The sequence below is a fragment of the Hyphomonas adhaerens MHS-3 genome (assembly GCF_000685235.1).
GTDB classification, from domain to species: domain Bacteria; phylum Pseudomonadota; class Alphaproteobacteria; order Caulobacterales; family Hyphomonadaceae; genus Hyphomonas; species Hyphomonas adhaerens.
Map to the genome: position 1 here is coordinate 1 of NZ_ARYH01000002.1, position 230,686 is coordinate 230,686.

Sequence of the window (230,686 nt, forward strand, 5' to 3'; positions counted from 1 at the left end):
AAAAGGCCGCCCAAACAGGGCGGCCTTTTTTTGTTTTTATGGTTCGGGCGTCAAAAACAGCGTTTCGCTGACGCTCCCCGCTTGCGGTGGCGGGGAGTTTGGGGCAAACCCTCACCTCGCCTGAAGGGGTATAGCTCAGTTGGTAGAGCATCGGTCTCCAAAACCGAGGGTCGCGGGTTCGAGTCCTGCTGCCCCTGCCAGGCAAATTTCCGAAAATCAGAGCCTGGTGCACACCGCGTTCGCGGCGTGTGCGTATTCTTCTGTGCAATCCGCAAAATATTTGTCCCGCCGCGTCCAAGCGTAAACGAGGTGTGAACGATTTCCGGTGAATTGATCGGGTCCTGCGCCGTCAGGCGTATCCGTCAATTCCAGCCAGAAAGGCGCTCGCTTCATGCCTGCAAAATCCCGCACATCTGCTGCCCCCTCCATTGCGAAACTGATCGCGACAGAACTCGGCATAACTGAGCGCCAGGTTGAGACCGTGATCGAGCTGCTCGGGGAAGGTGCGACGGTGCCCTTCATCGCGCGTTACCGGAAGGAACGGACAGGCGGACTGGACGATACGCAATTGCGGAACCTTGCTGAGCGGCTGGACTACCTGACCGAGCTGGCCAAGCGCCGCGACACGATCCTCGATGCCATCCGCCAGCAGGACAAGCTGACGCCGGACCTTGAACGCGAGATCATGGCGGCGACGACGAAAGTCGCGCTGGAGGACCTCTACGCGCCCTATAAGCAGAAGCGCCGCACCAAAGCGACGATTGCGAAAGAGGCGGGCCTCGAACCGCTGGCAGAGCGTATCCTCGCCAATCCGGCCGTGGCGCTGGAAGCTGAAGCAAAAGGTTTCGTCTCCAAGAAGAAAGGGGTCGAAACCCCCGATGCGGCCCTGAACGGGGCCCGCGAGATCATCGTGGAGAAGATTGCAGAGACGCCGCGCCTGACCCGAAAGATTCGGGAGACGGTCTGGAAACAGGGCAAGCTCGGGTCGTCGCTGGTGAAGGGCAAGGAGGCCGAAGGCGCGAAGTTTTCCGACTATTTCGATTTCGATGAGCCGTTCGAGAAGATGCCATCCCACCGGGCATTGGCCATGCTGCGCGGGCAGAAGGAAGGTATCCTGCGTATCAAGGTGGATGTGCCCCACACCGATACGCGTCATCACCCGGCGGTGCGGGAGATCTGTTCGGAATTCGGTTTCGCCAAAAAGGGGCGCACAGCCGACGAATGGCTGATGGATACCGCGGAAGCAGCCTGGAAGAGCAAGCTTGAGCCGTCCAGCTCCCGGGAGTCCATCAACAGGCTGAAGGATTCGGCGGATAGCGAAGCCATCCGCGTGTTCTCCCGCAACATGAAAGACCTGCTGATGGCGGCGCCAGCCGGGCATAAGGTCGTCATGGGGATCGATCCGGGCATTCGTACGGGCTGCAAGGTGGCCGTCGTGGATTCGACCGGCAAGCTGATCGACACGGCGACCATCTATCCGCATGAGCCAAGGAAGGACTGGGCCGGCGCCCTGACGACGCTGGCGAAGCTCTGCAAGAAGCACAATGTAGAACTCGTCAGTGTCGGGAACGGAACGGCAGGGCGCGAGACAGACAAGCTGGTCGCGGACCTGTCGGACAAGATGCCCGATCTTGAGCTGACGCGCCTGATGGTGTCGGAGGCCGGGGCGTCTGTCTATTCTGCGTCCGAATTAGCGGCGAAGGAATTCCCTGACCTGGATGTCAGCATTCGCGGGGCGGTTTCCATCGCCCGGCGCCTGCAGGACCCGCTGGCCGAACTGGTCAAGATCGAACCGAAAGCCATTGGTGTCGGGCAGTACCAGCACGATGTGGACCAGGGCCAGCTCGCCAAGTCGCTGAATGGCGTGGTGGAAGACTGCGTGAACGCGGTCGGCGTGGATGTGAATACCGCATCGGCATCGCTGCTCTCTCGCGTGGCGGGTCTCAACGCGACCATCGCGGAAAACATCGTTGCCTATCGGGACAAGAATGGGCCGTTCACGTCGCGTAGTCAGTTGAAGAAAGTGCCGCGGCTTGGCCCGAAGGCGTTTGAACAGGCCGCCGGCTTCCTGCGCATCATGGACGGCAAAAATCCGCTGGACGCCTCAGCGGTTCACCCGGAAGCCTATCCGGTTGTTGAACGCATCGCGAAACAAACCGGGCGGAAAGTGGCCGCGCTGATTGGCGACAAGACTTTCCTTTCAAAGCTGAAGGCGGAGGATTTCGCCGATGACACGTTCGGTGTGCCGACCGTGCAAGACATTCTCAGCGAGCTTGAAAAGCCGGGGCGTGACCCGCGCCCGGAATTCAAGACCGCCACCTTCAAGGATGGCATCGACACGATGAATGACCTGAAGCCGGGCATGCGGCTGGAAGGGGTTGTGACCAATGTGACCGCATTCGGGGCGTTCGTGGACATCGGGGTGCACCAGGATGGCCTGGTTCATATCTCCGAACTGGCCGACACGTTCGTGAAGGATCCCCATTCGGTGGTGAAGACGGGGCAGGTCGTGAATGTGGTCGTTCTGGAAGTGGATGTTTCCCGCAAGCGGATCGGCCTCAGCATGAAGCGGCAGGGTGCGCGCCCGGCAGCGAAGCCGGACATGGCCTCCAAAGCGCCGGACCGTAAACCGTCCGACAGTCCATTCGGTGTGCTGGCCTCCCTTCGGTAAGGGTGGACGCCGCCCGGCCCATGCGGCCTAATGACCTCCATATCGGGAGGCACAGTTGAACGGTTCGGCAGATCTGGACGGCGAGTACGACTACATCATTGTGGGCGCAGGCTCAGCTGGCTGCGTTGTGGCCAACCGGCTCTCTGAATCCGGTAAGCGGCGTGTACTGCTGCTGGAAGCGGGCGGACGGGACAACTGGATCTGGTTCCACATTCCGGTGGGATATTTGTTTGCCATCGGGAATCCGCGATCCGACTGGATGTTCGAGACGGTAACGGAGCCTGGCCTCAACGGCAGGAAACTGAACTATCCGCGTGGAAAGGTGCTGGGCGGCTCGTCTGCCATTAACGCCATGATCTCCATGCGCGGACAGGCGGCGGATTATGACCATTGGAAAAGTCTCGGCCTGCCGGGCTGGGGCTGGGAGGATGTCCTGCCGGTGTTCCGCCGGATTGAAGATCACTTCCTGGGCGAGAGCGAAGCGCACGGCACAGGTGGTGAGTGGCGCGTCGAGGCGCCCCGCGTGCGCTGGGGCATTCTGGATGCCGTTCGCGAGGCGGCTCGGGAGATGGGCGTTGAGCCGGTTGATGATTTCAATACCGGGAATAACGAAGGCTCCTCCTATTTTCATGTGAACCAGAAGAAGGGCCTGCGCTGGTCTGCGGCACGAGGGTTCCTGAAGCCAGCTCTGGCGCGGCAGAACCTGCGTGTCGAGACGGGGTGCCTGACGGACAGACTGGTTCTGGAAGATGGGCGGGCCGTGGCAGTTGATTTCCTTCAGGATGGCCAGCGTCGGCGGGCGCACTGCAAGGGGGAGGTCGTCCTCTGTGCTGGCGCAATCGGGTCGGTGCAAATTCTTCAACGCTCCGGTATCGGGCCGGGGGAGGTATTGAAGGAGGCGGGCATTGCGGTGCAGGTTGACCGGCCGGGCGTTGGCCGGAACCTGCAGGACCATTTGCAGCAGCGCGCGATTTACAGGGTCTCCGGCGCGCGGACGCTGAATGAGACCTATCACAATCTTTTCAGGCGAGGGCTGATGGGGCTGGACTATGCGTTGCGCCGGCGGGGTCCGCTCACCATGGCGCCGTCGCAACTGGGCATTTTTATGCGCTCAGACCCTGACCAGACGCGGGCGAATATCGAATTCCACGTCCAGCCGCTGTCGCTCGACAAATTTGGCGACCCGTTGCACCGGTTTCCGGCCATCACGGTGAGCGCCTGCAACTTGCGGCCAACCTCGAGGGGAGAGGTCCGGATTTCTTCGGCCGATCCTGCAGCGAAGCCCGTTATCGCGCCAAGTTATCTGTCTACTGAGGAGGACCGGAAGGTCGCGGCGGACGCTATTCGGGTCACGCGGAGACTTATGCGCCAGGCGGCGATGGCGCCGTTTGATCCGGAGGAATTCCTGCCCGGTCCGGCTGTCGGCGATGACGATGCGGCGCTGGCGCAGGCGGCTGGAGACATCGGAACGACGATATTTCATCCCGTCGGTACGGCCCGGATGGGGCGTCAGGATGATCCGATGGCCGTGGTGGACAAGGATTTGCGTGTCGCAGGCGTGGAGGGCCTCCGCGTGATCGATGCATCCGTTATGCCCACGATCACGTCCGGCAATACAAATACGCCGACAATCATGATTGCAGACAAGGTCGCCCGGGAGATGACGGCATGAGCGAGTCAGAACGACCCTGGTGGCGCGGCGCCGTCCTGTACCAGATCTATCCGCGGTCCTATCTCGATACCAATGGGGATGGCATAGGCGATCTGCCGGGGATTACGCAGAAGCTGGATTATATCGCCTCGCTCGGCGTGGATGGCATCTGGATCTCTCCTTTCTTCGCGTCGCCGATGAAGGATTTCGGCTATGATGTCTCAGACTATTGTGCCGTCGATCCGATCTTCGGCGCGCTGGAAGACTTTGACCAGCTTCTGGACCGTGCGCATGGATATGGGCTGAAGGTGATTATCGATCAGGTCTACGCTCACACATCGGATGAACATGCCTGGTTCACGGAATCCCGCCAGAGCCGGAATAATCCGAAGGCGGACTGGTATGTGTGGCAGGATCCGAAACCGGACGGGACACCGCCGAATAATTGGCAGGCCGTATTCGGCGGCGCCGCGTGGACATGGGATGCCCGGCGCCAGCAATATTTCTTGCATAATTTTCTACCCGAACAGCCGCAGCTGAATGTGCACAATCCGGACGTTCAGGACGCCTTGCTGGCGACAGCGCGTTTCTGGCTGGACCGGGGCGTGGACGGCTTCCGGCTGGATGCGATCAACTTCGCCATGCACGACAGGGCCTTCCGCGACAATCCGCCGTGGGATCCGGCGGGCAGAACGATCTCCCGTCCGTTTGATCTGCAACGGCGGGAGTTTAATCAGTCCCAGCCGGAGGTTCCGGAATTCCTGAAGCGCGTTCGCGAACTGACAGACGAATACGGTGACCGCTACACCGTTGCCGAAGTCGCGAGTGACAACCCCTTGCCGACAATGCGGTCTTATACTCAGGGGGATGACCGGCTGACCGCAGCCTACAGTTTCGATTTCCTGTATGCGCAGACATTGACGGCCAAACGCGTTCGCAGGTCGCAAGGCAACTGGACCGGATCACTGGAAGAGGGATGGCCGTCTTGGGAGTTTTCGAACCATGACGCGCCGCGCTGCGTCAGCCGATGGTATGATGGGCCGGACAGGCCCCGGTTTGCGAAACTCACAAACGCGCTGCTGCTTTGCCTGCGGGGAAATCCGATCCTGTATCAGGGGGAGGAGCTGGGCCTGACGCAGGTGGATGTGCCGTTCGAGGCGCTGCAGGACCCGGAAGCCATCGCGAACTGGCCGCGGACGCTGGGGCGCGACGGCGCGCGGACGCCGATGCCCTGGGAAGAAGGTGCCCCGAATGCAGGTTTCTCGCAGGCCAAACCCTGGTTGCCGGTGGGCGCGGACCATCCCCGCCTGTCGGTTGGTGTGCAGGAGGAAGACCGGGAATCTGTCTTGAACTTCACGCGAAGATTACTGGATATCCGCAAGGGGAGCCCGGCCCTGAAATGGGGGGATGTCTCTTTTGTCGAAAGTCCGGAGCCGTTGCTCATCATGGTCCGCTCCTCCGACACTGAAACGGTGACCTGTCTCTTCAATCTCGGTGCTTCTTCCGTCGAGATTCCGGAAGCGGTTCAATTGGACGGCACCGTTCTGATTCAGTCCGAAGGGCTGGAGACGCCGCTGGGCAGGGATTTGCCGCCATATTCATTCGTGATCCTGAGGCGCTGACCCATCAGGCGAGTTCTGCTTGTCATGACGGTCCGCCGTCCGCTAATAGAAAAGACAACGTTGTAATTTTTCCCGACATGAATTCAGAGAGGTTCTGATTGGTCCCGCAAATATCGCTTCGCTGCAAGAAACTGCGTGACTTCATCGGGGGTGATTGCGTGCAAATCTACTGAAAGATTGGGCGAATGAGGGATCGTGGGAGAAACCTCGCACCAAAATTTCTCAGCGCTTCCGGAATGCACTAACAAGAATACCGAACATCCGCGTGAAAGGAGCGCGACATGGCCAAATTCATACCGGTCGATCCCTTCGACATCGTTATTTTCGGGGGAACGGGTGACCTGTCCCGCCGGAAGCTCCTGCCGGCGCTCTTCCACAGGTGGCTCGACGGCCAGATTCCCGAGAATAGTGCCATCGTCGGAACGGCCCGGTCCGATCTCGACGACAAGGCCTATCGTGCAATGGCGCGTGACGCATGTGAGAAGGCCACAGGTGAAAACTGGGACGACAAGGAATGGAAAAAGTTCGAGAAGCTGATCCATTACGTCTCGATTGACGCGACCAGCGCCAAAGCCGACTGGCCGACGCTGAAATCCAAACTGACCATGGATGGTGAGCGGGCCTGCGTTTTCTATCTGGCGACCGCGCCCAGCCTGTATGTCGCCATCTGCAACGCGCTCGGCCGGGAAGGTCTGGCGGAAGGGAACACCCGCGTTGTGCTTGAGAAGCCGATCGGGACGGATCTCGAATCGGCCCGGGCGATCAATGATGGGGTCGGCGCCGTATTCTCCGAACGCCAAGTGTTCCGCATCGACCATTATCTTGGCAAGGAAACGGTCCAGAATCTGATGGTTTTGCGGTTCGGCAATATCCTGTTCGAGCCGCTCTGGTCACGAAACTATATCGATCACGTCCAGATCACGGTCGCGGAAGACCTCGGCCTGGAGGGACGTGCCGACTACTATGACCGCTCCGGTGCTTTGCGTGACATGGTGCAGAACCATATGCTGCAGCTGCTTTGCCTCACGGCGATGGAACCGCCGAACCAGCTGGAGGATGATGACGTCCGCACAGAGAAGATCAAGGTGCTCAATGCGCTGATGCCGATTCACGGAGAAGCTGCGAAAAAGCAAACTGTGCGTGGCCAGTACAAGGCGGGCATGAAGGGGGGAGAAGCTGTCCGGGGCTATGCGGATGAGCTATCCGGCGAAGACAAGAGCGATACCGAGACCTTTGTTGCGATCAAGGCCGGGATCGACAATTGGCGGTGGGCCGGCGTGCCGTTTTATTTGCGCACCGGCAAGCGGATGTCTCACCGTCATTCCGATATTGTGATCCAGTTCAAGAAAACGCCGCATTCCCTGTTTGGCGAAGGTAATGATATGGCGAACAGGCTGGTGATCCGCCTGCAGCCGGACGAAGGTGTGCGCCTGTTCGTGCAGATCAAGGAGCCCGGACCCGGCGGCCTGCGCGTCAAGTCCATGCCGCTGAACCTTTCTTATGCGGAGAGTTTCACGGTGCGCTATCCAGATGCCTATGAGCGCCTGCTGATGGATGTGGTGCGCGGCAACCTGTCCCTGTTCATGCGCAAGGATGAAGTTGAAGCTGCCTGGGCGTGGGTCGACTCTCTCATCGAGGCCTGGGAGCAGGCCGGCGATGCACCAGAGCCGTATCCGGCTGGGAGCGATGGCCCACTGGCCGCGGCCATGCTGATGGACCGTGACGACCGGGCCTGGTGGGAAGGATTGTAGACGGATGAAGCATGAGCTGACCCGCTTCGACACGCGCGATGCCGCGCTGGATTTCGCCGCTAGATTTGTTGCTGGCGGGCTTGAGCGTGCCATCACTGACCGGGGGCGTGCAGATTTCATGACGTCCGGCGGTTCTACGCCGGGGCCGTTGTTTGACCGGCTTTCGGATTGGGACCTGCCATGGGAATGCGTGAGTGTCGGTCTGGTGGATGAACGCTGGGTGCCGCTGAACCACGATTTTTCCAATGAGGCGCTGGTTCGGACGCGTCTGCTGAAGGGGCGTGCGGGGGCGGCAGGGCTCATCCCGATGAAGACCAGCGCAGCCGAGCCCGGCGAAGTGGTGGCAGACAGAAACGCAGCTTATGCACCGCATTGCGCGCCGGCAGATGTGCTGCTGCTCGGAATGGGCGGCGACGGACACACGGCGAGCTGGTTTCCCGGGTCCAAAGGACTGGAGGCCGCGCTGGCGCCCGCGAACGATGAAACAATTGCAGCGATTGATGCAACCGGTTGCCCCGGTGCGGGGTTGAATACTCAGCGGCTGACACTAACCGGACCGGCGGTCACGTCCGCGCGCATGGCGTTGATGTTGCTGTTCGGTGATGAGAAGCTGGACATTCTGGAGCGCGCGCTCGTGTCAGACCCGCTCGACATGCCGGTCCGTTACGCCATCGATAAACTCGGTCCGCGTCTCACAATCATATGGGCACCCTAGATGACCAAACTGCACCCGAAAATCGCCGAAGTGACAGAACGCATTCGTCTGAGATCTGCAGAGCCACGCGCAGCCTATCTTGAAATGATCCGTTCACGGCGCCCGAAAGGGTTTGCCCGCCAGCGGCTCACAGAAGGAAACCTGGCGCACGCATCGGCCGGGTGCGCCGTGATAGAAAAGACCCATCTTCTCGGCGCTGGCTGGCCGAACATCGGTATCATCACAGCCTATAATGATATGCTGTCGGCGCATGCGCCGTTCGAGCACTATCCGGAACTCATCCGCGAAGGCGCGCGCGAAGTGAATGCCGTGGCCCAGGTGGCTGGCGGTGTTCCGGCGATGTGCGATGGGGTCACGCAAGGCCAGCAGGGAATGGAGCTGTCGCTGTTTTCGCGGGATGTCATCGCGATGGCATCTGCGGTGGGCCTCAGCCATGATGTCTTCGACGCGGCCCTGCATCTCGGGGTCTGTGACAAGATCGTTCCCGGTCTTGTCATTGCGGCGCTGCGCTTTGGCTGGATACCGTCCATATTCGTCCCGGCCGGACCGATGCCGTCAGGCCTTCCGAATCCCGAAAAGATCCGTATCCGGCAGTTGTTCGCCGAAGGCAAGGTGGATCGCAGCGCATTGCTGGAAGCGGAGGCGGAAAGCTACCACGCGCAGGGCACCTGCACATTCTACGGAACGGCCAACTCCAATCAGATGCTGATGGAGGTCATGGGTTTCCACCTTCCGGGCGCGGCGTTCACCAATCCCGGCACGCCGCTTCGTACGGCGCTGACAAAGGCTGCTGCGCACCGTGCGGCCGAGATCACGGCGCAGGGAGATAATTATTTGCCCGCGGGCGAAATCATAGATGAGCGCTCCATCGTCAACGGCATCGTCGGGCTGATGGCGACCGGCGGGTCCACCAATCATGCGCTCCACATCCCGGCCATGGCCGCTGCGGCCGGCCTTGTCGTGACGCTGGAGGACTTTGAAGATATCAGCCACGTCACGCCCTTGCTGACCCGGATCTATCCGAATGGCCCCGCAGACGTGAATCATTTCCACGCGGCGGGTGGCATGGGGTTCATTGTACGTGAACTCCTTGGGGCGGGTCTGCTCAATGGTGACGCACAAGGCGTGGCAGGGCCAATCTCTGATTACTCTCATGAGCCGTTCCTGGATGGTGACAAGGTGGCGTGGCGCCCGGCACCGGAGGAAAGCGGCGACCTGGAGATCATCCGGCCTGCCAGCGATCCATTTTCTTCTGATGGGGGGCTTCGATTGATGACGGGTCCGCTGGGGCGTGGGGTTTCCAAGGTCTCTGCCGTCAAACCGGAGAAACGGGTGCTCGAGGCGCCGGCCATGGTATTCGAATCCCAGGAGGCTCTGAAGGAAGCGTTCGAGGCGGGCCGCCTGGATCGCGACTTTGTCGCTGTTGTCCGCTTTCAGGGGCCGGCGGCAAACGGCATGCCGGAACTTCATAGTCTGACGCCGCCTCTGGGGGTCTTGCAGGACAGGGGATTCAAGGTGGCACTGGTGACAGATGGCCGAATGTCAGGGGCCAGCGGCAAGGTGCCGTCGGCAATTCATGTCAGCCCGGAAGCCGCGCGCGGCGGCCCGCTCGCGCGCGTCCGTGATGGCGACATGATCGTTTTCGATGCGGAAAACGGAACGCTCGATATCAAAGTCGACCCGTCAGAATTTGCGGCACGTGAACCGGCCGAGTTCCGGCCGAATACGTCCTCGGTTGGGTTGGGCCGCGAGATGTTTTCCTATTTCCGCCAGATGAGCGGAACTGCGGATACGGGTGCAAGCCAGTTCGATTTCGTTGCCGAGGGGGACTGATCGTTGAGTGAAGATGTTTTGGTGGGAGATGTCGGCGGAACACATGTCCGCTTTGCCATCGCCCGCCGGCAGGACGGCAGGATTGTCGCCGATAATTTCGAGAAATTTGCGGGCGATGATTTCGCCCGGTTTGACGACGTGTTGCGTGCCTATCTGGACCGGACACATGCGCGTGTCGGCCAGGCTTGTTTCGCCATGGCGGGCCCTGTGCAGCACGGCAGCGTGACGCTTACCAATCGCGGCTGGCATGTTTCCGAACAGGAATTGCAGGCCGGGTTCGGCTTCGACGACGTTCGTCTCATCAATGATTTCACGGCGATGGCGCGCGCGGTACCCGAGTTCGAACACTGCAGTTTCGAATCGATCCTGCCGGGAGAACCGGAACCGGAAGCCCCAAAGATTGTTGCAGGGCCGGGAACCGGGTTCGGGGTCGCGACGCTGTTCCATGACTGCGGCAACTGGCATGTGCTGACCGGAGAGGGCGGACACATCGCCTTTGCCCCCCGCACAGACCTTGAATGGCAATTGAACAAGATCCTGCTTCAGAAATTCGGATACGTGTCGAACGAACTTGTGTCGTCCGGCACGGGACTGGCGCCGGTGCATGAAGCTTTCTGCGAAATATATGACCGTCCGGTTGAGGATCTGTCGCCTGCCGAAATGCGGAAGCGCGCAGATGAAGGCGATCAGATGTTCTACCAGCTCATCCTCATTCGCGCCTGTACGGTGATGGGCGCTGTGGGCGATCTCACGCTGGCCAATGGCGCATTGGGCGGCGTCGTGCTGGCGGGCGGCGTGACGGAACGGATTGTCGATTTCCTCAAAACGCCCGAAGCCATTGAACGCTTTCGAGAGCGCGGACCAATGAGCGGTTTTCTCGAGAAATGCCCGGTCGTGCTAATGCATGATCCGGAAGCGCCGTTGATCGGCGCGGCGGCCTACTACGATCAGGAGCTACGGACATGACCTTCTCCCTCACGGAGCTGAAGCGCGCGGCCGCCAAGGCACCGGTTGTGCCGGTACTTGTGATCGGATCCGTGGAACAGGCCGCGCCGCTGGCGAAGGCGCTGCAGGATGGCGGTTTGACCATCGCGGAAGTGACGCTCCGGACGCCGGCGGGGATTGAGGCGATTGCGGCGATGAAGGCGGCGGTGCCGGAGCTGCTGGTCGGCGCTGGAACGGTGCTGACGGGAGAGGATGTGCGCAATTCGGTGGAGGCGGGGGCGGACTTCCTGGTCTCGCCGGGGATGAGCCCCGGGCTGCTGAACGCGCTGGGCAAGTATAAGCCGTTGATGATTCCAGGCGTGGCGACCGCCAGCGAGGCGATGTGCCGCCACGAGGAAGGCTTTGAAATGCTGAAGCTTTTTCCAGCCAGCGTGGCCGGCGGCATACCGGCGCTGAAGGCGCTGGCCGGGCCATTACCGCATCTTCAGTTCATGCCGACGGGCGGTATCGGTGCCGGCGAAGCCAATGATTACCTAGCCTTGCCGAACGTTCTGGCGGTTGGCGGATCATGGATCGCGACGCGGGCTGACGTCGATTCCGGCGACTGGGCAGGCATCTCGCGCAAGGCCAGGGAGGCACTTAGCGCGATCAGCTCATGACGATACCGGACCAGGCCGGACTTATGTGGACTGTCAGATGACTATGAGCGACCGAAAACGCGCTCGAAAATCGTGTCGACCTGCTTGAAGTGATAGTCGAGGTCAAAGAGGTCCTCGAGCTGTTCCTTCGTCAGTTTCGCCATCACTTCCTCATCCTTCTGGAGCAGGTCCAGAAGCGGGCCTTCGCCGCCCCAGGTCTTCATCGCATTGCGCTGGACCATCCGGTAGGAATCTTCCCGGCTGTTACCGGCTTCGACGAGGGCCAGCAGGATGCGCTGCGAATTGTGCAGGCCGCCCATGGAGTTCAGCGTCTTCAGCATCCGCTCCGGATAGACGACGAGATTTTCCACGACCCCGGCCAGGCGGTGCAGGGCAAAGTCGAGGTGGACGGTGGCGTCCGGGCCGATGCCGCGTTCGACGGAGGAGTGCGAGATATCGCGTTCATGCCAGAGGGCAACGTTTTCGAGGGCCGGCGTCACGGCGGAGCGCACGAGGCGGGCAAGGCCGGTCAGGTTCTCGGTCAGCACCGGGTTGCGCTTGTGCGGCATGGCCGAGGAGCCTTTCTGGCCAGCCGAGAAGTATTCTTCGGCTTCCAGCACTTCCGTGCGCTGAAGGTGGCGCACTTCCGTGGCAAGGCGTTCGACGGAAGACGCAATCACGCCCAGCACGGCGAAGTACATGGCGTGACGGTCGCGCGGGATGACCTGCGTCGAGACGGGCTCGATGGCGAGGCCCAGCTTCTCGGCAACGTGGGCTTCGATTTTCGGGTCGATATTGGCGAAGGTGCCGACCGCGCCGGAAATGGCGCAGGTGGCGACTTCTTCCCTGGCGATCAGCAGGCGCGTGCGGGCCCGCTGGAATTCGGCATGGAAGGTGGCCAGCTTGACGCCGAACGTGGTCGGTTCGGCATGGATGCCATGGCTGCGCCCGATGGTCGGGGTCAGCTTGTGTTCGAAGGCCCGCTTTTCGAGGGCCGCGAGCACGCGGTCGATTCCGGTCAGCAACAGGTCAGCGGCGCGCACCATCTGCACGTTCAGGCAGGTGTCGAGCACGTCGGATGAGGTCATGCCGAGGTGCAGGAAGCGGGCAGGTTCACCGACATGTTCGGCGACATTGGTCAGGAACGCGATGACGTCGTGTTTCACTTCCCGTTCGATCTCGTCGATCCGGTCCACTTCGAACGCGGCCTTCTCGCGGACGGCGGCTGTGGTGCCTTCCGGGATGATGCCGAGATTTTCCATGGCTTCGGCGGCGAGGGTCTCGATTTCGAGCCAGATACCGAAGCGGGATTCAGGTGACCAGATGGCCGCCATTTCGGGACGGGTATAACGGGGGATCATGCGCGCATTCCTGCTAGTTCCGGCCTGTTTGTACGGGCCTGCTTGTTCGCGCCCCTAATACGCCGAACCGCCTGGTTTGCCACCCCCTGTGACAGGTCGTCCCGGCGCAGGGGACGTGGAGAATGCTGCGGTGGTCTGGCGAACGGAGTGGCCGCTGGTTTCCGGGTAGGCTAGGTTGATGGCAGTCTGCCGTTTCCAGAAAAGGGGCGGCTTTCAGGAAGGGGACATGGAATGAGCAGAATTCTCACCCTGTCGGCTGTTTCGCTGGTGCTGGTGGGCACCGCGGCAGCGCAAGGGACCGGGGAATCCCCGCCCGATGCCGAACCCGGGGCCTGTTATGCGCGGGTGCTGATCCCTGAAACCTATGAAATCCAGACCGAACAGGTTCTCGACCAGCCGGAACATACAAGGGCCCGTGTGATCCCCGCCACATATGAAACGGTTGTGCAGCGTGTGCTGGTGAAGGAGCAGTCGCTCACCTACCGGGTCGTGCCGCCCGTCTACGAGATCGAGACCGAACAGCTCCTCATTGTGCCGGAACAGACCGAAACAGTCGTGATTCCTGCAGAATACGAGACATTTCCCGAACAGGTCATGGTCCGTCCGGCTTATATAACCTGGAAGCCGGGCGCCGGGCTTAATGGCCAGCTGCAACCGGGAGAAGAGCGTGTCGCGCCCGCGTCCGGCGACGTGCCGCGCCGCGTCGAAGTCCCGGCCCAGTACGATACGGTGAGCCGAACGCGCCTGAAATCGCCCGAGCGCGTCGAAACACGCGTGATTCCCGCCCGAATCCGCACGGTTGAGCGTCAGGTCCTGCGGGAACCGGCCCGTGTGGTCGAGGAGATCGTTCCGGCCGAATACGAGGAGGTTGAAGTCCAACGCCTTGTGACGCCGGAACAACAGGAGACGATCGTCGTGCCGGCGACCTACAAGACCGTCGAGAAACGCACCGTGACCGGCGGCGGGACGGTGGAATGGCAGGAAGTGCTGTGCGATTCCAGCGCGACACAGCCCAGGATCGCCGAAGTCCAGCGGGCCCTGGCCGCGAAGGGCTACAACGTACAGTCTGATGGCGTTATCGGCCCGGCGACTCAGAATGCGATGGAAGACTGGCAGGAAAAGAACGGCCTGCCGGTGGGATACCTGACCATTGGCACCCTTGAGTCGCTTGGGGTTTCGCCCGAGTAGCGGGAATTTGGGGGCAGAGCTGCCTTCCGGACGGGCAATGCAGGGCTCAGGCCGTGACGCACAGCCGCACATCTGCCCCCGTGAGGTGGCCGAAAGCAGACTTTAAGATAAGTCTCACCGTTATGTGGCGTGGATGTGTTGCGTGGATGGCAAAACCGTCCTAATCCGGCGCCAGCACAGGCTAGGAGGCCCTCTCTCATGTCGGACATCGAACGGCTGGCGCTCGACTATCTACCGGTGATCATCTTTCTGGTGCTCGGTGCCGTGATTTCGGGCCTTTTCATCGTTGGTTCATTGCTGCTCGCACCATCCGAGCCCGACCCCGAGAAGAACTCCGCCTATGAGTGCGGTTTCAACGCTTTCGACGACGCCCGTATGAAGTTTGACGTCCGGTTCTACCTGGTCGCCATTCTGTTCATCATCTTTGACCTCGAAGTGGCCTTCCTGTTCCCCTGGGCAATCAGCCTCGGCAAGATCGGCCTGCTTGGTTTCTGGTCGATGGTCGTCTTCCTGGGCGTTCTGACCGTTGGCTTCATCTACGAATGGCGCCGCGGCGCGCTGGAGTGGGAATAATGGCCGGAGACTTCAAGACATATGCTCTCGGCGGCGCCCGTTCGGGCGTCGAAGGCGGTTTCAAGCCCGGGCAGGACGATCCGTTCTATTCCGGCCTGTCCGACCAGCTGGCGGACAAGGGCTATTTCACGGCCGCGGCTGACGACCTGATTTCCTGGGCGCGGACCGGCTCGCTGATGTGGATGACCTTCGGTCTCGCCTGCTGCGCCGTTGAAATGATGCACGCGGGTAACCCGCGCTACGACCTTGAGCGTTTCGGCATGGCGCCGCGCGGCTCACCCCGCCAGTCGGATGTGATGATCGTTGCCGGCACGCTGACCAACAAAATGGCCCCGGCGCTGCGCAAGGTCTACGACCAGATGCCGGAGCCGCGTTACGTGATCTCCATGGGCAGCTGCGCCAATGGCGGCGGCTATTACCACTACAGCTACAGCGTTGTGCGCGGCTGTGACCGGATCGTGCCGGTCGATATCTATATTCCGGGCTGTCCGCCCACCGCTGAGGCTCTCGTGTACGGCTTCCTGCAGCTGCAGAAGAAGATCCGCCGGGAAGGCTCGCTGGAGCGCTAGGGGAAAGACATGCTGAACCAGGATGCCATCGACGCCCTCAAGGATCTCGGCGAGCATATTTCTGCTGCGCGCGCGGATGCGGTGAAGAGCTTCCACATCAATATGGACGAGCTGGTCGTGATGGCCGAGCGCGATCATATCGTCGGGCTGCTGCGCTTCCTGCGCGAAGATCCGCAATGCGATTTCGAGACGCTGATCGATATCTGCGGTGTCGACTATCCGGAGCGCGGTGAGCGTTTCGAAGTGGTCTACCACCTCCTGTCCATGCACCTGAACCACCGGGTGCGGGTGCGTGTGTCGACCGACGAGGACACGGCCGTGCCGAGCGCCTGCGCTGTCTGGCCGGCCGCCAACTGGTTCGAGCGCGAAGCCTTCGACATGTATGGCATCCAGTTCGCCGATCACCCGGACCTGCGCCGGATCCTCACCGACTATGGCTTTGAGGGCTATCCGCTGCGCAAGGACTTCCCGCTGACCGGGAATTACGAAGTCCGCTACGACGACCTCGAAAAGAAAGTGGTCTACGAGCCGGTGCAGCTGGTTCAGGAGTTCCGTAATTTTGACTTCCTCTCCCCGTGGGAGGGCATCACGTCCCAGATCCCGGGCGACGAGAAAGCGACGGAGTCGTAAGACAATGGCTGACACCGCTCACATCTCCGAAATGGAAGACCGCAAGTTCACGCTGAACTTCGGGCCTCAGCACCCGGCCGCCCACGGCGTGCTGCGCATGATCCTCGACCTCGATGGCGAGATCGTCACGCGCGTTGATCCGCATATCGGCCTGCTGCATCGCGGCACCGAGAAGCTGATCGAATACAAGACCTTCCTGCAGGGCATGCCGTATTTCGACCGGCTGGATTACTGCGCGCCGATGAATCAGGAGCACGCCTGGTGCCTGTCCATCGAAAAGCTGCTGGGCATTGAAGCGCCGCGCCGCGGCAGCCTGATCCGCGTGCTTTATTCCGAGCTGGGCCGCATCATGTCCCACTTGCTGAACATCGGCTCGCAGGTGCTGGACGTTGGCGCGCTGACGCCGATCACTTGGGCGTTCGAGGAGCGGGAAAAGCTCTGCGTCTTCTACGAACGCGCCTCCGGCAGCCGGATGCACGCGGCGTTCTTCCGTCCTGGCGGTGTCCACCAGGACCTGCCGCAGGCGCTGCTCGACGATATTTCGGAATGGTGCGAGCAATTCCCCGGCAAGCTGGACCAGCTTGAAGGGCTCGTCACCGAAAACCGCATCTTCAAGCAACGGAATGTCGACATCGGCATCGTGGACGAGAAGACGATCATGGACTGGGGCTTCTCCGGCGTGATGGTTCGCGGGTCCGGCTATGCCTGGGACCTGCGCCGCGCTCAGCCCTATGAGTGCTACTCCGAACTCGACTTCAAGATTCCGGTCGGCAAGAACGGCGACAATTACGACCGCTATGTCTGCCGCATGGAAGAGATGCGCGAGTCGACCAAGATCATGCAGCAATGCATCGAGATCATGAATCGCGAAGGGCCGGGGCCGGTCCTGCTGAAGGGGTCGAAAGTCTCGCCGCCGCGCCGTGCCGAGATGAAAAACTCCATGGAAGCGCTGATTCATCACTTCAAGCTGTACACGGAAGGCTTCCACGTTCCGGAAGGCGAATGCTACGCCGCCATCGAAGCGCCGAAGGGCGAATTCGGTGTGTACCTTGTCTCTGATGGCACCAACCGGCCGTATCGCGCGAAGATTCGCGCGCCGGGCTATCCGCACCTTCAGGCGATGGACCATTTGTGCCGCGGGTACATGCTGGCTGACGTGTCCGCGATCCTCGGTTCGCTCGACATCGTGTTCGGGGAGATCGACCGCTGATGTCCGCAGGAAAAGTCATTCATCCGGCCAAGGATGAAGCAAAAACGTTTTATGCAGGAAGGATCGAGTAGTGGCACTGCGCCGTTTTGATCTTGAGGCTGGTGGCGATACGTTCGCCTTCAAGCCGGAAACGGAAGAGAAGATTGCCTTCTGGCGGAACAAGTATCCGGCGGAAAAGCAGCGTTCGGCCGTCATCCCCATGCTGTGGCTTGCCCAGAAGGACAATAATGGCTGGCTGTCCGAGCCGGCCATGCGCGAAGTCGCGGACCGGCTGGAAATGCCGTATATCCGCGTCTACGAAGTCGCGACCTTCTACACGATGTTCCGCCTCCAGCCGGTCGGCAAATTCCACGTCCAGCTTTGCGGCACGACACCGTGCCAGCTGCGCGGGGCCGAGAAGCTGAAGGAAGTCTGCCAGCAGGAAATCGGCGACATCATGTATGTCACCGACGATGGCCGCCTGTCCTGGGAAGAGGTCGAGTGCCTCGGTGCCTGTGTGAATGCGCCGATGGTGCAGATCAATGACGACTATTACGAAGACCTGACGCCAGAGACGCTGTCGCAAATTCTCGGCAAGCTCAAGAATGGCGTCGATGTTGCGCCGGGTCCGCAGATTGACCGCGTAAACAGCGCGCCGGAAGGTGGCGCGACCACGCTGACCGATCCGGCCCTCTTCGATGGCAGCAAGAACGCCATCACCAAGCTGCCGAACCTGCCATCCGACGAGCCTGAGCCTTCAGAAGCTGAAGCTGCCGGCAAGCCCGAGGCCGCAGCCCCGACCAATACAAAACGCGAAGAGCCGGTCGCCTCCAACACGAAGACGACCCTTATTGATGCCGCCAAGAAGGTTGAAACGGGCGTGCGCCCGGAGGCCGTGACGATTGACCCGGCATCCTATGACGATCTCAAGCGCATCAAGGGCGTCGGCCCGAAGAATGAAGACGCGCTCAACGAGCTTGGCATCTATACTTTCAAGCAGATTGCTGAGTGGACGCCGGAAAATGTCGACTGGGTCGAAGACTTCATGAGCTTTCCCGGGCGGATCGAACGCGAAGACTGGATTGCCCAGGCAAAAACGCTCTCCGAGGGCGGCGAAACGGAATTCTCCAAGCGCGTGGATGCGGGCGATGTCCCCTCCAGCCAGGAAGATGAGGACTAAGCGATGTTGCAGGACAAGGATCGCATCTTCACGAACCTGTACGGTCTTCATTCGCCCGAACTCGACGCGGCGAAGAAGCGCGGTGCATGGCACCTGACCCGGGAAATCCTGGAACAGGGACCGGACTGGATCTGCGACCAGATCAAGGCATCCGGCCTGCGCGGCCGTGGCGGTGCTGGTTTCCCGACCGGCCTGAAATGGACGTTTATGCCGAAGGAAGTGCGTGACCGTCCGCACTATCTCGTCGTCAATGCCGACGAGTCCGAGCCCGGCACGTGCAAAGACCGCGAAATCATGCGTCACGATCCGCATCTGCTGATCGAAGGCTGCATGATCGCCTCTCGCGCGATGCGGGCGCACAAATGCTATGTCTATCTGCGCGGTGAATACATCAATGAGCGTCACGCGCTCGAAAAGGCCGTCAAGGAAGCCTATGAGGCGAAGCTGATTGGCAAGGACAATGTGAACGGCTGGGATTTCGATCTCTACGTCCACCACGGCGCCGGGGCTTATATCTGCGGCGAGGAAACGGCTCTGCTCGAAAGCCTTGAGGGCAAGAAGGGCCAGCCGCGCCTGAAGCCGCCATTCCCGGCCAATGCCGGTCTCTATGGCTGCCCGACCACTGTAAACAACGTCGAGTCGATTGCTGTTGCCGGCACGATCCTGCGCCGAGGCGCCGAATGGTTTGCCGGTTTCGGGCGCCCGAACAATACCGGCACCAAGCTGTTCTGCATCTCCGGCCACGTGAACAAGCCGTGCAATGTTGAAGAAGAGATGTCGATCACCTTCCGTGATCTGATCGACACGCATTGCGGCGGTATCCGTGGTGGCTGGGAAAACCTGAAAGCCGTGATCCCCGGTGGGTCGTCGGTGCCGATGGTTCCGGCCGAACAGATCATGGACGCCTATATGGACTTCGACACGCTGCGTGACCTGAAGTCCGGCCTCGGCACGGCGGCTGTCATCGTGATGGACAAGGACGCTGACCTGATCAAGGCGATTGCCCGTCTCGCTTATTTCTACAAGCACGAATCCTGCGGCCAGTGCACGCCGTGCCGCGAAGGCACCGGCTGGATGTGGCGCGTCATGGAACGCATGGCGAAGGGCGAAGCCGAGCATGACGAGATCGACACGCTGCTGGACGTGACCAAGCAGGTGGAAGGTCACACGATCTGTGCCCTCGGCGACGCAGCGGCCTGGCCGATCCAGGGCCTGATCCGCCACTTCCGTCCAGAAATCGAAGACCGCATCAACCAGTACAGACTGCCGCGCGCCATGGTGCAGGGCGCAGTCGTTGCGGCGGAGTAGGGGTCCATGTCCGATCTGTTCAAAATCAATGTCGACGGCAAGGAAATCGAGGTTCCGAAATCCTACACGCTGATGCAGGCGTGTGAGGAGGCTGGCGCCGAGATTCCGCGCTTCTGCTATCACGAGCGCCTGTCGGTCGCCGGTAATTGCCGCATGTGCCTCGTCGAATGGGAAGGCGCGCCGAAGCCGATTGCGTCCTGCGCCCAGACGGTCGGCGACATGCGCCCGAACCGCGATGGCTCCGCACCGAATATCCGCACCAAAGGGCCTTACGTCGAGAAGGCCCGCAACGGGGTGATGGAATTCCTGCTCATCAACCACCCGCTGGATTGCCCGATCTGCGACCAGGGCGGCGAGTGTGACCTGCAGGACCAGGCCGTGGCCTATGGCCGTTCCGGCAGCCGCTACGAAGAAAACAAGCGCGCCGTCGAAGACAAGAATATGGGCCCGCTGGTCAAGACGATCATGACCCGCTGCATCCAGTGCACGCGCTGCGTCCGCTTCGTGGCCGAAGTCGGCGGCGTGGAAGAGATCGGTATGATCTCGCGCGGTGAGAGCGCCGAGATCACGACCTATCTCGAGAAAAATCTGACGTCTGAGCTTTCGGGCAATGTGATCGACCTTTGCCCGGTCGGCGCGCTGACTTCGAAGCCTTATGCGTTCAATGCGCGCCCGTGGGAGCTGCGCAAGACGTCTTCCGTCGACGTGATGGACGCCATGGGCGCTTCAATCCGTGTCGATGCCAAGGGCGATGGCGTGATGCGCATCATGCCGGAAGTGAACGAGGACATTAACGAGGAGTGGCTGTCCGACAAATCCCGTTTCGTGTGGGATGGTCTGGCCCGCCAGCGTCTCGACAAGCCGTATGTCCGTGTCGATGGCCGCCTGAAGCCGGCCTCCTGGGGCGAAGCGTTCGAAGCCGTCAAAGCGGCGCTGTCCAAGCCCGCTGAAAAGATCGGCGTTGTTGCCGGAGACCTGATCGAAGTCGAACAGGCCAAGGCTGCGCTGGACCTGTTCCGCTCGCTCGGCATTCAGAACACCGACTGCCGCCCGGCTGGCGCGAAGTATGGCACCGACGGCGTGCGCGAGCATTACATCCTGAACCCGACACTGGCCGGTGTGGAAGAGGCTGATGCGCTGCTGCTCGTCGGCGTCAATCCGCGCACGGAAGCCGCTGTCTGGAACGCCCGTATCCGCAAGACCTGGCTCTGGGCTGACCTGAAAGTCGCCCTGATCGGTGACGCGGCGGATCTGACCTATGATTATACCCATCTCGGCAACAGTGCAGACGCGCTGAACAAGGCCGAAACCGCCGAGTTCCTGAAAGGCGCCAAGCGACCGATGATCGTGCTCGGCGAAGGGGCCCTGGTGCGCGACGATGGCGACGCCGTGCTGGCCGCCGCGATCAAGCTCGCCAATGAGACTGGCGCGATTGCGGACGACTGGGCAGGCTTCGGCGTGCTCCACAATGCAGCCGGCCGCGTTGGCGCGCTGGACACTGGTTTCGTGCCGGGTGAAGGCGGCGAAGCAACGGCGGGTATCCTCGGCGGCGGAATGGAGACCATCGTGCTTCTCGGCGCCGACGAAGTCGACCTCTCCAAGACGGCCGGTGCGACGGTCATCTATGTCGGCTCGCACGGCGATGCGGGCGCAAGCCGCGCAGACGTCATCCTGCCGTCGGCCGCTTACACAGAAATGACCGCAACCTTCGTGAACACCGAAGGCCGCGTGCAGGTCACGTCCAGAGCGGTCCAGCCGAAAGGCGAGGCCCGCGAAGGCTGGGCAATCTTCCGTGCGCTGTCTGACGTGATGGGCAAGACACTGCCGTACGATACGGTTGACGCCCTGCGTGAAGGCCTGCGGGAAAATGAAGCATTTGCGGGGATTGGCTATGCGCCGGGCGCGGCTGGCGCTGAGGCACTCAAGGCCGTTCCGGAAGGCGCTGGCAGCCTTTCCAGCGCCCCGTTCAAGCCGGTGATCGGAGACTTCTATCTGACCAATCCGATCGCCCGGGCATCGAAAACCATGGCGGAATGCTCTGCGCTGGCGACAGCGCTGGACACTCCGGTAGCAGCGGAGTAGGGCGGGCGCCATGAGTAACTACATCGAGTCTATGGGACAGTTCTGGGGCCCCTTGATGGTCCTCGGCCAGATCGGCTTGTTTACGCTGGTCCTGCTTCTCTCGATCGCATTCCTTCTGCTGTTCGACCGCAAGGTCTGGGCAGGCGTGATGATGCGGAAAGGCCCGAACGTGGTCGGCCCGTTCGGCCTGCTCCAGTCCTTCGCGGACTTCGGCAAGTTCCTGTTGAAAGAGATCGTCATCCCGGCGGGCGCGAACAAGTTCGTGTTCCTGTTTGCGCCGATCCTGACCTGTACGCTGGCCTTCGCAGCCTGGTCGGCGATCCCGGTTGCACCCGGTACGGTCAGCGGCACGAGCTGGGTGATCTCGAACCTCAATGTCGGGATCCTTTACCTGTTCGCCATCAGCTCCCTCGGTGTCTACGGCATCATCATGGGCGGCTGGGCCTCGAACTCGAAATATCCGTTCCTCGGCGCGCTGCGGTCCGCCGCTCAGATGGTCTCCTATGAGGTGTCCATCGGCTTTGTGATCATCACCGTGATCCTGATGGTCGGATCCATGAACCTGACCGACATCGTGAACAATCAGGACGGCGGCTTCTGGAACTGGCACGTTTTCAGCTTCCAGAACTTCCCGCTGATCGTGGTCATGGTGCCGATGTTCGTCATCTTCTTCGTCTCGGCCCTCGCTGAAACGAACCGGCCGCCGTTCGACCTGCCGGAAGCGGAGTCGGAACTCGTTGCCGGCTATCAGGTCGAGTATGGCTCCACGCCCTACCTGCTCTTCATGCTGGGCGAATACCTGAACATCGTTCTGATGTGTTCGATGATGACCATCCTGTTCCTGGGCGGCTGGCACGGCCCGGTTGCCCTGGGGGATGAATTTGTCCGCGACCATCCGTTCCTGACCAGCTTCTCGGGGCTGTTCTGGTTCATGTTCAAAACCTTCTTCTTCTTCTTCCTCTTCGCCATGGTGAAGGCCATCGTGCCGCGCTACCGCTATGACCAGCTGATGCGCCTTGGCTGGAAGATCTTCCTGCCGACATCGCTCTTCGCCGTTCTCGTGGTTGCAGGCTATGTCGCTTATACGGGAGTGCAGTCATGAGCCTCGCGCAGACCATCCGCGGCGCGCTGCTGACCGATTTCCTCGGGGCCTTCTGGCTGGCCACGCTGGAAATGTTCCGCCGCAAGGCCACCGTGAATTATCCGTTCGAGAAGAACCCGCTGTCGCCGCGTTTTCGCGGAGAGCATGCCCTGCGCCGCTACGCATCCGGCGAAGAACGTTGCATCGCCTGCAAGCTGTGTGAAGCCATCTGCCCGGCACAGGCGATCACGATCGAGGCCGAGCCGCGCGCTGACGGCGCGCGCCGCACGACACGCTACGACATCGACATGGTGAAGTGCATCTATTGCGGTTTCTGTCAGGAAGCCTGCCCGGTGGATGCCATCGTCGAAGGGCCGAACTTCGAGTTCGCGACCGAAACCCGCGAGGAACTGTTCTACGACAAGGACCGCCTGCTCGCGAACGGCGACCGGTGGGAACGTCTCATCGCAAAGAATTTGGAACTGGATGCGCCTTATCGCTAAGGCGCGCCGCTAAAGAGTAACCGGGACGCATGATTGTCCCAAACACAAGAGGGGTCAGAGGGCTGTGGCACTGATCGCATTCTACCTGATGGCTGCGGTGACACTCGTGTCAGCGCTAATGGTCATCATGGCGCGGAACCCCGTCCACTCCGTGCTGTGGCTGATCCTGACATTTTTCTCCGCGGCGGGGCTGTTCGTCCTGATTGGCGCGGAGTTTATCGCCATGCTTCTGGTCGTCGTTTATGTCGGCGCCGTCGCGGTGCTGTTCCTGTTCGTCGTCATGATGCTGGATGTCGACTTCGTCGAGCTGAAGGATGGCACGCTACGCTATTGGCCGTTCGCGATGCTGGTCGGCATTGTCTTTGCGGCCGAGATCTTCATGGCGTCCGTGATGGGTGTGCATTCGCGGCCGGATGCCTTTGACGCCGCGCCGGGCGCGGACACCAATGCCGAAGCCATCGGACAGGTGATGTACACCGAATACCTGCTGCTGTTCCAGCTGGCCGGTATCGTGCTGTTGATCGCGATGATCGGCGCCATTGTCCTGACCCTGCGCCACCGCCCGGAAGTGAAACGCCAGAACATTGCCAAGCAGACATCGCGCCGCCGCGGCGATGCCTATGAACTGAAGGACCCCAAGCCGGGGCAGGGGATCTGATACCTATGGAACTCGGGCTTTCCCATTATCTCGCGGTGTCGGCCGCCCTGTTCACGATCGGGGTGGTAGGCATCTTCGTGAACCGGAAGAACATCATCGTCATCCTGATGGCGATCGAGCTGATCCTGCTTTCGGTGAACCTCAACCTGGTCGCCTTTTCGGTCTTCTCCGGCACGATTGCCGGGCAGATCTTCGCCATGCTCGTGCTGACTGTCGCTGCCGCCGAGGCCGCCGTCGGTCTTGCCATCCTAGTCGTCTACTTCCGGAACCGCGGTGACATCGCGGTCGAGAACGTAGACCTGATGAAGGGCTAGGCCGGTATGCTTTCTGACGCACTTCTCATCTTCATCGTCCTTGCGCCCGGCCTCGTGGCGCTGACAGGTCTGGTTCACAAGTTCATTGGCGACAAGATCGTCATGTACGCCACAACCGGTGTCGTCCTGACAGCGGGCGCGCTGTCCCTGTTGCAACTGTTCTCCTATGCGGCAGGACTCGGCAGCCATGGCGCCGATGCACACGCTGCGGCCGAACATGGCCACGCCGTGACCCAGCACATCATCACGCTGATGCCCTGGATCAATGTTGGCGAGTTCCATGCCAACTGGGCCATCCGGGTCGACACATTGTCGATCGTCATGATGGCCGTGATCACGGGCGTGTCTGGCCTCGTTCACCTCTATTCCTGGGGCTACATGAGCGAGGACCCGCACAAGGCGCGCTTCTTCGCTTACCTGTCGCTCTTCACCTTCGCCATGCTGATGCTGGTGACCGCCGACAACTTCATCCAGCTCTTCTTCGGCTGGGAAGGCGTGGGCCTCGCTTCATACCTGCTGATTGGCTTCTGGTACCAGAACAAGGCGCCGAACGACGCGTCCATCAAGGCCTTCGTCACCAACCGTGTGGGCGATTTCGGCCTCGCGCTCGGCATCATGGCGGTGTTCTGCATCTATGGCACCGTTGAGTTTGCGCCCTTCATGGAAGCGCTGCGCGAGAATACCATGGTGACGCCGATTGCCTTTGCCGATCCGGCACCGGCCCGCGAAGTCATCATGACCTTCCTTGGCCAACGCGTCTGGGCCGTCGAAGTAATTGGCGTGCTGCTGTTCATCGGCGCGATGGGCAAGTCGGCCCAGTTCTTCCTCCACGTCTGGCTGCCGGACGCCATGGAAGGCCCGACGCCGGTCTCCGCCCTGATCCACGCCGCAACCATGGTCACCGCAGGTGTCTATCTCGTCTGCCTTCTGTCACCGCTGTATGAGTACACGCTCGTCGCGGCCGGCATGATCACCGTGGTTGGCGCGGTGACTGCGCTCTACGCCGCTACCGTCGGTATGGCGCAGAACGACATCAAGCGGGTGATTGCCTATTCGACCTGTTCGCAGCTCGGCTACATGTTCTTCGCGGCTGGGGTCGGTGCCTATGAGGCCGCGATGTTCCACCTCTTCACGCACGCCTTCTTCAAGGCGCTTCTGTTCCTTGGCGCAGGCTCGGTGATCCACGGCATGCACCACGAGCAGGACATGCGGAAGATGGGCGGTCTCGCGAAATTCATGCCGCTGACTTATGCGGCCATGATGATCGGTACGATCGCCATCATCGGCCTTGGTGTTCCGCACACGAAACTTGGCTTTGCCGGCTTCTTCTCGAAGGATGCGATCCTGGAAAGCGCCTTTGCGGGCGGTATGGAGCACGTTGCCTTCGGCCAGATGGCTTTCTGGTTCGGTATCGTCGCGGCCTTCCTGACCAGCTTCTACTCCTGGCGCCTCATCTACATGACGTTCCACGGACCGAAGGTATGGGAAGGCGCCCATGACGACGATCATGCCCACGCGCATGATGCCCATGACGATCACGCGCACGACGATCACGGCCATGGCCATGATCACACACCGCATGAGAGCCCGCTGGTCATGCTGATCCCGCTTGGTTTGCTGAGCCTCGGTGCGATTTTCTCGGGCTTCTTCTTCTACAATTACTTCGTCGACCATTCGAACGAAGCATTCTGGGCGGGGGCGATCTATCGCGCTTCGGAGAACCATGTCCTCCATGCCCGCCACGAAGTGCCGGAGTGGGTGATCTATGCCCCGCTGATCGTCACGCTGGGCGGTCTCCTGCTGGCAACAATGACCTACCTCTTCAATCGCGGCGTCGGGAAGCGTATCGCCGACAGTGGCGGACCGCTCTATTCGCTGTTCTACAACAAGTGGTACTTCGACGAGATCTACAACGCGACGCTGGTGCGGGGCGCGGCCTTCCTCGGCAATATCTTCTGGAAAGCCGACAAGAAGGTCATCGACGCGGCTGGTGCTGACGGCATGACCGCGCTGACACTGCTGAGTGCCCGGCGACTGTCGATCCTGCACACAGGTCGTCTGTATCATTATGCATTCATTATTATTGGCGCAGCCCTCGTCTTCGGGGCGCTCATGTGGCTGAACGCCGGAGGGGCACACTAATGGGCGGGTTTCCCATTCTATCGGCGCTGACCTTCCTGCCGCTGGTTGGCGCACTGATCATCATGGCCGTGCGGGCAGCTACGGCTGGCAGCAGTTCGTCCGAGAATGCCAATGAGGGGCGCACCGCGCTCCTGGCTGGCCTCGTCATTACGGGCGCGACGTTCCTCGTCTCGCTGGCGGCGTTCTTCTATTACGATCCGTCGACGCCGGGCTATCAACTGGTCGAGCAGCACGTCTGGTACCAGTCGATCAGCTACAAGCTGGGCGTTGATGGCCTGTCGCTGCCGCTGATCCTGCTGACGACGTTCCTGACACCGATCTGCCTGCTGGCGAGCTGGAATTCGATCCACACACGGGTGACGGAATATGTCGTCGCCTTCCTGGTACTCGAAACCTTCATGATCGGCGTGTTTACCGCGCTCGACCTGGTCCTGTTCTATATCTTCTTCGAGGCCGGCCTGATCCCGATGTTCCTGATCATCGGTATCTGGGGCGGCAAGGACAAGATCTACGCCGCGTTCAAGTTCTTCCTCTACACGCTGCTCGGCTCGCTCCTGATGCTGGTTGCGGTCGTGTACATGTACATCACGGCTGGCAGCTCTGACTTTGAGGTGCTGGAGAAGTTCGCCTTCGATCCTCACGTCCAGACCTGGCTGTGGCTGGCTTTCATCGCTTCCTTTGCGGTGAAACTGCCGATGTGGCCGGTGCACACCTGGTTGCCGGATGCGCACGTTCAGGCCCCGACGGCAGGCTCCGTCATTCTGGCGGGCGTCCTGCTGAAGATGGGCGGCTACGGCTTCCTGCGCTTCTCGCTGCCGATGTTCCCGGATGCGAGCCACCTGTTCCAGCCGGCAATGTTTGCGCTGGCCGTTGCGGCGATTGTCTACACATCACTCGTTGCCTGGCGTCAGACTGACATGAAGAAGCTGATCGCTTACTCGTCGGTTGCGCACATGGGTTTTGTAACGCTTGGCGTCTTCTCGTTCACCGAGGTCGGCGTGCAGGGCGCTATCTTCCAGATGATCAGCCACGGCTTCATCTCTGCGGCTCTCTTCCTGATCGTCGGCGTCGTTTACGACCGGATGCACACGCGGGAGATCGCCGCTTATGGCGGCTTGGTCCACCGCATGCCGGTCTATGCGACCTTGTTCATGCTGTTCACCATGGCCAATGTCGGCCTTCCGGGCACATCCGGCTTCATCGGTGAGATCCTCACCATGGTCGGCGGCTTCCAGGCGTCCACCTGGGCAGCAGCTGGCGCCGCGCTCGGCGTGATCTTCTCGGCTGTTTACATGCTGACGCTCTACCGGCGCACCGTGTTCGGCCAGATTACCAATCCGGAACTGAATGACATCAAGGACATGAACCGGATCGAACTTGTAACAATCGTCCCGTTGGCGCTGCTGACGCTGCTTTTCGGCGTCGCGCCCAACCTGATCTTTAACCTGACCGAGGGCGCTGCGAAGAGCATTCTCTCGATGATGGCCGGAGGCTGATCGCCCATGCTCGACTTCACTGCCATGACCCTGGCGATCGGGCCGGAACTCTGGCTCGCCGCCACAGGCCTTCTGGGCGTGCTGCTGGGCGCGCTTCTCAAGGACCGTTTCAACGGTCTGTCGTTCAAGTTCGGCGCGCTGGTCCTGTTCGTTGCTGCGGGGATCGCGGCCATGACCTATCAGGGCGGCGAGGCGTTCAACGGCCTCGTGGAATCCAACAGTTTCGTCAACTTCGCCAAGATCGTTTCATTCATCGTGGGTGGTCTCGCCCTGGTCATGTCCGAGGGATTCCTCAAGCGTCATGAAACCGCGCGGTATGAGTATGCGTTGCTGACGATCTTCGCGTCGCTTGGCATGGGCATCATCCTGTCGGCTGCGAACCTGATGACGCTCTACATGGGCATCGAGACGCTCAGCCTGTCATCCTATGTGCTTGCTGCATTCCATCGGGACTCTGCACGTTCCTCCGAAGCCGGCCTGAAATATGTGATCCTCGGATCACTCGCTTCAGGCATGCTGCTGTATGGCGCATCGCTGGTCTACGGTTTCTCCGGAACGACCTTCTACGCCGGCATTGCAGCGGCTGAGCCGTCGGTTGGCCTGATGTTCGGAATGGTGCTGATGATTGTCGGACTTGCCTTCAAGGTCTCGGCCGCCCCGATGCACGTCTGGACGCCGGATGTTTATGAAGGAGCCCCGACACCGGTCGGTGCCTTCTTCGGCGCTGCGCCGAAAATGGCCGCCATGGTCGTGTTTGCAAATGTGATGTTCCAGCTCTTCGGTGAAGCGATGGACCAGTGGCAGCTGATCATCACGATCATCGCTGGCCTCTCGATGCTGATCGGTGCTTTCGGCGGTCTGACGCAGACCAATATCAAACGCCTTCTGGGGTACTCCTCGATCGCGAACGTCGGTTATGCGCTGGTAGCCGTTGCGGCTGGCAAGGATCTGGGCGCTGGTCCGTTGCTGACCTTCATGACGCTTTACGTCGTCTCGTCGCTCGGCCTGTTTGCAGCTGTGCTGGCCATGCGCCGTCAGGGCGGCATGGTGGAAGGAATTTCCGAACTTGGTGGCCTGATGACCAAGCGCCCGTGGCTGGCGATTGCGCTGTCCGTCCTGATCTGGTCGGTTGCCGGCCTGCCGCCCTTCGGTGGCTTCCTCGGCAAATGGGTTGTGCTGGAAGCGGGCGTTGGCGCGGGGCTCTATCCGCTGGCAATCATCCTGGTGCTCTCATCGGTGGTGTCGCTTGGCTACTATCTGCGCCTGATCAAGATCATGTGGTTCGATGAGCCGACCGAACGGTTTGAAGCGATTGACGGGTCTGTCACTCTGGTTGTGCTGGCATCGTCGCTGTTCGTAATCGTGTTCATGGTCTTCTTCTTCCTGCTTAGCGGGTGGGCGAATCAGGCTGCGCTGGGGATCATGGCTTGAACCAAGCCTGGCCCGTCCATCGCCTCGACACGATAGACAGCACCAACACCGAGGCCCGGCGGCGCGCCCAGGCAGGCGTGTTCGAAAACTGCTGGATTCTGGCGGACGAGCAGACCGCGGGCCGGGGCAGGCTGCAGCGGCACTGGGCTTCGCCCAAGGGGAACATCTTCTCGTCAGCGCTTTTCCGTGAGCCGGGCGGCATTCAGGTTGCGGCGCGGATCCCGTTTGCGGCGGCCCTGGCGGTCAGCGACACCGCGCTGGAGTATGCGCCCGGTGCCGATGTGCGCGTCAAATGGCCGAATGACGTACGTGTGAACAAAGCCAAACTTTCCGGGATTCTGATCGAAACCGGGCAGGATGAGCAGGGGCTCTGGGTGATCGCTGGCATGGGCGTGAACGTGGCGCAGGTGCCGCCGGAGGCTGGCCAGGCGGCCACATGCCTTGCGGAACTCGCAGGCGGCAAAGCCCTTGATCATATTGAAGTATTCGGTTCCCTGACCCGCCATTTCATGACCCGCCTGGCGCAGGCGCGTGACGGCTTCGGGCCGGTCCGGACGGATTGGCTGAAGCGTGCCGAAGGGCTTGGCGGCCAGGTCCGAGTGTCACCGGGCGGCGTACCCGTTGAGGGCATCTTTGAGGACATGGCCCCCGATGGCGGGCTGATCCTCAGATTGCCGGACGGATCGCGACAGACCATAAGGGCTGGCGATGTACATCTTATCGGAGAGGTCTGACGCGCATGCTGCTTGCTATCGACGTTGGCAACACGAACACGGTTTTCGGTATCCATGATGACAACACATGGGTGAACCAGTGGCGCAGTGCCACGGATCCGACCAAGACTGCAGATGACCACGCCGCCTGGCTGTGGCGGCTTGCGGATATGCACGGCGCTGATCTCAGCCAGATCAATGGCTGTGTGATCTCCACCGTTGTGCCGCAGGCCGTCTTCAATTTCCGGAACCTCGCCCGCCGCTACCTGCATGTCGAACCGATGTTCATCGGCGACCCTGATCTCAAGACCGGCATGGAAATCCGCATCAGCCGGCCGGAACAGGTGGGGGCGGACCGCATTGTCAGCGCCCTCGGTGCGCACAAGCAGTATTCCGGAAACCTGATTGTGATCGACAGCGGCACGGCAACCACATTCGACGTGGTTGCAGAAGACGGCGCGTTCGAAGGCGGTATCATTTCACCGGGGGTCAACCTCTCTGTGAAGGCCCTGCACGATGCCGCTGCGCAGCTGCCGCGCATCGCCATCCAGCGTCCGGCGCATGTGATTGGCCACGACACGATTTCAGCGATGCAATCCGGTGTGTTCTGGGGATACATCGACCTGATCGACGGACTCGTGAACCGGATCAAGAAAGAGTATGGCAAGCCAATGAGCGTGGTCGCCACAGGCGGTGTCGCGGCCTTGTTTGAAGGCGCGAGCGAAACCATCGACCACTACGATCAGGATCTCCTTATTCGGGGCCTCCTGGAAATTTACCGCCTCAACAAATAGGGTCTCATGTCCGATACAGCCCACTCCAAGGACGAACTCGTCTTCCTGCCGCTCGGCGGTTGCGGCGAAATCGGCATGAACCTCAATGCCTACGGCTATGGCCCGCCGCATGCGCGCCGCTGGATTCTTGCGGATCTCGGCGTCACCTTCGGCAGCGACGATGAACCGGGCATCGATCTGATTTGTGCCGACCCGGACTATCTGATCGGCGAGCACATCGATGCCGTGTTCCTGACCCACGCCCATGAAGACCATATCGGTGCCGTGGGCCTGATTTATCCGCGTCTTCAGATAAACGCCCCCATCTATGCAACGCCCTTCACGGCGGAGCTGGTCCGTTCAAAGATGGAAGAGCGCGGTGTCGATACGGCCGCACTCAAGACGATCTCAATGGGAAGCAAGGTGCAGGCCGGACCGTTCGAGGTGACCTACGTCACCCTGACACACTCCATTCCCGAGCCGAACGCCCTGGCAATCCGCACGCCCGCCGGGATTGTCCTGCACACCGGCGACTGGAAGATTGATCCGGACCCGCAAATTGGTTCGGCGACGGACGTTTCCGGACTCACTGCGCTGGGCGATGAAGGCGTGCTCGCCATGGTCTGCGATTCCACGAATGTCTTCGAGGAGGGGGAGGCCGGATCTGAAGAAACCGTCCGTCAGGGACTGGTGGAACTGATCGCGGAGCAGAAGACCGGAGCCGTTGCCGTCACGACGTTCGCCTCGAATGTGGCGCGCGTGAAATCCATCATCGATGCGGCAATGCAAGCGGACCGGCATGTGTGTCTTGTCGGGCGCAGCATGCACAAGATCACGAATGCGGCGAAAGCCGTGGGGATCCTTCCGCCAAATCTGGAATTTGTAGACGAGAGCGAGGCAGGGCATTTCCCGCCGGAACACATTCTGTATCTTTGCACCGGCAGCCAGGGGGAGCCGCGGGCAGCGCTGTCCCGCATTGCACGCGGGGACCACAGACATGTGATCCTGCGCGAAGGCGACACGGTCATTTTTTCGTCGCGCCAGATCCCGGGCAACGAAAAAGGCATTTTCGCGCTTCAGAACGGGCTCGCGGACAAAGGCATCCGGGTGATCACCCCCCGCATGGTGCCACAGAAGATTCACGTCTCCGGCCACCCGTGCCGTGACGAGTTGCGCCGCATGTACCAGTGGGTCCGTCCGCGGATTTCCGTGCCTGTGCATGGCGAACGCCGGCATATCATGGAGCACGCCGCCTATGCGCGCTCGCTCCAGGTGCCGGAGGCGATTACGCCGCGAAACGGCAGCCTGGTACGCCTTGCGCCGGGGGCGGCCGAGATTCTGGACGAGGTGCCGAATGGCCGCCTGGTCCTTGATGGCAACCAATTGGTGCCGGAAGGCGCGCAGGGGATTCAGGAACGCCGCAAGCTCTCGTGGAACGGGGTGCTTTTTGCCTCTGTATCCCTCGATGAGCAGGGAAATGTCGTGGATGGACCGGTCGTTGTGGCAAAAGGCTTTTCCGAGCCGGACGGGCGGCTTGCGGATGAAAGCCTTGAAACTCTGGAAGAGGCAGCCGACATAGCAATAAGCGGCCTGAAACGGAAAAACCGCTTCGATGACGACGCTGTGGAGCGTGCGATCGGCCGCGCGCTTCGAAAGGCCGCAGAGACAGCCTATGGCAGGCGTCCGATGATCGAAGTCGTTGTTTTGAGGACCTGAGTATCATGAGTGAATTCAAGATCGGACCATTGAACCATGTCGGCGTGGCCGTGCCGGATCTGGAAGAAGCCTGCGAAACTTACCGCACGCTTTATGGCGCGACGGACATCACCACCCCTTTCGACATGCCCGAGCAGGGCGTCAAAGTCTGTTTCGTGAACCTGCCGAACAGCCAGATCGAACTGATCGAACCGCTGAACGAAGAATCCCCGATCCATAATTTCATCCAGAAGAACCCCAAGGGCGGGCAGCACCATGTCTGCTTCGAAGTTGACGATATCAACGAGGCCGTCGACGAGATGGGCAAGCGCGGCGCAACCGTTCTTGGCAAGCCCCGCATCGGTGCTCACGGCACGATGATCGTCTTCGTTCACCCGAAAAATTCAAACGGCGTTCTGATCGAACTGATGGAAAGCCCGGAAGGCGCACACTAATGCAGTTCATGAGCGGGCTGGTCGTTTTCACGATCGCCTGGTGGGTCGCCTTTTTCGCATTTCTTCCCATTGGCGTCCGGAGCCAGTGGGAAGATGGCTCGACTGTTGAGGGCACGGAAGAAGCGGCTCCCAAGGAACATATGGTTGGGAAGAAGGCGCTCTGGTCCACCGGTGTGGCCTGTGTGATCACAGCCATCGCAGCCGTGGTCGTGCCACAGCTGCTTGCGCAATAGGCGCCGCTGCGGCTAGGTGAGCCGCGTTTTACAACAAGTCCCCGGGGATTCGATGCGGCTTTCCAGATACTTCCTGCCCGTTTCCAAGGAAGCGCCGGCAGATGCGGCCATTGTCTCGCACAAGCTGATGCTGCGCACCGGCATGGTGCGCCAGAACGGGGCGGGCATCTATACATGGCTGCCGCTGGGTCTGCGCGTCCTGAAGAAGATCGAACAGATCGTGCGGGACGAGATGAACCGCGCCGGGGCCGTCGAACTCCTGATGCCGACGCTGCAGCAGGCCGACCTCTGGCGGGAGTCCGGCCGCTATGACGATTATGGCAAGGAAATGCTGCGCATTCAGGACCGGCATGACCGTGACATGCTTTACGGCCCGACGAATGAGGAGCTGATTACGGACGTCTTCCGCTCCTATGTGAAGAGTTACAAACAGCTGCCGCTGAACCTGTATCACCAGCAGTGGAAGTTCCGCGATGAAGTGCGTCCGCGTTTCGGCGTGATGCGGGGCCGCGAATTCCTGATGAAGGACGCCTATTCCTTCGATCTGACGGAAGACGATGCCCGCGTCTCCTATCGCAAGATGTTCTGTGCTTACCTGAACGCCTTCAGCCGCATGGGCCTGACTGCTGTTCCGATGCGGGCCGACACCGGCCCGATCGGCGGGGATCTCAGCCACGAATTCATCATCCTGGCCGATACGGGCGAGAGCGCCGTTTTCTGCGACAAGGCTCTGCTGGATATGGATCCGCCGGGCCTTGGTCTGGATTTCGATGCGGACCTGACTGCGGAAGTCGAAAAGCGCACGCAATACTATGCGGCGACGGATGAGATGCACGACGAAGCGGCCTTCGCAGCGATCCCGGAAGACCGTCAGGTCTCCGCGCGCGGGATCGAAGTCGGTCACATCTTCAATTTCGGAACCAAGTATTCCAAGCCGATGAACGCGGTGGTTCAGGGACCGGATGGCCAGATGGTGCCGGTCCAGATGGGCAGCTACGGCATCGGCGTCTCACGCCTCGTCGGCGGCATCATCGAAGCCAGCCATGACGACAACGGCATCGTCTGGCCGGAGGGGGTGGCGCCGTTCCATGTCGGTCTGATCAACATGCGCGTGGGCGACGAAGGTTGCGACGAGGCGTGTGGCGATCTTTACGACCAGCTCGAAGCCGCTGGCATCGAAACGCTGTATGACGAAACCGACGATCGTGCGGGCGCCAAATTCGCCCGGATGGATCTTATCGGCCTGCCGTGGCAGCTGGTGATTGGCCCGAAAGGTCTTGAAAAGGGCATAGTTGAAGTCAAGAATCGCAAGACCGGCGAGAAGGTGGAACTGCCCTTCGCCGATGTCGTTGCAAAGGTTACGCCCGCATGAGTCAGGCCGCTGCGCCATTCGGACGTCTCGAACGGACCCTGGCCTGGCGGTACCTGCGCGCCAAGCGCGAGCATGGCGGCGCGAGCCTGATCTCGATCATCTCCTTCGTCGGCATTTTCTTTGCCGTCGCGGCGCTGATCATCACCATGTCGATCATGAGCGGCTTTCGCGCGACGTTGCTGGACGCGCTGCTGGGCGGCCAGCCGCATGTTTATGCCGTGGTCAATCAGTACACAGAGGCCGAAGCCGAATCGATTGCGGACAAGATTCGCGAGATCCCGGGCGTCACGAGCGCGTCGCCCTATATTGAGGAATACGTGCTCGTCACCGCCAATGGCCGCAAGACCGGCGCGGTTGTCCGCGCGATGCGGAATGAAGACCTGTCGACCCTGCCGTTCCTGCAGGATCACGGGCAGGCGGCCATTGATGCCGGGTTCGGTGTGGGCCGGAACGGTGGCAACACGATCATGATGGGGGCTTTCCTGGCGGCCGGCCGGGAAGGGCTGGGCGTCATTCCGGGCGACAAGATCGAGATCATTACCACCGGCACGAATGCCAGTGTCATGGGCGCCACCCCGCGGTCAAAGGCCTACACGGTCGGTGAAATCTTCTCGACGGGAAGTGTCGAGCTCGACATGGCCTACATCTTCATGCCGATGGACCAGGCGCAGATCCTGTTCCAGTCCAAGGATCACTACCAGATGCTGGATATCCGGCTGAAGGATCCCGACAAGACGCAGGAAGCCATGCAGGCCATCGCGCAGGCCACCGGGAATGCCGTGCGGATGTATGACTGGAAGAGCCAGCGCGCGGCCTACCTCAACGCCCTCAAAGTGGAGCGGACCATGGTGCGCCTGCTGGTTATGGTGATCATGGGGATTGCCACGCTGAACATCATCGTCGGCGTCGTGATGCTGGTGAAGAACAAGACCCGGGACATCGCGATCCTGCGCACGATCGGCCTTGGCCGGGGGGGTGTGCTGCGCGTGTTCCTGATGGTCGGGACCGTGCTCGGCTCGCTGGGCGCGATGCTGGGCATGACGGTCGGCGTCCTGTTCATCCTGAACATCGGCGCCATCGAAGCCCTCATCAACCTGTTCATGGATGGCGGCAAAGTCTTTGACGCGGAAACCTATGGGCTCGCCCATCTGCCAGCCATTCTCGACTGGGGCGATGTCTTCAGCACGGGCCTCTATGCGCTGGCCATGTCAGCCGGCGTCTCGCTTATCCCGGCCTGGTGGGCGTCCCGTCAGGATCCGGTTAGTGCGCTGAGGTTCGAGTGATGACGGTCCCGGTGCTTGAACTTCTCGGCATCAAGCGCGTCTACAAGACGGCAGCGGGGGAGCTGAACGTCCTGTCCGACGCGGATCTGAAGCTGCAGGCGGGCGAACTGGTTGGCCTGATCGGTCCGTCCGGATCCGGCAAGTCGACCCTGCTGCATACGGCTGGCCTGCTGGAGCGGCCGGAGGCGGGCGCCGTCCTGCTGGATGGCATCGACTGCCTGAAGCTGGACGACAAGGCGCGCACAGCGATGCGCCGGTCGAAGATTGGCTTTGTCTATCAGTTCCATCACCTGCTGCCGGAGTTCAACGCGGCGGACAATGTGGCCATGCCGCTGATGATCGCGGGCGTCAGCCGCAAGGCGGCGCGCGAAACGGCCCTCGAACTGCTCGCCGAAATGGGGCTCGATCACCGGGCGGATCACCAGCCGGGCCAGATGTCCGGCGGGGAGCAGCAGCGCGTTGCAATTGCCCGCGCGCTGGCCAACACGCCGCGCCTTGTGATCGCGGACGAGCCGACCGGCAACCTCGATCCGGCGACAACGGCGCGGGTCTTCGCCACCTTCATCAAGATGGCGCGCGAAGAGGGGGCATCGGTCTTGGTGGCCACCCACAATCACGCCCTGACGACCCATATGGACCGCGTTCTCACGCTGGAAGACGGCAAACTGGTTCCCTACGAACCGGAATAAGCTGTGAAAACCGGGTATTGCTGTCTGGTCTGGCAGGGCCTGCCCATGCAGTTTATCCTCCCCTGAGGAGAGATTGCCTTGACCGAGTCGCCTTTCATCCATCTTGCCGTCCGGTCCAGCTATTCGCTGCTGGAAAGCATGATTTCGCCCAAGGACGTGCAGGCCTGGTGCGAAGAGCATCTCGGGCCGGCGGTGGCGATTACTGACCGGAACAATTTGTTCGGTGCGCTTGAAATCTCGCTCACGCTTTCGGGCGCCGGAATCCAGCCGATCATGGCCTGCTGTTTCGATGTGGTGGAAGACGTCCCGCGGGCCGAACCATCACGCCTGTCGATCTACGCCCAGAACGAGACCGGCTATCGCCGCCTGATGTACCTGTCTTCGCGCGCCTATCTGGACGCGGCCGATGGTGTGCCGAAACTGTCCCGGTCGCTCGTCATGGAACAGACCGATGGATTGATCGTGCTGACCGGGGGCGCCGAAGGGGAAGCGGCGAAACACCTTCTCAAGGGCCGCGTCGCGGATGCGCGGACGGAACTGTCCACATTGGCCAATGCCTATCCGGGGCGGTGCTATGTCGAGATCACCCGCCATGGCACGCCGGAAGAGCGGGCGGTCGAAGAAGGCCTGATCGATCTCGCCTACGAATTGGACCTGCCGCTGGTCGCGACGCATGACGCCCGCTTCATGAAAGAGAGTGATGCGCAGGCGCATGACGCCATGATGTGTATTTCCAACGGAGAATATCTCGGCCAGCCGGACCGCAAACAGGTCAGCGCCCAGCAATACCTGAAAACCCCATCGGAAATGCGGCTGCTGTTCGCAGACCTGCCGGAAGCCATCGAAAATACGGTCGAGATTGCGCGGCGCTGTTCCGTCAAAGCCGAGAAACACGCGCCGATCCTGCCGAACTTCTCGAATGAAGGGCGGTCGGAGTCCGAGGAATTGCGCAAACAGGCCCTGGAAGGCCTCGAACTGCGCCTCAAGGAAGCAGACCAGCTTTATGCTGACCGCGAGACGTATTTCGAGCGGCTGGACTACGAGCTGGGCATCATCGAACGGATGGGGTTTCCCGGTTACTTCCTGATCGTTTCGGACTTTATCAAATGGGCCAAGGAACACGGCATTCCGGTCGGTCCGGGCCGGGGCTCGGGCGCCGGGTCGGTTGTTGCCTGGGTGCTGCTGATCACAGACCTTGATCCGCTGCGGTTCGATCTTCTGTTCGAGCGCTTCCTGAACCCCGAACGTGTCTCGATGCCTGACTTCGATGTCGACTTCTGTCAGGAGCGGCGCGGCGAAGTGATCCGTTATGTCCGCGACAAGTATGGCGCGGACTCTGTGGCCATGATCATCACCTTCGGTACGCTTCAGGCGAAGGCTGTTGTGCGCGATGTCGGCCGGGTGATGCAGATGCCGTATGGCCAGGTCGACCGGCTGGCCAAACTGATCCCGTTCAATCCGGCCAATCCGCCGAAGCTTCAGGACGCGATCGACGACGAGCCGAAATTCTATGAGGAGATGGACGCCGACGAGCGCGTCGGCGAACTCCTCAAGATCGCGCTCAAACTCGAAGGCAAGTACAGGAACGCCGGCACACACGCTGCCGGTGTCGTGATCGGCGACCGGCCGCTGGTCGAGCTGGTGCCACTGTACAACGATCCGCGGGCTGATCTTCCGGCGACCCAGTTCAACATGAAATATGCCGAGACGGCCGGACTGGTGAAGTTCGACTTCCTTGGCCTGAAAACCCTGACCGTGATCGACCGGGCGCTGAAATTCATCCGCCGCGACGGGCAGGATGTCGGACCGGAATGGAAGAGCCTGGACGATCAGTCCACCTACGACATGATGGGCAGCGGTGACACGCTGGGGGTCTTCCAGCTGGAAGGCGCGGGCATGCGGGACACGCTGAAAAAGGTGCGCCCGCACAGCCTGGAAGACGTGATCGCCATCATCTCGCTCTATCGTCCGGGCCCGATGGAGAACATCCCTGTCTATATTGAAGGCAAGGAGAACCCCGAAGGCGTTCAGTATGCCCACCCGGACCTGAAACCCGTGCTGGAAGCCACCTACGGCGTGCCGGTTTATCAGGAACAGGTCATGCGGATGGCGCAGGAAATCGCCGGCTATTCGCTCGGCGACGCTGACCTGCTGCGCCGTGCCATGGGTAAGAAAAAAGTCGAGGAGATGGTCGCCCAGCGCCAGCGCTTCGTGGAAGGCGCCGCGGCGAACAAGGATATGGCCGCGCCGCTTGCGAACGAAATCTTCGATACGATGGAGAAGTTCGCGGGCTACGGCTTCAACAAGTCTCACGCCGCTGCTTATGCGCTGATCGGGTACCACACCGGCTATCTGAAGCGGCATTTCCCGGTTGAGTTCCTGGCCGCTTCGATGAGCCTCGATCTCGGCAACACCGACAAGCTCGCCGCCTTCTTCCAGGAAGCCAAGCGGCTGAAGATTCCGGTGATTGCGCCGGACGTGAATTCCTCGACTGCCGATTTCGATGTGCGCGACGGGTCCATTGTCTACGCCCTCGGCGCGCTGAAGGGCGTCGGCCTCGAAGCGATGAAGCATGTCGTGGCCATCCGTGAGAAGGACGGCCCGTTCAAGGACATCTACGATTTTGCCGAACGGGTTGATCCCAAGCATGTGAACAAGAAGGCGTTCGAATCCCTCTCCAAGGCGGGGGCGTTCGATTGTTTCGACAAAAACCGGGCCCGCGTGCTGGCGGGTGCGCCGATGCTGGCCCAGATGGCGGCCAGCGCGGCGGAAGACCGGATGGGCGGGCAGGGCGGCCTGTTCGGCGATGCCGAGCCGGCCCTGCGGCCCGTGCTGCCTTCGGCCAAGGCGTGGAACGGCCAGCAGAAACTGGACGAGGAGTTCCGCTCCATCGGGTTCTATTTCTCCGGCCACCCGCTGGACGATGTGCTCTCCGGTCTCGACCGGGAGCGGGTGACGCTGGCGATGGAAATCGAGGAGCGGGCAGCGGACGGAAAACCTATCGAAATGATTGGTATCGTGCGCCTGCGGTCCGACAAGCCCGCCCGGAACGGCGGCAAGTTTGCCTTCCTCACCCTGTCTGACCCGACGGGGGAGGTGGAGATGATGGTCTTCCCGGAAACCCTGTCTCAGAATTACGAGTTGCTGCAGGTAGGCAATGCCGTGGCGGTGACGGTCGGGGTGAAGCGAAACGGGGAAGAGATCCGGCTCAATGCCGAACGGGTCCTGCCGCTGGAATCGGCGCGCCTCAGCCGGGGCATGGGGGCGCTGAAAATACGCCTCGCCGTGGGGGCGAATCCGGCGGAGATCGCCGGTGTGGTCCACCACCTCGCCAAACTGCCCGACGCCGAGCGCGGAGATATCCTGGTCGAAGTGCCGCTGGACGATGGCCGCATGGTCATCCTGAAACTGCCGGCGACCTATACGATCAACCTGAAAGCCCAGCGGGCGCTCAAGGATGTGCCGGGCGTCGAGCGGGTGGAGCCTCTGAAAGCCGCCTGAAGCGCGTCTGTGATCATGCCCGGCTCAACCCTGATCATGGCCTGGTCCGGTATGGTCATCATATGGTCATCGGAAGTCCTGCCAAAACAGGCGTCAGACCGCTTGCCCGACAGGGGAAATTCTGTATAAGCCGCCTCATCTTAAACCAGTTCACGGGTGCATCCGGTGCTGCGGGCCATAAGGGTCCAAAGTTCCACCCGTGACGGCCAACCGGATGGAGACAATCGATGGCCCTACCTGACTTCACCATGCGTCAGCTGCTCGAAGCTGGCGTTCACTTCGGTCACCAAACCCACCGCTGGAACCCGCGTATGAAGCCGTATATCTACGGCGACCGCTCCGGCATTCACATCATGGACCTGTCGAAGACTGTGCCGGCGCTGCACCAGTCATTGCTGTTCGTGCGTGATACGGTGGCCAAGGGCGGCCGCGTGCTGTTCGTCGGCACCAAGCGCCAGGCCCAGGAGCCGGTTGCTGAAGCCGCACAGCGCTGCGCCCAGTACTACATGAACCACCGCTGGCTCGGCGGCACGCTGACCAACTGGTCCACCGTGTCCAACTCGATCAAACAGCTGCGCGAACTGAACGCCATGTTCGAAAGCGGTGGCGGTTCCGGTCTGACCAAGAAAGAGCTGCTCGATCTGGAGCGTCGCCGCGAGAAACTGCAAAAGTCTCTGGGCGGTATCGCTGACATGGGCGGCCTGCCGTCGGCCATGATCGTGATCGACACCAACAAGGAAGCCATCGCTGTTCAGGAAGCCCGCAAGCTGGGCATCCCGGTTGTGGCTGTCCTGGATACGAACTGCGATCCGGCGGATGCCGACTACGGCTTCCCGGGCAATGACGACGCTGCACGCGCCATCTCGCTTTACTGCAACCTGTTCGCCGATGCCGTCCTCGACGGTCTCGCAGAATCCTCCGCCGGCCTCGGCATGGACCTGGGTGAGCTGGAAGATGTGACGGGCGTTGTGGAAGCTGACGTTGCTGCAGCAGATCAAACGGCTGACGAAACCGGCGCATAAGCCGCGCCGGTACAATCGAGACTGAGGGAATACAGCTATGGCTGAGATTACAGCTGCGCTTGTGAAGGCGCTCCGTGAAAAAACGGGCGCTGGTATGATGGACGCAAAAAAAGCGCTCGTCGAAAACAATGGTGATGAAGCTGCGGCCACTGAGTGGCTGCGTGCGAAGGGCCTGTCCAAGGCTGCCAAGAAGTCCGGCCGGACGGCCGCTGACGGCCTGGTGGCGGTTCAGGTGTCCGAAGACGGCAAGTCCGGCGCCATTGTCGAACTCAACGCCGAAACGGACTTCGTTGCCCGTAACGAGAAGTTCCAGTCCGCTCTGGCTGGTATCACCAAAGCCGCCCTGGGCACCGACGGTTCCGTCGAAGCTCTGGCTGGCGCCCCGTCGCCGGATGGCGAAGGTACGGTTGATGACCTGATCAAGCGTCTGATCGCCACGATCGGTGAGAACATGACCCTGCGCCGTTCGGCCAAGCTGACGGCCGATGGCAAAGTGGCCTCCTACATCCACAACGCCGAAGCCCCGGGCATGGGCAAGGTGGGTGTGCTGGTCGCGCTCGACGGTTCCGGTGATCTGGACGATATCGGCCGCAAGGTCGCGATGCACATCGCTGCGACGTCGCCGGCTGCGGCTACGACCGATGAGCTGGATCCGGCCATCGTCGAAGCTGAAAAGCGCGTTCTGACCGAGCAGGCTCGTGAAAGCGGCAAGCCGGACAATGTCATCGAGAAGATGATCGTTGGCCGCATGCAGAAGTTCTACAAGGAAGTCGTGCTCGTCGAGCAGCCTTTCGTCATGAACCCCGACCAGACGGTTGGTGAGTTCCTCAAAGGCGAAGGCGCGACGCTGAAGGGCTTCGTCAACTTCAAACTCGGTGAAGGCATCGAGAAAGAAGAAGACAACTTCGCAGACGAAGTCGCATCCATGACAAAAGGCGCCTGATCAGGCTTGCCTTTCTGCCCTTCAGGGGCTTTGAACATCCCGGTCGCCCATGACAGGCGGCCGGGAATCTTTTAGGAGGCCATAAGGCTTCCAGCGAAGGGAAAAATAAGATGCCGAGCGGGGAACCCGAGACAAGCGAGCTAAAGTACAAACGCGTACTGCTGAAGTTGTCGGGGGAAGCTCTGATGGGCCCCGGCCAGTTCGGAATCGATATCCCGACCTGCGAGAAATTTGCCAAGGCAATCAAGGAAGCCCGGGAAGCCGGCGCTGAGGTCTGCCTTGTCATCGGAGGCGGCAACATCTTCCGTGGTGTCGCCGGAGCGGCAAAAGGCATGGACCGCGCCCAGGCAGACTCCATGGGCATGCTGGCCACCGTCATGAACGCGCTCGCCATGCAGAGTGTCCTGGAGAACATGGACGTGCCGACGCGTGTCCTGTCGGCCATTCACATGGAAGCCATCTGCGAGCCCTATATTCGCCGCCGGGCCCAGCGACACATGGAGAAGGGCCGGATCGTCATCTTTGCCGCCGGTATCGGCAACCCGTTCTTCACCACCGACACAGGCGCAGCCCTGCGCGCCATCGAAATGAACTGCGACGCCCTTCTGAAGGGGACTCAGGTGGACGGTGTTTACACCGCCGATCCGAAGCTGGACGCGACGGCCACGCGATACGACGATGTGTCCTATCAGGAATTGCTGGTCAAAGACCTTCGTGTGATGGACTCTTCAGCGGTCAGTCTGATGCGTGACAACAACATCCCGATCGTGGTGTTCTCGCTGAAGGAAGAAGGGTCGCTACTGAAAGTGCTGCACGGTCAGGGCACCTCGACGACAATTGCGAACAAGGGAGCGTCTTCCAAATGAGCTACGACAAGAAAGATCTCGAACGCCGCATGGAAGGCGCGTTGACATCGCTCTCTACGGAATTTGGCGGTCTGCGTACCGGCCGGGCTTCGGTGAACCTGCTCGATTCGATCATGGTGCCGGCTTACGGCTCGACTGTTCCGCTGAACCAGGTTGCGTCTGTGACGGTGACCGATACGCGGATGCTGTCCGTAAATGTCTGGGACAAGACTGTCGTCGGTGCTGCAGATCGCGCAATCCGGGAGTCTGGCCTGGGGCTCAATCCGGTTGTTGATGGGCAGAATCTTCGCCTGCCGATTCCACCGCTGAACGAGGAGCGGCGCAAGGAACTCCAGAAGGTCGCCGGCAAATACGCCGAATCCGCGCGTGTGGCGATCCGCAACATCCGCCGGGATGGCATGGACAGCCTCAAGGCGATGGAAAAAGACGGCGAGATCAGTGAAGACCGCCATCACGCCCTGTCCGATGAAGTCCAGAAGCTGACGGACACCTACGTCGCCAAAGTCGACGAGGCCCTGAAGGCCAAGGAAGCGGAGATCATGCAGGTCTGATGTCCGGCGAACCCGCCCCCGCTTCAGAGGGCGCCGGGGCACACGGGCTGCCGGGGCCGCAGCATGTTGCCATCATCATGGATGGCAATGGCCGCTGGGCGAAGGCCAGGGGCCTGCCGCGTGCAGCGGGTCATGAGCGCGGGGTAGAGGCCTTGCGCCGGACCGTCGAAGCTGCACCGGAACTCGGCATCCGATATCTGACGGTCTTTTCGTTCTCGACCGAAAACTGGCGCCGGCCGGCGGCAGAGGTCAGCGCACTGTTCGGCCTTCTGAAGGCTTACGTGCAGCGTGACCTCGGACGTCTGAAACGGGAAGGCGTGCGAATCCGGGTCCTTGGGCGCCGGGAGGGGCTGCCGAAGGATATTGCCGACCTCGTGGACAAAGCCGAACGCGAAACGGCCGAGAATTCCGATTTCTACCTCAACATCGCCTTCAACTATGGCGGCCGGGAAGAGATACTCCGCGCGGCCCAGAGATTGTCTGCTGCAATCCAGAGCGGTGAAGTGGAGACAGAATCTGTCGACGAAGCGACGTTTGAGAGGTTCCTCGACACGGATGGCATTCCGGATCCGGACTTGCTGATCCGGACCAGCGGGGAATACCGCTTGTCCAATTTCCTGCTCTGGCAGGCCGCCTATGCGGAGCTGATCTTCACTGATGTGCTCTGGCCCGACTTCGACAAATCGTCCCTGGAACACGCGATTTCGGATTTCAGAAACCGGGAACGCCGGTTCGGTGCTGTTACATCGGAGCCGCGCTGATGGGTGATTGGACTCCCCGGGAGCTCAGGTTTTCAAATCTGGGGCTGCGGCTGATGTCTTCAGCCATCCTGATCCCGCTCGGAATTGCGGCTGTCTGGTCCGGTGGCTGGGGATTGGCGGTCGCCTGCGCGGCGGCGGCTGGCGTCATGGCATGGGAATGGGGACACATCAGCGGCTTCATAAAGCCGGCTCTGCTGGTCGTATTCGCTGCCCTCGCATGCCTTGCGCTTCCCATCGGCAATACCGGCGTTGCGCTGGGCGTTATTCTGGCCGGGATTGTCTTTGCGGCCATGACGGCAAAAGGCGGGTGGAACCACCGGGGAAGTGCGGTCTTTGGCCTGATCTACGTGACATTGCTGCCGGCCTCTCTGTGGCTCTTGCGTGAAGGGCCTTGGGACGGGCGGTCTGCAGCGCTCTATTTCATGTCATTCGTCTGGGCGTCCGATGCGGCGGCTTACTTCACCGGCCGGGGACTTGGCGGCCCGCGGCTCTTGCCGAAGGAAAGCCCGAACAAGACCTGGAGCGGTGCGATTGGGGCGGTCATTGCCTGCATTGTTTGCGGTGTTGCGGCGGCAGATATTCAGCGCGTGCCTTTCGCGGGCTGGATCCTGGCGGGCATCTCCATTTCTGTTGTCGCGCAATTGGGTGACCTGTTTGAAAGCGGACTGAAGCGCCGTTTTCAGGTCAAGGATTCCGGATCGATCCTGCCGGGACATGGTGGGGTGATGGACCGTGTGGACGGCCTCGGCGCGGTCGCCTTCATCACCGTGCTGGCTTTCTACATTGCCCCGGACCTGCCCGATATGCTTGGGCTCTCTGCATGACCTCCAAACGCACCGTTTCTGTGATGGGATCGACCGGGTCCATTGGATGCTCGGCAATCGATGTGATCCGTCACGCGAACAAAAGCCGTGATGGCGGTTTCGAGGTTGTCGCGCTGACGGCTGGCGGAAACGCAGAAATGCTGGCCGACCAGGCGCTGGAATGCCGCCCCCAGATTGCGGTCATTGCAGATGAGCGCCAGCTGCCTGTTCTGAGAGACCGGCTGGCCGGAAGCGGTATTGAGGTCGCTGGAGGGCGCGCTGCTGTGACGGAAGCGGCGACGCGGCCAGCCAGAGTCCTGGCGGCCATTGTGGGCGCGGCCGGACTGGAGTCGACACTGGCGGCCGTCCAGGCTGGCAATGATGTGGCGATTGCCAACAAGGAAAGCGTCGTTTGCGGTGGGCGGCTTATCCTCTCGGAAGCAAAAAAGGCCGGGGTGACGGTCCTGCCTGTCGATTCAGAGCATAGCGCGATCCATCAATGCCTGGGAGACGGCCGGGCGCTTGAACGGCTGACCATCACGGCCTCTGGCGGCCCGTTCCGGACCGCGACCATGGACGAGATGCGCGTGGCCAGCCCCAAAGCCGCCGCCGCCCACCCGAACTGGGCCATGGGTATCAAGAATTCCATCGACAGTGCCACCTTGATGAACAAGGCGCTGGAGTTCATCGAAGCAGCCTATCTTTTCGACGTTCCAGCCGAACAGATCGATGTGATCATTCACCCGCAATCCATCATTCATGGCATGGCGCATTTCACGGATGGATCGGTCATCGCCCAGTTGGGCGCTCCGGATATGCGGACACCCATATCTTACGCGCTTGGCTGGCCGGATCGTGTTGCAACGACAGTGGATCGGCTCGATCTCGTGAGCCTGGCAAAACTCGACTTTGAGGCCGTGGACAGCGCCAAATTTCCCGCCGTTGACCTTGCGCGGGAGGCTTTTGCCGCCGGGCCCGGCGCCACGACGGTATTAAATTGCGCTAATGAAGCCGCCGTTTCTGCATTTATTGCGGGCCAATGCGGGTTTCTGGACATAAGCTTGGTGGTAAAGGAAGTGTTGAGTCGCTTCCTTTCCGGCAATATGGCCGGGATGGCATGCAGTTCGCTAGAAGAGATCGGCCAGCTGGACCGGTACGCGCGTGCAGCGGCTGAAGATGTGTTGACGCGGGCCCCGGGTGGTGGGGCGGAGGGTAGAACGCTTGGGTGAGTTGCTGAGCCAAGGTCCTTTGTTTCTGGCTTGCCTCATCTTCATGATGGGCATCGTCGTAATTGTCCACGAATACGGTCACTACCTTGCCGGCCGTGCGTTTGGCGCCGCAGTCGAGTCATTTTCTATCGGCTTTGGAAGCCCGATTTACGAACGGAAAGACAAGCGCGGAACGCGCTGGCGCATCAACTGGATTCCCCTCGGCGGCTTCGTGAAGTTTGCAGGCGAGGCGCAAACAGCTGGCGACATCGGCAAGATTGAAGGCGGCCTGGTCGGGCGGCCTTATCCGGACCTGAGCGTCGGTCAGCGTTCCATCGTCAGCCTTGCCGGGCCTCTCGCCAATTTCGTTCTCGCCAGTGTGATATTTGCCCTGATGATCGGCACGTTCGGGCGTCCGAATGTCGAGATCGGCGTCTATGCCGTCAATGACGGAGCTCCCGCCGCAATGGCAGGAATGGAGGCCGGTGACATTGTTGTTTCGGCCAATGGCAAACCTGTGAAGATGGCCAGCGATATTCAGCTGGCTGTGATGCTCAATCCGGGCACACCCGTGAATTTCGTCGTCCGCCGCGATGATGTGGAGCGGACTCTTGTGATTACGCCCAAGGAGATGGTGCGTGAGAACGAAGTCGGCCAGATGGTGCCACAGGGCACAATTGGCGTGAGTCTGGCCAGTGTCAGCGTTCAGGCGCCCACCCGCTACAATCCGGTGGAGGCAGTCGGGCAGGGTGTCATCCAGACCGGAAAGACAATTGAACAGACTGTCACCATGCTAAGCCGGATCATAACCGGACGCATGTCCGTCCATACCATGTCCGGCCCTGTCGGGATCGGAGACGTATCACGCCGAATCGTGAACCGCGTCTGGTCGCAGGAAGATGTCTCCGTTGGTACCCGAATATCGGAGCTGTTCTGGATGCTCCTGGGTATGTGCGCTTCGATCTCGGTGGGGATCGGCTTTTTCAATCTGTTGCCGCTGCCGGTGCTGGATGGCGGACACCTTGTATTTAATGCATACGAAGCCCTGACCGGTCGTCACTTGCCGGAAAAAGTGCAGGAGGTGAGCCTGACATTCGGTCTCATCCTGTTATTGGGGATGGTCGTCGTCATTACGTGGGGCGATGTCATCGAAACCGGCCTGTTTGGCAGCGGGAGCGGCTAAGCTGGCCGGATCAGGGACTAATCAGAGAGTTAATTCGACGATGCGTAAGTTTCTTGCAGCGACCTTCATGGCGACCAGCGTCTTCGCGCTTCAGTGCGTGATCGGCGTATCCGGTTCGGCACAGGCGCAGGAAGACAACCGGTATGGCGGAACGATCCGTTCTATCGTTGTCGAGGGAAACCGGCGTATCGAAGCGCGTACGGTCCAGTCGTACCTGTTGCTGGAACCCGGTGACGCGTTCGATCCGAATCGCATCGACCTGTCCCTGAAGACCCTGTTTGCGACCAATCTTTTTGCGGACGTCTCCATCGACCGCCTCGGGGATGACCTCATCGTCCGCGTTGTTGAGAACCCGATCATCAACCGCGTGATTTTCGAGGGCAACAAGGCGCTCAAGGAAGACAAGCTCAAGGAAGAAATCCAGGCAGAGCCGCGCGGTATCTTCACCGCTGCCCGGGTACAGAGCGATGTACAGCGCATTCTTGAACTCTATCGCCAGTCCGGCCGCTTCGCCGTCAAGGTCGAACCGCAATACAAACCGCTCGAGCAGAACCGTGTTGATCTGATCTTCCAGATCACCGAAGGCCCCGTTACCGGCGTTCGAGCGATCAACTTCATTGGGAATGAAGCCTATACGGACTCCCGCCTGCGCAGTGAGATCGTCACCAAGCAATCCCGTTTCTGGCGCTTTTTCAGCTCCAACGACAATTACGATCCCGGACGGCTGGAATACGACCGGGATCAGTTGCGCCAGTTCTATCAGAATAATGGGTACTATGATTTCCGCGTGACCTCGGCCGTTGCCGAACTGACGCCGGACCAGAAAGACTTCTACATCACCATGACGGTCGATGAGGGACGTCAGTATGATTTTGGTGAGGTCAAGGTCGAGACCGCTCTTGAGAAGCTGAACGCGCAGGCGCTCCAGGCAGCGGTTCCGATTCAGGAAGGGGCGCTGTTCAAGGGCGACCTGATCGAAAGCACCATCGATTCTCTCACATATGCGGCCGGTATCGCTGGCTACGCCTTTGTAGACATCCGCCCGCAATTGGATGTGAACCCGGACACAGGCCGGATCGACGTCACGTTCGTCGTGGATGAAGGTCCGCGCGTTTATATCGACCGCATCAACATCGTCGGAAACACGCAGACGCTCGACCGCGTGATCCGCCGGGAACTCAGAATTTCCGAAGGCGATGCCTTCAACCGGATTCTTCTGGACCGTTCCAAGAACCGTGTTCGCGCGCTTGGCTACTTCAAGGAAGTCGAGATCGAGGAAGTCCCGACGGATGAGCCGGACCGCACGATCGTCAATGTGAGCGTGCAGGAACAGCCGACTGGCGAACTTTCGTTTGCAGCAGGTTTCTCTTCGGTCGATTCCTACCTCCTCGACCTTTCCGCGAGTCAACGGAACCTGCGCGGACGCGGTCAGTCGGTGGTCGCGCGTATCTCGACCTCCAGCCGCCAGCAGGTCGTGGATCTTCGCTTTACCGAGCCGCGTTTCCTGGACCGAAATCTCTCCGCCGGCATCGACATCTTCGCCACACGGCAAGACTTCGGCGACATTTCCTATTTCACCAGTGACACCTATGGGGCCGGGCTGCGGGTCGGCTTCCCGCTGACAGAGCGGCTGCAGCTGGGACTTAGCTATCGTCTGCAATATGACGATATCGACGTGACCGACCAACCCTACCTGATTGATCTCGCCACGGGTCTGCCGTCGAGCCGCACCATACAGACGGGCGGTCAGGATACGCCCAATGATACAACTGACGATACTTTCCGGCGTGCAGGGCCAAGCGATGCCATCGACGGACAGGAAATCGTTCTGGACCGTTGCGACCCTTCATACCTTTTCCGCGAGACAATCTGCCGTTCGGAACGCTCTGACCTATCCAGCATTTTGGGCTACCAGCTGTACTGGGATCGCAAGAATGATCCGATTACCCCAACTCGCGGGTTCGATATGTCGCTCAGCCAGGATCTGGCCGGTATTGGCGGCGATGTCCATTATCTGCGAACGGAAACGACAGCGTCCTTCTATCGCGGCATCTGGAAAGGTGTCGTGGCCAGTGCGCGCCTGTCCGGAGGGTATGTCTTCCCACTTGAAAACGGCGAAGGAATCCGGATCAACAATCGTTTCTTCCGTGGTGGTTCAACCTTCCGCGGATTTGATGTTGCCGGTCTCGGACCGCGGGAAATCCTTCGCGTGATCGATCCGGTCACGGGCGAACTCGTGACCACACGGCGCCTGAATGCTCAGGGCGGGAACCTTTACTATCAGGGTACGTTCGAACTCAGCCTGCCCAACGTTTTCCCGGAAGAGTATGGCATCAAAAGTGCCTTGTTCGTGGATGCGGGTTCCCTGGGAACGCTGCGCGGACCCGACAAGGCTCCGACGATTTATACGACAGACCCTCAAACGGGGCTGCCGGCTGTGCGGCTTACCAAGGACGCAGCCGCGCTGCGGGCGGCAGCAGGTCTCAGTGTCTTCTGGAACTCGCCGTTTGGTCCGATCCGCTTCGACTTCTCTCAAATCCTCCGCAAAGAGGATTATGACCGGACAGAGACGTTCCGGTTCTCGACTTCAACACGCTTCTAATCGCAAGCCCCCAGAATGGAGACTAGCATGTCCCACCTCAAGAAAATCCTGTGTGCCTTCGCATTGCTTATCGGCAGTGCCGCTTTCACGGCCCCGGTGGCCGCGGCACAAGGCAGCAATGTTATCGCCATTGATGAAGTGAAGATCCTTCGCGACAGCAAGGCTGGCAAGGATATGGCGACAAAACTCAACAACATCGAAACACAGATGAACGGCGAGCTGACACCGGAACGGAACACGCTGCAAACCGAAGGCCAGGCACTGGACGCCAAACTGGCCGGCAAGACCCGCGAGCAGGTGAATGGCGATACCGCTCTGGTTTCAGAGTTGAATGGCTATCAGGCAAAAGCGAACGCTTTCGCTGCGAAAGCGAAACGGGCGTCGCAGGAATTCTCGCTGACCGAGCGTGTTGCGCTGGCGACCTTCAACAAGGCCCTTGAACCGGTCCTGCTTCAGGTCATTCAGGAAAAGAATGCCGATGTCGTCGTGTCCAAGAGTTCGGTGGTCTATTCCGCTGACAAGATCGATGCGACCGATCTTGTGATCCAGAAGCTGGATGCGGCTACACCGACCCTGACCGTGACCCGCCAGAAAATTCCGGATCAACCGGCAAATCCGCAGTAACGGAGCATAATCGTGACGGTTGATCCGCGGTTCTACGCGCCATTAGGGGCTTTGACGCTCGGCCAGATAGCGGAATTGACCGATGCGGTAATGGAAGGCGACGGCGATCTGCCTGTGTCGGGCATCGCCTCCGCCGCCAATGCCCAGGCAGGCGATCTCGCCTTCCTGGACGGTAACGGCAAGTCCGTCCCCGAGATCTCGGCGAATGCCGGGATTTTCGTGACCAATGAAGCCAATCTTCAATATGTCCCTGAAGGTGCATCGAAGTTGGTGACTCGCTTCCCGCGCTATGCCCACTCCGTGGCGGCACTGGCGATGTACAAGCCCCGCCATCTGGACTGGACGGGTGAGGCCCGGATTTCACCTGATGCTCAGGTGCATGAGGGGGCGCATGTTTCGCCGGGGGCGGTTATCGGCCCTGGGGCAGTTGTTGGTGAAGGCAGTTGGATCGGCCCCAACGCTTCGTTGGGTCCGGGCGTTCAGGTCGGGCGGCACTGTCAGATCGGGGCCAATACAAGCGTATTCTGCGCATTGCTCGGAGATCATGTGACCTTGCTGGCGGGCGCGCGTATCGGCGAAGCCGGATTTGGCGTGCTTGCTGCGCCAGACGGACAGCGCGATGCGCCGCATTTCGGGCGTGTGATCTTGCAGGATCACGTCTCAATTGGCGCAAATACCTGTATCGACCGCGGCGTCTTCGAGGATACGATTATGGGCGAGCGCACCAAGATCGATAATCTCAGCCAGATCGCTCACAATGTCGTTTTTGGGCGTTCTGTTATCATGGCGGCGTTTGGGGGCATCTCAGGCTCCGTCAGGGTTGGCAATCACGCCATGATCGGTGGGCGGGTTGGTATTGCCGACCATGTCAGGGTCGGTGATGGTGTTAGCCTGGCGGCCTCCTCGGGCCTGTTCCGGAATATCGAGGATGGTGAAACCTGGGGCGGCACGCCTGCAAAGCCGATCCGCCAGTGGATGCGTGAAGTCGCCTGGTTGCAGAAACAGGCAAACCCGAAGAAAAATAACTGAACGGCGCACTTTCCGCGCCGGCATTCAGAGACGCAGCCATGCCGACACAAATACATCCTACCGCGTTCGTTGAAGACGGCGCCCAGCTTGGCACGGATGTCACGATTGGTCCGTTCTGCCATGTCAGCGCAAACGCGGTGATTGGCGATGGGTGCAGTCTGCACTCCCATGCTGTCGTGACTGGGCACACAAGCGTCGGACGGAACAGCGTCCTGTTTCCACACGCGACATTGGGGTGCAGCCCGCAGGTCATCGGCTTTGAGAGCACGCCTGATTCCCGCCTCGAAGTGGGCGAGAATTGTACGTTCCGCGAATACGCCACTGCCCACGCCGGCATGCCGAAGTTCGGTGGCCTGACGAAAGTCGGCGACCACTGCTACATTATGATCGGCGCGCACATCGCCCATGACAATGTCATCGGAAATCATGTCGTGATGGCGAATAATGTGTCGCTGGCCGGCCATATCGAAGTGGGAGACCATGTCTGGTTCGGTGGACTCGCCGCAGTTCATCAGTTCTCCCGTATCGGCCGCAATGCATTCGTTGGCGGTGGCGCGATCGTGGTGGAAGACATCATTCCCTTCGGATCGGTCGTCGGAAACCATGCCAAACTGTCCGGCCTCAACATGGTTGGGCTGAAACGGCGTGGATTCGATAAAAGCCAGCTGATGCAGATCCGCAGCGCCTACAAGGCCGTCTTTTTTGGGGATGGTTTGTTCAAGGAGCGTCTTGCAAAGGCAGCGGCCGATTTCGCAGATCAACCGCTCGCAATGGAGCTGATTTCCTTTATCCAGGCTGGTGGAGACCGGCCGATCTGCAAGCCGGCCTGAGCCATGACAGAACCTCTGGGACTGATCGCGGGCCTGGGAGACCTTCCGGTCGCCATAGCGAGCAATGCTGTCGCAAGCGGGCAGGGCGTTTATGTGCTGCGCCTCAAGGGGTTCGAAGAGCCAGCGCTGGCCGAATATCCCGGCGCAGTGGTTGGCTTGGGCGAGATCGGCGGTGTCATCGACCGGCTGAAGGCGGCAGGCTGCAGGGACATCGTGTTTGCAGGCATCGTGAACCGGCCGAACTTCAAGGACCTGAAGCTGGACATGCGCGGCGCCATGCTGTTGCCCAAAGTGGTTTCCGAGGCCCGCAAGGGTGACGATGCCTTGCTGAAAGTGCTCGTCAGAGAGTTCGAGAAGCAAGGTTTCAACGTGATTGGCAGCGAAGAGGCAAACAAGGCTTTGCTGGCGCCGGCCGGGCTGATTGCCGGTCCCCATCCAACGGAAGAGAATCTGGCAGACATCCGGCATGCCGCAAAGGTGGCATCAGCGACCGGCGCGCTGGACATCGGGCAGGGGTGCGTGGTCTGCGATGGTCTTGTCCTGGCCGTCGAGGCACAGGAAGGCACAGATGAGATGCTCAGGCGTTGCGCCACGCTGCCGGCAGCGATCCGAGGCAAGCCTGGAGCGCGACGGGGTGTGCTTGCAAAGCGGCCGAAGCCGGCTCAGGAACGCCGCATCGATCTGCCGACAACCGGTGTGTCCACCGTGGAGCTCGTCGCTGCCGCAGGCCTTGCCGGTCTCGCCGTTGAGGCGGGTGGGGCTTTGCTGCTCCGCCGGGCTGAAATGGAAGCGGCCGCGGACCGTCTTGGCGTGTTCATTTATGGTTTTTCACCGGATGAAGCCTCGTGAGCGCTCTGCGTTTATTCATGGTCGCGGGCGAGGCATCGGGCGATCTTCTGGCCCGGGAAGTGGTTCAGGCGATCCGGCGGGAAACGGACGATGTGGAGTTCGCCGGTATCGGAGGGCAGGAGCTTGCCTCTGTCGGCATCCACTCGCCGTTTGATATTTCGTCTCTTTCGATTCTCGGCTTTGCCGAAGGCATCAGGGCCTATGGCACGGTTGTGAAATTGGCCGATGCGGCCGCCGATGCGATTGTCGCGTTCAAGCCTGACGCCGTTGTCCTTGTGGACTCCTGGGGGTTCATGCTCCGGGTCGCGCAGCGTGTTCGTACGCGGGCACCTGAAATCAAACTGATCAAACTCATTGGTCCGCAGGTCTGGGCGACGCGGCCGGGACGGGCAAAGACTCTTGCGCAAACGGTCGACTACCTGCTCTGCATGCACGATATGGAAGTGCCATATTATGAGCCGTACGGCCTGCCGACGACTGTGATCGGGAATCCCGCCCTGTCGCGAAACAGGCCCGGAGATGGACAAAGGTTCCGCGCCGCGCGGGGCATGGCTCAAGACGAGAAAATCTGCCTTGTCTTGCCTGGTAGCCGCCGAAGCGAGCTCGCAAAGGTCGCCCCTGCGCTCCTTGAGGCGGCCAAACTGGTTTCGAGCGCGGTTCCGGGCGTGAGGATCATCGTTTCGCCGTCAGGGAATATGGCGGAAGCGTTTGATGAAGCGTTTCCGGACGTGTCTGGCTGGGCTGAAGTTCTGCACGCCCCTGAGGAACGCTACGATGCCATGGCCGCGGCAGATCTGGCGCTCGCTTGCTCGGGTACGGTAACCAGCGAGTTGGCCATGCAGGGAACACCTATGATCGTGGCGTACCGGACAGGCTGGTTGACCTGGGCGCTTGCGCGGGGGCTGCTGTATAAGAAACGCCACATTACGCTTCTGAACATCGTCTCGGACGATCAGGAAATCGTTCCGGAATTTGTTCAGACGCGGCAAAAGCCCGACCTTATTGCGGAAACAGCGATTCAGTGGCTTAGCGAGCCGAAGCGTTTGCAAGCACAGAAGGAAGCCCAGCAGGCCGCATTGGTTCGGATGCAGGTTGGCGGTCACTCATCGGCTGAGATTGCCGCCGCGACCATATTGTCAGTGGCCCGGGGTCAGGTTGTGCTCACGCAGGAATGAGAAATCGATTTTCTTTTTCAAGTGCCACAACCAGCCGGCCTCCAGTGCAACACCAAATTTCTCTGCCACAGCCCGCTGACTACCCAGGCTGATCAATTTCAGATAGTCAGATTGCGGATGGAATTCAGAGAGCCCGGAATTTTGCGCATATCGACCGATATTTTCCGCTATGACGGGACCGGCCCTCACGGCAAACACACCCGCAGGCTCTAGTGGTTTCGCTTTGAAATAAGATGTGTCGCCTGCTGCCCAGATATGAGGATGGCTTGTCGAGCGCAGGCTTGCATCGACTTCCACGCGCCCGTCGACCGTGTTGAGGCCAGACTGCCCAATCCAGCCGTGCGGTGCTGACCCGGCGCAATTGACGACAAGGGATGTCTCGAGGCTTTCGCCTGAAGTGAGGAGGACGGTACCATCTTGTATGGTCTGAATGCGCGTTTGCAGTATCAGATTGATGTTCGCCCGGCGCATGGCGCGGGCAAGCTTTCTGCGAAGGGCGGGTGAACTGGATCCGGCGATGTCAGAGCCTGCATCAACAAGATGGATGCTCGGGGCAGCGATGCCTTCCTGTTGAAGACGGTAGTGAATGGCGAGCCCGACTTCGATTCCGGCCAATCCGGCCCCGACAACAATGATCGACGGCGGCGCTGATCCGGCTTTGATCTCGGCGAGCGCCTTCTGCCATCTGTCCAGGAAAGGTCCGATAGGACGGATAGGACCGATTACGTCGAGGGCGTCAGGAACATCCAGTGGCCGAATGCCAGACCCGATGTCCAGGCTCGCCAGATCAAACGTAACCCGCTTGCCGGACTCAAGACGGGCTGTGCGGGAATCGGGCTCGATCGACACGAGCCTGTCCTGAACGAACTGAACGTTCGCTGCGTCGCAAAGTGGCTGCAACGGAACGCCAATGGAATCAGCCTTCCAATGGCCGGCAATGACGCCAGGAAGCGCCCCGCTGTACAAATTATGTGTGGTCGGCGAGACGAGAGTCAGCCGGATATCGGCAGGCAAAGTCTGTTTTGCAAGTTGGCGCAACGCGACCGCATGGGCATGGCCGCCTCCGGCCAACAGAATATGTCGTGGGTCGCCGCTCAGCGCGCCCACCATGATTGCAGGGAGCTGGCAATATTCAGTGACGTTTCGCGTGCGGCTGCTGGTGCGCGGTAGGCGACGATGGCTGAGCCTTCAAGTGCGCCTTCATCCAATGGATCCATCGGCCAGCGCGCCCCCGCCACGAAGCAGTCATCAAATTCTGTCAGGTACTCGCCGAACTCGATTTCCCGTCCGTCCTTGAAAAGCGGCAGCCAGAGGACAAGCATGCCATTCGGCCAGCGCTTGAGGGCTCGAGGTGTCCACAAGGCAAGAGCGTCAATGTCGCGGCTGGTTTCATAGCTGGGGTCGACGAAACAGACGATCTGTTCGTTGCTCCGTGGCGAGAGTTTCAGGGCGCCGGAATAGCCGTCTGCATGTTTGATCTGCAGGCGCGGGTCATTGCCAACGGCCTTCACCAGCTCCTTGTGTTCTGTCGGATGCTTTTCAAAGAACACCATGCGGGCCGATGCGGGCAGCAAATGCTGGGCGAGAGCGGGAGAGCCTGGATAATCACCTGTGCCGCGCCCGCTGACGACGTCCAGCCACGGCCGAACCGGCTTGGGCGCACCGTCATTGAGGAGCGAAAGGACGCCATCCAGCGCTTCGCCGCCCTTTGTCGCCTGTGCGCCATCAAGGTCATACCGTCCGCGTCCGGAGTGCGTTTCGACGTATAGGCAATTCGGGGATTGTTTTGCGACAGCACTCAGAATGGTGTGAAGCACGGCATGTTTGAGCACGTCCGCACGATTGCCTGCGTGAAATCCGTGCTGATATGAAAGCATGCCTGAAAGGTTCCGGTAGAAGGGGCCACCCGCCCCGGAGTTGGGGCGGGTGGCGGGAAGAGTTATTTCTCGCCGAGGCTGGCCTTGCGGACAGCTTCGAACTCGTTGCCGGGATACCAGGTCGGCCACTTGTCGGAACCGGCGATGGATTTGCCGACTTCATAAAGCGCCGTGACATCTTCCACGTTACCGGCCAGGTCCCAATCGTCGGAATATTCGTCCATGGGCTTGTGGTAGCGTTGTTCGTTGTAGGCCTGTGCGATGGCCTTACCCGCTGCGACGCCGCCGTCCAGTTTGTCTTCGCCGCCATCGGCATACAGCATCGGCACGCCGCGCTTGGCCAGTGAAATATGGTCTGAACGGTAGAACGATCCTGCTTCGGGTCTCGGATCCGGTTTCACCACACGGTCCTGTGTGGCCAGGTAGTCGGTCAGCATGTCTTCCAGCTCAGACGCGCCATAGCCGACGACGACCATGTCGTGGGTACGGCCAACTGGCAGGGAACCGTCCATGTTGATACCCGCCACAATCTGGTTCAGCGGCACTGTGGGGTGCTGGGCGAAATATTCAGAGCCAAGAAGCCCGGATTCTTCCAGCGTCACCGACAGGAACATCACCGAACGATCGGTTGGCTCGGCGGCCATGGATTCTGCAATTTCCAGAAGGGCCGCGGCGCCTGTCGCGTTGTCCACGGCGCCGTTGAAGATCTGGTCCTGATAGAAGTCTTCGCCCGGCGCGCCGGTTTTTTCCCCGGACTTCTTGCCGAGGTGGTCCCAGTGCGCAGTATAAAGAACGTACTCGTCCGGCACAGTCTTGCCGGGAAGGACCCCGATGACATTGTGACTGCTCAGCGGTTCGATGGTTTGGGTAATTTCACCCTGCGCTTTGATGCCGGACAGAGGCACGGGCTTGAAGCCACGTTCCTTGGCGGCGTTTTTCAGCGTCTCATAATCAAGACCAGCGGCCTTGAAGAGTTCTTCTGCCTTGTCGCGGGTGATCCAGGCTTCCATCGTGGTGCGGTCTTCGCCGCCATTGGCCCGAACGAGATCAGACTGCGCGCCCGACCAGGAGTTCGCCACCACGTCCCAGCCATAGGCGGCAGGGGCCGTCTCGTGGACAACGATGGCTGCCGCAGCGTGCTGGCGGGCAGCTTCCTCATATTTGTAGGTCCAACGGCCATAATAGGTCATGGCCTTGCCATTGAAGAGTTCCGGATCCTGTGTGGCAAATCCCGGGTCGTTCACAAGGATGATCACCGTTTTGCCGGTGAAGTCCTGATCGTCGTAGTCGTTCCAGTCATACTCCGGAGCAACCGCGCCATAGCCAACAAAAACGACGTCGCTCGGATCGAAGGAGAGTTCGGTCGCATTCTGGCGCTTGGTCCAGACTACGGCATTGTCTTTCAGCTTGGTCGGGATTTCCGTACCGTCTTCGGACGTGAAGCTCAGATAGGAATTTGAAGGATCGATGGTCTGGTTCACCATCTTCACTTCCTGGAGATAGCTGCCGTTTTCACCGCCCGGCTCAAGGCCGATACGGTTCATCTCGGCGGCGATCCACTCTGCAGCGGCTTCACCTGTCGGCGTCCCGGGACCGCGACCTTCAAACGTATCATCGGCCAGCGTCTTGATGCGGACCGCCAGGTCGCTTGCGGTGATATCTGCCACCGTATCTTCAGGAAGCGGCAACAGCAGTTCCGGCGCGGGCGCAGCTTCCTTCGTGTCTGAGGTGTCCACCTTGCCGGCCTGATCGCCACAGGCGGCCAACGCAAGCAACGATGCTGCCAGGAACAGCTGCTTCATGAGATTCTCCCTAAAATTCCGCAATTGTGGGGATGTTGCACGTGCCCGGGCAGGGGGCAAGCTTGTGCCTCATGGAAGCGGAATCCATTCATCCTTGTCGCCAGGAACCGTCGGAAACCGGTCAGATCCACCTGAACCAGCCGAATTTTGCCAATCCTGTTTTGCCTGTTCGATCAGTGCCTGATCGCTGGCGACAAAATTCCATTCGATTTTACGCGGCCCATCCATGACGGCGCCACCACAGATGACCCCCTTTGTGCCGGGCGCCAGCCGTATCGCGACATCCGCGCCGTCCGAAAGCACAAGCATCTGGCCTTCTTCGAAGGTTTGGCCTTCGATTTCGGCGCTGCCGTTCACGAGATAAATCGCGCGCTCCTCAGCAAGCGCACCCGGAACGATCAGGTTGGCGCCATCATCGGCCTCGAATGCCACATAGAGGATCGGCCAGGGGAATTGGACCGGTGAGACATGTCCGAAGGCTTCGCCGGCGAGCACCCGCATACGCGCGCCCTGACGCTCGAATTCGGGCAGGGTGTCTGCCGCGTGATGGACGAACGCGGGAGGAACGCCTTCATGAGTCTTCGGCAGGGCGACCCATGTTTGCAAACCATGCATGGTCTGGCCTGCTTCCCGCTCCGGCGCAGGCGTGCGTTCCGAATGGACGATGCCGTGACCGGCCGTCATCCAGTTTACGGCGCCCGGGCGAATCACAAGGTCGGTCCCGAGGGAGTCCCGATGTTCGATCGCTCCCTCGAACAGGTAGGTGACGGTCGACAGTCCGATATGCGGATGCGGGCGCACATCGAACCCTTCGCCGGGCGCGTACGCCACGGGCCCGAAATGATCGAAAAACACAAAGGGGCCAACCATGCGTTGGGCATGAAAGGGGAGAACCCGGCGCACACGAAACCCGCCTCCGAGGTCGCGTACTCTCGGTTCAATTCTCCGCGAGATAAGATCGCTCATGCCGAAAACTCCTTTTCGCGGCCATATTCACCCTCAAATATGATCTCATGAGTGATGATCTCCAGTCCCTGATTGAAGATATGCGTCAGTGCCGCCTGTGTGAGGCGGAAATGGAGCGCGCACCGAACCCGATTTTCCAACTCTCAGACAGTGCCCGGATTCTGGTAGCCGGGCAGGCCCCAGGCAATCTGGCGGATACGACCGGCACGCCGTTCAATGATCCTTCCGGGGATCGCCTGCGTGACTGGATGGGCGTTTCGCGGGAGGAATTCTACGACCGATCGAAGCTCGCCATCCTGCCCATGGGCCTGTGTTTTCCTGGATATGATGCGAAGGGCGGAGACATTCCTCCCATGAAACGTTGCGCGGACGTGTGGCGGCAACAGGTGTTGGATCTGCTTCCCCGGATTGAGGTGGTTCTGTTGGTCGGCGGATACGCCCAGCGCTGGCATCTTGGGCGCCGGGTGGAAAAGACACTGACGGCAACAGTGGCGAACTGGAAATCGTATACGAGTGACCGCATGTTCACACTGCCGCACCCAAGCTGGAGGAATACCGCATGGTTGAAGCGCAACCCATGGTTCGAGGCAGACGTGCTGCCCGACCTGAGACGCGCGATCCGTTCGGCCTTGTCCGGAAGTTGACGGTGCTCGCAATGATCGCCGTCAGCGCTTGTGCAACACCCAAGGTTCAGGAGCCACTCTCCATGACGCAAAACGTGACGCCGGAGCTGCAAGTGGATCAGAACACATTTGTATCGTTCGATGGCGCCCAGCTCGGCCTGACATACTGGGAGGGGCAGGAGAGCGAAGCCGCTGCGGGGCATGTCGTCGTCGGTCTGCATGGCATGAACGACTATGCGAACGCATTTCACATGGCGGCACCTTACTGGGCGTCGAACGGTGTCGACGTATACGCTTACGATCAGCGCGGCTTCGGGCGCTCGCCTGAGAGGGGAATCTGGCCAGACGAAGAACTGATGCGGGAAGACCTGCGCACCGCTGTGGATCTCGTCCGGAAACGTCATCCCGATTCGACCATCACGGTGGTCGGTATCTCTATGGGGGCAGCAGTCGCCATGTCGGCATTCGGGTCGGACCGTCCGCCCGCCGCAGACCAGTTCATCGCATCGGGGCCGGGCCTGCGCGGCTGGGGGGCGATGAATGTATCCTACCGGACCAGTCTCTGGCTGTCGGCTCACATACGGCCAGGCTGGGTTGTTCAGCCGCCCCGGCGGTTTGTCCGCATTGAACCGTCTGACAATGTCGAGATGTTGCAGCGGACCTGGTCAGACCCTTTGATGATGCCGACCAACCGCATTGATCAGGTCTATGGTCTCGTGTCGCTGATGGAGCGGGCCCACGAACGCGCTCCGGACCTGCCACAGGGCCTGCCCACGCTCATGTCCTACGGGGCCAATGACTATGTGGTGCCGGTGAGGGGCGTGCAACGAACCGCCAAAGTGCTGCCGTCGCATGTCCGGACCGTCTATTACGAGAAAGGCTACCACATGCTTTTACGAGACCTTCAGGCCCGGACCGTGCATGATGATTATCTGGCATTTATGCTGGATCCGACGGGGGAATTGCCCAGCAGGGCCAATGAATGGCCATTTCGCTGAAGCTTTCCACAGCCCATCGCCTCTTGCAGTACTGCCTGCGTGGACAAATATCAGCCATTCTGCCAGTTCTGGCAGAGTAGAGATTCCTTTTTTCGACGCCCGAGGCCCGACTTATGTCAAATCCGTACCAGACTGCCCTCAACCTAGTCCCCATGGTGGTGGAGCAGACCAGCCGTGGCGAGCGGGCCTTCGACATCTTCTCGCGCCTTTTGAAGGAGCGGATCATTTTCGTCACCGGCGGAATAGATGACAGCATGGCCGCGCTGATCACGTCTCAGCTGCTGTTTCTTGAATCGGAAAACCCGAAAAAAGAGATCGCCATGTATATCAACAGCCCGGGCGGCTACGTTTCATCCGGACTGGCAATTTATGACACAATGCAGTTCATCCGCTGCCCGGTTTCCACGGTTTGCATCGGCCAGGCAGCGTCCATGGGGTCGCTTCTGCTGGCTTCCGGGGAAAAAGGCGCGCGATTCGCGCTGCCGAATGCCCGTGTCATGCTTCACCAGCCATCTGGCGGCTACTCCGGTGTCGCAACCGATATTGAGCGTCACGCCGAGGAAATCATTGATCTTAAGCGGCGCCTGAACAAGATTTACGTTAAACATACCGGTCAGGAATACGACGTTATCGAGCGGAAACTGGATCGGGACACCTTCCTCACAGCCGAGGAGGCCATGGAATTCGGCATCGTCGACAAGGTGTTCGAGCGCCGGGCTGCCGAGGATGAGAAATAGACTGCGCCATCCCGCGTATTGCGGCCTGACACTTGCAGTGCAGGCCAATGCCCATATTGTTCTGTTAAGGAACTGGGTTTGGGCGCTTAAAACCACGTTAAGCCTTAACCGGCATTGAGGACAGCATGACCAAACAAAACGGCTCAGGCGACTCCAAGAACACGCTTTACTGCTCGTTCTGCGGCAAAAGCCAGCATGAGGTGAAGAAGCTCATCGCTGGACCGACCGTGTTCATCTGCGATGAATGCGTTGAACTCTGCATGGACATCATTCGCGAGGAAAACAAAACCTCGCTGGTCCGCTCTCGCGAGGGTGTGCCCACACCGCAGGAAATCTGCGATGTGCTGGACGACTACGTGATCGGGCAGACCTATGCAAAGCGCATCCTGTCGGTCGCCGTACACAACCATTACAAGCGCCTCTCCCATGCCGGGAAAACCGATGGGGTGGAACTGTCCAAGTCCAACATCATGCTGGTCGGGCCAACGGGTTGCGGTAAGACGCTGCTGGCTCAGACGCTGGCGCGCATCCTGGACGTGCCGTTCACGATGGCAGACGCCACGACCCTCACCGAAGCCGGCTATGTCGGCGAGGATGTCGAGAACATCGTGCTGAAACTGCTTCAGTCCGCCGATTACAATGTGGAACGTGCGCAGCGCGGCATCGTGTATATCGACGAGATCGACAAGATTTCCCGCAAGTCGGACAACCCGTCCATCACACGCGACGTGTCGGGCGAGGGTGTCCAGCAGGCGCTTCTGAAGATCATGGAAGGCACCGTGGCAGCGGTTCCGCCGCAAGGTGGCCGCAAGCATCCGCAGCAGGAATTCCTGCAGGTGGACACCACGAACATCCTGTTCATCGTTGGCGGTGCCTTTGCGGGCCTCGACAAGATCATCTCCGCACGCGGCGAAGCAGCGTCCATTGGTTTCGGTGCGGCCGTGAAAGATGCTGAAGCTCGCGGTGTCGGCGAAGTTCTGCGCGAAGTCGAGCCGGAAGACCTGCAGCGTTTCGGTCTCATTCCGGAATTCATCGGCCGTCTGCCGGTGATCGCGACCCTGGAAGACCTTGATGAGGCGGCTCTGATCCAGATCCTCACTGAGCCGAAGAACGCCCTGCTGAAGCAGTACCAGCGTCTCTTCGACATGGAGAACGTGCAGCTGACCTTCACACCGGATGCCCTTACGGCTGTGGCGCGCCGCGCCATTCTCCGCAAGACCGGTGCTCGGGGCCTTCGTTCCATCATGGAGGGCATCCTGCTCGACACGATGTTCGAGCTGCCGAACCTGCGTGGTGTCGAGGAAGTCGTGATCAGTGGGGAAGTGGTCGATGGGCAGGCGGAACCGCTTTACGTTCACGCCAAGAAGAGCCAGCCCGAAGCCGGCTGATCAGACAACACCGCTCTCTAAATACCCAATTCAAAACACCCCGGCCAGCAGGCTGGGGTGTTTGCGTTTGTAGAGGAAATGCAAGGAGGGGAGCGCTCCGGTGTCCTATGGTTTTTGTGTCTCAAACGGTAAGGGCCGGCACCTCCCGGTGCCGGCCCCGCCTTCCCCCGTGTGTCGGGTGAACTGATCGGACTGAGCGATCAGTATTTGTAGTACATGTCGAACTCGACCGGATGCGGGTGAAGTTCGTATTTCATGTTTTCTTCCATCTTCAGGTCGATGTAGCCATCGATCTGGTCGTCGTCGAAGACGCCGCCCTTCTTGAGGAATTCACGGTCAGCATCGAGGGCCGCGAGGGCGTCACGCAGCGAACCGCAGACCTGCGGAATGGTTTTCGCTTCTTCCGGCGGAAGATCGTAGAGGTCCTTGTCCATGGCGTCGCCCGGATGGATCTTGTTCTCGATGCCGTCGAGGCCAGCCATGAGCAGGGCAGCGAAGGCGAGATAGGGGTTTGCCATCGGATCCGGGAAGCGGGTTTCGATACGCTTGGCTTTCGGGTTGTCGCCGAAAGGAATACGGATCGATGCCGAACGGTTACGCGCCGAATAGGCCAGCATCACGGGAGCTTCATAGCCTGGCACCAGACGCTTGTAGCTGTTCGTGGACGGGTTGGTCAGCGCGTTCAGGGCGCGGGCGTGCTTGATGATCCCGCCGATGTAGTAGAGGCAGGTCTCGGACAGGCCGGCATACTGGTCACCGGCGAAAAGAGGCTTGCCGCCGTTCCAGATGGACTGGTGCACGTGCATGCCGGAGCCATTGTCCTTGTACATTGGCTTGGGCATGAAGGTTGCCGTCTTGCCATACGAATGCGCCACGTTCTGAACGACGTATTTGTAGAGCTGAAGGCGGTCGGCCATCACGGTCAGGGTCGAGAACTTCAGACCAAGCTCGTGCTGTGCCGGTGCCACTTCGTGGTGATGCTTTTCCGGATCGAGGCCGATGTCAGCCATGACCGACAGCATTTCGCTGCGCATGTCCTGTTCGGAATCGATCGGCGGCACCGGGAAGTAGCCACCCTTCGGGCCCGGGCGGTGGCCCATATTGCCCATCGGGTATTCCTTGGCCGTGTTGATCGGCAGTTCGGCCGAATCGAACGAATAGCCGGTGCTGTGCGGTTCAACGCTCCAGCGCACATCGTCGAAGACGAAGAATTCAGCTTCCGGTCCGAAGAAGACGGTGTCGCCAACGCCGGAGGCCTTCACATAGGCTTCGGCTTTCTTGGCCGTCATGCGCGGGTCGCGGTTGTAAGCTTGGCCGCTGATCGGATCCAGGATGTCACACATCACGGCCAGCGTGGTCTGCTGGAAGAACGGATCGATGATCGCGGACGACGTGTCCGGCATCAGCAGCATGTCCGACTCGTTGATCGACTTCCAGCCGGCAACGGACGAACCGTCAAACATCTGGCCGTCGACAAAGAAGTCTGCGTCCACCATGTCCTTGTGAAATGACACGTGCTGCATCTTGCCGCGCGGGTCGGTGAAACGAAGGTCCACGTATTGGACGTCTTCGTCCTTCATGATCTTCATGAGGTTTTCAGCCATTGGAAATGCCCTCCATCTGTAAACTTGCTGAATATTGTTGTTTGCTGCGCCCGATCAAAGTGCGGTTTCGCCGGTTTCCCCGGTACGGATGCGCACTGCGTCGATGATATCCGAAACGAAGATTTTGCCATCGCCAATCTTGTCGGTGTGTGCAGCTTTCTTGATTGCCTCAACGGCGCCGTCGACGGCACTGTCGGCCAGGACGATTTCGATTTTCAGCTTCGGAAGAAAATCGACCACGTATTCGGCACCGCGGTAGAGTTCGGTGTGCCCCCGCTGACGCCCGAAACCCTTTGCTTCGATGACGGTCATGCCCTGCAGGCCAATTTCCTGCAGTGCTTCTTTCACGTCGTCGAGTTTGAACGGTTTGATGATTGCCTCGATCTTTTTCATGGCCCGTGTTCTCCCAGCCGCTGAGTGTCTGTCTGTAGACTCCGGTAGGCGGCTTCCCGGGCCTAGGCGAGACATTCATGCCTGTCACGCCGCCTCTTGTGAAGGCGTGGTCGAATATTGTGCGACGTTGCCGCAATATTGGTCAGTCAGATTGCGTCAGGATCCACTGTCAGCCCGTATTCCTGTCACCGCTAATCGGGGGATGTGCTGTGCTGCCGGGGGATCGGACCGTAAACCGACGCTAGGGCAACGAATCCCGGTTTGGCGATTTCCTTCGACCCGGAACGCGCGCCGTTCTGCACCGCACCGCTCAAGGCATAGGCACTTTGGGTGATACGGAGTGGCGAAGGAGGCTGGCTCCCCTGACTGTGTTTCGTGGATTCATCGCAGACAAATAAGGATCAGGATGCCAGACGCTCATGCTGGCGCCTTAACATCGATGGTGGCGTGGTCTATCAGAAACCGGGCACAAACCGCGTCCGAGGCCGATACTCGGCTCGCGCAGAAAAGACCGAATTGAGGGTACCAGCATGATCTATCTCGTCCGTCATGGAGAAGCGGCGGCGAGTTGGGGCAACCACCCCAATCCGGGCCTCAGCGAACTTGGACACAAACAGGCCGAATCGGCCGCCGCGTCCCTGTTTGACCTCGGCGCCCGCAGCGCCGTCAGCAGCCCCATGCAGCGTTGCCGCGAAACCGCCGCGGCCTTCGAGCGCCTGGCCGGGGTCACGGCTCAGGTCGAGCCCGTCGTTTCGGAGATCGAAACGCCCGACGGTGTCGGTGACCGGGTCGAATGGCTTCAGTCCTACATGGCCGGCACCTGGGAGGATGAAGGCGCCGCGCACGATGCCTGGCGCAAGAAGATCGCCGAAGTGCTGGCCCTGCTGCCAGACAATACCGCTGTCTTCTCCCACTTTGTGGCCATCAATGCCGTGGTCAGCCTGATTGATCAGGATGCGCGGACGACTGTGTTCAGGCCGGGGCATTGCTCCATCACCAAGGTGGACTTCAGTGGCGCCGTGCCGCGCGTCATTGAATACGGAAGCCAGGCCGCAACACGCGTGCTATGAGCCCGTCATGGGCAGACCAATACTCACACCGCAGGAAATGCAAGCCGCCGAACAGGCGGTGTTTGCGCAGGGACTCGACAGTTTCGAACTGATGCAGCGCGCCGGCGATGCTGTCGCTGAATTCGTTCACGCCAACTGGCCGGAAGGATCCATCCAGGTCCTGTGCGGCCCCGGCGGAAATGGCGGCGACGGCTTTGTCGCTGCGGCCAAGCTGTCGAAGCTTTGGCGGGACGTGAAAGTCTACTGCATGGTGCCGGTGGCGGAGCTGACCGGCGATGCCGCGAAAGCTGCAGCGCTCTGGGACGCCGAAGTGGGAACACTGGAAGAGGCGCTTGAGGCGCCGCATGACCTTGTTCTGGATGGCCTGTTTGGCGGCGGCCTGACCCGGCCGCTGGACGGTATCGCCGCGCAGCTGGCCCAGCGCGGCGGGCGGGTTGTCTCCATCGATGTGCCGTCCGGCATTTGCGGCCTGAAGGCAAAGCCGCTGGGGCCGTGCTTCGTTGCAGAAGGCACCATCACCTTTGCCGCCCTGCGCCCGGCGCATGTGTTGCGGCCGGGCTCTGCCTATTGCGGGAATGTGCAGGTCGCTGACATAGGCGTCCCCGTGCAGACACGGCTTATGGAGAACAGTCCCATGCTGTGGCTGCGCCTGTTGCCGCAGCCGGGCATGGCCGATCACAAGCACAGCCGCGGGCATCTGAAAGTGCTGAGCGGCGGGATCTCATCGACCGGCGCGGCGCGGCTGGCCGTTCGCGCAGGCCTTCGCATTGGTGCAGGACTGGCGACGTTGCTGACACCGCCATCTGCGCTGATGGTCAATGCCGCACAGCTGACAGCCGTCATGGTGAAGCCCGTCGACGGCGCCGAAGAGCTCTCCGAAGCAATCCAGACGGCGTCGGTCGTCATTGCAGGGCCGGGGGCGGGGATCACGCCTGCGACGCGGGCCAATGTCGAAGCGATTCTGAACGGGCCGGGGCGGGCCGTGCTCGATGCCGACGCGCTGACTGTGTTTGAGTCACAACAGGATCAGCTGTTCCGGCGCCTGCGCCCGACCGACCTGCTGACCCCGCATATCGGTGAGTTCAATCGCCTGTTCGGAGACCTTCTGGAGACCGCGACCAACAAGGTGGAAGCCGTCCGGCAGGCTTCTGAGAAGGCAGGCTGCACCGTTCTCCTGAAAGGGCCTGACACTGTCATCGCCCAGCCGGATGGTGGCGCGGTCGTCAATATTCATGCGACGCGCTGGCTTGCAACGGCCGGGTCAGGCGACGTTCTGGCAGGCTTTGCAGGCGGGCTGATGGCGCAGGGAATCGACACGCTGGTCGCGGCCAGCATGGCGGCCTGGATCCATGGCGAGGCAGGCCGCCGCATCGGCGCGGGCCTGATTTCGGAAGACCTGGAACGTCAGGTTCCGGATATCCTGAGCGCGTTGCATGGCGAGATCGGCTGATCCGGCTGTTGGATAAGCCGCTGCTCAGGCAATCACGAACACCCTCTATAGACCATCTATAGACCCTAAATGGCGCACGTTCCGGTGCATCGGCCCGTTGTATCCGCGCGCGCTCTCGCCTAAACGTGCGCCCGGAACGCGGATGTGGCGGAATTGGTAGACGCACTGGATTTAGGTTCCAGCGCCGCAAGGCGTGGAGGTTCGAGTCCTCTCATCCGCACCATTCGTTTCTGGTGGCGCTCCGCGCCAGAAATCGATCAAGGATCGATTTCAGGAAACGAATGCTCGAAGCGCAAGCGAGAGCCGGCGGGTTAGCGAATGAATGAGTCCTTTTATGTTTCCCGCTTCGCTGCGCTTCGCGATGAAACGGGCTCAGGGCTGCTCGGCCGAACGCTTGAAGCGCAAGCGAGAGCCACCGCTTCACTACGCTCCGCAACAACGACACAAAGGAAAAAGTGCCATGACATTCGATCCCTCGATCGGCGTTCCGGGGAAGCCTTGGGGTGAGGCGGAGCGTGACCAGTGGCGAGTGCTGCAAACCGCGCAGCGAAGCTATGCCGACGACGTTGTCTCCCGGATGGATGCGCTGGCCGAGCGGTTCGAGCGGGAAACATATGGCCAGATCGAATATGGCGCCGACACCTACGACCTCCATGCCTTTCGCGGCGGCGAGATGGACCCCGCGCTGCCAACCGCGCTCATAACAGGCGGTGTGCATGGCTATGAGACCAGCGGCGTCATGGGCGCGCTTGCCTTTCTTGAGCAATCCGCCGCGGCCTATGCCGGCCGGGTCAATCTTCTGGTGGCGCCTTGTGTGAGCCCGTGGGCCTATGAGCGCATCAACCGGTGGAATTACGACGCCGTGGATCCGAACCGCAATTTCCGGATGGACGGGCCCGCGCGCGAGGCAACGGCGCTGATGGAATGGGTGCGGTCCGCCGCAAGCGACTTCCTCCTCCATATCGACCTGCACGAAACGACAGACAGTGACGAGACCGAGTTCAGGCTGGCCCTGAGTTCGCGCGACGGCGTGGACCACGACCCGGGCCTCATCCCCGACGGGTTCTACCTGGTGGCCGACAGCGAGGATCCGCAGCTTGGGTTCCAGCAAGCCATCATCTCGGCCGTCGGGCAGGTGACCCATATTGCGCCGCCGGATGAGACAGGCGAGATCATCGGCTCACCCGTCATCGCGCATGGCATCATCGAATATCCGCTGGCGCAGCTGGCGCTGTGTGCGTCGATCACGAATGCGCGGTTCAAGACTACCACCGAAGTCTATCCTGACAGCCCGCGTGTCACGCCCGAAGACTGCAACCGGGCACAGGTGGCGGCCGTGTGCGCGGCGCTGGACTTTGCATTGGCTAACTGATCCCGCCTCATTCGGCAGGATATGCGCGACGATGACTGGCCCGTGCGGGGGTGCCCCCGGCGCGGCTAATCCGCCTCCGCAATTTCTACCGCAAACGGATCATCTGACGGATCGTCGTTCCAGAGATATTCTGCGACCTTGGCGACGTTCTCTGCCTTTTCCCGGCCTTCGATGTCTTCGATCAGGGCGATGGCCATGTCGATGCCGGCGGAGATGCCGGACGAGGTGACGTATTTCCCGTCCTCGACCCAGCGGGCGCTCGGTTGCCAGAGGACGTCGTCGTCCTGGCTGGTGGCGAAGGCCCAGGCCATCTTGTTCGAGGTCGCCTTCTTGCCATCGAGAATGCCGGCCTTGGCCAGCACGGCCGAGCCGGTGCAGACCGAGGTCGTGTACTGGGTGCCTTCATCCTGCTTGCGCAGGAAATCGAGCATGACGGGATTGTTCACTTCCGTGCGTGTTCCCATGCCGCCGGGGATCATGATGATGTCGAACTGGGGCGCATCCTCGAAGGAATAGTCGGTGACCGTGTCGATCCCCTGCGCCGATGCGATAACGCCGCCATGTTCCGAAACGGTGACGATGTCATAGTCATCGAGGCGTCCCCACATTTCGACGGGTCCGAAGACGTCCAGAGTCTCGAAGCGGGGGAAGAGGACGATGGCGAGCGTCTTCGTCTTGGCCTTTGCCTCCTTCGCCGGGGGCGCTGTCTGGGCGGACGCAGACGGCACGATTGCGAGGAGGGACAGCGCGGCGGCTGCAAGCAGGGGGGAAGGGGTCATTCTGTGATCTCCAATCTGCTGTAAGGCCTGCAGGTGAGCGGGCGGAAACGAAAGCCCTTTTCCCGTCTCAAGAGCCAAATTTCGGGGTCTCACCGCTCAAGCGGCAGCTGCGCCGGGATATTGGGCAGGCGGGGAGAAGCCGGACTGGTGACCGGACTGGCAAGTCTGCTGGCCCAGCCTGCCGGTTTTGGCCCGCTGAAAATCCCGCAGAACCCGCGTGGACACGCCGTTTTCCGTGTGACATAAGCCGCCCCTTCAGACACAGATCAGATGGCTGCCGGATGGGCATGACCGGGCCTGATCGCCAGAACGGATGAATGAACCGATGGAAGTGACCCAGACGAAGGCAGAAGGTCTCAGCCGCACCTTTGCCGTCAAGGTATCTGCAAGCGAACTGCAGTCCAAGCTCGACGCCCGGATTGAGGAAATCCGCCCGACCATGAACCTGAAGGGCTTCCGCCCCGGCAAGGTGCCTGCGTCGCACGTGCGCAAGATGTTCGGCCGCGACCTGATGGGCGAGATCATCGACAAGACCGTCAATGAGACCAACCAGCAAGCCATCGCGGACGCAGAGCTGCGCCCGGCCGGCCAGCCGGATGTGCACCTGGAAGGCGAGATTGAAGACGTGGTGAAGGGCGAGGCTGACCTCTCCTATCACATGCATGTCGACGTGATGCCGGAATTCGAGCCGGTGGACGTGAAGACGCTGAAAGTCACCCGCCCGGTTACCGAAGTGGCAGACGAGCAGGTCGACGAGGCGCTGAAAAACCTCGCCGAACAGAACAAGCAGTATGAACCGCGCGCCAAGACCGCCAAGGCAAAAGACGGCGACGCCGTCGTGGTGGACTTTGTCGGCAAGATCGATGGCGAGCCGTTTGATGGCGGCACCGCCGAGCAGCAGACCATCGTGATCGGCTCCGGCCGTTTCATTCCGGGCTTCGAAGAACAGCTCGTCGGTGTGAAGGCAGACGAGGAAAAGAACCTGGAAGTGAGCTTCCCGGAAGACTACCCGTCGCCGGACCTCGCAGGTAAAGCCGCCGTTTTCGAAACCAAGGTGCATGAAGTGCGTGCGCCGAAGGAAGCCGAAATCGACGACGAGTTCGCCAAGGGCCTCGGCCTCGAATCGCTGGAGCAGCTGACAGGCCTGATCAAGGACCAGCTGAAAGGCGAACTGGATCAGGCATCGCGCAGCAAAGCCAAGCGCGACCTGCTGGACCGTCTGGACGAAGCGCACAGCTTCGACCTGCCGCCCAACATGGTCGAAGCCGAATTCGGCCAGATCTGGGACCAGCTGCAGCGTGAAATGGATGCCGGCCGGGTCGATGACGAAGACAAGGAAAAGTCTGAAGACGACCTGAAGAAGGAATATCGCGAGATTGCCGAGCGCCGTGTGCGCCTTGGCCTCGTCCTCGCCGAGATCGGCCGTGTGAACAATGTGCAGATCACCGAGCAGGAAGTTCAGCAGGCCCTGATCCAGGAAGCCCGCCAGTATCCGGGGCAGGAACGTGAAGTCATCGAGTTCTTCCAGAAGAACCCGAACGCCATGGCCCAGCTTCGCGCCCCGATCTATGAGGACAAGGTCGTCGACTACATCCTCGGGAAAGCCGACGTGACCGACACGCCTGTGTCCCGCGAAGAGCTGTTCAAGGAAGACGAAGACTAAGGCTTCGTCCCACCTCACAGAAATTTAACGACGCCGGGCCCCAAAGCCCGGCGTTTTGCTGTCTGGAGAACTGTTGCGGAGCGGTGGGACCGGCTTGGTAAACCGCCTATTAACCGGGGCAGGCGAAGGTGCCTCGAATCGTTAATGAGGGGTTTCGGTTCCTATGAGCGTACAAGCCATCCGGCCGCAACTGACAGAGCAGGACATCCATCGTCTGATGAAGGGCGATACGCCGGAGCAGCGCGCTTCGGTGGCGCACCGGCTGTGCCGGCGCATCGCACTGGATGTGCTGAGCGAAGATGAGCGTAAATACGCCGAAGAGATCATGGCGATCCTGGCGGATGATGCGGCAGACCTGGTGCGGCGCACCTTGTCTGTCACGCTGCGCAATTCGCCGATCCTGCCGCGCGAGATCGCGCTGAAACTGGCGCAGGACATCGAGGCCGTTGCCATTCCGGTGCTGCAGGATTCGCCCGTCTTCACAGAAGAAGACCTGATTGAGCTGGTCCTGTCCGTGACGGCCGCCAAGCAGGCAGCGATTGCGGCGCGGGACAATATCTCTGTCACGCTGACGGAAGTGATTTCAGAGCACGGGCAGGTCGAGGCCGTCCGGGCGCTCTCATCGAACACCCATGCCGAGTTCACGGATCGCGCCTATGACGACACGCTGCGCCGCTTCGGCAGCGACGAGATCGTCCAGAAGGGCCTGATCCGGCGGGAATTCATCCCGACGCATATCGCAGAAAAGATGGTTTCGCTGGTGTCCGGCCAGCTGTTCGACATGCTGGTGAACCGTCACGAGCTGCCGGCGCAGATGGCCATCGACCTGGCTGCCGGGGCGCGCGAGCGGGCGACGATTGATCTGGTCGAGCAGGCCGGGCGGTCAAACGACCTCGTGCGGTTTGTCTCGCAGCTGAACCTCAACGGCCGTCTCAGCCATTCGCTGATCATGCGGGCGCTCTGCTGCGGCCAGATGCCGTTTGTCGAGCACGCGCTGGCGGAGCTGTCCGGTGTGGCGCACCAGCGTGTCTGGCTGATGATCCACGATGCAGGGCCGCTGGGCCTGCAGGCCGTGTTCGACCGGGCAGGCATGCCGCGCAAGATGCTGCCGGCGTTCAAGGCGGCGGTGAACGTGTTCCATGAGACCGCCTATGATGGCGGCCCCAATGACCGGGCGCGGTTCCGTGCGCGCATGATCGAACGCGTGCTGACGCAGTTCCAGGCGATCCCGAAGGACGACCTCGAATACCTGCTCGAAAAGCTGGATTACTATTCGGAGATGGCCGCCGCAGAGGAAGCCGGCGAGGCCGATACGGACGCCGCTTAAGCGTCTGTGCGCAGACGCGTACCGGCCGAGATGCCGAGGCGGCCAAGCTCGTCGGCGTCACGCCAGTTGGCGTTTTCCGCGATCACCAGAATACCGGCGCCGGCTGCGGTCTCACATGTTTCCATGAGCAGGTCGCAATCGAGGTTGCGGGCATCGACGCGCAGCGTGTCGATCAGCAGGCGCATGCCTTCGGCCAGCGGGGTCTGCCAGGATTTGCGCATGTCGACAGACACACGGAAGCCGTGACGGCGGAAATGGGCCACGCGGCTGGTGCAGTCGGCCGGGTCACCGGCAAAGGCCGTGTCCGTGAACTCAATGCAGAATTCCTGCTGGCAGAACACGCTGCGGCGCACCCGGGCATCGCAGGCGAGGGCCGTGTCCGGGTTGGCCAGCGCGGCAACGGGGGACGGGACGATAATGGGGCGGTGATCGTGGCGGAATTCGTGCGCGACGCTGGAAATCTCGCCGATCCGGTCAGCCACCCATTTGGCGGAATTTGATTCGCTGCGGCGGGCGGCGGCCGGGCCAAAGGACGGGCCGTCCTCGAAACAGAAGGGCAATTCCGCCGCCATGCCGAGGGCGTCGCCCGTCGCAAGGTCCAGGACCGGCTCGAACCGAACGGCCGGTGTTGGGAGTGTTTGGACGGAAGTTGTGGCCCAGGTCTGTTTCATAGTGTCCCGCTCGTGTGCTGTGTTGGTCTTGCCTTCCCTAAGGGTTGAGGTTGAAGATCACGCGTAAGAACAGAGGCACATTTCGATAAAATTTGCCCGATAGGGGGAACCACCATGGACAAGACGCCCGCTGAACCGAGGCTTTCTGCAACCATTCTGATGGTACGAGACGCGCCATCCGGGCCGCCGGAAGTCCTGATGGTCAAACGTCATTACGAGATTGATTTCGCAGCCGGTGCGCTGGTGTTTCCGGGCGGCAAGGCCAGCGCGGACGATTCACGGACCGAATGGGACGCCTATACCGACGGCGACTATGGTCCGGTGCAGCAGGATGCGCGGATTGCGGCTGTACGGGAGGCTTACGAGGAAAGCGGCCTGTTGCTGGCGCGCCACGCCTCAGCGCGCGGCCCGGGTGCGCCGCTGGTGGGCGCCGACATCGCCGACAAGCTGGCACCGCACCGCCACGCCGTGGACCGGGCGGAAATGAGCTTCCTGGAACTGATCCGGGAGCATGAGCTCGTGCTTGCGCTGGATAGCCTTGTCCATTTCGGTCACTGGATCACGCCGATCATGATGCCGAAGCGCTTCGACACGCATTTCTACATCGCGCCCGCGCCTGAAAACCAGATCGCCGCGCATGATGGCCGCGAGACAACGGACGCGGTTTGGCTGTCAGCCGAAGAGGCGCTGGCGCAGGAAGCCGATGGCCGGGCGACGATTATCTTCCCGACACGGATGAACCTGAAACGGATGACGTTAGCGACATCCGTCTCCGATGCCCTCGCGCGTTTCGGTGCCATGGATGTGCCAACGGTCCTGCCCAAGCCCGGAAAGGATGATGACGGCAACCCGTGCCTGTTCATTCCCGATGTCGAAGGCTACGGCCAGACGGTGGAGCTGTTGTCCAACGTCAAGGTCTGACTTGTCCGTTACAGGATGAATTTGGAGAGGTCGGCATCGGCGGCGAGGCCGCTGACGCGCTCGTTCACATAGTCGGCCGTGATGGTGATGGTTTCACCTTTTCTGTCCGGTGCTTCGAAGCTGATCTCGTCGAGCAGGCGTTCCAGAACGGTCTGCAGGCGGCGCGCGCCGATATTCTCGACGCTGTTGTTCACGGCCTCGGCCAGGTCTGCCAGCGTGTCGATCGCGGCGTCTTCAAAGATCAGCGTCACACCTTCTGCGGTCATCAGGGCTTCATACTGGCGGATCAGGCTCGCCTCGGGTTCGACCAGGATGCGCCGCAGGTCGTCCCGGGTCAGGGCGTCCAGTTCCACGCGGATGGGCAGGCGGCCCTGGAGTTCCGGCAACAGGTCTGACGGCTTGGAGACATGGAAGGCGCCAGACGCAATGAAGAGGATGTGGTCTGTCTTTACGGCGCCGCGCTTTGTAGACACGGTGGTGCCTTCAATGAGGGGCAGCAGGTCGCGCTGGACACCTTCACGGCTGACATCGGCGCCGCCACGCTCTGACTTGGCGGCGATCTTGTCGATCTCATCGAGGAAGACAATGCCGTCCTGCTCGACGGCATGGATGGCTTCGCGGGTGATGCTTTCCTCGTCCAGCATCTTGTCGGCTTCTTCGTCCAGCAGGGGCTTGTAGGCTTCCTTCACCGTGGTGCGGACGCGCTTGGTGCGGCCGCCCATGGCCTTACCGAGCATGTCGGACAGATTGATCATGCCCATGGAGCCGCCTTGTCCCGGCAGGTCGAACATCTGCATCGGGCCGCCGGTTTCCGGCATGTCGATGTCGACTTCCTTGTCGTCCAGTTCGCCTTCACGCAGTTTGCGGCGGAAGACTTCGCGGGTGGAGGATTGTGCATCCTCGCCGACGAGTGCGTCCAGCAGGCGTTCCTCAGCGGCGTCCGTTGCCGATTGCTGAACCCCGACGCGTTTTTGCTCCCGGATCATGCCGACGGCGCTCTCGACCAGATCGCGAATAATCTGTTCCACATCGCGGCCGACATAGCCCACCTCTGTGAACTTGGTGGCCTCGACCTTCAGGAAGGGGGCATTTGCCAGACGGGCGAGGCGGCGGGAGACTTCCGTCTTGCCGACGCCGGTCGGCCCGATCATCAGGATATTCTTGGGGGTAATCTCGCCTTGCAGGTTTTCCGGGGCCTGCTTGCGGCGCCAGCGGTTGCGCAGGGCAATGGCGACGGCGCGCTTGGCGCCGGTCTGGCCAACAATGTGGCGATCGAGTTCAGCGACGATTTCGCGGGGGGTAAGTTCTGTCATGTGGTGTCCGGGTCCGGTCAGATGTCGAGTGTTTCGACCGTGAAATTGCCATTGGTGTAGACGCAGATGTCGGCAGCAATCTGCATGGCCTTGCGGCCAATCGTTTCGGCGTCGTCTTCATAGTCGATCAGGGCGCGTGCAGCGGAGAGGGCATAATTGCCACCGGAGCCGACGGCGACGACGTTGTATTCAGGTTCCAGCACGTCGCCGGACCCGGTCAGCACGAGCGTGACCTCCTTGTCTGCGACGATCAGCAGGGCTTCAAGTTTCTGGAGGTATTTCTCTGTGCGCCAGTCCTTGGCGAGTTCCACGGCGGCGCGGGAGAGTTGGCCATTGTGCCGCTCCAGCTTGGATTCCAGCCGTTCGAACAGGGTGAAGGCGTCCGCCGTCGCCCCGGCAAACCCTGCCAGGATCTTGCCGTCACCCAGGCGGCGCACCTTGCGGGCGTTGCCTTTCATGACGGTCTGTCCCATGGACACCTGACCATCGGACAGCATGACGAGTTTGTTGTTCTTGCGAACGGCCAGAATGGTCGTGCCATGCCAGCCGGGTGAAGCGGGATCAGATGTGCCAGTCATGCGGCAGATGTGGACGCTCAGGCCTTCCGGTGCAAGGAGTCGGCTGGGCCGCAATGTCGGCACGTTTTGTCACATAAGTGTCGCGGCACTCCAGTAAGGGGAGCACAGCTGACAGTTGAACGAGGACTGGATGCTCTCGCAACTAGGCCACCTTCCAATGGATTTCCTGCTCCTCGCGGCGGCAGTGGCGCTCGCATCCTTTGGATTCATTGCGGGACGCCTGCGCGCGGAGCAGTTTTCGTTCTCCGGTGACATCCATCCCAACTCCCGCCCGAACGCCCATGGATACTTCGTCCTGATGTGGAGCCTGGTGCCGGTTGTGCTGGTTGCGCTCGGCTATGTCTTCTTCAGCGAGGGCACGTCGCGGGCGATTCTGCGAAGTGAGCTGCCGGACGGCTTTTCCATCCTCACACCCGGAGAACTGACCACCTATCTCGACACGGTGGCGCGCGCGGCCCGTATGCCGGACTTCCTGAGCGGCGAGCGGGTGTTCGACACAGTGACCGAGCGGTATGGCGAGATCCGCGGGACGGTGAACATTGTCACGCTGGCCATCGCCATGGGCCTGTCGCTGGCGGGCATGTTCTTCGCGCGGCGGTGCCTGTCGCCGGCGTTCCGGGCGCGCCAGCATGTCGAAAGCGGCATTGAGTGGTTCCTGTTCCTGTGCGCGGCGCTCGCCATCGCGACAACGGTGGGCATCGTTGCCTCGCTCGTTTTCGAAAGCCTGCGCTTCTTTGCGGAAGTCCCGGTCTGGGATTTCCTGCTTGGGACACGCTGGAACGCCCAGACCAGCGCCGAGTTCGGAGCGCTGCCCCTGTTCTTCGGCACGTTCATGATTTCCTTCTTCGCGATGGTCGTGGCTGCGCCGGTCGGCCTGTTCGCGGCGATTTACCTGTCGGAATATGCCAGCCGGCAGGTGCGGTCGATCATCAAGCCGGTGCTCGAAGTGCTGGCGGGGATCCCGACGGTTGTTTACGGCTTCTTCGCGCTTCTGGTGATCGCGCCGGCCGTGCGGTCCATTGCGCTCTGGATCAACCAGTTGCTGATCGCCTGGGGCATTGCGGATGGCGCTGTGCTGGCGGCCCAGCCGACCAGCGCCCTGGCCGCCGGGATCGTCATGGGGATCATGGTGATCCCGTTTGTGTCCTCGCTCTCCGACGATGTGATCCGCGCGGTGCCGCAGTCCCTCAGGGACGGGGCCTATGCGATGGGCGCCACCAAGGCGGAAGCGGTCCGGCAGGTTGTGGTGCCGGCGGCGTTGCCCGGCATCATCGCGGCGTTGCTGCTGGCTGTGTCTCGCGCGATCGGAGAGACGATGATCGTCGTCATGGCGGCGGGCCAGCGCGCGCAGATCTCTCCCGATCCGACCTCGGATCTTACGACCATTACGGTCCAGATCGTTTCATTGCTGACCGGCGAATCCGAGTTCGACAGCCCGAAGACGCTCTCCGCCTTTGCGCTTGGCCTTGTTCTCTTCATCATCACGCTTTTGTTCAATCTCGTCGCCATCAACGTCGTGAAGCGGTTCAGGGAAAAATATGAGTGATCCGGCCGCCTCCCCATTCGCCAATGAACGGGCGTTGAAACGGCTTCGCCGCCGGCGCGCGGCTGACCGCCGGTTCAAATGGTATGGCCGCATGGCAATCGGCTTTGCGCTTGCGGCGCTGACTCTGCTGTTGGCGTCGATCGCGACACAGGCGGTCTCGGCGGCGACCTATCACGTCGTGTCGTTCGACCTCGATTTCGACGAGCAAACGTTCGGCGAGGCGAAGCCAGGTGACCCGCCACAGGTCGACAAGGTCTATGGCCTTGTGCGGGCGGACCTGCTGGCCCAGTTCCCCGAAACCGCTGGCAGCCGGCCGCTGAGGCATGAATTGACGGCCCTGATCACCCGGCTTGCCGTCCTGCCAGTCGCGCGGGAACTGGCGCGAAAGCCGGGCGAAGTCGGGACGGTGCGCCGCGTTGAACTGCCCCTGTCGGACGATCTGGACCTTTACCTGAAGGGCGCCAACGCCCGGCACCTGACGGTTCCCATCGGCCGCGTCGAGGCGAAGGCAGCGGACGGTGTCGTGACCGTCAAAGCCGAGGACGCGTTCAACCGCCTGATCGCGGCGGTGTCCCTCGAAGGGATCGAGGCCTCCGGCGCCCCCGATACGGGATCCATCCTCATGACGGCAGGCCGGTCGACGATCAAGCTGTCCGCACTTGGCCAGTCCTCGGCAACCGGCAGGCTCCTGACGGGCAGCCTGCAGGACTTCCAAACCAATCCTGTGCGCGCGCGGCTGATTCCATCGCCCGAAACCGAACGGACGGTGAGCGACCGCCAGATTGCATGGCTACTGGCCCTGAAAGCTGAGGGGCGGGTGTCACGTGTGCCGCACTGGAGCCTGCTGACCCATACCGACAGCACCCAGCCGGAACTGGCCGGAACGCTGGCCGCGATTGTCGGTTCGCTGCTGACCTTGCTGGTCACCGCGTCGCTGGCCATTCCGGTCGGGATCCTGGCCTCCATCTACCTGGAAGAATTTGCCCCGCGGAACCGGGTCACCGGCCTGATCGAAGTGAATATCAACAATCTGGCCGCCGTGCCGTCGATCGTGTTCGGTCTGCTGGGGGCCGCCGTATTCCTCGGGGCATTCGGACTGCCTCGGTCTGCGCCCGTGGTCGGCGGGCTGGTACTGGCATTGCTGATCCTGCCTGTGGTGATCATCGCGTCGCGCGCCGCGCTGACAGCGGTGCCGCAGTCGATCCGGGATGCGGCCTTCGCCATCGGGGCCTCCCGCATGCAGACGGTTTTCCATCATGTCATGCCATTGGCTGCGCCGGGCATGCTGACGGGGGCCATTCTCGGCATGGCGCGTGCACTGGGTGAAACGGCGCCCTTGCTTCTGATCGGGATGGTCGCATTTGTGGCGGAAGTCCCGCGTGGCCCGACAGATGAAGCGACGGCGCTGCCGGTGTTGATCTATTCCTGGGCCACTCAGGCCGAACGGGCGTGGGAACCCATGACGGGCGCGGTCATTTTGATCCTGCTCGCCTTCCTGATAGCGATGAACGGCGTGGTTGTGTTCCTGCGCCGGAAATTCGAGCGGAGATGGTGATGGACGGTACACTCGGAGAAGATGCGACGATGCCGAAGGGTGTCCTGCCGGACGCGCCTGAGGCGTCCGTGCGCATGTCTTGCCGCAACATCAATGTCTTCTACGGAGACAAGCAGGCGATCTACGACGTCTCGCTTCAGATTGCCGACCGCTCTGTCACTTCGCTGATCGGGCCGTCGGGGTGCGGGAAATCGACCTTCCTGCGTTGCCTGAACCGGATGAACGACACGATTGAAGGCTGCCGTGTCGAAGGTGAAATCATGATGGAAGGGAAGGACATTAACTCCCCGTCCATCGACCCCGTCCTTTTGCGGTCGCGTGTCGGCATGGTGTTCCAGAAGCCGAACCCGTTCCCGAAGTCGATCTATGAAAACATTGCCTATGGCCCCCGCATTCACGGGCTGGCCCAGGGGCGGGAGGACATGGACGAGATCGTGGAGAAAAGCCTTCGCCGCGCCGGCCTTTGGGAAGAAGTGAAAGACCGTCTCAACCTTGCCGGCACCAGCCTGTCCGGCGGCCAGCAGCAAAGGCTGTGCATCGCCCGTGCGATTGCCGTGCGTCCGGAAGTGATCCTGATGGACGAGCCGTGTTCCGCGCTTGATCCGATTGCCACGGCGCGGATCGAGGAGCTGATTGACGAGCTGCGCAAGCGCTACTGCATCATCATCGTGACCCATTCCATGCAACAGGCGGCGCGCGTGTCCCAACGGACCGCATTCTTCCACCTTGGTGCCCTGGTTGAAGTGGGCGACACAGACCAGATTTTCACAAGTCCCCGTGACCGCCGCACGGAAGACTATATCACGGGACGCTTCGGATAAGACGCCATGTCAGACCATATTGTATCAGCCTTCACCGAAGAACTGGAACGTCTGTCTGCAGACATTCTGCGTATGGGCGGTATCGTTGAGGAGATGATCGGCGATTCCTGCCGCGCCGTTCTTCATGACGACCTCGAACTGGCCACCCAGGTGATCGACCGCGATCCGCAGGTTGACCGGATGGAGGCTGAAGTCGAGCGCCAGATCGTCAGCCTTATCGCACGGCGCCAGCCCATGGCGCACGATTTGCGGTCCGTCTTTGCCGCCCTGAAAGTGTCGGGCGAACTGGAGCGGATCGGCGACCTGTCCAAGAATATCGGAAAGCGCGCGCTGAATCTCGATGCCGCCGTCCTTCCGGCGATGCGGAGTGGGGTCGCCCGCATGGCCGGGCCGGTATCGCGACAATTGCACAACGTGCTCAATGCCTATGCATCGGGTAATGCGGCAGAAGCAAAAGCTGTCTGGGAAACCGACGATGAAATCGACCAGCACTATAACGCCTTGTTCCGCGAAATGCTGACCTACATGATCGAAGACCCGCGTTCGATCAGTGGTGGGGCGCATATGCTGTTCATGGCGAAGAATCTTGAGCGGATCGGCGATCACTGCACCAATATCGCTGAATTTGTCTTCTTTCAGATCACGGGCGAAAACCTGGTGCAGCAGGACCGGCCGAAACTTTGAGCACCCGAACGGTGTTTGCCAGGAGTATGACATGAAACCTTATGTGCTGATCGCAGAAGACGAGAGTGCCGTCTCGGAGCTTCTTCAATACAATCTGAAGCGCCAGGATTATGAGGTCGCGATTGCCAATGATGGCGAGGAAGCCTTGCTGATGATGGAGGAGCGGGCGCCGGACCTGCTGCTGCTTGACTGGATGCTGCCGAAAGTCAGCGGCATTGAAGTCTGCCGCCGGGTGCGCAGTGGCGGGGTCAATCCGAACCTTCCGATCATCATGCTGACGGCGCGCGGGGAAGAGAGCGACCGGATCCGCGGGCTTGATACGGGTGCGGACGATTATGTCACCAAACCGTTTTCCACGACGGAGCTGATGGCGCGGGTGCGGGCCGTTCTGCGCCGCATCCGTCCGGGGCTGCGGGACGACAAGGTGATTGTCGGAGATATCGAGATCGACCGTGTGGAGCACCGGGTGACCCGTAACGGCAACGATATTCATCTGGGGCCGACGGAATTCCGCCTGCTCGATTACTTCATGCAGCATCCGGGACGGGTTTTCTCGCGTGAGCAGTTGCTCGACACGGTGTGGGGCTCTGACGTCTATGTCGAGCTGCGCACGGTGGACGTGCATGTGGGGCGCCTGCGCAAGGCGCTCCGGCAGACCGGGGGTGACGATCCAATTCGCACCGTCCGTTCTGCCGGCTACGCGCTGCGGGCTGACTAGAAGAGTTCTTCCAGGAACAGCTTGAGGCTGGCGAAACTGCGCCGGTCGGCATCGGCGTTATAGACCGTGCCCATGTTCATGTCGTTCGCGCCGAGAGTCGTGAAGGCGTGGTAGGACTGGCCGTGGGCATGCATTTGCCAGTCGGCACCTGCAGCGCCCATTTCCTTGGCGATCGCCAGGACATCGGCCGGCGGGGCCATCGGGTCCAGCCAGCCGTGTTCGATCAGCACTTTTGCGCTGATCTTCGGAGACGGAATGTTGTCGGCCGGGTTGAACAGGCCGTGGAACGAGGCGACGCCGAGCAGGTCCATGCCAGCGCGGGCCATGTCCAGCACGCAGAGGCCGCCGAAGCAGAAGCCGATGGCGGCTGTCTTAGAGGCATCGACGCCCGGCTGGGCCTTTGCAGCGGCAAGGCCGCCGGCGAGGCGCTTCTGGAGTTCCGCCCGGTCGCCGACCAGCGGGTTCATCAGGGCCTGGTTTTCTTCGACGGTGGTGCCACGCTTGCCTTTTCCATAAACGTCCATGGCGAATGCGGCATAGCCAAGTTCATTGGCGACACGGCCTGCTTTCTGGATTTCGTTCTCGCCAAGGCCCGCCCAGGCATGTGCGATGGCCACGACAGGCAGGTTGGTCTTGCCTTCCGGGGCAAGGAAATAGCCCTCATAGGTCTGGCCATCCACGGTGTAGTCGACTGCGGTCATGTTGAAATCCTCTCTTTCTGATGGGGCATTCATAGAGAGGCTGCGCCACGCCAATCAAGGGCAATGGCGATTAGTATGCGGATTCTAGACTTTTTCCTTATCTCTGGCGTCATGGACAAACCCGTTAGGAGTAATTCCCATGGCTAAAGATAAAAAAACGAAAGCCAAGAAGGCCAAAAAGTCTGACACCCGCGTCAAGGCGGAGCAGGTCGGCAAGGCCATCGAAGCCCAATCGGCCGAGATGGCTCACAAGATCTGGCTCGCTGGCGTTGGTGCCTATGGCAAGGCCTATGACAAGGCGCTTGCGAATGCCAACACCTTCAACAAGCAGTCGACTGAATTGTTCGATGAACTGGTGAAGCGCGGCGAAAAGATTGAAACCGACGTGAAGACCCGCTTCTCGGAAGACGAGCGCGTGACCAAGGCAACCAAAACGGTCGCCAAGGCCAATGCGGCCGCCCGTCAGTTTCAGGCTGAGGCCTATGACCGGTTCGAAGCCCGTATGGAACGCATGCGTGATCTGCTGGGCGTGAAACAGGTGAGCGAGCAGACCTCGAAACTGGCAACCAAGATCGACAAGCTCGAGGACGAAGTTGCCGAGACGGTCGCCAAATCAAAGGACCGGCTGAGCAAAGTGGACCTCAAGGCCCGCATTGCACGCCTTTCGGCCGAGATCGAAGCCGTCGCTGGTGAAACCGGTGCGGATATCGCCAAGACGGCCAAGAAGGCTGCTGGCAAGACCTCCAAGGCCATGAAGGCCGCAATGGCTGCGCCGGAAGCCTCCGATGATCTCTCGCAGATCACAGGGGTTGGCCCGGCCATGGTGAAAAAGCTGAACGATGCCGGCATCTACAGCTTTGCCCAACTGGCCGCGCTGAAAAAGGCCGATGCTGAAGCGCTCGACGCGAAGATCGGTGCCCGTGGCCGCGTTGTCCGGGATGGCTGGGTCAAGCAGGCCAAGGCCCTCGCAAAGTAATCAGGGCAGGCGGGCCGCTGTAAGGGCGGCCCGCCGCTATGTCCTGTTGGCTTCGTAGTGCGAGATCATCCGGGAGAGAGCGTCGAACCCGTTCTCGCCCATGTACGGAACGATCAGGCACATGACCTGGAACACGGTCTTGTGGATCAGGGCGGCGCCTTCAAGATTGCTCCGGTTCATTGCGTCGGCTTCCAGCCAGAATGTCAGCGACATCATGATCTGGTCGGTCAGCGCCTCACTCAGGCGGGGATCTATCGTCAGGACGTCGGCTTTGCCGAGATCAGCCAGGACGTTGTGGATCGTCGTGCGCTGTTCAGCGACAAGGGAGCGAAAACGGCTGGCGAGGTCCGGATAGCGGTCAAGCAATACGCCGAGGTTCCGGTAGAAGAAGCGGAAATCGTAGATCTCTTCGAGGATGATGTAGAGATAAACCCAATTGTCTTCGATGGAGGTGACCTGTCCGCGTGAACCGCGCAGGATGACCCGCATCTCTTCCTCGAAGGCGTCGAACAGGGCCCGGATGATCGCGTCCTTGCCCTTGAAATGGTAATAGAGGTTGCCGGGGCTGATGCCCAGAGCATTGGAGATGTCGACAGCCGTCTGCTGCGCTTCGCCTTCATCATTGAAGAGAAGCAAGCTGACATGGAGGATGCGATCACGTGTCTTCATTGGCTTGAAGGCGGAGTTTGACACGCAATTCTGACTATGAAACGAATTTTCTTTCAAAGTTTACAAGTAACTCTTTCCTCGAATGAAAGAGACATAAAGATAAACAAGAGCTGGCGGGCGTTAAGTACATGCTCTCTGGCAGTCTCGGGGAGGGACGAATGACGACGCCGAAGGATGAAATCGCCAAAAGTGCGGCCGAAACCACGCTGGCCATCAACCCGCTTATGGGCGGGATCAATCGTGAGGAATTGCTGGGCGCTGTGGCGATGATGCTGCGTTCGACCATGACGAACCCGGTCACAACCGCAAAATCCGCCTCAAAGATCGCCAAGGAAAATGCCAGCATCCTGCTCGGCAAGTCCAAACGGAAGGCCGATCCGAAAGATCGCCGGTTCCGTGATCCGGCATGGGAACATAACCCTTTCTACCGGCGCGGCATGCAGGCCTATCTGGCAACGCAGGAACACCTGAACGACTGGGTGTCCGACCTGAAGATGACCGAACTGGAGCATGCGCGGGCCAAGTTCGTCATGGGCATGATCACGGATGCTCTGGCCCCGACCAATTCTCTTATTGGTAATCCGGCCGCCACCAAGCGTGTCGTCGACTCGGGTGGGTTGTCGCTCCTCAAGGGATTGAAGAATGCCTACACGGACCTGACCAAAAATGGCGGCATGCCAAGCCAGGTCGACAAACGGCCTTTCAAGGTGGGCGAGAATCTCGCCGTGTCCGAAGGGCAGGTGATCTGGAAGAACGAGATGCTGGAGCTGATCCAGTACGCCCCGACGACGGAGAAAGTGCATCGCACGCCGATCCTGATCATCCCGCCACAGATCAACAAATATTATGCGATGGATTTGTCGCCCGTCACGTCGATGGTGCAATTCCTGCTCGCCACGGGACAGCAGACATTTGTGGTGTCGTGGCGCAACCCGAAGCGTGAAAATGCTGACTGGGGGATGCAGGAATATATCGACAGTCTGATTCAGGCGAGCGAAGTCGTCCGTCAGGTGACAAAGTCCAAAAAAATAAATGTCTCCGGAGCCTGTTCCGGCGGAATCACGACGGCCACCCTTGCCAGCCTGTTCGCAGCGGCGGGAGACGACCGGATCAATTCCATCACATTCATGGTCTGTGTGCTGAACCCGCAGAAGGACGATAGTGAGCTGGGCCAGATTGTTTCTGATGGAAGCCTGGAAATCGCACGATCCTATTCCAAGAAGAAGGGGATCCTGAAGGGCGACGACCTTGCGCGCATGTTCGCATGGATGCGGCCGAACGACCTGATCTGGAACTATGTGGTCAACAACTACCTGATGGGTGAGGACCCGGCGCCGTTCGACGTCCTCTACTGGAACAACGACTCCACCAATCTTCCGGCGCAGTTGCACTCGGACTATCTGGACCTCGGGCTGAACCAGCCCTTCGACCATCCGGGCGAATACGAAGTGGCCGGGCATATGCTGGACATGTCAAAAGTCACGGCGGACGCTTTTGTCGTTGCCGGACTTACGGATCACATCACACCCTGGAAGGCCTGTTACCGTACGGCTGGTTTGCTCGGATCGGAGAATGTCGAGTTCATTCTGTCGTCCAGCGGCCACATCCAGTCTCTGCTCAACCCGCCGGGAAACCCCAAGGCAAAAATGTTCCGGAATCCAAGTATTGCGCCGACCGCGGATGAGTGGGCCGCCGGTGCAACGGAAGAAGCCGGCAGCTGGTGGCCGGTCTGGGGCGAATGGTTGAAGGAGCGCTCAGGTGCACTGAAAACTGCACCAAAGGCTTGCGGGAGTGAGGCTTTCCAGCCTCTTTACCCCGCACCGGGCCATTACGTCTTCGACGAATAGGGCCCGGCAGGATGATAGCGGAAGTGTCAGGCATGCCCGAACAACGCCCACAGATTACCATGCAGGACGTGGATGGACTGCAGCTGCGGACGGCTTTCTGGCCGGCCAGGGAAGCCAAAGGCAACCTGCCGCTGCTGTTTTTCAATGGTATCGGGGCCAACCTGGAGCTGACCCAGGGGCTTGGAGACATGTTCCCTGACCGGGATGTCATCACCTTCGATGTGCCGGGTGTCGGCAAAAGCCCGGTCACGCAGTGGCCCTACCGGCCGTGGATGCTCGCCCGCTGGGCGCGCAAGCTGCTGGACCAGTTTCATATCGACGAAGTCGATGTGATGGGGGTTTCGTGGGGCGGCGCCCTGGCGCAGCAATTTGCCTTTCAGTACCGCAACCGCGTCGGCAAGCTGATCCTGTGTGCCACGAGTGCCGGCATGACCATGATCCCGGGCCGTCCGAAATCCTTGTCGAAAATGGTCGATGCCCGGCGCTACACAGACCCCGAATTCATGCGTGAAAGCTTCAGTGCGCTGTATGGCGACGCGGTGGACGGGGAAGTGGGGCGGCATATCGACAACCTGCTGCCGCCGGATCCGCGCGGTTATTTCTACCAGTTGCTCGCCTTCATCGGTTGGTCGAGCCTGCCATTCATCCGCTTCATGAAGATGCCGTCACTGGTGATTATGGGCGACGAAGACACGATTGTACCGGTTGCGAACGGGCACATCCTGCGCATGGGATTGCCGAAGTCGCGCCTGCATGTCGTCGAAGGCGGCGGACACCTGTTCCTCGTGACCCGCGCAGCCGAAACGGCGGAAATCATCCGCGAGTTTCTGGATGCCCCCGAAGAACTTGCTGACGTCGCAGCCTGACCTCAGGCATTCGCGACTTTCAACTCCACGCGTTCTTCCAGCGCTTCACAGACCGCGTCTGCGATGGAAAGCCCGTCGCTGCCCTGTCCAATGGAATTGAATGCCGCGCGGCAGGCTTCGACATGAAGATTGATCAGCGCAGCATTCTCGCCGGGGCGGGTCTCGGTCAGCAGGCGGCTGAGAGAGCCGCACAGCCGGGCAATCGCGGGGTAGCCATATGAATTGGCTGCGCCCTTGATGTTGTGGGCTGCGGTGAAAACCGCGCGGTAGTCTTCCGCGGTTGCGTCTGCGCCGCGGGCGACGGTCCAGGCGCGGACCAGCGCGTCCAGATCACCGCGCATCCAGGCCTCGAACTGGCCGGACAGCGAGTCGACGGCATCTTCGGCAAGGCTGCCCAGAATTTCCGTGCCGACTCTGTCCGATCCCATGGTGTCCGGTTCCATGGTGTCCGGCTCATGCGTTTCGATCGGGATCTCTGCGGCTTGGCGCGTCTGGACCGGGGCGGCTGGTTTGATCACGCGGCCGATGTCGATGGTGACTTCGGCGGTGTTGGTATTCGATGATTTACGCCGGGTCGGCAGGGCGGTCAGCAGATTCTTGAACATTGGGCACTCCTGAGCGCTCAATAAACCGTCCAAGCCTTAAAAATATCCTAGGAAATCAGAAGCCGAACTGTTCCCGGAGAATGCGTTCATCCAGGGCATGACCGGGGTCGAACAGCATGGTCAGCCGTTTGCTGCGATCGGCCTCGACCCGGACGGTGGCGATGTCCCGCACCTCCTGGTTGTCGGCAGCGGCGGCAACGGGGCGGCGGTCCGGCGCGATGACTTCGATGATCACTTTTGCATCGTGGCGAAGCAGCGCGCCGCGCCACCGGCGGGGGCGGAAGGCGCTGACCGGCGTGAGCGCCAGCAAATTGGCCCCGATCGGCAGGATCGGGCCATGAGCGGAGAGGTTGTAAGCGGTCGAACCGGCCGGCGTCGCGACCATGACGCCATCACACGAGAGTTCCTCCATGCGCACCTTGCCATCCACCGTGATGCGGAGCCGGGCCGTCTGGGCCGTTTCGCGGAACAGGGACACTTCGTTGATCGCAAGGGCCGTGTGTTCCTGGCCATGAAAATCGGTCGCCACCATGCTGAGCGGGATGATCTGGGCCCGTTCCGCGGCGTTGACGCGTTCAACTAGGTCATCTTCCCGGTATTCGTTCATCAGGAAGCCGATCGTGCCCCGGTTCATGCCGTAAACGGGCTTTGAATCGCCAAAGCGGCGGCGCAACGAATCCAGCATGGCGCCATCCCCCCCAAGCGCGACAACGACGTCAGCCTCGGCTTCACTGTGCTGTCCATAGCGCTGAACAAGCGTGGGCAGGGCGGCCTGGGCTTCAGGACGTTTGGAGGCGAAAAAGGCAAAACGAAGTGAACTCATCGGACCCATGTGGTTGAGGTTCCGCAGCGGCGTCAAGACGTCGGTTTGCAAGTGAGCGGCCAAGCGTGACGGAGGCGTCAGCTTTGGAGTGGCGAAGGCTGGGCTTTTGGGCTAAGTTGCCCCCAAGAACAAAGGGAGACAGAGACATGGCCGACGGCAACCAGAAGGTCGAAATCCGCAATGCGGTGAGCGCAGAAGAGTGGCAGGCGCGTGTGGACCTTGCGGCGCTTTACCGTCTGACGGCCATGTATGGCTGGGACGACATGATTTTCACCCACATCTCCCACCGCGTGCCGGGGCCGGAGCACCACTTCCTGATCAACCCCTATGGCTATTTCTTCGAAGAGATCACCGCATCTTCGCTGGTGAAGGTCGATCTGGACGGCAACATCGTTCAGGAAACCGATTCCATGATCAATCCGGCGGGCTTCACGATCCATTCGGCCATCCACGCTGCCCGCGAAGACGCAAAATGCGTGATGCACGTACATACGGATCAGGGGGTGGCGGTGTCTGCCCAGAAGGAAGGCCTGTTGCCGCTCAGCCAGACGGCCATGACGGTGCGCGAAGACGTCGCCTACCATGATTATGAAGGCATCGCGCTCGACCTGGACGAGCGGGACCGCCTGGTGGCCGATCTGGGCCCGAAGAAGCACTCCATGATCCTGCGCAACCATGGCACGCTGACCTGCGGGGAAACCGCTGCGATGACCTTCACGCGCATGTTCTTCCTTGAGCGTGCCTGCACCATGCAGGTCATGGCCCTCTCGGCCGGACGTGACGGGGTGATCGAATGCGGTGAGTCGCTGCAGGACAAGGTGGCCGGGCAGGGCGGCCTGACAAAGGAAAGCTCCGGCATGGCTATGCTGTCCCAAAAGCTGGTCTGGCCGGCGCTTCTGCGGAAACTGGACCGTGAATATCCGGGTTATGACGCCTAAGTAGTCTCCCGGATGCGACAAAAGCGGCGAAAACGCTATCAGCCCATTAAATGTCGCTTCGGAAGCGTCTAAGTAATTTCACGGAGCTTACGAGGGATAAGCATTATGAAACACCTGAAGGCCTTTGAGGATGCCCTCGGCAATATTCATTCTGAGGGACGCTACCGCGTCTTTATTGACCTGCAGCGTCATAAAGGACGGTTCCCGAAGGCGACGGCGCGCTTCGAAGACGGCGAGCGCGAAGTAACCATCTGGTGTTCGAACGATTACCTGGGCATGGGTCAGGACGACGACGTCATCAATTCCATGCACGATGCAATCGACAGCTTCGGGGCCGGGTCTGGTGGCACGCGCAATATTTCCGGCACGACCCGCTATCATGTCGAACTTGAGCGTGAACTCGCTGACCTTCACGAGAAGGAAGCGGCACTGCTCTTCACCTCCGGCTATGTGTCCAACGACGCGACCCTGTCGACACTCGGCAAGATCATGAAAGACCTGATCATCTATTCCGATCAGCTCAATCATGCCTCGATGATCGAGGGCATTCGCCGTTCGGGCGCTGATTACCGCGTGTTCCGTCACAATGACGTGGATCACCTGCGGTCCCTTCTGGAGAATGACGATTCGGACCGTCCGAAAGTGATCGCATTCGAGAGCGTCTACTCCATGGACGGCGATTTCGGCCGCATGAAGGAGATCTGCGACCTGGCCGATGAGTTCAATGCGCTGACCTACCTGGATGAGGTGCATGCTGTCGGCATGTACGGTCAGGAAGGCGCGGGTGTGGCGCAGATGCTGGGCGTTGCCGATCGGATCGACATTGTCGAAGGCACGCTTGGCAAAGCGTTCGGTGTGATGGGTGGCTATATCGCGTCCAAGGCGACCGTCATTGATGCCATCCGTTCGATGGCGTCCGGCTTCATCTTCAGCACGTCGACCTGTCCGGTGATGGCAGCCGGCGCACTGGCCAGCATCCAGAAGCTGCGTACCGACGAGGGCCGCAAACTGCGCGCCATCCATCAGGCCAAGGCCGCAGAATTGAAGCAGAAGTTCCGCGATGCAGGCTTGCCGGTGATGGACTCGCCGTCACACATCGTGCCGCTGCTGGTGGGCGATCCGGAGCGTTGCAAGGCCCTGTCCGACACGTTGCTGTTCGACTTCGGCATTTATGTTCAGCCGATCAATTACCCGACCGTGCCGCGCGGCACCGAGCGTCTGCGCTTCACGCCAAGTCCGGTGCACGACGCCGTCATGATGGACGAGCTTGTCGAGGCGATCCTGGCGGTCTGGAAGCAGCTCGGCCTCGATAAGGCCGCCTGATTCAGCGTGTGATCAATCGAATTTGAATGGGATAGGCGCCTTCAGGGCGCCTATTTCTTTTTCTTGCCCAGCCCGATGTTCTTGGCGTGCTTCGAGCGCAGTTTGGCATAATTCGGCGCGACCATCGGGTAATCTGCCGGCAGGTTCCATCGCTCGCGGTATTCTTCTGGTGTCATCGAGTACCGGGACCGCAAGTATCGACGCAACATCTTCAGTTTGCGGCCGTCTTCCAGGCAAATCAGGAAGTCTGGCGTGATGGACTTTGAAATTGGCACGGCCGGGGAAAGGGCTTCCGCATCCGCTGACTCTCCGTCTGAGATGGATGAAATCGCGTCATGCACCGAACGGATCAGATCGGGCAGGTCGGAAGCCGGAACTGTATTGTGTGAAACGTAGGACGAGACGATGTCTGTCGTCATGCCCAGCACGTCAACCTGCTTCAGTTCACCCATCTTGCCACCACCGTTATTTTTGTAATGCTACGGTAATTGGAAACATACTGTCACGAAGAGCACGGGAAGACCAGAAGTTCGTAAGTATTTACGCACGATTACCCATAATACACCAAACAAGATTGAGAAAACCTGGCGTCTGTTATGCGGGATTGTCCAGTTGCGAGGGCGCGGCTCTGCGCGTAAACAGCGCACGGAAAGCAGGAGATTCCCATGGCAGACACCGCCCCGACCCAACGGTTTGATACCAGCGGTTTCTTTTCAACCGGTCTTGAGGACAGCGATCCGGAAGTTTTTGCCGCGATCGGCAAGGAGCAGGGGCGCCAGCAGCACGAAATCGAGTTGATTGCTTCGGAAAACATTGTTTCCAAAGCCGTGCTTGAAGCGCAGGGGTCCGTCCTCACCAACAAATACGCCGAAGGCTACCCCGGACGCCGCTACTATGGTGGCTGTGAGTTCGTCGACATCGCCGAGAATCTCGCGATCGACCGGGCCAAGCAACTTTTCAATTGCGGGTTCGCCAATGTGCAGCCGAATTCCGGCAGCCAGGCGAACCAGGGTGTGTTCCAGGCGGTTCTGAAGCCGGGCGATACGATCCTCGGCATGAGCCTCGATGCCGGTGGCCACCTGACCCATGGTGCCCCACCCAACCAGTCGGGAAAATGGTTCAACGCCGTTCAGTATGGCGTGCGCCGCGAGGATGACCGTATCGATTTCGAACAGGTTGAGCGCCTGGCCAAAGCACATCGTCCACAACTGATCATTGCCGGCGGTTCCGCCTATCCGCGTGAAATCGACTTTGCCCGTTTCCGCGCAATTGCCGATGAGGTTGGTGCGATCTTCATGGTCGACATGGCGCACTTCGCCGGCCTCGTTGCCGGCGGGGCGCATCCGAACCCGCTGGACTTTGCCGATGTGGCGACAACGACCACGCACAAGACACTGCGCGGCCCGCGCGGCGGCATGATCCTGACCAATGACGAAAAGCTGGCCAAGAAGATCAATTCAGCCATCTTCCCCGGTATTCAGGGCGGACCGCTGATGCATGTGATCGCAGCGAAGGCCGTCGCGTTCGGCGAAGCGCTCCAGCCGTCCTTCAAGGACTATGCAGCGCAAGTCGTGACCAATGCCCGCGCAATGGCCGCCGCCGCCAAGGCAAGCGGTCTGGATGTCGTGTCCGGCGGAACGGACACACATGTCGCGCTGATCGACCTGCGCCCGAAAAAGGTAACCGGCAAGGATGCGGAAGCCGCGCTCGGCCGTGCCTACATCACCTGCAACAAGAACGGTGTGCCGTTCGATCCGGAAAAGCCGACCATCACGAGCGGTATCCGTGTCGGATCACCGGCCGGTACGACCCGTGGTTTCGGGGAAGCGGAATTCACCCAGATCGGCACATGGATCGGCGAAATCGTGGATGCTGTTGCGAGCGGTGAAAGTACGGCTACGGAAGACCGTATCCGTGAGGACGTCAAAGCGCTTACGGCGCAGTTCCCCATTTATGGTGGCCTGGGAGGCTGATCGGGTTTGCGTTGTCCATTCTGCGGGTCTGAAAACACATCGGTAAAGGACAGCCGCTCGGCTGAAGACGATACCGCTGTGCGCCGCCGCAGGGTCTGTGAAAGCTGCGGCGCACGCTTCACCACGTTCGAGCGCGTCCAGCTACGTGAAGTCACGGTCGTGAAGCGTGATGGAAAACGTGTCCCGTTCGACCGGGAGCGCCTGACAAAGTCGATCACGATTGCATTGCGCAAACGTCCGGTCGACCGTGAGCAAATCGACCAGATGGTTTCGGGTATACTGAGGAAGCTGGAAAGCGCGGGAGAGCCGGAGGTTGCGTCCAATGATGTGGGCGAGCTCGCGATGGAAGCGCTCCGCATGGTCGATCCGGTCGGCTATGTCCGGTTTGCCAGCGTCTACAAGGATTTTCGTGATCCAAGCGATTTCGCGCAGTTCATAGAGAAGGCCGCTCTCGAGGACGAAGAGGACCTCGAAGACGAATGAGTAGCGTGCGGGTCACGCTGAAGCTCGCCACATCGCTGGACGCGCGCATTGCTCTTGCCGATGGGACGAGCCGGTGGATCACGTCCAGTGAATCCCGTGCTCGCGGACACGAGCTGCGTGCGTCGCATGACGCCATCCTTGTCGGTATCGGTACGGTCCTTGCGGACGATCCCTTGCTGACGGCGCGCACGGTGCCCATGCCGAAGAAACAACCTGTCCGCATCGTGGCCGATTCCAATGGCCGCACGCCGCTCAGTTCGCGGCTTGTTCAGTCTGTTTCGAGTGGCCGGGTGGTCGTGGCCACGAATGGCCAGCCACAGGATTTCCTGACGCGAAGTGGTGTTGAAGTGTGGCGTTGCGGCAATGGCGTGCGCATGGATGTGCAGGATTTGCTGCGCCGGGCATCAGCGGAAGGGATTTCTTCGCTGTTGATTGAAGGTGGCGGCACATTGGCGGCAAGCTTCATCCGTGCCGGCCTCGTCAACGAAATCGCCTGGTTTGTGGCGCCGATCCTGATTGGCGGCGACGGTTTGCCAGCCCTGGGGGGGCTCGGGCTGCAAAACCTGTCGGATGCGACACGGTGGAAACCTGTCGCGACGGAACGCATTGGGGATGACGTTCTGAACACTTATGTTCGTTCTTAGCAAAAGTCTTCCGAAGGTCTTCCCATGTTCACAGGTCTCGTCACTGACGTCGGTAAAGTCCGGAAGGCAGAACATCGCAATGGCCTTACCCGGTTCGAAGTCGAGAGCGGCTACCCGCTGGACGACATCGCCATGGGCGCATCGATCATGCACTCCGGTGTTTGCCTGACGGTCGTCGACATGGGGCAGGGAGAACGCGGCGCCTGGTTCGCTGTCGAAGCCATTCCGGAGACGCTGGCGAAGACTGTTCTCGGAGACTGGAACGAAGGCGCACGGGTCAACCTGGAGCAAAGCCTCAAGCTGGGTGACGAATTGGGCGGGCATTTCGTGTTCGGCCACGTCGATGGCGTCGGAGAAATCGTTTCCATCGAGGACGAGGGGCAGAGCCGCCGGATCACAATCCGGCCGCCCGCCGACATCGCCCGGTATTTTGCAACCAAGGGGTCTGCAGCAGTGAACGGCGTTTCGCTCACTGTGGCGAACGCCTTGCCGAATGGTGACTTCCAGGTCGCCGTTATTCCACACACATGGGAGGTGACCACACTGGCCGAACTACAGCCGGGCAGCCGTGTGAACCTTGAGATAGATATGCTGGCGCGGTACGTCGCCCGCATGATCGGTGCAGACGCACCGGAAGGGCAGTAAAAAACAATGTCAGACGACTTCAAGCACGCGATCTCCTCGATCGACGAGATCATCGAGGATGCCCGTAACGGGCGGATGTTCATTCTGGTCGACGCAGAAGACCGGGAGAATGAAGGCGACCTCATCATTCCGGCGACTTTTGCGACTCCGGAACAGGTCAACTTCATGGCCCGGCATGGCCGGGGGCTGATCTGTCTCGCCATGACTCAGGAGCGTGCGCACACGCTCAATCTCGACATGATGACCCGGAATAACCGGGAAAGCATGGGCACCGCCTTCACCGTCTCGATCGAGGCGAAAGAGGGCGTGACGACCGGCATTTCCGCGCATGATCGCGCCAAGACCATTGCGGTCGCTATCGACCCGACCAGGGATTGTGACGACATCGTCTCGCCGGGGCACGTGTTCCCGCTGGTCGCCAAGGATGGCGGCACGCTGGTGCGGGCGGGCCATACCGAGGCCGCTGTCGATATCTCCCGCATGGCGGGCCTCTACCCGTCGGGCGTAATTTGCGAGATCATGAACGAAGACGGTTCCATGGCCCGTCTGCCAGACCTCGTCGCCTTTGCGCAGCTGCACAATCTCAAGATCGGCACGATTGCAGACCTGATTGCCTGGCGCCGCCAGAATGACCGCTTCCTGGAGCGCCGGGTCGAGGCGCCTCTGGAGTCGGCTTATGGCGATGGATTCCGGACCGTCTGTTTCCGCAATGTGCTGGATAACTCGGAACATATCGCCATCGTTCACGGCACGATAACACCGGATTCGACGACGCTGGTCCGGGTTCACCGGACCGATGTGCTTGCGGATATCCTGGGAGAACGTGGCCCAAGGCAAGGTCTGGTCGAGAAAGCCATGCGTATCATCGCCAAGGCTGAAGAGCCGGGTGTGATCGTTTTCGTGAATACGATGCAGCCCAATGCGATTGCGGAGCGTATGGGCCTCAAGTCATCCACACCCAAGGATCCGACGGCGCCGCTGCGGGAGTATGGGATTGGCGCACAGATCCTAAGGGAACTGGGCGTGCGCAAAATGATTTTCCTGTCCGATACGCAGCCCACCCGCGTTGCAGGGCTTGACGGATACGGCATGACGATAGAGGGGTGGCGCCGCCTCAACGAGGAGACAAACTGATGGCTGACCGGGTCCTGATAGCGGTTTCGCACTATTACAAACATATTTCCGAAGAGATGCTGGCTGGCGCGATGGAAGTGCTGGAAGCAGCCGACGCGAAAGTCACCGTCATGGAAGTCCCCGGCGCGTTTGAATTGCCGGGACTGATCGCGATGGGCGCGGATTCCGGCCGTTTTGATGGTGCGATCGCGCTTGGCTGCGTGATCCGTGGTGAGACCACGCATTACGATTATGTTTGCGGTGAGAGCGCGCGTGGCCTGATGGACCTCATCGTCAACCGCCGCCAGGCTATCGGTTACGGCATCCTGACCGTGGAGAACGAAGAGCAGGCGCTGGCCCGTGCAGACCGCAAGCGCGGCAACAAGGGCGCCGATGCTGCCAATGCCTGTCTTTCGATGATCAAATTCCGCAAGGAACTCATTCGTTGAGCGATCAGAATTTTCCTTTTGAAGTCACCCGCGCTCGCCGGGCGGGGGCGCGCCTTGCGGCAGTGCAGGCGCTCTACGCCATGGAGCAGACCGGCAAATCGGCGCGCGAGACAATTCGTGCCTTCATGGAAGACAAACTTGGCATCGGCCCGAATGAGGAGCCGGTGGAAGAGGCGGATCCGGATCTCTTCAAGTCGATCGTCAATGGCGTGGTCGACAATCAGGCGACAATCGACAAGGCCATCCTGAAGCGTTTGGCCTCAGGCTGGAAACTGACGCGCCTCGACGCCACCATGCGCGCACTGCTTCGCGCGGGTGCCGGCGAATTCATTGTTCACCAACACCTCTCGCATGCTGTGATCATGGACGAGTATGTGTCTCTCGCGCATGATTTTTTTGAAGAGTCCGAAGCAAAATTCGCCAATGCCGTGCTGGACAATGTCGGGAAAGATTTGCGCGCCTAATCGAGTTTGCGTGCCCAGGTCCTGACTTCGTCTACGAACAGGGACGGCTTTTCCATCGCTGCAAAGTGCCCGCCTTTCGGCATGTCACGCCAATGCGCCAGATTGTAGGCGCGCCGGACCCAACTGTGCGGCGGGGCCGTATAGACCTTCTCTCCGGGAAAATTCGCAAAACCGGTTGGCGTTTCACAGCGCGCACCTTCCGGCAGCTGCACGCCACCTTCCTGGAAGAGCGCGTTGTAGTACCAGACGCTGGTCGCAATGGCGTCGTTCACCAGGTAAATCATCACATTGGTCAGCAACTGGTCTCGTGTGTAGACGGAATAAAGGTCGCTGTCGCGCAGGTCTGACCAGCCGTGGAACTTTTCGATGATCCATGCCGCCGTGCCGACAGGTGAGTCCATGAGCGCCATGGCGAGCGTCTGCGGTTTTGTGGCCTGTTCCATGAAATAAGCGCCTTCGGCCTGCATGGCGCCTTGCATATGGGCCAGCCAGTCGGCTTCTTCCTCCGTATCCGGAGTGGGCGGTGTCGGGCGGAAGCCGATCATGTTCAGGTGAATGGCCCGGCAGCCGCCCTGCTTGTCGTGCGTTCCGTGGTTCATGCCAAGCCACGAAGTGACCAGCCCGCCCCAGTCGCCGCCCTGTGCGAGGTAGGTCTTGTAGCCGAGCACCTCCCGCATCAGCTCATCCCACAGCGCAGCCGTGGCGCGCTGGCCCATCGGAGACGCCGGCTTGTCCGAAAAGGCGTAGCCGGGAAGGCTGGGGATCACGATATCGAAGGCATCGGCGGCGTCGCCGCCATGTTTCGACGGGAAGGCAAGCGGTTCGATCGCGTCCCAGAACTCGAAGAAGGAGCCGGGCCAGCCATGTGTCAGCAGGAGCGGACGCTTGCCTTCGGCTTCTCCGACCACGTGGACGAAATGAATATCCATTCCGCCGACCTCGGCCTTGAAGCTCGGGAATTTGTTCAGCAGGTCTTCCTGCGCGCGCCAGTCATAATCGTTCAGCCAGTATTTGCAGAGGTCCTGCAGCACCGGAGTGGACATGCCATAGGCAAAGCCTTGCTCGTTCTCCGGGGCGGGGAACCACCGGTAAGCCGAAACCCGTTCGCGGATTGCGGCGAGCTTTGAGTCTGAAACGGAGATGTTAAACGGGCGTACCTGGCTCATGAGGGTCCTCCTGCAGGGCGGACCCTAACCTGAAGGCACAACCGGCGCGAGCGTTGACCCGGCGTCAGATAGAAAAGCTGGTTCCGCAGCCACAGGCAGCGGTCGCATTTGGATTGTTGATCTTGAATGCGGCGCCGATCAGTTCGGTCGAAAAATCGATTTCGGAACCGGCGAGGAATTCCAGGCTCATCTCATCGATCAGGACCTTCGCGCCGTCGCGTTCGATGAGGCGGTCATCCGGATTCGCCTCGGAGGCGAAATCGAACTTGTACGAAAAGCCTGAACAGCCGCCGCCTTCGACGGAGACGCGCAGATAGTCTGCACCGTCCTGTTTGGCCAGAATCGCATTAATGCGCTTGGCAGCCGAAGCGGTAAGGGTCACATCAGGGTCGGTCATCGTGCTCATGACCCATAGATAGGGACGTTTGGACCAATGGAAAAGAGAGCGGTGTATGCAACGCGCCATGAAGACAGCCGGGGCCGCTATCACGATGAGGCCCCGTCCGCTACGCGTACGCCGTTCCAGCGTGACCGCGACCGCATCATTCACTCCACCGCATTCCGGCGCCTGAAGCAGAAAACACAGGTCTTTGTGGCGCATGAGGGCGACCATTTTCGCACCCGGCTGACCCATTCACTGGAAGTGGCGCAGATCGCGCGCAGCATCGCCCGCACCCTGAGGCTCGATGAAGACCTCGCCGAAGCCATGGCACTAGCCCATGATATCGGTCATCCGCCGTTCGGCCATGCGGGGGAAGACCAGCTGGACGCGTGCATGCAGCCTTATGATGGCTTCGATCACAACGCCCAGACCCTGCGCGTCGTCACCCGGCTGGAAGTCCGGTATCCGGGGTTCGACGGCCTGAACCTGACATGGGAAATGCTTGAGGGGCTCGTGAAGCACAATGGTCCGTTGATCGGTGCCGATACGCACATTGCGGACCTGCCAGCCGCATTCCGGGAGTTTTCCCGAATCGAGGACCTTGAGCTTGACCAGTTCGCAGGGCCAGAAGCCCAGGTTGCGGCGCTTTCGGACGATATCGCCTACAACAACCACGACATTGACGACGGGATCGCCGCAGGCCTTTTCACGATCCAGGAACTGATGGAACTGCCCATTGTCGGAGACGTATTCCGCGGTGTGAAAATAGAATATCCGCACCTAACGGATCGGATGGTCACTTATGAGGCTGTGCGGCAGCTGATCGGCATCTGGATCAATGATCTGGTGGACGAAACCCGCCGGCGGGTGAAACGCCTGCAGCCGGCAAGTGCTGCGGAGGTCCGTGCCCTTGGGGAACCGCTGGTCGGGTTCAGCGATGAGCTGGCGGACAAGCAGCGTGCGCTGCGGGCGTTCCTGTTTGAGCGCATGTACAAGCACTACAAAGTGAACCGGATGCGGTCCAAGGCGAAACGGATCCTCGCCGAGCTGTTCGAGGGGTTCACAGCTGAACCGCAAACCCTGCCGGCCCCCTGGCGTCAGGACGCAACGCAGGCCGACACGTTCCGCCGGGCGCGGATCGTTTGCGACTACATTGCCGGCATGACGGATGGCTATGCCATTGAGGAGCACGGGCGGCTCTGCGATCTCACCCGGTTGGGGTAACCCACCGGAATCTGCTGCAGGAACTGCGGATATCCCTGTCATTGCAGTGCCGGGACGGACGGCTGTTCAATCGCCGTTAACGAAACAGGCTTAAAAATTAACCTCGGGAAAAAGACTGAAGGGACGATTCATGAGCCGCTATCGTTACGGCGCCGATGAGGGGTCGCCATTCGAAGATGATTACCGCGGATTCGATATTCGCGACGACGAGACGGCGCGCGGACCGCTGATTCTGGCGCTGGCGATCGGCGTGCTGCTGGTATTCGGCGCGGTGGTTTGGAACACGTACCGGCAGGGCGTTCGCTCCAATGGTGGTGGTCTGCCCAGCGTGATCGCCGATGCGCAGCCCTACAAACGCGTTCCCGAGGATCGCGGCGGCCTTGAGGTGCGCGACACGGACAAGCGATTCTACGACCAAATGGACGCGTCTGAACGCATCCCGGACCTCGCCAATCTCGACGGTGGCGACGAAGCGGACATGCTGCAGGGCGGCCCGCCGATCGACCTGCGCCCAAATGACGACGAAATGGACGGCAGCGATCCCGACAATGGCATGCCGAACGCGGTCGCTGACGAAGTTGCTGAACTGGCGGACCTCAGCCGTCCGGACCGGCAGATCGAATCAGCGCCGCTCACGCCGATGCCGGCGCCCCGGGCTGCGCCGCCGCGGCCGCGTGAAGTGGCGCCTCAGTTTGCCTTCAGTGACAGCGGCACATACATGGTCCAGGTTGCGGCGTTCCGGACGCAGGACGCTGCAGAGGCCGAGTGGCGCAAGTCTTCCACCGAGCACCCGGATCTGTTCCGGGGCGCCGGAAAACGCATCCAGCGGGCAGATCTCGGCGCCAAGGGTGTGTTCTACCGCTTGCGCGTGGGGGGATTTAGCCAAAAAACAGAGGCCGACGCCTTCTGCGACGCGCTAAAGGCGGAAGGCGACAACTGTATTGTGGTGACCGGATAGTGGCGAAGGCCTGCATTCTCAGCGTGTCAGGCGCCGTCCTGACACCAGGTGAAACGGATCTTTTCCGGACGCAGAACCCGTGGGGTGTGATCCTCATGGGGCGTTCCTGCGTATCCCGGGACCAGGTCCGCCGGCTGGTGGCCGACATCTGGGACGCGACAGGCCGGGAAACGCTGATTTTCATCGATCAGGAAGGCGGACGTGTGGCGCGCCTCAAAGCGCCGGAGTGGCCGCTGTTTCCGCGCGGCGCTGACTATGCTGCGCTCTATGAGCGGGATCCGGAACTGGGCCGCGAAGCCTGCTGGCTGGGTCACCGGCTGATCGCATCGGAGCTGGCCAGCCTCTCCATCCATGCGGATTGTGCGCCGGTTGTCGATCTGCCCGTGCCGGGCGCCCATGACGTCATTGGCGACCGGGCGTTCGGAACAGAGCCGGTCCAGGTGGCAGATCTGGCCAATTCCGCCCTTGCGGGCCTGCAGGCCGGCGGTGTGGCCGGGGTGATCAAGCACATTCCAGGACATGGCCGGTCGATGGCGGACAGCCATATGGAACTGCCGCGCGTGACAGCCGGGGACAATGAGCTGTCGACAGACTTCGATGCCTTTGCCCGCGTAGCCGATGCCCCGATGGCGATGACGGCGCATATTGCGTTCGAAGCCTATGATCCGGGTAAGGCCGCGACGGTGTCGCGCTACATGATTCAGGAGATCATACGGGGCCGAATCGGGTTTGATGGGCTTCTGATGACCGATGATCTGGGGATGAGGGCACTTGGCGGCAGCCTTGCCGATCGCGCGCATGCGTCGATCGAGGCAGGCTGCGATATGCTGCTGCATTGTTCCGGTTTTCTGAAGGATCCGGGCGAGATCCTCGCCGAGATGACGGAAGTTGCGGAGGCTGCTCCGGTGCTCGCCGGCCGGGCCGGTGAGCGCGCCGCAGCGGCCGATGCCATCGCGAGCCAGGCTGAGCCGATCGAACTCGCCCGGGCATGGCAGCGCTTCCACGAATTGTTTCCCAGTGTGGGGGCAGCCGCATGAGTTCGGATGCCGTCACGATGGAGGCACTCTCTTCCGATATGGAAGAGGCCGATATCCAGGACATTTTCCGCGTTGATGTCGGCGGGTATGAGGGGCCACTGCACCTGTTGCTGGAACTGGCCCGCCGCCAGAAGGTGGACCTGCTTCACCTCTCCATGCTGGACCTGGCCGAACAATACCTCGTCTTTATCGACGACGCGAAGAAGCGCCGGATGGATCTGGCGGCTGACTATCTGCTGATGGCGTCATGGCTGGCGTTCATGAAATCGCGCCTCCTGCTGCCCAAACCGGAAAAGCCGGAAGAGGATGAGCCATCGGGCGAGGAAATGGCCGCCCGGCTGGCCTTTCGCCTGAAGCGCCTCGATGCCATGCGCGATGCGGTGAAAGAGCTGCAGGGCGGACCGATCCTGGACAATGTCGTCTTCCTGCGCGGTACGCCGGAACAGCCGAAAGTGATCCGCCACACGGAATGGAAAGCCAGCCTCTATGAGCTGACGCAGGCCTTCGGCACGATCCGTGACCGCAAGGAGAAAGAGCGTCCACACGTCATCGAGCAGCAGATGGTTCTGCCGCTGGAACTTGCCCGCACAACGCTCCGTCAGCTTCGAGGGCAGTTGGCGCAGTGGTCTTCGCTTGACGAGATCAGCCTGACCATGACGGATGTGGATCCGGAGCTGCCAACACGGTCGGTAACGGCCAGCGTGTTTTCAGCGGCCCTCGAACTCGTCCGCGACGGCGAGGTCGATGTCCGGCAGGACACGCATTTTGCGCCGCTTTACCTGCGCAATGCGCAAGCCGACCCGCAAGGGGGTAGCCATGCAGATGTTTGAGAAGATTGAGATGAACGACGAAACGCCAGCTGAAAACAAACCGAGCGCGGTGACGCAGCTCGCGCTGGCCTTCCGCCGGTCTGAAGAGGCGCTGCACGACGACATGAGCGACGCGCTGGCCGAAGGCGTGCGCCGGGCCGAGGCGGTTCTGTTCGCGGCTGGCGAGCCAATGTCGGCTACACAGATTGCAGAGATCCTTCCGCAGGGTGTTGAAGCCGCCGATGTGCTGATGACCTTGCGGGCGCTGTACGTGAACCGGGGCGTCAATCTCGTCGAAGTGGCCGGCAAGTGGCGGTTCCAGACCGCCCAGGATCTGTCCTACCTGTTTGTGGAAGAGCGTCAGGTTCAGAAAAAGCTGAGCCAGGCCGCGCTCGAAACGCTGGCCATCATCGCCTATGGCCAGCCTGTGACGCGGGCAGAAATCGAAGCCGTGCGGGGCGTGGCTGTTTCGAAGGCTGTTCTCGACACGTTGATGGAAACCGGCTGGACCAAGATCAAGGGCCGCCGCAAGACACCGGGCCAGCCGCTGACCTATGGCACGACCGATGCGTTCCTGGAACATTTCGGCCTCGAAAGCCTGAGCACGCTGCCGGGCAAGGCAGACCTCGAAGCCGAAGGTCTGCTGTCTGATGTCATTCCTGACGGCTTCCAGATGCCGGATGAGGAAGCCCTCAGCGAGGAAGAGCTGCTTGTGGATGCGGGCGGTGATACCGAAGAGATCGAATCCTTCGTCACGGACTTCATGGACGATGCTCCGGATGAGGATGATATGGATGCGGATGCTGAAGTTGAGGCAGAGCCTGCACCGGAAGATAAGGTGGAAGAGGCCGAGGCAGGCGAGGAAGAGGATGATGGCATCAGCGTCTTCGCCTACACACGTGCGCCCGTCCGGTCTGCTGACGATGAAGAAGAATTCGACCGCGACGACATCAAGGCGGCCGTGATGCGGTTGCGCAAGGAAGAGCGCACGCCGGAGCAACCCATGTCCGAATGGACTGAGGACGAATAGGTTCAGGCGGCCACTTCGTAGCGAAAGCGGCGTTCGTCATCGAACATTCCGAGAATATCTTCTTCCTGTGTCCCGCCGCCGATATTGTGGATCACGTAGGGATGACCCGCCGGGGTTCGCTTGTCTGAGACAATGCCGATATGCGGCAGCCGCCCGCCCAGGCGCATCGTGTACAGATCACCAGGATCCCATCCGTCCAGGGTCTGTGGCGGCGGCAGGTCAGCGCCCTTCCGTTCGAAAAAGCGTTCGAGGTTCGGGACGCGGCGGTGGTCGATATTCCAGTCAGGGCGGCTGAGGCCCCAGATCGCGGGATAATCCGTAAACGCGGTTTTCATGTCGTTGTGGACGAGCCTTTGCAGGTCGACATCGAAGGCATCCCGATAAGCGCGGATGACCACATCGGTGCAGACGCCTGTCGAACGATCGACATCGCCCATCGGGTAATCCAGCCGGACATAAGCGCCGTCATAACTTCGTGTCACACCGATCTGGTCGCGGGCCGCCTTTGAAAGACGCGCCGCGAAGGGGAGTGCCCGGTCGCCGAACGTACCGGGTAGGAGAGGCAGGGCCAGCGTGGACACAAGCATGGATCGGCGTGTCTGCATTCACCGATCTAATCATCCAGTTCCGGCAGCAATGCGGCGGAATCTAGAAACCGTGGAACTCGACGATTTCGTCAATGGGCGCCCGTTCGGCACGGAGTGTGTTGACCGGATGGGATTTGTCCGGCTTGCCGACGGAGACACCGCACCAGATCATCTCGGTTGGGGCGAGATTGAAATGCTCTTTCAGGGCCGGGCGCAGCACGCCCCAGCATTCCTGGAAGCACGTGCCCCAGCCGCGTTCTTCTGCCAGCAGGGCGAGCGTTTGCAGGTACATGCCTGCGTGTCCCCACTGGCCGTGGCCCATCCGTTCATCGATCACCAGGAAAAGGGCGAGCGGAGCGCCAAAGAAGCGGAAATTGTTTGCGAACCATGCGAGGCGGGCCGGGCGGTCTTCCCGCGGGATATCGAGGGCTTCGTACATCATCTCGCCTACGCGCCGACGGCGGGCTTCGTAGGGCTCCCACAGATCTTTCGGATAAATTGGCCGATCTGTCTTCTGGCCGCGCGGATCAGCGGCGAGGATGGGGGCGGCCATGGCGATAACGTCGTCCTTGGCCTGCCCGGTCACGGCGATGGTGCGCCAGGGCTGGACATTGCCACCGGAGGGCGCCCGCTGCGCCTGGGTCAGCCATTCCCGGACTTCGGCCTCGGGAAGTGCATCCGGCAGGAAGGCCCGGGTTGAGATGCGCTGGTCGACTGCTTTGGAAACGTCCATGAAAAAAACCTCCCGTCAGGATCTGACGGGAGGTCTAGCGGCTTATCGCCGGGTCAGCCAACAGGCTTCTGGCCCGGACTTATTTTTTGGGGTGCAGGATCACCGGCATCCATGTGTAGCCGTGGACGAAGGCGCCAGCCGTATAGGACGGCTCATCCAGTACTTCGATATGCTCGAAGCGCGCCATCAGTTCTTGCCAGAGGATCTGCAGCTGCAGCTCGCCGAGGCGATTCCCGACGCAGCGGTGGATGCCGAAGCCGAAGGACAAGTGACGGCGGGCATCGGCGCGGTCGATGATGTAATCGTTCGGCTTGTCCCAGAACTTTTCATCGCGGTTGCCCGAGATGTACCACATGGCGATCTGCTCACCCTTCTTGATGAGCTTGTCTCGAAGCTGAACGTCTTCCAGCGCGGTGCGGCGCATGAAGGCCAGCGGCGTTTGCCAGCGGATCGTCTCGGACACCATGTTCGGGATCAGGGACTGGTCGCTTTTCAGCTTTTCATACTGCTCCGGATACTTGTTCAGAGCGTAGACCGACGCCGTCATCGTGTTCCGGGTCGTGTCGTTGCCGCCGACGATCAGAAGGATCACGTTGCCGAGCAATTCCATCGGCGTCATGTTCTTGGTCATTTCGCCGTGCGCCAGAAGACTCATGAGGTCGTTCTGTTGCGGAATGGCCTGGCGTTCCTGGAAGATGCCCATGAACGTCGTCAGGCACTCCATCATTTCCTGGCGCCACTGGTCTTCGCCGCCGGGGCAGATGTCCGGGTTGTTCATGTTCGTGGATACGTCCGACCAGCGGGTCAGCTGGCGGCGGTTCTCGAACGGGAAGTCGAACAGGGTGGCGAGCATCATCGTGGTCAGCTCGATCGACACCTTGTCGACCCAGTCGATTGGCTCACCAACCGGCAGGGAATCCAGCAGGCCCTGGGTCCGCGAGCGGATGAGTGGCTCATACTCTTTGAGCATGTTCGGTGCGACGGCCGGCTGAACAGTCTTGCGCTGTTCGGAGTGGCGCGGCTCGTCCATGGCGATGAACATCGGCATCTCGAAGTCTTCGAGCGGTTGGCCGAGCGTGATGCCGCCATGCTCCCAGCTGGAAGAGAAGCGCTTGTGGTCGGTATCGACCGCCATGATGTCTTCGTAAGTCGTGACGGACCAGTAGGGGCCGACGAAGGAATCCGGCGTGTAGTGCACCGGGTCTTCCTTGCGCAGGCGGTCAAACCGATCCCACATCTTGTTCTGGCGCCAGATTTCCGGGTCCACCAGATCAAGGGTTTTCAGGTCAAGGTCGGAAGCCGGGGGGACTTCCTCACCGACGCGGAGATAGCCTTCGTGAAGGGGTTCTCGGTCGGAAACTTTCGGCCGCTCGAGGGCCGGATTGTCGATGGAATGAACTGTGTCGGCAGCCATATTATATCCTCCTTATGCCGGTCTCCCTGGGCACCGGTCTGCTCGCTTACGACGTGTATATCATGGCCAATTTAAAAAAACCATGACGCTTGCGTCATTTTTATGCGGTGTGGCGCTCAAGTCGCGCTTTGTGGAGGGCCGTTTTCATGGCTTCGGCGAGGGATTTGCGCTCCGGGACAGTCAGGAAGCGTCCGATGACCCATCCGGTGCGGCCATGTTCGATCCGCAACCACGAATCGGGGCGGAGGGGCTCGTCCAGTTCGACACGGGCAAATCCGGCCGGAACACTGACGCGCTTTTCGGTGCCGTTGGCCTTGCGGTGCATCATGTCGAGACTGCTGGCGGTAATGCGGATCCGGGTCTCTTCGCGCTGTTTCCTGAAAGACCAGCGGAAAGCCAGCCAGATGGCGAGGGCGTCGAGACCGAAAAAGCCGATCACCGGAACGGCGCCCATGGACAAAAAGGCCATGCCGGTCAGGAAGCTGACAACACCGACAATGCTCATGACCACGGCGAACCCTCGCTCGGAAAGTGAGCGGTTCGGCGTCAAAAGCGCATCAAAATAAATGATCTCGTCCGTGTGAGGCATCGGGAACAATACTTAACATGCTCTTGCCCCTTCGGAAGCGGCCTGACAGACAAATTACATGACCGAATCGCCGCAGAAGACACCTCCGCGAAAGCCTGCCAAAAAACGGGCGCCCCGTACCTTGGGGCCGGAGAAGACCGAGAAGATCTTTGCCGCCCTGGCCCATGACCGGCCGGACCCGAAAACCGAGCTCGAATATTCCAGCCCTTTCACCCTGCTTGTGGCCGTGGCCCTGTCGGCACAGGCGACGGATGTGGGGGTGAACAAGGCGACCCGGAAGCTGTTCGCCATCGCCGACACGCCCGAGAAGATGCTGGATCTCGGCGAAGAGGGCGTGGCTGAGCACATCAAGACGATCGGCCTGTGGCGCAACAAGGCGAAGAACGTCATCGCGCTAAGCCAGAAGATTCTTGACGATTTCGGCGGAGAAGTGCCGCGGACCCGCGACGAACTGACAACCCTGCCAGGCGTTGGCCGCAAGACAGCGAACGTCGTGATGAACGAGGTCTTCGGCGAACCGACCATCGCTGTCGACACCCACATTTTCCGTGTCTCCAACCGGACGGGGCTTGCCCCGGGCAAGACCCCCGACGAGGTGGAGGCGGGGCTGGAGCGGGTCACCCCGCCGAAGTGGAAGAAGGGCGCGCATCACTGGCTGATCCTGCATGGGCGTTATGTCTGCAAGGCCCGCACACCGGAGTGCTGGCGTTGTGTGATCGCGGAATGGTGCAAATACACGCCGAAGACTGCGGACCCCGCAAAAGTCTCATCGCTTGGCCCGAAGGCGCCGAAGAAGAAAAAGTAGGCGCGTTTCCGCCAGCAGGTGCGACGCCTGTGAAGGCGCTAGATCGGATAAAGTTGTCTGGAAGGGCGGTGCCGTCAGGTTTCAGGCAGGGGCAGGGTCGGCATTATCCGCTGGGCGTGTCTGTTATCTCGCCAGCCTGATGGCAGACCGGCGCGGAAGGCTCCGGTCTCGACGCCAAGTGCTGTGTAAGCGGGCATGTAAGCCCGGCCGCATACGGACGCCAGCCGCTCGCACGGATGGGATGGCGGCGTCAGCCATTCACGCGCTTTTTTCTGCGAAGGTAGCCAGTCAATCGACGCGAGGGATACGTGCCCGTTCGGCGTGACACTCCAGCGATATTGAACACCTTTCCCATAGGCGGCCCGCACCCCTGCGCGAAGCAGAAGCACCTGGATCCAGATCAGGGGCCAGACCAATGCAAGATGCGGCGGAAAGCCTGGAGGTGGATGAAGGAGTGACATGGCAGGCAATATACATCCGGCTACGGAGGTGTTGGATGGATTTATTTTTAAGTGCGCATTTACGACAGGATGCGATGTTTAAAGGGGTGGAGAAGCCGCGCGAATCGCTGGCCTCCAGTTCGCCTTATTTTCGCTAATCTTGCGTCACGCCGAGCAGGAAGAGCGAACGACGGAAAAAGGGAAGTGCCAATGAAGTATATTATGTGTGCGGCCATGGGCGCCGCTCTCTCGGGATTAGCTTTGACGGCTCATGCGGATGGTGAGCGCGTCGAAGGCTGGTCAGGCGAGGGCGCGCTGAGCGCCGGTATGACGAGCGGGAACACAGATACGCGAGACATTGGCCTCAACTTCGATGTCGATCATATCACCGGCAAATGGGACTACGGGATCCAGGGGCAGGTCGATTATGGCGAGCAGGACGGTTTGGAGAGCCGCAACCGCGCGTTCCTGGGCATGAATATCGACTACACGATCAGCGATAATGTGTTCTCATTCGCTCGCGGATCCTACGAGGTGGACCAGTTCACCGGTTTCGATAGCCGCGCCTTCGTCGGCGGCGGTCTCGGGTATCGCTTCCTTGGGCTTGATCCGGTGACCTGGGTTGTCCGCGGTGGTCCCGGTGTGAAGATTGACGAGGTCAAACGCGTCGTGACGGTGGATAGTCTGGGCGCACCTGTTGTCAGGCCTGCAGAGACAGTCACGTCCGCAGGTCTCGTTGGAAAGTCGAAGTTTGCCTGGGCGTTGAACGAAAGGGTGGAACTGTCGAACATCACGGATGTCCTTTATGCGGAAGAGTCCACACAGATTTCCAACGGCCTCGCGCTGACGGCGCAGATCAACGGATCGCTTTCGGCCCGTTTCGGGTTCGATACGCGTTACGATACCAATCCGCCGGACGGATATGAGACGACCGATACAGCCACGAAAATCGGAGTCGTCTACAAGTTCGGCGCTCACTGAGCGGGTGTCGTTTCCAATCGTTGCCTGACGGCCTCGGCGATCATGTCGCCGAGGCGCGGGCCTTCGACGGGGTAAAGGTAGGGTTCAATGGCTTCCAGTTCCATGAGCAGCAGTCTGCCATCCTCACGACGGACCATGTCGACGCGGGCGTAGAGGGGCGCTTCATCCAGCATGGCGATGATCGCGGACGCCTCTGAGAGGTCATCCGCTGGCGGATCGACGGGCGTTTCGGTGCCGCCATATTTGGACTGGATACGATAGTCGCCTGGCACCGCCCGCTTCACCAGAGCGTGGCAGAATTCCCCGCCAATGAAGATGAAGCTGTATTCGCCCTCGCTCTGGATGGTCGGCAGGAAGGGCTGCACCATCATGGCGTGGGGCATGTCTGGTACCGGCTCGCCTCGCTTCAATCTGTGCTGGCCGTCGGCGCCGGCGCCGACCTGGCGTTTGAAGACGAGGTCGTCGGCCTGGAGCGTATCGAAGGCGCCGGCCGCGCTCGCCGCATCCGCCTTGTCGAGCCAGACGGTGGGAATGAGCCGCGCCCCGCGCGCTTCGAGATCCCGCAAATAGGTCTTGTGAATGTTCCAGCGGACGAGATCGACGGGATTGTAGAGGCGTGTGGCCTTTCCAATCCGGTCGAGCGTGGCAAGGAATTCTTCCTGCCGGTCCCAATAGTCCCACGTTGTGCCGATGATGGCGGCGCCGTAGCTGCTCCAGTCGGCGTCCGGGTCGTCCCAGGCGACATCCACGATCGTCAGGCCCCGGGCCTCGAAGGCCGGGCGCAAGGCGTCCATCATGTAGTCGTGCTCAAATGCATCATCCCGTCGGCCGGGTGTTCCGGGAAGGGTGACCTGCGAGGCGATGTAGGCGATTTTCATGGACGCGCCTTTAGCACGCTCGCCGGTTGCGTCCAGCGTCCGGCTCTGGCAATGCCCCCCTTTTCAGCAGGAGATTCCGGATGACGGACGTGCGTTTCGATGTAGTGGGTCTCGGCAATGCGATCGTGGACGTCCTGTCGCGTGCTGACGACGCTTTCCTGGCCGAGTGGGGCATTCTCAAGAATGCGATGAACCTGATCGAGGAGCCGCGCGCACATGAGCTGACCAGCGTCGCCCGGGAGCCGCTTTACACATCCGGCGGAAGCGGGGCGAACACGATTGCCGGCCTCGCCAGCTTCGGCGCGTCGGCGGCCTATATCGGCAAGGTGGCGGACGATGAGCTCGGGGCTCAGTTCCGGAAGGAAATGGAAGCCGGCGGTGTGCCGTTTCCGACCTCACCGCTGACCGAAGGCCCGGCGACAGCGCGCAGCATCATATTCGTGACGGAAGACGGCCACCGGTCCATGAACACCTTCCTCGGCGCATCCGTTCTGTTTTCGAAAGAAGACGTCGATGCCGATGTCGTGAAGGCTGGCGGGATCCTCTATCTGGAAGGCTATCTGTTCGACAAGGATGAAGCCAAGGAAGCCTTCATTTACGCAGCCGAGATCGCCAAGGCCGCAGGCCGCAAGGTGGCGCTGACCCTGTCCGACAGGTTCTGCGTCGATCGCCACCGGCCGAGCTTCCTCCAGCTGGTCAAGAACAATGTCGATATTCTCTTCGCCAACGAGGAAGAGCTGCTGGCGCTCTACGAGACCGACGATTTCGACGCCGCCATGGCGGCGCTGCAGGCCGATACGGCGGTTGCGGCCGTGACGCGCAGCGAAAAAGGCTCTGTTGTCATAGGCGACGGCGAGCCGTTGGCGGTTGAGGCGGTGCCGGTGAAGGAGGTCGTGGACACAACCGGCGCGGGCGATCAGTACGCGGCCGGCTTCCTGTTCGGTATGTCACGCGGCCTGCCATTGGCGAGCTGCGCCCGGCTTGGCCATATCGCGGCCGCTGAAGTGATCAGTCATTTCGGCCCGCGTCCGGCGGTCTCCTACAAGGTGCTTGCGGAAGCCGCCGGGATCTTCGCCTAGGCGGTTATCGCTTCGGCGGCATAGTCCAGCCGGTCATGCCCGAAGAACATCTCTTCGCCCACGAAGAAGGTCGGGGAGCCGAATGCGCCGCGTGCGATCGCTGTGTCGGTATTTTCTTTCATTGCGGCTTTGCAGGCGTCGTCATTGGCGAGGCGTTTGATCTCGGCGAAATCGAACCCTTCCGCGTCGCACATGGCTTTGACGGAGGCATCATCGTCCGGTTTCAGCGCTTCAGGCGTTTCCCACATGTAACGGAAGCAGGCGTCGATGAAACGCTGCTGCTTGGCCGGATCGCCAGCGAGACCGATGGTGGCCCGCAGCAGGTCGCGCGTGCTGACCAGGGGGAAGTAGGGATTCATGCGGACGGTGAGCCCATAGCGCCCGGCGCAGCGCTGCAGGTCTGCCAGCATGTAGGTGTTCTTGGCCGGCACCATGCCCGGGGGGCGGTTTCCGGTGCCTTGCATGACAGCACCAAGGAACATGGGTTTGATTTCGACGACGGCCCCGGTGCGCGCTTTCAGCTGTTTAACGGCTGCGTTGGCAATATGGGAATAGGGACTGATATAGTCAAAATAGAACTCAAGCGCCTTGGTCATCTGGGTCTCCGCAAGTTTCATTTTGGAACTAAGACAAATCAGGTTAGGCTTTCAAGTATGAAATGGACAGAACTCTCGGATAATTGGTGCCCGGTCGCGCGGACGCTGTCTGTCGTGGGGGACCGGTGGACGCTTCTGATCCTCAGGGACTGTTTTCTCGGCCTGTCACGGTTCGAACAGTTCATCGAGTCGAGCGGCATGACCCGCCACATCCTGGCCGAGCGCCTGAAGCGGCTGGTTGAAGCAGGAATATTGGAGCGCCGGCAATATTCCGCCGGGCCGAAACGGTACGACTATGTGCTGACGGAGAAGGGGCAGGAACTGGCCCCCGCGCTCATGACGCTGAAAGACTGGGGCAAGAAGCACATGCCTGTCCGCCGGGCGACCAATGCCTGACTGGCCGGTTCAGGCTTCTGTCAGGTCCACAGCCTTTTTCTGCACATTGCCATAATCGATCTTGCCGGTGCCGAGCACCGGGATCTCGTCGACATGGTAGACCCGCTTCGGCACGGAGATCTCCGGCACGCCGTGGCTCTGCGCCCAGGCGAGAATCTCTTCACGGTTACAGTCCGGACAATCGCTGAGCAGGATAATCTGCTCGCCTTTGCGCGGGTCGGGCATGGCGACTGCCGCATGCAGGTTGTCGGGCCAGATGGCGCTCGCGCAGTTCTCGACCACCGCCAGAGACACCATTTCCCCGCCAATCTTCGCGAAACGCTTCACACGGCCCATGATGCGGATGAAGCCATCCTCGTCGATTGCCACCACATCGCCGGTATCGTGCCAGCCGTCATCAGGTGCTTCGAGGACCCCGGGTGCGGACGGGCGGAGGTACCCCATCATGATGTTCGGACCCTTGATGTGCAGGCGGCCACCCTCCGGAATACCGTCCACCGGCAGGAGACGATGATCCATGTCCGCCATCAGCACGCCAACCGTACCGGGCTTGTTGCGCTCCCACTGATTGGCCGCAACGACGGGTGAGGCCTCGGTCGCGCCATACCCCTCCAGAATTTCGATTTCGAACTTGCGGCGAACCAGCGATCGCGTCTCGTCCTTCACGCGCTCTGCGCCGCAGACGGCGAGACGGATGGAGCTCATGTCCCCATCAGCCCCTACACGGGCATACTGGGAGATGAATGTGTCCGTCGCCAGCAGAATGGTGACGCCCGTTTCCCGGATGCGTTTCACGATTTCGCGCGGCTGCAGCGGCGAGGGATGGAAGACCACCGGAATGCCTGCGATCAGCGGCAGGATGGCGCCGACGGTCAGGCCGAAGCAGTGGAAGGTGGGCAGCGGATTGAACAGCTTGTCCGTATTCACATCGAGGCCGATATGGGCGCGGACCTGCTCCACATTTGCCATGACGTTTTCATGGCTCAGGACAACGCCTTTCGGTTCGCCCTCCGTACCGGACGTGAACAGAACGACGCCCGGGCTCTTGTAGCGCGCCTTGCGGCGGATCAGGCCAGGCGCGAGCGGACCGATCAGGGCTGCGAGCTTGTCCTTGAGAGACAGGCTGTCGCGGACATCTTCAAGATAGATGATTTCCGCAACACGGGAGAGGTCTTTCACCAGGGCTTCGAGACCAGCGATTTCAATGAATTTGCGGGCCGTGACGATCTTCGTCATTTCAGCGGCCCGCATGGCCGCTTTCAGGTTCCGCGAACCGGCCGTGAAGTTGAGCATCGCCGGAACGCGGTTGTAGGCCGACAATGCGTAAAAGCCGATCACTGCGCCTGCGCCTGTTGGCAGCATGATGCCAACCGATTCGCCGGATTTGGTTTTCGAGGCCAAGGCCGAGCCGAGGCCAAACGCGCCGCGGATCACTTCCTTGTAGCTGAGCAGGCGTTCTTCGCCGTCGACCATGTCGTAAATGATGGTCTTGTTGCGGCCAAATTCGCCCGCGGCCCGCATGAGAGCGGCAAAAAGATCAGTGCGGGTTCGCGCGGGTTGATACGGCAATGGCGCCGGAATCGGTAGCGTGGTCATGAACGGCTCTGGTTTCCTCGTGGACGGTTTCCGCCTCACTTGTTTGTAACATTTTGTCGCCAAGCAGCCAGAGAGCGGCGAACATTGCAAGTTTGCATGAGCAGATTGCAGTGTCTCTCACTTGAGTTCGGGCGCGGGTGAGGCCATGTTCCGGCGATGGCAAACCTGATTGATCTCAAGGGCGAAACGCCCCGTCTGCGCCACCCGGAGAAACAGGCGCGTCCGGATAGCCCGGTACAGCGCAAGCCGGACTGGATCCGCGTCAAGGCGCCGGGGTCCAAAGGCTATTCCGAAACGCGGGAGATCGTGAAATCCAAGGGCCTCGTGACGGTGTGCGAAGAGGCCAGCTGCCCGAATATCGGGGAGTGCTGGGACAAGAAACACGCCACGATGATGATTCTGGGCGAGGTCTGCACCCGCGCTTGCAGTTTCTGCAACGTCTCGACCGGCAAGCCGCCGGCCGGTGTGGACGAGGACGAACCGCGCCGTGTGGCCGAAGCAGTTGCCGAAATGGGCCTCCAGCACGTGGTAATCACGTCCGTTGACCGCGATGACCTGGTCGACGGTGGCGCGATGCATTTCGTGAACACGATCGAGTCCATCCGCGCCGCATCGCCCGGCACCACAATCGAGATTCTGACACCTGACTTCCTGCGCAAGGATGGCTGGGAAACCCGTGTGATCGACGCGAAGCCGGATGTGTTCAATCACAACCTCGAAACGGTGCCGCGTCTTTACCTGTCGATCCGCCCCGGCGCGCGGTATTTCCACTCGCTGCGCCTGTTGCAGAAGGTGAAGGATCGCGACCCGAACCAATTCACCAAATCCGGCCTCATGGTCGGCCTTGGCGAGACGAAAGAAGAAGTGATGCAGGTAATGGACGACATGCGGTCCGCCGGCGTCGACTTCCTGACGATCGGCCAGTACCTGCAGCCGACCCGCAAGCACGCGCCGATCGACCGGTTTGTCACGCCGGACGAGTTCCGGTCGTATGAAGAGATTGCGCGGGCCAAAGGTTTCCTGATGGTGTCAGCGACGCCGCTGACACGGTCGTCGCACCATGCAGGCGAAGACTTTGCCCGGCTGCGCGCCGCGCGTGAGGCGCTGAACGCGTCCCGGGTTTCTGGCAAGTCCGCCTGAGCGCATGGCGCGTTTCTCCAAATCGGTCCGGCTGCCCTATACTCCAGAGCAGTGCTTTGACCTTGTGTCGGACATCCGGCGCTATCCTGACTTCATCAAATGGATCACGGCGATGCGCGTCTCGGAGGAGGCAGTCCTTGGCGACGGTGCCTCCTCCTGCCTTGGAGAAGCGGTGATCGGGTTCAAGGGTTTTACCGAGCGGTTCTCAACACGGGTCACGAAGACCCCATCTGCCGGTCACGTGATTGCGTCGCTGGTGAAGGGGCCGTTCCGCCGCTTGCGGGCCGAGTGGAAGATCACCCCGCAGGAGCGGGGCACGGATGTGCGGCTGGACATCGACTATGACTTCAAGAATCCGTTCATTGGTATGTTGGCCGCGGCCAATCACGACCTGGCGGTCACGAAAATCCTGGATGCTTTCCTGGAAGAAGGGCGCCGCCGATACGCGGCGCCGTCAACGCCCGTAACGGACACCTAGTTCATCTGGAACTGTATCAGTTTCAGCGCACACTCGACGGCCGCCATGCGGACTTCGGTCCGGCCGATCTCGCCTACCTGCAGCATCTCATGCACCACGGCCCGGTTCTCGCGGGCACATGCGACGTGCACCGTGCCGACGGGTTTCATGCGCGTGCCGCCACCGGGGCCGGCGACACCTGTGATCGCCACAGCAATGTTGGCGCGGCTGGCTTCAAGCGCGCCCTCGGCCATCATCCGGGCGACCGGTTCAGAGACTGCGCCGTAATCTGCAAGCGCATCTCCCGGCACGCCGAGCATCTCTTCCTTTGCCCGGTTCGAATAGGTGACAAAGCCGCGGTCGAATACGGTCGACGAGCCAGCGATGTCGGTGAACAGGGCAGCGACGAGGCCGCCCGTGCAGCTTTCTGCTGTGCAGATCCGCAGACGCGCCTGTTCAGCATCGTCGAGGATCAGCATGGCGAGATTGCGGAGTCGGTCTGGAAACATGTCGGTCACGTTATGCCTACATCACCGCCCGGTGAAGACGGGATTGCGCTTTTCAATGAAGGCGGCTGCGCTTTCTTTTGCATCTGCCGTCTGCATCAGGCGGCGGATCTCGGTGATCGCCATTTTGCCAACGTCGCGCCATGGCGGATCGACTGTTTCGCGCAGGCCCTTCTTGATCGCCTGAACCGCCAGCGGCGGGTTGGAGGATATCTTGTGGGCAAGACTGAGCGCGGTGGGCATCAGGTCTTCATGCGGCACGACGCGTGAGGTCAGCCCGATCTCTTTCGCCGTGTCGGCGTCGACGATGTCTCCCGTGAAGAGGAGCTCGCATGCCCTTTCACGTCCAACCAGCTGAACGAGACGCCCAAAACCGGGGGCATCGCAGGTCAGCCCCCGCGTAACGAATATTTCGCCGAACCGCGCTTTCTCCGAGAAGACGCGGATGTCGGCCATGATGGCGAGTTCTGCGCCCCAGCCGAGCGCAAACCCGTTTACAGCAGCGATGACCGGAATATCCGTATGGAGAAGGGCGTCGGCAGCAGGGGTCAGGCCGCCTGTTTTCTTTGCGCGTTCGGCCATTTCCGGCGTGGACGGCGCGCCCTTGGACAGGATCTGTTTGACGTCGTCGCCTGAGCAGAAAGCACGATCCCCCGCGCCGGTGATGACAATGGCGCGCGCATCTGCGCTTCGGACGGCATCTTCAAGCGCCATATAGGTCGGATAATCGAGCGCATTCATGGCTTGCGGCCGGTCGAGCGTCAGAATTGTAACGTGGCCGTCCTGTTCGATCTTCAAACCACCGGACATGAGCGTTCTCCCTTTTTTGCAAAGGGGAGCACGGGCGCGGCGATTTGCAAGAGGGGACGCGGCGTCAGGCTTTCGGCGCGAGGACGGCCACGGCTTCCGCTGCGATGCCTTCCTGCCGGCCGGTAAAGCCAAGGCGCTCCGTCGTGGTCGCTTTCACGCTTACGGCATCCAAGGGCAGTCCGAGTAATTCTGCCGTGCGAACCCGCATCGTTTCCCGGTGCGGCTTCACCTTCGGGGCTTCGCAGACCACGGTGATATCACAGTTGGCCAGGGTGAAGCCGGCCTGTTCTGCCAGGGCCTGAGCATGCTTCAGGAAAATGCCGCTGTCAGCATTGCGCCATTGTGGGTCGGATGGCGGGAAATGATCGCCGATGTCACCCAGCGCAGCGGCGCCAAGGATCGCGTCGGTCAGCGCGTGCCACGCCGCATCGGCATCGGAGTGCCCCTTCAGTTTCGCGGTGTGTGGAATCTTTACGCCGCACAGGGTGACATGGTCACCGGGTTCGAAGGCGTGAACATCAAATCCCTTGCCGACACGCGGAACGGACAGGGCGGGGGAGAGTAGTCTGGCCAACAAGTCGAAATCCTCTGCGTAAGTGATCTTGTGAAGCCGGGCGTCGCCCGGCACCAGCGTCGTCCGTGCGCCTGCGGCTTCGACCGCCTCAAGGTCATCGACGTAGGAGTCTGACGTCTCGAGCGCGGCGCGAATTGTCGAGAGCCGGAAAGCCTGCGGTGTCTGGACCCGAAAAAGCCCTTCGCGTGGGACCGTCGAGAGGTGGCCAGAGGCTTGCGATTTCAGGGCATCGGATACGGGCAGGGCCGGTGCGGCCGCGTCATGCTCTGTCAGCGCTGATACAAGCGTATCGATCATGGAGAGACTCACGCCGGGACGGGCAGCATCGTGGATCAGGACAGGCGTGCTATCTGCGGTCGTCAGGGCCGCAATTCCGGCGCGAACAGAAGCGGTTCTGGAGTCGCCGCCACATACGACTTTAGTCTTAGACGGAAAGCTGGTGGCCGCGGTCAGATCGTCCACAACGACCACAAGTTCCAGAAGGTCCGGATGGGACAGAAACAGGTCGACAGACCAGTCGATGACCCGCCTTCCGAGCAGGATTTCCCATTGCTTCGGGCTCTCCAGGCCTGTGCGGGCCCCTCTGCCGCCAGCGACGATAATTGCAGCGAATCCGGTCATGAGCGCCTTCTAAGGCACCTGTTGCATCTATGCCATGCTGTTTCAGCTTACGCAGCGTCGTGCATCTGCTTATGTTTTGTGCACTTGCGAAGTCTCAAAAAGGTGCAAGAATGAACAAATGGTTAGTTTCGAGGCACCCAAGGTCTGGTTAGCGCCCATGTCAGGCGCCACGGATGCCCCTATGCGGCGGCAAGCCGTATATTTTGGCGCGCCTGCCGTGGTTTCGGAGATGGTTGCCGGAGAGATGCTGTCGGCGCAACGCCCGGATGTTGTGCGACGCACCTGCCGCCATGAAGGGGACGGGAACTGGATCGTCCAGCTGGCCGCCCGGAGGCCGGAAGACATGTGCCGGGGTGCCGAACTGCTCGCTGAGAGCGGCGTGGATATTATCGATATCAATATGGGGTGCCCTTCTCGTCAGGTGACGGGTGGTCAGTCAGGTTCGGCCCTGATGCGCGATGTGCCTCTGGCCAGCGAGATCATGGATGCCGCCATTGCGGGCGCTGGCGGACGTCCGGTGACCCTGAAGATGCGTCTCGGCTGGGACGATACGCTGCTGAATGCCCCCGAACTGGGCGCGATTGCGGAATCCAAAGGTATCCGGATGCTGACGGTGCATGGCCGCACCCGCTGCCAATTCTACAAGGGCTCAGCCGATTGGACGGCCGTGAGAGACACGGTTGAGGCGGTCAGCCTGCCGGTGATCGTCAATGGCGATATAGGTTCTGCCGATGATGCCAAGCGCGCTCTGGAGCAGTCCGGCGCGCATGGCGTGATGGTGGGACGGGCCGCCATGGGCCAACCCTGGCTCGTCGGTGAGATCGCAGCCGCCTTGGGGAAGGCTGACTGGCGCGCGCCGGCCCGTACGGAAAAACTTCTGTCTCTTTGCGAGCAGATTGAGGATTCGGTGTCGCTCTACGGCCCGAAACTGGGTGTGTTGACGGTTCGAAAGCACGTGTCTGCCGCCATCGATGCGCTTGACCTTCGCACCGCCCCGGCTGCGCGCCGGAGCCTGCGCTCAAAACTCTGTCAGATCTCTGACTGGCAGGAACTCATCGCCGCCCTGCGGCAAGTTTATTTGCAACCCGACCTCGTGGAGGCCGCCTGAAATGCCGGTGGATACTTTGCTGGACGCTCGTTCCCTTGCGGATCTTTCTCCTGTTGCCCTGCTCGTCATAGACGACCGACGGCGTATCGTGGATGGAAATCCCGAAGCGGAATCGCTGTTTCAGCTTTCGCGCAGATCGCTTACGGGAAAACCCCTCAGTGAGCTGATCTATCACGACTCTCTTATCTGGGAATTGCTGGACCGGGCGCAGCGCCAGGTGGGCGACATCGCCTCTCCGGGGACGCCCATCACGGGGCCATCGATCACGTCTGGACTTGTCTGTGATGTTTGGGTGCGAACGACTGGCGATGAGGGGTTCGTCATTGCGCTTGTCGAAACGGCTGTCCGTGAAGGCAACGAGTCTTCAGCCGGGGTGGCCGGCTTCGGCAGGATCCTCGGGCACGAAGTCAAAAACCCACTGGGTGGAATTATCGGTGCGGCCCAGTTGCTGGAGCGCCAGGGGGTCGAAGGACAAGCGGAACTTCTGGAAATTATCCGGGACGAAGCACGCCGGATAGAGCGGCTGGTCAATCGGCTGTCGGCGTTCGAACTGTTCTCTGCGCCCCGGATGAAAGCGTTCAATATCCATGCGCTGCTGGATCGCGTCGTTGCGTCGGAACGGGTTGCGATTGGCGAGAAGGTGGAAATCAAGCGTGATTTCGATCCTTCCTTGCCGGAGCTCATGGGTGATGAAGACCACCTGCAGCAGGCCTTCCAGAACATCATCCGAAACGCGGCTGAGGCTGCACAGGAAGGTGGCGGTAGTGGGCAAGTCACGATTCGAACGGCCTATGCGACCGGTCTCGCCTTCAAGCGGTCACGGTTCGGCGTTGGGCTTCAGCGCGCAATGCTGGTGACGATTGAAGACAATGGCCGGGGTATTCCGCGAGAAAAGTTGTCTCGCATTTTTGATGTTTTCCAGAGCTCCAAATCAGGCGCGCGCGGGCTGGGCCTGTCGGTCGTAAAAGAAGTTATCACGGCCCATGGCGGCCAGATCCGGGTGGACAGCGAACCGGGTGCAACCCGTTTCACTGTTCTTCTGCCAATTCGTACAGGAGGCCTTAATGGCTGATAAGACCGTTCTTCTTGCAGAGGACGACGCCAGCATCCGGCTGATCGTGAACCAGACGCTTGTCGCAGCTGGTTATGAAGTCCGCGCCACAAGCTCACCGGAAGCGCTGGAGCGCTGGGTGCGGAACGGCGAAGGCGATGTCGTTGTCACCGACGTTTATCTTGGGGATGCGTCGATTTTTGATCTGCTTCCGTCGATGCGCCTGTCGCGTCCAGAGTTGCCTTTCATCGTTATGAGTGGCCAGAACACGATCCTGACAGCAGCCAATGCGGCCCAGCACGGTGCGTTCGATTATCTGCCAAAGCCGTTCGATATCGACGCGCTGACCAGCCTTGTGCAGCGTGCCCTGAAGGCGCCGCCGAAGACATCTGTTCGCGCCATCAACCCGGAATCCCAGAAGGCAATCAGCGACGCTGGCTTGCCGCTGATCGGCCGCTCCGATGCCATGCAGGAGGTTTACCGGATCATCGCCAAGGTGATGAATACGGACCTGACTGTCCTGATCGAAGGGGAGAGCGGTACCGGGAAGGAACTGGCTGCCCGCGCGATCCACCAGCTTGGTTCGGCAAAAGACGGAAAGTTTGTCGCGCTGGATCTGGCTGCCCTGCCGGCGGCCGAGATCAACCGTCAGCTGTTCGGCGCAAATGGCGAACCCGGCGCGGTGCACCAGACAGGCGGAACCCTTTATCTCGACGAAATCGGTGACCTGCCTGCCGAGGCGCAGACGCAACTTGTGAAGTTTCTGCGGGACGCAAATGGCGCCCGTCTGATTGCCTCCACGCGGCGCAATCTGGGCCGGATGGTGGAAGAGGGGGTCTTCCGAGAAGACCTCTACTACCGCCTCAATGTCGTGCGTCTTGCCATGCCGCCGCTGCGGCTGCGCAAGGAAGACATTCCGGAACTCGCGCGGGCCTTCCTGATCCGGGCCCAGCGTCAGGGGCTGTCGGCCAAGAATTTCGACAAGTCGGCGATCGACCTCATTATGGCCTACGACTGGCCCGGAAATGTGCGGGAGCTCGAGAATCTCGTCTTGCGCCTGGCCGTGCTCAGTCCGGATGACACGATCACGCTACGCGACGTGGAGCGTGAATTGCGCGCTGGCGCGAGCGAGCAAAAAGGCGCGAGCGGCGGCTTTGAAAAGGATATCGAAACCCTGCTGCACCGGCACATCATGGGTGACCTGATTTCCAGCCGTGAAGATGAGGAAAGCTCTGTTTATTCGCGGGTTATCGACCAGGTAGAGCGGCCGCTGATCCGCCTCGCCCTGTCCGTGACTGCCGGAAACAAGGTGAAGGCAGCGCAGCTTCTTGGCATGAATCGCAACACGTTGCGGGCCAAGATCAACGCACTCGGCATTGCAGAAGAGTAATTGACGACTGCCAGGACTGTGGCTCTAATGCACCACTGTTGCTGTAGGGGCACGTTTGTGTGATCTTAGGGCAACGGGCGGGGGCCTGAGCAGAGTCGGTAGATTGTCGAACCCGTTAAGTCAGCATGCACCGAAAGCGAGTTGGGCCCTTTTTGAAGGGCTCTTCATCATTGCTGCGCTGGTGGCGGTTTTTGCGACCTTTATCACGATTGCGGGCGTAAACCCGGACAATCCGACCGCAGGCTCAACGCCGTGGCTGCTGGCCCTCAATCTGGTTCTTATCATCGCCCTTGCGGTCATTGTGATCCGCGAATTCCTGGCTATCCGCAGTCGTTCGCGGGAAGCCGGTGAGGGGCGTCTGGCCCAACGTTTCGTCATGCTGTTCGGGTTCTCGGCGCTGGTGCCGTCCATGGTCGTGGGCATTTTCCTTGGCGCCGTGGTAACCCGCGGCCTCGACAACTGGTTCGGCGATACGGCCGAAGCGGTGATGGAGAAGAACAAGCAGATTTTCCAGGACTATGTCGACAATTTCAAATCCTCATTCGACGTGGATGTGCGACTCGCGGCGCTCGATGTCGAAAATTTTGCCAGGGATGTGAAGACCCAGATGGCCGCTGAAAATGGCGGGCAGGCGATTGAGGGGGATGATTTTGCTGCCAATGCATCTGCCGCTTTGTCCGAAGGTCTCCGGCAGACGCTCGCCTATCGTGAATTCGTGACGATTTCGATCGTCAGCGCGGATGGCCAGGAGATCATCGCGGAAGAGAACGCGGGAACGCCGGTGCGCTTGCGTCCGCCGCCAGATGCATTTGAGGAAGCCCGCAATGGCGAAGTAGTGACAACGCTCTACGAGCCTCAGGGCATTGGTACAGCCCTGATCAAGATTTCCGAACCGGTCGATGGCTATGTCTACGCCGCCAAACCGTTCGACCGGAACCTGTTCGCCATGTTGCGGGACGCTGAAGACCAGCTCGCGCAATACAACAATGCCAAACAGCGTAGCGGGCGGCTGCAAACGATCTTCGCAATCGGTTATGCGCAGATCACTGCCTTGATCTTGCTGCTGGCCGGCCGGTTGGGACTTGAGGCAGCCGGACGCGTTACCGGCCCCATCGGACGTCTGGCGTCGGCGGCCCATACGGTGCGCGATGGCGACTTGACCGTGCGTGTTCCGGTCAGTGGGCCGAAAGATGAGGTTTATGCGCTCAGCCAGTCCTTCAATGCGATGACGGAGCAATTGTCAGAACAGCGAAATGCTCTGATCCGCGCACGTGAAGAAGAGGAAGATCGCCGCCGTTTCGTGGAAACACTGCTTGCAGAAGTCAGCGCCGGAGTGATCCGCATGGGGGCGGACATGACTGTGACGCTGGCCAACCGGTCTGCCGGTGACCTTCTCGGGATTGAAGAAGTTCAATCCGGCGAGGCCCTGGAAGTGGTCGCGCCGGAATTCGAACGTTATGTGCGCGACACATTGGAGCGGAATTCACCTGTGGATGCCTCCATCGAGATCAGTCGGAACGGATCGACCCGGCATATTCGTCTGAAGACAGCACCAGACCCGGCAGGGGGATGTGTTTTGACTTTTGACGACACCACCCGCCTGATCAATGCCCAACGCCAAATGGCCTGGCGTGATGTCGCGCGCCGTATCGCGCATGAAATCCGCAATCCGCTGACACCGATCATGCTGTCGACAGAGCGCCTGCGCCGCCGCTACGCCAGCAAAATCGACGACCATGACGGTGTGTTTGAGAAATGCATTGATACCATCCTCCGCCAGGTGGGCGACATCGGCCGGATGGTTGAAGAGTTTTCCAGCTTTGCCCGGATGCCGAAGCCAAGTGTTTCGCCATTCGACATGAAAGACCTGCTTCAGGAAGCCAGCTTCTCGCGAAGCGTGGTCAATCCGGACATCGACTTCGAATTCGAAAGCGGCGCCTCAGCCACGACTTATACTGGCGATGAGCGGCTGATCGGTCAGGCGATCGGCAATCTGCTGAAAAATGCTGCGGAAGCGATCGAAGGCATGCCGGAAGACATGGAGGTCCAGGGGCAGATCCGCATGGCCTTGAGCGGTGACGACCATGGCCTTGAAGTTACCATTGAAGATAATGGGCCTGGTTTTCCAGAGGACGTTCGGGAACGTTTGCTGGAGCCTTATGTGACCACGCGGGAAAAGGGCACAGGCCTTGGTCTCGCAATTGTGAACCGGATTATCGCCGATCACGGCGGTTCCATTTCGCTGCAGAACCGGCTCGATGGCCTGCGCGGTGCGCGTGTGCGTATCTGGTTGCCGCCGCATGAGCCAGCAACTGAAACAACACCGTCAGCCAATGATGACATGGCCGGCGTGAATCCACATTCCCCACAGACTGTCCGCGTAGAGGAGCCGACGCCATGGCGTTAGATATTCTGGTCGTAGATGATGAACCCGATATCCGGGAACTGATTGCCGGTGTTCTGGGGGACGAAGGTTATTCCGTGCGCACTGCGGCAACAGCAGAGGCGGCGCTTGAAGAGGTCCGCACACGGACGCCGCGGCTAGTGGTGCTCGATGTCTGGCTGCAGGGCAGCGGAATGGATGGATTGTCCCTTCTGAAATACCTGAAGTCGATTGATCCGCTGTTGCCGGTCATTGTCATAAGCGGGCACGGCAATATTGAAACAGCGGTCGCAGCCATCCGTCGCGGGGCGTATGATTTTATCGAGAAACCGTTCAAGACGGACCGTCTGTTGCACCTCATCGACCGGGCCATTGAGTCTGCGGCGCTGAAGTATGAAAACGCCACCCTGCGCAATCGGGCCGGGGATGATGAGCGCTGGATTGGCCATAGCAATGCCGCCGCCAACCTTCGCGCATCCATTGAGAAAGTTGCGCCAACAAATTCCCGTGTCATGATCACCGGCCCTGCGGGTGTCGGGAAAGAGCTTGCGGCTCGCCTTATCCATCGCAACTCCTTGCGCGAAAACGGTCCCTTCATTGTGGTCAACGCAGCGACGATTGCGCCGGACCAGATGGAGATCGCACTATTTGGCGAGGAAGACGCACAGGGGCGGACGACCCGAATTGGCCTGTTCGAGAAAGCTCACCTTGGAACCCTGCTTCTTGATGAAGTCGCCGATATGCCCCCGGGAACGCAGAGCAAGATCCTCCGGGTGCTGACCGAACAGCGCTTCCAGCGTGTCGGGGGACGGTCTGACGTGAGCGTGGATGTGCGTGTGATGTCCGCGACAACCAAGGATTTGAAGCAGGAGATCGAGGAATCCCGATTCCGCGAAGACCTTTACTATCGCCTGAACGTGGTACCGCTTCGTGTGCCTTCGCTTGCGGAACGCAGGGACGATATCGCAGATCTTGTAGATTATTTCATCGCGCGGATCGCCGATTCATCCGGGCTGACGCCGCGAACGTTTTCCCAGGAAGCCATGGCGGTCCTGCAATCGATGGAATGGCCGGGGAACATCCGGCAGCTGCGAAATGTCGTGGAGCGTATCCTGATCCTGTCGCCGTCAGATTCAAGTCGTCCGGTCAGTGTTGACGAACTGCCACGCGACGTAGGCAGCAATGTCCAGACCGCCAAGGCGGGATCTGCGGACCTGGTCGGCCTCTCTCTTCGCGATGCGCGCGAACAGTTTGAGCGTGAATATCTGGCATTGCAGATCACAAGGTTTAACGGGAATATTTCCCGGACGGCTGAATTCATTGGAATGGAGCGCTCTGCACTCCATAGAAAATTAAAGGCTTTGGGTGTAGCGTCCGGGACGAGCCGGCAAGACAGCTGATGTCGGCGGAAGGCTGAGGAATGCGCGTTCTTATCTGCGGGGCTGGCCGGGTCGGACACGGCATCGCGCGGCGTCTTGCTCGCGAAAAGCACGATATCACGATTATTGATGAGGATCCGGACCTGGTTGACCAGGTTTCGACCGATCTGGATGTGCGCGGCTATGCCGGGCACGCGGCACATCCGGATGTGCTGAAGCGAGCGGGTGCCGCAGACTGCGAAATGATCATCGCAGTGACCCATTTCGACGAAATCAACATGGTGATCTGCCAGATCGCCCACACGCTCTTTTCGGTGCCGTTCAAGATCGCCCGCGTGCGAGATCAATCCTATATCGACCCGGCCTGGAAGAATATTTTCTCCCGCGAAGGCCTGCCAATCGACATGGTGATCTCGCCCGAGGTCGAGGTTGGCGAAGCGATTCTTCAGCGTCTGCGGACCCCAGGGGCGATCATGTCTGCTTCGTTCGGGAGAGGGAAAGTCCGCCTGCTCGGTCTAGAAATTGCCGAAAATAATCCACTGCTCGATACAGCGGTCGATCAGATCCGTGGCCTGTTCCCGGATCTGTCTGCCCGCATCATCGGGATCGGGACGGGGGATACGGTACGCGCGCCGAAAGGCAGCGACGTGCTGAAGCCGGGGGATCGCGCCTATATTGCCGTGCTGGATTCCCACGCAGAACGGTTGACCTCCATCTTTAACCGGAATGTCGAGCGATCCGATCACATCGTGATCGTTGGCGGCGGGAATGTCGGGCTTTATGTCGCCCAGACGCTCGAACGTGAAAGCAACAAACGTATCCGATTGATTGAAAACGATCCTGAGCGCGCCAACACGGCCGTGGCAGGGGTCAAGCGCTCCATCGTGATTCAGGGAGACGGTCTCAATCCTGATATTCTTACGGAAGCGGGCGCATCCAAAGCGGATTTCGTTGTCGCAATCACCAATGACGACAAGACAAACCTGCTGATTTCCAATCTTGCCAAGCGCGCCGGGGCCAAACGTACGCTGGCATTGGTAAATGCAACAGAGCTCGCCGGGCTGGCACATGACATGCGGGTCGACGCCGTGCTCGACCCTCGTGCACTGACCGTTTCGCAGATCCTGTTGCGCATGCGCCGTGGACGTATCCTGGGACTGCAGTCGCTTGAAGACGGGCAGGCGGAAGTCGCGGAGGGTGTCACCCTCGAGTCTTCCTCCCTGATCGGAAAACCAACAGGCTATGACGACCTGCCAGACGGTGTAACGGCAGCGGCGATTGTACGGGGTGACGAGGTCATCATCGCCGGGCCGGAAACCGTTGTTCGAACTGAAGACCGCCTGATCGTTTTCTACGAGGAGGAGCTGGTCCGGAAAGTGGAGAAATTCTTCCGCGTCAGTCCGGACTTCTTCTAAGCGCATGAACTACGCATCCGTTGTCCGCATCCTGGCACTCGTGATGCTGATCCTCGCGGGCTCAAGCTTGCCTGCGATCCTGACAGCGCTGGCCTATGGAGAAAACGAGCAGGTTTTTGCTTTCCTTGCCATGGTGCTCGGGATCAGCGTGATCAGCACGAGCATTCTGTTCCTGACGCCCCGGCCGAAACAGAAAGCCCGTCCGTCAGACGCGCTCGGACTTGTGCTCCTTTGGTGGTTCCTGGCGCCCGTGGCAGCGTGTCTTCCATTCGTGGTCGGAGTTCAGAATGCGTCCTTGCTGCAAGCAATCCATGAAGCGACTGCCTGCCTGACAACCACAGGCCAATCCGTCATCGCGGTGGAAGGCAATCTGTGGCCGGCCAGTCTGATCGTTTGGCGGGGCACCCTGCACCTTTTGGGTGGAGCGGCCTCAATCATCATGGCTGCCAGTGTGTTGGCCGCACTGAACCTGGGAGGGCCCGGCATCCATCGCAGCGTCCTGTTCGTGATGCCGGAGACGAGTTTCTTCGATGCGGTTCCGAAAGTTGCGCGTTCAGTCGTTCTCATCATGGTCGTGTCGATCACGGTAACGGTTCTTGCTCTGGAACTGGCTGGCGTATCGGCGGGGCGGGCTTTCTCCGATGCGGTAAGTGTCTGGACGACCGGGCTGGTGGATCCCGCGCCATATGGCCGCGCAAATGCCGGGGCGGTCGCAGATGTCATTCTGGCCATCGGCCTGGTGGGCGGCGCATTGGGATTGGCCGTGGCTCTCCCGCTGAGGGAGCGCCGCTTTCTGCAGGCCGTGACAGATCCGGAGACACGGGTGTTCATGCTGCTCGTCGGCATTTTTACGGTAATGGCAATTGCGTCTGGCCTGGGCTTTCTGGAATCACTCGGCTGGTCGATTTCAGCATTGGCGACCTCCGGTTTACCGCTGGGCAGCGCTGACACCTGGGACAATGTGCCTTTGCCGGTGTTCGTGCTGCCGGCGCTGATAGGCGGATCGGCCTTGTCCGCCGCGGGTGGGGTGAAGATCGCCCGGCTGATCGTTCTTTCCCGGCGAGCCGGACTGGAGTTCCGGCAGCTGGGGTATCGCCGGTCCGTTCTGGGGTTCCGGTTCCGTGACAGGGAAATGGATGAGCGAAGCGTGATTGGCGTTTGGGTTTACCTGATCGCCTACATTCTGTCCGTGTTCCTGGTCATGGTTGGATTTGCCTTCACCGGTTTGCCTCTTGAATCCTCGATACGGCTGGCGATTGGTTGCCTGACCAATTCCGGTGGCCTTGTCGTGGGCCACGTTGCCCAGCTGGATCAGGCTGCCTCAGTTTTAGCCATTTTCTCGATGTTACTGGGCAGACTGGAGATTCTGGCGATCATTCCTGCAATTTCTATCAGTTTCTGGCGGGGGTAGATGGGGTTGCCCCTTGCGAAAGCTCTTCAATCCAGTTAGCCCGCGATCATAACAAGAACAACAGGACTAACCTGCTATGTCGGCTGATAAAAAACAGAACCTTCAGGATGCTTTCCTCAACGCCGTCCGCAAATCGCGCACGCCGCTGACGGTTTTTCTTGTGAACGGCGTGAAGCTGCAGGGTGTGGTGACTTGGTTTGACAATTTCTGTGTGTTGCTGCGTGGCGATGGTCGTCCACCGCAGCTTGTCTACAAGCACGCCATTTCCACAATTGCCCCGAGCGCACCTGTACAGCTCTTCGACGAAGAGATTGACAAGGAATAGAGCTTATTGGGCGACAAGCTGATCGATCGTCTCCCCGCGCCGGAAATTGCTGGCGCGATTATTCCCTGGTTCACTCCAGCAAATAGACCGTCGACTGACCGGATAGAAGAGACGGCTGGCCTGATCCAGGCACTAGGCTGCGAGCTCGCCTTTCTGCGTCCGGAACAAGTGCGGCAAGTCAACTCAGCCCAGCTCCTGTCTGGCGGCATCCTGAATCGTCTCGCGGATGACCTCGAAGCAAGTGATTGCACTCTGGCCGTTGTCGATGGCGCGCTGACGCCGGTGCAGCAGCGGAATCTCGAGAAAAAGCTGGGCGTGAAAGTCATTGACCGGACGGGCTTGATCCTTGAGATCTTCGGACTGCGCGCGCGGACAAAAGAAGGCCGGTTGCAGGTCGAATTGGCGCGGTTGTTGTACGAACGCTCCCGGCTTGTACGGACATGGACCCACCTTGAGCGCCAACGTGGGGGTGGAGGGTTTCTGTCCGGACCCGGTGAGAGCCAGCTGGAAGCCGACCGGCGAATGCTGGACGACAAGATTGTACGACTGAAATCGGAGTTGGACGATGTGCGCCGTACGCGCGCCGTTCAGCGTGCTGGCCGCCAGCGAACCGGAAAGCCGGTTGTGGCTCTCGTCGGATACACGAATGCCGGCAAGTCGACGCTCTTCAACCGGCTGACAGGCGCGGACGTGTTTGCCAAGGACATGCCGTTTGCAACGCTGGATCCGACCATCCGCCGTCTCGACTTGCCCACGCTGGGAGAGGCTGCGTTGATCGATACGGTCGGATTTATCACGGACCTGCCCACACACCTGATCGATAGTTTCCAGGCAACCCTGGAAGAAGCGATGCAGGCGGACTTGCTGGTTCATGTGAGGGACAGGTCGAGTCCGGCAGATCAGGAGCAGGCCGAGGATGTTCTCCGCGTGCTGGAACGCCTGGAACAAGAAACCGGCTTGCCTTTGCCGCCGATGATTGAAGCCTGGAACAAGGTGGACCTGTTGCCGCCGGACCGGGCGGACGCGCTTGCCATGTCTGCTGAGGTGCAGGAGGAACACCCCGCAGTATTGGTGTCTGCGGTCACTGGGGAGGGGATGGACGCCCTCCTTGCGGCAATCGAACGGGGATTGCTGCGCAGTGCCGCAAAAGTGAGGGTAATCCTGCGGCCGGAGGATGGCCGGGCACGGGCATGGCTTCACAGGAATGGCGAAGTTCTGACCGACGAGATGCAGGACAATGCCACATCCATGATGACTGTCCGGCTAAAAACGGATCGGCTTGGCCAGTTTCAGGCAGAATTCCCGTCTATAGAGATCGAGCCGGCCGACTAGGTTGGCGTCTCGGTTTTCTTCACCGCCTTCCAGAGGTTTTCCTGCGCGTCGAGGTCGAGTGAGGCAAAGTCCTTTCCCCGGTCGGCAGCCAAGGATTCCATGGCACGGAAACGGCGTTCGAACTTTGCATTGGCTTGCCGCAATGCCACCTCCGGATCAATGTTCAGGCGCCGGGCGAGGTTTGCCGCAACGAAGAGCAGGTCTCCGACCTCATCCATGATCGCGTCTTCTTCACCGCTGGCGATCGCCTCCTTCACCTCTGCTGTTTCCTCATCCAGCTTGTCGAAGATCTGTTCGGCTTCGGTCCAGTCAAAGCCCGTACGAGCGGCACGCTTCTGAAGTTTCTCGGCGCGAAGCAATGCGGGCAGGGAGAGGGCGACTCCGTCCAGTGCGCTTGCGGCGTCTTCTCCTTGCGCTTTGGCAGCGCGTTCCTCAGCCTTTACGATTTCCCACGCCACGATCTGGTCATCAGAGGAGCGGTTGTCGGTCGTCTCAAAGACATGTGGATGGCGCCGCACCATTTTTTCGTTGATTGCGGCGGCAACATCCGCAGCTTCGAAGGCCCCTTCTTCTGCGGCCATCTGGCTGTGAAACGCGACCTGGAAAAGCAGGTCTCCCAACTCCTCCCGCAAGTCGTTCATGTTGCCGCGCTCGATCGCATCAGCAACTTCGTAGGCTTCTTCAATTGTGTAGGGTGCAATTGATTGGAAGGTCTGCTCCAGGTCCCATGGGCAGCCACCGTCAGGGCTGCGCAGGCGGGCCATGATGTCGAGCAGACGAACAAATTCTTTCGCTGCGCGTTGTTGGGGCGACGGGTCGGATCGATCCATGAAGCCGTTCCTGTTGATTTGGCTGGGCCGTTTCAGGCGGGAATATGCCATGGGCATGGCGTTGACGACAAAGCCGGAATGGATTGACTTTACCGGCGGTGCAAGAGACGTGAAGGCCTACAGACTTGTATTCTGCACATCCAATGAGCCAAAGACGAGGCGCCGTTCATGAAAGATCGTACGATCCTGATAGGCATTGACTGGGGCGCCTCAACCTTTCGTGCCTGGGCCTTCGACGAGGAAGGCGAGGTCATCGGCGGAATTTCTGTGCCCGACGGCATCCTGACCCATTCTGGGGATGCATTGGGACGACTCAAGTTTCACATCAATGAGTGGCTGAGCGAGTGGCCTCAGGTTCCGATCATTGCTTGCGGAGGTATTGGTGGTTCGCAAGGTATCCAGAATGTCGATCACCGGTCCGTACCGATGATGATTGCGGACCTCCCTAAGCACCTTGCGGTTGCCCATGGTATTCACATCGTGCCTGGGCTGAAACAGGCTTCGCCGCCTGATGTCATGCGAGGCGAGGAAACGCAGCTGTTTGCGCTCGATGAATCTATCGGCGCGGTTTGTTTCCCTGGAACCCACACCAAGCATGTAACCGTGGAACATGGGCGCATTATCGGCTTCACGACCGAGATAACCGGTGAACTACGTGCATTGCTGACGGCAAATGGAGGGCTGCAGACTCCGCAGGATGTGGAACAGGAATTCAGCGAGGCGGTGTTTCGCGAATGGGTCGAGTATTCACTCGACCCCGACGATGCGGCGTCGCCATTTGCAGTTCGCGCCGCGCGCATGACCGGGTTACTGGATCCCAAGCATCATGAAGCAGCGTTAACGGGCTTGTTGATCGGAGCAGATATCGCGGCTCATTATGACCCGGGCGATGAACTGACCCTGGTTGCCGATGGTGCGATCCTGGAATCCTATCGGCTTGCACTCGATACCCTGGGAGCCGAGTTTGACGAATTGTCGGCAGAGGAAGCAACGCAGGACGGTCTGTTTGAACTGGCGGAAGAAGCGGGGCTGATCGGATGATGCTGGCGCCGGAATGCGTCGCCCCGACGGGGTGTGTGCTGGGCGAAGGCCCGGTTTGGAGCGAGACGGAGGGGTTTCTCTGGTGGGTCGATATCAAGCGCGCCAAGCTGCACCGCTATAATCCAAGAACAGGCAATACGCGCCGTTACGACCTGCCGCTTCGGGCGAGTTCCATTGCGCTGTATGAGGGCCACTTCCTCATGGTGGGAGACCGTGAAATCGGCATCTATGATCCGTCCACAGAGGTGTATGATCGGATTTGCCTGATCGAAGGCGAGCCGGAGGGAAACCGAACAAATGATGGCGGGGTGGCGCCGGACGGCTCCTTCTGGTTCGGGACCATGGACGATTCGGAAAAAGAAGCGCGCGGCAGCTATTTCAGATATGGGGCCGACAAGGCGCTCACCCAGTTGCGGCTGCCATCTGTCATGGCGACCAACACAATGCAGTTTTCTCCCGACGGACGCACTTTCTATACGTGTGATAGCGTTGAGCAGGAAATCCTTGCCTACGATTTTGATCCCGACTCCGGTGCCCTGAGTGGCCGGCGGGTTTTTGCCTCGACATACGAGTTCGGTGGCTTTCCGGACGGATCGGCGATTGATTCGGAAGGGTGCCTCTGGACTTGCCTCTGGGGCGCTTCGAGGGTTGTCCGGTACACGCCGGAAGGGGAAGTCGACCAGGTCATCATTCTGGCGGCGCCGCGGCCGACCAGTGTGGCTTTCGGCGGCCCTGATCTGAGGACCATGTTCATCACCACTGCCAGGGCAGGGATGAGCTTTCCTCAACTGGATGCCCGGCCATTGTCCGGAAGCCTGTTTGCCGTTCAGGTGGATGTACCGGGGCTCCCGGCACGGGAGTTTGGCCAACCTGGGCTTTGAGACGGGCTCTTGCGCAGGTTTGAAAGGCACCTCACATGCCTTCACATTGAAATTGGTGTAGTTTAGGCGTGGACGTAGCGGCTCAAACCCGCTAACTCCCCGCTTTTCAAGAGAGTGTCGGAATGGCCGATAAGGTGAAGAAGAAACGGGTCGGGCCCATCACGTTCCTGCGCCAGGTGCGCGCGGAAGGGAACAAGGTGACCTGGACGTCGCGTCAGGAAACGATTCAGGCAACGATATTCGTTGTCATAATGTCGGTCCTTATCGCGCTCTTCCTGTTTGCTGCCGATTTCTTGATCAACTTGTTTGTTAAAGCGATCACCGGCCTTTGAGGCTTGTGACGGACCGATTTCAAGGAGTGCGCTGGCCCCATGGCTGAAGCGAAATGGTACATCGTCCATGCCTATTCCAACTTCGAAAAGAAGGTGGCGGCAACGATTCTCGAACAAGCCCAACGTAAGGGGCTGTCTGATCTGATCGAGGATATTCAGGTTCCCACCGAAGAAGTGGTTGAAGTTGCGCGTGGCAAGAAAAAGACCGTGGAGCGCCGTCATTTTCCCGGCTACGTGCTTCTGAAGACGGTCATGACCGACGATGTGTACCACCTAGTAAAGGATACACCGAAAGTTTCCGGCTTCCTGGGTGCTGAAGGTGGCAAGAAGCCACTGCCAGTTCGCCAGCGCGAAGTTGACCGGATTCTCGGTACGGCAACCGACTCGGATGCTGATCGCCCACGCCCGAAAATCTCGTTCGAGGTTGGCGAGCAGGTGCAGGTTAATGACGGTCCGTTCCAGGGGTTCGAGGGCGCCGTCGAAGAGATCGACGAGGCCAATGGACGCCTCAAAGTGACTGTTTCCATTTTTGGACGCGGAACTCCGGTAGATCTGGAATTCGAGCAAGTCACCAAAGTCTGACCAAATCAGGAGGTTTTAAGCGCGAACGTCTGCCGGTCGCGCTTGAATCCTCACAACATGGGTTGTATTTGCCAACCCCAGTGCCGCCTTAGCTCAGTCGGTTAGAGCGCTAGATTGTGGATCTAGAGGTCCCCCGTTCGAACCGGGGAGGCGGTACCATTTCTTCTGGATATATTGTTGCACTCACTGCAGTTTTTATGGAACTCGCGGGAACGAATTTCTATCTCGAGCGTAATTTGACGAGCTCGATGCAATCTGTTGCAAAAGGGCCGCGGTAGGAAGGAAATCCCTGCCGTTTCGGAGGCTTCACTCCCAAAAGGGGCTCGCAGCGAGAGTAAATTGAGTTTAATCAGGAATCATCGGGTAATGTGCCCGAATGAACCTGCGGCCGAGGACAATCCCGTCTTTCGGCACATAAAAGGGGATTGAGTATGAAGAAAACTCTTATGTGCGCGACAGCCGCGGCCGCGTTTGCGACTGCCGGTCTCGCCGCTCACGCGGAAGAAGGCTGGTACGCCCGTGGCGATGTCCAGTACGGTTTCTCCGGCGATCTGGACCATGATCCAGCCGTTTCGAACGTTGTCGGCTCGCTGCAGAGCAGTTCCGATGCAGACGAGAATCTCGGCGGCCAGCTTGGCCTCGGCTACGCAATGGCGAACGGCGTCCGTTTGGAAGGTACGCTTGGATACCGCGGCGGCGATCTGGATGTTCCGAACGATTTTGCACCGGGCCTTACTGCCGTAACGCTTGCACCGGCTGGCAATCTGCAGATTGCGGACCTGATGCTGAACGGCATCTATGATTTCAATCGCGATGGTAAATGGCAGCCGTACGTCGGTCTTGGTGTTGGTGCTGCTCGTCTGAGCGCGAAAGCCAGCAACCTTCAGTACGGTACGGCCGGTAACCTGGCTGCCGCGAATGGTTTCAACGATTCCAGCACGTCTTTGGCATATCAGGGCCTCCTCGGCCTTGGGTACAAAGTGTCTGATCGTCTGACGATGGATTTCGGCTACAAATACTTCGCGACCGGCGATGACCTGTCTTTCGATGGGGTCCCTGGTGGGGGCACTTCGTATGATGGGTCGTTCTCTGAGCACGTGGCAACGGTAGGCCTTCGGTATGCGTTCGGCGCACCTCCGCCGCCGCCACCACCTCCGCCACCGCCACCTCCGCCGCCACCACCACCTCCTCCGCCACCACCGCCTCCGCCGCCTCCGCCGCCGCCTCCGACTGAGGTGTCGACCGGTCCGGAAGTGGTCTGCTCGGACCTCGGTCAGAGCTTCGTGGTGTACTTCGAGTGGGATCGCGCGGATCTGACGAGCCAGGCTTCGGCCGTGATCGATCAGGCTGTGGCGAACATTCAGTCCGAAGCAAGCTGTGCAACCAGCTCGGTCAGCATTGCTGGTCACACCGATACGTCGGGTGCCAGCGCCTACAACCAGCGTCTGTCTCAGCGTCGTGCTGACATCGTTGGTGAGGCGCTCGTTGCCCGTGGCATCGACGCTTCGCTGATCTCGGAAGAAGCCAAAGGCGAAACCGACCTGGCGAAAGCAACTCGCGATGGTGTTCGCGAGCCGCTGAACCGTCGTTCGGAAGTCGTGATCACCGTTCAATAAGACGGTTCACGCAAGAATTTGAGAACGGCCCGGCCTTGTGCCGGGCCGTTTTTATTTTGCCTTTCACCGCAGGACTTGCCGGAAATCGTTTCCTGTGAAACCAAGGGCCATGATTGATCTGAGCACGCTGAGCCACGACGATGAGGCGGCGCGAGAGCGCCTGATGTCGCGCGCGACCGACATGATTTCCCAGACACGGAATTGGGCATCCATAAACACCGGTAGCTGGAACATTGATGGATTGCGCCAGTTGGCGCCGATCCTGGCTGACGCCTTTTCCGAGCTCGATGCTGAAGTCCGTCTTGATCCCGGGGACCCATTTGAGTCGGTGAGCGATACGGGTGAAACGGAAACGACAGAGACGTCGTCGGTGATCCGTGTTTCGGCCCGGCCGGATGCGCCTGTGCAGGTGATCATGTCCGGGCACTACGACACGGTTTTTCCGCCAGGTGCGTTTGAAACGATTCGCGACCTGGGCGGCGATCGACTGAACGGGCCGGGACTCGCAGACATGAAAGGTGGTCTCTGCATTATGCGGGAAGCGCTACTCGCGTTTGAAGCAGGACCATTGAAAGACCGGCTCGGCTACCAGATCGTCATCACGCCAGACGAGGAAATCGGCAACTTCGCCAGTGCCCGTGCGCTGACAGAGGCTGCGCGTTCGGGGGCCCATATCGGCATGACTTATGAGCCATGCATGGATACAGGGGCTATGTCCGGTGGGCGAAAAGGATCGGCGGTCTTCGATATCGTGTTACGTGGCCGTGCCGCCCATGCCGGCCGCGCGAAGGACGAAGGACGCAGCGCTTTGGAAGCCGCGGCTGAACTTGTCGTGGGTCTGGAAGGGCTAAATGGACAGCGCGATGGCGTGACGATCAACGTCGGATCCATCGACGGCGGTGGACCGGTGAATATTGTTCCGGATCTGGCGATCGTGCGTTTCGGTGCCCGGGCCCCTGATGCTGATGCCGCAGCATGGGCAACCAGCGAGGTTCAGCGCCTGTTCGCCCGCGCAACAGCACGTGATGGCATTCACGGACATCTGCATGGCGGTTTTTACCGCCCGCCCAAGCCGAGGAATACAGCGCAACAGGCTTTGTTCGACGCCGTCCGGGCAACCGGTCAGGCGATCGGTCTGGACCTTGTATTCGAGGACACCGGAGGCGTCTGCGAAGGAAACAACATCTTCGCGGCAGGTGTGCCGAACGTTGATACACTCGGCGTGATGGGAGGGCGTATTCACTCAAATGAAGAATACGTTCTCACGAACAGTTTTCCGGAACGGGCAACATTGTCTGCGTTGCTGCTCAACAGGCTGGCAGATGGCAGGCTGGACGGCGCAGGCATCAAAGCACTCATGGACAGCTGATCATGGCAGAAAACTATGTGATGCGGCCTTCGCGGCTTGGTGATTTGCCGGCGCTGATCGAACTGGCTGAACTGTCCGGCCCCGGATTTACCAGTCTCCCGGTCGATGTCCCGATCCTGCGGGAACGGTTGCAGAAATCAGACGATGCCTTTCTTGGCCGCCTTCACCGAATAGAATACGGCAAATATCTTCTGATGATGGAGAATGCCGACACGGGTGAGGTTGTGGGCTGCTCAGCTGTAAAAGCGGGTACGGGTATAGACCAGCCTTTCTTCAACTATCGCGTCATCACGCTGGCCCAGGCCAGCCAGGCGGCCGGAAACCTTCGGTTCGACATGGACGCGCTTGTCCTGACGAATGAATATGTGGGGTATACGGAAGTCGGTACGTTGTTCCTCAAACCCGAACATCGCGGTGGCGGGGCAGGGCGGCTTGCCGCACAATCGCGATACCTGCTGATGGCGGCAGCCCCGGACAGGTTCGGTGACAAGGTGCTCGCCGAATTGAGGGGTGTGGTCGATAATGAGGGGCGCTCGACATTCTGGGAGTGCCTCGGACGGCATTTCTTCCGGATGGATTTCACGGAAGCGGATCGGCTCTCAGCAACGACCGACAACCAGTTCATTCTGGATCTGATGCCGAAGTATCCCATCTATGTCGACTTGTTGCCGCCGGAAGCGCGGGAGGTGATTGGCCGGTGCCATTCAGACGGTGTGGGCGCTTACAAACTTCTCCAGTGGGAAGGTTTCGAGTTCGACCGCACCGTGGATATCTTTGATGGCGGCCCTCTTGTGACGGCCCAGCGCCGGCATATCCGGACAATCCGGGAAAGCCGGCGTGTGCGGTTTGAGACAGGTGATGTCGACGCCGATCCAGCAGCTGTTCAGGGACTTGCATCCAGCGATATGCTGACGGATTTCAGGGTGGCTCTTGCGAGCAGTATTCTGAAGGATCAGGACGCGGCGGTAGTGAGTCCCAATACCCTTGAGGTTCTAAAGTTGAAACCGGGGGCTGAAGGACGCGTGTGGCAACGGAGCAAGTAGCAATGGATGGTGTATATATCGATGGCCGATGGCGCGCAGGGAACGGCGCGCTGGTTCAGAATCACTGTCCGGCCACCGGAGATGTCGTCTGGGACGGTCAGGGGGCGGACGATTCACAGGTTCATGACGCTGTTGCGTCTTCGCAAAAAGCTTTCAAACATTGGAGCCGCCTGCCGCAGGGAGACCGGACTGCGATTCTGGAGCGCTACGCGGAAGAAATCGAGAAGCGGGCAGATGCCATTGCGGAAACGGTCAGCCGGGATATGGGCAAGGCATTGTGGGAGTCGAAATCCGAAGCCGCGACGATGAAGGCCAAAGTGGGTGTTTCCATCGCCGCGCAGGTTGAGCGGGCGGGGACGAAGTGCAGTTCCGCCAATTTTGGATCTTCCCACCTCACCCACCGTCCGCACGGGGTCATGGCCGTGTTCGGCCCATTCAATTTTCCAGGTCACCTGCCAAATGGCCATATCGTGCCGGCGCTCCTCGCCGGAAACACGTGCGTGTTCAAGCCGTCCGAACTGGCGCCGGGAGTGGCCTTTCATATGGCTGAAGCGTTTGCCGCCGCCGGACTGCCGGAAGGATGTCTCAATATTGTCCATGGTGGTCGGGAAACGGGCGGTGCGTTGCTGAATGCCGACATCAACGGCCTTCTGTTTACAGGCTCTGCTGCAACCGGTGTCTTCTTCCATAAGCATTTTGCCGGCCGTCCGGAAATTATTCTTGCGCTCGAAATGGGTGGGAATAACCCGCTGATCATCTGGGATCCTGCAGATGTGGATGCGGCCGCTGACATTGCTGCGCAATCGGCATTCCTGACGACGGGGCAGCGCTGCTCCTGCGCGCGCCGGGTTATCCTTCCCGAAGGAACATGGGGAGATCAGGTCACCGACGCGATCATTGCGCGGGCTGACGGACTGGCCATTGGTGCCTGGGATGAAGAGGACGTGTTTATGGGGCCTCTGGTTTCACAGAAAGCTGCCGTGAACGCAGTAGAATTCCAGAACATGCTGCTGGCCCGGGGCGGCCGCGCATTGAAATCGCTGGAGCAATTGGACAGGGGAGGCGGCTTTGTTTCCGCCGGTGTGATCGACGTGACAGGCGCCACGGATATTCCAGACGAGGAATTGTTCGGCCCAGTCATGCAGATCATCCGGGTTCCGGATTTCGATCAGGCAATCGCTCGCGCAAATGCAACGCGTTATGGCTTGTCCGGCGGTCTCGTCAGTGATGACGACGGGCTCTGGGTGAAGGCGCATCATGAAATGCGAGCAGGCATTCTCAACCGGAATAGGCCAACAGCCGGCGCCAGCGGGGCCATGCCGTTCGGCGGGCCCGGGCATTCCGGAAACTTTCGTCCGGGGGCATACTATGCAGCGGACTATTGTGCGTGGCCCCAGGCGAGCCAGGTGTCAGACAAGGCTGTGCGCATGAGCGCGCAGGGCTTCCCCAAGTGAGCGCCAGAGAAGTCAATTTTGATGGGCTTATCGGTCCAACCCACAATTATGGGGGACTATCCGACGGAAACCTCGCAAGCTCTCGAAATGCCGGTGACGTTTCCAATCCGCGTGAGGCGGCACTTCAGGGCCTGGAGAAAATGCGAACCCTGTTGAGAGCCGGTCTGACACAAGGTGTTTTGCCGCCTTTGCCACGTCCTAATTTTGATCTTCTGGTTTCAGCGGGTTTCAGTGGAAGTGACAGGCAGATTATAGAACAGGCTGCTGCCCAGGCGCCGCGACTCCTGAAAATTGCCTATTCCGCCAGCAGCATGTGGACAGCCAATGCCGCAACCGTATCGCCTTCGGCGGACACGCAAGACGGACGCCTTCATCTGACAGCGGCCAATCTTTCCACAATGCTGCACAGGTCTCTTGAACATCCTGATACAACAGCATCGCTGCAGGCGATCTTCGGAGATGATCGGCATTTTGCCGTACATGCTGCTTTGCCGATGCATGCGGATTTTGCTGATGAGGGCGCGGCGAACCATGTCCGCCTGTGTGCCACCCATGGTGCGCCCGGCGTGGAACTGTTCGTTTATGGGCGCGATGCGGGGGAAAGCATTGCGGGCTATCCCTCCCGGCAGGCACGGCTCGCCTCAGAAAGCATATCGCGCGGTCATGGGCTGGCGCCGGGGCGTTCGGTCTTCGCCCGGCAATCCGCTGAAGCGATCAACGCGGGCGCATTCCACAACGACGTGGTTTGCGTTGGTACGGCTGACACCCTGTTCTTCCACGAAGCCGCCTTTGAAGATACGGCGGCGACTCTGGACCGATTGCGGAAAGCGTCGGACGGATTGTTTGATCTGAAGTCAGTCATGGTTCCAGCCGCTGAGGTGCCGCTGGAAGATGCCATTCGATCTTACTTGTTTAATTCGCAATTGCTGGTCGTTCCTGGCGAATCCCGTCTGGTCCTGGTGGCACCCAGTGAAGTTCAGGATACAGAATCGACACGCGCTTACTGTGAGCGTCTGATCAGTGGAAATGGGCCGATTGGCCGGGTCGACTATGTTGATGTCCGGCAATCCATGCGAAATGGCGGTGGTCCTGCCTGCTTGCGCCTGAGGGTCGTCATGACAGACGCAGAAATCGCGGCGTGTCATCAGGCCGTATTGCTGACGGAAGATCGGATTGATGCGTTGCAGGCTGTCGTCCGTACGGCTTACCGCGACCGGCTCGCACCAGAGGATCTCGCGGATTTGTCATTTGCGGACGAATGCCGAATTGCGCGAGAGGCTCTGCTCGATGTTCTCGAACTGGAGGAACTGGCATGATCCGACTTTATGATTACTGGCGTTCATCTGCAGCGTACCGCGTACGCATTGCAATGAATCTCAAAGGTGTCTCTTATCAGCAGATCCCCGTAAATATTGCCCCGGGCGCTGATGAACAAAAATCAGCTGAGTATCGGGCCGTGAATCCTCAGATGCGGGTTCCGGCAATGGAGGTCGATGGGCAGCAGGCTGGACAGTCCCTCGCCATTTTTGAATGGCTTGAAGAAACATATCCAAAGCCGGCCATTTTGCCTGCCGACCCGTGGGCCCGCCTACAGGCGCGGTCCTTCGCGAACACGATTGCGTGTGACATTCATCCCCTGAACAATCTGTCCGTGTTGGCCACGCTCCGAAACGAGTTTGGGGCGGACGATGCAGCGGTGACACGCTGGTATCATGACTGGATCCGGCGTGGGTTCGAAGCTCTGGAAGGTTTTGCCGCCGGGCAGGGGAAAGGCCGTTTCCTGTTTGGAGACGCACCGACAATCGCAGAAATTACGCTGGTTCCACAGATCGCCAATGCAAGGCGGTTTGATATGGATCTTTCGGCCTTTCCTGCGCTTCTTGCGCTGGATGCGTCGTGCCTTGAGCTGAAAGCCTTCCAGAAGGCAACGCCTGAGGCAAACAAGCCGGACTAGTTCCGGTCGCTCTTCTTCTCGCGGCGTTCGTCAGTATCCCCCGGGCGCCGGATGTCGACAATTTCAACTTCTTCCAGGTCACCCAGTGGTTCGGCCATAGGAGAGGCGTTGGCGTGGAGCCATTCGCTGAACATCGCGGCCGATTCTCCAACAGCCGAATCCGGCGCGAGCAGTGAAAATCCATTCTCGCGGATTGTTGGAATATCTTTCACGCAATTACCGGTTTCGACCAAATGAGCCGGACAATAGACCTCTGCTGATTGTGCCGGGTCTTCAATCAGTGTGAGCGACTCCGGGTTCTTGCCAATTCTATAGAACCCGCCGAAGCGCTCCATCAGATCTGGTTCAAGTTCGATCTCGGCCAGAAGGGCATCCGGAAGTGATGTATCGGCTGCTATGACAAGAGCGCGGCCATGATTGTGTTTTCTGAGATAGATCAGAAATGCCCGGGCCAGATCATCCCCTTTTGCATCAGCGCGATACAGAGGCGCATAGACCGGGCCGATCGCCGTGAGCCCATCTTCGAGCATGCGTCCCTGAAGGCGGGCCGTTTGTTCTTTTTTGTCGAGTTGCTTGCCGGAACGGCCCTTCAATTCGGAGGCGCTATCCACAAGGAAGACATCAATGGCCCAGCCATTCTGCCAGACAGCTGGCGGGGTTTCCTTGGGGATCACGGCCCAACTTGCGTAATCGGTGTAACCCAGGGGGCTCATCTCGATATAGGGCGGGGGAGAAATTACCGTCCGCCACAGCCAGGTCCCCAATCCGACAGCTATAAGAGCGGAAGCGATCCAGAGAACGGGTTTCTTCATTGGGGTATGTCCGGTTGCGGTAGTGGCTCAGCCACGTGATTGCAACGCGAGAGCCAGCCCTGAATAGCGAGGTTGGTCGACAGACAACTGCGCAATTGTGGTGGTTTTTAGATGGTCCAGCAGGCCGTCTGTGGAAAGGTCCATGCTTCCGGTCTTGATGCGGTCGCAAAGATTGCGGTTCAGGGTTTCCAGTGGCGTATCCGGATCAGCATTCAGCAGGGCTGCCAAACGCGCTTTCTCTTCCATCTCCGCTTCCGGACGCTGCTCCAGTTCGCGAAGTATCGTTGCCAGGACGTTGGAGGCGACACGGGCGTGAAACGCGGCATGACCTGTGAGTTGAGGCGAGGCGGTGTCATCAATAAAGCGCTTCACCGCTTCGACGAGTTCGGCCGTTGAGGGGGCGTCATGCATGGTCGCGCACTCCTTCCAGCAGATTCACGAGATCTATCTCGGTTTCCGAAACGCGGCGGCCGATGGCAGCCCGCTCTACGCTGGGGTCAGCTCCGGACCGGAAGGCCTCGTACATTGTCATGCACATGATGCCCCATTTCAGGCTGCCCAGCATTTCCCACCAATCGATATCGCGGGGCGCCATCTCCGGGCCACCGGCGGCGGCGTAAGCTTCCAGCAGGTCCGGCAAGTCGCCAAACCCGCCAACGCGCTTGTCAGAATGTCCAAAACGCCAGGAATTGACACAAAGCCAGGCGATGTCTTCACGAGGGTCACCGATATGCGCGAGTTCCCAGTCGAGCACGGATGCGAGTCCCTGTTCGGAAACCATCAGGTTCCCAAGCCGGAAATCTCCATGCACCAGGACAACGGGCAGGGCCGCCGGAGCATGTGCTTTAAGCCAGGATATCGCGAGTTCGAACACAGGGCGGGGCAGGTCATAGGCCCGGTAGATCGATTCATACTTGGCCAATTGGTTCAGCCCATCGCTGACGGGGAGGTCAGGCAGGGTGTCAGCCGGAATGGAGTGGATGCGGGCGAGGGCATCGCCGCACTGGCCGGCAAGAACTTTGCGCGCGCCTGAATACTCATCGTCGCGGAGTATTTTTCGTCCAAGGGTCTCCCCACTGATACGATCCATGACAAAAGCCTGGCCCAGTTGCGGATCGTCTTCGAAGACGCCCAGCACGGGCGGAACAGGAACACCGGCTTTCGCTGCGTGGGTCAGGAGTGTTGCTTCCATTGCCAGACCAATCGCCTGGGACGAGCGGGCCGCTTCAACGCCGCCGGGCGCGCGCCTGAGAATCAGGGCGTTTTCCTGGCCGTTTCCAGAGACTTCAAAGGCCCACGTTTCCTGGCTTGCGCCGCCGGAAAGGCGCTTAAGGCCGCTTACTGTACTGCCAGCACCAAACTTTGTGTTGGCCCAGGCCTCTAGCGCGCTTGCGATCTGTTCGTTACTTCCCATCTTCGCCACAATTGCAGGGAAGAAAGGGCACGCCAAGCTCTTCCCCTGCGAGAGCATTACGCGCGGTCCGGAAGGAGTTTCACTAGATGGCCAAGAAGCCAAAGAAGGACATGGGCATTCTTGAGGTGGAGAAACTGCCTCGTGTGAGTGCTTGGGCCTGGCTGCGTGCGCGCTTCTTTGCCGGAATGGTTATCGCGTTGCCGATCGTTGTGACGTTCGCGATCCTGCAATTTTTCATAAACTATATCGATCAGCGGGTCGTGCCGTTCCTGCCGGAATCGTTGAGACCGGAAACCTACCTGAATTACGCCGTGCCCGGGTTCGGCGTAATCGTGCTGGTCTTGTTCCTCACAATCCTGGGCGCGATTACAACCAACCTTCTGGGGCGGTCAGTTGTTGTCATTACGGACCGCGTGCTGAGCCAGATCCCGATTGTGCGGACCGTCTATTCTTCGTTCAAGCAACTCGTCGATGTTTTTGCCAACAATCCGACCGAACAGTTTCGCGAATGCGTTCTGATCCAGTTTCCACGGGAAGACAGCTGGTGCCTTGGCTTTGTCGCTGCTCCTGCGCGCGGTGAGGTCAGATCGCATTTGAGTGAAGAATATATTGGTGTCTTTGTTCCCACGACACCCAACCCGACGTCGGGTTTCATCATGTTTGTGAAAGCCGAAAACACGATCAAGCTGCACATGAGCGTCGAAGAAGGCGCCCGCATGATTCTATCGGCCGGGCTTGTCGTGCCGGAGCATCCGGATGTGCAGGCTGCGATCGACGCGGCCAATGACAGGCAGCCTAAGACAGAAGCCGGGGAACCATCATCTCCCGAACCAGACGCAGAGCCCGGCCACGAACCGACTCAAGATCCGGATCTGAAGTAACCAGCGCTTCGGCATCTTTCGCTGCAATGGCAAGAAGCGCGGCATCTTCGGACAAGTCGATCACGCGATAGTCGGTGGCGCCCGCCTGGCGCAGGCCCAGAATATCACCCGGACCGCGGAGTTTGAAATCCGCTTCGGCAATCTCGAAACCGTCATCCGTGCGCCGCAGCGTCTCAATTCTCTCCCGCGCCATATCGCCGAGAGGCGGGCGGTAAAGCAGCAGGCAGTATGAGGGCTTGTCTCCGCGGCCAACGCGCCCTCGCAACTGGTGGAGCTGGGCCAGCCCGAACCCCTCGGCGCGTTCGATCACCATGATGGTTGCTTCTGGGACGTCGACGCCGACTTCAATCACGGTCGTTGCAACGAGCACGCGGGTGGCGCCGGTACGAAAATTCTCGAGTGCCGAATCTTTTTCGGCCGCTTTCAGCCGGCCATGAACGAGACCAACGGGGACGTTCAGCTGTTTCGACAACATGGCGTGACGGCCAACCGCGGTGGAATCATCGTCATCGACGTCGACTTTCGGGCAGACCCAAAACACCCGCTCGCCGCGGCTTATGGCGCGCCCGACGGCATCGACGACTTCGTCCATCCGTGTGTCGGGAAGCGCGCGTGTTTCGACTGGTTTTCGTCCAGCAGGCTTCTCATCAAGGATGGAGACATCCAGATCGCCATTGACCGCCTGTGCCAGCGTGCGAGGAATGGGGGTCGCACTCATGACCAGCATGTGCGGGCTTTTGGCCTTGCCTGCCAGTTTCATCCGGTCGGCGACGCCGAAACGGTGTTGCTCATCCACGATGACGAGGCCCAGGTTCCGGAACCTGACAGCTTCCTGGAACAGGGCGTGTGTGCCTGCGATGATCTGGATCGAACCATCTGCGAGCCCCATGAGCGTCGATTCCCGCACCGTCCCCTTGTCGCGACCGGACAAGGCGGCGACCGAATAACCGAGCGGAGACAAAAGCTTGTTCAGTGTCTCATATTGCTGCCGGGCAAGCACTTCTGTCGGCGCCATGAACGCGGACTGGAATCCGCCGGCGGCTGCCTGAACGGCGGCCATCGCACCAACCAGCGTTTTGCCGGCGCCCACATCGCCCTGCAGCATGCGCCGCATGGGGGATGTGCCTGACATGTCTTCTGATATCTGGTCGAACGCCCGCGACTGTGCACCGGTCGGCGCAAAGGGCAGGGCGCGCAGCAGTTCGGCAATACGTTCTTCGGCTCGAGGTACGCTTGGGGCAGAGCGTCGCTTGCGTGCCATTCGGGCCAGGGCAAAAGCACTCTCTCGCGCAAGGGCTTCATCATAGGCAAGCCGTTCACGCGCCAATGCAAACTTCTCTTCGTCGTAGGTTTCAGGAGTGTGCAGCCACTGCAGCGCCTCCTTGAAAGCCGGCCAACGTTTGGCCTCCACCAGTCCGGTGTCTGCCCATTCAGGGAGATCATCCGGAACGCGCTGCAGGGCTTGTTCGACAAAGCCGTGCACCCGCTTGTTCGTCAGCCCAGCCGTAAGCCCGTAGATCGGTTCTACGGCGGGCGGCAACGCCTCGCGCGCGGGATCCACGATATAGTCGGGATGGGTCATCTGCCGTTCGCCGCGATAGTCTTCAATCCTGCCGGAGACGACCCGTTCCTTGCCTATCGGGAACTGCCCCTGCAGCCAGCGCCCATCGGCTCGGAAGAAGGCGAGCGTCAGAAAGCCGGTTCCATCATAAAGCTGCACGCGGTGAGGCGACTTTTCGTTATAGGGCGGGTGATAGGCGTGGACCTCACCTTTCACCGTCGCGACTTCTCCGAATTCTGTTTCTTCGATCGAGGGGCGGACCCGTCTGTCGACCCAGCGCTCCGGCAGGTGGAGCAGCAGGTCCCAGACATGCTCTCCGCCCGCCAGGCGCTCCAGCGCAGGCTTGAGTTTCGGCCCGACACCCGAAAGGGAATCCAGAGGTTCAAACAGGGGGAAGAGTCGCTCGTCTCGCATCCCGGCGAACCTATGCTGACCCCTTCGATGGCACAACGCCGCTTTGACCCCAGCAGGAAAGGGCTTATGTCTTTCCCCAGATTGAGGAGCCGCCCATGGATGCCCGCCGCCGCAAGCTGAAATTCCGCGCCTGGCGCCGGGGATTCCGGGAAATGGACCTTTTGATGGGAAGTTTTGCGGATCAGCATCTCGATACATATGGTGAAACCGAACTTGATCAGTTCGAAGCGCTGTTGGAGCTGCCGGACTGGGAAGTTTATGCTTGGTTGGTGGGCCAGGCCGACGTTCCGAACGATCAGCGCAGCGCGGTTCTGGACCAATTGATCGCATTCAAGTACGCCGCGCAGGCCGGTTGAGCAGACGCTTCGGCGCTTGGGCTCACGGCCTAACTGCGTCTGAAGGTCTGGCATGACACCTGTCGAACTCCTGAAATCCCTGAGTGGTCCCGCTGCGTTGGGCGGCGCACCTTTTGGTGCAGACCTGATGGCATTTGTCCCGGCTCTGCAGGCACGAGGCGGAATCGGTGTGTATGTCGCGCGGGACGACAAGACCGCGGCCACCGCCCGGCGAATGGCGGAATTCATTGCCCCGCGTCTCGATCAGGTAGACCTGCCGGGCTGGGACACGCTGCCTTACGACCGGGTCAGCCCAACAGCCAGTGTTGCGGCGCGCCGGTGTGCAGCACTTGCCCGACTGTCACGCTACGAAGCTGAGCAGGGGCCTTTGCTGGTCGTGACCACAGCAACGGCTGTCGTCCAACGCGTGCCTCCGCTGGAGACGATGCGGCGCTCATCCTTCTCGATGATTGCAGGCCAAGCAGTCAGCCAGAAGGAACTGAACGAATACCTGCTTGTGAACGGTTATGTGCGCGCCAGCACCGTGCGGGAGCAGGGCGAGTATGCCATTCGTGGCGGGATCATCGATATCTTCCCACCAACGGCCGGAGAGCCCCTGCGGCTCGATTTTTTCGGTGACACGCTGGAAACCATCCGCACGTTCGATACGGAGACCCAACGGTCCACCGGAGAAACGCAGTCGGTCGCCTTCGCGCCGGTCAGCGAGATCCTGTTCGACGATGATATCCTGAGCCGGTTTCGCGAAAAATATCTCGATGTCTTTGGGCCTCCGTCCGGCGATCCGATGTATGAGGCAGCGCGGGCATCAATCAGGCGGCAAGGCGTAGAGGCCTGGCTGCCGCTGTTCCATGAAACGCTGGATACGTTGTTCGACTATATCGGCACCGATGCCCTCGTTGGATTCGGGCATCTGTCCGGCGAAGCAGCAGCAGAACGTCTCGCACAAGCCGCTGACTATTATCAGGCGCGGCTCGAAGCGGGCGGTGGAGATGCGCAGGCTGCCAAGGTTCTGGCGCCGGAACAGCTCTATCTCGATCCAGCAGAATTGGAGCAAGACCTCGGTGCACGAGCCGTGGTCCGCTTTAATCCGGCAGAACCTGCGCCGGGTCACTACGATATGGAAGTGCGCCGCGGCCGGGACTTCGCGCCAGAGCGGATGATGAGTCAGGAGAACATCTTCGAGGCGACCACTGCGCACACGAAGGACCTTCAAAAATCAGGCAGGCACGTCGTGTTCGCCGCCTGGTCCACCGGGTCGGCAGACCGGCTGATCAATGTGCTCGCAGATCATGGCCTTGAAGACCTTGTTCAGGTGCATTCACTGGAAGCCGCTCGAAAAGCCGAGATGTCCGTTGTCGAGATCCCGCTTGAAACTGGCTTCGTCAGCAGTGACCTCGCCATCATCTCCGAAGCGGACATTCTGGGCGACCGTCTTGCCGCACCGCGCCGCAAACGGAAGACCGCGAATTTCATCACCGATGCGGCGACCCTCAACGCCGGCGACTTGGTCGTACACGTCGATCATGGGGTCGGACGGTATGTCGGCCTGAAGACCCTCGAAGTCACGGGCGCCCCACACGATTGCCTTCAGCTCGAATATTCAGGCGGAGACACGATTTTCCTGCCAGTCGAAAATATCGACCTGATCTCGCGCTATGGATCGGAAGAGGCGGAGAGCCAGCTCGACAAGCTGGGCGGCGCAGGCTGGCAGAACCGGAAGGCAAAGGCCAAGAAGCGCATTCTGGAGATGGCGGCCGAACTGATGGCCATTGCGGCGGCGCGCGAACTGAAACGCGCTGACGCGGTCAATGCCGGGCAGGGGATCTATGAGGAGTTCGCGGCACGCTTCCCGTATGAAGAAACGGATGATCAGCTGAATGCGATCGAAGACGTTCTCGGAGATCTGGGGTCCGGCAGGCCTATGGACCGTCTGGTTTGCGGAGATGTTGGTTTCGGGAAAACCGAAGTGGCTTTGCGCGCCGCCTTTGTTGCGGCCATGAGCGGCAAGCAGGTCGCAGTCATCGCCCCGACAACACTCCTGGCGCGTCAGCACTTCAAGACGTTCGAGGAGCGCTTTGCTGGCTGGCCGCTCAAGGTCCGGCACTTGTCACGTCTCGTCGGATCGAGAGAGGCGTCGGAGACCCGCGCGGGGCTCACGGATGGCAGCGTGGATGTCGTGGTCGGGACGCACGCCTTGCTGGCGAAGGGCATCGAGTTCAAGCGAATGGGCCTGCTGATCGTGGACGAAGAGCAGCGCTTTGGTGTGAAGCACAAGGAACGCCTGAAGGAACTCAAGGCAGACGTTCACGTGCTGACTTTGTCGGCCACCCCGATTCCACGGACGCTGCAGATGGCGCTGACCGGCATCCGAGATCTGTCGATCATCGCAACGCCGCCAGTGGATCGCTTGTCGGTCCGGACCTACATCACAGAAGAAGACACGGTCACACTTCGCGAGGCCTTGCTGCGCGAAAAGTATCGCGGCGGGCAAGCATTCTTCGTCGCCCCGCGGATCCAGGATCTGGACAAGCTGGAACGGTTCCTTTCCGAGAACGTGCCGGAAGTTTCTTTCATCGTCGCCCATGGACAGATGGCTGCTGGAGAGCTGGAAGACATCATGACGGCCTTCTATGAGGGCAAGTATGACGTCTTGCTTTCCACGACCATTGTTGAGAGCGGTCTGGATATTCCGCGGGCGAATACTCTGATTATCCACCGGGCGGACATGTTCGGCCTGGCCCAGCTTTATCAGCTGCGCGGCCGGGTCGGCAGGTCCAAGCTGCGCGCGTACGCCTATTTCACGACACCTCGGGACAAGGTCATCACCGAGACGGCAGACCGACGCCTGCGTGTCCTCCAGTCGCTCGATAGTTTGGGCGCGGGCTTCCAGCTGGCCAGCCATGACCTCGACATGCGCGGGTCGGGCAACCTTCTGGGCGATCAGCAGTCCGGCCATGTGCGCGAGGTGGGGGTCGAGCTCTACCAGTCCATGCTGGAAGATGCCGTGAATGCCCTGAAAGCAGGTGCGCAGGGTGATGAAGACGTCGCCGATGACTGGTCGCCACAGATCAATATGGGCGTCGCGGTGCTGATACCGGAAGACTATGTCGAAGACCTGTCGATCCGTTTGTCCCTTTACCGCCGCCTGTCGGAAATATCGACGAGCCAGGAACGGGAAGGCTTCGCTGCAGAACTGATTGACCGTTTCGGTCCGCTGCCGGAGGCGACGAAACAGCTTCTGGAAGTGACGGCCATCAAGGTCCAGTGCAAGTCGCTGGGGATCGAAAAGCTCGACGCGGGCGACAAGGGGGCGGTTTTCGCTTTCCGGCAGGACACCGTGCTCGATCCGGCCCGTTTGATGGAGATCGTCCGGTCCCGGCCAAATGTGCTGCGCCTCCGGCCAGACTCCAAGCTGGTGCACTCCTTCACAGGCGGGGATGCGCCTACGCGCCTTGGCCGGGTGCGGTCATTCCTGAAAGAACTGGAAGCGGCTGCCGGGTTGGTCAGCGCCTAGGCGGCGTATTCGCGTGTGTACGGTCCGGACAAGCCTTCGGCCAGCAGCGTGCCTGCCGTGTGGTATGAGCGCTTTTCCACAACCCGCCAGCTGAGGCGCAATCCGTCAAAATCCTGATCCCGGCCGAGCCGTGTCATGAGGCGCTCGGCCACTCTGACTGCGCCGCGATAAGGGGTCAGCGGTGTGGATACGATGATTGTGCCATTGCCGAAATGGGCGAGGCAGTCGGTATCTCTCACGCACGAACGAATGACTTTCGCAAAATCCTGGAGCAGGGGAGAGAATTCCTCGTCCAGCTTTATGGTCAGCACACAGAGTGGCTCCCCGCGTTCAGATGAAAGCGTGATCTGGCGATCAAGATGGGATTTGATGAAGTCGCGATGGAAGAGGCCGGTAACCGGATCGACGGATGGGGTTGCTTGCAGCTGGGCCGGCAGAACCGGCGCAAAAGCGGCATGGGCGGTGATGGCGCGGGAAAGCCTGCCGGCAAGCGCCTCGGCGTCTCCGGATTGTTCGACCAGGTCAGTGCTGAGCATCAGGGCTGCAAATTGGGCTTCAGAGAGGTCTGCACCAGGTTGGGCCAGTACGAACAGCGGTGTTCCGGTCAGCAGGGATTCTGCCCGGCTCCAGTCGACATGGTTGGCTGCGTCCCCGCCACCTGGGGTCAGGTCTGCCAGGACGGCGGCGAACCGTCCGGATTTCAGGTAATCGGCGGCAGTTCGGAGCGTGAGGGCCGCTGTGACCGGGATATCATGCCCTTTCAGGGCGGCGCGCAGCGAGAAAAAGCCCGCCCCGCCGTCTCCGAGATAGAGCACTTCCGGACGGCCGTCGGGGGCGGGGGTGATCTCGCCAGTCCCAAAGGTTTCGGCGGTCTCCAGGCGAATCCTGAATTCCGCGGTTCTGGCCTGCCGGCGGACCAGCGATGCAAGGCGCGCCCTCAGCATATCCAGATCATTGTCCTGGGTGACGATCAGCGCGTCGACCCCGTCGGCAATTTGCGTATCGGGGGTCAATAGCACGAGCGGGCGCCGTTCCGCGCCTTCGCTGAGCCGGATGTCGCGCTCCCGCAGGCCAACCGGCAGGCTTTCCATATCGATCAGAAGGGGTTCGGTGGCATCGAAATCAATTGGATCGCTGGCCGGGTAGGCTCGCATGCCGTGGGCACGAAGTCTGGAGAGAATCGTCTCCAGACGCGGGCCGGCCGCAGCGACCTCTATAGGAGGATCGAGGAAAGACAGATCAAACATACGCAACTCTGGAATCGCCGACACAAGCCGACGTTGGGGCACCCCTTCCTTTTGAGGGGCGCCGCCTTAATGATCTGCTAATACCGAGATTACGGCTTAGAAAGGGAGTATGGAGATGGCGCAGGGACCTCTCAGCGGAGTGAAAATTGTAGAGTTTGCAGGAATCGGCCCTGGGCCTTTCTGCGGCATGCTCCTTTCAGACATGGGCGCGGACGTGATTCGAATCGACCGTCCGGGAGATGGTCGTCCGGGACGGGCAGCTGACGTGACGGGACGCGGCCGTCGCTCGATCGGTCTCAATCTCAAAGATCCGGCGGATATTGAAGTCGCGCTCAAACTGCTTGAGCAGGCCGATGCGCTCATTGAGGGGTTCCGTCCGGGCGTCATGGAACGCAACGGACTCGGCCCGGATGTCGTGCTCGCGCGCAATTCAAAGCTTGTCTACGGCCGGATGACCGGCTGGGGGCAGACTGGCGCACTTTCCCATTCCGCAGGTCATGACCTGAACTACATCGCCATCACAGGCGCGCTGCATGCGATGGGCGATGGCGATGGCCGCCCGCGTCCGCCTTTGAACCTCGTTGGGGATTACGGCGGCGGTGCCTTGTATCTGGCCATGGGCGTCCTGGCGGGCATCCTGAATGTGAAAAATGGCGGGAAAGGCCAGGTCATCGATGTGGCGATGTCGGATGGCGCCGCCTCACTTGCCTCAATGTTCTACGGCATGAAAGCGGCTGGCATCTGGACCGATGACCGCGAAGCCAACATGCTGGATGGCGGTGCACACTTCTACGACACGTACGAATGTGCCGATGGCAAATGGGTCTCTATCGGGTCCATCGAGCCGCAATTCTATGCCATCCTGCGCGAGAAGGCGGGTCTGACCGATCCGGCATTCGACGCCCAGATGGACAAGTCCAAATGGCCTGAACTCAAGAAAAAGGTCATGGACGTCATCAAGACGAAGACGCGCGATCAATGGTGCGAGATCATGGAAGGCACGGATATCTGCTTCGCGCCTGTACTTTCCATGTCCGAGGCCCCTGGCTACAAGCACAATACGGATCGTGAGACGTTCATCGAACTCGAAGGCGTGGTTCAGCCGGCGCCCGCGCCGCGCTTCTCCGAAACGCCAGGCGGCGTTCAGCGCCGTCCGGCGGGGCTTGGTGAGCATACGGACGAAATTCTCAAGGATTGGGGTGTTTCGCGCGGATGAGTGCACTTCCAGGGACGACAGGCCGGCGCCGCATCTATCTGATGCGGCACGGCTTCGTCGATTATACATCTGAAGAAGTGCGCCGGACCCGTGATCCGTCAATTGTCAGCCTGACACCTGCCGGAGAAGATGAAGCGAGAGCCGCCGGCGCTGCCTTGTCGGAGGTCCATTTCGATCTTGCCATTTGTTCGGGACTTAAGCGGACGCGGCAGACGGCGGAACTTGTGCTGGCGGAACATCCGGATGCACCAGACCTTGAAGTCGAGCAACGGTTCGAAGAGCTGCGATCCGGCCAGTATATCAATTTCGAATCTGCCGAGCATCTCGCTGCGACCATGACGTTCATGTTCGAACAGGCCGGGGAGCCCGATGCCGAGTTCCTGCCGGGAGGCGAGAAGTTTTCCGACGCGATGGTGCGCATCATGGATGGGCTGTCTGATTTGCTCATGCGACCGGACTGGGCGACGGCACTGGTAGTGGCCCATGAGGTCGTCAATCGAATGGTGCTGGCCTCGGTTATCGGGGCGCCACTGGGGGCGAGCGCTGGTTTCGAGCAGGACACGGGTTGTATCAACATCATAGATTTCGATCTTGTGCCGGACGAGAGTGGTGACCGGACGAAGATCGAACGGGGCATGATCAAGGCGGTCAACCTGACCCCCGCTAACTATCTGAAAAACGGGATGAACCTGCGCAGCGTCGAAGCCATTTTCACGCGCGCAGACGCAGATTCGTGAACTGGTTGTAATGGAGCCAGCGTGCTCGCTTCAATGGTGAACGGAAGACAACGGCAGGCCCGTCATCCCGTTCAGACTCGTTGCGCTAGAAATATCGATGTCGGCCGGGAGCCTCGGCTGCTTGCAAAGGCATCAGGTCGACGTCCTTCTTGCTAAACTTTAGCCGCTCCCCCGGGAGCGGCCTTTTTCTGCTGTTGGGTTTCTTGCCACGCTGTCATGAACCATTACGGTTCGCGCAGCATTGGAAGGAAAGACTCACATGCGCAAAATGTTCCTGGCTGTTTCAGCCCTCGCACTTCTTGGTGCTTGCGCCCCGAAAGCCGCTGAAACCGAAGCCGCCGCGCCCGTGGAGGCGGTTGAGGCTGCAACGCCTGCCGAGATTCACGCAACCCTGATGGTGCTCGATTCGCACCTCGATACGCCGGCAAACCTGTCAAACCCCGATTTTGACATCATGGCGGACAATCCGAGGAAGATGGGGTCTGTACAGGTCGATGTGCCGAAGATGACCCGCGGTGGCCTCGACGGGGGCTTCTGGGTGATCTTCACGCCGCAGGGACCGCTGACCGATGAAGCCTATGAGGCAGCATTCAAGGCCGCGACGGCCCGCCAGGATGAAATCCTGAAAATGGTAGCCGACCATCCCGATACTTTCGAACTGGCATACAGCGCTGATGACGCGGAGCGTATCGCGGCGTCGGGCAAGTTCGTGGTACTGCAGTCGATGGAGAACAGCTACCCGCTGAAGCTCGACGTCAGCAATCTCGAGACTTTCTACGACAAAGGTCTGCGCATGGTGGGCCTGATCCACTTCCGCGACAACCAGTTCGGCGGCAGTGCAACCGACTTCACCAGCCCGGATGACAAGGGCCTGACCGACCTCGGCAAGGACCTGGTGCGTGAAGCGAACCGGCTGGGCCTTGTTGTCGACGGGTCTCACTCGTCCGATGCCTCGGTGCGGGACATGATGGAAATCTCGACCACGCCGGTGATCCTGACTCATACGGGCCTGAAATCGGTTTACGATCACCCGCGGAATATCACCGATGAGTTCCTCAAGGAAATTGCTGCGCAGGGCGGTGTCATCCAGATCAACGCCTATAGCGGTTATTTGGAAGAACTTGAGGATTCGCCGGAACGGCGCGCAGCGCTGGAACAGCTGAAAGTGGAATTCGAAGGCGTAAATCCGTTCACCGCCGATGACGAGACCAAAGCCCGTTACATGGAGCGTATGGAGGCCATCAACGCTGAATTCCCGGCACCGCGTTCCACGTTCGAGAAATTCATGGAGCATATGCTGCGCGCTCTGGAACTGGTTGGGCCGGACCATGTCGGCATGGGCGCCGACTGGGATGGCGGCGGCGGCGTGGAGGGCATGGAAGATGTCTCCTTCCTGCCGAAAGTCACCGAACGCCTGATCACCGAAGGCTATACCGAGGAGGATCTGAAAAAGATCTGGGGCGGAAACCTGATGCGCGTCATGCGCCAGGCGGAAGCCGCGAAGGAAACAACAGAATAGGCTGGATCGGCCGGGCTGAAGAAAAGCCCGGCCGGATGCCGCTCAAGCCTTGCAAAGTCCGATTCGGCTCTGTAAGACGCGCGTTTCCAATTCACATGTGCCAACTGGCGCAACAACTCCGGATACCTGTCATGGCAGTCCCAAAGAGTAAGATCTCCAAATCCCGTCGCGGCATGCGCCGTTCGCATGACCGTCTCGCGATGAATACGTACATCGAAGACGCGAATTCCGGCGAGCTGCGCCGTCCGCACCACATCGACCTGAAGTCGGGTGAGTATCGCGGCCGCCAGGTCCTCGAGCCGCGCGACGATATCTAGCATTTACCGGCTGTTGCGCTTTCTGGCGCAGCCGACTAAGGCTTCAGGCGCCTCCTGCCAGCGGGTAGGGGGCGCCTTGCATTTTGGCCAGATAAAACACGGAAAGCCTGACATCCATGAGCGAGATCATTGACATCCACGCCCGCGAAATCCTCGACAGCCGGGGCAATCCGACCGTCGAAGTCGATGTGACCCTGGACGACGGTTCCACGGGCCGCGCCGCCGTGCCGTCAGGTGCCTCCACCGGCGCCTATGAAGCCCACGAGCAGCGCGATGGGGACAAGGAACGCTACCTCGGCAAGGGCGTCCTGAAGGCCGTCGACGCTGTAAACGGCGAGATCTGCAACGAACTGACCGGCCTCGACGCCACCGACCAGCGCATGCTGGACATGCTGATGATCGATCTCGATGGCACGGACAACAAATCCCGCCTTGGCGCCAACGCCATTCTGGGCGTGTCGCTGGCCGTTGCGAAGGCCGCAGCCGAATACTCCACCATGCCGCTCTACCGCTATGTCGGCGGTCCGAATGCGCGCGTGCTTCCGACGCCGATGATGAACATCATCAATGGTGGCGCCCATGCCGACAACCCGATCGACATTCAGGAGTTCATGATCATGCCGGTCAGCGCGGAAAGCCTGTCCGACGCTGTGCGCATGGGGGCAGAAGTCTTCCACGCGCTGAAGAAGACGCTGCACGATGCCGGCCACAACACGAATGTTGGCGATGAAGGCGGGTTCGCGCCAAATCTGGCCTCCACCGATGATGCGATCGGCTTCATCATGAAATCGATCGAAAAAGCAGGCTACACGCCGGGCGAGGACATTGCCCTGGCGCTGGATGCCGCCTCCACGGAATTCTTCAAGAATAACAAGTATGAGCTGGCAGGCGAAGGCAAGTCGCTCGGCTCCGACGAGTTCGCCGCATATCTGGCCGACCTCTGTGCCCGCTACCCGATCATTTCGATCGAGGACGGCATGGCGGAAGATGACTGGGATGGCTGGGTTGCCCTGACCGAGGCAATCGGTGACCGCATTCAGCTGGTCGGTGACGACCTGTTCGTGACCAATCCGGACCGTCTGTCGATCGGCCTTCAGAAAGGCGCCGCCAATTCGATCCTGGTGAAGGTCAACCAGATCGGCACGCTGTCGGAAACGCTGGATGCCGTCGAACTGGCACATTTGCATGGCTACACGGCTGTGATGTCCCACCGTTCGGGCGAAACCGAGGATTCGACCATCGCGGACCTGGCGGTCGCCACCAATTGCGGGCAGATCAAGACCGGGTCGCTGTCGCGGTCTGACCGGATTGCCAAGTACAACCAGCTGATCCGGATCGAGGAAGAGCTGGGCCAGGTTGGCATCTATGCCGGCCGTTCGCGTATCAACGCTGAATAAAGGGTGTTTGAGGATGGCCCCATCCGGGCCGTCCTCACCCTCTCTTAACCAAAACACGCCAAGCTTTAACCATGACCTCCCGACTCGAGGCCTTGGGCCTTTGCCTTGTGATTCTCTACTTTGCCTACCACGCGTTCGCGGGGGAGAAGGGGCTCGGCCGTTGGACGGATGCGCAGCTTGAGCTGCAGGACCGGAAGGCCGAACTGGCCCAGATCAATAGCGAAATCGAGCATTTGCGCAGTGATATCCGGCGCCTGACACCCGGGTCGGTTGACCGCGATTATGTGGAAGCATTGGCCCGTCAGAAGCTGGCTTTCGTGTATCCCGACGAGGTTGTTCTGCTCGCATCGGACACCACCTCTGCAAAATGACATAGCTGGATAGACTTGCCCCAGCGGTACAGTCCCCACATAACGGCCATAGGCAGGAGGACCCATGGCTACCAAACCCAAGAGTTCAAAAAAGGCACCCGCTAAGGCGAGCAAAGACCAGATTCTGAAATATTACCGCGACATGCTGCTCATCCGGCGTTTCGAGGAGAAGGCCGGCCAACTTTACGGCATGGGCAAGATCGCGGGCTTTTGCCATCTCTATATCGGACAGGAAGCCGTTGTGACCGGCGTGCAGGCCTGCCTGAAGGATGGCGACCAGGTCATCACCGGATATCGAGACCACGGCCATATGCTGTCCTGCGGGATGGATCCCAAAGGCGTCATGGCCGAATTGACGGGGCGCAGCGGCGGCTTGTCGAAAGGCAAGGGCGGGTCGATGCACATGTTTTCGAAGGAAAAGAACTTCTTCGGCGGCCACGGCATCGTCGGCGCGCAGGTGCCCATCGGGACAGGGCTCGGTTTTGCCAACAAGTATCGCGGCAATGACCATGTCTCGGTCGCCTATTTCGGCGACGGCGCTTCGAACCAGGGGCAGGTCTACGAATCCTTCAACATGGCCTCGCTGTGGGACCTGCCGGTGGTCTATGTCATTGAGAACAACATGTACGCGATGGGGACGAGTGTTGATCGCGCGTCAGCCGAAACCGAACTGTTCAAGCGCGGCATCTCTTTCGAAATCGAAGGCGAGGAAGTCGACGGCATGGATGTGCTGGCCGTTCGCGAAGCCGGTGAACGCGCCGTGAAATATGCGCGGTCCGGCAAAGGCCCTTATATCCTCGAAATGAAGACTTACCGTTATCGCGGCCATTCCATGTCCGACCCGGCGAAATACCGCAAACGGGAAGAGGTGGACGATGTGCGCAGCCATCACGATCCGATCGACGGCTTGAAAAAGCACATCCTCGAAGCCGGTCATGCCGATGAAGCCGAACTCAAGAAGATCGACAACGAGATCAAGGCCATCGTCAAGGAAGCGGCCGATTTCTCGCTTGAAAGCCCAGAGCCTGACCCGAGCGAACTGTGGACCGACGTTCTGAAAGATGCGGAGGTCGCGTGAAGACTGGAACTGGCCGGTTCCCCGCGCATTTCGTTGCTGAGGCCCTTTCGGGCCAGTGGAGGTTTAGTGCGATGACTGACGGCCTTGTTGAAGGTCCGCCAACCGGTTCGGCATGTGCCGCCGGGGGCCTGATCGTACAGAAGACAAATTTTACTCCGGAGCCTTTTGATGTCCGTTGATATTCTCATGCCCGCCCTGTCACCGACGATGGAGGAGGGCACACTTTCCAAATGGCTCAAGAAGGAAGGCGACACCGTCTCTTCCGGTGATGTCATTGCCGAAATCGAAACAGACAAGGCCACGATGGAGGTGGAAGCGGTCGATGAAGGCACGCTCGCCAAGATCCTCGTGCCGGAAGGCACCGAAGGGGTGAAGGTCAACGCGGTGATCGCTGTCCTGGCCGAAGAGGGCGAGGATGCCGGCAGCGTCACGGCGAAGAAGTCCGGCGGTGACAGCCCGGCGCCAGCGCCTGAAAAGAAAGAAGACACGCCCGCATCAGATGGTGCTGCCGCGCCGGAAGCGCCGACCGTCGAAGTGCTCTCGGATCCCTCCATTCCGGAAGGCACGAGTTTCACGGAAACCACGGTCCGGGATGCGCTGCGCGACGCCATGGCGGAAGAAATGCGCCGCGACGAGAATGTCTTCCTGATGGGGGAAGAAGTGGCCCAGTATCAGGGCGCCTACAAAGTCTCCCGCGAATTGCTGCAGGAGTTCGGCGACCGCCGTGTGGTGGATACGCCGATTACGGAACACGGGTTTGCCGGTCTTGGAGTCGGAGCGGCGTTTGCCGGTCTCCGCCCGATTGTCGAATTCATGACGTTCAATTTCGCCATGCAGGCCATCGACCAGATTGTGAACTCTGCTGCCAAGACGCTCTACATGTCAGGTGGGCAGATGGGCTGTCCCATCGTGTTCCGCGGCCCGAATGGCGCCGCGGCCCGCGTCGGCGCCCAGCACAGTCAGGATTATGCCCCTTGGTACGGTCACATTCCCGGACTGAAAGTGATCGCGCCTTACGATGCTGCTGATGCAAAGGGTCTGCTCAAGGCCGCCATTCGTGACCCGAACCCTGTGATATTCCTGGAGCACGAATTGCTTTATGGGAATTCCTTCCCGGTTCCAGACCTCGATGATCACGTTCTGCCGATCGGCAAGGCAGCGATCAAGCGTCAGGGAACGGACGTTACGCTGGTTGCGCACTCCCGCATGGTCGGCTTCGCGCTGGAAGCGGCGGAGAAGCTGGCGGAGCAGGGGATCGATGCCGAAGTCATCGATCTGCGTACAATTCGCCCGCTGGATACAGCTACCGTGGTCGAGAGCGTGAAGAAGACGAACCGTATCGTCTGCTGCGAAGAAGGCTGGCGCTTCATGGGCGTCGGGGCCGAAATCGCCGCGACGGTGACACAGGAAGCGTTCGATTATCTCGATGCTCCGCCGGCGCGCGTGTACCAGAAAGACGTGCCGCTGCCCTACGCCGCCAATCTTGAGGCCCTGAGCCTTCCGAACGCCGACGACATCGTCGAGACAGCCAGAAAGGTATGCTATGTCAACTGAAAAGAGACCTCTCAAAGAGCCGCCGTCGATAGATGATGCAGCGCAGGCTCAGGAATTGATCCGCTTCTGGATCGCAGACAACATGGATCATGTCAGTCTGCGGGTCGGCGAAGTCACCGAACCGGAGAAAGAGCCCACCATGTGGGGCTTCATTCTGGCGGATATTGCCAAGCACGTGACGGATGCGTTCAAGGAGCTTCATCCGGATGGGCCAGAAAAGCAGCAAATCATCGAGGAAATCGTCACAGGCTTTTTGAACCGGATTCAGTACGGCCCGAAATCTCCGGGCCAGCCGACAAAAATGGGGGATTGATTTGTCGATCAATATCACCATGCCAGCGCTCTCTCCCACGATGGAGGAAGGCACGCTGTCCAAATGGCTCGTCAAGGAAGGGGACACGATCTCCTCCGGCGACATCATTGCCGAGATCGAGACGGACAAGGCCACGATGGAAGTTGAGGCCGTGGATGAAGGCACGGTCGCAAAACTCCTGGTCGATGCCGGAACCGAAGGCGTGAAGGTCAACGCCGTAATCGCCGTTCTTGCGGAAGAAGGCGAGGATGCCGCCTCGGTTGAGGTGCCGGATGCGAAGGCCGAGCCGGAGCCCGCCAAAGAGCCAAAGAAAGAGTCATCTGAAGACACGCCGAAGTCAGACAAGAGCACGGCGAAGTCCGATATGGTCATGGCGAAGTCCAGGGAAGTCGGCGGTAGTCAGGGCAAAAAAGAGCTCGCGACGACGCCGTTGCCCTCCGCAAACACGTCCGACGGCCGCATCAAGGCGAGCCCGCTGGCACGCCGGATTGCCGACATGAAGGGCATCGACCTGTCGGCCATTTCCGGCACCGGCCCGCGCGGACGGATCATCAAGCGCGATGTGGAAAACGCAAAACCCGGCGCGGCGTCCTCTGCAGCGTCTGCAACAGCGCCGAAGCCGGATGGCCTCATCCTGCCGCAGGTTCTGGACGACCGCATCTATGCCCCGGAAAGCTATGAGCTGAAACCGCTGGACGGCATGCGCAAGACGGTGGCGCGCCGGTTGACCGAAAGCTTCATGCAGGTGCCGCACTTCCCGCTGAATGTGGACCTGAACATCGACCGGCTGCTTGCCTCGCGATCTGCAATAAACGCTGCAGCCGACAAGGGCGTGAAGATCTCGGTCAATGACATGCTGATCAAGGCTGCGGCGCTAGCCTTGATCGACGAGCCGGACTGCAATGCGAGCTACACCGACAAGGGCATTGCCTATCACAAGCACGCCAATGTCTCGGTCGCGGTCGCTATTGATGGCGGGCTGATCACGCCGGTGATCTTCGAGGCGGAAGAGAAAGGCCTCTCCGAAATTTCAAAGGAAATGAAGGATCTGGCAACCCGCGCCCGGGACCGGAAGCTGAAGCCGCAGGAGTATTCCGGCGGGACGTTCAGCATCTCGAACCTTGGCATGTTCGGCATCAAATCCTTCGCGTCGATCATCAACCCGCCAGAAGGCATGATCCTCTCCGTCGGCGCGGGCGAGAAACGCGCTGTGGTGAACGCCAAAGGCAATGTCGAAGCTGCCACGATCATGACTGTAACGCTCACCTGCGACCACCGCGTCATCGGCGGTGCAGAGGGTGCCAAATGGTTGCAGGCCTTCAAGCGCTACGTCGAAACGCCTGAAGCGATGCTTCTATAGGCCGGAAGGGAATTCCATGAGCACCCAATACGACCTCATCGTGATCGGTTCCGGCCCGGGCGGCTACGTCACCGCGATCCGTGCCAGCCAACTCGGCATGAAGACGGCCATCGTTGAGCGCGAAGCGCTGGGCGGCATCTGCCTCAACTGGGGCTGCATCCCGACCAAGGCGCTGCTCCGCTCGGCTGAGGTGCTGTACCTCGCCAAGCACGCGAAGGATTTCGGCCTCGTCATCGACAAGACGGATTTCGATCTCGAAGCGGTTGTGAAGCGCTCACGTGGCGTCGCCAGCCAGCTGTCGAACGGCGTGAAGTTCCTCATGAAGAAGAACAAGATCGACGTTCTGGAAGGCACAGCACGGCTTGAGAAAGGCGCACCTGCGCCGAAGGTCATCGTGAAGGGTAAGGACGGGAAGGACGTGTCCTACCAGTCCAAACACGTGATCCTCGCCACCGGCGCCCGCGCGCGGGATATCCCGCAGGCCGGCCTGGTCGCCGACGGCAAGCTCGTCTGGACCTATCGCGAAGCCATGACGCCGGATGTGATGCCGAAACGGCTGTTGGTCATCGGCTCTGGCGCCATTGGGATCGAGTTCGCGAGTTTCTACAATGAACTCGGCGCCGAGACGACGGTCGTTGAAGTCATGGATCGCATCCTGCCGGTGGAAGACGAGGAAATCTCGAAACACGCCGAGAAGGAATTCAAGAAGCAGGGCCTTAAGATCCTGACCGGCACGCAGGTCGGAAACCTCAAGCCCGGCAAGAACACTGTCACTGCCGAAATCACTGGCAAGGATGGCAAGAAAGAGACGCAGGAATTCGACCGCGTCATCCTTGCCGTCGGCATTGTCGGCAATGTCGAGAATCTCGGTCTTGAGGATCTCGGCGCGAAGATCGAGAAGACGCATGTCGTCGTCGATGGTTTCGGCAAGACCGGCGTGGCAGGCCTCTATGCGATCGGTGATCTGACCGGCCCGCCATGGCTTGCTCACAAGGCCAGCCATGAAGGGGTCATGTGCGTCGAAGCCATCGCAGGCAAAGGCCATGGTGAAAAGTTCGATCCGTGGAACGTTCCCGGATGCACCTATGCCCATCCGCAGGTCGCCAGCGTTGGCCTGACGGAGAAGGCGGCAAAGGAAAAGGGTTACGACATCAAGGTCGGTCGCTTCTCCTTTATCGGGAATGGCAAAGCGATCGCGCTCGGCGAACAGGACGGACTCACCAAGGTCATCTTTGACAAGAAGACCGGTGAGCTGCTGGGCGCGCACATGGTCGGCGCGGAAGTCACGGAATTGATCCAGGGCTATGTGATCGCGCGTCAGGGAGAGCTGACGGAACAGGACCTCGCGCACACCGTGTTCGCCCACCCGACGATTTCGGAAACCATGCACGAAGCCGTGCTCGATGCCGAAGGCCGCGTCCTGCATCTATAGGTTACCGGCAGCGGCTTTATTGCCCTCCGGCCTCTCCGCCTGTTACGCAAGGCGCAGACAATTGGATGAGGGGCTGCGTATGTATGATCGAGTGATTGCAGGTTTGGTCATCGCGGCGGGCCTGGCGGCCTGCAGTCCGGCGGCACAGGCGCCTGAGGCAGGAATGGAGACCGTGACAGAGGCTGCACCTGAATTGCCAGCACCGCGCGAGGGCGTCGTCACAGACCGTTTTGCGAAACTGGCACTGTCCTGCGTGCATCGCGAGTATCCGAACAAGATCAGCCATGTGATGAACTCGGATACGGACGTCGGGACACCGCGACAGCTCCATCCTGCCTTTTATGGCTGCTTCGACTGGCACTCTTCCGTGCATGGCCACTGGTTGCTGGTACGGATCCTCAACACCGATCCCGATACGCCCTTCCAGGACGTGATCATCAAGGCGCTTTCGGAAAGCTTCACGCCGGAAAATATCACGGCGGAACTTGCCTATTTTCAAGCGCCAGACCGGGCCGCATTCGAGCGGCCCTATGGCCAGGCCTGGTTTCTTCAATTGATGACGGAACTGCGTGAAGCAGACTTCCCGGAAGCCGCGGGCTGGGTCGAGACGCTGTCACCGCTTGAGGATCTGATTGAGGGCAATACGTCGGAATGGCTCGACAAACTGCTCTATCCCGTCCGGATCGGGACACATAACCAGACGGCGTTTGCCTTTGGCCTGATGCTGGACTGGTCCGACACAGCAATGCGTCCGGCATTTCGCGAAAAGATCGCTGCGAAGGCGCTGGAGTTCCACAAGGCGGATGTAAATTGCCCGCTGGCCTATGAGCCGTCCGGGGAAGACTTCCTGTCACCTTGCCTCATGGAGGCGGACCTGATGCGCCGCGTGATGGAGACCGACGCGTATTCTGCCTGGCTCAGTACGTTCCTGCCGCAAATTCCCGAAGATGGCAGTGATACCTGGCTCACACCGGGTGAAGTCATTGACCCGAGTGACGGCAAGCTGGCCCACCTTGATGGCGTCAACCTTTCGCGCGCCTGGGCGCTTGAAGGGATCGCGTCAGCCTTGCCATCAGATGATCCGCGTCGGCGGGCCTTGCTGGCATCAGCCGCGCGCCACAAGGCGACGGGTATCGCTGCTGTCAGTGACGAGCATTATGCCGGCAGCCACTGGCTGGCGAGCTTTGCGACCTATCTGGAAACCCGCCGGGGCATTCGGGCCGAATGAAGCTTCCCTTCGGCCCCGGAGCGCTTGTCGCCGCTGCCTTTATCGGGCCCGGAACCGTGACAGCCTGCACCATGGCTGGTGCGAATTTCGGGTACGCCCTGATCTGGGCTCTGGTTTTCGCGACGGTGGCCACGGTGGTGCTGCAGGACATGTCTGCCCGGCTTGGGATCGCGGGAGGCATGGGCCTTGGCGAAGCTCTGGTGGCGCCGGGGACGCCTGTTGCGCTCAAATGGCTTTCGATCGTGCTTGTCCTGGCTGCCCTCGCGCTTGGGAACGCGGCCTATGAGGCGGGAAACCTCTCCGGTGGAGCGCTGGGGGCAGGGGCGGCGTTCGGGCTGCCGGCAGGGTCGCAGCGCTTGGTTGTATGGGGACTGGCAGCTCTGGCAGCAGTCGTGCTGGTAATCGGCCGATACAAGGTGTTGGAGCGACTTCTGGTAGGCCTTGTCATCCTGATGAGTCTGGCCTTTGCAGGGAGCCTGGTCCTCGTGCGCCCGGATATCTCTGCATTGATGGGCGGACTTCGGCCGGGCCTCCCTGAAGGCAGCCTTCTGACGGCGATTGCTCTGATCGGTACGACGATTGTGCCTTACAACCTGTTCCTCCACGCCGCATCGGTCCGTGAGAAATGGCCTGAAGGCGGCACGGAGGCCTTGCGCGCAGCAAGTGCAGACACGCGTGTCTCCATTGGCCTGGGCGGTCTGATCTCGATCCTGATCCTGTCCACCGCGGCGGCCAGCCTGTTCGGCTCTGGCATGATCATTCAGAACGCAGGTGACATGGCTGCCAGCCTTGAACCCGCTTACGGTCCTGTGGCGCGCCTCATGGTGGGAACCGGACTGTTCGCCGCCGGACTTTCGTCTGCTGTTACCGCGCCAATCGCGACAGCCTATGCCGTCTGCGAAGTGACCGGGCGTGCGAAGCGGGGCAAAACCTTCCGTGGTATTGCACTCGCTGTATTGGCCGTCGGAACCATGATTGCGTCCCTGGGTATCAAGCCTGTGACTCTGATCCTGATCGCTCAGGTCGCGAATGGGGCGCTTCTTCCGATCATCGCGGTCTTCCTGATCGTCACAATGAACCGGCGCTCCATTCTCGGAGACAATGTCAACGGACTCTGGAGCAATGTACTCGGCGGGGCAGTGGTCATCGTAGCGGCGGGCTTTGGTGTCCGGCTGGTCATGCGGGCTCTGGGACTATGGCCATGAGTACCCGTATTTGCCTCAACGCGGATGTGGGGGAGTTGCCTGGTGACAATGGCCGCGCGCTCGATCGTGCGATTCTGGACGTCGTGACCCGCTGCAACATCGCCTGCGGCGGCCATGCCGGGGATGATGAGAGCATGGCGGCGACGATCCACGCGGCCGTCGCGCGCAAAGTACTGACCGGAGCACATCCTTCCTATCCGGATCGCGAAGGCTTTGGCCGAGCGCGCCCGAATATCAGCAATGAGGCCCTCGAACAGTCGCTCCTTTCGCAAGTGCGGACCTTGAAGGCGATTGCGCACGGACAAGGCGCAACCGTCGCACACCTGAAGCCACATGGCTCGCTCTACAATGATGCCGCCAAGGACGAGAGCCTGGCCGAAATGGTCGTCTCCATCTGCCTGCGGTTGGGCATTCCGGAACTGCTCGGCCCGCCGGACTCGGCTCTGGAGCTAAAGGCAAGAAACGTGGGCCTTGTCTTCGCCGCAGAAGCATTTGCTGACCGGTCCTATGAAGCGGATGGCCACCTCACACCGCGTGCGCTGCCCGGCGCGGTCATGACCGATGAGGCCAAGCAATTGGAGCAAGCCCTGTCTATCATTGTGGCGGGTGAAGTATCTGCGAGAACGGGCGAGCGCGTGCGGCTACGTGCGGAAACGATCTGCCTGCACGGCGACACGCCCGGAGCCGCAGGATCAGCCTTTGCGCTGAAAAAAGCATTGATGGCGCGTGGCATAGAGATCACGGCCTGAGACATGCCAGCATTCCATCTGTTCTTTCTGGGAGATGACGCAGTAGCGGTCCAGCCAAACGACCGGGCTCTGCGACACCCGCTTGCAAAGGCGTTGCGGGACTCAGGTGAATGGATTGATACGGTTCCCGGCAAGGAAGTTGTGGCCGTGCATTTCGACCCGCTGGCCCTTCGCCCGACTGAGGCCATGGGCAAGCTTGAAGACTGGCTTTCCAGTTTCCGAGCGGGGGCTTTTGAACCCGGTCGACCAATTGATCTGCATCTCGATTGCTCAGCAGATCACGCGCCTGACCTTCAGACACTGGCAGATCAGAACGGCCTGACACCACATACATTGCTTGAGCGCGTGACCGGAAGTGAACTGGTCGTTGATATGCTCGGGTTCACGCCGGGTTTTGCTTACGTTGAAGGACTTGATCCAACTTTGAAGGCGGAACGCCTGGCTGTGCCCCGGCAGAAGGTTATGGCCGGGGCAGTGGGGCTCGTCAGTGGTCAGCTGGGATTCTACGGGCTGACGGGTCCCGGCGGGTGGCCCATCATTGGCCGGCTGACGGAGACGCTTTTCGATCCTGAACGAGCAGCACCTTTCCTGCTTGAAGAAGGGCAGGTCGTCCGACTTCATCTGGTGGACGTCTGAGATGTCGTTCAAGGTTCTGAAACCCGGCGTGCAGGCCACGCTACAGGCCGCCCCCAGATCGGGGACACGTCATTTGGGCGTGCCAGCGTCCGGACCGGCGGACGGTCTTTCCATGGCACTCGCAAATCGGCTTGTGGGGAATCCCTCTGATGCGTGCGCAATCGAAATGCCTTTTGGTCTCGTTTCGCTTGAGGCCTCCACCGATTGCGCCATCGCCTTTGCCGGTGCGCCTGCTGTGATTGAGCTTGCCGGCAACAATGCGCCAATGCACCGAACACTCTACATCCGCGCCGGAGAGACCGTCTCGGTTGGGGCTGCAGAAATCGGCGCCCGCTTTTATATGGCCGTCTCAGGCGGTTTCCTGGCGGACGATTTCCTCGGCAGCGCGTCAACCTGTTTGCCAGCGATGGTCGGCGGCCTAAGAGGGCGCGCTTTGCAGGCTGGTGACTGTCTCGGCACAGGAGAGCAGGAACCATCTTTTGATGAGCTGGAGACCCCGGAGAATATGCTTCAGGCCTTCACGCACGCTTTTGCTTTGCGATGCGTGGACGGCCCGGATGCAGAGCTGATTCCTGGTTGGGAGAGCGGGCAGGACTATGAGGCGACGCGGCGTGCCGATCGGACCGGGATTGAAATTTCAGGCTCATGGCCGCCTCTAACAGATGCCGGCCTCAAACCGAGCGCGCCTGTGTTTCCGGGAACTGTACAGCTCACTCCTTCCGGCAATGCCTTTGTCCTTCTGCCGGATTCGCAGACCACCGGCGGATATCCTCACGTCCTTCAGGTGATCCGGGCGGACCGCCACTTGCTGGGGCAGATCCGGCCGGGCGACCGGATTCACTTTCTGAAGCGCACACCGGATGAAGCGGCAACGGATCTGCGCCGCAAGACGGCGTACTTCCGGGACTGGTTGCCTGACTTGTCGCTCTAGAGTGGCTTGTCTTCGTCTATGAGAATGCGGTTCGCAGAGCCAGCGGGATCATCGAACTGTCCGGATCGGACGGACCAGATAAATGCGCCGAGGCCGAGCAGGCCCATGAACAGGGCGATCGGAATAAGAAACAGAATTCCGGTCATGTCACGTTCCTTCCGTAAAGGCTGCAAGACGGATCGCGTTCAGCGATACAGCCACAGATGAAAAGGACATTGCAAGTGCGGCGACCAGCGGTGTGGCATGGCCCGTTACGGCAATGGGGATTGCGACCAGGTTGTAGAGCGCTGCAAAGGTGAAGTTTTCCAGCATGACACTCCGTGTGCGCTTGGAAATTTTCAACAGCACAGGCAGTGAAGAAATGCCGCCCGAATAGACCGCATCACTTGCCGCCTGGCTAATGTCGATGGCTGTCCCGGGCGTTACCGATGCGTGTGCCAGTGAAAGAGCGCCAGCGTCATTCAGGCCATCACCGACCATCAGGACTTTGTGTCCCTGATCGCGCAACGTCTCCAGATAGGCGGCCTTGTCGCGCGGGGATGCCGCGGATTTGTAGTTGGTAACCCCAAGTTCACGCGCGACTTCCGAGACGCGCTCTTCCGTGTCACCGGACAGGATTTCCGTTTGGTATCCGGCGTTTTCCAGCGCGGCGATCGCATGTTCGGTGCCGGGGATCAGCCGGTCTGAAAATTCCAGTGCGACCGGCTCTTCATCGCCACGCTGAAGATAAAGGTTTCGGGTATGAGAGTCGCCACCGTCTATTCCGATCCAGCGGCCAGACCCCAGACGCAAGAGCTCGCCTTCAACGGTCGCTTCCAGCCCGCAACCGGGCAGTTCCTTTACATTGGCAAGAACAGGCCCCGGACCCGCAGCGTCGGAAATGGCGCGCGAAAGCGGATGGCGACTGGACCGCGCCAGAAGGGCGGCATCCGCGATAACGTCCTTGTTCGTTCCGTCATTGAGCTGCGGAACGCCAAGAGACAAAGTCCCCGTCTTGTCCAGTACGATCCGGTCAACCGACGCAAAGCGTTCAAGGGCATCTCCGGATTTCAGGAAGATGCCGAGCTGGAACAGTTTGCCCGCAGCCACCACATGAGCGACGGGGGCGGCCAGGGCGAGGGCGCAAGGGCACGTGATGATGAGCGTTGAAACCGCGATCAAAATGGCTTCGCGGAAACTGGCGCCGGCAAGCATCCAGCCGATAAAGGTCAGCGCTGCGGCCGAGTGCACGAAGGGAACATACAAGGCAACGGCTTTATCGGCGATTCTGCGATAGGCAGATCGCCGCTGTTCTCCCGCTTCCAGCATCCGGCCAATGTCTGCGAGCAGGGAGTCAGACGCGCGTGAGAGCGCTTTTGCCTGTATGGGGCCGGAAAGATTTACTGCCCCCGCATAGATTCGCATGCCTTTTGACAGGACGTGAGGCGCGCTTTCTCCGGTGACCAGGCTTTCGTCGAGTTCACAAAACTCGTCAGAGAGCGCCATATCGACAACGGCCCGCTCGCCTTGGGCCAGCAGGATGTTGTCACCCGGCGCAACCACGCCGGGGTTCACCTTGATGGCATTTCCATCGCAGTCGATCCTTGTAACGGCCCGGTTGGACATGCCTGCAAGGTCGTTTGCGGCAGAACAGGCCCGGCGCCTGACGCGCGCATCCAGGAAACGGCCGATCAGCAGGAAAAAGATCAACATCGCGGCGGCATCAAAATAGGCGTGCTCGCCACCACGGATCGTTTCAACGACGCTGACGGAGAAAGCCAGGACGATGGCCAGGGAGATTGGCACGTCCATATTGGCGCGCCCGCGCTTCAGTACCGACCAGGCGGACCGGAAGAATGGCCGGCCCGAGAAGGCGATCGCGGGCAGGGCGATGACGCCGGAAATGGCGTGCATGATCTGTTTAGTATTCGCGCCCATCTCACCCGCGCCAGACCAGACGGAAACCGACAGCAGCATGATGTTCGCAGCGGCAAAGGCAGCGACGCCCATGGCGAGCAAGAGCTCACGCTCCTCCTTGCGCTGGACCTCGTCAGCATCTGTTTCCGCGGCAGCGCTGACGCCGTAGCCGAGACTGGAAACCGTTTCTGCGATCTCTGAAGCGGGCAGGGGGCCCTGCCAGGTGACAATGAACTTGCCAGTGGACAAGTTCAGCCGCGCTTCGGAGACACCCTCTAGCGCACTGACTGATTTCTCGATCTTGGCAAGGCATCCGGCGCATTTCGCGCCCGATACATGCAACTCCAAATGTTGGAGCTTGCCACTTTTTTGCACGAACGCTGAGAGGCCCGCAAAAGGCGACTCCTGATCTGGCGTGTCGCCGAGGGACCAATCACGCGTGTGCGCGAGGACGTCCGTCGTGCTCATGGAATGATCAGTTTCTTGCTCGCGACAAACTCAACGTCATCTGTACGGTAAGGCACGGTCGCCTGGACGCGCGCTTCCCAGACACCTTTGTCGAGCAATGAAATATCGGCGAAGTAGTCTCCGTCAGGACCGCGTTGCAGGACGATTGGCACATCTTCCACGCCGGTCACTGTCCGGCGCAGCTGTGCCTGGATGTCCTGAGTCGCCAGAGGCGCCCCTTCGCGATCCAGAAGCCGGACCACGAGGCGGTCTCCCGCCTCGGTAGGCGTCAGGCCGATCTGGGCGGACCAGCCTTGTTGTTTCTGGATGCGGCGTGCCGAGATTGCTTCATTGTAGTGAAGGCCCTGCAGGTAGGATTTTTGTTCGTCCTCACCGGGGAAGGAACTCAAGGCCGCCCAGAGGAATATGCCGTTCACGATAAACATGAACCCGAAGAACGCGCAGAGAAGCAGGAACACATGCAAGCCGGTCAGGCGAAACGACTTTCTGGTAGCTGTAGCGGGCATCAATTGTCTCCCTGAACAAACACGGCAGCCGCATCTTCTGTTTCGCCAGTCGCCGTGTCCTTAACGAGGACAGAATAGTCGACGCGTGGGGATTTGTCGTCAGAACTCCGGGTGACCAGCATGCGGAACCGGGAGACACCATGACCATTCAGGTCCAGTTCCACAGAGCCGTCTTCTTCGGTTTGCAGGCCGATCATTTGGAGTGTGGCGCCATCAAGGCCTTCGATTTCGATCTCCACATGGCGGCTCGCAGCTGCCTTGTTGACCAGTTTCAATGTGTAACCGTTCCGGATATCGCCGTTGGACAGGCGCACGAATGGCGGAGACCGGTCCTTCAGAACGTTCACCTCGAAGGTCGACTTGTTGAAGTACCCGAAGGAAACCATGGAGCCGATAATCAGCATCAGCGCGCCATAAAGCAGGGTCCTCGGGCGCAGGATTTTGTAGGTCGGCTTGCGGCCAGCGACCCTGTCCGCAACTGCGACGTCGGTGTCGTAGGCGATCAGTCCGGTCGGACGGCCAATCTTTTTCATGATGTCGTCGCATGCATCGATACACAAAGCGCAATGGATACATTCGAGTTGCGCGCCGTCGCGGATATCGATTCCCATCGGACAGACCTGAACGCACTGTTTGCAATCGATGCAATCGCCGCGGCCTTCCCAGCTTTCGCCTTTGCGGTGCGGGCCACGCGGCTCGCCGCGATCGAACCTGTAGGTCACATTCAGGGCGTTCTCGTCGGTAAGGGCGCCCTGGATACGAGGCCATGGGCACATATAGGTGCAGACCTGTTCACGCATCCAACCTGCCAGGAAGTATGTCGTGAACGTCAAAATGCCGGCAAAGAAGTAAGCCGTCAGCGGTGCTTGCCCCGTGAACCAGCCCTTCGCGACGGTTGGCGCATCGTGCCAGTAGAGTATGAAGGCGCCACCGGTCCAGAATGCGATCACAAGCCAGATCAGGTGTTTGCCCAGCTTCCGCCAGGCCTTGTTGAATGACCAGGGCTGAGCGTCGAGACGCATGCGCGCCGCACGGTCTCCTTCAAAAGCGCGCTCTACCCAAATGAAAAGATCTGTCCAGACGGTTTGCGGGCATGTGTAACCACACCAGGCCCGGCCGAAGAGAGACGTAACCAGAAACAGACCGAGCGTCGCAAAAATCAACAGCCCGGCAAGGTAGTACAATTCCTGCGGCCAGATTTCGAACCAGAAAAAGTAGAATTTCTCGCCTGCGAAATCCGCCAGAACGGCCTGATCGGGAATGCCTTCCCCACGCGGCCACCGGATCCAGGGCAGGGCATAATAGATGCCCAGGGTGACGGCCATCACGACCCACTTGATCATCCGAAATTTGCCATGGGCAAGTTTCGGGTAAATCTGCTTCCGGCCTTCATAAAGGGAAGGCGGAGTCGGATTGGACTTCGTGTGATCGATGACAGTCGTCATTACCTGGGCACCAATTAATTGTTTGGGCTGCGCTTATTCACCGCCACTAAGCGAGTGCACGTAAACAGCCAGGGCCTTGATGGTCGCATCGTCGAGACGATCCTGCCATGCCGGCATGTGGGAGTTACGGGCATTCGTAATCGTGGCGCGGATATCAGACGGGTTCGAGCCGTAAAGCCACTCAGCGTCTGTGAGATTAGGCGCCCCGACATCACGAGAGCCTTTGGCATCCATACCGTGGCAGCTCGCACAGTTCGTCTGGAACAACTCACTCCCGCGCGCGACCGCACCTGCGTTCGCTTCGTGGCCGCTGACACTGAGCACATATTGAACCAGGTCATCGATCTGAGTCGATGTCAGCAGTCCATCACGGCCGAAGGCTGGCATGGCGGAGAACCGGGTTTCCGGGTCTTCTTCATGACGGATGCCATGGCGCACGGTCTGCTCGATACCATCAAGCGTTCCATCCCAAAGCCACACGTCGTCAGCCAGCATCGGGTAGCCTTTGGCACCCCGGCCGCCAGAGCCGTGGCAAGTGGCACAGTTATCACCGAAGGCACTTTCCCCCATAGCCATGGCGAATTGCTGCAGGTCCAGATTGTTCTGGATGTCCTGTAGCGATGCGTCCAGCAGCTGGGCCGAAGCGGCGCTGCGTTGCTCATGTAGCGAGGCCACGCTCTCGGCGACCGCATCCCGGTCAGACATGCCGAGCACACCAGGGGTGTTCCGGCTGCCCATGCCAGGAAGCGAAGGTAGGGCCGGCATGGCGATCATGTAGAGGATCGCCCAGAAGATCGTGCCATACCAGATATACAGCCACCAGCGGGGAAGGGGGTTGTTCAGCTCTTTGATGCCGTCCCAGGAATGCCCGGTTGTTTCCACGCCGGACAGGGCATCAACTTCCTTGTCGGTCTCACTCATCTCCAGGTTCCCCTTCATCGAGCGGCCAGTGAGCCGCTGCTTGGAATTTTTCCTTGTTCGAGGGCCACAGTGCATACGCAACTGCGACGGCGAACATCAGAACGAAGAAGCCCAGGCCCCATGTCTGGGCAAATTTTGACAGAATCTCATACATGGCCCTGCCCCTACCTGCGGTTATCCAGGTCGTCGGCTTCATAGGTGGAGAAATCCACCAACGTGCCAACCATCTGGAGATAAGCGACGAGTGCGTCGAGTTCGGTCACCTTTTCCGGGTTGCCGTCATAGTCGGCGATCCGGACTGATCCTTCGCGCCCGGCAGCTTCCTCATAGCGGGCAACGAGCGCGTCCTGCGCATCATAGTCCGCGTCGGGATCTGCCTGAGCGATCAGGTCAGCCTGAGCGTTCTCGATCATTTCGTCGGTGTACGGAACCCCTTCGAAACGAAGCGCCTTCAGGTGGTCATCAATCGTTTCGTAGTGGAGCGTGTTGTCCGCCAGGAATGCGTAAGGCGGCATCACCGATTCAGGCACCATGGATTGGGGATCTTTCAGGTGATCCACGTGCCATGTGTCCGAGTACTTGCCTCCGACACGGGCAAGGTCAGGCCCTGTCCGTTTGGAGCCCCACTGGAACGGGTGATCGTACATGCTTTCCGCAGCCAGCGAATAGTGACCGTAACGTTCCACCTCGTCCCGTAGCGGACGAACCATCTGTGAGTGGCAGACATAGCAGCCTTCACGGATGTAGACGTTGCGGCCGGCCAGTTCGAGCGGCGTGTAAGGGCGCATGCCTTCAACTTTCTCGATCGTGTTCTCGAGATAGAAGAGTGGTGCGATCTCCACGATCCCGCCGATGGCAACGGTGACCAGGATGCCGAGCGTGAGAGCCAGAGAGTGACGCTCAAGCGTTTCGTGCTTTTTCATCAAGCCCATGAGTAAGTCTCCTATTCAGCGGGCTGAAGCGTCGCGCCGGCCGGTGCATCAACCGGGCGAGTGCCTTCAGCGGCAGCGCCGTGGCCGAGAGCCGTGCGGACGAGGTTGTAGGCCATGATCAGCGCACCCGTCAGGTACAGGCTGCCGCCCAAGGCGCGGATGATATAGCTGACGTGCTTGGCCTCGACAGTTTCGACGAAGCTGTACTCAAGGAAGCCATACTCATTGTAGGCGCGCCACATCAGACCTTCGAGGATCCCGGCGAAGTACATCGCGACGATGTAGAACAGGATGCCGATGGTCGCGAGCCAGAAGTGCCACTCCACAAGCTTCAGCGAGTAGAGAGACGGACGCTTCCAGAGCCACTGCGTTGCACAGTAGAGCGCACCGAAGGAGATGAACCCGACCCAGCCCATTGAACCGGAGTGCACGTGGGCAATACCCCATTCGGTGTAGTGGGACAGCGCGTTGACGGCCCGGACACTCATCAGCGGGCCTTCGAAGGTCGACATGCCGTAGAAGGCCAGTGCGACGACCATCATCCGGACAACCGGGTCAGTCCGCAGACGGTCCCAGGCACCTGACAGCGTCATCACACCGTTGATCATGCCGCCCCAGCTGGGCATCCACAGCATCACCGAGAAGGTCATGCCCAGCGTTTGCGCCCACTGCGGCAGAGCCGTGTAGTGCAGGTGGTGCGGACCAGCCCAGATGTAGATGAAGATCAGCGACCAGAAGTGAACGATAGACAGGCGGTAGGAATAAACCGGCCGCTGCACCCGCTTCGGAATGAAGTAGTACATGATGGCCAGAAAGCCCGTGGTCAGGAAGAAGCCCACGGCGTTGTGGCCATACCACCATTGCGTCAGAGCATCCTGAACCCCGCCGAACAGCTGGTAGCTCTTGGAGCCGGTCAGCGTGACGGGCAGCGTGAGATTGTTCACGATGTGCAGCATGGCGATGGTTACGATGAAGGAAAGGTAGAACCAGTTCGCCACATAAATGTGGGGTTCTTTTCGTTTCCAGATCGTCCCCAGGAAAACCAGCAGATAAGCGACCCAGACAATGGTCAGCCAGAGGTCTGCATACCATTCCGGTTCCGCGTATTCCTTGGACTGGGTAACCCCCATCAAATAGCCGGTCCCGGCGATAGCGATGAAGAGGTTGTACCCCCAGAATACGAACCAGGGCCACATGCCACCGGCCAGACGTGTCCGGCAAGTACGCTGAACGACGTAGAAACTCGTCGCGATCAGAACGTTGCCGCCGAACGCAAAAATCACCGCTGACGTATGCAGCGGGCGTAGGCGTCCGAAGTTCGTCCAGCCAAGCTGTTCGAAATAGAAGATATTCGGGAAGGCCAGCTGGAGGGCGATAATCAGCCCGACCAGGAACCCGGCAATGCCCCAGATCATTGAAGCCGTGACGCCGAATTTGACGATCGTGTCTTCATAGACTGTTTGATCGAATGGATCCCGGTCACCCAGGCTACCTGCCCAGAGTGCAAGTGCCAGAAGGCCGACCACGGCGAGGCCGAGGAATAGCCAGGCATGCGCCCCCATAAGCGGATCGGCAGCATGGCTAGCGATCAGCAACGCCAGTATGGCGAAAATGCTGGTAAATGCCGCGACACTGCCAATGCTGGCGAATGCCGAAGACTGTCTTGTTTGTAACGTGCTCACGTTATTGACCCCCTGCGAGTCGTTGGAATTCTGGCGCCTTGATGCCGGTGTCGACTTCGAACCGGTATACGGTAAAATACGGATGGGCTTCGCTGTCGCATCCGACTAGTTCACAAACCGTATTGAAACATACTTGAAGGAGCAAACAGATGGCAAAATGGCTAATGGCGGGAGCAGCTCTTCTCGTGGCCGGCTTGTTGAAGATCTGGCAGCACACCAATGCTCCTCTCACTTTGCAGGACTATCTGGCATTCCGGTGCGGCTCGGGGACAGAGGCCCATGGAGATTCGTTCCTGACCTTTGCGGGCCATTGTTGGGGCTGCCCTGTCGCCGCCGCTGGTGCGACAATGATCGTATATGCTGCTGTCATGATCATGGTATCGTCTCGTCATGCTGCACTGCCGGTTCGCCGGTAAACAAGACTGGCGCCGTGTCAGGCGTATTCTGCAGCGGTATTGAGGACGTGGAAATTTGAGCGATCTCACCGGCGACGCAGTATCGACTGATCTGGAGGTGCTTCAGCTCCATCTGAGATCCATCCTGGCATCTGTGCCGGATGGCATGATCGTCATCGACGAAAACGGGAAGATTTTGGCGTTCTCCAGCGCCGCTGAAAAACTCTTTTCTTACAAGGCAGAAGAGGTCATTGGTGGAGATGTCAGCCTGTTGATGGGTGGGCATGATGAGGTCAATCACCAGACATACGTCAACAACTACCTGGAGACCGGGAAACGCCACATTATTGGCGTCGGCCGTGTCGTTTCGGCAAAACGATCAGATGGCACGATCTTTCCGGTCGACCTGAAAATCGGTGAAGCCAAGGTCGGCGACCACTACCTGTTTACCGCGTTCGTTCGAGACCTGTCAGAGCAGCGGCGCAACGAATTGCGCATGCAGGAAATGCAGGCCGAGCTGGTCCATTTCTCACGCATGAGCGCGGTCGGCACGATGGCGTCGGCGCTCGCCCACGAGCTGAACCAGCCGCTGACAGCTGTGGCCAATTACCTTGAAGCCGCACGGGACTTGCTGGAATCCGATTCGGAGGATGCGAAAGAAATCCTCCACGAAGCTTTGGACGAAGCCTCACGACAGGCTGTCCGAGCTGGTGAAATCGTCCGGAAATTGCGCGGATATGTATCGCGCGGAGAGATCGACGCACGGTCGGTCGAGCTTGCGCCACTGCTGATTGATTCGATCGCGCTCGCCCGGATTTCCGGAGATATGGCGGATATTCCGATCGACAAGGATATTGCTCCAGATCTGGGCGCCGTACTGGCAGACCCAATTCAGGTTCAACAGGTTGCCATAAACCTGCTGCGCAACGCAGCTGAGGCGCTAAACAACGTATCCGCCCCACGCATGCGCGTCGTCGCCAGGAAAGGCCCGGAATCGTTTGTAACTGTCGAGGTTTGCGACAATGGTCCGGGGATGTCCGAAGAGGTTCGCAAAACGCTGTTCAAACCGTTCATGACCTCGAAATCACAGGGCATGGGACTTGGCTTGTCCATTTGTCAGACAATTGTCGAGGCCCATGGCGGCAAGATCGAAGCAATTCCAGCAGACACTGGCGGGACGTGTTTTCGGTTCACACTGAGGCGTGATACGGCTAGTGCATCGTCATGAGTGAACAAAAACTGATCCACCTTGTCGATGACGACGATGCTGTACGGCATTCGGCCAGCTTTATGCTGCGCCATGCTGGTTTCGCCGTGAAAACCTACACCGATGGCGTGGCCTTCCTTGAAGTTGTTGAGGACGCCGCTGCTGGCTGCATTCTGCTGGATGTACAGATGCCCAGAATGGACGGGTTGGAAGTGCAGGAGCAACTGAACGCCCGGGGCGTTGCGATGCCGGTCATCGTTCTCACGGGGCATGGCGATGTGAATGTGGCGGTTAAGGCCATGAAGGCTGGTGCTGTCGATTTTGTCGAAAAACCATATGAAAAACAAACGCTTGTGGAGGCCCTCAATCGCGCCTTCCAGCGTTTGGAGGAGCGCTCCCAACGTGACCTCCTGGTCGATGAAGCCCGGGGGAAAATCGAGCATCTGACGCCGCGCGAGCGAGAAGTACTGGAAGGCCTGGTGGACGGACACACGAACAAATCGATCGCCGATTCCCTCGATATCTCGCCGAGAACGGTCGAAATCCACAGGGCAAACCTGATGGAAAAGCTGGGTGCGACAAGTCTTTCTGGTGTGCTCAGGATCGCATTTGCGGCCGGCGTCGGATTCGGCGGCAAAGTTACGGACTAGTACTTAAAGACAGCACACAGGCCATCCGCCAACATGCAGGCTCGATATTCCTGTTGTTGGGTGGCCATGTCGAACGCTTTGCTGAACAGACCAAAAAATGTTGCCGTCATTGATGACAGCGAAGCCGTGCGCCGCTCATTGGGTGTTCTGCTGACAGCGCGCGGATATGCTGCGATGGGTTTCGCCGGCGGCGTGGAGTTCCTCGCGTCTCCGCTCCGCTCTTCGTTCGACTTTCTCCTGATTGATTACAAGATGGAAGAAATGTCCGGCGTAGAGGTGCTCCGCGCATTGCGAGGGGAGGGCGTTGAAACACCGGCCGCAATGGTGTCAGGCTGGGAAACTTCCGGTCTTGAGCGGTTGGCGCTCGAGTCGGGTTTCACCGCGTTCATCCGCAAGCCAATGCTGGATCATATTCTCTTCTCGCTCATTGGGCCGCCCGATGGCGGGGAAGGGGCGCCCAGTCGGGACCCGAAAGCCAAAGGCGCAGCTTAACAATTCCTTTCAAAGCGCAGCATTGGCGTCGCCAGGCAGGCCTGGCCGATCATTGTCGTCACCCAATCAGGTTGAGACTGGTGGGTTAAACACACCGCGACCGCTGGCACGGCGCAATATCTGAATTTACGTAAGTCACTGAAATACCGGACAATTCATATCCCCAAGTCGCATAATCATCATTATGGGAAATAATGATGATACGGAGATGGCTGGTTTATCTGACCTCCAGCACCATCCCATCAAAGCCAGGTTCAACATTGGCTGGCAGCTCCCTTTTCAGGTTCGCGTAGTCCAGATCCACATGCATGTTGGTCAGCACGGCTTTGTTGGGTTTCAATTCCGAAATCCAATCCAGCGCTTTGGAAACGCTGGCGTGCGTCGGGTGGTCTGTATAGCGCAGAGCATCAATCACCAGTGTATCCAGCCCCTGCATCAATGCCTTCGACGATGCGGGAAGGTCGCTCACATCATTGCAGTAGGCAAAATCGCCAATTCTGAACCCGAGACACCGGATGCGACCGTGCTCCATGTCGATTGGAAGCATCTCCACTGTGCCGCCAGCGCCTGGTATCCGGAATGGGACTGCAGGCACAATATCTGGCTGAACGTCGAGGATGGGCGGATATCCGCCTTTTCCCTCGAAACAGTAATCAAAACGCCGGGTGAGTATTTCGCGTGTTGCAGCATTCATATAGGTCGGCAGGGCCGCCCGGCGCCTAATCACCAGCGGGCGTATATCGTCGATGCCATGAACCTGGTCTGCGTGCTCATGCGTGTAGACCAACGCATCGAGATCGGTCACTTCCGCGTCCAGAAGCTGTTCTCTCAGGTCCGGTGACGTATCGATCAAGACGGATGTCAGGCCGCCGGAACCGTTTTCTTTCTCGATCAAAACGCAACACCGTCGTCTGCGGTTTTTGGGCTCATTCGGATCGCAAGCGCCCCAGTCGCCTCCGACGCGCGGCACCCCGCCAGACGACCCGGTGCCAAGCAGCGTACAGCGCACACCCGCACTCATGATCCGGTGACCTTGCTGAACAGACGCATGGCGTTTTCGTCAGTGATCCGTTTCACCTCGTCAGTGGGCAGACCCTTCAGGTTTGCCAGCGCGTCTGCGACGTATTGAAGATAAGCTGGCTCATTCCGCCTTCCACGCACTGGGACCGGCGCCAGGTAAGGACAATCAGTCTCCAGTATGATCCGATCCATGGGGACATCAGCGATGACCGAGCGCACCTCGCTTGCGCTCTTGAAAGACAGTATTCCTGATACAGAGACATAGGCGCCCAATGCCAACGCACGCTGTGCGAGCTCCGCGCCTCCTGTGTAGCAATGCAACAAAGGCAAGAACGCGCCTTTTTGGTACTCTTCTTCCAGAATATCCGCCATCAGATCGTCGGCTTCACGCGTGTGAAGTATCACTGGCAAACCGGTTTCACGGGCAACGTGAATGTGTTTTCGAAGGCTCGCCACCTGGTCTTCTTCAGTGCTGTAACCATAGTGAAAATCGAGCCCGGTCTCTCCAATTGCTATGACCTTGTCATTGGATGCCGCCTCGATCAGCGCCTTTGCTGTTAGATCCACAAAGTCCTTGGCATGATGTGGATGCACGCCTGCTGAACACCAGATATCGTCATTTGATTCTGCTATGGAGAGCACTTCCTCGAAATTATCGAACCGGTCGCAGATCGCCAAAAAACGGCGAACGCCAGCCTCTCTCGCGCGATCCAAAACGTCTTCCAGATCATCCGCAAATGGCTCGCCGTGCAAATTGACGTGTGTATCAAACATTTGAAGTGCTCTAGGTGCGGCCGGGTGCCGACAAAAGGCCTGAGATCATCTTTGCGGCCGCCTGCTCCGGATCCATATTCAATTCGTCCGTCTCCCCCACAAGTTTGACTGTGCTGAGCCAGGTGCGGGATTGTTGCGGCGCCTCGATCGCAGACTCGGCGAGTTTGGACAAGACTTCGTCGCGGAACGCAGCGAATGCTTCCGCATCGGCTCCTGCTGCCTGTATGGCGCGCGTCACCACAGCGTCATTCGGACGTGGCATAGACTTCATAAGGGTGCCAGCAGCATTCGTGGCGATACGGCAGGTTTCTGAAGAACGCTCGACGGCGAGCCCGGGGCGTCCGTGGCCGATTTCCGACGGATCGCCACTAAAGCCCTCCAGTCGGAGCACCGCCGCCATATCGTCATGCCCCAGTGGATGAAGGCGCAGTGTTCGGCATCGCGAACGGATCGTCGGCAACACAGGCCGCGACCCGTGATTGATCAGAAACATAATGGCGGCATTCGGCGGCTCTTCCAGTGTCTTGAGGATCGCATTCGATGAGTTCCGGTTCAGTTCATCGAGTGAATCAACAATGCCGACACGCCAGCCACCAAGGGCCGGACGGTAGGTGAAAAACTCATTGAAGGTTCGGATCTGTTCGATCGATATATCCTGCTTCAGTTTTCCTTTGTCATTGAGCTCACGAGTCAGAACGCGAAGATCGGGATGCCCGCTTGAAAGGCACCGTGACATGACCGGATCGTCCGATGGTGCATCAAAGGGTGCCTTGTCTGGTCCGCGCGCACCGAGAAGCCAGGCCGCGCATCGCAGGGCGAACCGCGCCTTGCCAATGCCCGATGGCCCTTCGATCATCCAGGCGTGATGCATTCGTCCGCTCGCCGCTGCGGATTCGAACGCTCTTTCCGCTTCCGTATGACCGATGAGAGGCAAGGCAGCCGTCATGACGACAAACTCTGCCTCAACTCGAAAAGCCGGCTTTCGACTTCATGCCATGCGTTTTGTGCAACCTCGTCGGCTTCCCTGGATGCGTCCAGCAGCACGCAGCGCTCAGGTTCGCTCCTGGCAACATCTATAAAGGCCTGGCGGACATCTTCATGGAAGGCTTTATCACGCAGCTCGAACGTGTCTGCATGACCGCCACGCTCAGCCCGCCGGAGCGCAGCTTTTTCAACAGGTGCATCCAGAACGAGTGTGAGATCGGGACGCGTTTCACCGAGCACAGAGCTTTCCAGCATCTTGAGGACCTCGACACCAACGCCGTTCTGAACACTCTGATAAACGCGCGTGGAATCCGCGAACCGGTCACACAGAACCCAGCTGCCTGCCGCCAGTGCCGGTCGGATCTTTTTTTCCAGATGGTCCGTGCGCGCCGCATTCATAAGAAGCGCTTCGGCCATGGACGACCAGACCTGGCCTTCCGGCGGGTGCAAAACAAGATTTCGGATCGTCTCGGCCAGTTCGGTGCCGCCCGGCTCCCTTGTGACCATGACGGTTCGACCCACCATTTGCAGTCTTTCACGCAGTGCTTCAAGCAAGGTGGACTTGCCGGTGCCTTCACCGCCTTCAAGCGTTATGAAGCGTCCGCGGTTCACGACTGGCTTTCGCTGCCTCCGAGCATATGGCTTAGCCCCTCGATTGCGCGACCAAAGAAGCCCAGTTTGGCGACATCTGCGTCGGCCAGAATCGGGGCCTCCATCGGCTTTTGTCCCGCTATCGTGATAATCAGCTTACCGAGTTCGTCACCCTTGCTGACAGGGGCTTCTATTGGGCCGGGCAGGACAATTTCGGCTTTGGCTTTTTCCATGCTGGCTTTGTAGCCGGCGATTTGAAGATCGCTCGACAATTTGACGGGCACCTTCTGGGTTTCTCCAAGCCAGACCGGCACATCGGGCAGATCGACAGAATCCGGCGTCAGGGTCTTCAGGTCAAAACTGTTGAATGCGATCCGCATCAGGCGCTCACCTTCGGCGGCCCGCGCGGCCATGGAAGGCAGTCCATTGATGACAATCGTCCTGCGGATCCCGTCTCTGACGGCCGAACCGGTCAGACCATAGCCTGAGACTTCAAGATGGCCGGTTTTTACCCCGTCTGCGCCGGAGATTTCCAGAAGCGGATTGCGGTTGGCCTGGGTAAAATCCCGCCACGTATAGGAGGGCAAGGAGTACCAAGAATAGTATTCCGGATAATTGTCGATTGTCAGTTTCGCGAGCTTCGCGAGATCCTCGGCAGAAATGACGTGCCCGACGGCTTCAAGGCCTGTGGCATTCAGGAAGTTCGCCGAATTAAGCCCCAATTCGTGGGCAAGGTTGGTCATCCGGCGCGCGAATGCTTCTTCAGACCCGGAGATGTTTTCGGCCAGCGCAATGCACGCATCATTGCCGGACATGATGATGACGCCATGAAGCAGTTCTTCGACGGTCGGCGTATCACCGGGCGCAAGGCCCATAGTCGACGTTCCAGATGGGAAACCGCCTTTGCGCCAGGCATTTTCGCTGACGGTGAATTTGTCGCTCATCGAAAGTTCGCCGCGCCGGACCATTTCGAACACCGTGTAGGCGGTCATCATCTTGGTCATGGAAGCAGGGACCATCGGTTCTTCGCCAGCCTTGGCAAAGAGGATCGCGCCAGTTTCATGATCCATGATCACGGCGTGGGTCGCCGGCGTATCCAGGATCTGGGCATTTGCGAAACCTGTAATGCCTGCAATGGCAAAAGCCGCTGCAGCGACTGTATTCCGGGCGATCTGCGGCAAGTTCATGGAAGAGGCCTCCAACGTTCTGTTCGGAAGCCGGAATCAAATCCGGCCCCAATTCCGTTTAAACAGGAAAAAGGGCCGGTTTGTGGTCTGGGTCAATGGTGGGGCGTGTGGTTATTCGCCAGTAACGATACGTCCTTGCGAGATCCCGGCATAAGAAAGATCGGCCCGGGCCCGTTCGGCTTCGGACCGGCTCAAGAGCGGTCCAACGCGGACACGGAAATAGTCGGCGCCGTTGACGCGTGCTGGCACAATGGTCACCGGCAGGGACGCCTGGACCCGATTGCTGAGCATCTGGGCATTCGAAATGTCGGTGAATGACCCGATCTGGACAAAATAATCACCGTTTGAGACGTCTGCCACAGGCGCATTGTAAGAGTAGGTCGGCTGAACCTGGCGTGGTTGCGCAGCTGGTTCGTACGATGCCGGAGTGACATACTCAGCAGGTGTTTCAGCCGGCTTGGCATCTGCGTAGATCGTGTCCGTCTTCATTTGTGGCGCTGGTGCAGGCGGCGTCGGTGCACTTTGGGCCGGAGCCGCGCCGAGATACCGGACGCGAAGCGTGGCCTTCCCTGTTCCATTCATACCCAATTCGTCAGCAGCGCGCGGCGAAACCTGAAGCGATGCACCATCTTCAAATGGCCCACGGTCGTTGACACGCAGCACAACTTCCCTGCCCGTCTCGGCATTTACGACCTGGATCAGGCTCGGCAGCGGCAGCGTCGGATGGGCAGCCGTCATGGCATTCGGGTCGAACGTTTCGCCATTCGCGGTCGGGAGACCATTGAATTCCGAGCCGTAGACAATTGCGACGCTGGTTTCGTCGAACACCGGAACGGGTTCGCTGGACACCGTGTAGGATGGCGCGGGTGTCAGTGAACGCGCGGCGGGCTGGTATTGCTGTGGCGGGGCGACAGGTGCAGCAGCGATGGGCGCTGGAGCGGTGGTCGGCTGCAGGCTTGGAAGTGCTTCGCTTTCCACGGCAGACACAGTCCGCTGCGCCTCAATGCGGGCGGCCGCCGCGCGGGCATCAAAACTGTTCGGGCCGCTCGTGGCAACGCCGGTCGAAGCCGGTGCCGGCGCTTCAATGCTCGCATATTCACGGGCAGCAGGTTCTGAATATTGGGCCCCCTGCTCCGTATTGGCTGCAGCACTTTTGGGAAGCTGAGCAGAGCCAGGATAACGGAATTGAATGCGTGCCTGTTTCTTTTGTTTCGCGTCAGGGGTGCGGCTAGGCGCAATATATTGCGGCTTACCTGCCGGATAAGGCGATGTTCCCGTTGCATAGACAATCGGGGCCGGGGTGCGCTTGTCGGCGTAGGCCGGCGCAGCAGCGGCAATTGCGATCGCGCCGGCGAAAACCAGCGACGACAGATGCAGCGATTTCGATGCGGAAGAAACGGTCTTCAAGGTTCACCTCATTCTGAGCTGCGGGTCATTTTATGACCCTTTGGGACGGCTTTTCTGCCCTCCAGCGAACCCTCTGTAGCATAGTGTGGTGCAGGCCTTATGAACCTCACCTGAAGGATCCGGTGAATACGGTTACCGGTTGTTTACATCTTTTCAAGCCGCGCTCTTGCCGGATGGCGGAAACACAGGTGAAGACATGAGACGTCAATCAGAGCGAGCCTAGACCGCTATCTGCACACTCAGGGGGAACAAACGGAATGCAACATACACTTGGTGAAGGCCCCCTGCTCGATGCGCGCGGCCAGCTGATTGACCGTGGTTGGGCCACCGAGGAAGTGCGCCAGTATGACAGGTCAGCCATCCGGGCCAGCGGCTTCCGGATCAAGGAGTGGGACTATTACTGCATCCTCACACCTGACTTCGGCCTCGCCCTGACTGTCGCAGACAATGGGTATCTTGGCTTCCTCGGCACATCCTGGATGGATCTGAAGAGCGGAACGGCAGTGAATGACGGCGCAGTCATCCCATTTCCCATGGGCCGGATGGGCCTGCCTGGGTCCGCCGATCGTGGTGACATCGTCCAGAAACACAAAGATATGTCTCTGAGCTTTCTGCATGAGGAAGGCGGCCGTCGGCTGATAGTTGATGCGCCGCGCTTTGATGGCGGGCGTGGACTAAAAGGAGAATTGTGGCTCGCCCAGCCTCCTATGGATCGGATGGTCATTGCGACACCGTTCCCCAATGCGCCAAAGGCCTTCTATTACAATCAGAAAATCAATTGCCTGGCGGCCTCAGGCGAAATCAGGATCGGGACAGACGTCCACCAATTCACTCCGGATTCCGCTTTCGGTGTTCTGGACTGGGGGCGGGGTGTGTGGACCTACAGCAACGTCTGGTACTGGGGATCGGCCTCCGGTATGTGCGGCGACCGATGCGTCGGCTTCAACATCGGTTACGGCTTCGGTGATACCTCAGCCGCCTCTGAAAACATGGTTTTTGTGGACGGCAAGGCGCACAAGCTCGATCAAGTGACGTTCCACTTGCCAGAAGGACCGCCGGATTCTGCGCCCTGGCGATTCACAAGCAATGATGACCGGTTCGAAATGCACTTCGATCCCATCGTCAATCGCCATCACACCACAGACCTCGGCGTGTTCAAAACGGCCCAGGACCAGGTGTTCGGTACATTCTCCGGGCAAGTGAAACTGGATGATGGATCAGTTCTGAAGATCGCCGCCCTGCCCGGTTTTGCCGAAGAAGTCCGGAACCGCTGGTGAAACCGGTCGACCGGAAAGCGGGCCAGTTCGAGAGCGCTGGCGGAGGAGGAGACGCGCAAACGCGAATCTCAGCCCTTCTCAAGATGAAATTGATCTTGAAACTCGAACATGGTCCCTGCCCGGCGACCGGATGAAGTCCGGCCGTGATCATCGCGTTCCCCTGTCCCCGGCCGCCATGGCGATCTTGAAGGAAGCGAGGCGCCTTGACCCGCATCAGGGAGAAATCGTCTTCCCGTCCCGCCAGACTAATACACAACTTTCCGACATGACGTTGTCGGCCGTCCCGAAGAGAATCGACCTAAATGTGACGGTTCACGGTTTCAGATCGACGTTCCGCGACTGGTCGGAAGAAGCGACTTCCTTTCCCCATGAGGTGAAGGAGGCTGCCTTGGCCCATGTCGTGAAGAACAAGGCTGAGGCTGCCTACCGGCGTACCGACCTTTTCGAGAAGCGCCGAAAACTGATGGATGAGTGGGGTCGGTACATTCTGCAGACTCCCTGAGATGGAGGTTTGGAATGTCCACTGACGGCACGGATATCATAAGAGCCGGGTTTCGGCAGTTTCCCAGGAGTGGTCGCATAACCTGGGCCGATGGCCATCGGTTGGAGAACGACGATCTTAAGCGGAACTTTGATGACCGATTGCTCGAATTTCTGAACAGGATCGACAACGTGTTCGAGATTGCCGGATATCCAAAGGCGTTGGACATTATCTACCGCGATCTTTCAAAGAGCCGGGACTTCGCGGAACCGCTGCATGGCGAATACGTGATCAAGATGCGCGGTTTCGATTGTGTGCAGAGGGCAGAACCTCTTGGCAGCACGCTGTATCAAATGGCCATGGTCGCTGAAAAACTGTCCGACGCCCTGTCCGCAAAGGATTGCAATGTGAAACTCAATTGCGCCCTGGAAGCCGGTGTCGAACTTGCGCTGTATGACATCAATTATCGGAACGGGACCTTCGTCGAAAAAGGGATCAAGAGCGATCGGGACACAAGATCTGGTGGCTCAACGACGGGCGCCCAAAACAGCACAAAGCGAGCGCGAAGCATCGAAATCGTCGCCGGCATCCTTCAAGAGCCTGGCATCAACAATATCGACCCCAAACAGAGACTCAAAAATGTGACGGCACGGATGAAGGAACTGAATCATCCGGAACTCGAAACCCGGTATGGATTTCCCGCGCCTTCAACGATTGAGGACTGGACCGAGGAGGCGTTCGAATTAATTCGAAATACGCCGTAGGTACTACAGTGGACAGCTAGCTGCGAGGATTCCTCGTGGCTGAATGTCTGCATCATTGATCAGATTGCTCCATCAAATCTCAGATCGGAGCAAACCACATGACAGACACCCCTTCCCTGCTTCTCTCGGACAAGACAGCTGCCCAGCTGCTCGGGATTTCCCGGGCGACCCTCTGGCGCCGGGTCAGCGACAAAACCCTCCCCTCTCCCATTCGCCTCGGCGGCGTCACGCGTTGGCGTCGTGATGAGCTTGAGCGGGCAATCGACACAGCGTCCGCCCGCGCTGACCGCAGCATGCGGGGTCAGTGATGAGCAAGAAGAAATCCGGCTATCTGTTCCTTCGGCTTGCTTTCCAGGTCGAAGGTTTGCGCGGACCTTATCGGGCCATTTTCCTTGAACTGTGCAGCTACGCCGATGCCAGCGGTTTCTGCTTTCCGACCATGAAGCGGATTGCTCAGAGAACGCACTACTCAATCAAGACTGTTGATCGGGCGATTTCGGAACTGGAAGATCTAGGTCTGATCCGTCGCAAGCGGCGGAGCGCAAACGGAAACCGGCGCGGGTATGATTTCGCGATCGCGCTCCCTATCGGACTCCTGGTCTCGAAAGGTCGTCAGGGAGTCTCCCAGAATACCGACGCAGAGTCCGGACGTAACTATCCATCTAAACTATCCAAAGAACTTGCGGGCACCGGTCAGGCTGACGTGCAAAATCTCATCTGGAAGGAACTGTCCCCCTTCATCGATCCGCAAAGCCACAAGTCGATGTTCTCGCTCTTCCCTGTCATCGAATTCCTCCTGGGCAAGCCGGATGAAGAGGCTGTTCAGATGGTCCGTCGTTTGCCTTTGGTTACGAAGCGGCTGAAGCATCGTCTGCAGGCAAGTCATGAGAAACTGACGAGCTGGGAACCGCTGATCGAATTGCTGAGCCATTCCAATGGAACATCGGACAAGGCAAGCGGTACCGAGTCTCAGTCCGCCACCTGCCCCATTTGCGAGGCCCTTTCTGTCTGCATGGTCGAGTCTGGGGCGCCGGAGATGCGCGCCAGAACGTTGGTGGAGCGTCTCAATGCGCACGAGCTGTCTGACAAGATCGAGATCACGTCCGATGTGGCTGCTCGTATTGCTACGCTGCAGACGGGTCATGGGAGCGCGCTGAACAGGCTTGCGACTGGTCAAAACAAGCCGGTGGTTCTTGTCCAGAATGGCTCCACCATTGCGCGTTACGTGCCGAGGTGAGGTCGACACACGTCGCATCCGTAGTCGGTCCGGTCGTTAGGAGCGAACCTGCATACCCCGGGGGGAGGGTCCAACTCTGGAGCCCCTCCTCCCAGACCGGCGGGGTAGTCGATTTTTCTCTGCGGTCAAAAATGTGGAGATATTTTTTTGTTCGAGAAATACCAGTTGCCCGCCGATTCGAGCATCTATTCAGGGCGATCTGGACCAGGGATTACCAGATATTCTTGAGCCGAATCTGGTGTCTCGATCCAATCGATAAGTTGATTGAGGTTCGCTTCGAAATCCGCAGGTTTGAGACCGCACTCCCAGACCACGGCAACCCGCCATCCCAATTCCTGTAATGCAGCAACGTTTTCCGCATCCCGTTCCACATTTCTTTCGAACTTCTGAGCCCAGAATTCCGGTCGTGTTGTGGGCGTAGTCGCGTATCGGCACTCTGGATGGCGGTGCCAGAAACAGCCATGAACGAAGATAACGATTCGGCGGCTGGGCATCACGATATCTGGCCTGCCCGGGAGCTTGCGATGGTGCAGTCGATATCGGTATCCACGAGCATGTAGCGCCTTTCGCAAGGCCAGCTCAGGTTTGGTATTCTTGCCACCGATTCCGGACATCATGCGGGAGCGGGTTTTCTGATCGACAATGTCTGCCATCGATGGTCAGAGCTCCTGGACTTGGTTCGCAAAGCACTTCAAGAACGAGATGATCGGAGGGTCAAATGGAAGACTACGGTATCATTGATCTGTTCGCCGGCCCTGGAGGGCTCGGAGAAGGTTTCAGCCGTCAGCTCAATACCTCAGGTAAACGCGCATTCCGTATCTATCGCTCCGTCGAGATGGACCCGTCCGCTCACTCGACCCTGCGCCTTCGCGCCTTCCTCAGGACATTGGACGCCATTCCGGAAGAATACCTTGATTTTCATGCGGGTAGATCGTCTGAGCCGGACTGGTCCTCGGTCAACAAGGCGGCCTGGAAGGAGGCGTGCGCTGAAGCGCTGTGCATGGAGCTCGGAAAGCGTGAAACAACGGAAATCCTATCGGCCGCGATCACTCAGGCCAAGAAAAAGTGGGGTGACAGGACCGTCGTGATTGGTGGACCTCCTTGCCAGGCCTATTCCCTCGCAGGACGCTCGAGAAACAAGGGCATTCAGGGGTATGATGCAGCTGCGGATCATCGCCATTTCCTGTTTCGCGAGTACCTGAATGTCCTCGCATCCCTGAAACCGGCCGTTTTCATCATGGAGAACGTGAAAGGGCTGCTTTCTTCATCCGTGAATGATCAGCGGGTGTTCGATCTGCTCATGCAAGACCTTCGCAGTGTTGGCGGAGAGAAGGATCTCTACACCCTGGTGCCCCTGACGCTGAAATCCGAAGGTAATGATCTCCTTGGGGACTGGAAGCCTTCTGACTTCATCATACGTGCTGAAGAGCATGGCATTCCTCAAGCCCGTCACCGGGTCATTCTCCTCGGTATTCGGCGAGATGTTGCTCAGAACCTGGGTAGTGGCGGAGCTGAGAATTTCCGGTTTGCTGCGCAGGACAAACCTGTTCCGGCCCAGGCAGTACTCGCCTCCCTGCCCCGCTTGCGGAGTGGATTGAGCAAGGAAACAAATAGCTGGGCAAACTGGCACAAGGCTGCCCTGTCGGAGATGAAGCGGGTCGAAAAAGCCGTCAGGAAGGAACCTGCGGCATTGCGAGAACAGGTGGCTCTCAACATCCGGATCTTCTCTGAACTCGATGAGGAGCTGCCACAGTCTTCATCAGCGACCAGCATTCCGGGAAACGAGTGCCCTCCAAAACTGCGCGACTGGCTTCACACCCCAGCCCTGCGCGGCACGGCCAATCACCACTCTCGCGGACACATGCGTTCGGATCTGGGCAGGTATTTCTTCGCCGCGGCTTTTGCCGGCGCTCATGATCGCTCACCAAAAGCTTCGGAATTTCCTGAAGCTCTCGCACCGGACCACCAAAACTGGACAACGGGTGTTTTCGCGGATCGGTTCAGAGCGCAGGTTGCAAGCAGACCCTCGACCACCGTCACCAGTCACATATCCAAGGACGGACACTATTTCATCCATCCAGATCCTTTGCAGTGCCGCAGCCTAACTGTGCGCGAGGCTGCCCGGCTTCAAACGTTCCCGGACGACTACCTTTTTCTTGGAAATCGCACTCAACAATATGTGCAAGTTGGCAATGCGGTCCCTCCACTTTTGGCCAACCAGATTGCAGATGTTGTCCTTGCAATCCTTGAAAACGCTCCACTCAAATCCCGGAAAATTCAGCCTAAAGCAGCGTAGTCAGACCCGATGCAAAGCTTTTTGAACCTCTTCCAAGCGCCGATTAGAGGCCAACACTTTCCGAGACTAGGCTATTCTCCAAGTATTTCAGCGTGCAGATGAATATATATTGTTTGTTTGGCGACGTTTTTGATCAGCCACATTGTGTGTGACACCACTCGCGCTCAAAAATACCGAAACAAGAGTTCAGGAGATGTCACTCCCCCGCCCTCCGGGTCTGTCTTCGGCTCATCGAGCCGGTTTGCGCTCGACCCTTGTCAATATCAGGGGTCATTTTCCGCGGCTAGAATGGAGCCTTCTCACTACTGGGGCGCCAGCTGTCGAACTCGGATGGAAGCAAGGCATAAATATCTGCTTTGCTCATAGAGTACAGATCGTAATTCATCTGTAGTTGTTTTGCAATTTTAGTGGCGAGACGCCTTGCGCTTCCCGGCGTCGCTTTTCCCAAAGCATTGCGCTTCATAGTTCCAGTTTTTGGATCAATATACATTTCAACTGCAGCTTTCATGAGGCCACGAGAGGCTAGGAAGTCCCTATCCTGAGTATATAGTTGCTCGATGGCATCAGAATGTGCGTAGGGAGGCCTGGATAGAAAGAATTTTGCGACCTCCTCGCCAAAGGAGCGATGAAGCCAGAAGCTCATAAACGCGAGATGTCGGTAATACCTAAACTTTTGATATTCCCTGGGAATGTATCGGTATGCACTCCAAAGCTTCCACTCCCCCCCCTTTGGCGGCTTTTCGAGGAGTTGCCTCAAATAGATAGCAGAAATCCACGCCCACAGCCCAATGTTCGTGTGTTGCACAACAGCAAGATCAGTGGGAAGGTTTTCAGATAGATACTCCCCCATTTCAAACCTGTCCTTGAATTGAAGCCCTGCATCAATCTCAATTTCATGAGATACAATGGTTGTCATTTCCGGATCAACGGCGATCGCATCTACAGCTGAAAAGAATGCATCGTCCACTAGGGCTGGCTTTCGGGCATCAACATTGTCACGCGCTGTCTCAATAAGTGCTTCGAAAGCTTCGATCCCTCGTTGATTGAACATAGCCAATTGCATCTTACACAAACTCCTCAAGCAAGGTTTTCCCGTTTCGCCACTTTTTCTCCGTAAACGCCGTAACAATTTTGTCTGAAAGTTCTAAGCGCTCTTCGTTTCCATCCGGAAGTTCGGCATCCTCTCCTCGAAGCGAATATTCGAGGGATTGCTCAACAAATTTCAGCCAATCATCAGCCGGGGAGCCCTCCTCCAATACATTTAGATCTTCATTATTAAGGAGAAGCCCAACGACGACCGCACGCAGAATTTCCGGAAATACGTGAACTGGAAAATAGGCTTGATCTTTGGACTTGTTAAAATAGGCCCGATTGAGCGAAATCACCGGCATATCTGGCGCTGGCCAAGTCACCGACCAAATTCTTGAACCGAGACTATCGGAAAGATCTGGACTAAAGAAACCTTCAAAGCTGCTTCCTGCATCATTCGTCCCTGGTCCCGCCTGAAGTTTGAAGGGCGATGTTGCTGCAAGCAGTATTCCCCGGGTTGCCTCATCGTTCGATACGAGTTTGAGACGAAATTCGAGAATGGCGTTGTCCGGACAATCTTCAAGCACGAACTCTTCGGTGGACCCCCCCTCTGGCAACTCAAACCGGTGCGTATTTCCAAGGAATAGGACATCCAGCACAAGCAACCGATCGATTGAGGAATCTATGCCAGATTGCTTGAGAATATTTTCTTCATCCCATTGAACCTTAAACACAAATTCATTGGAGTTTCTATTAAGCTGTTCCACTAATATCAGCTCTGGCTTTTGCTTTATTCGTTTGCGATTTGTGAAATTCCACTTTTCCACAAAATGAGTGCGAACCGACATTACTTATCCCCCCACCTTTACCTCTGTTTTAATCAATAGGTCTCGGTGCCTATCGAATCCGCTAGCCACAACCTTAAATTCCGGCTTTTGAACTTCGACCACAAGCTTGTTGCCATTCTGTGTAAGGACTTTAGCGGCCTTCTCAGGAGTGATTTCTACACCAATAGTGCTGGAAAAATCGAAATCGATTGGAGTGTAATCTTTGAATGAACGGGCATTCCCGCCGACCGAAAGGTAGGCCGTTTCTATTTCGATCGTTAGCGGCAGCGTTATGTCTTCGCCAGCCATCACATCACTAAGTCCCGCTACTGGCACTATTGAGAAGCCTGTCCTCGCTTGTTCGCGATCGATCCTTACCAATTCGGTAGCACGCTCCCGTTTCGTAATTTCGGGCTTTTTGGTCTTCTTGCCTTTTTGCTTCTTCGCTTCGCTCGCATCGTTTTGCGATGGTTTTTTGATCGAGAAGATATCAGCGGCGAAGCCTTCGATCTTGTCCTTCTCCTCATCCTCTCCGACAAGAATTCTATAAAGCTCTCGGGCAGCGTCCATTGCGAAACGAAGAGGCCAGTCAGATTTGAACTTCTTATGATCTTTCAACGTACCGATAAGCCATTTGGTATGTGCCGGACCCTCGGCCAACCCCAGATAGTCTGACATTTCCTTGTCTTCGACGATTATAAAGCAACATCCGAAGCGGCCCGATATGTTGTCCTTTTGCTCCGAAAGAATGATGCCATTACGTAGAAATTGACTAATTCCATTTGGAGCCTTTTCAGAGGCCGCCTGGAGAAACACCTCGAAGATTCCTGTAGTTGCATCACCTTTGATCGGTACAAGATCGACACCGAATTGGACCCCGACCATATGTCCTTTCTCGTACTGATCTTTAATGCGCTGGAGGTTGTCTTCACTGAAGCAGGAAGCTTTCAAATTGGCGCGTTTGCTTTTTTCATCATCACCTTCGACAGCGGGCTGCATGCCAATAAAGTAGTTCGGATGGCGATCTTCTTTCATCTGCATCACCTGCCTAGCTTTATTGACCAGCAGATTGGTCTTCTCGAGCTTTTTCTTGTCCTTTATTTTTGAAATCGCGCCATTGAGACTTTCGGCGTCGATATTTGTGGCCTGACCCGAGATCTCATCAGTAATGGAAACATTGAGTCGACCCCTCAAAATGGGCCAATAGTAGTCATCCAGCAGGGCCTCTAGAATTGAATCATGACCAACGTTATCGTGCACGGCCGGTATGAGAACAGACAGTCCGTACCCTGCACGATCCAAACTAAACGTCTTGGCAAATGATGCTATAGTGTCGCCATCCTCTACGGGCATGAATGAGCTACCATCTGAAGCCGTTTTCCCAAACCGCCCATAGCCCAGGTAGCTGCAATCATCCAATTGATGGAAGGGCAGGTTAGAGAATCCAATAAGGAACTCCCGATCATCGTCAGAACGCTTGGTAACTGCCCAAATAGTCGACATGCCCGAGATACGAGTCAGCGTGGTTTTGCCGACACCATGGTTTCCGAGCGTACCGCTCCCTTTACCGGTAATTCCTTCATTCCACCAGAACCCGACAAAGTTGCTCCCAGAAAGGGCCTTGTTCTTATCGGTTGAACCGGTCAGGCCCCTAGTCCCATAATCTTCAACTGACAGACAGCGAATGGTCTTTCCTTCGAAATCCTCCGCATATCTGCCGAGATCATCGCACTTGGTGTGATCGTTCAAACTAAGGCCTTCATCTTCAGTTGAGATGAACCGTTGGAAGTCTGCCCACTGACGGTCAAAAAGTTTGAAATAAACAACTACGGGCGGACCAGACTTGTCCAACGCGGCGTCAAGAGAGTTCTGGATTGCTTCTCTGACAACAGATGTCGCCGCGTTTTGCCCGCTAAAGAACTGGTCAAGTTTAGATTTTCTGTTGCTGTCAAATGGACCTGATTTTGGAAATACCCACATCGAGTAAAATCTCCTTATAGCTTAAATTCACTGCGCGATTGCGAGCCTATTTCAGTGTATCGCTTCTTCGAGCCATCCACGGCTTCCTGCAGAGCGCGGAATATCTTCTTCACATCTTCGTCGGTGTACTCATATGCGCTTTTGTTACAAAGATTTCCGATTAATTGGATATCCTTGATAGCTTTATTGACTCTGTTTTCAGCCAGCCGAACAAATTTGTCCCTTTTATCAGACATATCAACTCTCCTTTGTGCTCAATATGTTCACATATGAACATTATTACAAACATTTTTTATATATTATTGTCTGTAGCGCTTTGGTTGGTGCGTGTTCTCTGCACAAAAGACACCTGCCTAGAGCATTACTAATTTGGATATAGGGGGCTAACCTGCTTCCCGTAGCCATGCGCACCATGCTGACTGGAGTGCATGCGGGAGTGCCGATATTAGGCATTCGAGTTGGAGACTAATTGTCCAATTCGGTTCGAATGTTTCTAGTGTCAGCTCTCGGTGCTAATTCGGAGGGAGTATTCGGCGCTCGCCAATAGTGAAGCGCGGTCTTGAGCATTGACCTGAGCCCCACGCGTCCCGCGCTTATTTCGAGAGTCTGCCCCTTTCTTGAACCGATCCCAAAATTGCCCTCATTCTGGGCTGGAGTTTTTGGGGGCAGAGCAGTTCTAATGAGCAAGGCCCAGGGCATCCAATTCCACTTGGAATCGGCGTCGCCTAAAAGTTGACGAATCTCTTGGCCAATCATACGGTCATCAAACTGGCGTAGTAGCCGAGGCGGCGGGGGCAAAGTACCGAACGCCCAGTGCGTTGATGGCGTACGAGCTCTTTGTTAGACAGGCAAAGGGCGCGTGCGACGGAAAGACAAAAATCTTTCTGGACTCCCTGACTCTAAGCCCCCGTCCGCCGATCTTGCGGGGAGCCATGCAGAACGCGATCAAAGTCGAGATCAAGCGGCTCGCAAAACGCGCCTTTGAGAAGGAGGCAAACGCGGCGGAGCTTGAGAAACACTATCAGGCACAATTTGCCAAACGTACCGGTCTTGCAGCCGGTCCCTCTTCCCGTCAAACCTCGCCCCCTTTCTCAAGGCATTTCGATCCAAAATACTGCGCGCGGCACGCCAACTTTTTGGCGAAGACAATTTGGCACAAGGTTCTGACAAAAGCCTACGAGCCGGCCCCAGCAATATGTTATGCGATCCCAAAACCAGATGGCTCGCACCGCGAAGTCATGGCTTTCTCGATTCCGGATGCGGCCCTGGCAAATATTGTATTGCGCCGAAGCCGGGACCGGAACATTAAGCGTCTTTCGCCAGCCTCCTATGCTTACCATCCGGACAAGAATGTGTTCGATGCAATACTGGCGCTCAGGGAATTCGATGATCGCGGCAAGCTCTTCGCCGTTCAGATCGATTTTGAGAAATACTTCGACAATATCCCATCAAGATATCTGAAGCGGAAGCTGGAGGATTCGGGGCAAATCAGCCTGACACCGCACGAGAAGCACATATTCGATCGCTTCATGCACCATCAGTACGCATACTACCAAGACTACGCATCGGGCAGCTTCAAGCACCGCCACAAAGGCACGCCGCAAGGGTCTTCCGTTTCGCTCTTGCTGGCGAACCTCGCAAACCACGATCTTGATGTCGACCTAACTGCTGCGGCTGGCAGATTTGTCCGTTTTGCCGACGATGTCGTCGCACTCAGCTCCGACTATGCGCAGGCGCAACTCATCGAGAAGTGTTTTCTGGATCATTGCCGGGTAAGCGGCCTGAAGGTCAACGCGACCAAATCACCTGGAATTGCGATTGTTTCATCAAGGCAGCAAGAACTCAGAACCATTCCATATTTCGACTATCTCGGCTACCGATTTTCGCCCTCGGGTTTGACTGCACCGGACAAGACAATTCGAAAGCTGAAAGCGCGCGTATCGCGTTTGGCGAACTTGTATCTCATTCATTACCTGCACGCAGGGTTCAACAATTCAAGGTGTAGCGGCACCAACCCACAATATGATTGGGACCTGCTCGGTCTGATCTACGAGCTTCGCCGGTCCATTTACGGTGGGCTTTCAGAAGCTGAAATATCCGGCTTTATTGAACGTGGGACCCGCCTTCCGCGCATGAAAGGTCTTATGGGATTTTACTGTTTGCTCGACGATCCTGCGCCGCTCAAGGAGCTTGACGGCTGGATGCTGAGCATCGTGCGCCGTGCAATGCGAACCCGGTACCACATTCTTGCCAGCAAATACGGAGCGTCCTGCCCGAAGCCTACCAACAAATCACTCGCAACCGGTACCTGGCTCGACCCGGCAGCATGGCAGGGACCGCAGCTGCCTGAATCGCGTATGCCAAGCCTCGTTCGCGGGTGGCGGGCTGCGCGCAAGCACTTCTACACGTTTGGTCTCGAAAACGTCGAAGCCCCGAAGTACGGCTTTTATTCGGACTTCGAAAACCTGTTCGGATATTAGACAGCTGGCAGCCGGGGACTAAGCAATCTTATCAGCCGGATATCGTCGCTCCAGGCTGCAGATTCATGCTTCGATCTCTGAAGTGACTTTATCACCGTCTGGCGGTTAACGAATATCTTCGAACGCAAGCGGGCTGCTGGGTGGACATAGCAACTTCGGTCGCGGCCAAGATTGAGGAGGCGAGGCCGAAGACTGCGTGAGCGCGGCAATGCAGCCTCGTCGAACGGCACAGAATTATTTAGGGTTGAAGGTCTACTTGAGGGCAAACATCAGAACCCACCATGCATTTTGACGTCGCCACGATTTTTCATCCGGTCGGTCATGGTCTTTTCTCGTCCGCCACTTTACGCGTGTACGGTCAAGATCCCGCGATGGACTATGCATGGGTCTATGATTGTGGAAACCACTGGGCGCAACCGCTTGTCACGCGTGAGGTCGACAGATTTGCGAGCGCCGTCTCCTCGCTCGATATGTTCGTCATCTCGCATTTTGACGCGGACCATATCAGCGGCGTTTCCCGGTTGCTCGGTAAAACGTCAATACGCCGCATCATGCTTCCCTATATGGATCTCGCGCAGCGACTTATTCTGGCGTTTGATCAGGGAGTGACAGGCACCGAGGGGATTGCAGGGTTCTACCTCAATCCCACCGCTTATCTTGCTCAGCAGGCCAACGATCCGGATATCGAGTTCCTGTTTGTACCTCCCTCTTCGCCGGATGCGCCTCCGGTTACGCCGGGGGAAGATTTGACTCCACCACAAGATGGCTCTTTGCCTTTTGGAGATGTGGCCCCGGACATACGACCAACATTCGGCAGCTTGAAAGAAATCATCGAATATTCAGATGGGATTCCAGAAGCGTTCGGTCCCGACATTTATGCGATGAGACGTAGCGAGATTGGCACAACAGGACGCTATCCGAAGATCGCTCTGCTGGAGCGGGAAGGAAGAATTGCTATCGAACATCTCTGGGAGTTTGTTCCTTACAACGATCCCCTTCCCAAGCCGAGAAATCTCCAGCGTTTTTCCAGCGAAGTCGCGCGATCCCGCAATGATCTGATGAAGGCGGCCTCTGACACAAAACGCGAGGAATGCATTCAAGCGCTGAAGAAGCTATACGATCATCATCTGACGGGCAGCCGCACTTCAGAAAAGCGCAATCGCGGCAGCCTGTTCCTGTTTGAAGGACCTCTCCGTCGAACTAAAGTGCGCGCTTGCGGATTTCGTTGGCCCGCAGCCTTCCCTGATTACCCCAGCCCCGTCACTGGGATTATTGGGCACGGATTTAACCCACCCATGCGAGGCGCCTCGTCGGAAGCTTTCTGATGACCGGCGATGGCGTTCTGAAGATGAGTTCGGAGCTGGACAATCTGAAAAAGTATTTCGGATCGGCGCGCATGGCGGACATCCTGGCGCTTCAGGTCATGCATCACGGCTCAAAATACAATTGGCACAGAGGCATCGCAAAACACCTCTCGCCGGCCTTCAGCATCTTTTCCGCCGATCCAAGCCGGCTGAGGCCGGGCCATCCTAGCCCGGTTGTCCTGGCGGATTTCAATCCGTTCAATCCCAAGACTGCCGACCTGCACGAGGGAATATTGATCTACGCCCGGTACCCGCCGTCGAGCACGTTCAAAATGACCGTTGAAGGCACGTAGGCAATTTTCTCCAGCGCTCACGCTTCCACTGAAGTATAGGTAGAAGCAAGCGTATCAAAGAACTGGGCCAGCTCCGTAGACAGTGTAGACCCTGCTCCGTTCGACGGCAGGTGAGAAATTTCTGCCCGCGCCATCGCAATCGTTCGCCATAGACCAGGGTCCTGGTGAGACGAATGAAGCCGCTCGCTGATCGCGGCGGTAAACCTGCCCGCTTCCTCCTGACTGAAAAGTTCTGGCGCAGCTTCGAAGATGAGCCTCTGCGCGATCTGACGAAAACGGGCATCTTCGAAAGTTCGGACAAGGTCCAGACGGCCCGGCCAATCTAGGCGATGGAAGTCATTCATTCGGGCCGCATCTGCCGAGCTCGCAAATCCCTCATGAACTTTCTGCTCAAGATGCTCGCCAGGTGGATAGACAGGCGCCGTTCCTTCCTCGATGCCAACAAGGCGGCCCCTAAGCTCACTGTCAGTGCTTAGCAGGCGAGCCTGCGCTGACTCATGGGACGTCGGTGCCCGTCCCCAATGGGTTTGTGCCTCTTCCAGCGAGAAGACGACAGGGGCTTTGTTCAAGGGAATACGGCGCAAGGGATTGGGAGATGCTTTAAGTGCTTTTTCCAGACCATCATCATCCAGTTTGCTGAGCCCGCTCCAGTCAGTATCGAGTCTGGCCATAAGGGCCGCAGACGTCTGGGACCCGAGACGGTCGGTGCGCATCCCCCACCAGAGCGAGGGCGCGCCGAAATACTCAGCGATAAGAACCGGCTCCTCAGCGCTACATCTTCGGGACGTCTCCGCCTTGGGCGCCGCAGCAACCATCGTCTGCCACAAGGCCGGTGCGCTATCCGCGATACGGCGTGCGATGTGGACAGTTGCTTCGACATCAGCGAGCGCATCATGCGCCTGCTCATGGGAATAGCCATTCAAAGGCGCAAGCTGGTCCAACTTGAAACCCGTCTTTCTCCTGGCTGTTGTCGGATAGGTCAGTATCCCGGGCGCAAGGTGAGACGCCGCCCGCACAAGCGGAAGAACGTCCATACGGGCATTGCCATTCGTAACGGTGAGATAGGGCGGATGGAGTGTCTGCCAGAAGGCGCGTTGCAAGAGCGGTTCATCGAACTGGATCGTGTTGTAGCCGAGAAAAATGGCTGGCGACCAGGCTTCGAGTTTCTCGCGGACAGCTGTCATCATCTCATAATGGCTGCCGGTCATCTGATCTGTGAGCTGGGCCGGCGAGATCCCGGTGACGAATAGAGCCATGGGTGCCGGAACCACCCAGGGCCGGCATCGGCAACGGATTTCGAAACGCTCCACCTCATTCAACTGGTCATCGGTCAGGATGGCAGCGAATTGAAGAATTTGGTCGAAATCGAGGTTCGTTCCCGTCGTCTCGGTGTCATAGAATACAAACATCCGGGCTCCTTCACCTTCCACAAGACATTGCGGTCCGCATCTCCAATCTACGGTTTTGTGACCGCGAATCCTCGTCTAGGTGTAGACAGCATTGTTGATGTGTAAAAGCGGATGGGTATGCCATTGAACAAATGAAGTTTTTTGTTGCCAATTGGCGCACAATTCCAACCCGCCACGCGCTCACCCGCTAGATGCAGCCAACACGAGTCAAACATCCTTCTATGACCTTTGAACTTCGCCCCGGCCCTTCTCCGAACAGGCGCCCCGTTGCCGGGGGACGTATCAAAGTGCGGGGGTCAGTCTGGAAAGTTCAGAACGTCGAACCGGATGGCGCTGCAAACTTCCTGCACTGCATCGGCCTCAGCGGCATTACCCGCGGCAAATCATCAATCTTCATAGACAGACTGGAGCCTGACCTAGAGCTGCTCGACCCGGCCAATCTGACCCTTATCCCCGACACGTCCAGCAATTTCAGGCAGACCAAGCTCTACCTTGAAGCCGCCTTCAGGAGTGCGCCTCCTGCGACCGATACGCCGCTCGTTCTTGGACAGGCCGCGATTGATGATCTTGCCTTCCAGCATGCGCCTGTGGAACGTGCGCTAAGCCAGTCGCGGGTGCGGCTCTTGATCGCCGACGATGTCGGCCTAGGCAAAACGCTTGAAGCCGGCCTTGTGACCTCAGAACTCATCCTACGCCATCGTGCTGACCGCATTCTGGTCGTGACGACCCGCGCGATGCTGACCCAGTTTCAGCGGGAATTCTGGACCAGGTTCTCGATCCCGCTTGCACGCCTCGATGGGGCCGCCATCAAGCGCATGCGCAATGCGATCCCGTCCAACTACAATGTTTTCGACCAATTCGACCGGGCCATCGTGTCAATCGATACGCTCAAAAAGGATCTGCAATACCGCGTCGCGCTGGAAAACTCGCGCTGGGATCTGATCATCATTGACGAGGCTCACAATGTCGCTGCGCGTAAGTCCGCCGCTGGCTCTAAAAGCCAGCGGGCGCGCCTCGCCGAATTGTTGGCCCGCCAGACAGACGCGCTCCTGCTTCTGACGGCAACACCCCATGACGGCTCAGCAGAATCCTTTGCGAGCCTGATCGAGATGCTCGATCCGACACGGGTGCCCGATCCTGCTTCTTTGCGACGCGAGGATATTGAAGATCTGGTGATCCGGCGTTTCCGCTCGTCGCCGGAAGTCATGTCAGCCATTCGGGCACATGTGCCCGAAAGGGTGATCAATCCGCGCCACTTCCCACTCACGCCCCAGGAAGACGCGGCCTATGATCTGGTGGCGCGACTGGAACTCGACCTGGATGCAGACGTCAACAAGCCAGGACGCGCCATCGATCTCTTCCGCACGACCCTCGCCAAGGCTCTATTCTCGAGCCCGGCCGCCTGCCTTGAAACAGTCGACGGCAGGCTTCGCAGAATGAAGGCGGGTACGGCCAAAGGATCAAATAAGGACCGCCAATCCCTTGAAGATCTAGCTTCGGCCTTGTCCGTCATCGAACCGGGTTCGTTCAGCAAGTATCAGAACCTTCTGGCACTCCTCAAAGAGATCAGGTGGACAGGCCGCGATCCAGGCGACCGGCTTGTCATCTTTTCGGAGCGGATTGCGACGCTGAACTGGCTACAGGCGCAGCTCAGCAAGGATCTCGGGCTTGCGGAGGGCGCCATTGGCAAGGTTGATGGATCTTCTGTGGAGGCGGACGAGCGCACCCAAAAAATCCTCGAAGACTTCGGCCAACGCGGATCGCACCTTCGGATATTGCTGGCCTCAGACATGGCCTCAGAAGGTCTTAATCTCCACTTCCAATCCCACAGACTGATCCACTTTGACCTGCCCTGGTCCTTGCTGCGCTTCCAGCAAAGAAACGGCCGCATCGATCGTTACGGCCAGCTTTGCAAACCGGAATTCTACTACTTCATCGGCGAAAGCAGCCACGAACGCGTTCGCGATATGTGGGTTCTCGAAAAACTGGTCGCCAAGGACGAAGCCGCGCAAGATGGCATCGGCGATCCTGCCGTATTTCTCGGTGCAGGCGATATTGACGGCGAAGAAGCGATTGTTGCGGAAGCGGTTGCACGTGGGGCGGGCGCTGAAGCATTCGATGCAGAGATGGATCAGCGGGCCAAATCAACCGCGGTTGAGCACGCTGACAATTCCTGGGACCTTCTGTTCAGTGAGTATGAAACGAGCTCCCCTCCACCGGCAACCGCAGTGCCCCCCCCTCGCCTTTATCCAACGACTTTCAGCTTTGCCACCGACATGCTGCAGACTCTCCTCCCAGAGGGCACGGGCGATCTTGCAATCGATGGTCGGGAACGGATTATCCGGCTAACGCTCCCTGATGAACTGAAGGCGATCGATAGTTTTGGCTACACGGATCGCGGGACAGTCGATGACCGCTACATGCCACCGGAAGCGGTCGGCCCGGGAGACCGGATTGAGCTGACCGATCAGGCCGGCACAGTGACGGCCGCCATCAACCAATCCCGCGCCGAAGACCGCGCCTGGCCGCGCCTTCAATACCTCTGGGATGCCCACCCGCTGGTGAATTGGCTGGGAGACCGGGCCGAAGCCCTCTTTGCGCATGGCACGGCGCCACTTTGTGACGTTCAGCAGGGACTGGGCGAAGGCGACATCGCCATCCTGGTGCATGGCGCCATTGTCGATGGATTAGGGCATCCGGCGATCGATCGCTGGGCCGTTGTTGTGTTCGAAGGCGAAAAAGTCTCAAGGATCGAAGAGGATGTCAGCGCCTTTCTGACCGGCATCGGGTTTTCAGGCGATACGCCCAATCCGGCTCAGCCTGCCCCGTTGGCTTCCTCACATCTCCTCGAAATTGCTGTCGACCGTTTTCAGTCTGAACTCGTCAAGGCGCGGCAGGCAAAGCAGGCCGAGCTGGACGAAGTGGCCAAAGACATCCGCGCACGGCTCGCAGAATTCAAGACAAGGTTCGATTCCCAGCTCTCGCTGAAGTTCGGCGACACGGCCGACGCCAGTGAGCAATCAGGATCCGACCGGTTACGAATGAGCCGCAGGGCCAAGCAGCAGAAGAAAATCGAGACCATGTTCCAGGATTGGGAAAAATGGATCACCGTGAGCTGCAAGCTCGCAGACGAGCCCAATCCTCATGTCGATATCAAGGCCGTGTTCCGGAGGACTTCACATGGCGCTTGATCTCTTCGGCATCGATAATGAAAACGACTTCTATCCGACCGCGTTTCTGTCCTCGGCGCTTGAGGGAGAGATATCGGATGCCATCGCTCGCTGGGCATCAGGCGACGAGGCCAGGACTCCCGACAAGCGCCTGGAGTCTATTGCCGAGGACTATCTGCGCCTGCTCAGCCGGATCCGGCAGTCCGGAACACGAGACATCGCGCTTGAAACAGCCAAGGCCGCATACTCCCTTATCGTTCCGGCGCTCGGCTATCCCTATGGGCGAAGTTTTGCTGAGCTTGAGGAAGGAACGCAGATCCCGCTGCTCGCGCGCGTCGCCGATGCCGATGGACGCGATCGTCTCTGGATTATTGAAGCCCCCCTACCTGGCAAAGAGGATGAAGCTTCCGACCCGATCTCCCTGCCCTTCTCCAGGGAGCAGTTTCCGGAAAGCCTCCTTGACGCCGCAGACACATCGACGCCCATCGAAGATCTGATCTCCAACGGCATATTCGATCGGGACGACCCACCACGATTTGTCATCGTAGCATCGCCCACACAGCTCGTTCTCATTGACCGGAACAAATGGACGGCGCGTTCAGTCCTCCGCTTTGACCTTTCAGAAATCTTCTCGCGGGCAGACGCGCCGACCCTTCAGGCAATGGCCTGCTTTATCGCCTGTGAGGCACGTGTTCCAAAGACAGGGATCGCGCTGGCCGAGCGTCTGGAAGAAGAGGCTCAGCGCCACGCCAATGCGGTGACGGCATCGCTCAAGAAGACAGTGCGCGAAGCGATCGAAATTCTGGGCAATGAAGTCCTCGCTGTTTGCGAGAACAAATACCCGAAAGGTCATCCGAGGGCAGGCGTCTGGATCGAAAGCGAGGAGCTTTCCATCGAATGCCTGCGCTACATGTACCGCCTGCTGTTCCTTTTCTACGCCGAGGCCAATCCCCGGCTCGGCATCATGCCCATGAAGGATCCGGCCTATCTCTCAGGCTACAGCCTTGAGGCGCTTCGCGGCCTTGAATCTGTCCGCTTGCGCACACTGGAGGACCAGACCGGCACGTTCATCTGGGACAGTCTGCAACGCCTGCTCGGGCTGATGTTTGAAGGCCTCGAGCCGAAGTCGATTGGCGCTTCAAGATCCTTCTCCTTGCCGCGCGTCCGGGTCTCGCTGCTCGATCCAAAGAGTACGCCGATCTTGTCGCGTGTACGCCTGCGCAATGCAGCGCTTCAGCGCATCATTCGGCTTCTCTCACTGAAACAGGATAAGGCCGGGACAGGACGCATCTCCTATGCCCAACTTGGCATCGGCCAATTGGGCGCGGTTTATGAAACGCTGATTTCGTTCACCGGCTTCGTTGCGAAGAGCGATCTCATTGAGCTGATCCCCAAGAAAGGCAAGGACAACCACGCCGACGACGAAAATGATACCAGCGACGACAGTGACGTGATCGAGGACGAGGAAGAAGAAGAGGCATATTCAGCTGTCGATAAAATCGATCCGCTTGCGCCGAGCTATTTCGTCGAGCGAAGCCGTGCCGACGAATTTACCCCGGAACAGATTGTCTATGACGGGACTGAGCCGCGCATCTACAAACGTGGCAGCTTCATCTACAGATTGGCCGGGCGGGACCGGCAGAAGTCCGCCTCTTACTATACACCGGAACCTCTGGCGCGACTGCTGGTCAAACACGCATTGATGGAACTCTGCAAAGACCTTCCGGCCGACGGCATCCTTGAACTGAAAATACTTGAACCGGCGATGGGGTCTGCTGCCTTCCTGGTGGAAGCAACCAATCAGCTGGCAGATCTCTATCTCGAACGTAAGCAAGAAGAGACAGGCAAGCGTATTCCGCAAGAGGATTATTTTGCCGAACGCCAGAAAGTGCGGGCCTATATCGCCGACCGCAATTGTTTCGGCGTGGACCTTAACCCGATTGCGGTGGAACTGGGTCAGATCTCGCTCTGGCTCAACAGCCTGCACAAGGGTGATTTCTCGCCCTGGTTTGGCGACCAGCTGCATGCGGGCAATTCGCTGATCGGGGCGCGGCGGGCGATCTATTCAAAGCACCTTTTGAGCGGAAAGAAGGCCAAGGATTTGTGGCTGGGCGCCAAGCCGCAGGAAATCGGCTGGCGGGGTGAGCTGCCCGACGGCCATGTCTGGCAGTTCCTGTTGCCGGCGGAGAAGATGGCCAATTTCGACGGCGAAAGATCCATTCGGGAATTCGCCGGTGAGGCGCAGGATGCCATCAAGGCCTGGCGCAAGGGCGGGTTCTTCGCGCCATTCGAGGCGCATGAGGTCAAGCTACTGGTCCAGCTCTCGGAAGCCGCCGATGCGCTATTCGACGCGGTAGCCGATGACCTCGAGAAGATGCGCGCGTCATCCAACGACGCCATCACGCTCTGGCCAGACAAACCCATGGCGGGTGTCAAAGGACTTGATTACCAATCTAAACTGGAACGCCTGCGCGTGCTGCAGGGCGAGGAACATGTCGCCAATTCCCTGCCCTACCAGCGGCTCAAGACAGCGATGGACGCCTGGTGCGCACTCTGGCTGTGGCCGCTGGATCAGGTGGGCAAGCTTCCGTCGCGCATGGAATGGTTGCGGGATCTGTCGCTCATCCTGTTGGGCGGTATGACAAGCGATGGGGAGATAACCCTGCCGGAGGGCGTAGAATTGCCCGAGGCGCCCCAGGACCTGGTCGAGATGATTGAGACGCGACAGGCGGCAGCCGAGGTGATCGCCGCCGACATGCCGTCCAAGACGATCAACGCCGCGCTGTTCCAGGCAACGGACATCGACACGCTGATCCGTAACTCGCCCTGGCTGCAGGTTGCGCGCGAAACAGCCCGGCGCGAGCGCTTTGTACACTACGATCTCATCTTCGCCGATATTCAGCGCGCGCGCGGCGGATTTGATCTGATTGTGGGGAACCCGCCCTGGGCCAAGCCGTCGTGGAATGAAGGATTGGTGCTTGCGGATATCGATCCCAAGCACATGAACCTCTCGGCGTCAGACGCGAAGAAGATTCTCGCTGAAGCATTGGCGCAAGCCAAAGGTGAGGTGCGCTTCCTTGAGGAATTCGTTTCAACGCGCGGCGCCATGGCGGTGACGAGTTCGGAGATGATGCACCCATTTGCTGGCGGCGGATCGAACAATCTTTATCGCTGTTTCGCGGACCTGGCGTTTAGGCTGACGGCACCAAAGGGCTATGCGGCGATGATCCATCAGGATGGGCATCTGGGTGATCCGAAGTCAGGCGAGTTCCGTCGGCACTGGTATGCGCGGATCGCGAAACATTTCGATCACAGCAACAAGATCACCTCAAAGAACTTTGCAGAGGTCGTCGATCATGTGCGCTTCAGCCTGAACATCTATCGTGGCACGCCAGCCAATATTTCGTTCGATCAGATAACGATGGCATTCTTGGCATCGCAGGTGGAAGAATCATACCAGCACGATGGCTCCGGCTCGATCCCGACGATCAAGGGGCCCGACGGCTATTGGGACACGCGCGGCCATCGCGAACGCCTAATGCGGATCGACCGCGATGCGCTGTCAGTCATTCATGCGCTTTCGGAGGAGGAGGGCACGCCGGTCGAAGAAGCCCGCTTCATTCAGCCTTTCTCGGCGCGAATGCTCGACGTGTTCCGCCAGATGGCGCGCTTTCCAAAGCTTGATGCTGCCATCGCGCCGGTCGAAACGACGGGTGGAGAACACGTCGCAGGCTGGCAGATGAACCGCCTGTGGGATGAAACCAACGCTCAGAAAGACGGCACCATAAAACGGAAGACCGCCTTCCGATCGGCCTCAGAGATGGTCCTGCAAGGGCCGCTCTTCCACGTCGACAATCCACTCTACAAGACGCCACGTGCGGTCTCGCGGACGAATGCCGACTATGATGTGATCGACCTTGTCGCCGCACCTGACGACTACCTTCCGCGCACCAATTACGGCCCGGCGGTAGAACCCGCCGAATACCGACGCCGCATGACCCGCTGCCGCTGGGATCCAACAAAGACACATGCCGACTTCTACCGTGTTGCATTTCGAGCGATGATCAACTTGAATAGTGAACGAAGCTTGATCGGTGCCACAATTCCGGTTGGCGCTGCTCATGTGAACAGCATAGAAAGCGTGGCGTTCAGAGACGAAACGGACCTCGTTAATGCCACCGCACTTTGGTGCAGTTTGCCGATCGATTTCTTGATTAAGGCAAGCGCCAAACAAAACCTGCATGACAAAGACGCGCAGGGAATCCCTTGGGCCGAACTGAACGACACTTCCAAGCACCGCGGCCTCCGCCTCGCCTCCCTCACAACGGCGTATGCCGACCTCTGGAACCGCAACGGGCCCAATCTGAAGCCCTTGCCCTGGTCGTCCGACGATCCGCGACTTGCGCTGGAGGGGCCGGTCGAGGGACCTCGAGCATGGGACCGCACCGCGGCCTTGCGCACCGAGTTCGCCCGTCGCTTGGCTTTAGTTGAAATCGACGTGCTTGTGGCTCAGGCATTTGGCCTCAAGCTCGATCAGTTGATTGAGATCTATCGGATCTACTTTCCCGTGCTGCAGGAGAATGAGGCCGGCACTTGGTATGATCAGAATGGGCGGATTGTGTGGACCTGTTCCAAGGGACTGCCGGGGATTGGCTGGCTGGAGCCAAATCGAACTGGGGAGATGAAGAGTCCAGGACGAGCGGCTTGGGAGACTAAGCTCACAGAATTGAATGCTCTTCCGGCTGACAAGCAGGTGCTCACCTGCACGGTCGTGGATGATACGCAGCCAGGCGGCCCGCGTGAGGTTGAGCGGAGGTTTGTCGGGCCCTTCACGAAGTGTGACCGGGTTGAAGACTATAAGCGTGCCTGGGCCTTCTTTGAGGCCCACAAGGATAAGGATGGGATGGCATGAACCCGATCCTGCTCGGCAAACAGGTTAAAGATGGGCTGAGGGATCTGGTCCGCTCAAGCTTTGAAACGACGACTGCTGCCTTTTCAGGTATGATTGAGCGGTTTCTTGGGACGGATGGAAATTTCCTGAAAGGTCCCTGGCTATCGGTTGATCTGCCGTTCCGGCCTGCAGACTCCGAGATTGAACTCTTTCCGGAAGTGCCGCTGGGGTTTCGTCCGCACAAGCACCAGGAACTTGCCTTCAACAGGTTGCGCGCGCCGAACGCCCGATCCACGCTTGTTGCGACGGGTACGGGGTCAGGTAAGACCGAGTGTTATCTCTGGCCGATCCTGGATGCGTGCCGCGCTCAGATGGCTGAGCCCGGGATCAAGGCGATCATCATCTATCCAATGAATGCGCTTGCCACCGATCAGGCGCGGCGCATTGCCAAGGCCATTCACCGCATACCTGCTCTCAAAGGCGTGCGATGCGGCATCTATGCGGATTCCGAGCCGACGCCCGCCAGCGATGCGATGAGTGATGCTGACGTCATCACCAGCCGCGAAGAAATGCGGCGAAACCCGCCAGATATTCTGCTCACGAACTATAAGATGCTGGACTATCTGCTCTTGAGGGGACGTGACAAGCGGCTCTGGGCGAAGAATGGTCCGGAGACGCTTCGCTATCTCGTTGTCGACGAATTGCATACATTTGATGGGGCGCAAGGCGCCGATCTTGCGCTTCTTATCCGGCGGTTGAAGGCGCGTCTGGGGACGCCGCAGAACCATCTCGCCTGCGTCGGGTCTTCCGCTACGCTCGGAAGCGGTGAGGATGCGGTTGATAGATTGATTTCTTATGCAAGCGACCTTTTTGGCGAAGCGTTTGAGCGGGACGGCGTCATCCAGGAAGACCGGCTTCTGACCCATGAATATCTGGAAAGCATTGACTATACTGATCTCCCCGCGCCTGGAGAAATTGTTGAGGCTGTACGAGCAGGGTTGGGTCAGTCGCAGGCCGGTATCGCGCTCAATCTGGCACGGCTCTTCTTTGACGATTTCGACCCGAACAGCACCTACTACGACGAGAGCCTGCCAGCAGATGCCTCGTCGGAGGCGTGGCGCATCGCGCTCGGGACGCGTTTGCGGGCGCATGTGGCCTTTCACCGGGTCCTCGAGGCGATACAGACCAGTGGTCGAGCCGCACTCCTTGAGGGAGCCGTGGGTGCGCTGGCAGGCGCGCGGCTCTTTCGCGACGGCTGGACAAGGCCTGAACTCGCGGCGCTTGTGGAAGCCGTTGTCATCCTGACCTCATGGGCGCGCCGGGAACTTGGTGGCCGGGCACAGCCCCTCCTGAATGTCCGAGCACAAATCTGGGCGCGTGAACTCGGCCGTATGGTCGCTCTGTTACCCCGGCCCGGCGAGAGCGAAGACCTCGTGCCTGCCAGCCTGCATCACTCGGCCGACATGGAGACCGAAGATCTTGAGCGCGCCCTGCCGGTAATTCATTGCCGGCATTGCGGCACGAGCGGCCAGCTTTGCCGGATCAATGAGAGCAGCCAGAATCTCGGCGCCGACCTCGATACGCTCTATGCAGAATTCTTCGAAGGCGGTGACCGGCTGCGTGTCGTCTATTTTGAGGCCGTCAGGGCAAAGCTGAAGGGCAAAACGCATGGCGGGGTTGTGAAGGTCAGCGTTCATCCGGACAGTCTTGATTACAAGTGGGAGGAAGCCTCCCAGATGGCAGCTGGCTGGACGTCTGCTTGGCTCTACGATCCTACAAACGAAAAGGGCTTCATCGACAGAACCTGCCCGGCCTGCGGGACTGAACACAGCCTGCAAATCCTCGGCCTCAGATCGGCCCGGCTGACAGCCGCGCTTTCGACCACCTTGTTCAACTCCGATCATCATGAAGAGCTGGACACGGAAAAGCCCCGGGTTCTGATCTTTTCCGATTCCGTCCAGGACGCAGCTCAGCGCGCGGCCGTGACCGAAATCAGAAACGTCCAGACGGTCGTTCGAAAAGCGCTCTATCGTTCAGCATCCTCGCATGATGAGGATGGACTCGCTTTGAGTGTCCTGTGGAGCGATGAGATTGACCGCATGCGTACCGAACTTGGCGAGGCAGGTTTCATTGCCCGATTTGTAGCGCGCGATCAAAGCTGGCGCCAACCTTATCAGGACCTCGCTCTGAAGGACGAAGTGCCAACGGACACGATGTTCGGCGACGATGTCGCCTTGCGGCTCGGCTGGGAATTTTTCTCCGACCTCACTTACCGCTCGCGCACATCTCAGACCCTCGAAACCGCGAGGCTCTGCGTCGCAGATGTGCCAGCCGGGCGGCTTGCTGATGCCGCTGAGGAATTCCAGGCAGCCCTGCAGGCCCATCTTGGCAATGGCTACGCCATCGATCTTGATGAGGCGAATTCATTCCTGACGGGACTCGCCATCCATATGCGCCGGTCCGGTGCGGTCTGGCACCCTTATGTCAAGCGCGCAGCCGAACAAGGTTCGCCCGCACGGGGGCTCAATTTTTATGCGGCCGCGCGCACGCTGGGTCTTGGCAATCGCGGTGTCCTGCCTTTCCCCAATCCGAGGCGCTCAGCCGCTCCAAGGCTGCCGACGCTTCGGTCTCGCGCGGAAGGCTTTCAGTTTGTCGGACGCGATCACGGGACCAATTGGTACCGGGCCTGGATCAACCGCTTCTTTGGCAAGGCGGACGGCGGGTTCGGGACCAATCATACCGACATCTTTCGTCTCGCATTCGACGTGCTTGCCCGCCAGGACGTAACCGAAGAGGTTATGACCTCCGGCAATGAAGTAATTGGTGTCTGGGGGCTGCGGCCCGAAGCGGTTCGTCTAACGCAAAAAGCCGTCGATCTCACCTGCGACCAGTGTGGTCGCCGCGAATGCGTCACCGGCGTGGAGCCCCTCGCTTGCCTGCGCATAGGTTGCGAGGGGTCACTTCGGCCAACTGGGGAGACCCCGGCCTCGTCAGACTCGTCCGCCTATCTCAGAGGCGTGATGGAAACCTCACGCAATCATCGCATCGTCGCTCGCGAACATACCGGCATTCTCGAAACGGATGACCGGCGGCAGCTGGAGCGGCTTTTTATTGAAGGCGAGGCCCCCTGGCACCCCAATCTGATCTCTGCGACCCCGACGCTTGAAATGGGCATCGATATCGGGGACCTCTCCACCCTCATTCTTGCTTCCATGCCGCCGGAAGAAGCCAATTATGTTCAGCGGATCGGGCGCACCGGACGGCGGGACGGCAACTCGCTCAATCTGACGCTGATCGCTGCACGGCCCCACGATCTTCAATTTTGGGAAGATCCAGGCTCGATGCTGGCCGGTCAGGTGACGCCGCCGGGCGTGCATTTGCAAGCCGCTGCAGTTCTGAGGCGGCAGGCCGCCGCCTTTGCCCTCGACCGATTTGTGGCCGATAGCGAGACAGAGATCGACTATGGAAAGGTCAATACAGCAATATCCGCACTGGCCAGGAACATACCTGGAGGTTTCCCGTGCAACTGGTTCACTCATTTGAGGGGCAATGGTGCGGAGATTGCCGAGGCCTTCCTCGCAATTCTGCCCGAAGCTGTGCGCGACAGCGAAGCGCTTGTGACCCAATTGCGAGACTATTTGGTCGGCGATGGGGAAACCTCTCTCCGCTACCGCGTCCGGGCGGTATTTGACGAGGCCGCCGAAGAACGCGCCGAATTACTCGAGCTTCAAAAGCAGCTCGACAATGCGCGCCGCCGGCTGAAGGACCAGTCGCCTCCGCCAATGGATCTCGACGAGCAACTGAAGAAGTTGAGTGAGCGGCGGACAGAAATATCGCGGACGATTCGAGAGACGATCAACCAGGTTCAGGTTCTGCAATTTCTGACCGATCGTGGCCTCCTGCCGAACTACGCCTTCCCGGAAGAAGGCGTGAAGCTCAAGTCAATCATCGTCAAATCGCGTGAAGTCAGCGATACGCGTGCAGACGGGGATGCGGATCTCATCATCCGCGAATATCAGCGCCCAGCCTCCTCGGCCTTGAGTGAATTTGCGCCTGACCAGACCTTCTATGCAGAAGGACGCGAAGTCACGATCGACCGGATAGACCTTCGCTCAAAAGACCTTTCTGTCTGGCGCTTTTGTCCAAATTGCACGCATGGCGAGCTTGATGCGACAGGCGGCAGTCGAGCCACATGTCCGCGATGTGACACTCCGATGTGGTCAGATTCTGGCGCTCAGGCGGAAGCCGTGGATTTGCGGTCCGTCGTTGCAACAAGCAGCGAACAGAAAGCAGCAATACGAGATATCGATGAGCGGACCCAGCGCCAATATGACCGCCAGGTCTTCCCCAATTATAGCAACGAGGCCATCGAGGTCGCCTATGCCATCAAAGGCGGCAAAGCTCAGGCGCCATTCGGATTTGAATTTATCCCTCAATGCGACTTCCGGGATGTCAATTTCGGCCTGAAGACCGGTGTGCGCCAAGGAGCAATGATCGCCGGCCAACAACGCCAGTCGCGTCCGTTCCGGATATGCCGCAAATGCGGCATGCTGCAGAAAGACATTTTCGACAAAGACCGCGATCAGAAACCTGGTAGCCACCAATCCAAATGCTCTGCGGACGGCATGGCCGAACCGCGATCAGTCTGGGAAGCGCCCGTCTATCTCATGCGCCGGTTCACGACCGAGGCCTTGCGCCTGATTGTGCCTGTCGCCGGCCGGGCAGATGATGACGACATCAAGAGCTTTGTTGCGGCGATCGAGCTTGGCCTGAAGAAGTATTTCTCCGGCCGGGTGGACCATATCCGGAGCGTTGTAGTCGAAGAGCGTCTCCGCAGCGGCGCGAGCGTGCGAAACCTATATCTTTATGACGCCATTCCAGGTGGGTCGGGATATCTGCGTCAACTCGCGAGCAATCCACAAAGCTTGCTGCGTGTGTTCCGCCTCGCAGCCTCGACCTTGCGCGACTGCCCCTGCGCGAATGAAGACCACAAGAATGGCTGCTTTCGTTGCGTCAAACCCTATCGCTCGCAATTTGGCCCGGGCGAGCCGAAGCGCGACCTGGCATTGCAGCTCGTCGAGGCGGTTCTCGCCGACTGGGATGCCCTGACCGAGGTTGAACAGGCGATCAACGAAGAACTCGGTGCGGACCTCATTGAAAGCGAACTGGAAGCACGCTTCCTGGATGGACTGAAGAAAGCCTTCGGCGCGCGCAACCTGAAGGATATCATTCTCGGCAACGGGCAACGCGGCCTTCAGCTTCGCATCGAAGTGCAGGGCGAGGAAATTTACTGGCAGATCGAACCACAGGTTCAGATCAATGAGCGCTTCCCTGGTCTGCCGGAGCGAAGGGTTGATTTTGTCCTGACCGCTCAGGGTGAGCGTGCTGGCAAACCCATGGTCATCGAACTTGATGGCTGGGAGTTTCACGCAAAGAGCCTGGAAGATGATGTCGAAAATCGGATCCGCATGATCCGAAGCCGGCAGGTGGAAGTATGGACACTCACCTGGGACGATTTCGAAGAGGTGCCCGGACCTGCTGCGAATCCCTTCAGGCAAGGCGGTCTCGATACTGGCCGGGAAACAGTTCTTGCCGGGCTGCTAACGGATCCGCGCTACAATGCCCTTCACAGCCTGGCCGGAGGTGTTGATACTTTGCGGTCCGGAAGGTCTATGGAAGCGCTCATCGCTCGCTTGAAAGATGATACCTGGGAACCTGCTAAGGCAGCCCTTCTCTTTGGCAGGGTTGCGCTCGGCCGGAAGGGAGAGGCGCTTGCAGATCTGCCGGCCGATCTCATCAATGAAGATGCCCGTCTCTTCCTTGAGGAGGGTGCACTGTTCGGAACGCTGAGTGACCGCGGACTGACGGCCTTTTTTGGGCTCGCAGACGTCTCTCCGCTCGATACGGTCGATCAGGGCAATGCTGCCCGCCTTGTCCTTCATGCGGCCATGTCGCCGCTATATGAAACCCGGCTGGATGACAAAGACGCACGCGCCCTCTGGAGAGGGCTCTGGCGCAGCATCAATCTATTACAGGAACTTCCCGGCCTCCATGTCAGCCTGCCAGGGCTAGAGACACTGGACGCCCGGTCGGCAGAGGCCAGCTTCTCCGCCAGCGCGCCTGTATCTGACATTGAATGGCAGGATATCCGCTCACTGGTCGGGCCAGAGCTTGCCGACCTGGTGACGTCAATCCAGCTTGCCGGCCTGCCGCCACCTGATCTTGTCGGCCAGGACATGATGCAGGGCGACCAGGTTGTCGGAACCATAGAGCTCGGTTGGGAAGCTCGCAGGATTGCAATCGCACTCGCACCGATCGACCTGGAAGGCTGGGACATTGCCGTTGCTGTACCTGTCGATGCCCCAGACTATTCTGCATTCCTTCGCCAAATCCTCCGTTCTGTTTCTGGAGACGCCGCATGACCGAGACCCAATACCGCGTTTCCTTTGACGTTGCCTGCATGAAGGCCCTGCGAAAGCTTCCCTCAAAAGTCATGGAGCGATTTCATGACATGGTGCTGAAGCTCATGGTCGATCCCTCGCGCAGCGGCCTCAACATTGAGTCCATTCAAGGTGCGCAGGATCCGGCCATGCGTTCTTTCCGCATCGATCAGGGCTACCGCGCCATCGGCTATTTGCAAGGCGGCGACTTACTGCTTTTGCATGTCGATGAACATGACAAGGCCTATCGATGGGCGACCAATCGGACTGTGCAGTTTAACACCAAACTGAACCGGATCCAGATCCTCGAAAGCGCAACGGCCAGTGAAGCGGCTCCTGCCGGCAATGCGGCCGCGCCCCCAGAACGCACGCGCAAGGGACCGGGACTGTTTGATCCCTATACAGATCTGGAATTGACGGGACTCGGCATCGCCGAGAAGCAGATCGACAGGATCCGGACCTATGAGACCGAAGCAGATCTGGAAGCTGATCGCACCTTTCTGGATGCAACAAGCTACGACGTCCTTTTCTCGTTAGCCGCAGGCTTTTCACTTCAGGAAATCCCAGACCTCATCCTGGCCAATGATCGTCTACCTACCGCCAAATTGGAGTTCGCAGAAGCGTTACGGACGGATGAGAGCCGCCAGGATATTTTTGTCCCTGATGACGAAGAAGACCTTCGTCGCTTCCTCAATGGTGACCTCGAGGGCTGGCAGGTTTTTCTGCACCCGGAGCAGAGGCGGATTGCCTATCATCGAGCCTATAAAGGCCCCGCCCTCGTCCGCGGCGGTGCCGGCACAGGCAAGACCGTCGTTGCCATGCATCGGGCCAAACATCTGGCTGATGCGATCGCCAAGGATGCGGGTCGCAAAGGTGACAAAGTCCTGTTCACCACTTTCACGTCGACCCTTGCCCAAGACGTCAAGGCCAACCTTGCCACCTTGTGTCCGGAACACCTGGCAGGCCCAGATCCGGTCATTGAAGTGATCAATCTCGACCGCTGGGTTGGTGACTTTCTGAAGCGCCGCGGATTTGAACGAAACATTGTCTATTTCGGCGAAGACCGCGACCGGCTTGACGATATCTGGACAGAAGTCCTTGCCGACGCCATCCTACCGGAAGGTTTGTCGGATGAATTCATCAAGGATGAATGGGCCCAAATCATTCAGGCTAAGGGGATCGGAACCGAGCGCGATTATTTCATGGTCCAGCGAACCGGCCGAGGTACGCCGCTTGATCGTCGAAAGCGGCGCGCCTTGTGGACGGTTTTTGAAGCCTACCGTGCAAAGATGGTGAGCGAGGGACTGGCTGAACCAGATGACGCCTATCGCGAAGCCATCGCCATATTGGAAAAAGACCGAACCCGGCTTCCCTACTCTTCAGTCGTTGTCGACGAAACACAGGATATGGGAGAACCAGCCCTTCGTCTCATCCGGGCCATTGTTCCGAAATCCGGTGAAGGAGATCGCGACAGTCTCTTTCTTGTGGGAGATGCACACCAGCGAATCTATTCCCGGAAAGCTTCTCTTTTGGGGTGTGGGATAGAGGTCAGAGGGAGCGCCAGTCGGCTTCGCCTCAATTACAGAACCACCGAACTGATCCGCCGCTACGCTGTTGCTGTCCTCGAAGGTGTTGCCGTCGATGATCTGGACGATGATTTCGACACGCTGTCCGGCTATCGTAGCCTGAGGCGCGGTGCCGATCCCATTCGGATTGGCTATGCGACGCCTTCCAAAGAGATCGCCGCGCTGATCGATTGGCTGAAAGAAGTGCCGCCAGACGGCAACACGCCCGTTTCGACAGCCGTTCTGGTCCGTACAAACCGGCAACTGAGCGAGATCGAAGCGGCGCTTGGCGCTGCCGGGCTTGAAGTATTTGTCTTGCGCAACAACCGGCCGGACGATCGAATTACACCGGGAGTCCGCCTGGCAACCATGCACCGGGCTAAAGGCCTTGAATTTGATCGCGTGGCATTGGCGCTCCTTTCGAGCGAAATGGTTCCGCCGCGCCAAGCCCTGTCGCATGCGGTCGATGAAGCTGGCAGGCGCGAAGTCATTGAACGGGAAAAGTCGTTGATCCATGTTGCGGGCACGCGTGCCAGAAGTGAGTTGAGGGTGAGTTGGCACGGGATCCGTCCAGATCTAATTCTGGGATAGAGGCACGCATGCGGGAACCGGCATTTAAAGACTGGTTCGACGCCCGTAGTGCGTCGGTCGCTCGAGCATGTGGAGAGCTCCGCTCCCGACGCACTCGCGATATCTCAAACCATGAACAATGAAAGGGTCAGACTCTCGAAATAAACGCGGGACCCGTGGGGCTCAGCTCAGGCTGACGAAAGCAAATCTCATGCCGAGCTTCTCAGGTCTATCTAAACTCAATTTGACTGACGATTTCTAGATCAATCTCGCGATGTCGAGGTGGGTTGGCTTAAACCTCAAAGACGTATTGTCCTTACTCAACTTGATAAGGCTTAAGCGACTAGGTGTGCTTGTTGCGACAATTCGCAAATCCCAACTCTTGATGTTACGACTGAGAGCGACATCGCCTGGTTCTGCGCCTTCGGGCCAAGTATTCTTCGACGAATTCTTGCGAACGGCTAGGCACCACTGTGACAACGAATCGATGTTCCGAAGCCAGCTCTTATCACTCGATGAGAAGCCACCGATACTCTCTTCTGCCTCCTCGAGAACAACATCTTCACTGTGCGCCATTTGCGCCAACGCCAGAACCATCGCATTTCGTTCCAGCCGGCTATTTAGACTCTCTTGGCTTTCATTGAATTGCTTCCGCAGATCCATGGCAAGGCGACAATCCCAAGCGAGCCAAAGAAGCAATCCCTTGAGACGAGCGACGTCATCACTTGACTGAATTTCTTCGCCTAGGCCTTCCAAGTGCAGTAATGATTGTTCGCCCTCGAACAGACTGAACATGATTTCATTCAAGAGCTTTGAGCGGACCTCTTCAGGGACTGTTGTTTTCCCCTTCTCTACCCAAGTGACACGACCATCACACTTCCGTAGTTCTCTCAGCACAGCCAATACGGCGAGCAACCGGACAAGCACCTGTTCCAGAGGTTGCTCGCCCTTAACAAAGGCTTTGAGCTGCGCCGTCATTCTATAGATGAGTGTTTTCACCTTCGCGTGACATGCGGTCAGTATTTCTTCCTGCTTGCGAGAAACATATGACTCTTCGTCTTGATCATCATCGGCGCCCACTTGCTCCTCTTCACTCCGGCCCATGAGGTCAACGTGTTCTGTAGGCGCACTTCGATTTAGGTTTAGGTGATAGATGAGCGTGTCAAGGAGATAACCGAAATCGCCATTGTGATTGAGACGCTTCTTGGGCCTTCGACCCGTCATCTCCTCAACATCAATCGCTAAACCACCTGGCTCCGTTAATCCGTCTTCTGAAGTGTTTCCTGAAGCGCTTGCCTTCACTGACGCTACCGACTTCGCCTCAGTCGCTTCGGAGAATACAATTTTTTCGATGCAACCGATCAACGCTTCGATATTGGGTGAATCTGATTCCAAGCTTTGGAGGGCTTCCTTGAAGCGGCGCTGGGTCCCGCTCCTAGATTGCTCTTCGACTTCTTTGCAGTGATGCAAGAGTAGCTTCAAAACCAAACGGTCATCGACAACGACGTTCAACGCGCTGGCCGCCAAAAGGTCCGCTTCAGGGAACTCGACAATCACCAATTCGTCTTGGGGTCGGGGCTGTGTCGATTGGCCCAGCGTGATGCCTTCTGGGGAGAAAAGGATAAATTTCGGCTCTAATAATTCTGACAATAAATTTCGGTCGAGCAAAACGCGGAAATCCTCGACGACGGCTACACCACTTCGATGGCTTGGCGGTTCCGCCTCGGTTTGTGTTTCGGCATTTTCTCTGATCGCGAGCCAGTCCTCTTCACACAAGAAAGGCATGCCCGCAATCGACGCAAAGCCGGTGGCTTCTGCTGCCGAATGTGCCTGATCTCCATAATAAGCGAGCATTAGCTCGACATTGCTTCGAAGGTTTGGAGACAGCCATGCGGGCGCACTCGGATTGGCGCTGCCCGATGCAAAGATAGCTTGTCCATCTTCCTGTTGAACAAAGATTCCTTTAGCATGGAGATAGCGAGAGCTTTCTAGGTCGCTTTCCTCGTCAACACCAAGGGCCTTTGCACTCACCAGAGAAATGTCAATCAGGGTCCGGGCGTTGGGCGAAATTTGCACCGTATTGGGATCAACTGCGATCGTAAGTCTCTTGGGTCGCAAGTCGTTTGCAACCTGCCGAACAAAATTTAGCTCGCGATCAAAGAAAGCGCCGGTGAGAGACACACTATCGACATCGCCGCCGATAGAGTTTGCGAATTGACTCCAAAGAGAAGCAGAATTTGGGCGGCCGGCCAAAAGCCTCACACGACCATCTTTACGAGCAGCACTTTGCATCCAGGGTGCAAACTCTCGGACGCGACGAACCATGAGTCGGATTTGGTCCGGCACGTCAGATGTGAAGTGGCTGAGCCAATACTCGATCTCTGCCCACACATCCTGCGCCAACGAAACACCTTCGGCGTCTGCCCTACCATCGATCCGCACTAGGTTTGTCATTTCTCGATTAAATCCAAACCCCGAAAGCGTCATGTTGTGGCTTCCGACGAGCACTAGGCCTTTATCCTTGCCCGTCAGGAAAATGAGCTTTGGGTGAAATGCTCCGCCGACTTTGACTGGCATGAGTGTATAACTTCGGCCCGCAAATTGAGGAGGATGGCTCGCAATTGAATGAGCATACTGATCGGCGTCCATCATCAAGACATTGTGGCGGACGCCAGCATGGATCAGACGCCGAAGAACAACCTCTTCGTAGAATGGCAGATATGCATTGAACGTCGTGATGAGAGACGCCTCATACCCTCCCTTTCGAAGTTCATCCAGCAATGAAACACTATGGAGCATCCCCAAGCTCCATGATCGAGTATCCCCACTTGCTTGGCCGCCATCGATCCGCACCAGACCGCTCCAAAGCGCCAATATCCTTCAAGACTCTGAGAGCCTGATTGAAGCGCGGGCGCGTATGCGCCGCAGACGGAACAGCAATAATCGTCAATCCCTGGTCCGATGGTCGTATGCGGAAAGTGGAGCGAGATTGCCCCCGCAGCTTCCTCAGTGCGACTCGAAGGTGCAACTCAATACCCCATTCCACTAAAAGCCAGCGCAGCACGTCGCGCATAGACATTTGAGCCCACGTCTTGCTGGTGTGATGCTCGAATGTCTTGAGGTTTGCAGGGTAATGAAGAAAATAGCCCCTATCGAAGATCAAATCAGCATAGGGGCTCGGAAGATCTACATCGCGGTGCCCCAGAGCAAGAAATATCCGAAGGCCCGCCGAGACAATTTCGCGCCGACCATCTGCCGATTTTGACGCGCGAGTGAGTTCCGCAACGCGCTCCATCAACGACATTTCGTGCAAAGGAGCCCGCCAATTTTGCAGATCGGGCACCCATGCAGCCGCACTGCCGAGATAGTCGGAATAGCTATTATGAACACCAAGTTCGCTTAAGGCTGCGATCGTCTCAGGTTCCGACAAATACCAGTCCACGACCTGCGCGGCGGAATCCAAACGCAGTCCAGACGCCTCGTAGGCATCTAATACAGCGTAGAATAATCCCTGTACGGCAATGGAGAGGATCTCATTCCGCGCATAGATAGCCCAATTGATTCTATTGCTTTTCAGATTCGGGGGAACCTCCCAAGTCAACCCACTGGGGAGGAATCCGGTATACGCGCAGGCACGGAACGCACTCTCAGAAATCTGTTCGCCTTCATTATCAAGCAGCTCAGTTAGGCCCAGAATTGACTGCAAAGACTGTCGCCGGGGCAATGCGTCCGGGTCAGCAAACAAGCCTTGAGCCGAAAAAAGGTCAACTAAGACGGATTGCTCTTTATCATTCTTGGAAAGTTGGCAGGGGCAAAATGAACTCAATGCTTCAAGTTCAGATGCGGTAACAACATCAGCATCCACGACGGACAGAAACAGATCACGGTTTACGCTATGATCAACGCTTTTTGCAATTTGCTCCCCAATCTGCCGCGTATATTTGATTCCGCGCGATGAGTCGCCGTCGAGGATCGACAGTTCTGCAAAGACCCCGATGTAGTACTGCCCCAGGCCGCCCAGGCGATTAAGGAAGTAACGCTGCTTTGCCCCATCTCTCAAGGAATAGTCCGAGAGCGTGACTTTGCCATCTTTTTCGAGTGAGGACGCGACCGGGGAAAGCGTATTGCTTCCTACGATTGCCGCAGCATGATCCTCAAAATTTTCCCCCGCTGTCGCCGCATGCCGCGTCGCGATCAGCGAAAAAAGACAATCCGCTCGTCGAAATCGCTCGATAAATTCGTCATTGAACTGATTGTGTCCCGCTTGATCCAAAGCCCAAATGAGCCAGGGATAGAATGAATAGTACCGGGCACGGTCTGTGACGTTCGTGATGCCAGGCAGAAGCCGACTATATATGTTGATGCAAGGCGCCTGCACCGCCAAGTGGTCAAGACCGCCGATTTGCGGAGGCGGCTTTACCCAAGCGGCCTCAACGCGCATTTATTCGCCTCCAGAAATCGAGGAAGTGCGGATAGTTGGAGCGCTGTGCGGAGCCTGATTTTCCCCAACGCTCAATGAACTCGTCAACTGTCATACCGCCTCAAAAAATATTACCCATGCCACCTATGCGCGGAACCTTAAACGCATTCTCAAGTCCCGCAATGATCACGATGTCTAAGCTCTGGGATTCAATCCGAACATCGCACACTGGCGATCGCGGGTCGGAACGGGCCTAAACAACGACCTTTCAATTCCGTTACAGAAGAGGTTCTCCATGCACGCTTGAAAAGTCTTTCGGGCGGCCACTAAACTTTTGGGTATTTCAGATTTATTTGTTGACTACATCATCATTTTTTGGTTAATACATGGGTATTCCAGAATTCCATTGCACCCAGGAGTTTTCGTATGCGCGTTTTGAGAGATGAATTTCATGATCGGCTCGATGAATTTGAGGCCGAATACGATTGGCTGGAACACGACAATGGAAAGTCCATACTCGCCCTTATCGGCGAGCTTATTGAACGTATGACGTCGTCTCACAAAGCCAATGTCAGCATGGCCGCCCTAATTGAGATTGTGGCCCATGGAGACGTTCTTGAATGGGACTGGTCTCGCCTGTCAAAGACCCAGATTACCCCGCATTGGCGCGAGGAACTTGAAGAGGCCATGTCCTATTCCGTGCTGAACGGCCCCGATCTATTTGATCGCCTGCACGATCTGAACGCATTTGCATATTTCGGAATGATACCGAATTGGAATCCGGAGTACTGGCCGGATCCAACCGATCCACGCTCGACTGTAGTCCTATCGAGACGGGAGGCTCAGCGAGATCTGGAAAAATGGGTGCAGGATGTCTGCGAGGAAGTAGATGAACTCGAAAAGCTGCTGCCTGCCGCCCAGCTGAAATCGGGCCTATTCGACGCGTGTCTGACAACAAGGACCGCTGCCAAAGCCCGTCTCGCCTACGACAAGGGAGACTCCCTCTCAATCGCAGAGCTCGCGGCCCTCTCACGCGTGTCAATGAAGCGACTACAGAACGCCGTCTACGCCAAGACGGATGAAGCACCGCTTGTCGCAAAAGATGGAAAGATCGCCGCGGAGAACGCACGAGCATGGCTGGAAGCGCGCGACTACAAACCATCCATTTGGCAGGCCATTGAAGATCTGCAGCCTCTGAACTCTGATTGGGGTGAGGATGTTCCTTACGGAAGCGAAACGTCCGAATCCAAGCTGGCTGACTATGTCTTTATCCCTGTTGCCAACGATGGGTCCGAATTTCTACCAGAACTGTGTTGGCGCGACGGGAGAGGCGCCTCCGAAGCCGGGTACACCATCGGGCCGAAGGGCGCCGAACAGAAAGTCGCAGACTATCGAACCGCTCTGGACATCCTGTCAAAAATGGAAACGCCGCGATGGCGCAGACCTAACCCGGAGAGTGGAAACTGGGGAATCGTTACTGGTCAAAGCTGGCGCCGGGTAGCGCTCGCGGGCCTTAATATTCCGAATTCCGATCAATTGACCACTCAAACTCAAGAGGCCAAATGATGTCGACCTCAAATCTCATTGGGTCCTTCCAGACGTCTCGACACGCAGAAAAGAGAAAGGCGCAAAGGTCTATCCCAGAAATGGCCATTGAGCTGCTAGTGAAATTTGGATCAAGCGAACCGAGTTATGATCAAACCGAGCGGCTCTATTTTTCCGACAGGGATTGGAAACGTGTGAAGAGATACTTCGGTGCCTGGATGCCGAATAAATCGGGTCAGCTCCGGGAGCTTTGTCTCGTGCTCGCGCAAGACGGAACCATCATAACGGTTGCGCACGCACATTGAACAAATTGCCAATCCCAAAGACCTCGACGTCAAGCCAGTACATGCCACATCATACCATGCTGAGCATGATCAGAGGCATTTGTGAGCCGTAATGGAATCACACATCGCTAATCAGCCCGAGCCTGCACAAGGTATTCAGTGAAATGCTTGAAATTTAGCTGTGGGACAAAATGAGGGTTGGTTCGTCCAGGAAAAAATAAATAAGCATTAAAAACAAAGAGATAATCGAATATTTTGGCGGAGGAGGAGGGATTCGAACCCCCGGAACCCGTAAAGGCTCAACGGTTTTCAAGACCGCCGCATTCAACCACTCTGCCACTCCTCCGCGGCAACCGGCGTTTTTCACGATCCTGCTCCGACAGGCAAGCCCTGATCTGCGCTCTCTGACCGGCTCTCTTTGCGGCAGGACTGGATATTAGGTCCGGACTGTCCGAAGGTCCTTTGGAAAACGACATAAAATTCGGAGGAGTCAGCCAATGCTCGAGGGCATCAAGGTCATCGAATACGCAACCTACATGGCAGCGCCGGGCGCGGGATCCATCCTCAGCGACTGGGGCGCAGATGTTGTAAAAGTCGAGCCGCCCGGCGGCGACCCGATCCGGATCTTCTTCCGGACCATCGGGACGGACATCCAGGACAACCCCGTGTTCGACTTCGACAATCGCGGCAAAAAGTCGATTGCGATTGATACGTCGAAACCAGAAGGCCAGAAACTGCTCCGGAAGATGGTGGAAGAGGCTGATGTCTTTCTGACGAATGTTCGCCCCGGCGGACTGGAACGCTCTGGCCTCAGTTATGAGGAACTCAGCAAGATCAACCCAAAGCTCGTTTATTGCTCTCTCACCGGTTACGGCCTTGAAGGCCCGGATGCCGATCGGCCGGGGTTTGACGTCGCAAGCTTCTGGAGCCGCACGGGCGTCGGCGCCTTGACCGTTCCAAAAGGTCAGGAACCCTTCCCGCTCCGGACCGCTTTTGGGGACCATACGACGTCCATGGCGACGGCAGCAGGCATTTGCGCTGCACTTGTGGAGGCGACGCGGACCGGCAAGGGACGCTTGGTTGAGTCTTCCCTCTTCCGGGCGGGTCTCTATGCGCTCGGGTCCGACTTCGCGATCCAGCTTTTCTTCAATCGCGTCGCGTCCACAAAGAGTCGACACGAGCAGAATGTGCCCATGACCAATTTCTTCAAGACCAAGGACGGCAGCTGGATCTGCATCGTCCAGCGTCAGGGCGATGTGGATTGGGTGCCGATGTGCAAAGTCATTGGCCGCGAAGACCTGATGGAAGATGCCCGCTTCACCAGTTCCAAAAGCCGTCGGCAGAATGGCGCCGAACTCGTCGATATTATCGACCAGGGTTTTGCCAACTATACAAAGGCTGAGATCTCGGCTCGTCTGGACGAACATTCAATCGCCTGGGCGCCCGTCCAGACACTGGCAGAAGTCGCAGAAGATCCGCAGACAGAGGCTGCCGGCGCGATCGTTCAGGTGCCGAGCAGCAAAGGCGACGGCACGACCTACCCTTCTCCTGCGTCCCCCGTCCGGTTTCCGGGCGCCGATGATGGCCCCAAGGGACCATCACCGAAACTCGGGGAGCATACGCGCGCCGTCCTCGAGAGCCTGGGGCTACCCTCGGGAGACATCGACACATTGTATGCCGATGGCGTGGTGAAATAGCGCTACTCGCCTTTGAATTCAGGCGTGCGCTTTTCGAGGATGGCATTGACGCCTTCCATATGATCGTCCGTTTCGTGCATCAGCGCCTGGGCCGCGGCGGACATTTCCATGATCGTGTCGTAGGACGTCGTGGCGCCCTGACGCATCAATGTCTTGGCGAGCCGCAGGGCCTGCGGCGGTTGCCCCGCAATGCGCTTGGCGAGTGTCATTGCCTCTTCCATCAACTGTTCGGGCGGCACGACCTGGGAAACAAGGCCCCAGTCGCACGCGGTCTGCGCGTCAATGACATCCCCGGTAAACAGAAGCTGCGCCGCGCGCGATGAACCGATCAGGCGTGGCAACAACCAGGCGCCACCATCTCCGGGGATCAGGCCCAGTTTCAGGAAGGTGACGCCCATCTTGGCTTTTTCCGATGCGATGCGGATGTCCGCCATGCAGGCAACATCGCAGCCGAGGCCGATGGCCGGCCCGTTAATGGCAGAGATCAGGGGGACTTCCAGATTGTAGAGCGAGCGGACGATCACATGGATGTTCCGCCGGTAGCCTTCGCGAATATCGTGCGGCTTGCCGCCAAACGCACCGGTCTTATTCTGCATGGCTTTCACGTCGCCACCCGCTGAGAAAGCACGCCCGGCGCCGGTCAGGATCGCGCAACGAATTTCCGGGTCTGCGGTGATTTCAGCGCAAGCCGCTGCGATTGCTTTTCCATCACCATCCTGGCCCAGCGCGTTCATCGCATCCGGCCGGTTGAGTGTCATGATGACGATGGGACCCTGTTTTTCGAGTTTAATGACCGACATCCGGTTTGCCTCCAATTATGCTGTCAGGAGAACTGACAGCCCCTGCCCCGCTTGTCCATGTCCGCCCATGCGGCGTTTTCGATCAGATTCGCCGCCATATGACTGAGGAAGAGCTCTATTAAGTATTACGAATCATCTATCCCCGATTGTGATGCTATTGTCGGGCACGGAAATTCGGTGCCTCCGCTCAAGACGGCGAGGATCGGATGGGAAGGCTGGGTGATCGACAAGTATTCTGGCTCATTGCGGTGTTTGTGGTCTGTATCGTCCTCGTCGTCAGGACCGAGCCACACTTGTTCGGCTGGTTTGGTCCGGACGGATATTGGGCAACGCATTGGGCTCGAGACTATTCGAGTGGTTTTGTGCGGCGCGGACTGCTTGGAACATTGATTCAACTGCCCGGCGGAGACCCCTCCGACTACGCCGTTATTGCAATTTTCAGCTGGGTCATCGCGTTGGCGCTGATGGTCGTCATAGCCGATGCATTGTGGCGCCTGACGCGTCCGCTCGCCCGATGGCAAGCGGCAACGATCCTGGTCATCGCACTTCTTTCGCCAGTCACATCGGGGATGCTGATTGAAACGCTGGGGGATCCGATCCAGCTGATTGTGCTGGTCTACGTGCTTCTTGCCAGGCATCTGCTGGCGGGACGCCGAATTGGTGTCATCACAGCAGTCTTTGCTGCTTTCGGGCTTACCATGTCGCTAATTCATGAAGCGGCGGTTTTCTTTGTCCTGCCAGCCCTATTCATCCAGGCGTTGATGCTTCGAAAAGGCCGAGGCGCCTGGATGGCATTCGCCGCCTGCTTCATCAGCAGCGCAGGAGGCGTCGCGGTCCTGTTACTCACCAATGAAGCAGAACCGGTCACATCCAATCCGGTCCTGCATCTTGGCGATGTCACATACATCTACCCCTTGCAGTTCGACAGCTTCACCAACCTGCTGCGGGACGAACTCATCCGCATGTTTGCCAGCGGCATTGGCGGATATATGGAGACCATCGCACGGCTTGGCGGCGCTGCGGCGCTGCCTGTCTTTCTTGCCCTGCTCCTGATTACGTTCAGACATGGCCTGTCTCGTCCGTGGTCAGGCAGACAGTTGGCAGTCATGGCGGCTTTCATCCTGCCTGCGCTGGCGATCATGCCGCTATTGTTGGTCGCCCATGATTGGGGCCGGTTCTTTGCTTACACCTTTATCATTTCCATGTTGGCCATGGCCGATACAGCGGGTGAAGAAACTGCCGCGCCTGGCCGGACTGTCATGTTGAGCTTTCTCGGCAGCGGGCTTCTGCTTGCCGGGCTGACAACGACCGATCAGTTGACCCTCTACCGGATGGACGGATTGCGGATGCAGCCGCACCTGATGATGGTCAGCTTCGCAATCCTTCTGATGGCTCGGCTGATGGTCATGTTTTCAGAGAGAAGATCAGGTGAGCAACACAACGCTTCGAGCGATATACAAGATACCGGCCTGGTCGACATCATCCCGCCGGGTGACGGAATCTCGTACCGGGCGCAGGCGGGTCGGAGCGGCCGCCAGCGAAACACTGCGCCTTAGACATCCAGTCGGTGGCGACCGGCCCGGCGATCTTGAGCGCGGTGTCCTTCACGTTCCGGGTCTGGGTGACGACCTGGCAGAATTCCGTTGCGCTTCCTTCGATCAAATTGGTGCCGTCACCATCTCCGAACGTCCAGATTTCGCCCGAAGGGGCAGTCAACTTGACCACCGGCATCGGACCCGGTGGATCTTCCTTGCGGACCAAATAGGTCCATCCATACGTATTCACACCCAGGACAGCGATATTGCGGATCCTGTCGGCGTCCTCCCGTTCAGCACCGAGGACATCATAGACTTCCTGCCCGTGCGCCCATGTCTCCATGAGACGCGCAGTGATTGACGACCGGGCGCTCATGGATGGCCCGGCCCATTTGAGGCGGGCTTTGGGATCGGCGGTTGCAAATATTTGCGCCGTCTTTTGTGCTTGCTTCCACCATGTGGCCAGCAGTGCAGCACCAGATGCGCCTTGAACCAGCTCTTGCTCACAGACACGCATGCCTTTTGCACCGACAGCTTCGAGTTCTGCCTCAAGGCGAGCTTCATCCGCGAGCTGCAGTTCTGCCATCCAGTTCCAGAAATGGAGGTGCCGGAGGACATCATTGACGCTCCAGTCCTTGAACAGGGTGACTTTGTCGAAGTCTGAATCAGGCCGATCTGCCAGAAGCGCAAAGAGCGCCCGGCTTTCCTCAAGAAAGTCGTCTGCCTGTTCCATGCTTTCCTCCTATGTCTCTGCCATATTCGGCGAGACCGGCCGGAAATGCCACACTTCCCTGGCGCTAACCTTCGAGCGCTTTGATCATGTCGACGCGGGTTGCGTGCCGGCCGCCTTCGAATTCGGCAGAGAGGAACGCATCGACGATGTCGAGAGCCAATCCTTCGCCGACCACCCGCGCGCCGATCGATAACATGTTGGCATCATTATGCTGGCGGATCATGCGGGCGGAAAACGTGTCGGAACAAACGCCGCAGCGGATACCCTTCACCTTGTTCGCTGCCATCATGATGCCTTGCCCTGTGCCACACACGATGATGCCGAGCTGACAGTCGCCAGAGGCAACGCGTTGAGCGGCGGCTTCGCCATGAATGGGATAATGGGTGCTTTCCGACGTCATTGGGCCAATATCGATAACTTCCCAGCCACGTTCGGTAATATGCGCGGCGATGGTTTTGCGTAGCTCGATGTCAGCATGGTCGCTGGAAACGACGATGCGCTTATGGGTGCTCATCAGAATGTGGTCCCTATTCCCACTCGATTGTTCCTGGGGGTTTTGACGTCACATCATAGACGACGCGGTTCACGCCCTTCACTTCATTGATGATGCGGGTGGCGACCCGGCCGAGGAATTCGTGCTCGAATGGGTAATAGTCCGCAGTCATACCATCTGTCGATGTCACGGCTCGCAGGGCCAGCACGGCCTCGTAGGTGCGTTCATCTCCCATGACACCTACGGTGTTTACGGGCAACAGCACGCTGAAAGCCTGCCAGATTTCGTTGTAGAGGCCCGCCTTTCGGATCTCGTCGATGTAGATTGCGTCGGCCTTGCGGAGTGTATCCGCCTTCTCCCGGGTAATTGCCCCCGGGATCCGGATGGCGAGGCCGGGGCCCGGAAATGGGTGGCGGTCTACAAACGCGTCGGTCAGGCCAAGTTCCCGGCCGAGGGCGCGGACTTCATCCTTGAAAAGCTCCCGGAGCGGCTCGACCAGCTTCATATTCATGCGTTCAGGCAGGCCACCCACATTATGGTGGCTCTTGATCGTCACGGAGGGGCCGCCAAGCGCGGAGACACTTTCGATCACGTCAGGATAAAGCGTGCCCTGGGCCAGGAAATCCGCGCCACCGATCTTCTTTGCTTCATCGTCGAAGACATCGATGAAAAGACCACCAATGATCTTGCGCTTGCGTTCCGGGTCGGTGACGCCCTCCAACTTGCCGAGGAACAGTTCTGACGCGTCCACGTGGACCAGCGGGATGTTGTAGTGCTCACGGAACAGGTTCACGACCTGATCGCTTTCGCCGGCGCGCATAAGACCGTGATCGACATAGACGCAGGTCAGCTGATCGCCGATCGCTTCATGGATCAATACCGCGGCCACGGAGGAATCGACCCCGCCGGACAACCCGCAAATCACGCGCCCGTCGCCGACCTGTTCGCGGATCTTCTGAACCGCCTCAGCCCGGTAGGCTGCCATCGTCCAGTCGCCTTTCAGTCCGGCAACGCCGTGTGTAAAATTGCGGAGCAGCTGACGGCCATGCGTCGTATGGACGACTTCCGGGTGGAACTGGGTGCCATAGAATCGGCGTTCGGGGGCTGCGATGATCGCGTAAGGTGCGCCGGGGGATTTGGCGATCACACCAAAGCCGGAGGCCATGTCAGCGACATGATCGCCGTGGCTCATCCAGACCTGTTCATGGTCGCCTGCGTGGAAAAGGCCTTCGAGGATTGGGTCGTCGACAACCTTCTCGATAAACGCGCGCCCGAATTCACGGCTGGTACCGCTTTCCACTTTACCGCCGAGTTGCTCCATCATGACCTGCTGGCCATAGCAGATGCCCAGCACCGGAACGCCGAGGGAAAAGACCGCGTCGTCGGCCCGCGGGCTATCCTCCCAAGTGACACTCGAAGGGCCGCCGGACAGGATGACGGCCTTTGGATCGTACTCCGCCAGGAAGGCGGCATCGACCTTGTTGAACGGATGGATTTCGCAGTAGACGCCGCTCTCTCGGAGCCGCCGGGCGATCAGCTGAGTCACCTGGCTTCCAAAGTCGACGATAAGGGCGCGTTCGTGTCTCTGGTCAGTCATGGCGCCGCTTAGCCGAGGATGAGAGATTCGTCCATATCAAGTTACTGCAGCAGTGCCGCGAGTACTTGACCCTGCTGGCGGACCGGCATTTCCTGCCATCATGACAGCCAGCCTTCCCCACGAGACCCGCAAGCAAAGCGCGCTGGACCAGGCGCGGGCCGGAAACTTCGCTGAAGCGGTATCCCTCGTTCAGTCCGTTCTGAAAGAAGCGCCGCGCGACGTCGGCGCCCTACTTCTGTTGGGCGACATCCAGCATGCCGCTGGCATGAGCCAGGAAGCCAGCCGGGCCTATGGCGCCCTGCTTCAGATTATCGGATCGAGCGGCTCTCCTATGCCGCAGGGCTTTGAATCGGCTGTGAACCGGGCTCAGGCCCGGCTCAATGAATATGCGAATGCTTATGAAAGCTTCGTCGAAAAGACCGTCCCGAAGCAGGCCCGGTCGAAGCGGTTCGACGAGTCGGTCGACATCCTGCTCGGCAAGCGGCAGATCTATGTCCAACAGCCGACCAAGTATTATTTCCCGGGCCTGCCGCAGATCCAGTTCTACGACACCCAGGATTTCGACTGGGTGCCTGCGCTGGAAGCCAGAACCGCGGATATCCGCCGCGAGCTCCTGAACGTTCTGGCGGACCGGTCTGCCTTCCGACCTTATCTGGAGCGTGACGACAGCCAGACAAATGTAAACACGCATGATCTCGTCGAGAATGACGACTGGGGCGCTTTCTATCTCTGGAAAGACGGACAGCGCATCGAGGAGAATTGCGCCCGCTGTCCGATTACCGCATCCGCCTTCGAGGATGTTCCATTTGACCACCTTCCCGGCAAAGCGCCGATGGTCCTCTTCTCGCTCTTGAAGCCCGGTGCGCATATTCCGCCGCACTCCGGGCTGATCAATACACGCCTGATCTGCCACCTTCCCATCCTTGTCCCCGGCCCCGCCTGGTTGCGGGTGGGAAGCGAAACCCACTACTGGCAGGAAGGCAAACTGGTCATGTTTGATGACAGTATCGAACATGAGGCGATGAACGAAGCGGACCAGACCCGCGTCGTCCTGCTGTTCGATATCTGGCGTCCGGAGCTGAGCCTGCAGGAACGTGACGAAGTCGCCAAACTGTTTGGCGCGATCACCTCCTATTCCGGCTGAACCTAGGCTTTCCGCAGAACCGCAAAGAAGAAGCCATCCGTACCGGCCCGGCGCGGGGTCAGACGGACCGAACCGGACGGACCGCGATAGCCGCGGACCATCGCCGCGCCGTCGTCCGTCAGCAGGCCGGAGGCGATCGCCGCTTCAGCAGCGTCTTCCTCGGTAAAATCGGCATGGCCTGTCAGGAATTCCGTCACGCGGTCTTCGTCTTCTTCCATCAGGAAGCTGCAGGTGGCGTAGACGAGCCGCCCGCCTGGCTTCACGAACGTGCTGGCGTTCGCAAGAATGTCCGTCTGCTCTTGCTGGCGTTTGGCCAATTGCCCCGGCTTTAGGCGCCATTTGGCATCCGGACGGCGGCGCCAAGTGCCGGTGCCCGTGCAGGGCGCGTCAACAAAAACGAGGTCCATCTGGCCGGTCAGATCTTCCAGTTGGGTCTGCTCCGATGGATGGACGAGTTGCACATTGTGGGCGCCCGAACGTTTCAGGCGCGGGATCAAAGCAGAAAGCCGCCGGCCGTCGATGTCGTAAGCGAAGATCTGTCCCTTGCCCTGCATCTGGCAAGCCAAAGCGAGCGTCTTCCCCCCGCCGCCTGCGCAATAGTCCAGCACCTGTTCGCCCGGCTGGGCGTTCCCAGCGGCCGCCGCAATCTGGGAGCCGGCATCCTGCACTTCCACCCAGCCTTTCGAATAGGCCGGAATGCTTTCAAGGCTCGCTTCGCGCTGCGACGGGTCGCGGGCGGGAATATGATAGGCATTGTGGAGCAGCTTCGAAGGTTCCGCCTTGGCGCTCTTCAGCGGAGCGGCCGCCTTTTCCGCATCCACTTTCAGCGTGTTGACGCGCAGATCCACATCCGCGCGGACGGCCATGGCCTGCGCTTCGACGACAGCCTCTTCCCCGAAGACGCGGGCAAGGTGCGGCGCCAGCCATTCCGGATAGTCGCCCTGCGCATGCGGCGGGGCGGTCGGGTCCGGTGCCATGACGAGGCGTTCGCGCTCCTGCAGCGTCAGCTTTTCAGGCGCGTGCTCCTCATCCATCGCTGCGTCGATCTCCCGGATGTTCCAGCCCCAGGCATGGGCCAGTGCACCAAGGATCAGGCCGCGCGGGCTGTCGTCGCCCATGGCGTGGGCGATTGAGTTGCGCTTGCGCAGCGCGTCCAGCACCAGGCCGGAGACCCAGGCGCGATCCTTTGCGCCGGCATAGCGGGCGCGCTTGCCCCAGTCCCGTGCCGCAGATTTCACCGGCTGGTGGCGGTTCAGGACGTCTGTGAGGACGTCGATGGATGCAGATATCTTTCCGCCGTTGCGCATGAAACACCTTTGTACTTCGAGTTTCCGAACGGCTTAGCCGGAGCGGTCGCCCATTGAAACAGATAGACTCCAGAACTCTGAGGCATTTACAGTCACCTCTGGCGGAGGGATGCATGAATGACTGTCTACGTAGTGGCGAAATTGAAGATCAATGACCGTGAGACCTACGCAAAATACAGCGACGGTTTCATGGATATCCTCCCCCGGTATGGCGGAAAACTCCTGTCCGTGGATGACGGCGCCGAGGTGATCGAAGGCGATTGGCCCTACAATCGCACCGTCCTGCTGGAGTTTCCCGACAAGGCAGGCATGCAGACCTGGTACAATTCCCCGGAATACAGGGATCTGGTGAAGCACCGCTACGCATCCTCAACAGCCGAGATTGCCCTTATCAAAGGCTGGCAAGACGTCGAAAACTGAAGGACTTGCACCATGGAATTCGATCTGCCCTCCGGGCTCCGTAATGCCGGTCCCGCGGACTGGCGATTG

General features: G+C 59.3%; 207 protein-coding genes and 4 tRNA genes (1 of these 211 cut by a window edge). 148 read left to right on the forward strand and 63 right to left on the reverse strand.

From position 1 onward, the window contains the following. Window positions 1-124 precede the first annotated feature (124 nt). From HAD_RS12150 to eda, 9 genes are all read left to right on the forward strand, one after another. A tRNA-Trp gene (locus HAD_RS12150) sits at window positions 125-200 on the forward strand. Window positions 201-391: 191 nt separating this feature from the next. After that, complete coding sequence (locus tag HAD_RS12155) at window positions 392-2,671, forward strand: Tex family protein (RefSeq protein ID WP_035572199.1); 2,280 nt, start codon at window positions 392-394, stop codon at window positions 2,669-2,671. A gap of 55 nt (window positions 2,672-2,726) precedes the next feature. Then, on the forward strand, window positions 2,727-4,343 hold the full coding sequence (locus tag HAD_RS12160; RefSeq protein WP_035572200.1) for a GMC family oxidoreductase: 1,617 nt from the start codon (window positions 2,727-2,729) through the stop codon (window positions 4,341-4,343). Beyond that, window positions 4,340-5,944, forward strand: a complete 1,605-nt coding sequence (locus tag HAD_RS12165) for an alpha-amylase family glycosyl hydrolase (RefSeq protein WP_035572202.1) — start codon at window positions 4,340-4,342, stop codon at window positions 5,942-5,944. Before HAD_RS12160 ends, HAD_RS12165 begins: the two co-directional genes overlap by 4 nt. 281 nt (window positions 5,945-6,225) lie before the next feature. Beyond that, window positions 6,226-7,695 (forward strand): glucose-6-phosphate dehydrogenase, encoded by a 1,470-nt coding sequence (gene zwf, locus HAD_RS12170; protein ID WP_035572204.1) that lies wholly within the window; start codon window positions 6,226-6,228, stop codon window positions 7,693-7,695. A gap of 4 nt (window positions 7,696-7,699) precedes the next feature. Beyond that, window positions 7,700-8,410: a 6-phosphogluconolactonase gene (gene pgl, locus HAD_RS12175; protein WP_035572208.1), complete on the forward strand. Its 711-nt coding sequence runs from the start codon at window positions 7,700-7,702 to the stop codon at window positions 8,408-8,410. Next, window positions 8,411-10,243, forward strand: a complete 1,833-nt coding sequence (gene edd, locus HAD_RS12180) for a phosphogluconate dehydratase (RefSeq protein WP_035572211.1) — start codon at window positions 8,411-8,413, stop codon at window positions 10,241-10,243. It begins immediately after the preceding gene. A 3-nt stretch (window positions 10,244-10,246) separates the two neighbouring features. Next, entirely contained in the window at window positions 10,247-11,209 is a 963-nt protein-coding gene (locus HAD_RS12185) for a glucokinase (RefSeq protein ID WP_035572214.1), read from the forward strand. Beyond that, the gene (gene eda / locus HAD_RS12190) at window positions 11,206-11,847 is read left to right on the forward strand and encodes a bifunctional 4-hydroxy-2-oxoglutarate aldolase/2-dehydro-3-deoxy-phosphogluconate aldolase (protein ID WP_051596262.1); all 642 of its coding nucleotides are present in this window, start codon (window positions 11,206-11,208) and stop codon (window positions 11,845-11,847) included. The genes HAD_RS12185 and eda overlap by 4 nt, the downstream gene beginning before the upstream one ends. 41 nt (window positions 11,848-11,888) lie before the next feature. Here the strand turns inward: eda and purB are convergent, their stop codons facing one another. Beyond that, window positions 11,889-13,187, reverse strand: coding sequence for an adenylosuccinate lyase (gene purB, locus HAD_RS12195; RefSeq protein ID WP_035572216.1), 1,299 nt, complete (start codon window positions 13,185-13,187; stop codon window positions 11,889-11,891). Between the two features lie 231 nt (window positions 13,188-13,418). On the opposite strand from purB, the gene HAD_RS12200 reads away from it, so the two are divergent. From HAD_RS12200 to lpxB, 38 genes are all read left to right on the forward strand, one after another. Beyond that, on the forward strand, window positions 13,419-14,375 hold the full coding sequence (locus tag HAD_RS12200) for a peptidoglycan-binding domain-containing protein (RefSeq protein WP_035572218.1): 957 nt from the start codon (window positions 13,419-13,421) through the stop codon (window positions 14,373-14,375). Between the two features lie 207 nt (window positions 14,376-14,582). Beyond that, a complete protein-coding gene (locus HAD_RS12205; RefSeq protein WP_420537667.1) occupies window positions 14,583-14,948 on the forward strand; it encodes an NADH-quinone oxidoreductase subunit A in 366 nt (121 codons plus the stop codon). Next, window positions 14,918-15,517, forward strand: coding sequence for a NuoB/complex I 20 kDa subunit family protein (locus HAD_RS12210; protein ID WP_420537665.1), 600 nt, complete (start codon window positions 14,918-14,920; stop codon window positions 15,515-15,517). The genes HAD_RS12205 and HAD_RS12210 overlap by 31 nt, the downstream gene beginning before the upstream one ends. Before the next feature lie 9 nt (window positions 15,518-15,526). Next, window positions 15,527-16,147, forward strand: a complete 621-nt coding sequence (locus tag HAD_RS12215; protein ID WP_035572224.1) for an NADH-quinone oxidoreductase subunit C — start codon at window positions 15,527-15,529, stop codon at window positions 16,145-16,147. Window positions 16,148-16,151: 4 nt separating this feature from the next. Then, a complete protein-coding gene (locus HAD_RS12220) occupies window positions 16,152-17,357 on the forward strand; it encodes an NADH-quinone oxidoreductase subunit D (RefSeq protein WP_035572226.1) in 1,206 nt (401 codons plus the stop codon). A 70-nt stretch (window positions 17,358-17,427) separates the two neighbouring features. Continuing rightward, window positions 17,428-18,516: an NADH-quinone oxidoreductase subunit NuoE gene (gene nuoE, locus HAD_RS12225; protein ID WP_035572227.1), complete on the forward strand. Its 1,089-nt coding sequence runs from the start codon at window positions 17,428-17,430 to the stop codon at window positions 18,514-18,516. A gap of 3 nt (window positions 18,517-18,519) precedes the next feature. Continuing rightward, window positions 18,520-19,824, forward strand: coding sequence for an NADH-quinone oxidoreductase subunit NuoF (nuoF, locus tag HAD_RS12230; protein WP_035572229.1), 1,305 nt, complete (start codon window positions 18,520-18,522; stop codon window positions 19,822-19,824). Between the two features lie 15 nt (window positions 19,825-19,839). Beyond that, the gene (gene nuoG / locus HAD_RS12235) at window positions 19,840-21,906 is read left to right on the forward strand and encodes an NADH-quinone oxidoreductase subunit NuoG (protein ID WP_035572815.1); all 2,067 of its coding nucleotides are present in this window, start codon (window positions 19,840-19,842) and stop codon (window positions 21,904-21,906) included. A gap of 10 nt (window positions 21,907-21,916) precedes the next feature. Next, window positions 21,917-23,008, forward strand: a complete 1,092-nt coding sequence (nuoH, locus tag HAD_RS12240; protein WP_035572230.1) for an NADH-quinone oxidoreductase subunit NuoH — start codon at window positions 21,917-21,919, stop codon at window positions 23,006-23,008. After that, window positions 23,005-23,490, forward strand: a complete 486-nt coding sequence (gene nuoI / locus HAD_RS12245; protein ID WP_035572231.1) for an NADH-quinone oxidoreductase subunit NuoI — start codon at window positions 23,005-23,007, stop codon at window positions 23,488-23,490. The genes nuoH and nuoI overlap by 4 nt, the downstream gene beginning before the upstream one ends. Window positions 23,491-23,554: 64 nt before the next feature. Beyond that, complete coding sequence (locus HAD_RS12250) at window positions 23,555-24,148, forward strand: NADH-quinone oxidoreductase subunit J (RefSeq protein WP_035572232.1); 594 nt, start codon at window positions 23,555-23,557, stop codon at window positions 24,146-24,148. Between the two features lie 5 nt (window positions 24,149-24,153). Next, window positions 24,154-24,462 carry an NADH-quinone oxidoreductase subunit NuoK gene (gene nuoK, locus HAD_RS12255; RefSeq protein WP_035572234.1) on the forward strand — a complete coding sequence of 103 codons (309 nt, stop codon included), beginning with the start codon at window positions 24,154-24,156 and terminating at the stop codon, window positions 24,460-24,462. A gap of 6 nt (window positions 24,463-24,468) precedes the next feature. Further along, window positions 24,469-26,604, forward strand: a complete 2,136-nt coding sequence (gene nuoL / locus HAD_RS12260; protein WP_035572235.1) for an NADH-quinone oxidoreductase subunit L — start codon at window positions 24,469-24,471, stop codon at window positions 26,602-26,604. Then, entirely contained in the window at window positions 26,604-28,100 is a 1,497-nt protein-coding gene (locus HAD_RS12265; RefSeq protein ID WP_035572237.1) for an NADH-quinone oxidoreductase subunit M, read from the forward strand. The genes nuoL and HAD_RS12265 overlap by 1 nt, the downstream gene beginning before the upstream one ends. A 6-nt stretch (window positions 28,101-28,106) precedes the next feature. Then, on the forward strand, window positions 28,107-29,531 hold the full coding sequence (nuoN, locus tag HAD_RS12270) for an NADH-quinone oxidoreductase subunit NuoN (RefSeq protein ID WP_035572238.1): 1,425 nt from the start codon (window positions 28,107-28,109) through the stop codon (window positions 29,529-29,531). Next, entirely contained in the window at window positions 29,528-30,265 is a 738-nt protein-coding gene (locus tag HAD_RS12275) for a biotin--[acetyl-CoA-carboxylase] ligase (protein WP_035572240.1), read from the forward strand. The genes nuoN and HAD_RS12275 overlap by 4 nt, the downstream gene beginning before the upstream one ends. A gap of 5 nt (window positions 30,266-30,270) precedes the next feature. After that, entirely contained in the window at window positions 30,271-31,038 is a 768-nt protein-coding gene (locus HAD_RS12280) for a type III pantothenate kinase (protein WP_035572242.1), read from the forward strand. 6 nt (window positions 31,039-31,044) lie between these two features. After that, window positions 31,045-32,733, forward strand: coding sequence for a ribonuclease J (locus HAD_RS12285; RefSeq protein WP_035572243.1), 1,689 nt, complete (start codon window positions 31,045-31,047; stop codon window positions 32,731-32,733). Between the two features lie 5 nt (window positions 32,734-32,738). After that, complete coding sequence (gene mce / locus HAD_RS12290) at window positions 32,739-33,167, forward strand: methylmalonyl-CoA epimerase (RefSeq protein ID WP_035572245.1); 429 nt, start codon at window positions 32,739-32,741, stop codon at window positions 33,165-33,167. After that, window positions 33,167-33,400: a DUF1467 family protein gene (locus tag HAD_RS12295; RefSeq protein ID WP_035572247.1), complete on the forward strand. Its 234-nt coding sequence runs from the start codon at window positions 33,167-33,169 to the stop codon at window positions 33,398-33,400. The genes mce and HAD_RS12295 overlap by 1 nt, the downstream gene beginning before the upstream one ends. 52 nt (window positions 33,401-33,452) lie before the next feature. Then, the gene (gene proS, locus HAD_RS12300) at window positions 33,453-34,772 is read left to right on the forward strand and encodes a proline--tRNA ligase (protein ID WP_035572248.1); all 1,320 of its coding nucleotides are present in this window, start codon (window positions 33,453-33,455) and stop codon (window positions 34,770-34,772) included. Further along, the gene (locus tag HAD_RS12305) at window positions 34,769-36,055 is read left to right on the forward strand and encodes an ABC transporter permease (RefSeq protein WP_035572249.1); all 1,287 of its coding nucleotides are present in this window, start codon (window positions 34,769-34,771) and stop codon (window positions 36,053-36,055) included. Before proS ends, HAD_RS12305 begins: the two co-directional genes overlap by 4 nt. Next, window positions 36,055-36,744 carry an ABC transporter ATP-binding protein gene (locus tag HAD_RS12310; RefSeq protein WP_035572251.1) on the forward strand — a complete coding sequence of 230 codons (690 nt, stop codon included), beginning with the start codon at window positions 36,055-36,057 and terminating at the stop codon, window positions 36,742-36,744. The genes HAD_RS12305 and HAD_RS12310 overlap by 1 nt, the downstream gene beginning before the upstream one ends. Window positions 36,745-36,822: 78 nt before the next feature. Then, the gene (dnaE, locus tag HAD_RS12315) at window positions 36,823-40,245 is read left to right on the forward strand and encodes a DNA polymerase III subunit alpha (protein WP_156942274.1); all 3,423 of its coding nucleotides are present in this window, start codon (window positions 36,823-36,825) and stop codon (window positions 40,243-40,245) included. Between the two features lie 227 nt (window positions 40,246-40,472). Next, window positions 40,473-41,267 (forward strand): 30S ribosomal protein S2, encoded by a 795-nt coding sequence (gene rpsB / locus HAD_RS12320; RefSeq protein ID WP_035572253.1) that lies wholly within the window; start codon window positions 40,473-40,475, stop codon window positions 41,265-41,267. A gap of 37 nt (window positions 41,268-41,304) precedes the next feature. Next, on the forward strand, window positions 41,305-42,210 hold the full coding sequence (tsf, locus tag HAD_RS12325) for a translation elongation factor Ts (RefSeq protein WP_035572255.1): 906 nt from the start codon (window positions 41,305-41,307) through the stop codon (window positions 42,208-42,210). A gap of 110 nt (window positions 42,211-42,320) precedes the next feature. After that, on the forward strand, window positions 42,321-43,076 hold the full coding sequence (pyrH, locus tag HAD_RS12330) for a UMP kinase (RefSeq protein ID WP_035572257.1): 756 nt from the start codon (window positions 42,321-42,323) through the stop codon (window positions 43,074-43,076). After that, a complete protein-coding gene (frr, locus tag HAD_RS12335) occupies window positions 43,073-43,627 on the forward strand; it encodes a ribosome recycling factor (RefSeq protein ID WP_035572258.1) in 555 nt (184 codons plus the stop codon). Before pyrH ends, frr begins: the two co-directional genes overlap by 4 nt. Further along, a complete protein-coding gene (locus HAD_RS12340; protein ID WP_035572260.1) occupies window positions 43,627-44,388 on the forward strand; it encodes an isoprenyl transferase in 762 nt (253 codons plus the stop codon). The genes frr and HAD_RS12340 overlap by 1 nt, the downstream gene beginning before the upstream one ends. A 53-nt stretch (window positions 44,389-44,441) precedes the next feature. Continuing rightward, window positions 44,442-45,212 (forward strand): phosphatidate cytidylyltransferase, encoded by a 771-nt coding sequence (locus HAD_RS12345; RefSeq protein WP_035572262.1) that lies wholly within the window; start codon window positions 44,442-44,444, stop codon window positions 45,210-45,212. Then, window positions 45,209-46,420, forward strand: a complete 1,212-nt coding sequence (gene dxr / locus HAD_RS12350) for a 1-deoxy-D-xylulose-5-phosphate reductoisomerase (RefSeq protein ID WP_051596263.1) — start codon at window positions 45,209-45,211, stop codon at window positions 46,418-46,420. Before HAD_RS12345 ends, dxr begins: the two co-directional genes overlap by 4 nt. Then, window positions 46,413-47,582, forward strand: coding sequence for a M50 family metallopeptidase (locus tag HAD_RS12355; protein WP_156942275.1), 1,170 nt, complete (start codon window positions 46,413-46,415; stop codon window positions 47,580-47,582). Before dxr ends, HAD_RS12355 begins: the two co-directional genes overlap by 8 nt. A gap of 40 nt (window positions 47,583-47,622) precedes the next feature. After that, window positions 47,623-50,184, forward strand: a complete 2,562-nt coding sequence (bamA, locus tag HAD_RS12360) for an outer membrane protein assembly factor BamA (RefSeq protein ID WP_035572263.1) — start codon at window positions 47,623-47,625, stop codon at window positions 50,182-50,184. Between the two features lie 27 nt (window positions 50,185-50,211). Continuing rightward, a complete protein-coding gene (locus HAD_RS12365; RefSeq protein WP_035572265.1) occupies window positions 50,212-50,808 on the forward strand; it encodes an OmpH family outer membrane protein in 597 nt (198 codons plus the stop codon). A gap of 12 nt (window positions 50,809-50,820) precedes the next feature. Then, entirely contained in the window at window positions 50,821-51,837 is a 1,017-nt protein-coding gene (gene lpxD, locus HAD_RS12370) for a UDP-3-O-(3-hydroxymyristoyl)glucosamine N-acyltransferase (protein WP_035572266.1), read from the forward strand. Between the two features lie 38 nt (window positions 51,838-51,875). Continuing rightward, window positions 51,876-52,667, forward strand: a complete 792-nt coding sequence (gene lpxA, locus HAD_RS12375) for an acyl-ACP--UDP-N-acetylglucosamine O-acyltransferase (protein WP_035572267.1) — start codon at window positions 51,876-51,878, stop codon at window positions 52,665-52,667. 3 nt (window positions 52,668-52,670) lie between these two features. Continuing rightward, the gene (locus tag HAD_RS12380; RefSeq protein WP_035572269.1) at window positions 52,671-53,516 is read left to right on the forward strand and encodes an LpxI family protein; all 846 of its coding nucleotides are present in this window, start codon (window positions 52,671-52,673) and stop codon (window positions 53,514-53,516) included. Continuing rightward, entirely contained in the window at window positions 53,513-54,691 is a 1,179-nt protein-coding gene (gene lpxB / locus HAD_RS12385) for a lipid-A-disaccharide synthase (protein WP_084331957.1), read from the forward strand. The genes HAD_RS12380 and lpxB overlap by 4 nt, the downstream gene beginning before the upstream one ends. Here the strand turns inward: lpxB and HAD_RS12390 are convergent. From HAD_RS12390 to HAD_RS12405, 4 genes are all read right to left on the reverse strand, one after another. Further along, window positions 54,653-55,801 carry an FAD-dependent oxidoreductase gene (locus HAD_RS12390; protein ID WP_035572272.1) on the reverse strand — a complete coding sequence of 383 codons (1,149 nt, stop codon included), beginning with the start codon at window positions 55,799-55,801 and terminating at the stop codon, window positions 54,653-54,655. The genes lpxB and HAD_RS12390 overlap by 39 nt on opposite strands. Next, entirely contained in the window at window positions 55,786-56,568 is a 783-nt protein-coding gene (gene rlmJ, locus HAD_RS12395) for a 23S rRNA (adenine(2030)-N(6))-methyltransferase RlmJ (RefSeq protein ID WP_051596265.1), read from the reverse strand. Before rlmJ ends, HAD_RS12390 begins: the two co-directional genes overlap by 16 nt. A gap of 62 nt (window positions 56,569-56,630) precedes the next feature. After that, on the reverse strand, window positions 56,631-58,370 hold the full coding sequence (locus HAD_RS12400) for a M28 family metallopeptidase (RefSeq protein ID WP_035572274.1): 1,740 nt from the start codon (window positions 58,368-58,370) through the stop codon (window positions 56,631-56,633). A 69-nt stretch (window positions 58,371-58,439) separates the two neighbouring features. Then, on the reverse strand, window positions 58,440-59,336 hold the full coding sequence (locus HAD_RS12405) for a pirin family protein (RefSeq protein WP_035572276.1): 897 nt from the start codon (window positions 59,334-59,336) through the stop codon (window positions 58,440-58,442). Window positions 59,337-59,383: 47 nt separating this feature from the next. Between HAD_RS12405 and HAD_RS12410 the strand changes: the two genes are divergently transcribed. From HAD_RS12410 to clpX, 4 genes are all read left to right on the forward strand, one after another. Beyond that, window positions 59,384-59,980 carry a uracil-DNA glycosylase family protein gene (locus HAD_RS12410; protein WP_035572278.1) on the forward strand — a complete coding sequence of 199 codons (597 nt, stop codon included), beginning with the start codon at window positions 59,384-59,386 and terminating at the stop codon, window positions 59,978-59,980. Window positions 59,981-60,042: 62 nt separating this feature from the next. Next, window positions 60,043-60,957 (forward strand): alpha/beta fold hydrolase, encoded by a 915-nt coding sequence (locus tag HAD_RS12415; protein ID WP_051596266.1) that lies wholly within the window; start codon window positions 60,043-60,045, stop codon window positions 60,955-60,957. Between the two features lie 113 nt (window positions 60,958-61,070). Then, window positions 61,071-61,694, forward strand: a complete 624-nt coding sequence (locus HAD_RS12420; RefSeq protein WP_035572282.1) for an ATP-dependent Clp protease proteolytic subunit — start codon at window positions 61,071-61,073, stop codon at window positions 61,692-61,694. Window positions 61,695-61,819: 125 nt separating this feature from the next. Further along, window positions 61,820-63,082, forward strand: coding sequence for an ATP-dependent Clp protease ATP-binding subunit ClpX (clpX, locus tag HAD_RS12425; RefSeq protein ID WP_035572283.1), 1,263 nt, complete (start codon window positions 61,820-61,822; stop codon window positions 63,080-63,082). A gap of 200 nt (window positions 63,083-63,282) precedes the next feature. Here the strand turns inward: clpX and glnA are convergent, their stop codons facing one another. After that, window positions 63,283-64,686: a type I glutamate--ammonia ligase gene (glnA, locus tag HAD_RS12430; protein WP_035572289.1), complete on the reverse strand. Its 1,404-nt coding sequence runs from the start codon at window positions 64,684-64,686 to the stop codon at window positions 63,283-63,285. Window positions 64,687-64,740: 54 nt separating this feature from the next. Continuing rightward, window positions 64,741-65,079 carry a P-II family nitrogen regulator gene (locus tag HAD_RS12435; protein WP_034765007.1) on the reverse strand — a complete coding sequence of 113 codons (339 nt, stop codon included), beginning with the start codon at window positions 65,077-65,079 and terminating at the stop codon, window positions 64,741-64,743. Between the two features lie 530 nt (window positions 65,080-65,609). Between HAD_RS12435 and HAD_RS12440 the strand changes: the two genes are divergently transcribed. The 4 genes from HAD_RS12440 (at window position 65,610) to HAD_RS12455 (ending at window position 68,971) form a co-directional block, all read left to right on the forward strand. Beyond that, on the forward strand, window positions 65,610-66,149 hold the full coding sequence (locus HAD_RS12440) for a histidine phosphatase family protein (protein ID WP_035572291.1): 540 nt from the start codon (window positions 65,610-65,612) through the stop codon (window positions 66,147-66,149). 7 nt (window positions 66,150-66,156) lie between these two features. Continuing rightward, window positions 66,157-67,599, forward strand: a complete 1,443-nt coding sequence (locus HAD_RS12445) for an NAD(P)H-hydrate dehydratase (protein ID WP_035572294.1) — start codon at window positions 66,157-66,159, stop codon at window positions 67,597-67,599. 138 nt (window positions 67,600-67,737) lie between these two features. Continuing rightward, window positions 67,738-67,822: transfer RNA gene (locus HAD_RS12450), tRNA-Leu, on the forward strand. Window positions 67,823-68,059: 237 nt separating this feature from the next. Further along, window positions 68,060-68,971: a M14 family metallopeptidase gene (locus HAD_RS12455; RefSeq protein WP_035572296.1), complete on the forward strand. Its 912-nt coding sequence runs from the start codon at window positions 68,060-68,062 to the stop codon at window positions 68,969-68,971. 65 nt (window positions 68,972-69,036) lie between these two features. Here the strand turns inward: HAD_RS12455 and HAD_RS12460 are convergent, their stop codons facing one another. Then, a complete protein-coding gene (locus HAD_RS12460) occupies window positions 69,037-69,750 on the reverse strand; it encodes a DJ-1/PfpI family protein (protein ID WP_084331958.1) in 714 nt (237 codons plus the stop codon). A 325-nt stretch (window positions 69,751-70,075) separates the two neighbouring features. On the opposite strand from HAD_RS12460, the gene tig reads away from it, so the two are divergent. Together tig and spbR are read left to right on the forward strand one after the other, a co-directional pair. Beyond that, a complete protein-coding gene (gene tig / locus HAD_RS12465; protein ID WP_035572828.1) occupies window positions 70,076-71,413 on the forward strand; it encodes a trigger factor in 1,338 nt (445 codons plus the stop codon). Between the two features lie 163 nt (window positions 71,414-71,576). Next, window positions 71,577-72,740 carry a SpbR family protein gene (gene spbR / locus HAD_RS12470; RefSeq protein WP_035572299.1) on the forward strand — a complete coding sequence of 388 codons (1,164 nt, stop codon included), beginning with the start codon at window positions 71,577-71,579 and terminating at the stop codon, window positions 72,738-72,740. Here the strand turns inward: spbR and HAD_RS12475 are convergent. Then, window positions 72,737-73,411: an EAL domain-containing protein gene (locus HAD_RS12475; RefSeq protein ID WP_035572301.1), complete on the reverse strand. Its 675-nt coding sequence runs from the start codon at window positions 73,409-73,411 to the stop codon at window positions 72,737-72,739. The two genes, spbR and HAD_RS12475, sit on opposite strands and share 4 nt — an antisense overlap. Window positions 73,412-73,525: 114 nt before the next feature. Between HAD_RS12475 and HAD_RS12480 the strand changes: the two genes are divergently transcribed. Further along, entirely contained in the window at window positions 73,526-74,332 is an 807-nt protein-coding gene (locus tag HAD_RS12480; protein WP_035572304.1) for an NUDIX hydrolase, read from the forward strand. 8 nt (window positions 74,333-74,340) lie between these two features. On the opposite strand, the gene hslU is transcribed toward HAD_RS12480, so the two are convergent. Together hslU and hslV are read right to left on the reverse strand one after the other, a co-directional pair. Further along, window positions 74,341-75,645 (reverse strand): ATP-dependent protease ATPase subunit HslU, encoded by a 1,305-nt coding sequence (hslU, locus tag HAD_RS12485; protein WP_035572306.1) that lies wholly within the window; start codon window positions 75,643-75,645, stop codon window positions 74,341-74,343. Between the two features lie 17 nt (window positions 75,646-75,662). Further along, window positions 75,663-76,223, reverse strand: a complete 561-nt coding sequence (gene hslV, locus HAD_RS12490; protein WP_035572308.1) for an ATP-dependent protease subunit HslV — start codon at window positions 76,221-76,223, stop codon at window positions 75,663-75,665. A 157-nt stretch (window positions 76,224-76,380) separates the two neighbouring features. Here hslV and pstC point away from each other — a divergent pair, with 157 nt between their 5' ends. Genes pstC through phoB form a run of 5 tightly spaced genes read left to right on the forward strand, consistent with a single transcriptional unit; the run spans window position 76,381 to window position 81,547 of the window. Beyond that, window positions 76,381-77,769 carry a phosphate ABC transporter permease subunit PstC gene (gene pstC / locus HAD_RS12495; protein WP_241765365.1) on the forward strand — a complete coding sequence of 463 codons (1,389 nt, stop codon included), beginning with the start codon at window positions 76,381-76,383 and terminating at the stop codon, window positions 77,767-77,769. Further along, entirely contained in the window at window positions 77,762-79,324 is a 1,563-nt protein-coding gene (gene pstA, locus HAD_RS12500) for a phosphate ABC transporter permease PstA (protein ID WP_035572310.1), read from the forward strand. The genes pstC and pstA overlap by 8 nt, the downstream gene beginning before the upstream one ends. A gap of 29 nt (window positions 79,325-79,353) precedes the next feature. Then, complete coding sequence (gene pstB, locus HAD_RS12505) at window positions 79,354-80,145, forward strand: phosphate ABC transporter ATP-binding protein PstB (RefSeq protein WP_051596329.1); 792 nt, start codon at window positions 79,354-79,356, stop codon at window positions 80,143-80,145. A 6-nt stretch (window positions 80,146-80,151) separates the two neighbouring features. Beyond that, complete coding sequence (phoU, locus tag HAD_RS12510) at window positions 80,152-80,829, forward strand: phosphate signaling complex protein PhoU (protein ID WP_035572313.1); 678 nt, start codon at window positions 80,152-80,154, stop codon at window positions 80,827-80,829. 31 nt (window positions 80,830-80,860) lie between these two features. Then, window positions 80,861-81,547, forward strand: coding sequence for a phosphate regulon transcriptional regulator PhoB (gene phoB / locus HAD_RS12515; protein ID WP_035572315.1), 687 nt, complete (start codon window positions 80,861-80,863; stop codon window positions 81,545-81,547). Here the strand turns inward: phoB and HAD_RS12520 are convergent. After that, window positions 81,544-82,248 carry a dienelactone hydrolase family protein gene (locus tag HAD_RS12520; RefSeq protein WP_035572317.1) on the reverse strand — a complete coding sequence of 235 codons (705 nt, stop codon included), beginning with the start codon at window positions 82,246-82,248 and terminating at the stop codon, window positions 81,544-81,546. The two genes, phoB and HAD_RS12520, sit on opposite strands and share 4 nt — an antisense overlap. A 139-nt stretch (window positions 82,249-82,387) precedes the next feature. On the opposite strand from HAD_RS12520, the gene HAD_RS18080 reads away from it, so the two are divergent. Further along, a complete protein-coding gene (locus HAD_RS18080) occupies window positions 82,388-83,224 on the forward strand; it encodes a phasin family protein (protein WP_051596267.1) in 837 nt (278 codons plus the stop codon). A 36-nt stretch (window positions 83,225-83,260) separates the two neighbouring features. On the opposite strand, the gene HAD_RS12530 is transcribed toward HAD_RS18080, so the two are convergent. Continuing rightward, window positions 83,261-83,893 (reverse strand): TetR/AcrR family transcriptional regulator, encoded by a 633-nt coding sequence (locus tag HAD_RS12530; RefSeq protein WP_051596268.1) that lies wholly within the window; start codon window positions 83,891-83,893, stop codon window positions 83,261-83,263. 158 nt (window positions 83,894-84,051) lie between these two features. Between HAD_RS12530 and HAD_RS12535 the strand changes: the two genes are divergently transcribed. Next, window positions 84,052-85,740 (forward strand): alpha/beta fold hydrolase, encoded by a 1,689-nt coding sequence (locus HAD_RS12535; protein WP_035572320.1) that lies wholly within the window; start codon window positions 84,052-84,054, stop codon window positions 85,738-85,740. A 32-nt stretch (window positions 85,741-85,772) separates the two neighbouring features. Further along, entirely contained in the window at window positions 85,773-86,606 is an 834-nt protein-coding gene (locus HAD_RS12540; protein WP_035572323.1) for an alpha/beta fold hydrolase, read from the forward strand. 2 nt (window positions 86,607-86,608) lie between these two features. Here HAD_RS12540 and HAD_RS18085 read toward each other — a convergent pair whose 3' ends face one another. Beyond that, window positions 86,609-87,211 carry an Hpt domain-containing protein gene (locus tag HAD_RS18085; protein ID WP_051596269.1) on the reverse strand — a complete coding sequence of 201 codons (603 nt, stop codon included), beginning with the start codon at window positions 87,209-87,211 and terminating at the stop codon, window positions 86,609-86,611. Between the two features lie 55 nt (window positions 87,212-87,266). Then, the gene (locus tag HAD_RS12550) at window positions 87,267-88,034 is read right to left on the reverse strand and encodes an NAD kinase (RefSeq protein WP_084331985.1); all 768 of its coding nucleotides are present in this window, start codon (window positions 88,032-88,034) and stop codon (window positions 87,267-87,269) included. A 146-nt stretch (window positions 88,035-88,180) separates the two neighbouring features. On the opposite strand from HAD_RS12550, the gene HAD_RS12555 reads away from it, so the two are divergent. Together HAD_RS12555 and hemA are read left to right on the forward strand one after the other, a co-directional pair. After that, window positions 88,181-88,972 (forward strand): class II aldolase/adducin family protein, encoded by a 792-nt coding sequence (locus tag HAD_RS12555; protein ID WP_035572329.1) that lies wholly within the window; start codon window positions 88,181-88,183, stop codon window positions 88,970-88,972. 105 nt (window positions 88,973-89,077) lie between these two features. Then, window positions 89,078-90,295: a 5-aminolevulinate synthase gene (hemA, locus tag HAD_RS12560; RefSeq protein WP_035572332.1), complete on the forward strand. Its 1,218-nt coding sequence runs from the start codon at window positions 89,078-89,080 to the stop codon at window positions 90,293-90,295. A gap of 50 nt (window positions 90,296-90,345) precedes the next feature. Here hemA and HAD_RS12565 read toward each other — a convergent pair whose 3' ends face one another. Then, window positions 90,346-90,747, reverse strand: a complete 402-nt coding sequence (locus HAD_RS12565) for a Ros/MucR family transcriptional regulator (RefSeq protein WP_035572335.1) — start codon at window positions 90,745-90,747, stop codon at window positions 90,346-90,348. A gap of 213 nt (window positions 90,748-90,960) precedes the next feature. Here HAD_RS12565 and glyA point away from each other — a divergent pair, with 213 nt between their 5' ends. The 7 genes from glyA to nusB are packed head-to-tail and all read left to right on the forward strand — an operon-like array spanning window position 90,961 to window position 96,066. Then, window positions 90,961-92,268: a serine hydroxymethyltransferase gene (glyA, locus tag HAD_RS12570; RefSeq protein WP_035572337.1), complete on the forward strand. Its 1,308-nt coding sequence runs from the start codon at window positions 90,961-90,963 to the stop codon at window positions 92,266-92,268. A gap of 6 nt (window positions 92,269-92,274) precedes the next feature. Beyond that, window positions 92,275-92,751 (forward strand): transcriptional regulator NrdR, encoded by a 477-nt coding sequence (gene nrdR / locus HAD_RS12575; protein ID WP_035572339.1) that lies wholly within the window; start codon window positions 92,275-92,277, stop codon window positions 92,749-92,751. Next, window positions 92,748-93,395 carry a RibD family protein gene (locus tag HAD_RS12580; RefSeq protein ID WP_035572340.1) on the forward strand — a complete coding sequence of 216 codons (648 nt, stop codon included), beginning with the start codon at window positions 92,748-92,750 and terminating at the stop codon, window positions 93,393-93,395. The genes nrdR and HAD_RS12580 overlap by 4 nt, the downstream gene beginning before the upstream one ends. 24 nt (window positions 93,396-93,419) lie before the next feature. Continuing rightward, the gene (locus tag HAD_RS12585; RefSeq protein WP_035572342.1) at window positions 93,420-94,040 is read left to right on the forward strand and encodes a riboflavin synthase; all 621 of its coding nucleotides are present in this window, start codon (window positions 93,420-93,422) and stop codon (window positions 94,038-94,040) included. Between the two features lie 6 nt (window positions 94,041-94,046). Next, a complete protein-coding gene (gene ribB / locus HAD_RS12590) occupies window positions 94,047-95,174 on the forward strand; it encodes a 3,4-dihydroxy-2-butanone-4-phosphate synthase (protein WP_035572343.1) in 1,128 nt (375 codons plus the stop codon). Further along, on the forward strand, window positions 95,174-95,602 hold the full coding sequence (gene ribH, locus HAD_RS12595) for a 6,7-dimethyl-8-ribityllumazine synthase (RefSeq protein WP_035572346.1): 429 nt from the start codon (window positions 95,174-95,176) through the stop codon (window positions 95,600-95,602). Before ribB ends, ribH begins: the two co-directional genes overlap by 1 nt. After that, the gene (nusB, locus tag HAD_RS12600) at window positions 95,599-96,066 is read left to right on the forward strand and encodes a transcription antitermination factor NusB (RefSeq protein WP_051596270.1); all 468 of its coding nucleotides are present in this window, start codon (window positions 95,599-95,601) and stop codon (window positions 96,064-96,066) included. Before ribH ends, nusB begins: the two co-directional genes overlap by 4 nt. Here the strand turns inward: nusB and HAD_RS12605 are convergent. Both HAD_RS12605 and erpA read right to left on the reverse strand, forming a co-directional pair. Continuing rightward, window positions 96,063-97,232 carry an epoxide hydrolase family protein gene (locus HAD_RS12605; protein WP_035572349.1) on the reverse strand — a complete coding sequence of 390 codons (1,170 nt, stop codon included), beginning with the start codon at window positions 97,230-97,232 and terminating at the stop codon, window positions 96,063-96,065. The two genes, nusB and HAD_RS12605, sit on opposite strands and share 4 nt — an antisense overlap. A 64-nt stretch (window positions 97,233-97,296) precedes the next feature. Beyond that, a complete protein-coding gene (gene erpA / locus HAD_RS12610; protein WP_035572351.1) occupies window positions 97,297-97,629 on the reverse strand; it encodes an iron-sulfur cluster insertion protein ErpA in 333 nt (110 codons plus the stop codon). A gap of 36 nt (window positions 97,630-97,665) precedes the next feature. Between erpA and HAD_RS12615 the strand changes: the two genes are divergently transcribed. From HAD_RS12615 to scpB, 5 genes are all read left to right on the forward strand, one after another. Next, window positions 97,666-98,838 carry a deoxyguanosinetriphosphate triphosphohydrolase gene (locus HAD_RS12615; protein ID WP_035572352.1) on the forward strand — a complete coding sequence of 391 codons (1,173 nt, stop codon included), beginning with the start codon at window positions 97,666-97,668 and terminating at the stop codon, window positions 98,836-98,838. A 130-nt stretch (window positions 98,839-98,968) separates the two neighbouring features. Then, complete coding sequence (locus HAD_RS12620; protein WP_035572354.1) at window positions 98,969-99,796, forward strand: SPOR domain-containing protein; 828 nt, start codon at window positions 98,969-98,971, stop codon at window positions 99,794-99,796. Then, a complete protein-coding gene (gene nagZ / locus HAD_RS12625) occupies window positions 99,796-100,833 on the forward strand; it encodes a beta-N-acetylhexosaminidase (RefSeq protein ID WP_051596271.1) in 1,038 nt (345 codons plus the stop codon). The genes HAD_RS12620 and nagZ overlap by 1 nt, the downstream gene beginning before the upstream one ends. After that, a complete protein-coding gene (locus tag HAD_RS12630; RefSeq protein WP_035572358.1) occupies window positions 100,830-101,663 on the forward strand; it encodes a segregation and condensation protein A in 834 nt (277 codons plus the stop codon). The genes nagZ and HAD_RS12630 overlap by 4 nt, the downstream gene beginning before the upstream one ends. Further along, window positions 101,656-102,672: an SMC-Scp complex subunit ScpB gene (gene scpB, locus HAD_RS18435; protein WP_241765366.1), complete on the forward strand. Its 1,017-nt coding sequence runs from the start codon at window positions 101,656-101,658 to the stop codon at window positions 102,670-102,672. Before HAD_RS12630 ends, scpB begins: the two co-directional genes overlap by 8 nt. Before the next feature lie 2 nt (window positions 102,673-102,674). Here scpB and HAD_RS12640 read toward each other — a convergent pair whose 3' ends face one another. From HAD_RS12640 to HAD_RS12655, 4 genes are all read right to left on the reverse strand, one after another. After that, complete coding sequence (locus tag HAD_RS12640) at window positions 102,675-103,277, reverse strand: DUF1287 domain-containing protein (RefSeq protein WP_035572359.1); 603 nt, start codon at window positions 103,275-103,277, stop codon at window positions 102,675-102,677. Between the two features lie 43 nt (window positions 103,278-103,320). Continuing rightward, complete coding sequence (locus HAD_RS12645; protein WP_035572361.1) at window positions 103,321-103,992, reverse strand: nitroreductase; 672 nt, start codon at window positions 103,990-103,992, stop codon at window positions 103,321-103,323. Window positions 103,993-104,071: 79 nt separating this feature from the next. Next, window positions 104,072-105,406, reverse strand: coding sequence for a cytochrome P450 (locus HAD_RS12650; RefSeq protein ID WP_051596272.1), 1,335 nt, complete (start codon window positions 105,404-105,406; stop codon window positions 104,072-104,074). 100 nt (window positions 105,407-105,506) lie between these two features. Beyond that, window positions 105,507-105,995: a DUF2244 domain-containing protein gene (locus tag HAD_RS12655; RefSeq protein WP_051596273.1), complete on the reverse strand. Its 489-nt coding sequence runs from the start codon at window positions 105,993-105,995 to the stop codon at window positions 105,507-105,509. Between the two features lie 58 nt (window positions 105,996-106,053). Between HAD_RS12655 and nth the strand changes: the two genes are divergently transcribed. Continuing rightward, complete coding sequence (nth, locus tag HAD_RS12660; protein ID WP_035572363.1) at window positions 106,054-106,800, forward strand: endonuclease III; 747 nt, start codon at window positions 106,054-106,056, stop codon at window positions 106,798-106,800. A 74-nt stretch (window positions 106,801-106,874) separates the two neighbouring features. Here the strand turns inward: nth and HAD_RS18605 are convergent, their stop codons facing one another. Beyond that, complete coding sequence (locus HAD_RS18605; protein ID WP_156942276.1) at window positions 106,875-107,261, reverse strand: hypothetical protein; 387 nt, start codon at window positions 107,259-107,261, stop codon at window positions 106,875-106,877. A gap of 189 nt (window positions 107,262-107,450) precedes the next feature. Between HAD_RS18605 and HAD_RS12670 the strand changes: the two genes are divergently transcribed. Continuing rightward, complete coding sequence (locus tag HAD_RS12670) at window positions 107,451-108,221, forward strand: DUF481 domain-containing protein (protein ID WP_035572365.1); 771 nt, start codon at window positions 107,451-107,453, stop codon at window positions 108,219-108,221. Here the strand turns inward: HAD_RS12670 and HAD_RS12675 are convergent. After that, window positions 108,215-109,099 (reverse strand): ATP-grasp domain-containing protein, encoded by an 885-nt coding sequence (locus HAD_RS12675; RefSeq protein ID WP_035572366.1) that lies wholly within the window; start codon window positions 109,097-109,099, stop codon window positions 108,215-108,217. The two genes, HAD_RS12670 and HAD_RS12675, sit on opposite strands and share 7 nt — an antisense overlap. Window positions 109,100-109,179: 80 nt before the next feature. Here HAD_RS12675 and HAD_RS12680 point away from each other — a divergent pair, with 80 nt between their 5' ends. Then, the gene (locus tag HAD_RS12680; protein ID WP_035572367.1) at window positions 109,180-110,178 is read left to right on the forward strand and encodes an adenosine kinase; all 999 of its coding nucleotides are present in this window, start codon (window positions 109,180-109,182) and stop codon (window positions 110,176-110,178) included. Here the strand turns inward: HAD_RS12680 and HAD_RS12685 are convergent. Further along, the gene (locus HAD_RS12685; RefSeq protein WP_035572844.1) at window positions 110,175-110,774 is read right to left on the reverse strand and encodes a 2-hydroxychromene-2-carboxylate isomerase; all 600 of its coding nucleotides are present in this window, start codon (window positions 110,772-110,774) and stop codon (window positions 110,175-110,177) included. The genes HAD_RS12680 and HAD_RS12685 overlap by 4 nt on opposite strands. Before the next feature lie 57 nt (window positions 110,775-110,831). Between HAD_RS12685 and HAD_RS12690 the strand changes: the two genes are divergently transcribed. Further along, window positions 110,832-111,170 (forward strand): winged helix-turn-helix transcriptional regulator, encoded by a 339-nt coding sequence (locus HAD_RS12690; RefSeq protein ID WP_035572368.1) that lies wholly within the window; start codon window positions 110,832-110,834, stop codon window positions 111,168-111,170. 9 nt (window positions 111,171-111,179) lie between these two features. Here HAD_RS12690 and HAD_RS12695 read toward each other — a convergent pair whose 3' ends face one another. Then, window positions 111,180-112,766, reverse strand: a complete 1,587-nt coding sequence (locus HAD_RS12695) for an AMP-binding protein (protein WP_051596274.1) — start codon at window positions 112,764-112,766, stop codon at window positions 111,180-111,182. 156 nt (window positions 112,767-112,922) lie between these two features. Between HAD_RS12695 and lipA the strand changes: the two genes are divergently transcribed. After that, window positions 112,923-113,906, forward strand: coding sequence for a lipoyl synthase (gene lipA, locus HAD_RS12700; RefSeq protein WP_035572369.1), 984 nt, complete (start codon window positions 112,923-112,925; stop codon window positions 113,904-113,906). A 4-nt stretch (window positions 113,907-113,910) separates the two neighbouring features. Beyond that, the gene (locus HAD_RS12705; RefSeq protein ID WP_035572370.1) at window positions 113,911-114,384 is read left to right on the forward strand and encodes a type II toxin-antitoxin system RatA family toxin; all 474 of its coding nucleotides are present in this window, start codon (window positions 113,911-113,913) and stop codon (window positions 114,382-114,384) included. Here the strand turns inward: HAD_RS12705 and HAD_RS12710 are convergent. The 3 genes from HAD_RS12710 to HAD_RS12720 all read right to left on the reverse strand — a co-directional run bounded on the left by HAD_RS12710 (window position 114,381) and on the right by HAD_RS12720 (window position 116,874). After that, window positions 114,381-114,872 carry a CinA family protein gene (locus HAD_RS12710; protein ID WP_035572371.1) on the reverse strand — a complete coding sequence of 164 codons (492 nt, stop codon included), beginning with the start codon at window positions 114,870-114,872 and terminating at the stop codon, window positions 114,381-114,383. The two genes, HAD_RS12705 and HAD_RS12710, sit on opposite strands and share 4 nt — an antisense overlap. A 21-nt stretch (window positions 114,873-114,893) precedes the next feature. Beyond that, on the reverse strand, window positions 114,894-115,679 hold the full coding sequence (locus HAD_RS12715; RefSeq protein WP_035572372.1) for an enoyl-CoA hydratase/isomerase family protein: 786 nt from the start codon (window positions 115,677-115,679) through the stop codon (window positions 114,894-114,896). A gap of 64 nt (window positions 115,680-115,743) precedes the next feature. Beyond that, the gene (locus tag HAD_RS12720) at window positions 115,744-116,874 is read right to left on the reverse strand and encodes a bifunctional 2-C-methyl-D-erythritol 4-phosphate cytidylyltransferase/2-C-methyl-D-erythritol 2,4-cyclodiphosphate synthase (RefSeq protein WP_035572373.1); all 1,131 of its coding nucleotides are present in this window, start codon (window positions 116,872-116,874) and stop codon (window positions 115,744-115,746) included. A 157-nt stretch (window positions 116,875-117,031) separates the two neighbouring features. Here HAD_RS12720 and HAD_RS12725 point away from each other — a divergent pair, with 157 nt between their 5' ends. The 9 genes from HAD_RS12725 (at window position 117,032) to hflX (ending at window position 128,668) form a co-directional block, all read left to right on the forward strand. After that, a complete protein-coding gene (locus HAD_RS12725; RefSeq protein WP_277813280.1) occupies window positions 117,032-117,982 on the forward strand; it encodes a tRNA dihydrouridine synthase in 951 nt (316 codons plus the stop codon). 1 nt (window position 117,983) lies between these two features. Then, the gene (locus HAD_RS12730) at window positions 117,984-119,054 is read left to right on the forward strand and encodes a two-component system sensor histidine kinase NtrB (protein WP_035572375.1); all 1,071 of its coding nucleotides are present in this window, start codon (window positions 117,984-117,986) and stop codon (window positions 119,052-119,054) included. Further along, the gene (locus HAD_RS12735) at window positions 119,047-120,423 is read left to right on the forward strand and encodes a sigma 54-interacting transcriptional regulator (protein WP_035572376.1); all 1,377 of its coding nucleotides are present in this window, start codon (window positions 119,047-119,049) and stop codon (window positions 120,421-120,423) included. Before HAD_RS12730 ends, HAD_RS12735 begins: the two co-directional genes overlap by 8 nt. Before the next feature lie 103 nt (window positions 120,424-120,526). Continuing rightward, complete coding sequence (locus HAD_RS12740) at window positions 120,527-122,830, forward strand: sensor histidine kinase NtrY-like (protein WP_051596275.1); 2,304 nt, start codon at window positions 120,527-120,529, stop codon at window positions 122,828-122,830. Then, window positions 122,821-124,206: a nitrogen assimilation response regulator NtrX gene (ntrX, locus tag HAD_RS12745; RefSeq protein WP_035572377.1), complete on the forward strand. Its 1,386-nt coding sequence runs from the start codon at window positions 122,821-122,823 to the stop codon at window positions 124,204-124,206. Before HAD_RS12740 ends, ntrX begins: the two co-directional genes overlap by 10 nt. 20 nt (window positions 124,207-124,226) lie before the next feature. Next, the gene (trkA, locus tag HAD_RS12750) at window positions 124,227-125,600 is read left to right on the forward strand and encodes a Trk system potassium transporter TrkA (protein ID WP_035572378.1); all 1,374 of its coding nucleotides are present in this window, start codon (window positions 124,227-124,229) and stop codon (window positions 125,598-125,600) included. Between the two features lie 4 nt (window positions 125,601-125,604). Next, entirely contained in the window at window positions 125,605-127,011 is a 1,407-nt protein-coding gene (locus HAD_RS12755; protein WP_035572379.1) for a TrkH family potassium uptake protein, read from the forward strand. A 76-nt stretch (window positions 127,012-127,087) separates the two neighbouring features. Further along, the gene (hfq, locus tag HAD_RS12760) at window positions 127,088-127,336 is read left to right on the forward strand and encodes an RNA chaperone Hfq (RefSeq protein ID WP_035572380.1); all 249 of its coding nucleotides are present in this window, start codon (window positions 127,088-127,090) and stop codon (window positions 127,334-127,336) included. Window positions 127,337-127,342: 6 nt separating this feature from the next. After that, window positions 127,343-128,668: a GTPase HflX gene (gene hflX, locus HAD_RS12765; RefSeq protein WP_051596276.1), complete on the forward strand. Its 1,326-nt coding sequence runs from the start codon at window positions 127,343-127,345 to the stop codon at window positions 128,666-128,668. On the opposite strand, the gene mazG is transcribed toward hflX, so the two are convergent. Beyond that, the gene (mazG, locus tag HAD_RS12770) at window positions 128,665-129,498 is read right to left on the reverse strand and encodes a nucleoside triphosphate pyrophosphohydrolase (RefSeq protein WP_035572382.1); all 834 of its coding nucleotides are present in this window, start codon (window positions 129,496-129,498) and stop codon (window positions 128,665-128,667) included. The genes hflX and mazG overlap by 4 nt on opposite strands. Before the next feature lie 168 nt (window positions 129,499-129,666). On the opposite strand from mazG, the gene HAD_RS12775 reads away from it, so the two are divergent. From HAD_RS12775 to maiA, 11 genes are all read left to right on the forward strand, one after another. Then, entirely contained in the window at window positions 129,667-130,539 is an 873-nt protein-coding gene (locus HAD_RS12775; RefSeq protein ID WP_035572385.1) for a 2-dehydro-3-deoxygalactonokinase, read from the forward strand. Beyond that, window positions 130,536-131,420: an SMP-30/gluconolactonase/LRE family protein gene (locus HAD_RS12780; RefSeq protein WP_051596277.1), complete on the forward strand. Its 885-nt coding sequence runs from the start codon at window positions 130,536-130,538 to the stop codon at window positions 131,418-131,420. The genes HAD_RS12775 and HAD_RS12780 overlap by 4 nt, the downstream gene beginning before the upstream one ends. 122 nt (window positions 131,421-131,542) lie before the next feature. Next, window positions 131,543-131,752 carry a preprotein translocase subunit SecE gene (secE, locus tag HAD_RS12785; protein ID WP_035572387.1) on the forward strand — a complete coding sequence of 70 codons (210 nt, stop codon included), beginning with the start codon at window positions 131,543-131,545 and terminating at the stop codon, window positions 131,750-131,752. A 39-nt stretch (window positions 131,753-131,791) separates the two neighbouring features. Continuing rightward, on the forward strand, window positions 131,792-132,334 hold the full coding sequence (gene nusG, locus HAD_RS12790; protein ID WP_034763949.1) for a transcription termination/antitermination protein NusG: 543 nt from the start codon (window positions 131,792-131,794) through the stop codon (window positions 132,332-132,334). Between the two features lie 82 nt (window positions 132,335-132,416). Further along, window positions 132,417-132,493, forward strand: a tRNA-His gene (locus HAD_RS12795). Window positions 132,494-132,765: 272 nt separating this feature from the next. Beyond that, window positions 132,766-133,950, forward strand: coding sequence for an OmpA family protein (locus HAD_RS12800; RefSeq protein WP_035572389.1), 1,185 nt, complete (start codon window positions 132,766-132,768; stop codon window positions 133,948-133,950). Window positions 133,951-134,059: 109 nt separating this feature from the next. Beyond that, entirely contained in the window at window positions 134,060-135,319 is a 1,260-nt protein-coding gene (locus tag HAD_RS12805; RefSeq protein ID WP_035572390.1) for a hydrolase, read from the forward strand. A 2-nt stretch (window positions 135,320-135,321) separates the two neighbouring features. Next, a complete protein-coding gene (locus HAD_RS12810; RefSeq protein ID WP_035572391.1) occupies window positions 135,322-136,362 on the forward strand; it encodes an arginine N-succinyltransferase in 1,041 nt (346 codons plus the stop codon). A gap of 2 nt (window positions 136,363-136,364) precedes the next feature. Continuing rightward, on the forward strand, window positions 136,365-137,816 hold the full coding sequence (gene astD, locus HAD_RS12815; protein WP_051596278.1) for a succinylglutamate-semialdehyde dehydrogenase: 1,452 nt from the start codon (window positions 136,365-136,367) through the stop codon (window positions 137,814-137,816). Further along, window positions 137,813-139,132: an N-succinylarginine dihydrolase gene (gene astB / locus HAD_RS12820; protein ID WP_035572392.1), complete on the forward strand. Its 1,320-nt coding sequence runs from the start codon at window positions 137,813-137,815 to the stop codon at window positions 139,130-139,132. The genes astD and astB overlap by 4 nt, the downstream gene beginning before the upstream one ends. Next, the gene (maiA, locus tag HAD_RS12825) at window positions 139,129-139,770 is read left to right on the forward strand and encodes a maleylacetoacetate isomerase (protein WP_199285852.1); all 642 of its coding nucleotides are present in this window, start codon (window positions 139,129-139,131) and stop codon (window positions 139,768-139,770) included. Before astB ends, maiA begins: the two co-directional genes overlap by 4 nt. Here the strand turns inward: maiA and HAD_RS12830 are convergent. The 3 genes from HAD_RS12830 to HAD_RS12840 are packed head-to-tail and all read right to left on the reverse strand — an operon-like array spanning window position 139,767 to window position 142,053. Then, window positions 139,767-140,582 carry a hypothetical protein gene (locus HAD_RS12830; protein WP_156942277.1) on the reverse strand — a complete coding sequence of 272 codons (816 nt, stop codon included), beginning with the start codon at window positions 140,580-140,582 and terminating at the stop codon, window positions 139,767-139,769. The genes maiA and HAD_RS12830 overlap by 4 nt on opposite strands. A 27-nt stretch (window positions 140,583-140,609) precedes the next feature. Beyond that, window positions 140,610-140,993: a DUF6285 domain-containing protein gene (locus HAD_RS12835; RefSeq protein WP_035572394.1), complete on the reverse strand. Its 384-nt coding sequence runs from the start codon at window positions 140,991-140,993 to the stop codon at window positions 140,610-140,612. Further along, a complete protein-coding gene (locus tag HAD_RS12840; protein WP_338390502.1) occupies window positions 140,986-142,053 on the reverse strand; it encodes a phosphotransferase family protein in 1,068 nt (355 codons plus the stop codon). Before HAD_RS12840 ends, HAD_RS12835 begins: the two co-directional genes overlap by 8 nt. Window positions 142,054-142,106: 53 nt before the next feature. Between HAD_RS12840 and HAD_RS12845 the strand changes: the two genes are divergently transcribed. Further along, window positions 142,107-142,877: a DUF502 domain-containing protein gene (locus HAD_RS12845; protein WP_241765368.1), complete on the forward strand. Its 771-nt coding sequence runs from the start codon at window positions 142,107-142,109 to the stop codon at window positions 142,875-142,877. On the opposite strand, the gene recG is transcribed toward HAD_RS12845, so the two are convergent. After that, a complete protein-coding gene (recG, locus tag HAD_RS12850) occupies window positions 142,792-144,852 on the reverse strand; it encodes an ATP-dependent DNA helicase RecG (RefSeq protein WP_035572396.1) in 2,061 nt (686 codons plus the stop codon). The two genes, HAD_RS12845 and recG, sit on opposite strands and share 86 nt — an antisense overlap. Window positions 144,853-144,947: 95 nt before the next feature. Here recG and HAD_RS12855 point away from each other — a divergent pair, with 95 nt between their 5' ends. Further along, on the forward strand, window positions 144,948-145,208 hold the full coding sequence (locus HAD_RS12855; protein WP_035572397.1) for an FAD assembly factor SdhE: 261 nt from the start codon (window positions 144,948-144,950) through the stop codon (window positions 145,206-145,208). Between the two features lie 52 nt (window positions 145,209-145,260). Then, window positions 145,261-148,722 carry a transcription-repair coupling factor gene (gene mfd, locus HAD_RS12860; protein WP_035572398.1) on the forward strand — a complete coding sequence of 1,154 codons (3,462 nt, stop codon included), beginning with the start codon at window positions 145,261-145,263 and terminating at the stop codon, window positions 148,720-148,722. Here the strand turns inward: mfd and HAD_RS12865 are convergent. Next, complete coding sequence (locus tag HAD_RS12865; protein WP_035572399.1) at window positions 148,719-149,969, reverse strand: nucleotidyl cyclase domain-containing protein; 1,251 nt, start codon at window positions 149,967-149,969, stop codon at window positions 148,719-148,721. The genes mfd and HAD_RS12865 overlap by 4 nt on opposite strands. 115 nt (window positions 149,970-150,084) lie before the next feature. Here HAD_RS12865 and HAD_RS12870 point away from each other — a divergent pair, with 115 nt between their 5' ends. The 16 genes from HAD_RS12870 (at window position 150,085) to HAD_RS12945 (ending at window position 166,012) form a co-directional block, all read left to right on the forward strand. Continuing rightward, window positions 150,085-151,185: a CaiB/BaiF CoA transferase family protein gene (locus tag HAD_RS12870; RefSeq protein WP_035572401.1), complete on the forward strand. Its 1,101-nt coding sequence runs from the start codon at window positions 150,085-150,087 to the stop codon at window positions 151,183-151,185. Further along, complete coding sequence (locus HAD_RS12875; RefSeq protein ID WP_035572402.1) at window positions 151,182-151,922, forward strand: histidine phosphatase family protein; 741 nt, start codon at window positions 151,182-151,184, stop codon at window positions 151,920-151,922. Before HAD_RS12870 ends, HAD_RS12875 begins: the two co-directional genes overlap by 4 nt. A gap of 259 nt (window positions 151,923-152,181) precedes the next feature. Next, window positions 152,182-153,441, forward strand: coding sequence for a dipeptidase (locus tag HAD_RS12880; protein ID WP_035572405.1), 1,260 nt, complete (start codon window positions 152,182-152,184; stop codon window positions 153,439-153,441). A 131-nt stretch (window positions 153,442-153,572) separates the two neighbouring features. Then, the gene (gene rpmF, locus HAD_RS12885; protein WP_035572414.1) at window positions 153,573-153,758 is read left to right on the forward strand and encodes a 50S ribosomal protein L32; all 186 of its coding nucleotides are present in this window, start codon (window positions 153,573-153,575) and stop codon (window positions 153,756-153,758) included. A 116-nt stretch (window positions 153,759-153,874) separates the two neighbouring features. Continuing rightward, window positions 153,875-155,155, forward strand: a complete 1,281-nt coding sequence (gene eno / locus HAD_RS12890) for a phosphopyruvate hydratase (protein ID WP_035572416.1) — start codon at window positions 153,875-153,877, stop codon at window positions 155,153-155,155. A 71-nt stretch (window positions 155,156-155,226) separates the two neighbouring features. After that, a complete protein-coding gene (locus tag HAD_RS12895) occupies window positions 155,227-155,526 on the forward strand; it encodes an FtsB family cell division protein (protein WP_035572419.1) in 300 nt (99 codons plus the stop codon). 64 nt (window positions 155,527-155,590) lie between these two features. Continuing rightward, on the forward strand, window positions 155,591-156,604 hold the full coding sequence (gene pdhA, locus HAD_RS12900) for a pyruvate dehydrogenase (acetyl-transferring) E1 component subunit alpha (RefSeq protein WP_035572420.1): 1,014 nt from the start codon (window positions 155,591-155,593) through the stop codon (window positions 156,602-156,604). Window positions 156,605-156,772: 168 nt separating this feature from the next. Then, on the forward strand, window positions 156,773-158,158 hold the full coding sequence (locus HAD_RS12905) for a pyruvate dehydrogenase complex E1 component subunit beta (protein WP_035572421.1): 1,386 nt from the start codon (window positions 156,773-156,775) through the stop codon (window positions 158,156-158,158). After that, a complete protein-coding gene (locus HAD_RS12910; protein ID WP_051596279.1) occupies window positions 158,148-158,471 on the forward strand; it encodes a DUF5076 domain-containing protein in 324 nt (107 codons plus the stop codon). The genes HAD_RS12905 and HAD_RS12910 overlap by 11 nt, the downstream gene beginning before the upstream one ends. Before the next feature lies 1 nt (window position 158,472). Beyond that, window positions 158,473-159,831 (forward strand): pyruvate dehydrogenase complex dihydrolipoamide acetyltransferase, encoded by a 1,359-nt coding sequence (locus tag HAD_RS12915; protein WP_035572422.1) that lies wholly within the window; start codon window positions 158,473-158,475, stop codon window positions 159,829-159,831. A 16-nt stretch (window positions 159,832-159,847) separates the two neighbouring features. Next, the gene (lpdA, locus tag HAD_RS12920; protein ID WP_035572424.1) at window positions 159,848-161,263 is read left to right on the forward strand and encodes a dihydrolipoyl dehydrogenase; all 1,416 of its coding nucleotides are present in this window, start codon (window positions 159,848-159,850) and stop codon (window positions 161,261-161,263) included. Window positions 161,264-161,426: 163 nt separating this feature from the next. Continuing rightward, complete coding sequence (locus tag HAD_RS12925; protein WP_241765370.1) at window positions 161,427-162,491, forward strand: DUF2891 domain-containing protein; 1,065 nt, start codon at window positions 161,427-161,429, stop codon at window positions 162,489-162,491. After that, on the forward strand, window positions 162,488-163,696 hold the full coding sequence (locus HAD_RS12930; RefSeq protein WP_035572428.1) for an Nramp family divalent metal transporter: 1,209 nt from the start codon (window positions 162,488-162,490) through the stop codon (window positions 163,694-163,696). Before HAD_RS12925 ends, HAD_RS12930 begins: the two co-directional genes overlap by 4 nt. Next, a complete protein-coding gene (gene pxpA, locus HAD_RS12935; protein ID WP_035572881.1) occupies window positions 163,693-164,445 on the forward strand; it encodes a 5-oxoprolinase subunit PxpA in 753 nt (250 codons plus the stop codon). Before HAD_RS12930 ends, pxpA begins: the two co-directional genes overlap by 4 nt. A 3-nt stretch (window positions 164,446-164,448) precedes the next feature. Beyond that, complete coding sequence (locus tag HAD_RS12940; protein ID WP_051596281.1) at window positions 164,449-165,081, forward strand: 5-oxoprolinase subunit B family protein; 633 nt, start codon at window positions 164,449-164,451, stop codon at window positions 165,079-165,081. Between the two features lies 1 nt (window position 165,082). Beyond that, the gene (locus tag HAD_RS12945) at window positions 165,083-166,012 is read left to right on the forward strand and encodes a 5-oxoprolinase subunit C family protein (RefSeq protein WP_084331961.1); all 930 of its coding nucleotides are present in this window, start codon (window positions 165,083-165,085) and stop codon (window positions 166,010-166,012) included. On the opposite strand, the gene ccoS is transcribed toward HAD_RS12945, so the two are convergent. Genes ccoS through ccoN form a run of 8 tightly spaced genes read right to left on the reverse strand, consistent with a single transcriptional unit; the run spans window position 166,009 to window position 173,742 of the window. Beyond that, a complete protein-coding gene (gene ccoS, locus HAD_RS12950) occupies window positions 166,009-166,158 on the reverse strand; it encodes a cbb3-type cytochrome oxidase assembly protein CcoS (protein ID WP_035572429.1) in 150 nt (49 codons plus the stop codon). The two genes, HAD_RS12945 and ccoS, sit on opposite strands and share 4 nt — an antisense overlap. 1 nt (window position 166,159) lies before the next feature. Continuing rightward, on the reverse strand, window positions 166,160-168,376 hold the full coding sequence (locus HAD_RS12955; RefSeq protein ID WP_051596283.1) for a heavy metal translocating P-type ATPase: 2,217 nt from the start codon (window positions 168,374-168,376) through the stop codon (window positions 166,160-166,162). After that, window positions 168,373-168,882 (reverse strand): FixH family protein, encoded by a 510-nt coding sequence (locus HAD_RS18090; protein ID WP_051596284.1) that lies wholly within the window; start codon window positions 168,880-168,882, stop codon window positions 168,373-168,375. The genes HAD_RS12955 and HAD_RS18090 overlap by 4 nt, the downstream gene beginning before the upstream one ends. Continuing rightward, window positions 168,882-170,327: a cytochrome c oxidase accessory protein CcoG gene (gene ccoG, locus HAD_RS12965; protein ID WP_051596285.1), complete on the reverse strand. Its 1,446-nt coding sequence runs from the start codon at window positions 170,325-170,327 to the stop codon at window positions 168,882-168,884. The genes HAD_RS18090 and ccoG overlap by 1 nt, the downstream gene beginning before the upstream one ends. Before the next feature lie 33 nt (window positions 170,328-170,360). Next, window positions 170,361-171,248 (reverse strand): cytochrome-c oxidase, cbb3-type subunit III, encoded by an 888-nt coding sequence (ccoP, locus tag HAD_RS12970; RefSeq protein WP_035572431.1) that lies wholly within the window; start codon window positions 171,246-171,248, stop codon window positions 170,361-170,363. Continuing rightward, window positions 171,241-171,402, reverse strand: coding sequence for a cbb3-type cytochrome c oxidase subunit 3 (locus HAD_RS12975; protein ID WP_034763853.1), 162 nt, complete (start codon window positions 171,400-171,402; stop codon window positions 171,241-171,243). Before HAD_RS12975 ends, ccoP begins: the two co-directional genes overlap by 8 nt. A 10-nt stretch (window positions 171,403-171,412) precedes the next feature. After that, window positions 171,413-172,180 carry a cytochrome-c oxidase, cbb3-type subunit II gene (ccoO, locus tag HAD_RS12980; RefSeq protein ID WP_035572432.1) on the reverse strand — a complete coding sequence of 256 codons (768 nt, stop codon included), beginning with the start codon at window positions 172,178-172,180 and terminating at the stop codon, window positions 171,413-171,415. Between the two features lie 11 nt (window positions 172,181-172,191). Then, complete coding sequence (gene ccoN / locus HAD_RS12985) at window positions 172,192-173,742, reverse strand: cytochrome-c oxidase, cbb3-type subunit I (protein WP_162177522.1); 1,551 nt, start codon at window positions 173,740-173,742, stop codon at window positions 172,192-172,194. 269 nt (window positions 173,743-174,011) lie between these two features. On the opposite strand from ccoN, the gene HAD_RS12990 reads away from it, so the two are divergent. From HAD_RS12990 to HAD_RS18095, 4 genes are all read left to right on the forward strand, one after another. Next, window positions 174,012-174,278 carry a hypothetical protein gene (locus tag HAD_RS12990; RefSeq protein ID WP_035572435.1) on the forward strand — a complete coding sequence of 89 codons (267 nt, stop codon included), beginning with the start codon at window positions 174,012-174,014 and terminating at the stop codon, window positions 174,276-174,278. 55 nt (window positions 174,279-174,333) lie between these two features. Next, entirely contained in the window at window positions 174,334-175,485 is a 1,152-nt protein-coding gene (locus tag HAD_RS12995) for a PAS domain-containing sensor histidine kinase (protein ID WP_051596286.1), read from the forward strand. After that, window positions 175,482-176,114 (forward strand): response regulator transcription factor, encoded by a 633-nt coding sequence (locus HAD_RS13000; protein ID WP_035572436.1) that lies wholly within the window; start codon window positions 175,482-175,484, stop codon window positions 176,112-176,114. The genes HAD_RS12995 and HAD_RS13000 overlap by 4 nt, the downstream gene beginning before the upstream one ends. 66 nt (window positions 176,115-176,180) lie before the next feature. Continuing rightward, window positions 176,181-176,606, forward strand: coding sequence for a response regulator (locus tag HAD_RS18095; protein WP_051596287.1), 426 nt, complete (start codon window positions 176,181-176,183; stop codon window positions 176,604-176,606). Between the two features lie 217 nt (window positions 176,607-176,823). Here the strand turns inward: HAD_RS18095 and HAD_RS13010 are convergent, their stop codons facing one another. The 6 genes from HAD_RS13010 to HAD_RS18100 form a co-directional block, all read right to left on the reverse strand. Then, window positions 176,824-177,501, reverse strand: a complete 678-nt coding sequence (locus tag HAD_RS13010) for an MBL fold metallo-hydrolase (protein ID WP_241765371.1) — start codon at window positions 177,499-177,501, stop codon at window positions 176,824-176,826. Window positions 177,502-177,623: 122 nt separating this feature from the next. Continuing rightward, a complete protein-coding gene (locus HAD_RS13015; protein WP_035572438.1) occupies window positions 177,624-178,400 on the reverse strand; it encodes a TatD family hydrolase in 777 nt (258 codons plus the stop codon). Window positions 178,401-178,410: 10 nt separating this feature from the next. After that, window positions 178,411-179,346 (reverse strand): hypothetical protein, encoded by a 936-nt coding sequence (locus HAD_RS13020; protein ID WP_051596288.1) that lies wholly within the window; start codon window positions 179,344-179,346, stop codon window positions 178,411-178,413. After that, window positions 179,343-179,996, reverse strand: coding sequence for a dTMP kinase (gene tmk, locus HAD_RS13025; RefSeq protein WP_035572439.1), 654 nt, complete (start codon window positions 179,994-179,996; stop codon window positions 179,343-179,345). The genes HAD_RS13020 and tmk overlap by 4 nt, the downstream gene beginning before the upstream one ends. Continuing rightward, entirely contained in the window at window positions 179,993-181,162 is a 1,170-nt protein-coding gene (locus HAD_RS13030) for a D-alanyl-D-alanine carboxypeptidase family protein (protein ID WP_035572440.1), read from the reverse strand. The genes tmk and HAD_RS13030 overlap by 4 nt, the downstream gene beginning before the upstream one ends. Before the next feature lie 111 nt (window positions 181,163-181,273). Beyond that, a complete protein-coding gene (locus HAD_RS18100; RefSeq protein ID WP_051596289.1) occupies window positions 181,274-182,569 on the reverse strand; it encodes a septal ring lytic transglycosylase RlpA family protein in 1,296 nt (431 codons plus the stop codon). A gap of 257 nt (window positions 182,570-182,826) precedes the next feature. Here HAD_RS18100 and HAD_RS13040 point away from each other — a divergent pair, with 257 nt between their 5' ends. From HAD_RS13040 to HAD_RS18105, 5 genes are all read left to right on the forward strand, one after another. Beyond that, window positions 182,827-183,846, forward strand: coding sequence for a DUF2804 domain-containing protein (locus tag HAD_RS13040; protein ID WP_035572441.1), 1,020 nt, complete (start codon window positions 182,827-182,829; stop codon window positions 183,844-183,846). After that, entirely contained in the window at window positions 183,818-184,348 is a 531-nt protein-coding gene (locus tag HAD_RS18440) for a tyrosine-type recombinase/integrase (RefSeq protein ID WP_084331963.1), read from the forward strand. The genes HAD_RS13040 and HAD_RS18440 overlap by 29 nt, the downstream gene beginning before the upstream one ends. A gap of 14 nt (window positions 184,349-184,362) precedes the next feature. Then, a complete protein-coding gene (locus tag HAD_RS13050; RefSeq protein ID WP_156942278.1) occupies window positions 184,363-185,091 on the forward strand; it encodes a hypothetical protein in 729 nt (242 codons plus the stop codon). A gap of 98 nt (window positions 185,092-185,189) precedes the next feature. Next, complete coding sequence (locus tag HAD_RS13055) at window positions 185,190-185,399, forward strand: helix-turn-helix transcriptional regulator (RefSeq protein WP_035572443.1); 210 nt, start codon at window positions 185,190-185,192, stop codon at window positions 185,397-185,399. Next, entirely contained in the window at window positions 185,399-186,328 is a 930-nt protein-coding gene (locus tag HAD_RS18105; protein ID WP_051596291.1) for a helix-turn-helix domain-containing protein, read from the forward strand. The genes HAD_RS13055 and HAD_RS18105 overlap by 1 nt, the downstream gene beginning before the upstream one ends. Window positions 186,329-186,513: 185 nt before the next feature. Here HAD_RS18105 and HAD_RS18445 read toward each other — a convergent pair whose 3' ends face one another. Then, a complete protein-coding gene (locus tag HAD_RS18445) occupies window positions 186,514-186,981 on the reverse strand; it encodes a very short patch repair endonuclease (protein ID WP_084331964.1) in 468 nt (155 codons plus the stop codon). Window positions 186,982-187,046: 65 nt separating this feature from the next. On the opposite strand from HAD_RS18445, the gene HAD_RS13070 reads away from it, so the two are divergent. Continuing rightward, on the forward strand, window positions 187,047-188,624 hold the full coding sequence (locus tag HAD_RS13070) for a DNA cytosine methyltransferase (RefSeq protein ID WP_051596292.1): 1,578 nt from the start codon (window positions 187,047-187,049) through the stop codon (window positions 188,622-188,624). Window positions 188,625-188,907: 283 nt separating this feature from the next. Here HAD_RS13070 and HAD_RS13075 read toward each other — a convergent pair whose 3' ends face one another. Genes HAD_RS13075 through HAD_RS13090 form a run of 4 tightly spaced genes read right to left on the reverse strand, consistent with a single transcriptional unit; the run spans window position 188,908 to window position 192,696 of the window. Beyond that, the gene (locus HAD_RS13075; protein WP_035572446.1) at window positions 188,908-189,687 is read right to left on the reverse strand and encodes a hypothetical protein; all 780 of its coding nucleotides are present in this window, start codon (window positions 189,685-189,687) and stop codon (window positions 188,908-188,910) included. 1 nt (window position 189,688) lies between these two features. Then, the gene (locus HAD_RS13080) at window positions 189,689-190,501 is read right to left on the reverse strand and encodes a hypothetical protein (RefSeq protein ID WP_035572447.1); all 813 of its coding nucleotides are present in this window, start codon (window positions 190,499-190,501) and stop codon (window positions 189,689-189,691) included. Window positions 190,502-190,504: 3 nt separating this feature from the next. Then, window positions 190,505-192,460, reverse strand: coding sequence for a hypothetical protein (locus HAD_RS13085; RefSeq protein WP_035572451.1), 1,956 nt, complete (start codon window positions 192,458-192,460; stop codon window positions 190,505-190,507). Between the two features lie 14 nt (window positions 192,461-192,474). Then, entirely contained in the window at window positions 192,475-192,696 is a 222-nt protein-coding gene (locus tag HAD_RS13090; protein WP_035572453.1) for a hypothetical protein, read from the reverse strand. 696 nt (window positions 192,697-193,392) lie between these two features. Between HAD_RS13090 and HAD_RS13095 the strand changes: the two genes are divergently transcribed. The 3 genes from HAD_RS13095 to HAD_RS13105 all read left to right on the forward strand — a co-directional run bounded on the left by HAD_RS13095 (window position 193,393) and on the right by HAD_RS13105 (window position 196,597). Further along, entirely contained in the window at window positions 193,393-194,940 is a 1,548-nt protein-coding gene (locus HAD_RS13095; protein ID WP_035572454.1) for a reverse transcriptase domain-containing protein, read from the forward strand. A 281-nt stretch (window positions 194,941-195,221) separates the two neighbouring features. Further along, window positions 195,222-196,265, forward strand: coding sequence for a ComEC/Rec2 family competence protein (locus HAD_RS13100; protein WP_156942279.1), 1,044 nt, complete (start codon window positions 195,222-195,224; stop codon window positions 196,263-196,265). Next, entirely contained in the window at window positions 196,265-196,597 is a 333-nt protein-coding gene (locus HAD_RS13105) for a hypothetical protein (RefSeq protein ID WP_035572456.1), read from the forward strand. The genes HAD_RS13100 and HAD_RS13105 overlap by 1 nt, the downstream gene beginning before the upstream one ends. Window positions 196,598-196,614: 17 nt before the next feature. Here HAD_RS13105 and HAD_RS13110 read toward each other — a convergent pair whose 3' ends face one another. Continuing rightward, the gene (locus tag HAD_RS13110) at window positions 196,615-198,006 is read right to left on the reverse strand and encodes an exonuclease domain-containing protein (protein ID WP_051596293.1); all 1,392 of its coding nucleotides are present in this window, start codon (window positions 198,004-198,006) and stop codon (window positions 196,615-196,617) included. Between the two features lie 287 nt (window positions 198,007-198,293). On the opposite strand from HAD_RS13110, the gene HAD_RS13115 reads away from it, so the two are divergent. Genes HAD_RS13115 through HAD_RS13130 form a run of 4 tightly spaced genes read left to right on the forward strand, consistent with a single transcriptional unit; the run spans window position 198,294 to window position 214,663 of the window. Next, the gene (locus HAD_RS13115; RefSeq protein WP_051596294.1) at window positions 198,294-201,197 is read left to right on the forward strand and encodes a DEAD/DEAH box helicase; all 2,904 of its coding nucleotides are present in this window, start codon (window positions 198,294-198,296) and stop codon (window positions 201,195-201,197) included. Next, window positions 201,187-206,088: an Eco57I restriction-modification methylase domain-containing protein gene (locus HAD_RS13120; RefSeq protein ID WP_035572459.1), complete on the forward strand. Its 4,902-nt coding sequence runs from the start codon at window positions 201,187-201,189 to the stop codon at window positions 206,086-206,088. The genes HAD_RS13115 and HAD_RS13120 overlap by 11 nt, the downstream gene beginning before the upstream one ends. Continuing rightward, window positions 206,085-212,489, forward strand: a complete 6,405-nt coding sequence (locus HAD_RS13125) for a DEAD/DEAH box helicase (protein WP_035572461.1) — start codon at window positions 206,085-206,087, stop codon at window positions 212,487-212,489. Before HAD_RS13120 ends, HAD_RS13125 begins: the two co-directional genes overlap by 4 nt. Further along, a complete protein-coding gene (locus tag HAD_RS13130) occupies window positions 212,486-214,663 on the forward strand; it encodes a 3'-5' exonuclease (RefSeq protein WP_035572462.1) in 2,178 nt (725 codons plus the stop codon). The genes HAD_RS13125 and HAD_RS13130 overlap by 4 nt, the downstream gene beginning before the upstream one ends. A 237-nt stretch (window positions 214,664-214,900) precedes the next feature. Here the strand turns inward: HAD_RS13130 and HAD_RS13135 are convergent, their stop codons facing one another. Both HAD_RS13135 and HAD_RS13140 read right to left on the reverse strand, forming a co-directional pair. Next, complete coding sequence (locus tag HAD_RS13135; protein WP_156942281.1) at window positions 214,901-217,441, reverse strand: phospholipase D-like domain-containing protein; 2,541 nt, start codon at window positions 217,439-217,441, stop codon at window positions 214,901-214,903. Next, window positions 217,431-219,083 (reverse strand): hypothetical protein, encoded by a 1,653-nt coding sequence (locus HAD_RS13140; RefSeq protein ID WP_035572464.1) that lies wholly within the window; start codon window positions 219,081-219,083, stop codon window positions 217,431-217,433. The genes HAD_RS13135 and HAD_RS13140 overlap by 11 nt, the downstream gene beginning before the upstream one ends. 405 nt (window positions 219,084-219,488) lie before the next feature. Between HAD_RS13140 and HAD_RS18735 the strand changes: the two genes are divergently transcribed. Further along, a complete protein-coding gene (locus HAD_RS18735) occupies window positions 219,489-220,628 on the forward strand; it encodes a hypothetical protein (protein WP_051596295.1) in 1,140 nt (379 codons plus the stop codon). Between the two features lie 519 nt (window positions 220,629-221,147). Here the strand turns inward: HAD_RS18735 and HAD_RS13155 are convergent. Further along, a tRNA-Ser gene (locus tag HAD_RS13155) sits at window positions 221,148-221,237 on the reverse strand. A 151-nt stretch (window positions 221,238-221,388) separates the two neighbouring features. Here HAD_RS13155 and HAD_RS13160 point away from each other — a divergent pair. After that, window positions 221,389-222,588: a CaiB/BaiF CoA transferase family protein gene (locus HAD_RS13160; protein ID WP_035572466.1), complete on the forward strand. Its 1,200-nt coding sequence runs from the start codon at window positions 221,389-221,391 to the stop codon at window positions 222,586-222,588. Window positions 222,589-222,590: 2 nt separating this feature from the next. On the opposite strand, the gene HAD_RS13165 is transcribed toward HAD_RS13160, so the two are convergent. Then, window positions 222,591-223,388, reverse strand: coding sequence for a crotonase/enoyl-CoA hydratase family protein (locus HAD_RS13165; protein ID WP_035572467.1), 798 nt, complete (start codon window positions 223,386-223,388; stop codon window positions 222,591-222,593). 293 nt (window positions 223,389-223,681) lie between these two features. On the opposite strand from HAD_RS13165, the gene HAD_RS13170 reads away from it, so the two are divergent. Then, window positions 223,682-224,944: a hypothetical protein gene (locus HAD_RS13170; RefSeq protein WP_035572469.1), complete on the forward strand. Its 1,263-nt coding sequence runs from the start codon at window positions 223,682-223,684 to the stop codon at window positions 224,942-224,944. Here HAD_RS13170 and HAD_RS13175 read toward each other — a convergent pair. The 3 genes from HAD_RS13175 to guaA all read right to left on the reverse strand — a co-directional run bounded on the left by HAD_RS13175 (window position 224,868) and on the right by guaA (window position 227,746). Continuing rightward, window positions 224,868-225,656: a TIGR03084 family metal-binding protein gene (locus tag HAD_RS13175; RefSeq protein ID WP_035572470.1), complete on the reverse strand. Its 789-nt coding sequence runs from the start codon at window positions 225,654-225,656 to the stop codon at window positions 224,868-224,870. The genes HAD_RS13170 and HAD_RS13175 overlap by 77 nt on opposite strands. A gap of 64 nt (window positions 225,657-225,720) precedes the next feature. After that, on the reverse strand, window positions 225,721-226,170 hold the full coding sequence (gene rpiB / locus HAD_RS13180; RefSeq protein WP_035572471.1) for a ribose 5-phosphate isomerase B: 450 nt from the start codon (window positions 226,168-226,170) through the stop codon (window positions 225,721-225,723). Between the two features lie 13 nt (window positions 226,171-226,183). Further along, window positions 226,184-227,746, reverse strand: a complete 1,563-nt coding sequence (gene guaA / locus HAD_RS13185) for a glutamine-hydrolyzing GMP synthase (RefSeq protein ID WP_035572472.1) — start codon at window positions 227,744-227,746, stop codon at window positions 226,184-226,186. Between the two features lie 100 nt (window positions 227,747-227,846). Between guaA and HAD_RS13190 the strand changes: the two genes are divergently transcribed. Beyond that, window positions 227,847-228,890, forward strand: coding sequence for an aspartyl/asparaginyl beta-hydroxylase domain-containing protein (locus HAD_RS13190; protein ID WP_051596296.1), 1,044 nt, complete (start codon window positions 227,847-227,849; stop codon window positions 228,888-228,890). A 2-nt stretch (window positions 228,891-228,892) separates the two neighbouring features. Here HAD_RS13190 and HAD_RS13195 read toward each other — a convergent pair whose 3' ends face one another. Beyond that, window positions 228,893-230,197, reverse strand: a complete 1,305-nt coding sequence (locus HAD_RS13195) for an RsmB/NOP family class I SAM-dependent RNA methyltransferase (RefSeq protein WP_035572473.1) — start codon at window positions 230,195-230,197, stop codon at window positions 228,893-228,895. 117 nt (window positions 230,198-230,314) lie between these two features. Here HAD_RS13195 and HAD_RS13200 point away from each other — a divergent pair, with 117 nt between their 5' ends. Together HAD_RS13200 and HAD_RS18115 are read left to right on the forward strand one after the other, a co-directional pair. Next, complete coding sequence (locus tag HAD_RS13200; protein ID WP_035572474.1) at window positions 230,315-230,617, forward strand: DUF1330 domain-containing protein; 303 nt, start codon at window positions 230,315-230,317, stop codon at window positions 230,615-230,617. A 12-nt stretch (window positions 230,618-230,629) separates the two neighbouring features. Further along, window positions 230,630-230,686 carry the 5' portion of a GNAT family N-acetyltransferase gene (locus HAD_RS18115; RefSeq protein ID WP_051596297.1) on the forward strand. 558 nt of this gene lie beyond the right edge of the window, so 57 of the gene's 615 nt are visible here — the first part of the coding sequence; it begins with the start codon at window positions 230,630-230,632; its stop codon lies off the right edge, out of view.

Bases quoted from the DNA above. Each gene is read 5' to 3' on its own strand.
- HAD_RS13200 (WP_035572474.1), top strand. From the start codon at position 230,315: ATGACTGTCTACGTAGTGGCGAAATTGAAGATCAATGACCGTGAGACC.
- HAD_RS12565 (WP_035572335.1), bottom strand. From the start codon at position 90,747: ATGGGTGAACTGAAGCAGGTTGACGTGCTGGGCATGACGACAGACATC.
- HAD_RS12555 (WP_035572329.1), top strand. From the start codon at position 88,181: ATGGCCGACGGCAACCAGAAGGTCGAAATCCGCAATGCGGTGAGCGCA.
- nuoL (WP_035572235.1), top strand. From the start codon at position 24,469: ATGCTTTCTGACGCACTTCTCATCTTCATCGTCCTTGCGCCCGGCCTC.
- HAD_RS12220 (WP_035572226.1), top strand. From the start codon at position 16,152: ATGGCTGACACCGCTCACATCTCCGAAATGGAAGACCGCAAGTTCACG.
- HAD_RS12895 (WP_035572419.1), top strand. From the start codon at position 155,227: ATGACCTCCCGACTCGAGGCCTTGGGCCTTTGCCTTGTGATTCTCTAC.
- bamA (WP_035572263.1), top strand. From the start codon at position 47,623: ATGCGTAAGTTTCTTGCAGCGACCTTCATGGCGACCAGCGTCTTCGCG.
- HAD_RS12280 (WP_035572242.1), top strand. From the start codon at position 30,271: ATGCTGCTTGCTATCGACGTTGGCAACACGAACACGGTTTTCGGTATC.
- clpX (WP_035572283.1), top strand. From the start codon at position 61,820: ATGACCAAACAAAACGGCTCAGGCGACTCCAAGAACACGCTTTACTGC.
- HAD_RS12630 (WP_035572358.1), top strand. From the start codon at position 100,830: ATGAGTTCGGATGCCGTCACGATGGAGGCACTCTCTTCCGATATGGAA.
- HAD_RS12480 (WP_035572304.1), top strand. From the start codon at position 73,526: ATGGACAAGACGCCCGCTGAACCGAGGCTTTCTGCAACCATTCTGATG.
- HAD_RS13130 (WP_035572462.1), top strand. From the start codon at position 212,486: ATGACCGAGACCCAATACCGCGTTTCCTTTGACGTTGCCTGCATGAAG.
- HAD_RS12675 (WP_035572366.1), bottom strand. From the start codon at position 109,099: ATGAAAATCGCCTACATCGCCTCGCAGGTCACCCTTCCCGGAACACCC.
- HAD_RS12865 (WP_035572399.1), bottom strand. From the start codon at position 149,969: ATGTTTGATCTGTCTTTCCTCGATCCTCCTATAGAGGTCGCTGCGGCC.
- HAD_RS12520 (WP_035572317.1), bottom strand. From the start codon at position 82,248: ATGACCGCAGTCGACTACACCGTGGATGGCCAGACCTATGAGGGCTAT.
- HAD_RS12390 (WP_035572272.1), bottom strand. From the start codon at position 55,801: ATGGTGGGCGCGCTGAGCGGCGACCCACGACATATTCTGTTGGCCGGA.
- HAD_RS12655 (WP_051596273.1), bottom strand. From the start codon at position 105,995: ATGCCTCACACGGACGAGATCATTTATTTTGATGCGCTTTTGACGCCG.
- HAD_RS18090 (WP_051596284.1), bottom strand. From the start codon at position 168,882: ATGCCCGCTACAGCTACCAGAAAGTCGTTTCGCCTGACCGGCTTGCAT.
- secE (WP_035572387.1), top strand. From the start codon at position 131,543: ATGGCCGATAAGGTGAAGAAGAAACGGGTCGGGCCCATCACGTTCCTG.
- HAD_RS13190 (WP_051596296.1), top strand. From the start codon at position 227,847: ATGACAGCCAGCCTTCCCCACGAGACCCGCAAGCAAAGCGCGCTGGAC.
- HAD_RS12645 (WP_035572361.1), bottom strand. From the start codon at position 103,992: ATGGACGTTTCCAAAGCAGTCGACCAGCGCATCTCAACCCGGGCCTTC.
- astD (WP_051596278.1), top strand. From the start codon at position 136,365: ATGGATGGTGTATATATCGATGGCCGATGGCGCGCAGGGAACGGCGCG.
- spbR (WP_035572299.1), top strand. From the start codon at position 71,577: ATGAGCGTACAAGCCATCCGGCCGCAACTGACAGAGCAGGACATCCAT.
- HAD_RS12755 (WP_035572379.1), top strand. From the start codon at position 125,605: ATGAACTACGCATCCGTTGTCCGCATCCTGGCACTCGTGATGCTGATC.
- mfd (WP_035572398.1), top strand. From the start codon at position 145,261: ATGACACCTGTCGAACTCCTGAAATCCCTGAGTGGTCCCGCTGCGTTG.
- nuoN (WP_035572238.1), top strand. From the start codon at position 28,107: ATGCTCGACTTCACTGCCATGACCCTGGCGATCGGGCCGGAACTCTGG.
- rpiB (WP_035572471.1), bottom strand. From the start codon at position 226,170: ATGAGCACCCATAAGCGCATCGTCGTTTCCAGCGACCATGCTGACATC.
- HAD_RS12410 (WP_035572278.1), top strand. From the start codon at position 59,384: ATGAGTGATGATCTCCAGTCCCTGATTGAAGATATGCGTCAGTGCCGC.
- zwf (WP_035572204.1), top strand. From the start codon at position 6,226: ATGGCCAAATTCATACCGGTCGATCCCTTCGACATCGTTATTTTCGGG.
- HAD_RS12605 (WP_035572349.1), bottom strand. From the start codon at position 97,232: ATGAGCCAGGTACGCCCGTTTAACATCTCCGTTTCAGACTCAAAGCTC.
- lipA (WP_035572369.1), top strand. From the start codon at position 112,923: ATGGCAAACCTGATTGATCTCAAGGGCGAAACGCCCCGTCTGCGCCAC.
- pdhA (WP_035572420.1), top strand. From the start codon at position 155,591: ATGGCTACCAAACCCAAGAGTTCAAAAAAGGCACCCGCTAAGGCGAGC.
- HAD_RS13070 (WP_051596292.1), top strand. From the start codon at position 187,047: ATGGAAGACTACGGTATCATTGATCTGTTCGCCGGCCCTGGAGGGCTC.
- scpB (WP_241765366.1), top strand. From the start codon at position 101,656: ATGTTTGAGAAGATTGAGATGAACGACGAAACGCCAGCTGAAAACAAA.
- HAD_RS12445 (WP_035572294.1), top strand. From the start codon at position 66,157: ATGGGCAGACCAATACTCACACCGCAGGAAATGCAAGCCGCCGAACAG.
- nuoI (WP_035572231.1), top strand. From the start codon at position 23,005: ATGAGCCTCGCGCAGACCATCCGCGGCGCGCTGCTGACCGATTTCCTC.
- HAD_RS12200 (WP_035572218.1), top strand. From the start codon at position 13,419: ATGAGCAGAATTCTCACCCTGTCGGCTGTTTCGCTGGTGCTGGTGGGC.
- eno (WP_035572416.1), top strand. From the start codon at position 153,875: ATGAGCGAGATCATTGACATCCACGCCCGCGAAATCCTCGACAGCCGG.
- ccoN (WP_162177522.1), bottom strand. From the start codon at position 173,742: ATGGGGGCGCATGCCTGGCTATTCCTCGGCCTCGCCGTGGTCGGCCTT.
- HAD_RS12585 (WP_035572342.1), top strand. From the start codon at position 93,420: ATGTTCACAGGTCTCGTCACTGACGTCGGTAAAGTCCGGAAGGCAGAA.
- HAD_RS12405 (WP_035572276.1), bottom strand. From the start codon at position 59,336: ATGAGCGATCTTATCTCGCGGAGAATTGAACCGAGAGTACGCGACCTC.
- HAD_RS12685 (WP_035572844.1), bottom strand. From the start codon at position 110,774: ATGACCAAGGCGCTTGAGTTCTATTTTGACTATATCAGTCCCTATTCC.
- HAD_RS13020 (WP_051596288.1), bottom strand. From the start codon at position 179,346: ATGACGGCTGCCTTGCCTCTCATCGGTCATACGGAAGCGGAAAGAGCG.
- HAD_RS12775 (WP_035572385.1), top strand. From the start codon at position 129,667: ATGAAAGATCGTACGATCCTGATAGGCATTGACTGGGGCGCCTCAACC.
- HAD_RS18105 (WP_051596291.1), top strand. From the start codon at position 185,399: ATGAGCAAGAAGAAATCCGGCTATCTGTTCCTTCGGCTTGCTTTCCAG.
- HAD_RS12475 (WP_035572301.1), bottom strand. From the start codon at position 73,411: ATGAAACAGACCTGGGCCACAACTTCCGTCCAAACACTCCCAACACCG.
- HAD_RS18735 (WP_051596295.1), top strand. From the start codon at position 219,489: ATGCGCGTTTTGAGAGATGAATTTCATGATCGGCTCGATGAATTTGAG.
- HAD_RS13100 (WP_156942279.1), top strand. From the start codon at position 195,222: ATGCATTTTGACGTCGCCACGATTTTTCATCCGGTCGGTCATGGTCTT.
- HAD_RS12650 (WP_051596272.1), bottom strand. From the start codon at position 105,406: ATGGCTGCCGACACAGTTCATTCCATCGACAATCCGGCCCTCGAGCGG.
- HAD_RS13120 (WP_035572459.1), top strand. From the start codon at position 201,187: ATGGCGCTTGATCTCTTCGGCATCGATAATGAAAACGACTTCTATCCG.
- HAD_RS13085 (WP_035572451.1), bottom strand. From the start codon at position 192,460: ATGTGGGTATTTCCAAAATCAGGTCCATTTGACAGCAACAGAAAATCT.
- eda (WP_051596262.1), top strand. From the start codon at position 11,206: ATGACCTTCTCCCTCACGGAGCTGAAGCGCGCGGCCGCCAAGGCACCG.
- glyA (WP_035572337.1), top strand. From the start codon at position 90,961: ATGGCAGACACCGCCCCGACCCAACGGTTTGATACCAGCGGTTTCTTT.
- HAD_RS18095 (WP_051596287.1), top strand. From the start codon at position 176,181: ATGTCGAACGCTTTGCTGAACAGACCAAAAAATGTTGCCGTCATTGAT.
- tig (WP_035572828.1), top strand. From the start codon at position 70,076: ATGGAAGTGACCCAGACGAAGGCAGAAGGTCTCAGCCGCACCTTTGCC.
- HAD_RS12735 (WP_035572376.1), top strand. From the start codon at position 119,047: ATGGCTGATAAGACCGTTCTTCTTGCAGAGGACGACGCCAGCATCCGG.
- HAD_RS12305 (WP_035572249.1), top strand. From the start codon at position 34,769: ATGAGTCAGGCCGCTGCGCCATTCGGACGTCTCGAACGGACCCTGGCC.
- phoU (WP_035572313.1), top strand. From the start codon at position 80,152: ATGTCAGACCATATTGTATCAGCCTTCACCGAAGAACTGGAACGTCTG.
- HAD_RS12780 (WP_051596277.1), top strand. From the start codon at position 130,536: ATGATGCTGGCGCCGGAATGCGTCGCCCCGACGGGGTGTGTGCTGGGC.
- pstB (WP_051596329.1), top strand. From the start codon at position 79,354: ATGCCGAAGGGTGTCCTGCCGGACGCGCCTGAGGCGTCCGTGCGCATG.
- HAD_RS12855 (WP_035572397.1), top strand. From the start codon at position 144,948: ATGGATGCCCGCCGCCGCAAGCTGAAATTCCGCGCCTGGCGCCGGGGA.
- HAD_RS12875 (WP_035572402.1), top strand. From the start codon at position 151,182: ATGAGTGCACTTCCAGGGACGACAGGCCGGCGCCGCATCTATCTGATG.
- HAD_RS13050 (WP_156942278.1), top strand. From the start codon at position 184,363: ATGTCCACTGACGGCACGGATATCATAAGAGCCGGGTTTCGGCAGTTT.
- HAD_RS13110 (WP_051596293.1), bottom strand. From the start codon at position 198,006: ATGTTTGTATTCTATGACACCGAGACGACGGGAACGAACCTCGATTTC.
- HAD_RS18080 (WP_051596267.1), top strand. From the start codon at position 82,388: ATGGCTAAAGATAAAAAAACGAAAGCCAAGAAGGCCAAAAAGTCTGAC.
- HAD_RS12550 (WP_084331985.1), bottom strand. From the start codon at position 88,034: ATGAGTTCACTTCGTTTTGCCTTTTTCGCCTCCAAACGTCCTGAAGCC.
- HAD_RS12670 (WP_035572365.1), top strand. From the start codon at position 107,451: ATGAAGTATATTATGTGTGCGGCCATGGGCGCCGCTCTCTCGGGATTA.
- recG (WP_035572396.1), bottom strand. From the start codon at position 144,852: ATGCGAGACGAGCGACTCTTCCCCCTGTTTGAACCTCTGGATTCCCTT.
- HAD_RS12435 (WP_034765007.1), bottom strand. From the start codon at position 65,079: ATGAAAAAGATCGAGGCAATCATCAAACCGTTCAAACTCGACGACGTG.
- HAD_RS12845 (WP_241765368.1), top strand. From the start codon at position 142,107: ATGGGCATTCTTGAGGTGGAGAAACTGCCTCGTGTGAGTGCTTGGGCC.
- HAD_RS13135 (WP_156942281.1), bottom strand. From the start codon at position 217,441: ATGCTCCATAGTGTTTCATTGCTGGATGAACTTCGAAAGGGAGGGTAT.
- hslU (WP_035572306.1), bottom strand. From the start codon at position 75,645: ATGACAGAACTTACCCCCCGCGAAATCGTCGCTGAACTCGATCGCCAC.
- pyrH (WP_035572257.1), top strand. From the start codon at position 42,321: ATGCCGAGCGGGGAACCCGAGACAAGCGAGCTAAAGTACAAACGCGTA.
- HAD_RS12930 (WP_035572428.1), top strand. From the start codon at position 162,488: ATGAAGCTTCCCTTCGGCCCCGGAGCGCTTGTCGCCGCTGCCTTTATC.
- HAD_RS12725 (WP_277813280.1), top strand. From the start codon at position 117,032: ATGTCAGGCGCCACGGATGCCCCTATGCGGCGGCAAGCCGTATATTTT.
- HAD_RS12210 (WP_420537665.1), top strand. From the start codon at position 14,918: ATGGCGCCGCGGCGCGCTGGAGTGGGAATAATGGCCGGAGACTTCAAG.
- nuoH (WP_035572230.1), top strand. From the start codon at position 21,917: ATGAGTAACTACATCGAGTCTATGGGACAGTTCTGGGGCCCCTTGATG.
- HAD_RS12975 (WP_034763853.1), bottom strand. From the start codon at position 171,402: ATGTATGAGATTCTGTCAAAATTTGCCCAGACATGGGGCCTGGGCTTC.
- frr (WP_035572258.1), top strand. From the start codon at position 43,073: ATGAGCTACGACAAGAAAGATCTCGAACGCCGCATGGAAGGCGCGTTG.
- HAD_RS12730 (WP_035572375.1), top strand. From the start codon at position 117,984: ATGCCGGTGGATACTTTGCTGGACGCTCGTTCCCTTGCGGATCTTTCT.
- ribH (WP_035572346.1), top strand. From the start codon at position 95,174: ATGGCTGACCGGGTCCTGATAGCGGTTTCGCACTATTACAAACATATT.
- lpxA (WP_035572267.1), top strand. From the start codon at position 51,876: ATGCCGACACAAATACATCCTACCGCGTTCGTTGAAGACGGCGCCCAG.
- HAD_RS18605 (WP_156942276.1), bottom strand. From the start codon at position 107,261: ATGTCACTCCTTCATCCACCTCCAGGCTTTCCGCCGCATCTTGCATTG.
- HAD_RS12345 (WP_035572262.1), top strand. From the start codon at position 44,442: ATGTCTTCAGCCATCCTGATCCCGCTCGGAATTGCGGCTGTCTGGTCC.
- HAD_RS12365 (WP_035572265.1), top strand. From the start codon at position 50,212: ATGTCCCACCTCAAGAAAATCCTGTGTGCCTTCGCATTGCTTATCGGC.
- mazG (WP_035572382.1), bottom strand. From the start codon at position 129,498: ATGGATCGATCCGACCCGTCGCCCCAACAACGCGCAGCGAAAGAATTT.
- lpdA (WP_035572424.1), top strand. From the start codon at position 159,848: ATGAGCACCCAATACGACCTCATCGTGATCGGTTCCGGCCCGGGCGGC.
- HAD_RS13055 (WP_035572443.1), top strand. From the start codon at position 185,190: ATGACAGACACCCCTTCCCTGCTTCTCTCGGACAAGACAGCTGCCCAG.
- hemA (WP_035572332.1), top strand. From the start codon at position 89,078: ATGAAACACCTGAAGGCCTTTGAGGATGCCCTCGGCAATATTCATTCT.
- HAD_RS13080 (WP_035572447.1), bottom strand. From the start codon at position 190,501: ATGTCGGTTCGCACTCATTTTGTGGAAAAGTGGAATTTCACAAATCGC.
- ccoG (WP_051596285.1), bottom strand. From the start codon at position 170,327: ATGACGACTGTCATCGATCACACGAAGTCCAATCCGACTCCGCCTTCC.
- nuoK (WP_035572234.1), top strand. From the start codon at position 24,154: ATGGAACTCGGGCTTTCCCATTATCTCGCGGTGTCGGCCGCCCTGTTC.
- HAD_RS18085 (WP_051596269.1), bottom strand. From the start codon at position 87,211: ATGTTCAAGAATCTGCTGACCGCCCTGCCGACCCGGCGTAAATCATCG.
- HAD_RS12715 (WP_035572372.1), bottom strand. From the start codon at position 115,679: ATGTCCGGTGGTTTGAAGATCGAACAGGACGGCCACGTTACAATTCTG.
- rpsB (WP_035572253.1), top strand. From the start codon at position 40,473: ATGGCCCTACCTGACTTCACCATGCGTCAGCTGCTCGAAGCTGGCGTT.
- pgl (WP_035572208.1), top strand. From the start codon at position 7,700: ATGAAGCATGAGCTGACCCGCTTCGACACGCGCGATGCCGCGCTGGAT.
- HAD_RS12680 (WP_035572367.1), top strand. From the start codon at position 109,180: ATGACGGACGTGCGTTTCGATGTAGTGGGTCTCGGCAATGCGATCGTG.
- HAD_RS13160 (WP_035572466.1), top strand. From the start codon at position 221,389: ATGCTCGAGGGCATCAAGGTCATCGAATACGCAACCTACATGGCAGCG.
- erpA (WP_035572351.1), bottom strand. From the start codon at position 97,629: ATGACCGACCCTGATGTGACCCTTACCGCTTCGGCTGCCAAGCGCATT.
- HAD_RS12380 (WP_035572269.1), top strand. From the start codon at position 52,671: ATGACAGAACCTCTGGGACTGATCGCGGGCCTGGGAGACCTTCCGGTC.
- edd (WP_035572211.1), top strand. From the start codon at position 8,411: ATGACCAAACTGCACCCGAAAATCGCCGAAGTGACAGAACGCATTCGT.
- pxpA (WP_035572881.1), top strand. From the start codon at position 163,693: ATGAGTACCCGTATTTGCCTCAACGCGGATGTGGGGGAGTTGCCTGGT.
- HAD_RS12620 (WP_035572354.1), top strand. From the start codon at position 98,969: ATGAGCCGCTATCGTTACGGCGCCGATGAGGGGTCGCCATTCGAAGAT.
- HAD_RS12910 (WP_051596279.1), top strand. From the start codon at position 158,148: ATGTCAACTGAAAAGAGACCTCTCAAAGAGCCGCCGTCGATAGATGAT.
- HAD_RS13040 (WP_035572441.1), top strand. From the start codon at position 182,827: ATGCAACATACACTTGGTGAAGGCCCCCTGCTCGATGCGCGCGGCCAG.
- HAD_RS13000 (WP_035572436.1), top strand. From the start codon at position 175,482: ATGAGTGAACAAAAACTGATCCACCTTGTCGATGACGACGATGCTGTA.
- HAD_RS12990 (WP_035572435.1), top strand. From the start codon at position 174,012: ATGGCAAAATGGCTAATGGCGGGAGCAGCTCTTCTCGTGGCCGGCTTG.
- HAD_RS12835 (WP_035572394.1), bottom strand. From the start codon at position 140,993: ATGCATGACGCCCCCTCAACGGCCGAACTCGTCGAAGCGGTGAAGCGC.
- HAD_RS13140 (WP_035572464.1), bottom strand. From the start codon at position 219,083: ATGCGCGTTGAGGCCGCTTGGGTAAAGCCGCCTCCGCAAATCGGCGGT.
- rpmF (WP_035572414.1), top strand. From the start codon at position 153,573: ATGGCAGTCCCAAAGAGTAAGATCTCCAAATCCCGTCGCGGCATGCGC.
- pstC (WP_241765365.1), top strand. From the start codon at position 76,381: ATGGATTTCCTGCTCCTCGCGGCGGCAGTGGCGCTCGCATCCTTTGGA.
- HAD_RS12455 (WP_035572296.1), top strand. From the start codon at position 68,060: ATGACATTCGATCCCTCGATCGGCGTTCCGGGGAAGCCTTGGGGTGAG.
- HAD_RS12400 (WP_035572274.1), bottom strand. From the start codon at position 58,370: ATGAAGCAGCTGTTCCTGGCAGCATCGTTGCTTGCGTTGGCCGCCTGT.
- HAD_RS13090 (WP_035572453.1), bottom strand. From the start codon at position 192,696: ATGTCTGATAAAAGGGACAAATTTGTTCGGCTGGCTGAAAACAGAGTC.
- HAD_RS13075 (WP_035572446.1), bottom strand. From the start codon at position 189,687: ATGCAATTGGCTATGTTCAATCAACGAGGGATCGAAGCTTTCGAAGCA.
- HAD_RS12155 (WP_035572199.1), top strand. From the start codon at position 392: ATGCCTGCAAAATCCCGCACATCTGCTGCCCCCTCCATTGCGAAACTG.
- HAD_RS12420 (WP_035572282.1), top strand. From the start codon at position 61,071: ATGTCAAATCCGTACCAGACTGCCCTCAACCTAGTCCCCATGGTGGTG.
- HAD_RS12540 (WP_035572323.1), top strand. From the start codon at position 85,773: ATGCCCGAACAACGCCCACAGATTACCATGCAGGACGTGGATGGACTG.
- HAD_RS12880 (WP_035572405.1), top strand. From the start codon at position 152,182: ATGCGCAAAATGTTCCTGGCTGTTTCAGCCCTCGCACTTCTTGGTGCT.
- HAD_RS12535 (WP_035572320.1), top strand. From the start codon at position 84,052: ATGACGACGCCGAAGGATGAAATCGCCAAAAGTGCGGCCGAAACCACG.
- HAD_RS12615 (WP_035572352.1), top strand. From the start codon at position 97,666: ATGGAAAAGAGAGCGGTGTATGCAACGCGCCATGAAGACAGCCGGGGC.
- ccoP (WP_035572431.1), bottom strand. From the start codon at position 171,248: ATGAGTGAGACCGACAAGGAAGTTGATGCCCTGTCCGGCGTGGAAACA.
- ccoO (WP_035572432.1), bottom strand. From the start codon at position 172,180: ATGGGCTTGATGAAAAAGCACGAAACGCTTGAGCGTCACTCTCTGGCT.
- HAD_RS13165 (WP_035572467.1), bottom strand. From the start codon at position 223,388: ATGTCGGTCATTAAACTCGAAAAACAGGGTCCCATCGTCATCATGACA.
- rlmJ (WP_051596265.1), bottom strand. From the start codon at position 56,568: ATGCTTTCATATCAGCACGGATTTCACGCAGGCAATCGTGCGGACGTG.
- HAD_RS12285 (WP_035572243.1), top strand. From the start codon at position 31,045: ATGTCCGATACAGCCCACTCCAAGGACGAACTCGTCTTCCTGCCGCTC.
- HAD_RS13015 (WP_035572438.1), bottom strand. From the start codon at position 178,400: ATGTTTGATACACACGTCAATTTGCACGGCGAGCCATTTGCGGATGAT.
- HAD_RS13030 (WP_035572440.1), bottom strand. From the start codon at position 181,162: ATGAACTTGCCGCAGATCGCCCGGAATACAGTCGCTGCAGCGGCTTTT.
- HAD_RS12925 (WP_241765370.1), top strand. From the start codon at position 161,427: ATGGAGACCGTGACAGAGGCTGCACCTGAATTGCCAGCACCGCGCGAG.
- hfq (WP_035572380.1), top strand. From the start codon at position 127,088: ATGTCGGCTGATAAAAAACAGAACCTTCAGGATGCTTTCCTCAACGCC.
- HAD_RS12310 (WP_035572251.1), top strand. From the start codon at position 36,055: ATGACGGTCCCGGTGCTTGAACTTCTCGGCATCAAGCGCGTCTACAAG.
- HAD_RS12265 (WP_035572237.1), top strand. From the start codon at position 26,604: ATGGGCGGGTTTCCCATTCTATCGGCGCTGACCTTCCTGCCGCTGGTT.
- HAD_RS12905 (WP_035572421.1), top strand. From the start codon at position 156,773: ATGTCCGTTGATATTCTCATGCCCGCCCTGTCACCGACGATGGAGGAG.
- HAD_RS12695 (WP_051596274.1), bottom strand. From the start codon at position 112,766: ATGACCACGCTACCGATTCCGGCGCCATTGCCGTATCAACCCGCGCGA.
- HAD_RS12805 (WP_035572390.1), top strand. From the start codon at position 134,060: ATGATTGATCTGAGCACGCTGAGCCACGACGATGAGGCGGCGCGAGAG.
- ribB (WP_035572343.1), top strand. From the start codon at position 94,047: ATGTCAGACGACTTCAAGCACGCGATCTCCTCGATCGACGAGATCATC.
- HAD_RS13105 (WP_035572456.1), top strand. From the start codon at position 196,265: ATGACCGGCGATGGCGTTCTGAAGATGAGTTCGGAGCTGGACAATCTG.
- HAD_RS13125 (WP_035572461.1), top strand. From the start codon at position 206,085: ATGAACCCGATCCTGCTCGGCAAACAGGTTAAAGATGGGCTGAGGGAT.
- HAD_RS12215 (WP_035572224.1), top strand. From the start codon at position 15,527: ATGCTGAACCAGGATGCCATCGACGCCCTCAAGGATCTCGGCGAGCAT.
- HAD_RS12710 (WP_035572371.1), bottom strand. From the start codon at position 114,872: ATGTTTCCAGACCGACTCCGCAATCTCGCCATGCTGATCCTCGACGAT.
- HAD_RS12800 (WP_035572389.1), top strand. From the start codon at position 132,766: ATGAAGAAAACTCTTATGTGCGCGACAGCCGCGGCCGCGTTTGCGACT.
- HAD_RS12580 (WP_035572340.1), top strand. From the start codon at position 92,748: ATGAGTAGCGTGCGGGTCACGCTGAAGCTCGCCACATCGCTGGACGCG.
- purB (WP_035572216.1), bottom strand. From the start codon at position 13,187: ATGATCCCCCGTTATACCCGTCCCGAAATGGCGGCCATCTGGTCACCT.
- HAD_RS12840 (WP_338390502.1), bottom strand. From the start codon at position 142,053: ATGCTCTCGCAGGGGAAGAGCTTGGCGTGCCCTTTCTTCCCTGCAATT.
- HAD_RS12340 (WP_035572260.1), top strand. From the start codon at position 43,627: ATGTCCGGCGAACCCGCCCCCGCTTCAGAGGGCGCCGGGGCACACGGG.
- HAD_RS12720 (WP_035572373.1), bottom strand. From the start codon at position 116,874: ATGACCGGATTCGCTGCAATTATCGTCGCTGGCGGCAGAGGGGCCCGC.
- HAD_RS12460 (WP_084331958.1), bottom strand. From the start codon at position 69,750: ATGACCCCTTCCCCCCTGCTTGCAGCCGCCGCGCTGTCCCTCCTCGCA.
- nth (WP_035572363.1), top strand. From the start codon at position 106,054: ATGACCGAATCGCCGCAGAAGACACCTCCGCGAAAGCCTGCCAAAAAA.
- HAD_RS12440 (WP_035572291.1), top strand. From the start codon at position 65,610: ATGATCTATCTCGTCCGTCATGGAGAAGCGGCGGCGAGTTGGGGCAAC.
- HAD_RS12955 (WP_051596283.1), bottom strand. From the start codon at position 168,376: ATGAGCACGACGGACGTCCTCGCGCACACGCGTGATTGGTCCCTCGGC.
- HAD_RS18445 (WP_084331964.1), bottom strand. From the start codon at position 186,981: ATGGCAGACATTGTCGATCAGAAAACCCGCTCCCGCATGATGTCCGGA.
- dxr (WP_051596263.1), top strand. From the start codon at position 45,209: ATGACCTCCAAACGCACCGTTTCTGTGATGGGATCGACCGGGTCCATT.
- HAD_RS12530 (WP_051596268.1), bottom strand. From the start codon at position 83,893: ATGAAGACACGTGATCGCATCCTCCATGTCAGCTTGCTTCTCTTCAAT.
- HAD_RS12945 (WP_084331961.1), top strand. From the start codon at position 165,083: ATGTCGTTCAAGGTTCTGAAACCCGGCGTGCAGGCCACGCTACAGGCC.
- phoB (WP_035572315.1), top strand. From the start codon at position 80,861: ATGAAACCTTATGTGCTGATCGCAGAAGACGAGAGTGCCGTCTCGGAG.
- maiA (WP_199285852.1), top strand. From the start codon at position 139,129: ATGATCCGACTTTATGATTACTGGCGTTCATCTGCAGCGTACCGCGTA.
- HAD_RS12640 (WP_035572359.1), bottom strand. From the start codon at position 103,277: ATGCAGACACGCCGATCCATGCTTGTGTCCACGCTGGCCCTGCCTCTC.
- HAD_RS12940 (WP_051596281.1), top strand. From the start codon at position 164,449: ATGCCAGCATTCCATCTGTTCTTTCTGGGAGATGACGCAGTAGCGGTC.
- proS (WP_035572248.1), top strand. From the start codon at position 33,453: ATGCGGCTTTCCAGATACTTCCTGCCCGTTTCCAAGGAAGCGCCGGCA.
- ntrX (WP_035572377.1), top strand. From the start codon at position 122,821: ATGGCGTTAGATATTCTGGTCGTAGATGATGAACCCGATATCCGGGAA.
- HAD_RS12690 (WP_035572368.1), top strand. From the start codon at position 110,832: ATGAAATGGACAGAACTCTCGGATAATTGGTGCCCGGTCGCGCGGACG.
- HAD_RS12870 (WP_035572401.1), top strand. From the start codon at position 150,085: ATGGCGCAGGGACCTCTCAGCGGAGTGAAAATTGTAGAGTTTGCAGGA.
- tsf (WP_035572255.1), top strand. From the start codon at position 41,305: ATGGCTGAGATTACAGCTGCGCTTGTGAAGGCGCTCCGTGAAAAAACG.
- guaA (WP_035572472.1), bottom strand. From the start codon at position 227,746: ATGACTGACCAGAGACACGAACGCGCCCTTATCGTCGACTTTGGAAGC.
- HAD_RS12165 (WP_035572202.1), top strand. From the start codon at position 4,340: ATGAGCGAGTCAGAACGACCCTGGTGGCGCGGCGCCGTCCTGTACCAG.
- nuoF (WP_035572229.1), top strand. From the start codon at position 18,520: ATGTTGCAGGACAAGGATCGCATCTTCACGAACCTGTACGGTCTTCAT.
- HAD_RS13195 (WP_035572473.1), bottom strand. From the start codon at position 230,197: ATGCGCAACGGCGGAAAGATATCTGCATCCATCGACGTCCTCACAGAC.
- hslV (WP_035572308.1), bottom strand. From the start codon at position 76,223: ATGACTGGCACATCTGATCCCGCTTCACCCGGCTGGCATGGCACGACC.
- HAD_RS12295 (WP_035572247.1), top strand. From the start codon at position 33,167: ATGCAGTTCATGAGCGGGCTGGTCGTTTTCACGATCGCCTGGTGGGTC.
- HAD_RS13175 (WP_035572470.1), bottom strand. From the start codon at position 225,656: ATGGAACAGGCAGACGACTTTCTTGAGGAAAGCCGGGCGCTCTTTGCG.
- nusG (WP_034763949.1), top strand. From the start codon at position 131,792: ATGGCTGAAGCGAAATGGTACATCGTCCATGCCTATTCCAACTTCGAA.
- pstA (WP_035572310.1), top strand. From the start codon at position 77,762: ATGAGTGATCCGGCCGCCTCCCCATTCGCCAATGAACGGGCGTTGAAA.
- HAD_RS13095 (WP_035572454.1), top strand. From the start codon at position 193,393: ATGCAGAACGCGATCAAAGTCGAGATCAAGCGGCTCGCAAAACGCGCC.
- HAD_RS12830 (WP_156942277.1), bottom strand. From the start codon at position 140,582: ATGAAGAAACCCGTTCTCTGGATCGCTTCCGCTCTTATAGCTGTCGGA.
- HAD_RS12705 (WP_035572370.1), top strand. From the start codon at position 113,911: ATGGCGCGTTTCTCCAAATCGGTCCGGCTGCCCTATACTCCAGAGCAG.
- glnA (WP_035572289.1), bottom strand. From the start codon at position 64,686: ATGGCTGAAAACCTCATGAAGATCATGAAGGACGAAGACGTCCAATAC.
- mce (WP_035572245.1), top strand. From the start codon at position 32,739: ATGAGTGAATTCAAGATCGGACCATTGAACCATGTCGGCGTGGCCGTG.
- HAD_RS12415 (WP_051596266.1), top strand. From the start codon at position 60,043: ATGACGCAAAACGTGACGCCGGAGCTGCAAGTGGATCAGAACACATTT.
- trkA (WP_035572378.1), top strand. From the start codon at position 124,227: ATGCGCGTTCTTATCTGCGGGGCTGGCCGGGTCGGACACGGCATCGCG.
- ccoS (WP_035572429.1), bottom strand. From the start codon at position 166,158: ATGACCGGAATTCTGTTTCTTATTCCGATCGCCCTGTTCATGGGCCTG.
- HAD_RS12810 (WP_035572391.1), top strand. From the start codon at position 135,322: ATGGCAGAAAACTATGTGATGCGGCCTTCGCGGCTTGGTGATTTGCCG.